The 210,372-nt window shown below is 45.6% G+C and carries 222 protein-coding genes, 2 tRNA genes, 1 other RNA gene, 1 pseudogene and 3 riboswitches; of the genes and pseudogenes, 131 read left to right on the forward strand and 95 right to left on the reverse strand.

Annotated features, from left to right (window positions below; genetic code table 11):
- Positions 1-154: 154 nt before the first annotated feature.
- Positions 155-562 carry a GNAT family N-acetyltransferase gene (locus ICN13_RS06350; RefSeq protein ID WP_216139569.1) on the reverse strand — a complete coding sequence of 136 codons (408 nt, stop codon included), beginning with the start codon at positions 560-562 and terminating at the stop codon, positions 155-157.
- 108 nt (positions 563-670) lie between these two features.
- Between ICN13_RS06350 and ICN13_RS06355 the strand changes: the two genes are divergently transcribed.
- The 11 genes from ICN13_RS06355 (at position 671) to ICN13_RS06405 (ending at position 7,777) form a co-directional block, all read left to right on the forward strand.
- Positions 671-1,579 carry a DMT family transporter gene (locus ICN13_RS06355; protein ID WP_255534067.1) on the forward strand — a complete coding sequence of 303 codons (909 nt, stop codon included), beginning with the start codon at positions 671-673 and terminating at the stop codon, positions 1,577-1,579.
- Positions 1,580-1,647: 68 nt separating this feature from the next.
- Positions 1,648-2,055 carry a cupin domain-containing protein gene (locus ICN13_RS06360; protein ID WP_216139571.1) on the forward strand — a complete coding sequence of 136 codons (408 nt, stop codon included), beginning with the start codon at positions 1,648-1,650 and terminating at the stop codon, positions 2,053-2,055.
- An 80-nt stretch (positions 2,056-2,135) separates the two neighbouring features.
- Positions 2,136-2,819 (forward strand): haloacid dehalogenase type II, encoded by a 684-nt coding sequence (locus ICN13_RS06365; RefSeq protein ID WP_216139572.1) that lies wholly within the window; start codon positions 2,136-2,138, stop codon positions 2,817-2,819.
- Between the two features lie 10 nt (positions 2,820-2,829).
- Positions 2,830-3,228 (forward strand): MAPEG family protein, encoded by a 399-nt coding sequence (locus ICN13_RS06370; RefSeq protein ID WP_216139573.1) that lies wholly within the window; start codon positions 2,830-2,832, stop codon positions 3,226-3,228.
- 18 nt (positions 3,229-3,246) lie between these two features.
- Entirely contained in the window at positions 3,247-3,636 is a 390-nt protein-coding gene (locus ICN13_RS06375; protein ID WP_216139574.1) for a tautomerase family protein, read from the forward strand.
- A gap of 159 nt (positions 3,637-3,795) precedes the next feature.
- Positions 3,796-3,999: a hypothetical protein gene (locus ICN13_RS06380; RefSeq protein ID WP_216139575.1), complete on the forward strand. Its 204-nt coding sequence runs from the start codon at positions 3,796-3,798 to the stop codon at positions 3,997-3,999.
- Positions 4,000-4,225: 226 nt separating this feature from the next.
- Positions 4,226-4,729, forward strand: a complete 504-nt coding sequence (locus tag ICN13_RS06385) for a histidine phosphatase family protein (RefSeq protein ID WP_255534068.1) — start codon at positions 4,226-4,228, stop codon at positions 4,727-4,729.
- Positions 4,730-4,742: 13 nt separating this feature from the next.
- Positions 4,743-5,297 carry a peroxiredoxin gene (locus tag ICN13_RS06390; protein ID WP_216139577.1) on the forward strand — a complete coding sequence of 185 codons (555 nt, stop codon included), beginning with the start codon at positions 4,743-4,745 and terminating at the stop codon, positions 5,295-5,297.
- Positions 5,298-5,332: 35 nt separating this feature from the next.
- Positions 5,333-6,634: a lipase family protein gene (locus ICN13_RS06395; protein WP_216139578.1), complete on the forward strand. Its 1,302-nt coding sequence runs from the start codon at positions 5,333-5,335 to the stop codon at positions 6,632-6,634.
- A gap of 10 nt (positions 6,635-6,644) precedes the next feature.
- A complete protein-coding gene (locus ICN13_RS06400; RefSeq protein WP_216139579.1) occupies positions 6,645-7,040 on the forward strand; it encodes a VOC family protein in 396 nt (131 codons plus the stop codon).
- Positions 7,040-7,777 carry a sulfite exporter TauE/SafE family protein gene (locus tag ICN13_RS06405; RefSeq protein ID WP_216139580.1) on the forward strand — a complete coding sequence of 246 codons (738 nt, stop codon included), beginning with the start codon at positions 7,040-7,042 and terminating at the stop codon, positions 7,775-7,777. The genes ICN13_RS06400 and ICN13_RS06405 overlap by 1 nt, the downstream gene beginning before the upstream one ends.
- Before the next feature lie 50 nt (positions 7,778-7,827).
- A riboswitch (glycine riboswitch) is annotated at positions 7,828-7,918 on the forward strand.
- 3 nt (positions 7,919-7,921) lie between these two features.
- Positions 7,922-8,025: riboswitch (glycine riboswitch) on the forward strand.
- Here ICN13_RS06405 and ICN13_RS06410 read toward each other — a convergent pair.
- Positions 7,999-8,142: a hypothetical protein gene (locus tag ICN13_RS06410; RefSeq protein WP_216139581.1), complete on the reverse strand. Its 144-nt coding sequence runs from the start codon at positions 8,140-8,142 to the stop codon at positions 7,999-8,001. It overlaps the preceding riboswitch by 27 nt.
- 56 nt (positions 8,143-8,198) lie before the next feature.
- Between ICN13_RS06410 and ICN13_RS06415 the strand changes: the two genes are divergently transcribed.
- Positions 8,199-8,390: a hypothetical protein gene (locus ICN13_RS06415; protein ID WP_216139582.1), complete on the forward strand. Its 192-nt coding sequence runs from the start codon at positions 8,199-8,201 to the stop codon at positions 8,388-8,390.
- A gap of 61 nt (positions 8,391-8,451) precedes the next feature.
- Here ICN13_RS06415 and ICN13_RS06420 read toward each other — a convergent pair whose 3' ends face one another.
- Positions 8,452-9,096 carry a histidine phosphatase family protein gene (locus ICN13_RS06420; RefSeq protein ID WP_216139583.1) on the reverse strand — a complete coding sequence of 215 codons (645 nt, stop codon included), beginning with the start codon at positions 9,094-9,096 and terminating at the stop codon, positions 8,452-8,454.
- Between the two features lie 91 nt (positions 9,097-9,187).
- Between ICN13_RS06420 and ICN13_RS06425 the strand changes: the two genes are divergently transcribed.
- Complete coding sequence (locus ICN13_RS06425) at positions 9,188-10,060, forward strand: DMT family transporter (protein ID WP_216139584.1); 873 nt, start codon at positions 9,188-9,190, stop codon at positions 10,058-10,060.
- A gap of 51 nt (positions 10,061-10,111) precedes the next feature.
- On the opposite strand, the gene ICN13_RS06430 is transcribed toward ICN13_RS06425, so the two are convergent.
- On the reverse strand, positions 10,112-10,249 hold the full coding sequence (locus ICN13_RS06430) for a hypothetical protein (protein ID WP_216139585.1): 138 nt from the start codon (positions 10,247-10,249) through the stop codon (positions 10,112-10,114).
- A 169-nt stretch (positions 10,250-10,418) separates the two neighbouring features.
- On the opposite strand from ICN13_RS06430, the gene ICN13_RS06435 reads away from it, so the two are divergent.
- The gene (locus ICN13_RS06435) at positions 10,419-10,643 is read left to right on the forward strand and encodes a DUF2798 domain-containing protein (RefSeq protein WP_216139586.1); all 225 of its coding nucleotides are present in this window, start codon (positions 10,419-10,421) and stop codon (positions 10,641-10,643) included.
- A 30-nt stretch (positions 10,644-10,673) separates the two neighbouring features.
- Complete coding sequence (locus ICN13_RS06440) at positions 10,674-10,919, forward strand: hypothetical protein (RefSeq protein ID WP_216139587.1); 246 nt, start codon at positions 10,674-10,676, stop codon at positions 10,917-10,919.
- Here the strand turns inward: ICN13_RS06440 and ICN13_RS06445 are convergent, their stop codons facing one another.
- Both ICN13_RS06445 and ICN13_RS06450 read right to left on the reverse strand, forming a co-directional pair.
- Complete coding sequence (locus ICN13_RS06445) at positions 10,920-12,488, reverse strand: peptide chain release factor 3 (RefSeq protein WP_370622969.1); 1,569 nt, start codon at positions 12,486-12,488, stop codon at positions 10,920-10,922.
- Between the two features lie 116 nt (positions 12,489-12,604).
- A complete protein-coding gene (locus ICN13_RS06450) occupies positions 12,605-13,342 on the reverse strand; it encodes a pseudouridine synthase (RefSeq protein ID WP_216139588.1) in 738 nt (245 codons plus the stop codon).
- Positions 13,343-13,441: 99 nt separating this feature from the next.
- Here ICN13_RS06450 and ICN13_RS06455 point away from each other — a divergent pair, with 99 nt between their 5' ends.
- Positions 13,442-14,770, forward strand: coding sequence for a dicarboxylate/amino acid:cation symporter (locus ICN13_RS06455; RefSeq protein WP_216139589.1), 1,329 nt, complete (start codon positions 13,442-13,444; stop codon positions 14,768-14,770).
- A gap of 87 nt (positions 14,771-14,857) precedes the next feature.
- Here ICN13_RS06455 and ICN13_RS06460 read toward each other — a convergent pair whose 3' ends face one another.
- Together ICN13_RS06460 and can are read right to left on the reverse strand one after the other, a co-directional pair.
- Positions 14,858-15,757, reverse strand: a complete 900-nt coding sequence (locus ICN13_RS06460) for a lipid A biosynthesis acyltransferase (protein ID WP_216139590.1) — start codon at positions 15,755-15,757, stop codon at positions 14,858-14,860.
- A gap of 7 nt (positions 15,758-15,764) precedes the next feature.
- On the reverse strand, positions 15,765-16,430 hold the full coding sequence (gene can / locus ICN13_RS06465; protein WP_216139591.1) for a carbonate dehydratase: 666 nt from the start codon (positions 16,428-16,430) through the stop codon (positions 15,765-15,767).
- A gap of 22 nt (positions 16,431-16,452) precedes the next feature.
- Between can and ICN13_RS06470 the strand changes: the two genes are divergently transcribed.
- The 3 genes from ICN13_RS06470 (at position 16,453) to ICN13_RS06480 (ending at position 17,753) form a co-directional block, all read left to right on the forward strand.
- Positions 16,453-16,749 carry a DUF167 domain-containing protein gene (locus ICN13_RS06470; protein ID WP_216139592.1) on the forward strand — a complete coding sequence of 99 codons (297 nt, stop codon included), beginning with the start codon at positions 16,453-16,455 and terminating at the stop codon, positions 16,747-16,749.
- A gap of 240 nt (positions 16,750-16,989) precedes the next feature.
- Positions 16,990-17,355: a hypothetical protein gene (locus ICN13_RS06475; RefSeq protein WP_216139593.1), complete on the forward strand. Its 366-nt coding sequence runs from the start codon at positions 16,990-16,992 to the stop codon at positions 17,353-17,355.
- Between the two features lie 113 nt (positions 17,356-17,468).
- Positions 17,469-17,753, forward strand: a complete 285-nt coding sequence (locus tag ICN13_RS06480) for an HU family DNA-binding protein (RefSeq protein WP_087908896.1) — start codon at positions 17,469-17,471, stop codon at positions 17,751-17,753.
- Between the two features lie 72 nt (positions 17,754-17,825).
- Here ICN13_RS06480 and rodA read toward each other — a convergent pair whose 3' ends face one another.
- The 5 genes from rodA to ICN13_RS06505 are packed head-to-tail and all read right to left on the reverse strand — an operon-like array spanning position 17,826 to position 23,399.
- Positions 17,826-18,977 carry a rod shape-determining protein RodA gene (gene rodA, locus ICN13_RS06485; protein ID WP_216139594.1) on the reverse strand — a complete coding sequence of 384 codons (1,152 nt, stop codon included), beginning with the start codon at positions 18,975-18,977 and terminating at the stop codon, positions 17,826-17,828.
- Complete coding sequence (gene mrdA, locus ICN13_RS06490) at positions 18,959-20,866, reverse strand: penicillin-binding protein 2 (RefSeq protein ID WP_216139595.1); 1,908 nt, start codon at positions 20,864-20,866, stop codon at positions 18,959-18,961. Before mrdA ends, rodA begins: the two co-directional genes overlap by 19 nt.
- An 8-nt stretch (positions 20,867-20,874) precedes the next feature.
- Positions 20,875-21,399, reverse strand: a complete 525-nt coding sequence (gene mreD, locus ICN13_RS06495; RefSeq protein WP_216139596.1) for a rod shape-determining protein MreD — start codon at positions 21,397-21,399, stop codon at positions 20,875-20,877.
- The gene (mreC, locus tag ICN13_RS06500) at positions 21,396-22,331 is read right to left on the reverse strand and encodes a rod shape-determining protein MreC (RefSeq protein WP_216139597.1); all 936 of its coding nucleotides are present in this window, start codon (positions 22,329-22,331) and stop codon (positions 21,396-21,398) included. Before mreC ends, mreD begins: the two co-directional genes overlap by 4 nt.
- Before the next feature lie 24 nt (positions 22,332-22,355).
- A complete protein-coding gene (locus ICN13_RS06505; protein WP_068319852.1) occupies positions 22,356-23,399 on the reverse strand; it encodes a rod shape-determining protein in 1,044 nt (347 codons plus the stop codon).
- 61 nt (positions 23,400-23,460) lie between these two features.
- On the opposite strand from ICN13_RS06505, the gene gatC reads away from it, so the two are divergent.
- From gatC to ICN13_RS06565, 12 genes are all read left to right on the forward strand, one after another.
- Positions 23,461-23,754 (forward strand): Asp-tRNA(Asn)/Glu-tRNA(Gln) amidotransferase subunit GatC, encoded by a 294-nt coding sequence (gene gatC, locus ICN13_RS06510; RefSeq protein ID WP_216139598.1) that lies wholly within the window; start codon positions 23,461-23,463, stop codon positions 23,752-23,754.
- Positions 23,751-25,268 (forward strand): Asp-tRNA(Asn)/Glu-tRNA(Gln) amidotransferase subunit GatA, encoded by a 1,518-nt coding sequence (gatA, locus tag ICN13_RS06515; protein WP_216139599.1) that lies wholly within the window; start codon positions 23,751-23,753, stop codon positions 25,266-25,268. Before gatC ends, gatA begins: the two co-directional genes overlap by 4 nt.
- Positions 25,268-26,737 (forward strand): Asp-tRNA(Asn)/Glu-tRNA(Gln) amidotransferase subunit GatB, encoded by a 1,470-nt coding sequence (gene gatB / locus ICN13_RS06520; RefSeq protein WP_216139600.1) that lies wholly within the window; start codon positions 25,268-25,270, stop codon positions 26,735-26,737. The genes gatA and gatB overlap by 1 nt, the downstream gene beginning before the upstream one ends.
- An 11-nt stretch (positions 26,738-26,748) precedes the next feature.
- Positions 26,749-27,423, forward strand: a complete 675-nt coding sequence (locus ICN13_RS06525) for a DUF484 family protein (protein ID WP_216139601.1) — start codon at positions 26,749-26,751, stop codon at positions 27,421-27,423.
- The gene (locus tag ICN13_RS06530) at positions 27,404-28,405 is read left to right on the forward strand and encodes a tyrosine recombinase XerC (RefSeq protein ID WP_216139602.1); all 1,002 of its coding nucleotides are present in this window, start codon (positions 27,404-27,406) and stop codon (positions 28,403-28,405) included. The genes ICN13_RS06525 and ICN13_RS06530 overlap by 20 nt, the downstream gene beginning before the upstream one ends.
- A 69-nt stretch (positions 28,406-28,474) precedes the next feature.
- Positions 28,475-29,533 carry a GTP-binding protein gene (locus ICN13_RS06535; protein ID WP_216139603.1) on the forward strand — a complete coding sequence of 353 codons (1,059 nt, stop codon included), beginning with the start codon at positions 28,475-28,477 and terminating at the stop codon, positions 29,531-29,533.
- Positions 29,534-29,756: 223 nt separating this feature from the next.
- The gene (gene dksA, locus ICN13_RS06540; protein WP_216139768.1) at positions 29,757-30,134 is read left to right on the forward strand and encodes an RNA polymerase-binding protein DksA; all 378 of its coding nucleotides are present in this window, start codon (positions 29,757-29,759) and stop codon (positions 30,132-30,134) included.
- Between the two features lie 12 nt (positions 30,135-30,146).
- On the forward strand, positions 30,147-31,049 hold the full coding sequence (argB, locus tag ICN13_RS06545; RefSeq protein ID WP_216139604.1) for an acetylglutamate kinase: 903 nt from the start codon (positions 30,147-30,149) through the stop codon (positions 31,047-31,049).
- Between the two features lie 8 nt (positions 31,050-31,057).
- Positions 31,058-31,708 (forward strand): nucleoid occlusion factor SlmA, encoded by a 651-nt coding sequence (gene slmA, locus ICN13_RS06550; RefSeq protein ID WP_216139605.1) that lies wholly within the window; start codon positions 31,058-31,060, stop codon positions 31,706-31,708.
- Positions 31,705-32,844 (forward strand): homoserine O-acetyltransferase, encoded by a 1,140-nt coding sequence (locus ICN13_RS06555; protein WP_216139606.1) that lies wholly within the window; start codon positions 31,705-31,707, stop codon positions 32,842-32,844. The genes slmA and ICN13_RS06555 overlap by 4 nt, the downstream gene beginning before the upstream one ends.
- A complete protein-coding gene (gene metW / locus ICN13_RS06560; protein WP_216139607.1) occupies positions 32,841-33,434 on the forward strand; it encodes a methionine biosynthesis protein MetW in 594 nt (197 codons plus the stop codon). The genes ICN13_RS06555 and metW overlap by 4 nt, the downstream gene beginning before the upstream one ends.
- Before the next feature lie 70 nt (positions 33,435-33,504).
- Positions 33,505-34,758, forward strand: coding sequence for an MFS transporter (locus ICN13_RS06565; RefSeq protein WP_216139769.1), 1,254 nt, complete (start codon positions 33,505-33,507; stop codon positions 34,756-34,758).
- A gap of 18 nt (positions 34,759-34,776) precedes the next feature.
- On the opposite strand, the gene ICN13_RS06570 is transcribed toward ICN13_RS06565, so the two are convergent.
- Positions 34,777-35,559: an exodeoxyribonuclease III gene (locus tag ICN13_RS06570; RefSeq protein WP_216139608.1), complete on the reverse strand. Its 783-nt coding sequence runs from the start codon at positions 35,557-35,559 to the stop codon at positions 34,777-34,779.
- 8 nt (positions 35,560-35,567) lie between these two features.
- On the opposite strand from ICN13_RS06570, the gene pyrE reads away from it, so the two are divergent.
- Positions 35,568-36,236: an orotate phosphoribosyltransferase gene (gene pyrE / locus ICN13_RS06575; protein ID WP_216139609.1), complete on the forward strand. Its 669-nt coding sequence runs from the start codon at positions 35,568-35,570 to the stop codon at positions 36,234-36,236.
- Here pyrE and dapF read toward each other — a convergent pair.
- Genes dapF through ICN13_RS06590 form a run of 3 tightly spaced genes read right to left on the reverse strand, consistent with a single transcriptional unit; the run spans position 36,233 to position 38,916 of the window.
- A complete protein-coding gene (gene dapF, locus ICN13_RS06580; RefSeq protein ID WP_216139770.1) occupies positions 36,233-37,087 on the reverse strand; it encodes a diaminopimelate epimerase in 855 nt (284 codons plus the stop codon). The two genes, pyrE and dapF, sit on opposite strands and share 4 nt — an antisense overlap.
- Before the next feature lie 53 nt (positions 37,088-37,140).
- Positions 37,141-38,040 carry a lipid A biosynthesis acyltransferase gene (locus tag ICN13_RS06585; RefSeq protein ID WP_216139610.1) on the reverse strand — a complete coding sequence of 300 codons (900 nt, stop codon included), beginning with the start codon at positions 38,038-38,040 and terminating at the stop codon, positions 37,141-37,143.
- 15 nt (positions 38,041-38,055) lie between these two features.
- Positions 38,056-38,916, reverse strand: a complete 861-nt coding sequence (locus ICN13_RS06590; protein ID WP_370622967.1) for a lysophospholipid acyltransferase family protein — start codon at positions 38,914-38,916, stop codon at positions 38,056-38,058.
- Between the two features lie 202 nt (positions 38,917-39,118).
- On the opposite strand from ICN13_RS06590, the gene metK reads away from it, so the two are divergent.
- The 3 genes from metK to metF all read left to right on the forward strand — a co-directional run bounded on the left by metK (position 39,119) and on the right by metF (position 42,830).
- Positions 39,119-40,285: a methionine adenosyltransferase gene (gene metK / locus ICN13_RS06595; RefSeq protein ID WP_216139611.1), complete on the forward strand. Its 1,167-nt coding sequence runs from the start codon at positions 39,119-39,121 to the stop codon at positions 40,283-40,285.
- A 67-nt stretch (positions 40,286-40,352) separates the two neighbouring features.
- Positions 40,353-40,458, forward strand: a riboswitch (S-adenosyl-L-homocysteine riboswitch).
- Between the two features lie 61 nt (positions 40,459-40,519).
- A complete protein-coding gene (gene ahcY / locus ICN13_RS06600; RefSeq protein WP_216139772.1) occupies positions 40,520-41,965 on the forward strand; it encodes an adenosylhomocysteinase in 1,446 nt (481 codons plus the stop codon).
- 34 nt (positions 41,966-41,999) lie between these two features.
- On the forward strand, positions 42,000-42,830 hold the full coding sequence (gene metF / locus ICN13_RS06605) for a methylenetetrahydrofolate reductase [NAD(P)H] (RefSeq protein ID WP_216139612.1): 831 nt from the start codon (positions 42,000-42,002) through the stop codon (positions 42,828-42,830).
- Here metF and ICN13_RS06610 read toward each other — a convergent pair.
- Positions 42,819-43,445 carry a 5-formyltetrahydrofolate cyclo-ligase gene (locus ICN13_RS06610; protein ID WP_216139613.1) on the reverse strand — a complete coding sequence of 209 codons (627 nt, stop codon included), beginning with the start codon at positions 43,443-43,445 and terminating at the stop codon, positions 42,819-42,821. The genes metF and ICN13_RS06610 overlap by 12 nt on opposite strands.
- A gap of 95 nt (positions 43,446-43,540) precedes the next feature.
- On the opposite strand from ICN13_RS06610, the gene ICN13_RS06615 reads away from it, so the two are divergent.
- The 3 genes from ICN13_RS06615 to ICN13_RS06625 are packed head-to-tail and all read left to right on the forward strand — an operon-like array spanning position 43,541 to position 47,551.
- Complete coding sequence (locus tag ICN13_RS06615) at positions 43,541-45,487, forward strand: lytic transglycosylase domain-containing protein (RefSeq protein ID WP_216139614.1); 1,947 nt, start codon at positions 43,541-43,543, stop codon at positions 45,485-45,487.
- Between the two features lie 25 nt (positions 45,488-45,512).
- Entirely contained in the window at positions 45,513-46,421 is a 909-nt protein-coding gene (locus tag ICN13_RS06620; RefSeq protein ID WP_216139615.1) for a complex I NDUFA9 subunit family protein, read from the forward strand.
- A complete protein-coding gene (locus ICN13_RS06625; RefSeq protein ID WP_216139616.1) occupies positions 46,421-47,551 on the forward strand; it encodes a polynucleotide adenylyltransferase in 1,131 nt (376 codons plus the stop codon). The genes ICN13_RS06620 and ICN13_RS06625 overlap by 1 nt, the downstream gene beginning before the upstream one ends.
- Before the next feature lie 3 nt (positions 47,552-47,554).
- On the opposite strand, the gene ICN13_RS06630 is transcribed toward ICN13_RS06625, so the two are convergent.
- Positions 47,555-48,742 carry a class I SAM-dependent methyltransferase gene (locus ICN13_RS06630; protein ID WP_216139617.1) on the reverse strand — a complete coding sequence of 396 codons (1,188 nt, stop codon included), beginning with the start codon at positions 48,740-48,742 and terminating at the stop codon, positions 47,555-47,557.
- A 25-nt stretch (positions 48,743-48,767) separates the two neighbouring features.
- On the opposite strand from ICN13_RS06630, the gene ICN13_RS06635 reads away from it, so the two are divergent.
- From ICN13_RS06635 to ICN13_RS06670, 8 genes are all read left to right on the forward strand, one after another.
- Complete coding sequence (locus tag ICN13_RS06635; protein ID WP_216139618.1) at positions 48,768-49,574, forward strand: SDR family oxidoreductase; 807 nt, start codon at positions 48,768-48,770, stop codon at positions 49,572-49,574.
- An 11-nt stretch (positions 49,575-49,585) separates the two neighbouring features.
- Positions 49,586-49,981 carry a dihydroneopterin aldolase gene (locus tag ICN13_RS06640; RefSeq protein WP_216139619.1) on the forward strand — a complete coding sequence of 132 codons (396 nt, stop codon included), beginning with the start codon at positions 49,586-49,588 and terminating at the stop codon, positions 49,979-49,981.
- Positions 49,982-49,991: 10 nt separating this feature from the next.
- Positions 49,992-50,900: a tRNA 2-thiocytidine(32) synthetase TtcA gene (gene ttcA, locus ICN13_RS06645; RefSeq protein ID WP_216139620.1), complete on the forward strand. Its 909-nt coding sequence runs from the start codon at positions 49,992-49,994 to the stop codon at positions 50,898-50,900.
- Positions 50,897-52,387, forward strand: a complete 1,491-nt coding sequence (gene glmU, locus ICN13_RS06650; RefSeq protein WP_216139621.1) for a bifunctional UDP-N-acetylglucosamine diphosphorylase/glucosamine-1-phosphate N-acetyltransferase GlmU — start codon at positions 50,897-50,899, stop codon at positions 52,385-52,387. The genes ttcA and glmU overlap by 4 nt, the downstream gene beginning before the upstream one ends.
- On the forward strand, positions 52,387-54,219 hold the full coding sequence (glmS, locus tag ICN13_RS06655; protein ID WP_216139622.1) for a glutamine--fructose-6-phosphate transaminase (isomerizing): 1,833 nt from the start codon (positions 52,387-52,389) through the stop codon (positions 54,217-54,219). The genes glmU and glmS overlap by 1 nt, the downstream gene beginning before the upstream one ends.
- Before the next feature lie 113 nt (positions 54,220-54,332).
- Positions 54,333-55,886: an efflux transporter outer membrane subunit gene (locus tag ICN13_RS06660; protein WP_255534070.1), complete on the forward strand. Its 1,554-nt coding sequence runs from the start codon at positions 54,333-54,335 to the stop codon at positions 55,884-55,886.
- 169 nt (positions 55,887-56,055) lie between these two features.
- Entirely contained in the window at positions 56,056-57,195 is a 1,140-nt protein-coding gene (locus ICN13_RS06665; RefSeq protein ID WP_216139774.1) for an efflux RND transporter periplasmic adaptor subunit, read from the forward strand.
- A 7-nt stretch (positions 57,196-57,202) separates the two neighbouring features.
- Positions 57,203-60,238, forward strand: coding sequence for an efflux RND transporter permease subunit (locus tag ICN13_RS06670; RefSeq protein WP_216139623.1), 3,036 nt, complete (start codon positions 57,203-57,205; stop codon positions 60,236-60,238).
- A 26-nt stretch (positions 60,239-60,264) separates the two neighbouring features.
- Here the strand turns inward: ICN13_RS06670 and ICN13_RS06675 are convergent, their stop codons facing one another.
- The 3 genes from ICN13_RS06675 to ICN13_RS06685 are packed head-to-tail and all read right to left on the reverse strand — an operon-like array spanning position 60,265 to position 61,759.
- On the reverse strand, positions 60,265-60,930 hold the full coding sequence (locus ICN13_RS06675; protein ID WP_255534071.1) for a glutathione S-transferase family protein: 666 nt from the start codon (positions 60,928-60,930) through the stop codon (positions 60,265-60,267).
- A gap of 21 nt (positions 60,931-60,951) precedes the next feature.
- Positions 60,952-61,452 carry a flavin reductase family protein gene (locus ICN13_RS06680; protein WP_216139624.1) on the reverse strand — a complete coding sequence of 167 codons (501 nt, stop codon included), beginning with the start codon at positions 61,450-61,452 and terminating at the stop codon, positions 60,952-60,954.
- A 10-nt stretch (positions 61,453-61,462) separates the two neighbouring features.
- A complete protein-coding gene (locus tag ICN13_RS06685; RefSeq protein ID WP_216139625.1) occupies positions 61,463-61,759 on the reverse strand; it encodes a hypothetical protein in 297 nt (98 codons plus the stop codon).
- 87 nt (positions 61,760-61,846) lie between these two features.
- On the opposite strand from ICN13_RS06685, the gene ICN13_RS06690 reads away from it, so the two are divergent.
- Positions 61,847-62,830, forward strand: coding sequence for an MDR family oxidoreductase (locus tag ICN13_RS06690; RefSeq protein ID WP_216139626.1), 984 nt, complete (start codon positions 61,847-61,849; stop codon positions 62,828-62,830).
- A 12-nt stretch (positions 62,831-62,842) separates the two neighbouring features.
- Here ICN13_RS06690 and ICN13_RS06695 read toward each other — a convergent pair whose 3' ends face one another.
- A complete protein-coding gene (locus ICN13_RS06695) occupies positions 62,843-63,019 on the reverse strand; it encodes a DUF1289 domain-containing protein (protein ID WP_216139627.1) in 177 nt (58 codons plus the stop codon).
- Positions 63,020-63,058: 39 nt separating this feature from the next.
- On the opposite strand from ICN13_RS06695, the gene ICN13_RS06700 reads away from it, so the two are divergent.
- On the forward strand, positions 63,059-64,144 hold the full coding sequence (locus ICN13_RS06700) for an MBL fold metallo-hydrolase (RefSeq protein WP_216139628.1): 1,086 nt from the start codon (positions 63,059-63,061) through the stop codon (positions 64,142-64,144).
- Here the strand turns inward: ICN13_RS06700 and ICN13_RS06705 are convergent.
- Positions 64,056-64,511, reverse strand: coding sequence for a PhaM family polyhydroxyalkanoate granule multifunctional regulatory protein (locus ICN13_RS06705; RefSeq protein WP_216139629.1), 456 nt, complete (start codon positions 64,509-64,511; stop codon positions 64,056-64,058). The genes ICN13_RS06700 and ICN13_RS06705 overlap by 89 nt on opposite strands.
- A gap of 74 nt (positions 64,512-64,585) precedes the next feature.
- On the opposite strand from ICN13_RS06705, the gene ICN13_RS06710 reads away from it, so the two are divergent.
- A complete protein-coding gene (locus tag ICN13_RS06710) occupies positions 64,586-65,650 on the forward strand; it encodes a homocysteine S-methyltransferase family protein (protein ID WP_216139630.1) in 1,065 nt (354 codons plus the stop codon).
- Positions 65,647-68,397: a methionine synthase gene (metH, locus tag ICN13_RS06715; RefSeq protein ID WP_216139631.1), complete on the forward strand. Its 2,751-nt coding sequence runs from the start codon at positions 65,647-65,649 to the stop codon at positions 68,395-68,397. Before ICN13_RS06710 ends, metH begins: the two co-directional genes overlap by 4 nt.
- Here the strand turns inward: metH and ICN13_RS06720 are convergent.
- Positions 68,394-68,711 carry a DUF1840 domain-containing protein gene (locus ICN13_RS06720; protein WP_216139632.1) on the reverse strand — a complete coding sequence of 106 codons (318 nt, stop codon included), beginning with the start codon at positions 68,709-68,711 and terminating at the stop codon, positions 68,394-68,396. The genes metH and ICN13_RS06720 overlap by 4 nt on opposite strands.
- A 68-nt stretch (positions 68,712-68,779) precedes the next feature.
- Here ICN13_RS06720 and argS point away from each other — a divergent pair, with 68 nt between their 5' ends.
- From argS to ICN13_RS06735, 3 genes are read left to right on the forward strand one after another with little or no spacing between them, the layout of a single operon-like run.
- On the forward strand, positions 68,780-70,474 hold the full coding sequence (gene argS, locus ICN13_RS06725; RefSeq protein ID WP_370622970.1) for an arginine--tRNA ligase: 1,695 nt from the start codon (positions 68,780-68,782) through the stop codon (positions 70,472-70,474).
- Positions 70,475-70,512: 38 nt separating this feature from the next.
- Positions 70,513-71,118: an SPOR domain-containing protein gene (locus tag ICN13_RS06730; protein ID WP_216139634.1), complete on the forward strand. Its 606-nt coding sequence runs from the start codon at positions 70,513-70,515 to the stop codon at positions 71,116-71,118.
- On the forward strand, positions 71,115-71,762 hold the full coding sequence (locus ICN13_RS06735; RefSeq protein ID WP_216139635.1) for a thiol:disulfide interchange protein DsbA/DsbL: 648 nt from the start codon (positions 71,115-71,117) through the stop codon (positions 71,760-71,762). The genes ICN13_RS06730 and ICN13_RS06735 overlap by 4 nt, the downstream gene beginning before the upstream one ends.
- A 20-nt stretch (positions 71,763-71,782) precedes the next feature.
- On the opposite strand, the gene ICN13_RS06740 is transcribed toward ICN13_RS06735, so the two are convergent.
- From ICN13_RS06740 to ICN13_RS06760, 5 genes are read right to left on the reverse strand one after another with little or no spacing between them, the layout of a single operon-like run.
- Positions 71,783-72,559 (reverse strand): SDR family oxidoreductase, encoded by a 777-nt coding sequence (locus tag ICN13_RS06740; RefSeq protein WP_216139636.1) that lies wholly within the window; start codon positions 72,557-72,559, stop codon positions 71,783-71,785.
- Positions 72,556-73,848 carry a cyclopropane-fatty-acyl-phospholipid synthase family protein gene (locus ICN13_RS06745; protein ID WP_216139637.1) on the reverse strand — a complete coding sequence of 431 codons (1,293 nt, stop codon included), beginning with the start codon at positions 73,846-73,848 and terminating at the stop codon, positions 72,556-72,558. Before ICN13_RS06745 ends, ICN13_RS06740 begins: the two co-directional genes overlap by 4 nt.
- Positions 73,845-74,630: a DUF1365 domain-containing protein gene (locus ICN13_RS06750; protein WP_216139638.1), complete on the reverse strand. Its 786-nt coding sequence runs from the start codon at positions 74,628-74,630 to the stop codon at positions 73,845-73,847. Before ICN13_RS06750 ends, ICN13_RS06745 begins: the two co-directional genes overlap by 4 nt.
- A complete protein-coding gene (locus ICN13_RS06755) occupies positions 74,631-76,016 on the reverse strand; it encodes an NAD(P)/FAD-dependent oxidoreductase (protein WP_216864030.1) in 1,386 nt (461 codons plus the stop codon). It lies immediately after the preceding gene.
- Positions 76,016-76,606, reverse strand: a complete 591-nt coding sequence (locus ICN13_RS06760; RefSeq protein WP_255534072.1) for a glutathione peroxidase — start codon at positions 76,604-76,606, stop codon at positions 76,016-76,018. Before ICN13_RS06760 ends, ICN13_RS06755 begins: the two co-directional genes overlap by 1 nt.
- Before the next feature lie 102 nt (positions 76,607-76,708).
- Here ICN13_RS06760 and rfaE2 point away from each other — a divergent pair, with 102 nt between their 5' ends.
- The gene (gene rfaE2, locus ICN13_RS06765; protein WP_370622971.1) at positions 76,709-77,188 is read left to right on the forward strand and encodes a D-glycero-beta-D-manno-heptose 1-phosphate adenylyltransferase; all 480 of its coding nucleotides are present in this window, start codon (positions 76,709-76,711) and stop codon (positions 77,186-77,188) included.
- Here the strand turns inward: rfaE2 and ICN13_RS06770 are convergent.
- Together ICN13_RS06770 and ICN13_RS06775 are read right to left on the reverse strand one after the other, a co-directional pair.
- Positions 77,185-77,997 carry a type III pantothenate kinase gene (locus ICN13_RS06770; RefSeq protein WP_216139641.1) on the reverse strand — a complete coding sequence of 271 codons (813 nt, stop codon included), beginning with the start codon at positions 77,995-77,997 and terminating at the stop codon, positions 77,185-77,187. The genes rfaE2 and ICN13_RS06770 overlap by 4 nt on opposite strands.
- Positions 77,994-78,794 carry a biotin--[acetyl-CoA-carboxylase] ligase gene (locus tag ICN13_RS06775; RefSeq protein ID WP_216139642.1) on the reverse strand — a complete coding sequence of 267 codons (801 nt, stop codon included), beginning with the start codon at positions 78,792-78,794 and terminating at the stop codon, positions 77,994-77,996. The genes ICN13_RS06770 and ICN13_RS06775 overlap by 4 nt, the downstream gene beginning before the upstream one ends.
- Positions 78,795-78,831: 37 nt before the next feature.
- On the opposite strand from ICN13_RS06775, the gene ICN13_RS06780 reads away from it, so the two are divergent.
- The 7 genes from ICN13_RS06780 to ICN13_RS06810 are packed head-to-tail and all read left to right on the forward strand — an operon-like array spanning position 78,832 to position 83,505.
- Positions 78,832-79,926: a VanZ family protein gene (locus tag ICN13_RS06780; protein WP_216139643.1), complete on the forward strand. Its 1,095-nt coding sequence runs from the start codon at positions 78,832-78,834 to the stop codon at positions 79,924-79,926.
- A gap of 16 nt (positions 79,927-79,942) precedes the next feature.
- Positions 79,943-80,251: a ferredoxin gene (locus tag ICN13_RS06785; RefSeq protein ID WP_216139644.1), complete on the forward strand. Its 309-nt coding sequence runs from the start codon at positions 79,943-79,945 to the stop codon at positions 80,249-80,251.
- A 19-nt stretch (positions 80,252-80,270) separates the two neighbouring features.
- Positions 80,271-80,996 carry an alpha/beta hydrolase gene (locus tag ICN13_RS06790; RefSeq protein ID WP_216139645.1) on the forward strand — a complete coding sequence of 242 codons (726 nt, stop codon included), beginning with the start codon at positions 80,271-80,273 and terminating at the stop codon, positions 80,994-80,996.
- Between the two features lie 9 nt (positions 80,997-81,005).
- Positions 81,006-81,272 (forward strand): YbeD family protein, encoded by a 267-nt coding sequence (locus ICN13_RS06795; RefSeq protein ID WP_216139646.1) that lies wholly within the window; start codon positions 81,006-81,008, stop codon positions 81,270-81,272.
- A gap of 8 nt (positions 81,273-81,280) precedes the next feature.
- Positions 81,281-81,934 carry a lipoyl(octanoyl) transferase LipB gene (lipB, locus tag ICN13_RS06800; protein WP_216139647.1) on the forward strand — a complete coding sequence of 218 codons (654 nt, stop codon included), beginning with the start codon at positions 81,281-81,283 and terminating at the stop codon, positions 81,932-81,934.
- Positions 81,921-82,931, forward strand: coding sequence for a lipoyl synthase (lipA, locus tag ICN13_RS06805; protein ID WP_216139648.1), 1,011 nt, complete (start codon positions 81,921-81,923; stop codon positions 82,929-82,931). The genes lipB and lipA overlap by 14 nt, the downstream gene beginning before the upstream one ends.
- Positions 82,894-83,505, forward strand: coding sequence for a hypothetical protein (locus tag ICN13_RS06810; protein ID WP_255534073.1), 612 nt, complete (start codon positions 82,894-82,896; stop codon positions 83,503-83,505). The genes lipA and ICN13_RS06810 overlap by 38 nt, the downstream gene beginning before the upstream one ends.
- Before the next feature lie 7 nt (positions 83,506-83,512).
- On the opposite strand, the gene ICN13_RS06815 is transcribed toward ICN13_RS06810, so the two are convergent.
- The gene (locus tag ICN13_RS06815; protein WP_216139649.1) at positions 83,513-83,767 is read right to left on the reverse strand and encodes an accessory factor UbiK family protein; all 255 of its coding nucleotides are present in this window, start codon (positions 83,765-83,767) and stop codon (positions 83,513-83,515) included.
- 262 nt (positions 83,768-84,029) lie between these two features.
- Between ICN13_RS06815 and ICN13_RS06820 the strand changes: the two genes are divergently transcribed.
- From ICN13_RS06820 to ptsP, 8 genes are all read left to right on the forward strand, one after another.
- Entirely contained in the window at positions 84,030-84,875 is an 846-nt protein-coding gene (locus tag ICN13_RS06820) for a TorF family putative porin (protein ID WP_216139650.1), read from the forward strand.
- A 25-nt stretch (positions 84,876-84,900) separates the two neighbouring features.
- A complete protein-coding gene (locus ICN13_RS06825) occupies positions 84,901-85,239 on the forward strand; it encodes a P-II family nitrogen regulator (RefSeq protein ID WP_011903792.1) in 339 nt (112 codons plus the stop codon).
- A 13-nt stretch (positions 85,240-85,252) separates the two neighbouring features.
- A complete protein-coding gene (locus ICN13_RS06830) occupies positions 85,253-86,737 on the forward strand; it encodes an ammonium transporter (protein WP_216139651.1) in 1,485 nt (494 codons plus the stop codon).
- A 106-nt stretch (positions 86,738-86,843) separates the two neighbouring features.
- A complete protein-coding gene (gshA, locus tag ICN13_RS06835) occupies positions 86,844-88,142 on the forward strand; it encodes a glutamate--cysteine ligase (RefSeq protein WP_216139652.1) in 1,299 nt (432 codons plus the stop codon).
- Positions 88,143-88,157: 15 nt separating this feature from the next.
- Positions 88,158-89,099 (forward strand): glutathione synthase, encoded by a 942-nt coding sequence (gene gshB, locus ICN13_RS06840; RefSeq protein ID WP_216139653.1) that lies wholly within the window; start codon positions 88,158-88,160, stop codon positions 89,097-89,099.
- Between the two features lies 1 nt (position 89,100).
- Entirely contained in the window at positions 89,101-89,520 is a 420-nt protein-coding gene (locus tag ICN13_RS06845; RefSeq protein ID WP_216139654.1) for a PTS sugar transporter subunit IIA, read from the forward strand.
- A 22-nt stretch (positions 89,521-89,542) separates the two neighbouring features.
- Positions 89,543-89,812, forward strand: a complete 270-nt coding sequence (locus ICN13_RS06850; protein ID WP_216139655.1) for an HPr family phosphocarrier protein — start codon at positions 89,543-89,545, stop codon at positions 89,810-89,812.
- A gap of 2 nt (positions 89,813-89,814) precedes the next feature.
- Positions 89,815-91,569, forward strand: coding sequence for a phosphoenolpyruvate--protein phosphotransferase (ptsP, locus tag ICN13_RS06855; protein WP_216139656.1), 1,755 nt, complete (start codon positions 89,815-89,817; stop codon positions 91,567-91,569).
- On the opposite strand, the gene ICN13_RS06860 is transcribed toward ptsP, so the two are convergent.
- Genes ICN13_RS06860 through gpmA form a run of 3 tightly spaced genes read right to left on the reverse strand, consistent with a single transcriptional unit; the run spans position 91,566 to position 94,476 of the window.
- Positions 91,566-92,318 (reverse strand): HesA/MoeB/ThiF family protein, encoded by a 753-nt coding sequence (locus ICN13_RS06860; protein ID WP_216139657.1) that lies wholly within the window; start codon positions 92,316-92,318, stop codon positions 91,566-91,568. The genes ptsP and ICN13_RS06860 overlap by 4 nt on opposite strands.
- Before the next feature lie 20 nt (positions 92,319-92,338).
- On the reverse strand, positions 92,339-93,772 hold the full coding sequence (locus ICN13_RS06865) for a S41 family peptidase (protein ID WP_216139658.1): 1,434 nt from the start codon (positions 93,770-93,772) through the stop codon (positions 92,339-92,341).
- A gap of 14 nt (positions 93,773-93,786) precedes the next feature.
- On the reverse strand, positions 93,787-94,476 hold the full coding sequence (gene gpmA, locus ICN13_RS06870) for a 2,3-diphosphoglycerate-dependent phosphoglycerate mutase (protein WP_216139659.1): 690 nt from the start codon (positions 94,474-94,476) through the stop codon (positions 93,787-93,789).
- Positions 94,477-94,498: 22 nt separating this feature from the next.
- On the opposite strand from gpmA, the gene ICN13_RS06875 reads away from it, so the two are divergent.
- From ICN13_RS06875 to ICN13_RS06890, 4 genes are read left to right on the forward strand one after another with little or no spacing between them, the layout of a single operon-like run.
- Positions 94,499-94,912, forward strand: coding sequence for a rhodanese-like domain-containing protein (locus ICN13_RS06875; RefSeq protein ID WP_216139660.1), 414 nt, complete (start codon positions 94,499-94,501; stop codon positions 94,910-94,912).
- A 7-nt stretch (positions 94,913-94,919) separates the two neighbouring features.
- Positions 94,920-95,174, forward strand: coding sequence for a glutaredoxin 3 (grxC, locus tag ICN13_RS06880; RefSeq protein WP_216139661.1), 255 nt, complete (start codon positions 94,920-94,922; stop codon positions 95,172-95,174).
- A gap of 27 nt (positions 95,175-95,201) precedes the next feature.
- A complete protein-coding gene (gene secB, locus ICN13_RS06885; protein ID WP_216139662.1) occupies positions 95,202-95,723 on the forward strand; it encodes a protein-export chaperone SecB in 522 nt (173 codons plus the stop codon).
- A 24-nt stretch (positions 95,724-95,747) separates the two neighbouring features.
- Complete coding sequence (locus ICN13_RS06890; protein ID WP_216139663.1) at positions 95,748-96,770, forward strand: NAD(P)H-dependent glycerol-3-phosphate dehydrogenase; 1,023 nt, start codon at positions 95,748-95,750, stop codon at positions 96,768-96,770.
- 23 nt (positions 96,771-96,793) lie between these two features.
- On the opposite strand, the gene trmL is transcribed toward ICN13_RS06890, so the two are convergent.
- Positions 96,794-97,264: a tRNA (uridine(34)/cytosine(34)/5-carboxymethylaminomethyluridine(34)-2'-O)-methyltransferase TrmL gene (gene trmL, locus ICN13_RS06895; RefSeq protein ID WP_216139664.1), complete on the reverse strand. Its 471-nt coding sequence runs from the start codon at positions 97,262-97,264 to the stop codon at positions 96,794-96,796.
- Complete coding sequence (locus tag ICN13_RS06900; protein WP_255534074.1) at positions 97,257-97,901, reverse strand: ComF family protein; 645 nt, start codon at positions 97,899-97,901, stop codon at positions 97,257-97,259. The genes trmL and ICN13_RS06900 overlap by 8 nt, the downstream gene beginning before the upstream one ends.
- Positions 97,902-98,029: 128 nt before the next feature.
- On the opposite strand from ICN13_RS06900, the gene ICN13_RS06905 reads away from it, so the two are divergent.
- The 7 genes from ICN13_RS06905 (at position 98,030) to ICN13_RS06935 (ending at position 103,617) form a co-directional block, all read left to right on the forward strand.
- The gene (locus ICN13_RS06905) at positions 98,030-98,827 is read left to right on the forward strand and encodes a class I SAM-dependent methyltransferase (protein WP_255534075.1); all 798 of its coding nucleotides are present in this window, start codon (positions 98,030-98,032) and stop codon (positions 98,825-98,827) included.
- 180 nt (positions 98,828-99,007) lie between these two features.
- Positions 99,008-100,165 (forward strand): cytochrome c oxidase subunit II, encoded by a 1,158-nt coding sequence (coxB, locus tag ICN13_RS06910; RefSeq protein WP_216139666.1) that lies wholly within the window; start codon positions 99,008-99,010, stop codon positions 100,163-100,165.
- Positions 100,166-100,208: 43 nt separating this feature from the next.
- Positions 100,209-101,828: a cytochrome c oxidase subunit I gene (gene ctaD, locus ICN13_RS06915; RefSeq protein WP_216139667.1), complete on the forward strand. Its 1,620-nt coding sequence runs from the start codon at positions 100,209-100,211 to the stop codon at positions 101,826-101,828.
- The gene (locus ICN13_RS06920; protein ID WP_216139668.1) at positions 101,797-101,943 is read left to right on the forward strand and encodes a cytochrome oxidase small assembly protein; all 147 of its coding nucleotides are present in this window, start codon (positions 101,797-101,799) and stop codon (positions 101,941-101,943) included. Before ctaD ends, ICN13_RS06920 begins: the two co-directional genes overlap by 32 nt.
- Before the next feature lie 14 nt (positions 101,944-101,957).
- Positions 101,958-102,542 carry a cytochrome c oxidase assembly protein gene (locus ICN13_RS06925; protein ID WP_216139669.1) on the forward strand — a complete coding sequence of 195 codons (585 nt, stop codon included), beginning with the start codon at positions 101,958-101,960 and terminating at the stop codon, positions 102,540-102,542.
- Entirely contained in the window at positions 102,539-102,733 is a 195-nt protein-coding gene (locus ICN13_RS06930) for a DUF2970 domain-containing protein (RefSeq protein WP_216139670.1), read from the forward strand. The genes ICN13_RS06925 and ICN13_RS06930 overlap by 4 nt, the downstream gene beginning before the upstream one ends.
- 29 nt (positions 102,734-102,762) lie before the next feature.
- Positions 102,763-103,617 carry a cytochrome c oxidase subunit 3 gene (locus ICN13_RS06935; RefSeq protein ID WP_216139671.1) on the forward strand — a complete coding sequence of 285 codons (855 nt, stop codon included), beginning with the start codon at positions 102,763-102,765 and terminating at the stop codon, positions 103,615-103,617.
- A 67-nt stretch (positions 103,618-103,684) separates the two neighbouring features.
- On the opposite strand, the gene ICN13_RS06940 is transcribed toward ICN13_RS06935, so the two are convergent.
- Positions 103,685-103,897, reverse strand: a complete 213-nt coding sequence (locus tag ICN13_RS06940; protein WP_216139672.1) for a twin transmembrane helix small protein — start codon at positions 103,895-103,897, stop codon at positions 103,685-103,687.
- 24 nt (positions 103,898-103,921) lie between these two features.
- Between ICN13_RS06940 and ICN13_RS06945 the strand changes: the two genes are divergently transcribed.
- Genes ICN13_RS06945 through ICN13_RS06965 form a run of 5 tightly spaced genes read left to right on the forward strand, consistent with a single transcriptional unit; the run spans position 103,922 to position 107,969 of the window.
- Positions 103,922-104,707, forward strand: coding sequence for an SURF1 family protein (locus ICN13_RS06945; protein WP_255534076.1), 786 nt, complete (start codon positions 103,922-103,924; stop codon positions 104,705-104,707).
- Positions 104,708-104,739: 32 nt separating this feature from the next.
- Complete coding sequence (locus tag ICN13_RS06950; RefSeq protein WP_216864031.1) at positions 104,740-105,360, forward strand: hypothetical protein; 621 nt, start codon at positions 104,740-104,742, stop codon at positions 105,358-105,360.
- A complete protein-coding gene (locus tag ICN13_RS06955) occupies positions 105,360-106,487 on the forward strand; it encodes a heme A synthase (RefSeq protein ID WP_216139674.1) in 1,128 nt (375 codons plus the stop codon). Before ICN13_RS06950 ends, ICN13_RS06955 begins: the two co-directional genes overlap by 1 nt.
- The gene (gene cyoE / locus ICN13_RS06960; RefSeq protein WP_216139675.1) at positions 106,484-107,377 is read left to right on the forward strand and encodes a heme o synthase; all 894 of its coding nucleotides are present in this window, start codon (positions 106,484-106,486) and stop codon (positions 107,375-107,377) included. The genes ICN13_RS06955 and cyoE overlap by 4 nt, the downstream gene beginning before the upstream one ends.
- Position 107,378: 1 nt before the next feature.
- Complete coding sequence (locus ICN13_RS06965) at positions 107,379-107,969, forward strand: SCO family protein (RefSeq protein ID WP_216139676.1); 591 nt, start codon at positions 107,379-107,381, stop codon at positions 107,967-107,969.
- A gap of 25 nt (positions 107,970-107,994) precedes the next feature.
- On the opposite strand, the gene rpoH is transcribed toward ICN13_RS06965, so the two are convergent.
- Entirely contained in the window at positions 107,995-108,894 is a 900-nt protein-coding gene (rpoH, locus tag ICN13_RS06970) for an RNA polymerase sigma factor RpoH (RefSeq protein WP_255534077.1), read from the reverse strand.
- Positions 108,895-109,017: 123 nt separating this feature from the next.
- Positions 109,018-109,908, reverse strand: coding sequence for a signal recognition particle-docking protein FtsY (gene ftsY / locus ICN13_RS06975; RefSeq protein ID WP_216139678.1), 891 nt, complete (start codon positions 109,906-109,908; stop codon positions 109,018-109,020).
- A gap of 63 nt (positions 109,909-109,971) precedes the next feature.
- Here ftsY and ICN13_RS06980 point away from each other — a divergent pair, with 63 nt between their 5' ends.
- The 5 genes from ICN13_RS06980 to ICN13_RS07000 are packed head-to-tail and all read left to right on the forward strand — an operon-like array spanning position 109,972 to position 114,099.
- Entirely contained in the window at positions 109,972-111,339 is a 1,368-nt protein-coding gene (locus tag ICN13_RS06980) for a pitrilysin family protein (RefSeq protein WP_216139679.1), read from the forward strand.
- Positions 111,339-112,676, forward strand: coding sequence for a pitrilysin family protein (locus tag ICN13_RS06985; RefSeq protein WP_216139680.1), 1,338 nt, complete (start codon positions 111,339-111,341; stop codon positions 112,674-112,676). Before ICN13_RS06980 ends, ICN13_RS06985 begins: the two co-directional genes overlap by 1 nt.
- The gene (gene rsmD, locus ICN13_RS06990) at positions 112,669-113,283 is read left to right on the forward strand and encodes a 16S rRNA (guanine(966)-N(2))-methyltransferase RsmD (RefSeq protein ID WP_216139780.1); all 615 of its coding nucleotides are present in this window, start codon (positions 112,669-112,671) and stop codon (positions 113,281-113,283) included. The genes ICN13_RS06985 and rsmD overlap by 8 nt, the downstream gene beginning before the upstream one ends.
- A gap of 36 nt (positions 113,284-113,319) precedes the next feature.
- The gene (gene coaD, locus ICN13_RS06995; protein WP_216139681.1) at positions 113,320-113,817 is read left to right on the forward strand and encodes a pantetheine-phosphate adenylyltransferase; all 498 of its coding nucleotides are present in this window, start codon (positions 113,320-113,322) and stop codon (positions 113,815-113,817) included.
- Positions 113,818-113,832: 15 nt separating this feature from the next.
- Positions 113,833-114,099 carry a YfhL family 4Fe-4S dicluster ferredoxin gene (locus ICN13_RS07000; protein WP_087908629.1) on the forward strand — a complete coding sequence of 89 codons (267 nt, stop codon included), beginning with the start codon at positions 113,833-113,835 and terminating at the stop codon, positions 114,097-114,099.
- Here the strand turns inward: ICN13_RS07000 and pth are convergent.
- The 6 genes from pth to ICN13_RS07030 all read right to left on the reverse strand — a co-directional run bounded on the left by pth (position 114,096) and on the right by ICN13_RS07030 (position 119,050).
- Positions 114,096-114,692: an aminoacyl-tRNA hydrolase gene (gene pth, locus ICN13_RS07005; protein WP_216139682.1), complete on the reverse strand. Its 597-nt coding sequence runs from the start codon at positions 114,690-114,692 to the stop codon at positions 114,096-114,098. The two genes, ICN13_RS07000 and pth, sit on opposite strands and share 4 nt — an antisense overlap.
- A gap of 97 nt (positions 114,693-114,789) precedes the next feature.
- Positions 114,790-115,443, reverse strand: coding sequence for a 50S ribosomal protein L25/general stress protein Ctc (locus ICN13_RS07010; RefSeq protein WP_216139683.1), 654 nt, complete (start codon positions 115,441-115,443; stop codon positions 114,790-114,792).
- Between the two features lie 146 nt (positions 115,444-115,589).
- Positions 115,590-116,558, reverse strand: a complete 969-nt coding sequence (locus ICN13_RS07015) for a ribose-phosphate pyrophosphokinase (RefSeq protein ID WP_216139684.1) — start codon at positions 116,556-116,558, stop codon at positions 115,590-115,592.
- A 54-nt stretch (positions 116,559-116,612) separates the two neighbouring features.
- Positions 116,613-116,689, reverse strand: a tRNA-Gln gene (locus tag ICN13_RS07020).
- A gap of 5 nt (positions 116,690-116,694) precedes the next feature.
- Positions 116,695-117,579 (reverse strand): 4-(cytidine 5'-diphospho)-2-C-methyl-D-erythritol kinase, encoded by an 885-nt coding sequence (gene ispE / locus ICN13_RS07025; RefSeq protein ID WP_216139781.1) that lies wholly within the window; start codon positions 117,577-117,579, stop codon positions 116,695-116,697.
- A complete protein-coding gene (locus ICN13_RS07030; protein WP_216139685.1) occupies positions 117,563-119,050 on the reverse strand; it encodes an outer membrane lipoprotein LolB in 1,488 nt (495 codons plus the stop codon). Before ICN13_RS07030 ends, ispE begins: the two co-directional genes overlap by 17 nt.
- A 35-nt stretch (positions 119,051-119,085) precedes the next feature.
- On the opposite strand from ICN13_RS07030, the gene mutM reads away from it, so the two are divergent.
- A complete protein-coding gene (mutM, locus tag ICN13_RS07035; RefSeq protein WP_216139686.1) occupies positions 119,086-119,922 on the forward strand; it encodes a bifunctional DNA-formamidopyrimidine glycosylase/DNA-(apurinic or apyrimidinic site) lyase in 837 nt (278 codons plus the stop codon).
- Complete coding sequence (mutY, locus tag ICN13_RS07040; protein ID WP_216139687.1) at positions 119,907-121,052, forward strand: A/G-specific adenine glycosylase; 1,146 nt, start codon at positions 119,907-119,909, stop codon at positions 121,050-121,052. Before mutM ends, mutY begins: the two co-directional genes overlap by 16 nt.
- Here mutY and rapZ read toward each other — a convergent pair.
- From rapZ to ICN13_RS07085, 9 genes are all read right to left on the reverse strand, one after another.
- A complete protein-coding gene (gene rapZ, locus ICN13_RS07045; protein ID WP_216139688.1) occupies positions 120,997-121,887 on the reverse strand; it encodes an RNase adapter RapZ in 891 nt (296 codons plus the stop codon). The genes mutY and rapZ overlap by 56 nt on opposite strands.
- A 3-nt stretch (positions 121,888-121,890) precedes the next feature.
- Positions 121,891-122,865 (reverse strand): HPr(Ser) kinase/phosphatase, encoded by a 975-nt coding sequence (gene hprK / locus ICN13_RS07050; RefSeq protein ID WP_216139782.1) that lies wholly within the window; start codon positions 122,863-122,865, stop codon positions 121,891-121,893.
- Between the two features lie 8 nt (positions 122,866-122,873).
- Entirely contained in the window at positions 122,874-123,335 is a 462-nt protein-coding gene (locus tag ICN13_RS07055; RefSeq protein WP_216139689.1) for a PTS sugar transporter subunit IIA, read from the reverse strand.
- A 33-nt stretch (positions 123,336-123,368) separates the two neighbouring features.
- The gene (hpf, locus tag ICN13_RS07060; protein WP_216139690.1) at positions 123,369-123,692 is read right to left on the reverse strand and encodes a ribosome hibernation-promoting factor, HPF/YfiA family; all 324 of its coding nucleotides are present in this window, start codon (positions 123,690-123,692) and stop codon (positions 123,369-123,371) included.
- Positions 123,693-123,876: 184 nt separating this feature from the next.
- Positions 123,877-124,644 carry an LPS export ABC transporter ATP-binding protein gene (lptB, locus tag ICN13_RS07065; protein WP_216139691.1) on the reverse strand — a complete coding sequence of 256 codons (768 nt, stop codon included), beginning with the start codon at positions 124,642-124,644 and terminating at the stop codon, positions 123,877-123,879.
- Positions 124,641-125,204 carry an LptA/OstA family protein gene (locus ICN13_RS07070; RefSeq protein ID WP_216139692.1) on the reverse strand — a complete coding sequence of 188 codons (564 nt, stop codon included), beginning with the start codon at positions 125,202-125,204 and terminating at the stop codon, positions 124,641-124,643. Before ICN13_RS07070 ends, lptB begins: the two co-directional genes overlap by 4 nt.
- A gap of 5 nt (positions 125,205-125,209) precedes the next feature.
- Positions 125,210-125,809 (reverse strand): LPS export ABC transporter periplasmic protein LptC, encoded by a 600-nt coding sequence (gene lptC / locus ICN13_RS07075; RefSeq protein WP_255534080.1) that lies wholly within the window; start codon positions 125,807-125,809, stop codon positions 125,210-125,212.
- A 45-nt stretch (positions 125,810-125,854) separates the two neighbouring features.
- Complete coding sequence (locus ICN13_RS07080; RefSeq protein WP_216139694.1) at positions 125,855-126,427, reverse strand: HAD family hydrolase; 573 nt, start codon at positions 126,425-126,427, stop codon at positions 125,855-125,857.
- Between the two features lie 22 nt (positions 126,428-126,449).
- The gene (locus tag ICN13_RS07085; RefSeq protein ID WP_216139695.1) at positions 126,450-127,442 is read right to left on the reverse strand and encodes an SIS domain-containing protein; all 993 of its coding nucleotides are present in this window, start codon (positions 127,440-127,442) and stop codon (positions 126,450-126,452) included.
- An 11-nt stretch (positions 127,443-127,453) separates the two neighbouring features.
- On the opposite strand from ICN13_RS07085, the gene ICN13_RS07090 reads away from it, so the two are divergent.
- Entirely contained in the window at positions 127,454-129,436 is a 1,983-nt protein-coding gene (locus tag ICN13_RS07090) for a monovalent cation:proton antiporter family protein (protein ID WP_216139696.1), read from the forward strand.
- A 22-nt stretch (positions 129,437-129,458) separates the two neighbouring features.
- On the opposite strand, the gene uvrA is transcribed toward ICN13_RS07090, so the two are convergent.
- On the reverse strand, positions 129,459-132,347 hold the full coding sequence (uvrA, locus tag ICN13_RS07095) for an excinuclease ABC subunit UvrA (protein WP_216139697.1): 2,889 nt from the start codon (positions 132,345-132,347) through the stop codon (positions 129,459-129,461).
- Between the two features lie 37 nt (positions 132,348-132,384).
- On the opposite strand from uvrA, the gene ICN13_RS07100 reads away from it, so the two are divergent.
- The gene (locus ICN13_RS07100) at positions 132,385-133,545 is read left to right on the forward strand and encodes an MFS transporter (RefSeq protein WP_216139698.1); all 1,161 of its coding nucleotides are present in this window, start codon (positions 132,385-132,387) and stop codon (positions 133,543-133,545) included.
- A gap of 70 nt (positions 133,546-133,615) precedes the next feature.
- Positions 133,616-134,071, forward strand: a complete 456-nt coding sequence (gene ssb / locus ICN13_RS07105) for a single-stranded DNA-binding protein (protein WP_216139699.1) — start codon at positions 133,616-133,618, stop codon at positions 134,069-134,071.
- Between the two features lie 77 nt (positions 134,072-134,148).
- Here ssb and queF read toward each other — a convergent pair whose 3' ends face one another.
- The 3 genes from queF to ilvA are packed head-to-tail and all read right to left on the reverse strand — an operon-like array spanning position 134,149 to position 137,455.
- Positions 134,149-134,976, reverse strand: a complete 828-nt coding sequence (gene queF, locus ICN13_RS07110) for an NADPH-dependent 7-cyano-7-deazaguanine reductase QueF (RefSeq protein WP_216139700.1) — start codon at positions 134,974-134,976, stop codon at positions 134,149-134,151.
- Between the two features lie 17 nt (positions 134,977-134,993).
- Positions 134,994-135,905: a 5'-nucleotidase gene (locus ICN13_RS07115; protein ID WP_216139701.1), complete on the reverse strand. Its 912-nt coding sequence runs from the start codon at positions 135,903-135,905 to the stop codon at positions 134,994-134,996.
- A 29-nt stretch (positions 135,906-135,934) separates the two neighbouring features.
- On the reverse strand, positions 135,935-137,455 hold the full coding sequence (ilvA, locus tag ICN13_RS07120) for a threonine ammonia-lyase, biosynthetic (protein WP_216139702.1): 1,521 nt from the start codon (positions 137,453-137,455) through the stop codon (positions 135,935-135,937).
- A 134-nt stretch (positions 137,456-137,589) separates the two neighbouring features.
- Between ilvA and ICN13_RS07125 the strand changes: the two genes are divergently transcribed.
- From ICN13_RS07125 to rnpB, 13 genes are all read left to right on the forward strand, one after another.
- The gene (locus ICN13_RS07125) at positions 137,590-141,429 is read left to right on the forward strand and encodes an FAD/FMN-binding oxidoreductase (RefSeq protein WP_216139703.1); all 3,840 of its coding nucleotides are present in this window, start codon (positions 137,590-137,592) and stop codon (positions 141,427-141,429) included.
- A complete protein-coding gene (locus ICN13_RS07130; RefSeq protein WP_216139704.1) occupies positions 141,429-141,815 on the forward strand; it encodes a gamma-butyrobetaine hydroxylase-like domain-containing protein in 387 nt (128 codons plus the stop codon). Before ICN13_RS07125 ends, ICN13_RS07130 begins: the two co-directional genes overlap by 1 nt.
- On the forward strand, positions 141,816-142,559 hold the full coding sequence (gene ubiE / locus ICN13_RS07135; protein ID WP_216139705.1) for a bifunctional demethylmenaquinone methyltransferase/2-methoxy-6-polyprenyl-1,4-benzoquinol methylase UbiE: 744 nt from the start codon (positions 141,816-141,818) through the stop codon (positions 142,557-142,559). It abuts the gene before it with no gap.
- Between the two features lie 68 nt (positions 142,560-142,627).
- The gene (locus ICN13_RS07140; RefSeq protein WP_216139706.1) at positions 142,628-143,536 is read left to right on the forward strand and encodes a Tim44 domain-containing protein; all 909 of its coding nucleotides are present in this window, start codon (positions 142,628-142,630) and stop codon (positions 143,534-143,536) included.
- Positions 143,537-143,589: 53 nt separating this feature from the next.
- A complete protein-coding gene (locus ICN13_RS07145; RefSeq protein ID WP_216139707.1) occupies positions 143,590-144,210 on the forward strand; it encodes an SCP2 domain-containing protein in 621 nt (206 codons plus the stop codon).
- A 3-nt stretch (positions 144,211-144,213) separates the two neighbouring features.
- Positions 144,214-145,800 carry a ubiquinone biosynthesis regulatory protein kinase UbiB gene (ubiB, locus tag ICN13_RS07150; protein WP_216139708.1) on the forward strand — a complete coding sequence of 529 codons (1,587 nt, stop codon included), beginning with the start codon at positions 144,214-144,216 and terminating at the stop codon, positions 145,798-145,800.
- A gap of 52 nt (positions 145,801-145,852) precedes the next feature.
- A complete protein-coding gene (locus ICN13_RS07155) occupies positions 145,853-146,506 on the forward strand; it encodes a DUF502 domain-containing protein (protein ID WP_216139709.1) in 654 nt (217 codons plus the stop codon).
- A 16-nt stretch (positions 146,507-146,522) separates the two neighbouring features.
- Positions 146,523-148,322, forward strand: a complete 1,800-nt coding sequence (aspS, locus tag ICN13_RS07160) for an aspartate--tRNA ligase (protein WP_216139710.1) — start codon at positions 146,523-146,525, stop codon at positions 148,320-148,322.
- A gap of 22 nt (positions 148,323-148,344) precedes the next feature.
- Positions 148,345-148,794, forward strand: coding sequence for a dihydroneopterin triphosphate diphosphatase (nudB, locus tag ICN13_RS07165; RefSeq protein WP_216139711.1), 450 nt, complete (start codon positions 148,345-148,347; stop codon positions 148,792-148,794).
- 9 nt (positions 148,795-148,803) lie between these two features.
- Positions 148,804-150,627 carry an ABC transporter ATP-binding protein/permease gene (locus ICN13_RS07170; RefSeq protein ID WP_216139712.1) on the forward strand — a complete coding sequence of 608 codons (1,824 nt, stop codon included), beginning with the start codon at positions 148,804-148,806 and terminating at the stop codon, positions 150,625-150,627.
- Positions 150,628-150,636: 9 nt separating this feature from the next.
- Entirely contained in the window at positions 150,637-151,980 is a 1,344-nt protein-coding gene (locus ICN13_RS07175) for a glycerate kinase (RefSeq protein ID WP_216139713.1), read from the forward strand.
- A gap of 2 nt (positions 151,981-151,982) precedes the next feature.
- Positions 151,983-153,041: a dihydroorotase gene (gene pyrC / locus ICN13_RS07180; RefSeq protein WP_216139714.1), complete on the forward strand. Its 1,059-nt coding sequence runs from the start codon at positions 151,983-151,985 to the stop codon at positions 153,039-153,041.
- A gap of 57 nt (positions 153,042-153,098) precedes the next feature.
- An RNA gene (rnpB, locus tag ICN13_RS07185) (RNase P RNA component class A) lies at positions 153,099-153,405 on the forward strand.
- On the opposite strand, the gene ICN13_RS07190 is transcribed toward rnpB, so the two are convergent.
- Complete coding sequence (locus tag ICN13_RS07190; RefSeq protein WP_216139715.1) at positions 153,406-153,828, reverse strand: OsmC family protein; 423 nt, start codon at positions 153,826-153,828, stop codon at positions 153,406-153,408.
- Between the two features lie 417 nt (positions 153,829-154,245).
- Between ICN13_RS07190 and rplM the strand changes: the two genes are divergently transcribed.
- From rplM to erpA, 4 genes are all read left to right on the forward strand, one after another.
- Positions 154,246-154,674, forward strand: a complete 429-nt coding sequence (gene rplM, locus ICN13_RS07195; protein WP_216139716.1) for a 50S ribosomal protein L13 — start codon at positions 154,246-154,248, stop codon at positions 154,672-154,674.
- Positions 154,675-154,683: 9 nt separating this feature from the next.
- The gene (gene rpsI, locus ICN13_RS07200) at positions 154,684-155,085 is read left to right on the forward strand and encodes a 30S ribosomal protein S9 (RefSeq protein ID WP_015422033.1); all 402 of its coding nucleotides are present in this window, start codon (positions 154,684-154,686) and stop codon (positions 155,083-155,085) included.
- A gap of 138 nt (positions 155,086-155,223) precedes the next feature.
- Positions 155,224-156,282, forward strand: a complete 1,059-nt coding sequence (argC, locus tag ICN13_RS07205) for an N-acetyl-gamma-glutamyl-phosphate reductase (protein WP_216139717.1) — start codon at positions 155,224-155,226, stop codon at positions 156,280-156,282.
- 68 nt (positions 156,283-156,350) lie between these two features.
- On the forward strand, positions 156,351-156,725 hold the full coding sequence (erpA, locus tag ICN13_RS07210) for an iron-sulfur cluster insertion protein ErpA (RefSeq protein ID WP_087908592.1): 375 nt from the start codon (positions 156,351-156,353) through the stop codon (positions 156,723-156,725).
- A gap of 12 nt (positions 156,726-156,737) precedes the next feature.
- Here the strand turns inward: erpA and ICN13_RS07215 are convergent, their stop codons facing one another.
- A complete protein-coding gene (locus ICN13_RS07215; protein ID WP_216139718.1) occupies positions 156,738-157,865 on the reverse strand; it encodes an anhydro-N-acetylmuramic acid kinase in 1,128 nt (375 codons plus the stop codon).
- A gap of 73 nt (positions 157,866-157,938) precedes the next feature.
- Between ICN13_RS07215 and tyrS the strand changes: the two genes are divergently transcribed.
- Positions 157,939-159,171, forward strand: a complete 1,233-nt coding sequence (gene tyrS, locus ICN13_RS07220) for a tyrosine--tRNA ligase (protein WP_216139719.1) — start codon at positions 157,939-157,941, stop codon at positions 159,169-159,171.
- Here tyrS and ruvB read toward each other — a convergent pair.
- The 10 genes from ruvB to ICN13_RS07270 form a co-directional block, all read right to left on the reverse strand.
- Positions 159,168-160,238, reverse strand: coding sequence for a Holliday junction branch migration DNA helicase RuvB (gene ruvB / locus ICN13_RS07225; RefSeq protein ID WP_216139720.1), 1,071 nt, complete (start codon positions 160,236-160,238; stop codon positions 159,168-159,170). The genes tyrS and ruvB overlap by 4 nt on opposite strands.
- 27 nt (positions 160,239-160,265) lie before the next feature.
- Complete coding sequence (gene ruvA / locus ICN13_RS07230; protein ID WP_216139721.1) at positions 160,266-160,847, reverse strand: Holliday junction branch migration protein RuvA; 582 nt, start codon at positions 160,845-160,847, stop codon at positions 160,266-160,268.
- Between the two features lie 35 nt (positions 160,848-160,882).
- Positions 160,883-161,401, reverse strand: a complete 519-nt coding sequence (gene ruvC / locus ICN13_RS07235; protein ID WP_216139722.1) for a crossover junction endodeoxyribonuclease RuvC — start codon at positions 161,399-161,401, stop codon at positions 160,883-160,885.
- Between the two features lie 31 nt (positions 161,402-161,432).
- Positions 161,433-163,013 (reverse strand): bifunctional phosphoribosylaminoimidazolecarboxamide formyltransferase/IMP cyclohydrolase, encoded by a 1,581-nt coding sequence (gene purH / locus ICN13_RS07240; RefSeq protein ID WP_216139723.1) that lies wholly within the window; start codon positions 163,011-163,013, stop codon positions 161,433-161,435.
- 44 nt (positions 163,014-163,057) lie between these two features.
- On the reverse strand, positions 163,058-163,297 hold the full coding sequence (locus ICN13_RS07245) for a helix-turn-helix domain-containing protein (RefSeq protein ID WP_216139724.1): 240 nt from the start codon (positions 163,295-163,297) through the stop codon (positions 163,058-163,060).
- A 41-nt stretch (positions 163,298-163,338) separates the two neighbouring features.
- Positions 163,339-164,355 (reverse strand): tRNA dihydrouridine synthase DusB, encoded by a 1,017-nt coding sequence (gene dusB / locus ICN13_RS07250; protein ID WP_216139725.1) that lies wholly within the window; start codon positions 164,353-164,355, stop codon positions 163,339-163,341.
- A gap of 142 nt (positions 164,356-164,497) precedes the next feature.
- Entirely contained in the window at positions 164,498-165,655 is a 1,158-nt protein-coding gene (locus ICN13_RS07255; RefSeq protein WP_216139726.1) for an FAD-dependent monooxygenase, read from the reverse strand.
- 9 nt (positions 165,656-165,664) lie between these two features.
- Positions 165,665-167,038 carry an aminopeptidase P N-terminal domain-containing protein gene (locus ICN13_RS07260; RefSeq protein ID WP_216139727.1) on the reverse strand — a complete coding sequence of 458 codons (1,374 nt, stop codon included), beginning with the start codon at positions 167,036-167,038 and terminating at the stop codon, positions 165,665-165,667.
- Positions 167,022-167,738, reverse strand: coding sequence for an N-acetylmuramate alpha-1-phosphate uridylyltransferase MurU (gene murU / locus ICN13_RS07265; RefSeq protein ID WP_216139728.1), 717 nt, complete (start codon positions 167,736-167,738; stop codon positions 167,022-167,024). Before murU ends, ICN13_RS07260 begins: the two co-directional genes overlap by 17 nt.
- A 13-nt stretch (positions 167,739-167,751) precedes the next feature.
- Positions 167,752-168,753 carry an aminoglycoside phosphotransferase family protein gene (locus ICN13_RS07270; RefSeq protein ID WP_216139729.1) on the reverse strand — a complete coding sequence of 334 codons (1,002 nt, stop codon included), beginning with the start codon at positions 168,751-168,753 and terminating at the stop codon, positions 167,752-167,754.
- Positions 168,754-168,786: 33 nt separating this feature from the next.
- Here ICN13_RS07270 and ICN13_RS07275 point away from each other — a divergent pair, with 33 nt between their 5' ends.
- The 4 genes from ICN13_RS07275 to rsmA are packed head-to-tail and all read left to right on the forward strand — an operon-like array spanning position 168,787 to position 174,522.
- A complete protein-coding gene (locus ICN13_RS07275; protein WP_216139730.1) occupies positions 168,787-171,309 on the forward strand; it encodes an LPS-assembly protein LptD in 2,523 nt (840 codons plus the stop codon).
- A 17-nt stretch (positions 171,310-171,326) separates the two neighbouring features.
- Complete coding sequence (locus ICN13_RS07280; protein WP_255534081.1) at positions 171,327-172,760, forward strand: peptidylprolyl isomerase; 1,434 nt, start codon at positions 171,327-171,329, stop codon at positions 172,758-172,760.
- Complete coding sequence (gene pdxA / locus ICN13_RS07285; protein ID WP_216139732.1) at positions 172,735-173,742, forward strand: 4-hydroxythreonine-4-phosphate dehydrogenase PdxA; 1,008 nt, start codon at positions 172,735-172,737, stop codon at positions 173,740-173,742. The genes ICN13_RS07280 and pdxA overlap by 26 nt, the downstream gene beginning before the upstream one ends.
- Before the next feature lie 3 nt (positions 173,743-173,745).
- Entirely contained in the window at positions 173,746-174,522 is a 777-nt protein-coding gene (gene rsmA / locus ICN13_RS07290; RefSeq protein WP_216139733.1) for a 16S rRNA (adenine(1518)-N(6)/adenine(1519)-N(6))-dimethyltransferase RsmA, read from the forward strand.
- Positions 174,523-174,528: 6 nt separating this feature from the next.
- Here rsmA and ICN13_RS07295 read toward each other — a convergent pair whose 3' ends face one another.
- Genes ICN13_RS07295 through ICN13_RS07335 form a run of 9 tightly spaced genes read right to left on the reverse strand, consistent with a single transcriptional unit; the run spans position 174,529 to position 184,492 of the window.
- Positions 174,529-175,263, reverse strand: a complete 735-nt coding sequence (locus tag ICN13_RS07295) for a 1-acyl-sn-glycerol-3-phosphate acyltransferase (RefSeq protein WP_216139734.1) — start codon at positions 175,261-175,263, stop codon at positions 174,529-174,531.
- A gap of 6 nt (positions 175,264-175,269) precedes the next feature.
- Positions 175,270-175,842, reverse strand: a complete 573-nt coding sequence (gene gmhB / locus ICN13_RS07300) for a D-glycero-beta-D-manno-heptose 1,7-bisphosphate 7-phosphatase (protein WP_216139735.1) — start codon at positions 175,840-175,842, stop codon at positions 175,270-175,272.
- Positions 175,839-177,977 carry a glycine--tRNA ligase subunit beta gene (gene glyS / locus ICN13_RS07305; protein WP_216139736.1) on the reverse strand — a complete coding sequence of 713 codons (2,139 nt, stop codon included), beginning with the start codon at positions 177,975-177,977 and terminating at the stop codon, positions 175,839-175,841. The genes gmhB and glyS overlap by 4 nt, the downstream gene beginning before the upstream one ends.
- 25 nt (positions 177,978-178,002) lie before the next feature.
- Positions 178,003-178,887, reverse strand: coding sequence for a glycine--tRNA ligase subunit alpha (glyQ, locus tag ICN13_RS07310; RefSeq protein ID WP_216139737.1), 885 nt, complete (start codon positions 178,885-178,887; stop codon positions 178,003-178,005).
- Between the two features lie 59 nt (positions 178,888-178,946).
- Positions 178,947-180,494: an apolipoprotein N-acyltransferase gene (lnt, locus tag ICN13_RS07315; RefSeq protein WP_255534082.1), complete on the reverse strand. Its 1,548-nt coding sequence runs from the start codon at positions 180,492-180,494 to the stop codon at positions 178,947-178,949.
- Complete coding sequence (locus tag ICN13_RS07320; protein ID WP_216139738.1) at positions 180,491-181,330, reverse strand: HlyC/CorC family transporter; 840 nt, start codon at positions 181,328-181,330, stop codon at positions 180,491-180,493. Before ICN13_RS07320 ends, lnt begins: the two co-directional genes overlap by 4 nt.
- Before the next feature lie 56 nt (positions 181,331-181,386).
- Complete coding sequence (ybeY, locus tag ICN13_RS07325) at positions 181,387-181,845, reverse strand: rRNA maturation RNase YbeY (protein WP_216139739.1); 459 nt, start codon at positions 181,843-181,845, stop codon at positions 181,387-181,389.
- Complete coding sequence (miaB, locus tag ICN13_RS07330; RefSeq protein ID WP_216139740.1) at positions 181,835-183,181, reverse strand: tRNA (N6-isopentenyl adenosine(37)-C2)-methylthiotransferase MiaB; 1,347 nt, start codon at positions 183,179-183,181, stop codon at positions 181,835-181,837. Before miaB ends, ybeY begins: the two co-directional genes overlap by 11 nt.
- A gap of 48 nt (positions 183,182-183,229) precedes the next feature.
- Positions 183,230-184,492: a putative Na+/H+ antiporter gene (locus ICN13_RS07335; protein ID WP_216139741.1), complete on the reverse strand. Its 1,263-nt coding sequence runs from the start codon at positions 184,490-184,492 to the stop codon at positions 183,230-183,232.
- 58 nt (positions 184,493-184,550) lie between these two features.
- Between ICN13_RS07335 and ICN13_RS07340 the strand changes: the two genes are divergently transcribed.
- Together ICN13_RS07340 and ICN13_RS07345 are read left to right on the forward strand one after the other, a co-directional pair.
- Positions 184,551-184,961, forward strand: coding sequence for a rhodanese-like domain-containing protein (locus tag ICN13_RS07340; RefSeq protein ID WP_216139742.1), 411 nt, complete (start codon positions 184,551-184,553; stop codon positions 184,959-184,961).
- 50 nt (positions 184,962-185,011) lie between these two features.
- Positions 185,012-185,401 (forward strand): OsmC family protein, encoded by a 390-nt coding sequence (locus ICN13_RS07345; RefSeq protein WP_216139743.1) that lies wholly within the window; start codon positions 185,012-185,014, stop codon positions 185,399-185,401.
- Positions 185,402-185,435: 34 nt separating this feature from the next.
- Here ICN13_RS07345 and ICN13_RS07350 read toward each other — a convergent pair whose 3' ends face one another.
- Together ICN13_RS07350 and ICN13_RS07355 are read right to left on the reverse strand one after the other, a co-directional pair.
- On the reverse strand, positions 185,436-185,723 hold the full coding sequence (locus tag ICN13_RS07350; protein WP_216139744.1) for a membrane lipoprotein lipid attachment site-containing protein: 288 nt from the start codon (positions 185,721-185,723) through the stop codon (positions 185,436-185,438).
- A gap of 47 nt (positions 185,724-185,770) precedes the next feature.
- Entirely contained in the window at positions 185,771-186,133 is a 363-nt protein-coding gene (locus tag ICN13_RS07355) for a Rap1a/Tai family immunity protein (protein WP_216139745.1), read from the reverse strand.
- A 136-nt stretch (positions 186,134-186,269) separates the two neighbouring features.
- Between ICN13_RS07355 and ICN13_RS07360 the strand changes: the two genes are divergently transcribed.
- Together ICN13_RS07360 and ICN13_RS07365 are read left to right on the forward strand one after the other, a co-directional pair.
- On the forward strand, positions 186,270-187,472 hold the full coding sequence (locus ICN13_RS07360) for an ammonium transporter (protein ID WP_216139746.1): 1,203 nt from the start codon (positions 186,270-186,272) through the stop codon (positions 187,470-187,472).
- A gap of 44 nt (positions 187,473-187,516) precedes the next feature.
- A complete protein-coding gene (locus ICN13_RS07365; protein ID WP_216139747.1) occupies positions 187,517-188,041 on the forward strand; it encodes a gamma carbonic anhydrase family protein in 525 nt (174 codons plus the stop codon).
- Positions 188,042-188,099: 58 nt separating this feature from the next.
- On the opposite strand, the gene ICN13_RS07370 is transcribed toward ICN13_RS07365, so the two are convergent.
- Positions 188,100-188,858: an SDR family oxidoreductase gene (locus tag ICN13_RS07370; RefSeq protein WP_216139748.1), complete on the reverse strand. Its 759-nt coding sequence runs from the start codon at positions 188,856-188,858 to the stop codon at positions 188,100-188,102.
- Between the two features lie 49 nt (positions 188,859-188,907).
- A complete protein-coding gene (locus tag ICN13_RS07375) occupies positions 188,908-189,372 on the reverse strand; it encodes an Lrp/AsnC family transcriptional regulator (protein ID WP_216139749.1) in 465 nt (154 codons plus the stop codon).
- A gap of 201 nt (positions 189,373-189,573) precedes the next feature.
- On the opposite strand from ICN13_RS07375, the pseudogene ICN13_RS07380 reads away from it, so the two are divergent.
- The 3 genes and pseudogenes from ICN13_RS07380 to ICN13_RS07390 all read left to right on the forward strand — a co-directional run.
- Positions 189,574-190,476 (forward strand): annotated as a pseudogene (locus ICN13_RS07380) (2-oxo acid dehydrogenase subunit E2); the annotation flags it as partial.
- A 34-nt stretch (positions 190,477-190,510) separates the two neighbouring features.
- Positions 190,511-193,150 carry an alpha-ketoglutarate dehydrogenase gene (gene mdeB, locus ICN13_RS07385; protein WP_216139750.1) on the forward strand — a complete coding sequence of 880 codons (2,640 nt, stop codon included), beginning with the start codon at positions 190,511-190,513 and terminating at the stop codon, positions 193,148-193,150.
- A 66-nt stretch (positions 193,151-193,216) separates the two neighbouring features.
- Complete coding sequence (locus tag ICN13_RS07390; protein WP_216139751.1) at positions 193,217-194,554, forward strand: NAD(P)H-dependent oxidoreductase; 1,338 nt, start codon at positions 193,217-193,219, stop codon at positions 194,552-194,554.
- A 3-nt stretch (positions 194,555-194,557) separates the two neighbouring features.
- Here ICN13_RS07390 and ICN13_RS07395 read toward each other — a convergent pair whose 3' ends face one another.
- Complete coding sequence (locus ICN13_RS07395) at positions 194,558-195,409, reverse strand: DMT family transporter (protein ID WP_216139752.1); 852 nt, start codon at positions 195,407-195,409, stop codon at positions 194,558-194,560.
- Entirely contained in the window at positions 195,406-196,302 is an 897-nt protein-coding gene (locus ICN13_RS07400; protein ID WP_255534083.1) for a LysR substrate-binding domain-containing protein, read from the reverse strand. Before ICN13_RS07400 ends, ICN13_RS07395 begins: the two co-directional genes overlap by 4 nt.
- 150 nt (positions 196,303-196,452) lie before the next feature.
- Between ICN13_RS07400 and ICN13_RS07405 the strand changes: the two genes are divergently transcribed.
- Positions 196,453-197,292: a class II aldolase/adducin family protein gene (locus ICN13_RS07405; RefSeq protein WP_216139754.1), complete on the forward strand. Its 840-nt coding sequence runs from the start codon at positions 196,453-196,455 to the stop codon at positions 197,290-197,292.
- Between the two features lie 48 nt (positions 197,293-197,340).
- On the opposite strand, the gene ICN13_RS07410 is transcribed toward ICN13_RS07405, so the two are convergent.
- Complete coding sequence (locus ICN13_RS07410; RefSeq protein ID WP_216139755.1) at positions 197,341-198,006, reverse strand: GntR family transcriptional regulator; 666 nt, start codon at positions 198,004-198,006, stop codon at positions 197,341-197,343.
- A 125-nt stretch (positions 198,007-198,131) separates the two neighbouring features.
- Here ICN13_RS07410 and ICN13_RS07415 point away from each other — a divergent pair, with 125 nt between their 5' ends.
- The 3 genes from ICN13_RS07415 to ICN13_RS07425 all read left to right on the forward strand — a co-directional run bounded on the left by ICN13_RS07415 (position 198,132) and on the right by ICN13_RS07425 (position 200,977).
- A complete protein-coding gene (locus ICN13_RS07415; RefSeq protein WP_216139756.1) occupies positions 198,132-199,691 on the forward strand; it encodes a Rieske 2Fe-2S domain-containing protein in 1,560 nt (519 codons plus the stop codon).
- A 64-nt stretch (positions 199,692-199,755) separates the two neighbouring features.
- Positions 199,756-200,043 (forward strand): 2Fe-2S iron-sulfur cluster-binding protein, encoded by a 288-nt coding sequence (locus ICN13_RS07420; protein ID WP_370622968.1) that lies wholly within the window; start codon positions 199,756-199,758, stop codon positions 200,041-200,043.
- On the forward strand, positions 200,033-200,977 hold the full coding sequence (locus ICN13_RS07425) for a ketopantoate reductase family protein (protein WP_216139757.1): 945 nt from the start codon (positions 200,033-200,035) through the stop codon (positions 200,975-200,977). Before ICN13_RS07420 ends, ICN13_RS07425 begins: the two co-directional genes overlap by 11 nt.
- Here the strand turns inward: ICN13_RS07425 and maiA are convergent.
- Complete coding sequence (gene maiA, locus ICN13_RS07430) at positions 200,970-201,638, reverse strand: maleylacetoacetate isomerase (protein ID WP_216139758.1); 669 nt, start codon at positions 201,636-201,638, stop codon at positions 200,970-200,972. The genes ICN13_RS07425 and maiA overlap by 8 nt on opposite strands.
- Before the next feature lie 89 nt (positions 201,639-201,727).
- On the opposite strand from maiA, the gene ICN13_RS07435 reads away from it, so the two are divergent.
- The gene (locus tag ICN13_RS07435) at positions 201,728-202,357 is read left to right on the forward strand and encodes a trimeric intracellular cation channel family protein (RefSeq protein ID WP_216139759.1); all 630 of its coding nucleotides are present in this window, start codon (positions 201,728-201,730) and stop codon (positions 202,355-202,357) included.
- Here the strand turns inward: ICN13_RS07435 and ggt are convergent.
- Genes ggt through ICN13_RS07455 form a run of 4 tightly spaced genes read right to left on the reverse strand, consistent with a single transcriptional unit; the run spans position 202,344 to position 207,072 of the window.
- A complete protein-coding gene (gene ggt, locus ICN13_RS07440; protein ID WP_216139760.1) occupies positions 202,344-203,942 on the reverse strand; it encodes a gamma-glutamyltransferase in 1,599 nt (532 codons plus the stop codon). The genes ICN13_RS07435 and ggt overlap by 14 nt on opposite strands.
- A gap of 39 nt (positions 203,943-203,981) precedes the next feature.
- Positions 203,982-205,427 (reverse strand): TRAP transporter large permease subunit, encoded by a 1,446-nt coding sequence (locus ICN13_RS07445; protein WP_216139761.1) that lies wholly within the window; start codon positions 205,425-205,427, stop codon positions 203,982-203,984.
- Positions 205,424-205,966: a TRAP transporter small permease subunit gene (locus tag ICN13_RS07450; protein ID WP_216139762.1), complete on the reverse strand. Its 543-nt coding sequence runs from the start codon at positions 205,964-205,966 to the stop codon at positions 205,424-205,426. Before ICN13_RS07450 ends, ICN13_RS07445 begins: the two co-directional genes overlap by 4 nt.
- Before the next feature lie 20 nt (positions 205,967-205,986).
- On the reverse strand, positions 205,987-207,072 hold the full coding sequence (locus tag ICN13_RS07455) for a TRAP transporter substrate-binding protein (protein ID WP_216139763.1): 1,086 nt from the start codon (positions 207,070-207,072) through the stop codon (positions 205,987-205,989).
- 336 nt (positions 207,073-207,408) lie between these two features.
- Between ICN13_RS07455 and ICN13_RS07460 the strand changes: the two genes are divergently transcribed.
- Positions 207,409-209,079 carry an MFS transporter gene (locus ICN13_RS07460; RefSeq protein WP_216139764.1) on the forward strand — a complete coding sequence of 557 codons (1,671 nt, stop codon included), beginning with the start codon at positions 207,409-207,411 and terminating at the stop codon, positions 209,077-209,079.
- A gap of 64 nt (positions 209,080-209,143) precedes the next feature.
- Here ICN13_RS07460 and ICN13_RS07465 read toward each other — a convergent pair whose 3' ends face one another.
- The gene (locus ICN13_RS07465; RefSeq protein ID WP_216139765.1) at positions 209,144-209,755 is read right to left on the reverse strand and encodes an MOSC domain-containing protein; all 612 of its coding nucleotides are present in this window, start codon (positions 209,753-209,755) and stop codon (positions 209,144-209,146) included.
- Positions 209,756-209,769: 14 nt separating this feature from the next.
- Positions 209,770-210,090 (reverse strand): DUF6150 family protein, encoded by a 321-nt coding sequence (locus tag ICN13_RS07470; protein WP_216139766.1) that lies wholly within the window; start codon positions 210,088-210,090, stop codon positions 209,770-209,772.
- 68 nt (positions 210,091-210,158) lie between these two features.
- Between ICN13_RS07470 and ICN13_RS07475 the strand changes: the two genes are divergently transcribed.
- Positions 210,159-210,235 (forward strand) — tRNA-Met (locus tag ICN13_RS07475).
- The last annotated feature ends 137 nt before the right edge of the window (positions 210,236-210,372 follow it).

Raw genomic sequence — 210,372 nt, forward strand, 5'->3', positions numbered from 1 at the left:
CGACACAAATTTGAGCTTTTCATCCATCTTCGTACTTTCATTCCACGGCATAGAGTGGTCCCTCCTATGCCAAAAACTGTAAAGTATGTGTCCGGTATAAAGTGTTAACTATGTGTCGAGTCGTACACTCAATAGCCCACTTGTTGGGCTATTTTTATTTCGAAGCCTTCTTAAGGGTCCAGGCACTTGGGTGTTGTTCAAAACCAAGAGGCCCATAATATTCTCTTGCCTTTGGAGCGGCGAGCAAAACCAACATACAGCCTTCCTCAAGATGTAATTTAGTTTGTTCAATCAATTGTTTTCCAATGCCCTGCTTTTGGTATTGAACATCTACCGCCAAGTCTGATAGATAAGCAACATAAGAGAAATCGGTCAGCGTTCTAGAAATCCCAACTAACTTATCCTCATCCCATGCCGAAACTATCAGATTGGCGTGCTGAAACATATTCTCAAATGCTTGCCGATTATGAATGGGGCGTCTTTCACCAAGCGTCGACCTAATGTATAAATTAATTGCCTGATCAGCGGAGATTTTGGTTGAACTCGAATAGGTAATTGACATTGTTTTGCATTTAATAAAAATACCAGTCTATAGAGGCCCTATAAAAAAGTAAATCAAGGAATAGGCAGTCTAAGCCCCGATCGACTCAGCCTAATGTATTCTTCGAAAATGAAAACAGTCAATCTTTCAGTGATGACGCCCTTGTTGGCATTCAAGCTGGTTATGGTTGCTGCATTGTGGGGTGGAACTTTTATCGCGGGAAGGGTTTTGGCCCAGTCTTTGCCATTAATGACCGCAGCATTTGGCAGATTCTTTGTTGCTTCAATATTGTTAGTCATTGTTGCAGTAAAAATGGAAGGAAAGCTGCCCCGCTTAAATCGCGAGCAAATATTGCTAACTGCCCTTTTAGGTTTTACAGGTATTTTTATTTACAACATCTGTTTTTTTGGCGCATTGGCAAGAGTGCCAGCGGGGCGCACATCTTTATTTGTAAGCCTTACTCCCATCGTGACAGCCGTTTTGGCTGGCCTCATTTTTAGCGAGAGGCTCGGTATGCGTCGTTGGGTTGGCATCATAGTCGCGCTTATTGGCGCCATCGTTGTGATTACACGCGGTGATTTAATTGGGGGCATCGCCAATATCAGTCAATCACTGGGGTTGGGCGAATTAATGATGCTTGGCGCTGTTTTTAGTTGGGCTACTTACACATTAATATCACGTAAGGCCTTAGAGACGCTTTCCCCTATTGTTGCAACTACTTACGGCACTTTATGGGGCTTTGTATTTTTAAGCATTGGCGCTGTTGGCGAGCTCAAAGATATTGATTGGATGCTTCTAGATTGGCGTGTATGGACTTCAGTTTTTTACTTGGGCGCTTTTGGTACCGTACTGGCGTTTATTTGGTATTACCAAGGCATTCAAACGGTAGGGCCATCACGCACAGCAATCTTTACCAATTTGGTTCCGGCATTTGGTGTGCTATTTTCGGCAGCATTGCTAGGCGAGCCGATATTAATGTCAATGGTGATTGGGGGCCTTATCGCAGTCTTAGGCGTTTCGCTGGTTAATAAAAAATAGAGCCAGCCTATCCACAAATTGAATTGTTTTACAGTAGGATATCCACATTGACTCAATAAGGGGTGAAAATGAAAGTAGCAAAATGGCTTGGCTTAGGTTTATCGATTAGTTTTTTTATCGCCAATTTTGCGTTCGCGCAGTCGCAGGCTGAAGAGTTGCGACCAAAGCGTACAGTACTTCAAAAATCAGATGTGGGTAGTACGGGCAGAGAGGTCACCTTGCAGATTGTTGAGTTTCCAGCTGGCGCTGTCGAAGTTCCCCACACCCATCCCGGTGAGTTAGTGGGATATGTATTAGAAGGTTCTGCAGATTTAATGGTCGAAGGAAAGCCCATGGCCTCTTTGAAAGAGGGCGATGGTTTCATTATTGAGGGTGGTAAAGTGCATGCCGCAAAGAATACGGCCAAAGGAAGCACCAAATTATTGGCAACAGTAATTTTGGAAAAAGGTAAGCCTACTTCTGCCCCTGCTAAATAAAACTTAATCAGAAATCTTCAATCCTCGTCAATTCTGCCGCGGGTCACGAAGAAAAGCTAAGACAAAAAGTAAAAGGCAGTATGTACAAGCTCATCGCATTTGATGCCTATGGAACATTATTTGATGTGTACTCAATGGGGCAATTGGCTGAAGAGTTGTTTCCTGGTGAGGGACAAGCATTTGCCTTGATGTGGCGTGATCGCCAAATTGACTACACTCGCCTTGTCACTATGAGCGACCCCAGCCCAATGGGAAGTAAACACTACCTACCTTTTTGGGAGTTAACCATTCGCTCATTACATTATGTGTGTAAGCGCATGAGCTTAAATCTCACTCCAGAATATGAGCGACAACTCATGGATCAATATGCCAAGCTCACTGGCTTTGAGGATAGCTTGACCGTTCTTAAAGCCATTAAAGAAAAAGGCGTCTCTACAGCCATTTTGTCTAATGGTAGTAGAGAGATGCTTGCCACTGTAGTAGATAGCAATGGTTTAAAGCCTTACTTAGACAAAGTGGTAACAGTTGAAGAGGTGCGTTTATTTAAAACTGCCCCCCAAGCCTATGAGCTTTTGTTAAAAGCATTCCCAGCAAAGAAAGAAGAAATTCTATTTGTGTCCAGCAATGCTTGGGATGCCCTAGCGGCCAAGTGGTATGGCTTTGATGTATTTTGGGTTAATCGCCTTGGCCATCCTTTTGAGGAGATTGGTGATAAACCAAACTACGAGGGAAGTTCGTTAAGTAAAGTATTGGAAGTCATATAAGGAAATGCCGATGCTATTAGTAACCTCAATCATTGCTTCTCTGCTGACCATCATCTTTATCAAACTCTCTTTTGCCGTCATAGGCCTTAGAAGAAAGAACAAAGTTGGACTGGGAAGTGGTGGTCACGATGACCTTGAGAGGGCAATTCGTGCACAAGGTAATTTTGTTGAGTATGTTCCTTTCGGGATCATTTTGATTGCCTGTTTGGAATTAAACGGTGCTCCTTGGTGGCTAGTCCTCATCCCTGGCATCACACTGATTGTTGGGCGCTTGATTCATGCCGTCGGAATCAATGAGCCCCCTCCTAATTTCAGCAAGCGTGTAATGGGAATGAAGCTCACCTTCAATACATTAATCGCTTTAGTTATCCTGAATTTAGCTTGGTCTCTATATCAATTGATTGTCTAGAAAAATAAAGGAAGTCTTATGCCACTTGTACGCATTGATTTAAGTAAAAAACATCCAGAAGGTTTTGCCCAACAAGTGGGTGAGATTGTTTATGAGGTGATGACAGCACATATTAATGTGCCTAAAGATGACAAGTTTCAAGTTATTACTAAGCACGAAAGCTCCGAGCTTGTTATGCCTAAAAGTTATCTGGGCATTGAGTATTCGGAAGACATTATCTTTATCCAGATCACCTTAAATGAGGGCAGAAATACCGAGATGAAGAAAAAGTTTTATAAATTTATTTGTGAGGGCTTAGTTGAAAAGCTCAAAGTCAGACCCCAGGACATCGTTATCAATTTGATTGAGGTGAATAAAGAAAACTGGTCATTTGGCAATGGTGAGATGCAATATGCACCAAAAGAATAGAAACTCAGCCCCTCTAGTAGATTCTGCCCGGGGCTGGCAAGAGCTCAAATAAGCGCCTTAGGAGGCCATTTCATGATGAGTATTGACCGTTTTCGGACTCAGATGTAATGTCTAATCTGTTGTGATCTCTTGAGCCTTATTACTGAAAGGATAGACGATATGTTTTTGCCTACAACACACGATATAAAAGATGCAATTTCAAAATACGCTGGTTTTTTCGGGATGGTCGTCAGCATTGCGGTTGTGCTTAATTTGATCCTGCCTACAGGTGAGACGCTTTCGAATGCTCCAAAATTGATGGTGTCGATATTGATCAGTATTTTTCTTGGCTGGTTATCTTTTGCTATTAAGTCTAATAAATAAAAGACGAGTACTTTTAGGCTCCGTCTTATCCCGTCTTGCCCAGCAAAATTACTAAAGCCACCTTCGGGTGGTTTTTTCATTTGGCTCGACAGGAATATTGAATGTCGATTAGGATGGTCTTCTTAGTGCTCAATATCTTCAATTTATGACTTTTATTCTGCGAATAATCACACCCCTCATTTTTTTGCTGAGTTGTTTTTGTGTTGCTGGGCAAGCCGCAGCTTCTTTGGCAAATGATTTGCAAGATGGCCAACATGTCTTGCTGATGCGGCACGCAGACGCTCCCGGGTATGGCGATCCGGCAGGTTATGTAATTAGCCAGTGCTCGACTCAGCGTAACTTGGGCGATTATGGAAAGAAGCAATCCAGAGCAATTGGGGTGTGGCTGAGCAACCAAGGCATTCAAAAGGCAGAAGTATTTAGCAGTCCTTGGTGCAGATGTTTGGACACGGCCAGCCTTCTGAACAAGGGCTCAGTAAAAATTGAACCATCACTCGGATCATTTTTTGATGATATGAGCTTAGAAAAGAGCCAAACTAAAGCACTAGAAGTGTTTATTAAAAATGAATTGGCAAAGCAATCCAAGACACCACTTATTCTAGTAACGCATCATGTCAATATTCAGGCCTACACCGGGAAAGTCGTTGGAGTGGGCGACATGGTATTGGTGAAGGTGAATAAAAATGGGGAATATCTTTCTCATACAATTTATCTAAGCCCCAAGGTTTGAGAGGTAGCGCAATTTGACAAACATTAACGAGCTCCCTGCTGATCTTCCTATTCCCCAAGACGATGGAGCTACGGACCATTTAAAGGGAATGAAGCTCCCCCATGTCGTGCTGAAAGCTACTAACGGCCAGATGATCAATCTTGGCAATATCAAGCAAAAGCTGGTTATTTATTGTTATCCAATGACCGGTCGGCCTAATGTAGCTTTGCCCGATGGCTGGGACCAGATTCCTGGTGCTCGCGGCTGCACACCACAAAGTTGTTCATACAGGGATCACTATCAAGAACTGCAATCACTAGGTGCTCAGGTGCTAGGGTTAAGCGTTCAAACGACGGAATATCAAAAAGAGATGGCCGATAGATTGCATTTGCCGTTTCCAGTGGTTAGTGATGTGAGCTATGCGTTTCAGAAGGCGCTAAACATGCCAACTTTTGTAAGCGCCGGCATGACTTTGCTGAAACGAGTTACTTTGATCGCTCATGATGGCGTCATTGAGGCTGTTCACTATCCAATTTTTCCGAGTGATAGTGATGCAGCCTGGGTGTTGGAGTATTTAAAGAGTCACTAGAATAGTGTTGTCTATACGCATAGGGGTAGCTCGCAATGAAACAAGCTTTATCCAAAGTCGCTTTTCTGTCTATTTTATTTAGCTCAAGTTTTGGCATTGCCCACGCAGAGCCATCAACACCGCCCTTCTATCAAGCTGTGAGCAAAATGAGTCCAGACGGTAAGTTGGGGCAGGTCATTAAAAAAGAGCAAATATCAACCGCAGTGCCTGGTGCGCAGGCGTGGCGCATTGCTTATATTTCTTCAGACGTAGGCGATAGAAAAACCATTTCTACTGCTCTAGTTGTAGCCCCTACCGGTAAGGCTCCCTCAGATGGAAGGCCTGTTATGGCATGGGCACATGGCACTACGGGAACTGCGCAAAGCTGTGGCCCATCTCAACTGACTAATCCTGCAGTTTCTTTAAATGAATATTTCTTATTGGACGGAAATTCGTGGACTGACTACGGGCTTCCAAACTTAGAGACTTTTATTAAAGAAGGTTATGTAGTGGTTGGTACTGACTATCAAGGTCTAGGGGGCGGCGGCAAGCATCAGTACGCGGTAGCCATTACGCAAGCAAAAGATACGATTGATTCAATTAGAGCAGTTGGTTCAATGCAAGAAACCGGCGCCGGCAAAAAGGCAATCATTTATGGTTGGTCCCAGGGCGGTGGCACTACGATTGCTGCTGCTAGCATGCCAGATTACATCTCTAAAAAAGGCACTGCATTCGACGATATCCAGCCAGTAGGCTTTGTGGCTTTGGCCCCTTATGACGTAGCAGTCACAATGCCTGGGGCCAAGCTTGATCAGGTAATATCCGAAAAAATGATCAGCGAGTTAAGCGCCAGCTTTTCAGACAATGTATTTAACTTTGCACATTTTTCAATGACTCTATGGGGCACTCAGGCGGCGTTTCCGAACCTCAAGTTAACTGATTTGTTAACAGACGATGGTGCAAAAGTCATCGACAAAATTTATTCCAACAAATGTCTTCATGCATCAGCCGATACTTTGAGCTATGCCTATGGGGCTGGGTATAAAAATCTTTTAAAGCCAAAGGTGCAAAATACTCTGGCATGGGCGCAAGCATTTTTGAAGGGAAGTGTTAATCCAGTCAAGCCAGTAGCCCCCGTTGTTATCTATTGGGGTACGAAAGATACGGTTGTGCCTCCTGTGATGGGTGAGCTTTATCAAAAGCAGATGTGCAAGTTAGGCGGCAACATTAGCAGAGTTCAATTGCCAGGAGAACAAACTCACTTTTCTACGCCGGGCTCTGCCGCACCCTTATATCTGCCTTGGGTAAAAGATCGCATTGCCGGAAAAACCATGGCAAATGCTTGCCCACAAAATTAAGAGCAATGCGATGATTGATCATTTAGACCATCTTGTTTTGACTACTGCGAAAGAGGCTGAGTGTATTGATTTTTATACGCGTGTATTGGGTATGCAGTTAGAGTCATTCATTGGGGGCTCCCCACCAGTAGAGCGCAAAGCTTTTAAGTTTGGCAATCAAAAGATTAATTTACACATCAAGGGTAAAGAGTTTGAGCCTAAGGCAAATATTCCAACTCCAGGAGCTTTAGATCTTTGCTTTATTGCCGATATACCTCTTGCCCAAGTGATCAAGCAATTGGAGAAAGAGGCCTGGCCTATTATCGAGGGACCCGTCGTTCGCACTGGAGCAGCTGCGAAAATAAATTCGGTTTATGTTCGTGACCCTGATCAAAATTTGATTGAGATTAGCGAGCTACTTTCTTGATGGCTCAAGATCTGCTCCTCCAGGCCCTTGTCCTCGGGACTCTGGGCCTTGGCGCCGGGGTTTTGGGCGGGGTGATTGGGTTTGGCACTACGATTATCCTGATGCCGGCTCTAGTATATTTTTATGGGCCAATTCAAGCAATTCCAGTGATTGCACTTGTTGCCACAGTCGCAAATCTCTCGCGCATTTTTTTGTGGTGGAGTGTCATTAATTGGAAAGTGTGCTTTGTCTATAGCATCACTGCAATACCTGCAGTGATATTGGGCGTAAATACTTTAGTGACTCTAAATGATCGACTCGTTGAGATTACCCTTGGACTGTTTCTGATTTTGCTGATCCCAATTCGTAGGTGGATGCGTAAACAGAATTTTTATCTAAAGTTATGGCAAATGAGTTTGGTGGGGGCTGTAATTGGTTACCTCACTGGCATAGTAGCAACGACGGGCGCAATCAATACCCCATTCTTCTTGGCCTTTGGTTTAACAAAGGGGGCCTACTTAGGCACTGAGGCTGCCAGCACCCTATCAATTCTATTTACTAAGGGCATTACTTTTCATCAGCTCGGATTTTTAAATACAACGGCAATTATTCAGGGCCTTTTGATTGGCAGTTGTGTATTGGTTGGCTCAATCTTTTCCAAAAGAATTGTTTTGGCATTGCCTGAAAAGAAGTTTTTATTGCTAATGGAGCTCGTCATGCTGATTTCAGGAGTCTCCATCCTGGCGATGTCTTTCTAAAGGCATTGGTATAAATCACTAGTCCCTTAATCGAGGGCGTCAGGATATAATTTTGGGAAGCAGGAGAGTGAGGGGCAACCCTCCACCGAAGGCGCAAACTCCCATGAACGCTCAGGTATCCCACAGGAAGGTACTGCTTATCCTAAACAGCCGTCTGGAGAGCCACCATTTTGATGGTGCACCGAAGGAGCAAGTACTAAGCTAGGCTTAGTGTGAATCTCTCAGGTATCAAGGACAGGGGGAGCGGCATCCATCTGCATGGCATTGCTATGTAGTTGATGGGCCGCCTTGGGAGAGTCTTTATGCAAAACCTTTGCAAATAATTCAGTAGCAAATTTACCCATGGTCTGCAGATGCAGATCCATTCCTATATTGCTTATTAGCGCTATCGCTTTGGGCACTGATTGAATAAGGTTAATGTATGACAAACAAATTTGTTGAAGAGGCACCATATCACCCCGGATATGAAGATGCTGGTTTTAAGGGCGTAGCTTCACCGCTTGCTGCAGAAATTGATCAATTTAGAAAGAGCAATTCTCGCTATTTAAATTTTGCGGATGTCATTGTTGATTTTTGCGCATCAGATCAAAATAAAGTACAAGCAGCGAAGTGATCCACTGTAAATAAGCCACCTTTTGGTGGCTTATTTACTAGCAATCTTTGTATGGATACACCTATAGGTCTAGGTTATCTAATGCCAAGCTGTTCAGATGGCTGGTGTCAGCCCAGTTATCCACTTTCCAGTTAGAGCCATCATGGCTAATCCAATTTAAGGATGCATTTGGAACCGCCACCACTCTCTCGGCATCTAAGGCTTGATTACTCGCTATTCGATACATCATGTCTAGAGCTCCACCATGGCTGACTAGCAGAATTGTTTTGCCAGCATGCTTTTCCTGAATTTCTTCAAGGGCAACTTTGATACGGTTTGCAAATTGCAGGATACTTTCGCCGCCACGCAATTCTTCGTGAATATCTCTTCTAAGGTGGGCTTGCCAAAGCTCTGGCTCTAAGGCCGGAGCTTCGCTGATAGTCAGTCCCTGGAGGGCGCCAAGATGACGCTCTTTCAATGCGCTATGGCTAGTGGCAGAAACTGAATAGAGGGCTTCAATTGCTTTAGCTGTTTGCTTTGCCCTCTCCAAATCGCTGGTGTAGAGAACATCAAATTGAAAATCAATACTTTTAAGGGCCTTGGCCATCTGCGCTGCTTGAGCGATGCCACGAGTATTCAAATGAATATCGGTATGGCCTTGAAGGCGGCGCTCGGCATTCCAATCAGTTTCTCCATGGCGCACTAAGCAAAATCGAGTATTAGTCATTTAGTAATAATAAGGGCTAATGAATTCTTGAGAGCCCGAGTCTTCGCACAATTTTCTTAATACAATGGCTTCATACACAAAAAGGGCGATAGTGAATAAAGAAACCAAGGGAATGCTCATCGGTTTTATTGGCATTCTAATTTTTAGTTTGACTTTGCCTGTAAGCAAAATTGCAGTCCTCAGCTTTGATCCTTATTTCATCGCATTTGGTAGAGCTACGCTCGCAGCGACAGTTGCCTTGGCTTACCTGATTTATAAACAAGAGCCCATGCCAACCAGGGTGGATTTCACTAAATTCATAGTGATTGCTTTAGGAGTCGTTTTTGGTTTTCCAGTTTTCACTACCGTTGCCATGGCTGAGGGATCTTCTTCTCATGGCGCAGTCATTTTGGGCATGATGCCTTTGGCTACAACCGTTATTGGCGTGATTCGTTTTAAGGAGCGTCCATCCCTAGGTTTTTGGCTAGTTTCTCTATTGGGGGCAGCCTTGGTGGTGGTGTATGCCCTGCTAAAAAGCTCTGGAAGCTTTACATACATAGACGGCTTATTGGTGCTAGGCGGTATTTGTGCTTGCGTAGGCTATGTAGAGGGTGGCGAGCTATCTAAAAAGATGAATCCTCGCGCCGTGATTTCTTGGGCGCTCGTAATTTCATTGCCTATCAATATCTTGATGAGCTATGTCACATTTAATGCGCAATATTTCGATGCTAGCCCTATTGCCTGGACTAGTTTTATTTATCTTAGTTTATTTCCAATGTTTATTGGCTTCTTCTTTTGGTACGAAGGACTTGCGGTTGGCGGGATTGCACGTGTTAGCCAGGTGCAGCTAATACAACCCTTTTGTACGCTGATTGCTGCAAGCGTTTTGCTGGGGGATTCACTCACAATGATGAATTTGGTATTCGCTGTCTTGGTAGTTTCCACTGTGATTTTAGGAAAGAGAATGTTGGTTAGGAGGGCATAAACTCTTTCTGCTACTTCATGAAAAAAGCCCCGTTAAAACGGGGCTTAGTTTTTATGCAACAACAGCATGTTTGCTAATCGCTCGCAAAATCTTACTTTTTTCTTTTGGCTTATTGCTGGCCTCAAGTAATTTATTGAGTTGAGTAGCGTTTAATGGCCCAAGGCGCGGCTTGCCTGTTTTGGTGAGCATGGGGTCGTTTTTTCTGTTTCTTTGATTTTGGCCTACAGCCATGAATTTTCCTAGATTAATGAAATGATGAATTCGAGAGGGATGCTCAAGAGATCCCCCTATCTAGGGCGCACAATAGTGATCACAGTTCAGAATAACAGCTTAAAAGTTCAGGCGCTATGATTGGGGGATGATTAGTCTTCCAAACATCATCTTCGCTCTAGTTATGGGCCTTTTGATGTCTTTGAGCATCACGCTTGCAGCTACTTTTGTGCGTATTGGGGCTATAGAAAATTTTTTTTCTATATGGCTGGAAGTTTGGTTGGTGGCTTATCCTATCGCCATTGTTTGTATTCTGATTTATAAGCCGTTTGCCAGTAAGCTTACTGAAAAAATTGTGAAGAAGATTAAATAGGGTGAGCAGTTAATAACAAGGAATACCTTTATGAAGAGCTATATCTCCGGATTATTTTGTTTAACTTTATTGAGCGCTTGCGCAGCAGTCTATACAGATGCGTCCGATTCTAATCACGTTACTTTTTTAAATAGTAGCGGTGAGTCTATTGAGCAGCTAACCCAAAAAGCTAGTAACTACTGCGCACAATATGGAAAAACTGCCACCTTTAGAAACAGCGACACTCAACTCGTTGCCGTTTTTGACTGCAAGGGCCCTCAGGTTAGAAGCCAATAATCAACCAGCCAAATCAGATTGATAAATGAGACCCGCATGCTCTCTAAGAGCATGGAATTGAATGGATTCCCAGCGCTGTTGTGCGACGTCAAGCTCTGACTTATGCGAAGCCAGAAACACCGATGCGCCGACCACATCTTCTGCCATGCGATGAATGTTTTCTTGGGTAAATTTTTTCAGTGCGACAGGATCATCTGAGCTAACCCAGCGAGCCAAGCTATAGCGTGCAGGTAGTAGACGCACTTCAGCGCCATACTCCGTTTGCAGACGATGACTGACAACCTCAAACTGCAGTTGACCAAAGGCGCCCAAGAGCATCGTACCGCCGGCCATAGGCCGAAAGACCTGAATAGCACCCTCTTCACCGAGTTGCATGAGGCCAGTTCTTAATTGCTTAGACCGCAAGGGGTCGGCTGACTCAACCATGCGAAAAATTTCAGGGGCAAAAAATGGTAAGCCCGTAAATTGCAACTGCTCACCTTCGGTTAGCGTATCGCCCAGGCGTAATAAACCATGATTTGGTAGGCCAATAATATCGCCAGGAAATGCTTCATCCAAAATATCGCGTCTTTGTGAAAGAAAAGACAAGGCATTATTGGTGCGTACTTCTTTGTTGTTGCGGCAGATCTTCAGTTTCATACCACGTTGAAAGTGCCCAGAGCAGATTCGTAAGAATGCAACTCTATCTCGGTGTGCTGGATCCATATTTGCTTGAATCTTAAATACTACGGCAGAGAATTTATTTTCAGCAGGACTCACTTCACGTTGCAGTGCTTTACGTGATCCTGGAGATGGCGCTAATTCAACCAAGGTATTTAAGATTTCGCGTACACCGAAATTGTTAATTGCTGAGCCAAAGAATACCGGGGACTGTCGGCCCGCCAGAAAGGCTTCACGATCAAAGGCCGGCATTGCCTCCTTAATGAGCTCTACTTCTGCCAGTGCATTTTCTAAATCAGTTCCGAGACGCGCTTTAAGTGCAGGATCATTGACATCCACAACAGCATGCGAGTCTTCTGTGACGCGATCTTCACCTGCTTTAAACATGCGCATGCGCATATTGGCAATATCAATTACGCCTGCAAAAGATTTGCCCATGCCAACCGGCCAAGTAAAGGGAACTACTTCAATGCCCAAAGCAGTTTCAATCTCATCCATTAATTCCATGGGCGGCTTTACTTCTCGATCCATCTTATTGATGAAGGTGACAATTGGCGTATTGCGAGCGCGACATACTCCAAGCAGGCGTAAGGTTTGTGATTCGACGCCGTTAGCCGCATCAATCACCATCAAGGCAGAATCTACCGCGGTTAAAACGCGGTAAGTATCTTCAGAAAAATCTTGGTGCCCTGGTGTATCTAAGAGATTAATGATGCAGTCGCGATACTCCATTTGCATCACTGAGCTGGCGACGGAAATACCACGTTGCTTTTCAATTTCCATCCAGTCAGAGGTAGCGTGTCGACTGGCTTTACGCGCCTTTACGCTGCCGGCAATTTGAATTGCTCCGGCGTAAAGCAATAGCTTTTCAGTAAGCGTAGTCTTGCCAGCATCTGGGTGAGAAATGATGGCAAAGCTGCGACGTCGTAATACTTCTGCGGCGGGAGTGCTGGAGGTGGTGGTATCGATGGTAATTCTGCGCTTAGTAATCTAGTTTGGACGCAATTATAAGCGCGTGGGCCTATCTAAAATTGCTCTTCGGGCCTTACAAATCGCCATTGACCCGGTGGCAGTGGGCCAAGAGAAATTCGACCCATTCTGACGCGTTTGAGGCCGATGACCTTGAGGCCAACCATTTCACACATTCTGCGGATTTGCCGCTTGCGGCCTTCACGCAATACAAAGCGTAATTGATCTTCATTTTGCCAGCTGACTTGTGCCGGTTTAAGAGCAACGCCATCTAAAGATAGGCCGTGTTTCAACCGATCCAAATCTTCGAAAGAGAGGGCCCCCTCAACGCGAACTAAATATTCTTTTTCAATTGGGCTATTTTCACCAATTAACAACTTCGCAATCCGACCATCTTGGGTCAGCACCAGCAACCCGGTGGAGTCAATATCCAGCCTACCGGCCGGCGCCAAGCCTTTTGTATTGAAGCGGGGATTGCGGCCTTTATCAAGTGGGCTAGCAAAATAGTTCTCAGGAGTGATCAAAGAAGCTGCAGGTTGATACTCTTGCTCATCGTCATAGTGAGAGATGTATCCAACAGGTTTATTGAGGATGACAGTAATGCGAGATGCCTGTTGCGCCTTAGCACCAGACTGTAATTCGATTTTTTGATGCCGATAAGCGCGTACGCCAAGTTCGTTTACTACTTCGCCGTCAACGGTTACAAGGCCTTGCTCAATATAGGAGTCTGCCTCGCGACGTGAGCATAGTCCTAATTCAGATAACAGCTTCGATACGCGTACTTTTTCTTCCATGCCTACATTATCCGTTAAAGGATAGTTTTGAATAATGCGGGGCAATATCGCAGATTGGCTAAACTGCAGTAGTCACGAATATTAAATAAGAGAAAACAAATGACTGCCAACTTAAAAAAGCCACCAATTTATAAAATTCTTTACTTTCAAGTACTTATGGCTGTTTTAATCGGGGTTTTGCTTGGCAACTTTTACCCTTCCATTGGCGTAGAAATGAAACCTTTTGGCGATGCCTTTATTAAAGGTATCAAGATGTTGATTGCGCCAATCATTTTTTGTACGGTTGTGGTTGGCATTGCCGGCATGGAGGACATGAAGAAGGTTGGCAAAACTGGCGGCATTGCTCTGCTCTACTTTGAGGTTGTCAGCACAATTGCTTTAATTGTTGGCCTCATTGTGGTGAATGTGCTTCAGCCAGGGGCCGGTATGAATATTGATCCTGCCAGCTTAGATACCAAAGGTATCGCTGCTTACACTGGTCCAGGAAAGATGGCCAGCACTACAGAATTTTTGCTCAACATTATTCCAAATACAGCAGTAGACGCATTTGCAAAAGGTGAAATTTTGCAAGTTCTGTTTATTGCAATTTTGTTTGGATTTGCATTACATCGTTTTGGTGGTCGAGGAACCTTGGTTTTTGATTTAATCGAAAAATTCTCACACGTCTTATTCGACATCATTGGCATCATCATGAAATTTGCGCCGATTGGCGCTTTCGGTGCGATGGCTTTCACTATTGGTAAGTATGGAGTCGGCTCACTTTTCTCATTAGGGAAATTGATGGGCGCTTTTTATATTACGTGCTTACTTTTTGTTTTTATTGTGTTGGGAATTATTGCTCGCCTTAATGGCTTCAATATCTTTAAATTTGTGCGCTACATTAAAGAAGAATTGTTAATTGTTTTGGGCACATCATCCTCAGAATCGGTTTTGCCGCGCATGATGGAAAAGATGGAGCTATTAGGCGCCAAGAAAAGTTGCGTAGGTTTGGTGATCCCAACGGGCTACTCCTTTAATTTAGATGGGACATCTATTTATTTAACGATGGCCGCGGTCTTTATTGCTCAGGCAACTGATACGCCGATGACCATTACCCAACAAATAACGCTATTGCTGGTTCTCTTGCTGACTTCAAAGGGTGCAGCAGGCATCACTGGTAGCGGATTTATCGTTTTGGCTGCCACTCTTTCTGCGGTAGGCAATGTACCCGTCGCCGGCTTGGCTATTATTTTGGGCATTGATCGCTTTATGTCCGAAGCGCGTGCCTTAACGAATTTAGTTGGTAATGGCGTTGCCACGATTGTTGTTGCAAAGTGGACTGGTGAGCTAGATGAAAAACAACTATCTTCAGTACTCAATAAAGATAATTGGATGGAAGCTCAGGAGCCTGAAATCTTGCTAGATCAGAAGCAAGACAGGATGCGCTAAATAGGCTCCCCAGGGCCTTACCTTGTTAAGACGCTTGTGTACACCCCAATGTATTTAGCCATCCCTTCCTGATGGGCCAGGAGACCTTTAGATGGAAGGGTTGTAGGGGTTTGCTTTGTTACCAGGGGGATTTTTAAAGCGTTTATGCACCCAGTAGTACTCGGCGGGACGAAGACGAATTTCTTTTTCAAAATATTGGTTAAGGCGAGCAGTATCTGTTTTTGGGTCTGGCCCCGGGAAGTCTTCTAAGGGCTTGCTGATTTGGCAAAGGTAGCCAGACTCATCAGCTTTTAAGGTGGTGGTCATTAAGCAAACATCAGCGCCCGTAATTTTGGCGAGTCGTGACACGGCTGTAATGGTATTGGTTTCAATTCCAAAAAAAGGAACAAATTCAGAATCTTTTGTGCCGAGATCAATATCGGGGGCAATGATAATGAAATCGCCATTGCGAATTTCCCGAATGATTTCTTTCGAGTTCCCTTGGCGGTCAATTGAGTTGCCGCCAAAGCGATTACGCCAATCAATAATTTTTTGATTAAAAAATGGACTTTTCATTCTCTGAAAAAATCCAGATGTCCGGGGCCAATGGTTTTGTTTTGCTAAGGCGCTCAAAATAATGCTGCCTTCAATTCCAGTGAAATGCATATTGACCAGAATACGAGGCTTTTTACTAGCGAGATCAACGGCAGATTTAACTTCAATCATGTCGCTTAACTGTTTTTTGCTGCCTAGCCAAATAATGCTTTTCTCAACTAGACTGCGACCAAGTAGCCGCCAGTGTTGCTTGCTCAGTAGATCAACTTCAGCGATGCTTAGCTCGGGGAAACATAAATGTAGATTTATTTTTACCACCCGATTTCGGTCTCCTGGGATGCGCGCGGCAATATAGCCTAAGCCATAGCCAATTGAAACCAAAACCTTATAAGGCAAAAGAGAAAGAAGCTTAAGAAAAGCAACTACTGCATGATTAGAGAGAGATTTGAGCAAATGCGATTTACTCGGCGTCGTAACGGGTTAGAGTTTTTTTGTAACGAGTGCTCATCTCTTCAATTGAGCTACAAGACATTCCTAAATCTTTTATGATCCCCGTGTCGAGGCGGTATGCCCAGCCATGCACAGTCAGATCTTGCCTGCGACTCCAGGCATCTTGAACAATAGTGGTTTCACACACATTCACTACTTGCTCAATCACATTTAATTCACATAAGCGATCCTGACGCTTCGGCGTCGGTAAGACTTCTCCTAAATAGCGCTCATGCTTTTGGTGAACGTCTTTGACGTGGCGCAACCAATTATCAGCAAGGCCTATACGGCGATCACTCAGTGCGGCATGCACGCCTGCGCAACCGTAATGCCCAACAACTAAGATATGTTTGACCTTCAATAAATCAATGGCGAACTGAATAACAGACAGGCAATTTAAGTCGGTGTGCACAACAACGTTCGCAACATTGCGATGAACAAATAGTTCGCCCGGCAAAAGATCAACGATTTCATTTGCTGGCACGCGGCTATCGGCACAACCAATCCAGAGGTATTCTGGGGCCTGTTGATTCACTAAGCGCTTAAAGAAATCAGGATCTTTGGCGATCATGCCTTCAGCCCAGTCGCGATTGCTTGCAAATAGGTGGTCTAGCGTTTTAGAACTCTTCATAATCATGGTTTAAGTTTAAAGTACTTTAATGACGCCTAATTGGTTAAAACAAACCCCAAACGGAATTACCCTTAGTTTGCATTGCCAACCAGGCGCAAAAATCACCAAAGTGGTGGGGCTGCATGATGGCTGCCTAAAGATTTCTTTGCAGGCGCCCGCCCTAGAAAACAAGGCGAATGAGCTTCTGCTGGCATGGCTCTCAAAGCAATTAAAGGTTCCCCAAAAGCAGATTCAGTTCATTTCTGGACAAAACAGCCGGAAGAAGCGGATAGAGGTCTGGGGTCCAATTAGTTGTGAACAGATCATTCAAGCCCTCAAACCCTAAATGACCAGAGGATCACCAATTTTTGCCTCTGAAATAAACACCAATGATTCAGGTTACAAAAATGCAAAAGATAGATTTCCAGTTTTGCTGGAACCTATAAATGGGTATTAACTGCGAATTTTTAATTTATTAGTAAGTTCGCTAATAGCTATTTCTTGAGGGAGGATCCTCATATACTTAGTAGGAATAACTTTTGTTGCCCAGTTAGGGTTTATGTGGACATTGATCAAGGATGATCGTATGAATAGGTTTACAAAGTGGCTCTTAAGCCTTGTTTTAATTGGCTTAGTGGGTATTTCAGTGTATACGTGGGCAATGCTGACTTGGAGCTATGGAAACGGGGAGCGAGCGGGATATGTTCAAAAATTCTCCAATCGTGGCTATATTTGCAAGACTTGGGAAGGGGAGTTGGCCATGGTTTCGATGCCTGGCACCATGTCGGAAAAATTCCTCTTTACGGTGCGTGAAGATGCTGTAGCGCAAAAAATAAATGCTAATTTAGGCAAAAAGGTAGCGCTAAAATATCAACAACATATTGGTCTACCTACAAACTGTTTTGGAGATACCGAGTATTTTGTCTACGATATAGTTGTTTTGGATGAGTAATTTGTAGTGGTAGCAAAAAATTGCTGTAACGCAGCTTTATTTTTGTAATTTTTTGTGGTTAAAATCATGTAAGCGCAATGTGCGCTGACATCAATATCTATAAGGAGCTTCACTTGAACAAAGCCGAACTAATCGCAGCGATTGCTGACGACGCGGAGATCTCTAAAGCAAAAGCTGAATTCGCATTGAATTCTGCAATTGAGAACATCATCAAAGCTGTTACCAAGGGCGACTCAGTACAACTGATCGGTTTCGGTACATTTGCATCTGGCAAACGTGCTGCACGTATGGGTCGTAACCCAAAAACTGGCGAGCCACTCAAAATTGCTGCTGCAAAAACTGTTAAGTTTTCTGCTGGTAAGGCATTTAAAGATTCAGTTAACAAGCGTAAGAAGTAATTCTTTACTTTGTTGATAAAAAAGCCCGGTATACCGGGCTTTTTTATTTCCTGAAGATTTAACTTTCTTTAATTAACTTTGTACCAGTCGGCGATGACGATGAATGCTCATCAATATGCCCGCACCAAATCCAAGAGTAACTAAAGCGGTACCGCCGTAGCTAATAAATGGCAGGGGAACGCCAACAACGGGAAGTAAGCCGCTGACCATGCCAATATTCACAAATGCATAAGTAAAGAAAATGAGCGTTACTGCTGCGCCTAATAAGCGGGTAAATAAGTTTGGTGCGCTTGCGGAGATTGCCAAACCTCTTTTGATAAGAGCAAAGAAAAGCGCAATCAATATCAGATTACCGAGCAAGCCAAATTCTTCTGAGAACACTGCAAATACAAAGTCAGTATGTTTCTCTGGAATGAATTCCAAATGCGCTTGTGTTCCCTGAAACCAGCCCTTGCCAAAAAATCCACCTGAACCAATAGCAATCATGGATTGAATCGTGTGAAAACCTTTTCCAAGTGGGTCACTGCTGGGGTCTAGTAATGTGCAAACACGATGTTTTTGATAGTTGTGTACAAACGGCCACGCAACATCGTGTGCACAAATCGTGCTGCCAAAAATAATGATCAGCAAAATGCCAAGAACACCAATACCTACAAATGGCAAGATCCATTTCCATGGCAGGCCAGCCAAGATGATGACGTAAAGACCCGCTGCAAAAACTAGCAGGGCCGTACCTAAGTCTGGTTGACGCGCAATCAGAAAAACTGGAATCGCTAGGATGATTGCCGCTACTGCATAGTCCCAACTTTTCTGAATACCTTCACGTTTTTGAAAGTACCAAGCAAGCATGAGTGGCATCGCAATTTTCATAAGCTCGGACGGTTGAATCACAACGCCAATGTTTAACCAGCGGCGCGCGCCTTTTTTAATCAATCCAAATACAGCTACTGCAATAAGCAATGTAACACCAAATCCATAAATCCAAACAGCACCAGTTTCTAACCACTTAGGGGGTATGCGCGAAACAATCCACATCACCAAGAACGACAGTGCAAGATTGCGCAATTCATCTGCAATTTGCACGGGAGTATTTTGACTTGCAGATAAGAATGTAAAAAAGCCAATACCTGCTAATCCAAGTAAAATAAGGCCTAGCTGGCGATCAAGACCGGCAAATAGACCAAAGAAAAAACTTTTAATTTTGATTAAGGGGCTCTTTTCCATTCAGGAATCTCCTTAGGCCACTTGCCCTCAATGTAGTAATCCAATGCTTTGCGAGCAATTGGTGCAGCATGCTGCGCACCAAAGCCTGCATTCTCCACAACCATTGCAATGACGATAGTCGGTTTATCTACAGGAGCAAAGGCAATATACAAAGCATGATCTCGTAAAAATTCAGCAGTAGAGCTGTGTTTATATTCTTTCGAATTCAAACTAAAGACTTGGGCGGTGCCTGTTTTACCGCCGACTGGATATCCCGTTCCCTTAAATGCTGCTGCAGAGGTGCCGGAAATATTGACTTCGACCATTGCTTTTTTGATGACCTCAATATTTTCTGGGTCAAGATTAATCCGATAGCTTTCTTTTGGCGTTGTTAATACTCTATTGCGAGTAAATGGGTCTTCAATTGCTTTGACTAAGTGTGGCTTCATCACAATGCCATTGTTCGCCACGTTTGCCATCGCATGTGCTAATTGCAAAATAGTAAAAGCGTTATAACCCTGACCAATGCCCAAGGAAATAGTTTCGCCTTCGTACCATTTTTGCTGCTCCGGTTTTTTGAAGGTATTTTTCTTCCATTCTGTTGACGGTAGGACGCCTCTGGATTCACCCTGCAAATCGATGCCAGTGATTTGTCCAAAACCCAATGGTTTCATAAAGTCATGCATCATATTTACGCCCATATCGCGAGCGAGTATGTAGTAATAAGTGTCGCAGGATTCAGAAATTGACTTTTGCATATCAACAACGCCATGACCACCCTTCTTGTCATCGCGGAAGGTGTGATTACCAAACTCAAAATAACCAGAGTCAGAGATTGATTGTGAAGGGGTGCGCTTTTTAGTCTCTAGGGCAGCAAGCGCCATAAAAGGTTTATAGGTTGATCCCGGTGGATAAATTCCTTTAAGCGGTCTGTTATAAAGCGGCTTCTGTGGAGATTCATTCAACTCTTTCCACGTTACTGAATCAATCCCTTCAACAAAGTCATTTGGATTGAAGTTGGGTTTAGATACGAACGCCAAGATGTCGCCTGTCTCTGGTTCGATTGCAACAAATGCCCCACGAAAATTGCCGTACAGCTGCTCTACTAAATATTGCAATTTGATATCAACAGAGAGCACTACATTTTTGCCGGGAACAGAAGGCGAGCTCGAGAGAGTGCGCACAGGTTTTCCGCCTGCAGTGATTTCTACTTGATCGTAGCCTGGTACACCACGCAACACAGTTTCATAACTTTGCTCTAAACCAATCTTGCCAACGTATTGAATGCCGGGCAAAAAAGAGGCTTGCAAGGCATCAGGATCGTTGCCTTTAGCACCCTCGATTTCTGCCTGCATACGCTCCTTATCCTTTTGGGAAACGCGGCCAATATAGCCAATCAGGTGGGAGGCCAGCTCGTTATAGGGGTACTCCCGAAAGCTTCTGGCACGGATCTCTACCCCAGGAAAGCGGTAGCGATTGGCCATAAAACGGGCAGTTTCAGCCTCATTGAGCATGGAGCGCAGGGGAAATGTGCCCATATTTCTGGAATCTTCCAGAGAGCGCTTGAAATTGCGGCGATCTCTAGGGGAAATATCAACAATCTCGGAAAGCTCGTTGATGAGTTGATCAACATTGCCCTTCACTTCCTCGGCATTGACATCTAGGGTAAGGGCTGAGTAATTGCGACCAATCACAATGCCATTACGATCAATTAGGAGGCCGCGATTTGCTGGGGCAGGGACTAGAGCAATGCGATTACTTTCTGCGAGCAAAGCATATTTACCATGGCTAACTAGCTGCAGCCACACTAAGCGAGTGACTAAAAGCAAAAAGCAAAAGGTAACAAACAAAGTCGCAATATGAATGCGCTCTTGAAATGAGTCGAGATCCGGTTTTTTAAAAGAAACCATACAGTTTCTTAGAGTGGACGGTTGTGGTCAACGTCAATTGGACGACGTTGAGGCGCTAGCAATACGCGAGTTGCTAATGGCCAAAGCATTGCCTCAATGACGGCCTGGACAGCGCCTGTTAGCGCCCACCAATAGAGCTCTCCGCTGAGTAGCCAATGAACCAATACTGGGAATAGAGACACTAATAAAAAGATCGGTAATAGGTGCAGAGCTTGGGATAGAACGGTAAGCGCCACAATGCGCCTGTGCCAAGAGATTGCTAGGTATGCGACTAGTGAATAGCTAAAAGCGTGCAGACCTAAAAGATCGGAGTTATGCACATCCATCATGAGTCCAAGTATGAAAGCCCAGATGACGCTAACGTAGCGATGTTGGTGAATATTCCAAAACACAATACAAAGAATCAGCCAGTCTGGTACCCATCCATAGTTGCCGATTGGCAAGAGATTTAATAGCAGCGCACAGAACAAGCTGAAATAAATAAAAGCCGGATTCACCGGGCGCAGTATGTAGCCGCTTTGGAAATCAATCATTGCATTCCTCGCGCGCGAGTCTGGCGTCTACCAGGTGTATTTGTCAAAGGCGCGCCATTGCTTGATTTGTTGGTAATGGTTGGCGCTTTAGCATCAAACTGTGGGTCGTATAAAAAAGCTAAGGCTTGGCGATAGCGATTCACTGCTGAGACCGGTACGCAAAATACATTAGAAGAGTTCTTATCGGCATTGCGCTCAATTTTGCTAATTACTGCAACGGCAAATCCTGGTGGATATACGCCATCAATGCCAGAGGTAATCAAAATATCACCAACCTCCAAATCGCTGGCGACAGGTAAATAGCGAAGTTCTAAGGGGTTGCCTCGCCCTGCCCCAAAAACGGCAGCCCTTAAGCCATTGCGGGCAACCTGGACGGGAACCGCAAAGTCACGATCCTCCAGCAGGGAAACCTCAGCAGAGCGCTCGTACAGGCGGACTACTTGTCCCAATATGCCGGAATCATTGGCGATCGGGTTGCCCAGCTTGAGGCCATCATTGCTGCCGCGATTAATCACAATCCGCTGTGAAATCGGATTGGGCGGATTAAACAAAATTTCTACTGGCAATGTTTTGAACGGAACCTGCTTTTGCAGCGCCATCAAATCACGCAAATTTTGATTCTCAACCATCAAAAACTCAGACTGATTGGCCAGCAGAGAAAGTTCTGCTTGCCGCACCTTCATTGTTTGGTTTTCTTGATCAAGCGTGGACCGAGTCGTGAAATATTCTGATCCTGCTTCAAAAATATTACGTGGCGCCATCATGACATATTCAAGCGGACGCAAAATCCAATTGACGTTGTTACGAATAGGGTCGAGTGCTTTAAAACGAAAATCGATCAGCATCAGAGCGATGCTGATCGACAGACAGACAATCAGTTTGAGTAAGGCCGGAATGCCCTGTCTGAAAAGTGGTGGAGCGCTATGTTGCAATTCCCTGGTCGACGTGTATGTCGCTTACTCGTGCGAAAACACTCCGCCTAACTTATCCATGCGCTCAAGTGCGATACCGCAACCACGAGCCACGCAAGTTAAAGGATCTTCTGCCACATGAATTGGCAAACCAGTTTCTTCGAGCAAGAGGCGATCAAGGTCACGCAACAAGGCGCCACCGCCTGTCAGCATCATTCCGCGCTCAGCAATATCAGACGCCAGCTCAGGTGGAATCTGCTCTAGAGCCGCTTTTACAGCGGTCACGATTTGATTCAAAGGATCGGTTAAGGCTTCGAGAATTTCATTGCTGGTTACTGTGAAGCTGCGTGGAATACCTTCTGAAAGATTGCGCCCCTTAACTTCCATCTCGCGCACTTCCGCGCCAGGGAATGCAGAGCCGATTGTCTTCTTGATTAACTCAGCAGTTTGCTCACCAATCAGCATGCCGTAGTTACGACGAATGTAGTTGGTAATTGCTTCATCGAACTTATCGCCACCAACACGAACAGATCCTTTGTAAACCATGCCACCCAATGACATCACACCAACTTCAGTTGTTCCACCGCCGATGTCAACAACCATAGAGCCTGCAGCTTCAGAAACTGGTAGGCCAGATCCGATTGCAGCAGCCATAGGCTCTTCAATCAAAAATACTTGTGATGCACCAGCGCCTAATGCTGATTCGCGAATTGCGCGACGCTCAACTTGAGTAGATCCGCAAGGAACGCAAATGATGATGCGTGGACTTGGTTTTAGTAATTTACTTTCATGCACGAGCTTGATAAATTGCTTGAGCATTTGTTCGGTGATGGTGAAGTCGGCAATAACGCCGTCTTTCATTGGGCGAATTGCCTCAATATTTCCAGGAACGCGACCCAACATGGCTTTTGCCTCTTTTCCGACGGCCAAAATGGTCTTTTTGCCATTTGGACCACCTTCTTGGCGAATTGCCACAACCGAGGGTTCATCGAGGACAATACCCCGCTCACGCATATAGATTAAGGTGTTGGCGGTTCCTAGGTCGATGGCTAGGTCATTGGAAAAGTAGCTGCGGAAAAAACCAAACATGATGTAGTGGGAAAATAGAAGTTGTTAATAAAAATATATAGGAATGATACTCTAGCGCCCCATGAATCTTGATGATGTCCAGCGCATTGCGCACCTATCTAGGCTTGAGTTAAATCAGGCAGAAGCTGAGGCAGTTTTGCCTCAATTGCAGGCTATTTTTTCCCTGGTTGAGGAAATGCAGGCTGTCTATACCACTGGCTTGGAGCCACTTGCTCATCCGATCCTATTTCTACGTGATTTGGCTCAGCCAATGCGCGTTGACCAAGTGAGTGAGTCTGATCACCGTACTGAAAATATGAAGTCTGCGCCAGCTCAACAGGATGGCTACTTCCTAGTGCCAAGGGTGATTGAATGAGTTGGCACAACACCCCCATCACGCTGATGGCAAAAGCCCTGGCCGCTAAAGAGGTCTCTAGTACTGAATTAACCCAGTACTTTTTAGACCGTATTGAGGCGGGAAAGCAGTGGAATGCTTACCTTGATGTGAATGCTCACTTAAGCTTAGAGCAAGCATCTAAAGCAGACCAATTAATTTCAGCTGGTAAAGCTGGTAAGTTGACTGGAATCCCGGTTGCCCACAAAGATGTCTTCGTTACCCGCGGCTGGAAGTCAACTGCTGCCTCCAAAATCTTGGCTGGATATCAGAGTCCTTTCGATGCAACGGTGGTCTCTAATCTGGGTATTCCAGACGAAAACAATCCCCTTGGTGCCGGCATGGTTTGCCTTGGCAAGACCAATATGGATGAATTTGCCATGGGCTCTTCCAATGAAAACTCTGCCTATGGCCCAGTATTAAATCCCTGGAATGCCGCTTATGTTGCTGGTGGCTCTTCTGGCGGTTCTGCCGCTGCGGTTGCCGCGGGTTTAGCCCCTATTGCTACTGGTACCGATACTGGCGGCTCAATCCGTCAGCCAGCAGCATTTTGTGGCCTCACTGGAATCAAGCCCAGCTATGGGCGGGTATCTCGCTACGGCATGATTGCTTACGCATCCTCGCTTGATCAGGCTGGCCCCATGGGCAAGTCTGCGGAGGACTGCGCTTTAGTTCTTTCTGCAATGTCATCACATGATCACCGCGACTCAACTTCGCTTGCGGACTCCGGCGAAGACTATGGACGCTATCTCAATCAAAGTTGGCAAGAGGGCAGTACAAATCTTGCTAAACCATTAGAAGGTTTGCGTGTTGGTTTGCCTAAAGAATTTTTTGCTGAAGGCTTGGCAAGTGATGTAGCCAAGTCAGTTAATGAGGCTGCAAAAACTTTAGAGGGCTTGGGCGCAAAATTAGTTGAAGTCAGTTTGCCGAAAACGAAATTGTCTATTCCCGTCTATTACGTATTAGCGCCTGCAGAAGCCTCAAGTAACTTAAGTCGTTTTGATGGCGTACGTTATGGCCATCGCGCCAGCGAGTACAAAGATTTGGGCGACATGTATCAGAAGTCACGTACTGAAGGCTTTGGTGCCGAAGTAAGACGCCGTATTTTGATTGGCACCTATGTCTTGTGTCACGGTTACTACGATGCTTACTATTTGCAGGCACAAAAAATTCGTCGCATTATTGCGGCAGATTTTCAGGCAGCCTTTCAGGAGTGTGATGTCATTCTAGGGCCCGTTGCGCCTGATGTAGCATGGCGTCTAGGGGAGAAGTCAAAAGACCCGGTACAAATGTATTTGGAAGACATTTATACGCTCTCAACGAATTTGGCAGGCTTGCCAGCAATGAGTGCGCCTTGTGGATTTAATGCAAATAATTTACCTATTGGTATGCAGTTGATCGGTAATTACTTTTCTGAAGCGCGCTTATTACAAGTCGCACATCAATACCAGCAGGCCACCGATTGGCATTTGCGACAAGCTGGTGGGGTGGCATGATGCAATGGGAAGTCGTTATTGGTCTTGAGACCCACGCACAGCTACAAACTCAATCCAAAATCTTTAGTGGTGCCAGCACACGCTTTGGTGCAGAGCCCAATACTCAAGCATGTGCAGTGGATTTAGCCTTACCCGGCGTTTTGCCAGTTCTCAATCGTCAAGCGGTTGAACATGCGATTCGTTTCGGGTTAGCGGTTGGGGCAAAGATTTCACCTGCAAGTATTTTTGCGCGCAAGAATTATTTCTATCCAGACCTTCCCAAGGGCTATCAAATTAGTCAAATGGAGATCCCTGTGGTCGTTGGGGGATCTCTTGAAATTCTGGTGGGCGATGAAGTGAAGGTTGTCGAGTTGACTCGCGCTCATATGGAAGAGGATGCTGGCAAATCTGTTCATGAGGAGGGCTTTATTGGCCCTCATGGTGAGCCCTCTAGCGGTATCGACTTAAATCGGGCTGGTACACCACTGTTAGAGATTGTTACTGAGCCGGTTATGCGTAGCGCCGCAGAGGCAGTTGCTTATGCGAAGGCCTTGCATACCCTTGTTGTGTGGTTGGGGGTGTGCGACGGCAATATGCAAGAAGGCTCTTTCCGTTGTGATGCCAACGTATCTGTCCGCCCAATGGGACAAAAAGAATTTGGAACACGTTGTGAGATTAAGAACTTAAATTCTTTCCGCTTCTTGGAAGAAGCCATCCAATATGAAGTGCGTCGCCAAATTGAATTAATCGAAGATGGCGGCACCGTTGTTCAAGAGACTCGCCTCTATGATCCAGACCGTGGTGAAACACGCAGTATGCGTAGTAAAGAAGATGCTAATGACTATCGCTATTTCCCAGATCCTGATTTATTGCCAGTCGTGATTGATGATGCGTGGATTACAGAAGTGCGTAGCAAGATGCCAGCACTTCCTGCGCAGCTTCGTGAGCAATGGCAGGCGGAATATGGCTTGAGTGCTTATGACACGCAATTACTGACCCAAGACCGCGATACTGCAAAAGTATTCGAAGAGCTGCTAACAATGGCTGGAAAATCATTGGCTAAAGCTGCTGCAAACTTAATTGCTGGTGAATTTGCCTCTTCTTTAAATCGTGCGGGGATTGCAACTGCTGATGCACCACTAAAGGCAGAACATTTAGCCCCATTGCTTACCCGCGTGGCAGACGGAACCATCTCCAATAAGATTGCTAAAGATATCTTTGCAATTCTGTGGGATGAGGCTGTTGCTGGTAAGACAATGAGTACGGTTGATCAAATCATTGACGCCAAAGGGCTCAAGCAAATTAGTGATAGTGGTGCTATCGAGGCAATCATTGATCAGGTGCTAGCAGCCAATCAGAAATCTGTTGAAGAGTTCCGCGCTGGTAAAGAGAAAGCATTCAATGCCCTTGTTGGCCAGATTATGAAAGCCTCTCAAGGCAAAGCAAATCCTGGTCAGGTCAATGAGCTGTTGCGTAAAAAACTAAGTTAAGAAAGAAATTCATGAGTGCAATAGATCCAAAGCAGGCAGAACAAGAAGAGTTGGTTGCTGAGTGGTTGAGATCAACCCCTGGCTTCTTCGATCGCTATGCCGATCTCTTTAATGAGATTCGCATCAAGCATCCGCATGAGGATCGCACGATCTCATTACAAGAGCGTCAGATGACAGTATTGCGCACTCAAAATCAAGAGCTCAATCGTCGCTTAAGTGAGATGCTGCACTTTGGTAGCCGTAACGATAAAACTCAACAAAGCTTGGTTGCCTGGTTGTTGCGCTTAATGAAGGCCAACAATAAGGCTGATGTTGAAGGTGCAATTACTTCTGGATTAGCTGAGGTATTTGAGGTTGAGTCTGCTCAATTATTGTCACCAAATTCTGCATTTGGCCCTTGGGTAGATACGCCGCTGTGTGGTTCTGCGAAAGAGTTAGCTGCCGCCAGTGTTGATTTACTGGCCAGTCAAACCACCATTGATCCAAGCTGGCAAAGCATGGTCGCTATTGGCCTGCCGCTAGGTAAGAGTATTGGTGCCGTTCAATCACCAGCAGTATTGCTCTTAGCAAGCAAGGATGAAACGCGCTTTACCGCTGATATGGGCGCGTTCTATTTGCGCCAGATTGCTGAACTAACTGCTGCAGCTCTGGATCGTATCCAGGCTTATGAAATTACCAGCGACTGATCTTCATCCACTTGTGCAGGAGTATCTGCATGAGTTGCATGTATTGCGTCAACTCTCGCCGCATACCCTTAAAGCGTATGGCATGGATTTGAGCGATCTCCAAAATTTTGCCCTTGAAGATTCCATTGATTTATTAAAAGTTAGTAATGGCCATGTGCGCCGTTGGGCTGGCCGTTTGCATTCCAAAGGAAAGTCTTCTAGAAGCATTGCTAGAGCGCTTTCAGCATGGCGTGGTTGGTACGACTGGTTAACGGAGAAAGATGCGAGGCGAGATGCCCGTGCTGGCAAAGTGACCAGCAATTTGGTGGCCAATCCAGTGGATGATGTAAAGGCCCCTAAGCGCCTAAAGTCACTACCTAAGGCCTTGTCAGTTGAGCAGGCTCTCTCCTTGGTGAATCAAGCCGTCAAAGAGGCACAAGAGAAGAAAGATTTGGAATCTATCCGGGATGCAGCCATTATTGATTTGCTGTATTCCTCAGGATTACGTCTTTCAGAGCTATTGGGTATTGATGTGATGCAAAGTAGAGATCGTCAAAATGAATCTGCGGGTTGGTTGGATTGGGATGCGGCAGAAGTGACGGTTTTGGGTAAGGGTGGCAAGCGGCGCTCGGTGCCGGTCGGCATCCCCGCAATGCAGTCTCTGAATGTCTGGCGGCAGATCCGAGACACCAGTAGTTTTGCTGAGCAATCCAATGCACTTTTTTTATCTGCAACTGGAAAGCGCCTATCACCCCGCACGGTTCAAGCGCGCCTGCGCACTTTAGCAATGCGCGCAGGCTTACCTACTCATGTACACCCTCACATGATGCGCCACAGTTTTGCTAGCCATGTCCTGCAATCCTCACAGGATTTGCGAGCAGTACAAGAAATGCTGGGGCATGCCAGCATTGCCAGCACCCAGATTTATACCTCTTTAGATTTTCAGCACCTCGCTCAGGCATACGATAAAGCGCATCCACGTGCAAAGGCTGGTAAAGGCTGAGGAACTCGGTAAGATAGTGGGTTTCCCGCTTTGGGAATGCATTAGTTCTAGATTTTGATTGGATCATTCATGGCATTAATTCCGGTAACCATTCTGACTGGCTTTTTAGGAAGCGGCAAAACGACTTTGCTCAAACATATTCTCACGGAAGATCATGGCAAAAAAATTGCTGTGATTGAAAACGAGTTCGGCGAAGAGAATATTGACAACGACATCTTGGTTCAAGATCACGAAGAAAATATTGTGCAGATGAGCAATGGTTGTATTTGCTGCACCATTCGTGGCGATCTGGTTGAGGCTTTGAATGAGCTATGGGAGCAACGCAAAGATAAGAAGATCAGTTTTGATCGTGTTGTGATTGAAACAACCGGTGTAGCTAACCCTGGCCCAGTAGCCCAGACATTCTTTATGGATGATGACGTTGCTGACCATTATGTTTTAGATGCTGTTGTAACCCTGGTGGATGCTAAGCATGGCCCACATCAGTTAAATGAGCATGAGGAAGCACAGCGTCAAGTCGGCTTTGCTGACCAGATCTTTATTACCAAGACCGATCTAGTAACGCCAGCTGAAGTTGAGACTTTGCGTAAACGACTAATGCATATGAACCCAAGAGCTCCCATTACAGGAATTTCTAAGGGGGTTGTGCCTCTCGATGCAGTGTTAGATCTCAAGGGTTTTAATCTGAATGCTAAGTTGGATATTGACCCTCATTTCTTGGAACAGGAAGATCATGATCATGAGCATTGTGGCCACGATCACAGTCATGACCATGATCACAGTGCTTGCGGCCATGACCATAGCCATGATCATCACGGCCATGCAGGGCATACAGATCGCATCCAATCCTTCGTTTTTCGTAGTGATAAACCCTTTGACCACAAAAAATTGGAAGACTTCCTGGGGGGCATTTTGGAGGTCTTTGGCGAAAAGATGCTGCGCTATAAAGGCGTGCTCTATGTGAAGGGAAGCAACCGAAAAGTGGTGTTCCAGGGGGTTCATCAGATGATGGGTAGCGATATGGCTGGTCCATGGGGTACTGAGCCCAAGCAAACCCGGATGGTCTTCATAGGCATTGATTTGCCTAAGGACACCCTACTGGCTGGGCTTGAAGGATGTTTGGTCTAGGAAGATTCGGGTACAATCCGCGGCCACGGTCAATATTGATAAATATTGATAAAAGAGCTGTAAAAGTTTGGCAGAATGAGGCAATAATGCTTCAAATCTAGGAAAGAATGAGATGACGGTGAAAACAGCAACAAAACCAGCGGCTACTACAAAAGCAAGTAGCAAAGCTGCGAGCCCTAAGGTTGTAAAGGGCGCACCTTTAACTGAGGCGGAATTGCTCAAAATGTCTGATAAGGACTACATGAGTGCTGCACAGTTAAATTTTTTCCGTCAAAAATTACTGACTCTTAAAGAAGATATCCTGAAGAATGCTTCAGAGACTACCGAGCATCTTCGTGAAAATATTTTGGTGCCAGATCCAGCTGATCGTGCAACGATTGAAGAAGAGCATGCATTGGAATTACGTACACGTGATCGTGAGCGTAAGTTGCTTAAAAAAGTTGAGCAAGCTTTGGCTCGCATCGAGTCTGGTGACTATGGTTGGTGCGAAGAAACTGGTGAGCCAATCGGCTTGAACCGTTTAATTGCAAGGCCTACAGCCAATCTATCTCTTGAAGCTCAAGAGCGTCGTGAACTCCGCCAAAAATTATTTGGCGAATAAATTTTATTTGCGATGACCAAGCAATTACCTGCACTTAGTGATATCTCGCCTTTGTTAAAGGCGGAGATTCTTGCTGAAGCTTTACCTTACATTCGCGCGTATCACGGTAAGACTATCGTGATTAAGTACGGTGGAAACGCCATGATTGAAGAGCGCCTCAAAGAAAGTTTTGCGCGCGACGTCATCTTGCTGAAGTTGGTTGGCATGAATCCTGTTGTGGTTCACGGCGGCGGCCCACAAATTGATGAGGCCTTGAAAAAAATCGGCAAGACTGGAACCTTTCTTCAGGGTATGCGTGTGACCGATGAAGAAACCATGGAAGTGGTGGAGTGGGTTCTGGGCGGTGAAGTACAGCAAGATATCGTCATGCTGATTAATCACTTTGGTGGACAGGCTGTTGGCTTGACTGGTAAGGATGGCGGCTTAATTCATGCCAAGAAAATGATGATTCCTAGCGACACAGAGCCAGGCAAGAAATTGGATATCGGTTTTGTGGGTGAAATTGAGGCGATTAATCCAGCGGTAGTGAAAGCTTTGCAAGATGATGCTTTCATTCCCGTGATCTCGCCAATTGGCTTTAGTGCTGAGGGTCAGGCTTACAACATCAATGCTGACTTAGTGGCTGGCAAGATGGCTGAAATCTTGCACGCAGAGAAATTGGTCATGATGACTAATATTCCTGGAGTCATGGATAAAGATGGCAAGCTGTTAACCGACTTAACAGCAAGAGAAATTGATGCCTTGTTTGCTGACGGTACGATCTCTGGCGGCATGTTGCCTAAGATTTCTTCTGCACTAGACGCTGCGAAAAGTGGTGTTAATTCAGTACACATCATCGATGGCCGTATTGAACACTCCTTATTGCTAGAAATTCTGACCGAGCAAGCGTTCGGTACGATGATTCGTTCGAGGTAAGTAAATACATGCGCGAATCTTTGCAGACGGCAGATATCGACGACAGCAGCGCTGAAGCTGGTAAGGCGCGTAAGCGCCCACGTCCTGGTGAGCGTCGCCTGCAGATTTTGCAAGTGCTCGCCGAGATGTTGCAAAACCCCAAGGGTGAGCGCGTCACAACAGCGGCCTTGGCTGCCAAAATTCAAGTATCTGAAGCTGCCCTTTATCGCCATTTCGCTAGTAAAGCGCAGATGTTTGAAGGGCTTATTTCTTTTATTGAGCAAACTGTCTTTGGCTTGATCAATCAGATCAATCAAAAAGAAGAATCTGGACTTGCTCAAGCTCGTGGAATTTTGCAAATGCTTTTGTTCTTCGCAGAGAAGAATCCTGGCATGACCCGAGTGCTATTGGGCGATGCCTTATTGCAAGAAGACGATCGTTTACAAGAACGTATTACGCAGGTTCTAGATCGTGTTGAAGCTTCATTGAAACAGGCGCTTCGAATTGCCCAGACCCAAGGTGGTGCCTGGGCTCAGGTTGGTCAAGAAGAAGTCAGCATTCGTGCTGCTATGTTGATGAGTTTTATTTTGGGTCGTTGGCATCGATTTGCCCGCAGCGGCTTTAAGAAATTGCCAACCGAAGCTTCTGATATTAGTTTGCGCATCCTCCTCTCAGAATGAGCGAGCTACACCTCTCTAGAAATACTATCCACTTTGCCGAGCCCCTGCCTTTGCAGAGTGGCGCCATGTTATCTAGCTACGACTTGGTTATTGAAACCTACGGCAAACTCAATGCCGATAAAAGCAATGCAGTTTTAATTTGCCATGCGCTCAATGCTTCTCATCATGTAGCTGGTCCTAGTCCCGATAATCCACAGGATATCGGCTGGTGGGACAACATGATTGGTCCCGGTAAGCCAGTAGATACAAATCATTTTTTTGTGATTGGTGTAAATAATTTGGGTTCTTGCTTTGGTTCCACTGGGCCAATGAGTATTAATCCAGAAAACAGCAAGCCTTATGGTGCGGACTTTCCAGTGATCACGGTTGAAGATTGGGTGAACACCCAGGCACGCCTTGCTGATAAGTTAGGTATTCGGAAGTTTGCTGCAGTCATGGGCGGCAGCCTGGGCGGTATGCAGGCAATGGCTTGGGCGATTCAGTTTCCTAAGCGCTTAGATCACTGCGTGGTGATTGCCTCTACTCCTAAATTGAGCGCGCAAAATATTGCGTTTAATGAAGTAGCACGTAATGCCATTTTGTCAGACCCTGATTTTCATGGCGGTAATTACTACGAGCATGGCGTAGTGCCAAAGCGGGGCTTGCGTTTAGCGCGCATGGTGGGTCATATCACCTATTTGTCTGATGATGATATGGCTGAAAAATTTGGGCGCGAATTACAGCGCCCTAATGGTGAATCTAATGACTACCGCTTTAGCTTTGATGTGGAATTTGAAGTTGAAAGCTATTTACGTCATCAAGGTGATAAGTTCTCAACTTACTTTGATGCCAATACTTATTTGCTGATTACTCGTGCCTTGGACTACTTTGATCCATCGCGTCGCTATGACGGAAGTCTGAACCGCGCTTTAGCAGAGGTGCATGCTAAGTTCTTAGTAGTGAGCTTTTCAACAGATTGGCGATTCCCGCCAAATCGTAGTCGTGAGATCGTACAGTCTCTCTTGAGCAATAAGAGTGAAGTGACTTATGCAGAGATCGATGCTCCTCATGGTCATGATGCATTCCTATTGGATGATGAGCGTTATCACAATTTAGTAAGAGCCTATTTTGCGCAAATGCTGGAGGCTCAGGCATGAGCAATATTAATAAGCGCGCAGACTTTGCGGCCATTGCTAACTGGATTTCTCCCAATAGTCAGGTGCTCGACTTGGGTTGTGGCGATGGCAGTTTCTTGGAGTTCTTGCAGAAACAAAAACCTGTTCATTGCTATGGCGTAGAGATTGATGATGTGCGTGTTTTATCTTGCGTACAAAAGGGCCTGAATGTAATTCAGCAAGACTTAGAGGGCGGCCTAGCGCTTTTTGAAGACAATAGTTTTGATACCGTAGTGCTCTCACAAACATTGCAAACTATTCATCAAACCGAAAAGATCTTGCGTGAAGTAGTTCGTGTCGGTAAAGAGTCCATCGTATCTTTCCCGAACTTTGGTCACTGGTCACATCGTTTGGCAGTAGGGCTTGGTCGTATGCCAGTGTCAAAGAGCTTGCCATATCAGTGGTACAACACACCCAATGTGCGCGTACTCACTGTGGATGATTTTGAGAAGCTAGCTTCCAGTCTTGGTCTCAAAGTGATTGATCAATGCATCTTGCATGATGGTCAGCCAGTGACCTTGATGCCTAATTTCTTTGGTAGCTTGGCGCTATTCCGCGTCCGTAGCGCCTAGAACCGTGCTGAAAGCAGCGCAGTCTTGGCTTGCTGATTTTCGAGTTTATCTCGAATGGCCTTGTCTTCGAATGTTGTTCCTCGGCTTTTCTGCTGGCCTACCTCTTTTATTAATTCTCGGAACACTGAGCTTTTGGTTACGTGAGGCCGGAATTGATCGCAGCACTATTGGCTACTTAACTTGGGTTGGACTCATTTATGCATTCAAGTGGATGTGGGCTCCACTAGTTGATCGCTTGCAAATTCCCCTATTAACGAAATTATTTGGCCGGCGTCGTAGTTGGTTGCTATTTGCACAAGCACTCATCATTGTTGGCCTCGTAGGAATGTCTACGCTTGATCCTAAGCTAGCCCTGAACTCAGTTGTTTGGTGCGCTTTATTGGTGGCGTTTGGTTCAGCTACACAAGACATCGCATTAGATGCATTCCGGATTGAATCAGCTAATAGTGATCATCAGGCAGCCTTAGCGGCTACATATCAAACAGGTTACCGATTGGCTTTGATCTGGTCAGGCGCCGGTGTCTTATGGCTAGCGGCTAGGGCTGAGACAGGCAGCGGCTATGATGCAGGTGCTTGGCAATTTGCTTATTTATGCATGGCCGCATCTATTGGGGTTGGAGTGATCACCACTCTTTTAAGTAAAGAGCCGGTGCAAATTCAGTTAGCAAAAGCGCGCAATGTTAAAGCATGGCTACATCAAACCTTGATTGAGCCATTTGCTGAGTTTCTGACACGCTATCGCTGGCACGCAGTGTTGATTTTGTCTTTAATTGCCGTCTATCGTATTAGCGATGTGGTCATGGGCATTATGGCTAACCCATTTTATGTTGATATGGGCTACACCAAGGATGAAGTGGCGGCAGTGAGTAAAGTATTTGGTGTTGTCATGACTTTGGCGGGAGCTTTTGTAGGCGGCGTGCTCACCTTAAGATTCGGTGTGTTGCGTATTTTGTTTGTGGGTGCGGTGTTATCTGCAGTTAGCAATTTATTATTTGCTTGGTTGGCAACGCAAGGCCATGATCTACATGGCTTGATTTGGGTAATCTCTGCCGATAATTTAAGTTCAGGCATTGCCAGTGCGGCATTCATCGCCTTTTTATCTGCCCTAACGAATATCCGTTATTCAGCAACGCAATACGCCTTGTTTAGTTCGATGATGTTGCTCTTGCCCAAATGGTTGGCTGGCTTCTCAGGAGTCTTTGTGGATACTTTTGGGTATCAAGCATTCTTCTTCGGAACGGCTATTATTGGCGCCCCTGTTCTACTATTGATTTGGGCAACCATTCATTTCAAAATTGTTCAGATCAAAAAAGAAGATGAGTAATTTCCCAGTCTCAGTTATTTAAAGCTTCCAGTCGTAATCTACGATAAGCGGTGCGTGGTCTGAAAACTTTTCATCTTTGTAAACACTCGTTTTTTTGGCAGTATCAGCAATACCTGGTGTGCTAATGTGATAGTCAATACGCCACCCCACATTCTTAGCATAGGCTTGGCCACGATTGCTCCACCAGGTGTAACAAGACTCTCCTGCTTCAGGTTCCAATTTGCGATACACATCTACATAGCCAACCTGATCAAATAAGTTAGTAAGCCATGCCCGCTCTTCTGGCAAGAAACCGGAGTTTTTGAGATTGCCTTTCCAGTTCTTGAGATCAATTTCATGATGGGCAATATTGACGTCACCGCAGAGCACAATTTCTTGGCCTGAGTTTTTGAGCTTGATGAGGTGAGGCAAGAAGCTGTCGAGATAGCGATATTTAGCCTCTTGGCGCTCGGGCGAGCTTGAGCCTGATGGTATATAAACCGAAATCACCGAAAGCCCCTTATAGCGAGCTTCCACATAGCGCCCCTCAGCATCAAACTCTGCGTTGCCATAGCCGTATAAGACCTCATCTGGTTTATGGGGCGTATAGATGCCACAGCCGCTGTAGCCTTTTTTCTCGGCATGGTGAAAATAACCATGCATACCATCTGGATTGAGAATGGCGTCTTCTAGGTCATCGCGTTGGGCCTTCAGCTCTTGCATGCAGATGAAGTCCGCTTTTTGCTTAATGGCCCAGGGTAGAAAGCCTTTTTTGACTGCTGAACGGATACCGTTGAGGTTCGCTGAAATGATGCGTAACATGTAGGCCTATGAGCTCAAATAATTCAAATCAAGATAACTTTATTCGTTTTGCCTTAGAGGCAAAGGTTTTGTCCTTCGGGGAGTTTAAAACTAAAGCGGGGCGACTCTCGCCTTATTTTTTTAATGCGGGCGGATTTAATGATGGTGCACGCTTAAGTGCACTGGGTCGTTACTATGCCAAGGCCTTACAGGAATCCAATATTCAGTTCGACATGCTCTATGGCCCTGCCTACAAAGGAATCACACTAGCAGCAGCTACTGCTATCGCATTAGCTGACAACGGTATGAATGTTCCTTATGCCTACAACCGTAAGGAAGCTAAAGACCACGGCGAGGGTGGCTCATTGGTGGGCGCCCCCGTTAAAGGCAAAGTAGTGATTATTGATGACGTTATTTCTGCCGGTACTTCAGTCCGAGAATCGGTTGACCTAATTCGTGCTGCAGGCGCTGAGCCAGCGGCAGTGTTGATTGCATTGGATCGGATGGAGCGCTCAGGCAATGCAATTGAAATTGGCGATAAGTCCGCAGTGCAGGCTGTTGAGCAAGAGTTTGGTTTGCCGGTGATTGCAATTGCAAACTTAGCCGGCCTGATGTCTTTCTTAACTTCTTCTAGCGATGCGCAGTTAACAAACTATCTGCCCGCGGTAAAAGCTTACCGCGAAAAATATGGCATTTAAATCGTTGTTTCGCCTTCAAAGACAGTAACTGCAGGCCCGGTCATGATGACCGGCTGGGCAACGTTATTAATCATTCCACCCCAGGCAATTTGAAGATCGCCACCGCGGGTATGCACTTTGACGGGTGAGGCTAGAAGACCTCTGCGAATCCCTGAGACTACCGCTGCACAGGCGCCAGTGCCGCAAGCCAGAGTTTCTCCAGCACCACGCTCGTAGACGCGTAACTTGATTTCATTGCGATTAAGCACTTGCATATAGCCAGCATTCACTCTTTTGGGGAACGCTGAATATTGTTCAATTTCAGGGCCCTCCTCAAGAACAGGGGCGCTCTCAACATCCACAACAACTTGCACAGCATGTGGGTTGCCCATTGAAAGTACGCCAATAAAACTATCGTGAGTCGCAGGGCGACTTAAGGGAAGTGCGTAAAGCGTTTCTTGAAACTCTTGCATGCTGGCCAACCCATTTGCAGTAAAGGGAATATGACTATGCTCAAAAATGGGCGCGCCCATATCCACCTCTACTTGGCCATCAGGATGTGACTTGAGCGTAAGCACAGTGTGCGCAACTTCAACACGCAATGGATTTTTACTTGATAAACCTTGATCCAATACGAAGCGCACAAAGCAACGTGAGCCGTTACCGCATTGTTCCACTTCGCCACCATCGGCATTAAAAATCCGGTAACGAAAGTCAGCGTCAGGACGAGTCGCTTTTTCAACAATCAGAATTTGATCTGCGCCAATACCAAATTGACGATGTGCTAATGCCTGCCATTGCTCACGTGTAATAGAGCCAAGGTCTTGATCAATGCCATTGAGCACAATGAAATCATTGCCAGCACCATGCATTTTGGTGAAGCGCAGTTTGCGTGTTGGTAAAAGTGTGCTCAAAATATTTCCGCTTAATCGTAAAGACTGGCTTCGCCAGGGGGCCTATGTTTAAAACGCTTATGAACCCAATAGTACTCTGCCGGTCTTTCGCGAACAAGCTCTTCAATATATTGATTTAAACGAGCGGTGTCTTTTTCTACATCATCGCTCGGAAAGTTTGGCAAGGGCTTACTGATGTGGCAGGTGTAGCCTTTACGATCTTTATTCAATGTGGTGGTCATCAAGCAGACCTCTGCACCACTGAGCCTGGCTAAGCGCGAAACCGATGTAATGGTATTGGTTTGAATGCCAAAGAAGGGAACAAAAACAGAGTCGCGTGGACCTAAATCAATATCAGGAGCAATAAAGATAAAGTTTCCTGTTTGAATTTCACGAATGAGATCACGCAAGCGACTTTGTCTTTCAATGGATTTGCCGCCAAAACGATTTCTCCACTCAATCATCTTTTGATTAAAAAATGGATTCTTCATATTTTGATAAAGGCCTGCACCCCGTGGCCAATCATGTTGGCTGGCCAAAACAGATAGGGCCATAAAGCCACCCTCGAGCCCGACAAAGTGTGGATTAATTAGCAGGCGTGGCTTGCGATCGCCAAGGGTAATCTCAGAATCGATGGCAACAATGTCAGTAATTTGTTTGCCACTGCCAAGCCAAATGCGGCTCCTCTCCAAAACGCTACGACCAAATAATTTCCAATGCTCTAGCGCTAGCGCATCAATTTCTTTTTCGTCGAGCTTAGGAAAGCATAGGTGAAGATTTGTTTTCACTACATGAGTGCGACTATTGGGTATGTGGGCCGCAAGCCAGCCGAGGCCATACCCTGCTTGGATGGTAATGGTGTACGGGAGGAATGCAAAGAGGCGCAAGAGATTTAGCGCAAGAAAATTGAAGAGGTTGGATAACCAGGTCATTTCAAAAGTTTATAACTAATTGCTAGGAGGCGGTTCTGCACCTGCTGGATGCTTGTAGCGGTTATAAGACCAAATAAATTGTTCAGGGGCAACAAGCACCGCATTCTCAATGGCAACATTAAGCTGCGCAGCTGCAATATCGGCATCCTCAGACAAAGTCGCAAGCCTGGTGGCTTGCATTACCCAACCTTCGCCAATACCTTTTCGTTTTGCAGTAAACATCACAACGGGTGTGTTGTTGCGATTTGCTAAGCGCGCAGGCAACGGGGTGGTGTAAGCAGGCCGCCCAAAAAATGGTACCCAAACACCTTCACCACCACTAGGCACCTGATCGGGAAGAATGCCAATCGCCTCGCCACGAGTCAGTGCCCTAGTCATCTGACGAACACCATTGAGATTGGTCGGTACAAAATGCATATTAGGATAGGCGCGACCCTCCTCAACCACTTCATTGAGCCACTCTTGACGTGAGGGTCTATACAAAATGGTTGCGGGAAAATGTTGTGCCAATACGCGCGGAATGATTTCAAAGCCGCCAAGATGAGGCGTTAACATCACTAGGCCATGACCCTCATTGATGGCTGAGTCGACTACTTCCCAGTTTTGTATTTCCACTAACTTGAGTGCTTTATGAGGATTGCGCCAAATCCATAAGCTATCTGAGAACAGCATTCCGGAAGCCCTAATGGCCTCCCAAAGTCTGAAGGGGAGTTTATGGGAGCTAACTACAGCCTCGTATTGGGGGCGAAAGAGTGAGCGGTATTGCTTAGAGCCTACATAGGCCAGCATGCCCATGGATGCCCCAATAACTTGCATGAGGGCAAGCGGGAGCACAGCAAGAGCATTAAGGCTGAACTTAAAAAGAAATTTTCGCACCCCCCAATGATATTCAATGCTGCCATCAGGGCCAAATTTAAGTTTGGCTTGATGGGTTGAGGCCTTTTCGGATAGAATTGCACCATCGCTGAGTTAAGACAACTTGCAGGGCGATTCATAAATTCTGCTAAAGCGTCGCCGTTGTGGTTCCTGGCACGTCGAGTTGTCCCATAGATCGTGTTAATTATTAAAGGAATAGGCAATGGCAAACGATTACTTCTTTACCTCAGAGTCAGTCTCTGAAGGTCACCCCGATAAAGTAGCAGACCAAATATCAGATTCCATCTTGGATGCCATCTTGGCCCAAGATCCCACTGCACGTGTTGCAGCAGAAACTTTGTGTAATACCGGCTTGGTAGTTCTTGCTGGTGAAATTACTACCAATGCAAACGTTGACTATATTCAGGTTGCCCGCAATACCTTGCGTGAAATCGGCTACGACAATACTGATTACGGTATTGACTACAAAGGCTGTGCAGTCTTGGTTGCTTATGACAAGCAAAGTCCGGATATTGCTCAGGGCGTAGATAAGGCGCATGACGATGGTCTAGACCAGGGAGCTGGTGACCAAGGTTTAATGTTTGGTTACGCTTGTGATGAAACTTCAGAGCTCATGCCTTTACCGATTCATTTGTCACATCGCTTGGTAGAGCGTCAATCACAATTGCGCCGCGATGGCCGTTTAAATTGGTTGCGTCCAGATGCAAAGTCACAAGTCACATTACGTTATGTGGATGGCAAGCCAGACTCGATCGATACCGTTGTGTTGTCTACTCAGCACGATGAAGATATTTCTCTTGAAAAACTCCGCGAAGCAGTAATTGAAGAGATCATCAAGCCTGTATTGCCTAAGCATTTGATCAAGGGCGCGATTAACTTCTTAGTTAACCCAACAGGTCGCTTCGTGATTGGTGGCCCGCAAGGCGATTGCGGTTTAACTGGCCGTAAAATTATTGTGGACACCTACGGTGGTGCGGCCCCTCATGGTGGTGGCGCATTCTCTGGCAAGGACCCTTCTAAGGTTGACCGCTCTGCTGCATACGCCGGTCGTTATGTTGCAAAGAACGTAGTTGCTGCTGGTTTAGCAAGTAAGTGCTTGATTCAGATTTCTTATGCAATTGGCGTTGCTAAACCAACTTCAGTCATGGTGAGCACATTTGGCACTGGCAAGATCTCTGATGAAAAAATTGCGCAGTTGGTTTCTGAGCACTTTGATTTGCGTCCAAAAGGAATCGTGAAGATGCTCAATCTCTTGCGCCCTATTTATCGCAAGACGGCTGCTTATGGCCATTTTGGTCGCGAAGAGCCAGAATTCACTTGGGAGCAAACAGACAAAGCAGCAGCATTGCGTGCAGCAGCGGGCTTGTAAGTAGTAAAAAAGCAGTTTGTAGATGTATTGAGGCGAAATATGGCGTAATTGTTTACAATTACGCCATACCTTCAAGGAGCGTTGCAAGGAATGCTGAAACCCAGTATTTCCCCAGGCTTGAAGGGAGTAGACTCTTAATCAGAGTTTGCTAATTGCAACCGCGCTCGCTAACCCATGATTCAACGGCTAGCGAGTTTGCACTCCAGCATTGGATCGTATTTAGCTGGAGCATTAATGAATACCGTTTCTGATTTAAACAACTTTGTTGCAACTCGTTGCGCGATTGCTGATATTTCTTTGGCTGACTTTGGCCGTAAAGAAATTGCCATTGCTGAAACTGAGATGCCTGGCTTGATCGCCATTCGTGATGAATTCGCTGCACAACAACCATTGCGTGGTGCACGTATCACTGGTTCATTGCACATGACCATTCAAACTGCTGTATTGATTGAGACTCTTGAGGCGCTTGGTGCCGAAGTTCAGTGGGCTTCTTGCAATATTTTCTCAACCCAAGACCATGCTGCAGCAGCAATCGCCGCTAACGGTACGCCTGTATTCGCAATCAAGGGCGAGACCCTTGAGCAATACTGGGACTTTACGCACCGCATTTTTGAGTGGGCTGATGGCGGCTATACCAATATGATTTTGGATGACGGTGGCGATGCTACCTTGTTATTGCACCTCGGCGCACGCGCTGAAAAAGATCAAGCTTGCTTGAATAACCCAACTAGCGAAGAAGAAACCATTTTATTTGCTGCTATTAAGAAAAAATTAGCGCAAGACCCAACTTGGTATTCGACACGTTTGGAAAAAGTAAAGGGCGTTACAGAAGAAACCACTACTGGTGTGCACCGTTTGTATCAAATGTTCGCTAAAGGCGAGTTGAAGTTCCCAGCAATCAACGTGAACGACTCTGTAACCAAGAGTAAGTTCGACAACCTCTACGGCTGCCGTGAGTCTTTGGTTGATGCGATTAAGCGCGCTACAGACGTGATGGTGGCAGGTAAGGTTGCAGTAGTTTGTGGCTATGGTGACGTAGGTAAGGGTTCAGCTCAAGCCTTGCGCGCTCTTTCTGCTCAAGTTTGGGTGACTGAGGTTGATCCAATTTGCGCATTACAGGCTGCAATGGAAGGCTATCGCGTTGTCACGATGGATTACGCTGCTGATAAAGCGGATATTTTCGTTTCAGCCACCGGCAACTACCATGTGATTACTCATGACCACATGGCGAAGATGAAGAATCAAGCCATCGTTTGTAACATCGGCCACTTTGATAATGAGATTGATGTTGCTGGTATTGAAAAATACAAGTGGGAAGAGATCAAACCTCAGGTTGACCATGTGATTTTCCCAGCAAGCAATGGCAAGCCTGAAAAGCGCATCATCATTTTGGCCAAAGGCCGCTTGGTGAATCTGGGTTGCGGTACAGGCCACCCTTCCTACGTAATGAGCTCTTCATTTGCAAACCAAGTGATTGCTCAGATCGAATTATGGAATGCAGTTGGTACCAATAAATACCCGGTTGGCGTATATACATTGCCTAAGCATTTGGATGAGAAGGTTGCACGTTTGCAGCTCAAGACCCTAAATGCTGAGCTCACTGTGTTATCTGATCAGCAGGCTGCCTACATCAACGTAACGAAGGAAGGCCCATACAAGGCTGACCACTATCGTTATTAATCCATTTGTTTAATAGATACCTAGGCCCAAAATCATGGAATTAAGCGTCGAATTCTTTCCTCCAAAAACACCTGAGGGTGAGAAGAAGCTACATCTTGTACGCGAGCGTTTTAGTGAAACGCTCAAGCCTGCGTTTTATTCTGTGACCTTTGGTGCCGGTGGATCAACTCAGTCTGGCACATTGAAAGTGGTGAGTGATATTCATACTGCTGGTGCAGTAGTTGCTCCCCACTTATCTTGTGTTGGTAGCTCGCGTGAAAGCGTGCGCGAAATGTTGAAGCAATATCAAGCATTAGGTGTGAAACGCATTGTCGCTTTGCGAGGCGATTTGCCATCTGGCATGGGTCAGTATGGCGAGTTTCATCATGCTAATGAATTGGTGGAATTTATTCGCACAGAAACTGGCGATTGGTTTCATATCGATGTGGCCGCTTATCCAGAAACTCACCCACAGGCAAAGTCTCCTGCGAGCGATGTGGATTTCTTTGTGCAAAAAATGAAGGCCGGCGCTAATTCAGCTGTGACTCAGTATTTCTATAACAGCGATGCTTACTTCCGTTTTGTTGATGAGGCTTATGACTTAGGCGTTACCCAACCAGTCATTGCAGGCATCATGCCGATAACCAATAGCACCCAGTTATTGCGCTTTTCAGATGCTTGTGGCGCTGAGATTCCCCGTTGGATTCGTTTGCGTCTTCAGTCTTACGGTGACGATATTGCTTCTATCCGTGCATTTGGTGAAGAGGTAGTGACGGATTTGTGTGATCAGCTGTTAACTGCGGGCGCCCCAGGATTGCATTTCTATTCTTTGAATCAAGCAGATGCTGTTTTAGCAATTGCTGATAACTTAGATTTAACGAAATAAGCCAGACTCTGTAAGCAGCATATCTAGAGGCTCATCATGAGTTTGAGCTGCCCACTGGGCATCATTAAGTTTTTGCCAATCAAAACCAATCCCAATGCAAATAAGCTTGGGATTGTGTTTCCTAAGTGCGGCGAGAGTTCGATCAAAGTAACCACCGCCATATCCTAGGCGCCAATAATGGGTTTTACCATTATCAATGGAGCTTGACCATCCCACGCAGGGAATCAGGATGCAATCTGGATGAACTACTGGTCTTGAGGGGTTATTGGGATTTGGTTCGGGTACGCTATATTGGCTTGGGATTAGCGCATCACCATCTTGCCATTCATAAAAATCGAGATGTTTATCAGCGCGAGCAAATGGGAGCGCAAGATGGCGCCCAGGGTGTTGATGCGCCCAAGCAATTAATGCAGGGCGCAAATCAATTTCATCTTGAATCGGCCAATAAAGCGCTATAACCCGCTGTGAATTGGCATCTTCAGCTAAAAACTGATTAAGACTGGCAATTAAGAGATCTTTTGCTGGAGCATAATTTTGCCCAGCAGCAAATTCTTTGCGTTGCTTTAACAAATCTTGACGAAGAGTTTTTGGCGAATTACCGTGCATATCGTCCATTATCAGGCGAAAATTAGAAGATATAGTAAACAACTTAATGTCAGGTGAATACTGGCGAATTTGTACAAGGCTAGACAGTGAAAAAGAAGTCTCAAATGATCAAAGTGAATCAGCTCCACTGGACCAAGATATTGATCCTGGGACTGGCTTTGGCTATGCCCAGCGCTTTTGCAGAAAAGGCCAAAAAACCAAGCCTGCCAAAGTCATATGAGAGCAAGGCTGCTCCTGCTGAGATTACCGATACAGATCGAATGTTTATTGATCTTCGTGAGGCTTCTAGAAAGAATGACGTCTTTCGTACGCAACAGCTTTCATCCAGCCTGATGGGGTACCCATTTGATGACTATGTAGCGTATTTTCGAATTAAGCCGCAATTGTTTGATAGCAGTGGCGGGCCGCGCAGTGATTACAGCGCTGATGCAGAGGTGATCGCATTCTTAAATCAGTATCAAGGTACTGCTTTGGCTGATCGTATGCGTAATGATTGGTTATTGGTCTTAGGAAAGCGAAAAGACTGGGCTCGTTTTGATTTGGAGTATGCCAAGTTTGTTTTGGATGATGATACTCAGGTGAAGTGCTACTCTTTGCTGTCAAAATTATCAAAAGGCGAGAACCCAACCAAATTAGCAATCGACTCCCTTTCAATCTTATTAGATCCAAGCTATTTTGGACAAGCTTGCCAAGAGTTGGTTCCTTCCTTAGTTGCTGCAGGTGGTATGACGCCTAGCGAGGCAAAGGCAATTGGACGTGCAGCAGGCGAAAGAGGTTTTGACACTATGGCCCGTCGCTTGGGCGGCGAAGATCCTATTGCAGAAATCGTTAAGGCTGCCAAGGCTGATCCAGCTAGAGCTTACCGTGATTTTTTGCAAACTTCCTCGCGCTATAGCAAAGAGAATCAGGCTGTTGCTTGGGGTGTGATTGGCCAATTTCTGGCTAAGAAATTAGATCCCAATGCTGATGATGCTTATCGCTTGCAGCAAGAGCTTGGCTATAACGAATTGCTCTCAGTCGAGTCGCAAGAGTGGAAGGTACGTACAGGCTTGCGCGCTAAGGATTGGCCTTTAGTAAAAAATGCTATCGAAGGCATGAACCCTGTAGTGCGAAGCAAAGATCCTGCTTGGACGTATTGGTACGGCCGTGCTCTAAAAGCAGAAGGCCAAGATGCAAAGGCTAAAGAGAGCTTTGAGTTGATTGCCGAGCAATATAACTTCTATGGCCAACTCGCGCGCGAAGAGTTGAGTAGATCGAATCATGCACCAGCTCGAACTAAAGTTACTGAACAAGAGATTGATGCGATGGCTAGTCGCAAGGGCTTTATCAGAGGCGAGCGTTTGTACGCCATGAATCTGCGCTTTGAAGGCAATCGGGAGTGGAATTGGGAATTGCGCAATATGACGGATAAACAGTTACTCGCTGCCGCTGAATACGCTAAGCGCATTAACTTGTATGACCGTGTAGTAAATACTGCAGATCGCACAAAACAAGAACACGACTTTAGTTTGCGTTATCCAACTCCTTTTAAAGACGAGCTCTCACCAATTGCTAGGCAAATTGATTTAAATCTTGCCTGGGCCTATGGGCTCATTCGTCAAGAGTCGCGCTTCATCATGAATGCATCTTCATCAGTTGGCGCTTCAGGTTTGATGCAAGTAATGCCAAACACTGCAAAGTACGTTGCTAAAAAGATTGGCATGCTCAACTACACCAATGACAAGCTGAGCGATACCAATACTAATTTAACCTTGGGAAGTAATTATCTGAATATGGTTTTAGTTGACTTAGATGGTTCTTGGGTGCTTGCGTCCGCTGCTTATAATGCCGGCCCCTCACGCTCAAAAGCATGGCGCGAGAAGTTGACTGGCCCAACAGAGGGCGCAATCTTTGCTGAGACTATTCCATTTAACGAGACACGGACATATGTAAAGAATGTTCTCTCAAATGCCAATTACTATTCATCCGTGATGAACGGGCAAACACAATCTTTGAAGCAACGCTTAGGAGTTATTTCTCCCAAAGCAGCAACTCAATCTGAATTACCTTAATTAGCCTTCATTAATAAGAGAACTCATGAAATACGACATCCTTCTCATTGGCGGTAATGGATTTGTTGGGCGAGTAATAGCCGCACAATTGCAAATCCAGGGTTATTCCGTTCTCTTGCCTACGAGTCATCTTGCTGCTGGGCGTGAATTGCGAATGCTGCCTAAAGTGCATTTAGAAGATGCTGATGTGCATGATTTTGATGAGTTGCAATCTCTATGCGCACGCATTCAACCTAATGGCGCTGTGATTAATTTGGTTGGCGTCTTACACGATAAGCAGGCTGAGCCCTATGGAAAGGTGTTCAAAGCGGCGCACGTAGACTTGCCAAAAAATATTATCACTGCGATGCAAATGCATGGACTTAAGCGCTATCTGCATATGAGCGCCTTAGGCGCAGATGCAAATGGGCCATCCATGTATCAGCGCAGCAAGGGCGATGGTGAGGCAGCAGTCAAAGCGAGTAATTTGGATTGGACTATTTTTAGGCCATCAGTCATTTTTGGCGCTCAAGATCAATTTATAAACTTATTTGCCAAACTAACTAAATTGTTTCCGGCAATGCCTTTGGCAAACCATCAGGCTAAGTTTCAGCCAGTGAGCGTAGATGATGTGGCAACAGCTTTTATCATGGCCTTAACAATGCCTCAGACTATTCATCAGTCATATGATTTAGTCGGGCCTACGGTCTATACCATGAAAGAAATTGTGGAGTTTGCCGCACGCAAAGCTAAAACATCTTGCGCGATTATTCCTGTGCCCGCCTTTGTAGGTTATTTGCAAGCTCTAGCATTTGAATTTTTGCCAGGACCCACCCTGATGTCGCGTGACAATATTTCCTCGATGCAATTGCCTAATGTATTGCCTATAAATAGTCAGGATGCATTAAGTGAAGTGTTTGGTATCAGTCGACGTACTCTAGAGGGCATGCGGTAATGAAGATCTATGCAGTCGGTGGCGCAATACGGGATACCTTAATGGGTTTGCCTGTGCACGACATCGACTATGTAGTTGTTGGCTCTAGCGTTGACGAAATGATTGACAAAGGTTTTCGTCCTGTAGGCAAGGATTTTCCAGTCTTTCTACATCCAGAAACCCAAGCTGAGTATGCCTTGGCTCGTACTGAACGTAAAACAGGTCAAGGCTATAAAGGCTTTCATTTTTATGCAGACCCTTCGGTTACCTTGGAGCAAGACTTAGAGCGCCGTGATTTAACAATCAATGCGATGGCGCAAGAAATTGGCTCTGATGGAAAACAATTTGGCCCCATTATTGATCCCTACAATGGGCAAGAAGATTTGGCTGGCAAAGTATTTCGCCACGTATCTGATGCATTTGCTGAAGATCCACTGCGTTTACTGCGTATTGCTCGCTTTGCTGCACGCTTTCCTGAATTTAGAGTTGCCGATGAAACAATGGCGGCCTTAAAGGCAATTGTTCAATCTGGTGAGTTAAAGGCACTTTCAGCTGAGCGCATTTGGCAGGAGCTGGCTAGAGGCTTGGCTGCTTCCAAGCCCATGCATCTGTTTCAGGTCTTACTCAATACAGGTGCCAGTAAAACTCTATTGCCCGCATTGCTCAATACAAAGCTTGCAGAGGAAGTTTTTCGTGAGACATTGATTGCGCATTACGAGGCTGCAGGCAATAGCTTAGAGGAGCGTTGCGCCATCACTTTAATGGATCTATCTGCGAGTGAAATCCGCTCATGGGCAGAATGTGTACGCATGCCGATTGAGTTGCGCGATTTCTGTGAGATTTTTAGTGAGTTACGCGTATTAATTAATCAGTATGCAGAATCTGCGTATCAATCGGTTGATGTCTTGGCTTGGTTTAATCGCGCTGATGTTTGGCGTAAGCCAGATCGTGCTCAGGCGTTACTTAACCTCGCTGACAAAATTGGCTTTCATGTTCCAGCGTTGACCAACGCAATGCGTAATGCCCAGGCATTAAATACAGCAGAGATTATTGCTAGTGTTGAGGCGCAAGACCGATCGAATGGCGAGCGTATCGGCACTGCATTTGAATCTGCAAGACTCGCTGCAATTGCCGCAGCACTTCAGTCTTAGACTTTAGAGTCGATTTCTGCCACGAAGTCCAGGTAAGTCCTCTAAAAAATGTTCGGGCAACAAAGCACCTAAATTTTTTGAAAAAGCAAAGGCTTTGAAAAGCTCGCCCATCTCTGCTTCGGAGAGTAATTTTTGCAATGAGTTTGAAATTGGTAGAAAAGTTTCAGGATCGCTTGGATTGCCAATCTCTAATGCAATATCGCCAATGCCCGCATCCAATAAATAAGCGGCTTGATTGGTTAGGTATACATCATCTGCATTTTCTGCAAGTGCACTGCGCGCAATTTGCGACCACTCTACATGGGTCGTCAAATCACAAAGACCTGGAAGATAAAAAGGGTCCTGAATTGCATGATGGCGATGGTGCGCCATCAGAGTGCCTTCAAGCCTTTGTGGGTGGTAGTACTCACTCTCCGGAAAACCATAGTCGAAAGTTAAAAACAAGCCAGTATCTAATTGCTGTGCAACTTGGCGCATCCAGGCATTAGCAGGTGCGTGCAATTCAGTAACATAGCCTTCAGAAAAATTTCTACTTAAGAGACTTTCAGGCAATAGATCTTGCGCTACGGGCGAGCCCGCTTTCCAAAGCAACTTGTCATTTTCAAAGCCAACGCCATACTGATACCAAAAGCCATTTTGATAAATGATGGCATCGCAAGGAATCGCGTCGACAACTTCATTAGCAAGAATGACACCCTTAAATTCTTTTGGTAATTCACTGAGCCAGTGGCATTGAGTAGAGAGATTTAATTCTTGAACAAGTCCGCCAATACGTTCTTGTTGGCGCTGTGCCAGGTCAGGAGAAATTTCGATGATGTCGTAGCGATCTAATTTAAAACCAAGATCATTAAGGCGACTCAGAATTGAAGTGGCAAGCTTCCCTGTTCCAGCGCCAAATTCGAGGATTTGGACTGGAAAACCTTTTTCTTTGAGACCTTCAAGAACTGGCAATAAGGTGGAGCAAATAGCGGCCCCAAAGAGGGGGCTTAATTCAGGGGCTGTTGTGAAGTCGCCACCTGCACCCAGTTTGTGTGCCCCAGCGCTGTAATAGCCCATTCCAGGCTCATATAAGACCATCTCCATATACCTAGAAAATGGCAGCCAGCCGCCCTGAGAGGCGATCTGAGACACAATTTTGGCCTTGAGAAGCTTGCTATGCTCCGTTTCAAGGCTGGTCAAGGTAATATCCATAGCTCGCTAGTCTAAGAGAATTTAATTGAACTCACCCTCATCCCGGCAACAGAAAGCAGTTTTAGTGACCGGCGCTGCCAAGCGTCTGGGTCGAGAAATTGCTTTGGAGTTTGCACGCCAGGGGTGGGATGTGGCAGTTCATTATGGGCGATCTGAGCAAGATGCTCAGGAAACTATCAAACAAATTCAGGCAATTGGGGTTCAGGCCCACGCTTTTCAGGCCGATTTGGCAGATGAGGTTGCCATCAAAAAGCTCTTTACTGCAGTCACTAAACAATTTACAGGCTTACATTGCTTAGTGAATAGCGCATCCATTTTTGAGTACGATCGCGCCAATTCGGATACACCATTAAGTGCAGCAATTTTACAAAATCACATGCAGGTGAATTTGACCGCACCCATTTTGCTATCTCAGCTGATGTTTGAATATCAGAAAAGTAATTCGAATAAAACAGGTGGCGATCATTTGCCATCCGTCATTCAACTGCTTGATCAAAAGTTAATTAATCTCAATCCAGATTATTTGTCATACACCTTGTCTAAAGCAGCCTTAGCAACCTCCGTTGAAGTATTGGCGCTAGATTTTGCTCCTCATCTTAGAGTGCTTGGTTTGGCACCTGGAATTTCCTTGCCCTCTGGCGATCAAACTAATGATGGGTTTGCAAAAGCACATCAAATGACACCGTTAGGAAGGTCATCAACACCAATTGATGTTGCGACAGCAGCTGTATTTTTAGCGCAAGCAAATGCGATTACCGGCACCACCTTATATGTTGATGGTGGCCAACATTTATTACCCTCATCACGTGATGTGATGTTCAAGACAAATTAAGTAGGTTATTCATGCACGCAATTCTTTCTCATCCAGCTCTTGCAGATTGTCGCCGTTTATTTTTGCGCGACTATGAAATCTACATCAATATTGGTGTACATGATTTTGAGAAAAAAGCAGAGCAACGCGTGACTCTCAATGTGGATCTTTATATTCCATTGGCGATGAATACTCCAACGCATGATCAGTTAGATGAAGTGGTCGACTACGACTTTATGCGAGAAACTATTAAGGCACGTGCCTCTAAAGGCCATATTCATCTTCAAGAAACGTTTTGTGATGACATCGTGGCTGCAATGCTGGCTCATCCTAAGGTATTGGCAGCGCGGGTTAGTACGGCTAAACCAGACGTTTATCCAGACTGTCATTCTGTTGGTGTTGAAGTGTTTCAGATTAAGCAAGCATAAGTGAGTTGCTATGGGTGATATTCGTAAAGTCGTTTTCGAAGAGAACAAGCTAGAGAAAAAACTCTGCCGCTTAGTAGGTCAAGCAATTGGCGACTTTGGCATGATTGAAGATGGCGATAAAGTCATGGTCTGCGTATCTGGCGGCAAAGATAGTTATGCCATGCTCGATATTCTGATGAAGTTGCGTGAGCGTGCTCCAATTCACTTTGAAATTATTGCGGTTAACTTAGATCAGAAGCAGCCTAACTTTCCTGCAAAAACATTGCCAAATTATTTAAAGAGCTTGGGCGTTCAGTTTCACATTGAAGAGCAAGATACTTACAGTATTGTGAAGCGCGTTATTCCAGAAGGAAAAACAACGTGTGGCCTATGTTCACGCTTACGTCGGGGAATTTTGTATCGCGTTGCAGATGAATTGGGCGCAACCAAAATTGCCTTGGGCCATCATCGTGACGATATTCTCGAAACCTTAATGCTTAATATGTTTTATGCAGGCAAATTAAAAGGTATGCCTCCTAAGTTGCGCTCTGATGATGGCAAGCATATTGTTATCCGTCCTCTAGCTTATGTTCCCGAAAAATTACTTGAGCGTTATGCAGGCGACATGAATTTCCCGATTATTCCTTGTGATCTTTGTGGTAGTCAGCCCAATCTTCAGCGTCAGGTAATGAAGGAAATGTTGCGCGATTGGGAAAAAAAACACCCTGGCCGAGTAGAAAATCTCTTTCGCTCAATGCACCACATCGTTCCATCCCATTTAATGGATGGCGAGGCTTTTGATTTCCAAAATCTAGAGATTTCTACTGAGTTGTCTGGTATTGCCGCTAGATCATCTGGCGATAAGGCTATCGATGAGGCTGAATTAGACGAATTGGCTTGTGGAACCCTCATTCAGGGGACTTATAATCCCTCCTTATGAATATCGTCATCTTGGCTGCTGGGCAAGGAAAGCGGATGAAATCTGCCCTGCCCAAGGTTCTGCAAACTTTAGCAGGAAAACCCCTTCTTCAGCACGTCTTAGTTACTGCTCTATCACTACAAAATAAGCAGACTAAAACCGGTCCGATCGTCGTGGTTGGTCACGGTGCTACCGATGTGAAAGAATTCCTCACCAATGCAAGTAGAGTAGATGCGAGTTTTAGCAAGGTCTCCACCGCACTCCAGGCTGAGCAAAAAGGGACGGGGCATGCACTATTGCAAGCCCTTCCAAAACTAGATGTGCAAGAACCCACTTTAGTTTTATATGGCGATGTACCGCTGACCAGTAAAAAGACTTTAAGTAAATTAGCCAAATTAGCTGATGGCGTGCGTGGCCAAGATTCTGCTTTGGCTTTGCTTACTCAAAATCTTGCTAACCCAACGGGCTATGGCCGCATAGTGCGTGACGCTGATGGTTCGGTTCAAGAGATTGTTGAAGAGAAAGATGCAACGCCAGCACAAAAAGCGATTCAAGAAATTAATACCGGCATCATGGTGTTGCCAACCAATGCATTAAAGAAATGGCTTAAAGCTTTGCGCGCGAGCAACGCCCAAGGCGAATACTATTTAACTGATGTGATTGCGATGGCTGTGAAAGATGGTGTTCCCATTCGCACCACTCAAGCTGATGATGAATTTGAAATAGTTGGCGTCAATAGCCGTGACCAGTTGGCCTCACTAGAGCGTATTCATCAACTTAATATTGCCAATCAATTGATGGATGCTGGCGTGTCATTGGCCGATCCTGCTCGCATTGATGTGCGAGGCACACTCGAGTGCGGTACCGATGTCTTCATTGATGTGGGCTGTGTCTTTGAGGGCTGCGTCACTCTGGCAGCGGGAACAACAATTGGTCCTTACTGTGTGATTCGCAACAGTGTGATTGGCAAAGGAGTAGCAGTTAATGCCTACAGTCATATTGATGGCGCCAAGGTTGGTAACCAGTCAGTGATTGGGCCATATGCACGCTTACGTCCCGGCGCTGATTTATCAAACGATGTTCATATTGGTAACTTCGTTGAAGTAAAGAACAGCAAAATTGCCGCCAATAGTAAAGCAAATCATTTGGCTTATGTCGGCGATTCTATTGTGGGCTCTAGAGTCAATATTGGCGCAGGCACCATTACTTGCAACTACGATGGCGTGAATAAGCACCAAACCATTATTGAGGATGATGTTTTTATTGGTTCTGATACACAGCTAGTTGCCCCGGTGCGTGTTGGCCGTGGCGCTACATTAGGCGCAGGTACAACCCTGACAAAAGATGCGCCAGCAAATCAGCTAACAGTATCCAGAGCAAGGCAAGTTTCTTTGCAGTGGAAGCGTCCTGTTAAGCAAGAGAAAAAGCCTGAGACAAAGAAAGTGGTTAGCAAGAAAGTCGCCGCGAAAAAGGTAGCCATTAAAAAAACCGCAAAAGGTAAAAAATAATGTGCGGCATTGTTGGCGCGGCATCCCATCAAAATATTGTTGATGTCCTAGTTGAAGGCTTACGTCGCCTTGAGTATCGTGGGTATGATTCATGTGGATTTGCGGTCATTAATGGAGATGATGCCAAGCATCCAATCGAAAGAGCTCGCACTACAGCCCGCGTTTCAGAGTTAGCCGATCAGGGTAAAGAGTTTATCGGTACTGTTGGTATTGCCCATACACGTTGGGCTACGCATGGTAAGCCAGATACGCAAAATGCACACCCGCATATTTCTAATGGGCTAATTGCCGTTGTACATAACGGCATCATTGAGAATTACGAAACTCTGCGTTCAGAATTAAAAGCCGCTGGTTATGTGTTTACTTCAGAGACTGATACTGAAGTGATTGCCCATTTGATTCATCAACAATATCTTGCAGATGGTCAAAAAGATATCGCGCAATCAGTCAGAATTGTTTTGCCTAAATTACATGGTGCATACGCGATTGGCGTAATTGCCCAAGATCAACCCACAACCTTAATTGGTGCCCGTGCTGGCTCACCCTTGGTAATAGCCTTGGGCGACCATGAAAACTTTTTAGCTTCAGACGCACTTGCTTTGGCTGGGCGCGCTAGCTCGATGATGTACTTGGAAGAGGGTGATATTGCCATCCTCAAGGCAGACAGCGCAGAAGTGCTTGATCAATCTGGCAGGCCTGCACAAAGAGAGCGCAAGCCAATGCCTACACAGGCAGACTCTGTAGATCTTGGCCCTTATCAGCATTACATGCAAAAGGAAATCTTTGAGCAACCGCGGGCTATTGGCGATACGCTGGCCAATATTGCCGCTTTTGGTCCAGAACTCTTTAATGCCAATCCAGACGACTGGAAGAAATTTGATCAAATCTTGATCTTGGCTTGCGGTACTAGTTATTACTCAGCTTGCGTTGCTAAATATTGGTTAGAAGATATTGCTGGCATTCCAACTCAAGTTGAGATTGCAAGCGAGTATCGTTATCGCACAACTGTTCCAAATCCAAAAACTTTGATTGTGGTGGTATCTCAATCAGGCGAGACAGCAGATACACTGGCGGCCTTGCGTCATGCCAAGAGCCTTGGGCATCAGTACACCCTGTCAATTTGTAACGTCGCTAGTAGCGCCATGGTTCGTGAAACGGGTTGGCACTTTTTAACTAAAGCTGGTGCGGAAATTGGTGTTGCCTCGACAAAAGCCTTTACTACACAGTTATTGGCGCTTTACCTCTTGGCAGTTTCATTAGCCAAGCGTGCAGGGAGAATCTCTCCTGAAAAAGAAAAAGAGTTACTTCGCGAATTGCGTCATTTACCTAAAGCACTGCATGCAGTATTGGCACTTGAGCCTCAAATCATTGCCTGGAGTGATGTGTTCTCTAAATGTGAGAATGCGCTTTTCTTGGGGCGCGGCCTGCATTACCCAATTGCACTCGAAGGCGCATTGAAGTTAAAAGAAATTTCATACATTCATGCTGAGGCTTATCCAGCAGGCGAGTTAAAGCATGGCCCTTTAGCATTGGTAACCGATAAAATGCCAGTTGTAATGGTTGCCCCTAAAGATGAGCTGCTTGAAAAACTCAAATCTAATATGCAAGAAGTCAAAGCGCGCGGCGGTAAGCTTTATGTGTTCGCCGATCAAGATACTGAGATTGTGAGTAGTGATGGCATTAATGTCATTCGTTTGCCAGAGCACTATGGCAACCTTTCTCCAATCTTGCATGTAGTGCCTCTACAGCTGTTGGCATATCACACAGCCTGTTCGCGTGGCACTGATGTGGACAAGCCAAGGAATCTTGCAAAGAGCGTTACTGTCGAATAATTTCAAGTTTGACATTTGCCAAAAGCTGTGAACAAATTTAAGTAGTTAAATCAGGGCTTTGCAAGGCCCTGATTGTATTTCTGTGTTCAAATAAGTCTTGTAAAAGAGGATATTTGCTGCAATTCATGTTTCTGTCGAAAGTGCTTCCACTCTCACGTTTGAATTTACTTCTGTTGATCTGTACAGGGGTGCTATCTGCTTGTGCGGTCGGCCCAGATTTTAGGCAACCTGATGCCCCTAAGACTAAGACCTATACAGAGGGGCCGCTTTCCCAAAAATTAACAACGGCGCCTGGGGTGCCCGGCGGCACTCCTCAAGAATTTGCCGAGGGAGCAGATATAGAAGCACAGTGGTGGGAGCTTTACAAATCTCCAGAGCTAGATGCATTGATTAAAAGAGCTCTTGAGCAAAATCCTAATTTAGGTGCTGCTGATGCAGCACTTCGTGCTGCACAAGAAAATGTCAACGCACAAATAGGTGGGCAATATTTCCCCTCAGTTGGTGTGGGTGCAAATGCAGTTCGACAAAAACAACCATCAGCAGTTTATGGTTTGAATTATGGAACAGATACTTACAACCTTTACAACACCTCTGTGAATGTTACTTATAAGTTAGATGTCTTTGGTGGTGCGCGTCGAGCAGTAGAGGGTGCAAGAGCTCAGGCAGAGGTTGCTCAGTTTCAATTAGAAGGCGCTTACCTTTCTTTAACTGCGAACGTGGTTACTGGTGCAGTCAGAGAGGCAGCCTTGCGTGCGCAAATGCAAGCGACCGAAGAAATCTTGAAGGCCCAGACTAATTTGGCTGAAGTGACAGAAAAGCAATTAAAGATTGGAACGGTCAATAAGGTTGACCTTACTTCACAGCAAACTTTAGTTGCGAACTCTCAGGTAGATTTATTTACCTACGAGCGTAATTTAGCGTTCGCCAGAAATCAACTAGCAGTTCTGGTTGGCGAGCTTCCTAGCAATGCCAGCATTACAAAATTTGATCTTTCTAATCTGCATTTGCCCGAGAAATTACCTCTTTCGGTTCCTTCAAGCCTTGTGCGTCAGCGCCCTGATGTACGGGCTGCAGAAGCTCAGCTGAAAGCCCAGAATGCATTTGTGGGTGTTGCAACAGCAAACTTATTGCCCCAGTTCAACATTACTGGCTCTATTGGAGCTGCTGCCCTCACATCTAGTAATTTATTTGGCCCCAACTCCTCGTTATGGACGCTTGGCGGCGGAATTTTGCAGCCCTTATTTCAGGGTGGTCAGTTGTTAGCGCAGCGTCGTGGCGCGATTGCAAATTATGAGCAAGCAGCTTTTCAGTATCAGTCCACAGTTTTGAATGCTTTCCAAGAAGTAGCTAATGCATTGCGCGCACTCGAGACTGGCGCACAAGCTCTAAAGGCAGCATCAGATGCGGAGCGTTATGCCTTTGAGACGCTCGACTTGGTTCAGCAGCAATATAAATTAGGCACTGCCAGTTACTTAGCAGTGCTGTATTACCAAAATCAGTATCAACAGGCAAAAGTGAAATCAGTTGCGGCTCAAGCAACCCGTTTTTCTGATACCGCCGCATTATTTGCAGCATTGGGTGGTGGCTGGTGGAATCGTGAGGGCCCTGCTTTTAAACGAAAAGACATAGCAAACAAAGATCAAAATGAAACTTCTGGAAACAATTAAGAACAAAGTCATTGCTATCGTTCTTGCCTTATGGGCATGGATGAAGTTAAAGGCAGTCGAGTGGAAATTGCGCGAGAGAGTAATTGCACTCTGGGAAAAAGCCAAAGCGTTCTATGCTCGCATCGGTCAAAAATGGCGTGGCACTAAAGCATATGCAAAGTTAATGGCAATGGAACCATTGCCGCGTCGTATGACCATCATGTTGTGCGGCGTCCTTTTATTGTTGGGATTGATTTTTGCTTTTAATCAATTCAAGACCTTCATGATTAAGCATTTCATTTCAGGAATGGGGCTACCCCCAGCGACAGTTTCAACAATGGTAGTTGCCACTTCTGAATGGCAGCCCAAGCTCACTAGCGTTGGCAACGTGCGCGCCTTTAGAGGGGTGGAGTTGAGTACGGAGATTGGCGGTCTAGTATTAACCGTGCCCATTAAATCTGGGCAAGATGTCAAAGAGGGCGAGTTATTAATTAAATTGAATGATGCCTCCGATGTGGCGCAGCTGAAGTCCTTAAAGGCTATGGCTGATCTTGCTAAGGTTATTAATGAGCGTGATAGACAGCAGCTCGCTATTCAGGCAATTAGTAAAAATGTGTTTGATACTAGTGCGGCTGATGCAAATTCTAAGCAGGCACAAGTTGAGTCTCAAACAGCTCTGGTTGCTAAAAAGAATTTGAAGGCACCATTTAGTGGGCGTGTAGGCATTGTGTCGATCAACCCTGGTCAGTACGTTAACCCGGGTGATAAGCTTTTAACCTTACAAACCTTAGACCCTATTTTTGTAGACTTTAATTTGCCACAAAGTAATGCAGAGCAGATTCAAGTGGGCCAAGAGGTGACTGTCACTACGGATGCATTTAAAGATGCAAGTTTTACCGGCAAGATTACTGCCGTTAGTCCAAAAGTGGATACCAACACTCGCAATATTCAAGTTGAGGCACAACTTGCTAACCCAGATAAGAAAATTCTTCCTGGCATGTTTGCTAATGTAAACATTAAGGTTGGCGAACAAGAGAAATTATTAACCTTGCCACAAACAGCTGTGACCTATAACCCATACGGCTCAACAGTATTTATTGCGAAACCTACTGGCAAGAAAGATAAAAAAGGAAATCCAGCTTTAGAGGCTCAGCAGGTATTTGTTACTACTGGGGCAACACGAGGCGATCAGGTAGCAATCCTCAAGGGGGTTGAAGAGGGCGCAACGGTTGTGACAAGCGGCCAGCTAAAGCTGAAGAATGGCACGCCACTCATTATTAATAACAAGGTGCAACCAGCCAATTCACCTGACCCTAAGCCACAGGAATAGTGAGTAAATGAATTGGACTGACATATTCATTCGCAGACCAGTGCTTTCGCTGGTCGTGAGTGCGCTCGTATTGGTGTTTGGTTTAAAGGCTATTGGTTCTTTGCCAGTCAACCAGTATCCGCAAACACAGAATGCAATTGTTACGATTACTACTGCCTACTATGGCGCTGATCCAGAAACCATTGCAGGTTTTATTACGCAGCCACTTGAGGCTTCTATTGCGCAGGCGCAAGGGATTGATTATTTATCGTCAGCAAGTGTCAGTGGCGTTTCGACGATTATTGCTACGCTTAAGTTGAACTACGACTCTAATGCAGCATTAACGCAAATTCAGACACAAATCAGTGCAGTTAAGAATCAACTGCCACCACAGGCCCAGCAGCCTATATTGACAGTTCAGGTAGGCCAGTCTACCGCTGCGATGTACATGGGTTTTTATAGCGATGACATACCCAATAATGCGATTACTGACTATTTGTTGCGAGTCGTAAAGCCTAAGCTGGATTCTGTTGAGGGCGTACAAAATGCAGAAATTACGGGTGGCAGAAAATTTGCCCTACGCGCTTGGTTAGATCGCGAGAAGATGGCAGGTCTCGGAGTAGGCGCTGACGATGTCTACAGCGCTCTATCTGCCAATAACTATTTATCAGCAGTAGGCAGCACCAAAGGCGATATGGTTGCAGTCGATTTGGTTGCGGGTACTGATTTACATACTCTAGAAGAGTTTCGTAAGCTAGTAGTTAAAAAAGATGGTGTGAATATTGTGTATCTCGATCAGGTGGCAAATGTCACCCTGGGATCTGAGGACTACAACACCAATGTTGCCTTTAGCGGTAAGAAGTCGGTATTTATTGCTATCAAGGTTGCCCCCCAGGCCAATCTTTTAGATGTTGCTCAGAGGGTGCGCGATGTAGTTCCTGGTATTCAGAAGCAATTACCCATTGGCATGACCGGCAAGATTGTCTATGACTCCACCAAATTCATCACGAGCTCGATTGATGAAGTAGTTTCAACCTTGATAGAGGCTCTGGTCATTGTGACCATTGTGATTTATCTCTTCTTAGGTAGTGTGCGTGCAGTTGCGGTCCCGGTCATTGCGATGCCACTCTCATTGATTGGTACATTCTTCTTAATGCAAGTGTTGGGTTACTCCATCAATTTGCTTACTTTGTTAGCGCTAGTACTAGCAATTGGTTTGGTGGTTGATGATGCCATTATCGTGGTCGAAAACGTTGATCGACATATGAAAGAGGGCAAGTCTCCATTAGAGGCTTCACTGATTGCTGCTCGCGAATTGGGCGGCCCTATTTTGGCGATGACAGTTGTATTGATTGCAGTGTATATCCCAATTGGCTTTCAGGGTGGCTTGACCGGCGCTCTCTTTACGGAGTTTGCCTTTACTTTGGCGAGCGCAGTCGCTGTCTCGGGTCTGATTGCACTAACGCTTTCGCCAATGATGTGTTCGCGTATCTTTACTGAAGAGCAAGAAGCCTCTTCTTTTGTACAAAAGATTGATCGGATCTTTGATAAGGTTCATCACAGCTACCAAAATACCCTGCGTGACTTATTAAGTACATGGCAGGTGATTATTGTGATGGGCGTAATTCTTCTGGGTGGTGTCGCCTATCTTTACGCTACTGCGCGTGCTGAACTTGCTCCGACGGAAGACCAGGGTATTGTATTGATGCAAGCATCTGGCCCACCAAATAGCACTGTCAACCAAATGCAGACTTACGCAGATCAGATTTATGCAATTGCTAGCGCTGAACCAGAATATGAGCAGGCATTCCAAATTACCAGCCCAACTTCAAGCTTTGGCGGTATCTTATTGAAGGATTGGGGTGAGCGGAGTCGCAATGCTACAAAGTTCCAAGAAGATATGCAGCAGAAATGGAACACGATTGCTGGTGCTCGCGTGGCAGCCTTCCAGTTCCCCGCCTTGCCAGGAGCCCAGGGCTTCCCGGTGCAGGTAGTGATCAATACCACTGAATCATATGAGCAACTGAACGAAGTTTCTCAGGCTGTTTTAGATAAAGCACGACGTTCTGGAAACTTTTTCTATGTAGATTCTGATTTGAAGATCGATAAACCACAAGATGTTTTGGTTATTGATCGAGAAAAAGTTGCTGCTTTAGGGATGACTCAGCAACAAGTTGGTTCTGCATTATCTGCCGCTTTGGGCGGTGGTTATGTGAACTACTTTTCAGTGGCAGGTAGATCCTATCGCGTGATTCCACAAGTAAAACAGACTGATCGCTTAAACACAGACCAGATTTTGGATTACTACATTCGTACACCAAGCGGTGCAATGATTCAGGCTCGTACGATTGCAAGCATTAAACAAAAGGTAGTGCCTCAATCGATTAATCACTTTCAGCAATTGAACTCCGCGACGATTGCGGGAGTGAGCACTCCGTTTATTTCGCAGGCGGATTTATTGGAGTTCATGCGTCAAAGTTTGAAAGAAGTTGCACCCAATGGTTACAGCATGGATTATGCTGGTCCATCACGTCAATTCATGGCTGAGTCCGGCGGCTTTTTGGTCACCATGTTCTTTGCGATCTTGATCGTATTCTTGGTACTTGCTGCGCAGTTCGAAAGTTTCCGTGATCCGATCGTGATTCTGGTGTCAGTGCCGCTTGCCCTTTTTGGCGCACTCATCTTTATTAACTTAGGCTTCACTACCTTGAATGTATATACCCAGGTAGGCTTAGTGACGTTAATGGGCCTGATTAGTAAGCATGGTATTTTGATTGTGGAATTTGCTAATGAACTCCAAGAAGCGGGACGTAGCAAGCTCGATGCAATTGTTGAGGCAAGTAGCGTGCGTTTAAGGCCAATTTTGATGACAACTGCAGCCATGGTATTGGGCGTATTGCCCTTGGTGATTGCTTCTGGCGCAGGTGCCGCAGGCCGTCAATCTATGGGTATTGTGATCTTTACTGGCCTATCAATTGGCACGCTATTTACTTTGTTTGTGGTGCCTGCAATGTATCTCTTTATTGGCGCTGATCACCATCAGAAGAAATTTAAGCAAGAGTAATAACGAAAATCGATTAAGGCTCAATATCACTTACTAATGATATTGAGCTCTTTCTCTGCAAATTCTTGAAAGTAAGTTTCAGCCTTAAGTTGCTCAAGCCAGCGATTAATATTTTTCAAGTTAGCGCGTTCACCGGTTTGTTTCGGGAAGGTCTCGTTTAGCAAAATCCAGCGATGTGCACATAGAGCCAGAACAATATCGCCAATATGAAATCGTTCCCCCGAGCAATATGCCTGAGACTCTAATGTTTGATTAAGTAACTCAAATAATTGGTTTGCATCTTGATACGCTTTTTGAATGCCGGCATGATCTCGCTCAGCTCCCGGAACTCTAGTAAGGCCAATAAAGGTAGGGCGCAGAGCTGGCCAAAGAGTGCCAACTTGCCAATCCATCCACTTTTCAGAGTTAAATTGCGGGGCTGTGCCCAATGGAAAACGTTTATTTTTATCGTACTGCGAAGCCAAGTAGCGCATGATGGTATTGGATTCCCAGAGCACAATATCGCCATCTTTTAGGGTAGGCACCAGGCCATTCGGGTTTAGTTTTAGGAATTCTGGTGAGCGAACAATGCCAAATTGCATCCCTGCATCAATGCGCTCAAAGTCTTGACCCTCTTTTAGTCCTAGCTCAGCGAGACACCACAATACTTTCTGAACATTGATGGAACTTTTGCGACCCCATAAACGCATCATGACGTTTCCTTAAAAGACTATTTAGGTGGTTTTTGTTTCTGCGAAATCAAGGCTAACAAATTTGCTACGAGCAAAAATGAGTGGTTCTTTCTCGGGATGATTCTTTAAGTTAATCACCTTGGCAACAATGATGTTGTGATCTCCACCTATATGTACAGAAACAGTTTCACATTCATAGTATGCAACGCAATCATGGATCTGAGTAAGTCCACTAGCGGCTAACTTATGCCCAACGTTTACAAATTGCTCTTGCTTTACGGTAGCAAAATGCATTGCCAAATTCTCTTGGGAGCGTTCAAGCACGTGGATGAGATGCTTCTTACCTACCTCTACCCATGGCATTAAGCGCGAATGCCTTTTAAGACTCCATAGGATGAGGGGCGGCTCAAGAGAAACTGTGTTGAACGAGCTAATAGTGATGCCGTGATGACCTTGATTTTCATCAACACAGGTAATGACAGTGACCCCGGTAGCAAATGATGCAAATCCTTTGCGTAGCTCTTGTGAGGTAAACGGGGCCATCAAACTTTACTTACTTTACTTCTGCTTTAACTGCAGGGGCGATAGTTGTTCCTGGAATAGGAATAAGCACTTCATTTTCTTCGGTCTTCACACATTTAAAGCGATATTCCTTGCCCGCTTTTGATAAGAAGCTGGCGCCTTCATAGAAATCGTTTCTACAGGTCTTGGTAGCAAAGTCCATGACATCTTGGGGATCAGAGCTGGAAGTAATTAAGCGCATATTACCCATAGACATATTAATTTGAGTCGAATAGCACCCTGTGAGCATCAAGCCAGAAATTGCGGTTAATAGTAGAATTTTTTTCATGGAAGCCTCCATAATGAGCAATGCTCGTTAGGATAAACCTATTAAGCATTTGTTGCGGGAAAATGCCCCGTTATAAAAGGAAGAGACATGTTTAGAGCAATATTGGTAAATAAGGATGATCAAGGCTATCGCGCTGAATTGGGACAGGCTGACGAGGCTAGCCTGCCAGCAGGGGAAGTTAAGGTTAAGGTTCTTTACTCCACCCTGAACTACAAGGATGGCTTAGCTATCACTGGCAAAGGCCCTGTAGTGAGAAGCTTCCCAATGGTTCCTGGAATCGATTTTGCTGGTGAGGTGATAGAGAGTACTAGTCCAGACTTCAAAGTGGGAGAGATGGTGCTCCTAAATGGCTGGGGAGTGGGCGAGGGACATTGGGGTGGTTTGGCCCAGCAGGCCAGAGTTAAGGCCGACTGGTTAATTCCACTTCCTAAGGGGTTTACAGCTAAGCAAGCGCTGGCAATCGGTACAGCGGGGTACACCGCCATGCTGTGTGTCATGGCTTTGCAAAAGCATGGTCTTAAGCCGAGTGATGGCGAGGTATTGGTAACTGGTGCAGCAGGTGGGGTTGGAAGCTTTGCAATCACCTTATTAAGCAAGCTCGGCTTTACCGTTGTTGCTAGTACCGGCCGAATGGCTGAGGCGGATTATTTAAAGAAATTGGGTGCCGCTGAAGTGATTGATCGCGCTACTTTATCTGCCCCAGGTAAACCTTTGGCAAAAGAGCGTTGGGCTGCAGTAGTCGATAGCGTTGGTAGCCATACCCTGGCCAATGCTTGCGCACAAACCAAGAGTGATGGCGCGGTAGCTGCTTGTGGACTTGCTCAAGGCATGGACTTTCCATCCAGTGTTGCGCCATTTATTTTGCGTGGCGTAACTCTCTATGGCATCAATAGCGTAACCGTGCCGCGTGCAAAACGGATTGCTGCTTATGAGCAATTGCGTAAATTAGTTGATCTAAAAACTTTAGATGAAATCTCTCATGAAATTACTTTAGAAGAATCTCTAAAGTATGCGCAAGAGTTAATGGCCGGTAATGTACGTGGTCGCTTAATTGTGGATGTGAATAAGTAAGAAACGATCAATTTATTCTGGTGCTTGAGGTTTGCGTGTATTTAGCTTAGACCAAACCTCAAGCTTTTCAGGATTAGAAAGATCAGACCAATCTGCAATTTCAGTAAGCGTGCGATAGCATCCGCGGCAGTAACCATTCTCGGGATTGATATCGCACCAATTGATGCAAGGTGATGGGACAGTTGTCAAAATAAACCTAATCGCAATTCAACAGAAAAAGTTCAAATCATGAGCACTCAAAATCAGGCAAAAGCAGAAAGTGCTATTCATTATCCATTAGGAGAGGCGCTTCCTGAGCTTGGAAGCACTATTGAGATTGCCCCAGGGGTTCGTTGGCTCAGAATGAAGCTGCCATTTGCCTTGGATCACATTAATCTCTGGCTTCTACGGGATGAAATCGATGGCATTGCAGGATGGACGATAGTAGATTGCGGTATTGCGAATGATGAGACTAAGGCTTCGTGGGAAAAGATTTTTGCGACTCAGTTAGATGGTCTGCCAGTTCTGAGGGTGCTCGTGACGCATATGCATCCAGATCACGTCGGTTTATCACAATGGTTATGTGAGAAATGGAATGCGCCTTTGTGGATCTCCATGACTGATTTTTTAACCGCTCAGTGGCTAAGCTGCAAAGAGGGTGGGGCTGCCATTGGAGCGCGTGCCGGCGGCGGTGGATCTGCAGATCATTTTCAAAAACATGGTTTAACTACACCAGAAGATTTAGAAAAAATTCGGGCGCGTAGTAATTACTACAGCAATATGGTTCCAGGCGTGCCTCGCCAATATCGTCGCATTATGGATGGTGAGCATATTTTGATTGGCGGAAAAAATTGGCAGGTCATCATGGGGTATGGACACGCACCAGAACATGCCTCACTTTTTTGCAAAGACTTAGGGGTATTGATTTCTGGAGATATGCTCTTGCCGCGTATCTCAACGAATGTCAGCGTTTTTGATGCTGACCCAGATGCTGATCCATTAGGACTCTATTTGGATTCGCTGGATGAATATTTGCCTCTACCTGATGACACCTTAGTGTTGCCATCACATGGCAAGCCATTTACGGGAATGAAGCCACGTATCGCGCAACTGAAAGCGCATCATGATGAGCGCTTGGCGGATACGCTTGGTGCATGTAAAAAACCGGCACATGCTAGAGAGATAGTGCCGGTTTTATTTAAGCGTGAATTAGATATTCATCAGCTTACTTTTGCTATGGGTGAAGCTATTGCCCATCTGAATTACCTACTTCGTCGAGGAAAGTTGGATCGCCGGCTTTGCGAGGACGGCGTGTTGAGGTTTTCCGTGGTTTAGCCTTCACGCTGCTTGTTTTGGTTTTTGACTCTTCGTTTGGGGCTGTTGCGGCGGTGCTCGCTGCGGATACCGCATCTCCAAATGACTTTAGGGCCATCATGGTGGCATGCTGTACCTCAAGGCCCTGAATAGTGGACTTGAGAATGTTGAGGTTGAGATTTAGCCAATTCTCAACGCTTTTGAGGTCCTTGATGCGCTTTTCTAGTTCATCAATGTCCAGCCCTGGAAAGGCTGAGGCAAAGCCGCCAGCGGCTTTAGAGGCATCTGCAGTGAAGGGAAATTGGCCAGCTTGACCTGCAGCACCTTGTCCCCACATGGTTTTAAACATTTCAAGGCTTTGATTAAATTCTGGAATTGTTCCAAACATACCTACTCCGGGTTAAATGAAAAGTGGCTTTTCCAATAGAATAAGGGATTCTAGAGATTTATCCCGGTTAATCAATGCAATCTAATGGTATTTCCCAGCCTTACACCCGTGGTCAGGCGCTTCCCGAGCTGCTAAAGCAGCGCATCCTGATTTTGGATGGCGCCATGGGCACCATGATTCAGCAATATAAATTGACTGAGGCTGACTATCGAGGTTTGCCTGGCAATACTCGATTTGCTGATCATCCTGGAGATATCAAAGGCAACAACGAACTCTTGGTTTTGACCCAGCCGCAAATTATTAGCAAGATACATGAGCAATATTTGGATGCTGGCGCTGACATCATTGAAACCAATACTTTTGGTGCCACCTCGGTTGCTCAAGAGGATTACAAAATGGCCGGGCTGGCGCGTGAGATGAATGAGGTTTCCGCAAAGCTTGCTCGCGCAGCTTGTGAAAAATACAGCACTGCTGATAAACCCCGTTTTGCTGCTGGAGCAATTGGTCCTACACCAAAGACGGCAAGTATTTCTCCGGATGTAAATGACCCGGGCGCGCGTAATGTCACCTTTGATGCATTGCGTACTTCTTATCGTGAACAGATTGAAGGTTTGTTTGCTGGAGGCGTAGATTTATTTTTGGTTGAAACTATTTTTGACACGCTCAATGCTAAAGCGGCATTGTTTGCATTAGATGAATTCTTTGAAGAGACAGGCGAACGTTTGCCGGTAATGATCTCTGGAACAGTAACGGATGCCTCCGGACGAATTCTTTCTGGCCAAACAGTTGAGGCGTTTTGGAACAGCTTGCGCCATATTAAGCCCCTCACATTTGGTCTGAACTGTGCACTAGGCGCAGCTTTGATGCGCCCTTATATTGCTGAGCTCTCACGTATTTGTGATGCAGCAATTTCTTGTTACCCCAATGCCGGATTGCCCAATCCGATGAGTGATACCGGCTTTGATGAAACGCCTGACATTACTTCAAGCTTAGTCGATGGTTTTGCTAAGGATGGACTAGTGAACTTGGTTGGTGGTTGCTGTGGAACTACTCCTGATCACATCCGTGCAATTGCCAATGCAGTTGCGAAACGCAAACCACGCGCTTTTTATCGCGAAGATTCTGAGGCGGTAGCATGAGTAAGTTAGATAAAAAAGCAATGCCTGCAATGAAGCTCTCTGGTCTGGAGTCATTTAACGTTACGCCAGATGTTGGTTTTGTGAATATTGGTGAGCGCACTAACGTTACAGGCTCTAAAGCATTTGCTCGCATGATTTTGAATAATCAATTTGATGAGGCACTCGCAGTAGCGCGCCAACAAGTTGAAAATGGTGCCCAGGTTATCGACATCAATATGGATGAGGCGATGCTAGATTCTGAGGCGGCTATGGTGCGCTTCTTAAATCTCATTGCTTCTGAGCCTGATATTGCTCGGGTTCCAATCATGATTGACTCCTCCAAGTGGAGTGTGATTGAGGCTGGCCTGAAATGTATTCAAGGTAAGCCAATTGTGAATTCAATCTCCCTAAAAGAGGGTGAAGAACCTTTCAGAAAGCAGGCGCGTTTAATTCGTCGTTATGGCGCTGCTTCTGTGGTGATGGCTTTTGATGAGGTAGGCCAAGCTGATACATTCAAGCGCAAAACAGAAATTTGCCAACGTTGCTATGACATCTTGGTGAATGAAATCGGCTTCCCCGCAGAAGATATTATTTTTGACCCGAATATTTTTGCTATTGCCACTGGTATTGAAGAGCACGATAACTATGCGGTCGACTTTATTAATGCCACCCGTTGGATAAAAGAAAATCTTCCGGGCGCCAAGGTCAGTGGCGGTGTCTCAAACGTTAGCTTCTCATTCCGCGGCAATGATCGCGTGCGCGAAGCTATTCATACGGTGTTTTTGTATCACGCGATTCAAGCTGGTATGGATATGGGCATCGTGAATGCTGGTCAGCTGGGCGTCTATGCCGATTTGGATCCAGAGCTGCGTGAGCGCGTTGAGGATGTGGTTCTCAACCGCTTTAAAGAGAAAGATGGCAAAACACCAACTGAGCGTTTATTAGACATCGCCGATCAATTTAAAGGTGGTGGCGCTAAGCAGGTAGAGAACTTGGTATGGCGTGAGGCGCTAGTACGCGAACGCTTAACGCATGCACTAGTCCACGGCATCACGACATTTATCGAAGAAGATACAGAAGAGCTACGCGCAGAAATTATGGGCTCAGGTGGTAGGCCAATTGAGGTGATTGAAGGTCCACTCATGGATGGCATGAATGTCGTCGGTGATTTATTCGGTGCCGGAAAAATGTTTTTACCTCAAGTGGTAAAGAGTGCGCGGGTCATGAAGCAAGCCGTTGCTATTCTGATTCCTTATATTGAGGAAGAGAAGCGTCAACATGTTGCTGCTGGTGGTGAAGCTAAGGCTAAGGGCAAGATCTTGATGGCTACTGTGAAAGGTGACGTACACGATATTGGTAAAAATATTGTGACCGTGGTCTTGCAATGTAATAACTTTGAAGTTGCCAATATGGGTGTGATGGTTCCTTGCGCTGAGATTTTGAAGCGAGCCAAGGAAGAAAATGCCGATATTGTTGGTCTTTCTGGCTTGATTACACCATCACTTGAGGAAATGACTTATGTTGCTCAAGAGATGCAGCGTGACGATTATTTCCGTGAACGTCAGATCCCATTGATGATTGGTGGAGCAACAACCTCGCGTGTACATACTGCTGTAAAGATTGCCCCCCATTACGATGGGCCCGTGGTTTATGTACCAGACGCATCTCGCTCTGTATCGGTTGCCTCAAGTTTGCTTTCTGATGAGAGTGCCAAGAAATTTATTCAAGACTTACGCGATGATTACGTGCGTATTCGTGAGCAGCATGCTAATAAAAAAGCGGCACCAACTATTTCTTTAGAAGCGGCTCGTAAAAATCGCGAGCTCATTAATTGGTCTTCTTATGTTCCAGAAAAACCAAAATTTATTGGCCGCCGCGTATTTAAAAACTTTGCACTAAGCGATATTGCTAAATATATTGACTGGACACCATTCTTTCAGACTTGGGACCTCGCTGGTAAGTTTCCGGCTATTTTGGATGATGAAGTTGTGGGCGTTGAAGCGCGCAAAGTGTACGAAGACGCCAAGGTATTGCTCGATAAATTGATTAAAGGTCAGTGGTTACAAGCTGATGCAGTAGTCGCCTTCTATCCTGCCAATACGATTGGTGACGATATCGTTTTATATAGCGATGAGGCGCGCGAACATCCACTCTTCGTGTGGCATAACCTGCGCCAACAGGCTGAGCGTCCAGTGGTTGATGGAGTGCGCAGACCTAACCGTTCTTTGGCAGACTATGTTGCTCCAAAAGATTCTGGTGTTGCTGATTACCTGGGCTGTTTTGCGGTTACAACTGGCCATGGTGTCGAGAAGAAAGTTGCAGAGTTCCAGGCTAAGCACGATGACTACAGCGCGATTATGTTGAAGGCCTTGGCTGATCGCTTGGCTGAAGCATTTGCCGAGCTTATGCATCACCGTGTGCGCACTGATTTATGGGGTTATGCCACAGATGAGATTTTGACAAACGATCAAATGATCAATGAAGAGTACCGCGGTATTCGTCCTGCACCCGGATATCCGGCATGCCCAGCCCATGAAGTCAAAAAAGATCTACTGAGAGTGATGGGTTCTGAAGATATTGGTATGACCCTAACTGAATCAATGGCCATGAACCCAGCTTCTAGCGTAAGCGGTTTTTATCTCGCCCATCCAGATGCGCGCTATTTCAATGTTGGAAAAATCTCAGTCGATCAGATTGAAGATTTGGCTAAACGTCGTGGCGAGTCTGTCGAAGACGTACGCCGTCAATTGGCAAGCTTAATAGACTAAACGCCCCACATCACGGGTTCATCTTTGGCTTTGGCCTGCTTCATTAGTTCTAGGAATGGATACGCCCGCTGCCCAAGGCGATCAGTCAGCTTTGATTTTTCATTAGATTCTTTGCTTTCATCCTGCGCCTTGGAGCGGTCCTCAAGGTCTTTGAGGATGGCAGTCTCTAGGGCTGTAATAAGCGCAGGGAGATGCTCAACTGTGAGGATTCCGCGGGGCTCTAGCGGACGGCCCAAAATATCGAAGATCCGTTTGGTCAGATCCGCCAGCATAATGACGTCTGGACCAGCTTTTGAGCGAAATTGATAGATCATTTCAATAGCTTACCACCTGATAAACTCACTCTTCTATGTTGTTAACCAATAAAAATCGTTTAATTGAGATGCTTGGCAGCGCGCTTGGGAGTCTTGCTCAGGAACGCGGCTTAGACCAACCACCTCCACCACGTTTAGAGCGCCCTAAGGCGGTTGATCACGGTGACGTCGCTTGCAATATTGCACTTCAGTTATCTAAGGCTTGGAAGCTCAATCCGAGAGAGCTGGCCCAGGCTTTAGTAGATCGCCTACAAAAAGAGAGCGGGTTTGACCAGCTAATTACTTCATGTGAAATAGCGGGGCCTGGATTTATCAATTTCCGCTTAAGTAACGCTGCTAAAACAGCAGTAGTCAATGAGATCCTGACGGAAGGCACTCATTTTGGCGAGCTACCAAAAGGGAATGCTCCAGTAGCCAGCGCCATGATTGAATTCGTTTCGGCAAATCCTACAGGCCCATTGCATGTTGGTCACGGCAGACAAGCTGCACTTGGCGATGCGCTAGCAAATTTATTAGCCACCCAGGGAATCAAAGTACATCGTGAGTTTTATTACAACGATGCTGGTGTGCAAATCGCTAATCTGGCCTTATCGGTTCAAGCCCGTTTAAATGGCTTAAAGCCTGGCGATGCAGCTTGGCCAGAGCAGGCTTATAACGGTGAATATATTGCCGAGATTGCTGCCGCTTTTGAGGCCTCTCCACAATATCAAGAGGATCTCGAAGCCATCCGCCAATTTGCAGTTGCTTATTTACGCAATGAGCAAGATATCGATTTAAAAACCTTCGGCGTTCAATTTGATTGCTACTACCTAGAGTCCTCTTTATATACCGATGGTAGTGTTGCGCAAATTGTCGGTGACTTACAGAGCATTGGTAAGACCTATGAGTCTGAAGGCGCATTGTGGTTAAAAACTACAGATGATGGCGATGATAAAGATCGCGTCATGCGCAAGTCAGATGGCAGTTTTACTTATTTTGTTCCTGATGTGGCATATCACACCAGTAAGTGGAATCGTGGTTTCCATAAAGTGATTAATGTACAGGGAAGTGATCACCATGGCACGATAGCCCGCGTCCGCTCTGGTTTGCAAGGCGTGGCGCAAAAGCGTGGCTGGGATATTCCGAAGACTTATCCAGATTATGTGCTGCATAAGATGGTGACCGTGATGCGTCATGGTGAAGAGGTGAAGATTTCTAAACGTGCAGGTTCATATGTCACTGTGCGTGATTTAGTAGAGTGGTCGGGTGGCGTGACCCCTGAAATGACCCCTGAAGAAAGAGAATTGGCATTGCAACGCGGCCGTGATGCAGTCCGCTTTTTCTTGATCTCACGTAAAGCGGATACTGAATTTGTATTTGATATTGATCTAGCCTTACAGCAAAATGACGAGAACCCAGTGTTTTATGTTCAGTATGCTCATGCGCGTATCAACTCGATCTTGCAACAGTGGGGCGGACAGATTTCTGATTTAGCCTCAGCCGATTTGTCTTTATTACAAAGCAAAGCATCAGACCATTTATTGCGTCGTTTAGCTGAGTACCCTGAGGTGCTTACTGATGCTGCAGCTGAGCTAGCCCCCCATGCACTTGCCTTCTATTTGCGCGATCTTGCGGGGGATTTCCATACCTTCTATAACGCAGACCGCGTGCTAGTGGATGATCAGAATCTGAAGGCGGCTCGTTTGGCGCTACTATTAGCAACCCGTCAAGTGCTGCAAAATGGATTAAAAGTATTAGGGGTATCTGCACCCGTTAAGATGTAATGGCGGCGTATGAAGTGAAAATGTAAGATGAGGAAATAATGAAAAAACCGAATCAACAAACTGGCTTCATGAAGATTGATAGCAAAAATACCCAATATGGCGGCACTATCTTGGGTTTTGTATTGGGCTTAGGTGCAGGCTTAGGCATTGCTTTCGTGATTGCTTTCTACCTGTCGAAAAATACGCCTCAGGAAAGGCCTGGGGTACGCGCACCAAATTTACCTCTGACAATTAAGCCTTCGGCGGCTCCAGCTGAAGGCGAGCCGGCTGCACCAGTAGAGCAATTAGATTTGAATAAGCCTTTACAAGGAAAATCACAGGCACCTGCTGCATCTGACCCAATTGCTGATTTAGTAAATGGCAAGAAGCCAGCTGAAGCTGCGCCTGCAGCAGCGCCAAAATCAGATGCAATTTATTTCCTCCAAGTAGGTGCGTTTGTAAAGCGTGCTGATGCGGATGCACAAAAAGCCAATTTAGCAATTCAAGGAATTCAGGCGCAATTAAGTGAAGTCACTGCTGATGGGAATACCTTGTGGCGCGTGCGTGTAGGGCCCTATAACAGCCCTGATGAGACCAATCCTGTGCGTGAAAAATTAAGCACCATGGGCATTAAACCAACCCTGATTAAATCCAGCAAATCATGATTTCATACAGCAAAAGACTATTTACATTACTGACATTATTTTGTCTAAGCGGAATTGTTTCTGCGCAAGCTCAAAAGATTGAGGAAGGGTTTGATTACCGTATTCTTCCAATTGCTCAACCTGTTGAGACTAAGGGCAAGGTAGAGGTTATTGAATTTTTTTGGTACGGTTGCCCTCATTGCTATGACTTTGAGCCTGAGCTGAGCAGCTGGGTAAAGCGTCAGCCTAAGGATGTCGTTTTCCGCAGAGTACCAGTTGCGTTTCGTGATGACTTTATGCCGCACAGCCAGTTGTTTTATGCGCTCGAGTCCCTGGGCAAGGGTGATGCTCTCAATGAGAAAGTCATGTATGCCATGCATAAAGAAAATAAGCGTCTTTTGACCGAGTCAGAGATTGCAGATTGGGTTGCCTCTCAAGGGATTGATCGCAACACCTTTTTGGCTAGCTATCGATCTTTTGCTGTGATTTCTAAAGCCCGTGCAGCCAAACAAATGACAGAGTCCTACCGTATTGATGGTGTACCAACGATTGTGATGCAGGGTAAGTACGTTACATCACCTTCTATTGCTGGTACTAAGGCAAAGGCAATAGCAGTAATGGACTATCTCGAAGAAAAAATTCGCAAAGATAAATACAAGCAGTAATTATCTTTTTGGAGCTGCGCTTAGATTTTGACGAAGCGGCGCACAATCCAGAAATACAGTGGATAGGGCAGGATTCTGAGAAATTTTAGGAATCCTGAAAATCTCTTGGGGAAATGAATATCAAATTCCCCCTTTTCAAGCCCACTCATAATTTCAGTAGCAGCTTCTTCAGCGCTGATTAAGGCGGGCATCTCAAAATCATTTTGAGCGGTTGCTTCGGTGGCTACAAAGCCAGGAGAAATCATGTGTACGCTGACTCCCTGGGGGAGTAGATCGTAGTAGAGCGTCTCACAGAAGTTGATGATGGCAGCCTTACTTGGCCCATACGCTAAGGCCTTGGGAAGGCCGCTATACCCTGCAACACTTCCTACAATGGCGATATGCCCCGCATGAGCTTTGAGCATCTCAGGCAGTACGAGCGCAACAGCTCTCATTGGGCCCAACAGATTTGCATCGATTGTTTGCTCTGCCATAGCTATATCAAAGTTGTCCGCCCGAAGTGGCACATACACCCCGGATACAAATAACAATAAATCAACCCCACCCCATGCACCCTGAATCGACTGATAGCCATTTTTTAATTGAGCATCATTGGTCACATCTAAGGGCAATACCAAAGTTTGTCCAGGCTTTCCTAATGCTGCGATGGGGTTTAGTCGCTCCTCTCTTCGACTTGAGAGCGCTACTTTAGCGCCGGCCTTAATCAGTGCATTGGCACAAGCTTCGCCGATCCCACTGGAGGCGCCAATGACCCATACGCGCTGACCTAAGAAGCTGGTTATACCCTTTTGTTTCATAGGCTCAAGGCATCCGGCGACACCTGTTTTTGTTGATGGCTTAGGGTGAATTGCACAACATCAATGTTACGTTCTGCAAATCCAGCAGCGCAATACATCAGATAGAAATTCCAGAGCCTTATAAAAGCTTCATCAAAGCCTAGGCCATGAACTTCATCGAGTTTCTGATTGAAATTGTCTCGCCATAGGCAAAGTGTTTTGGCATAGTCAGCCCCAAAAGCAAATTCTCCTTCAATTTGGAGTCCTGCTCTGGCGGCGCTTTCTTTAAAGCTGGTGCGTGAGGGCAGCATGCCACCTGGGAAAACATATTGCTGAATGAAGTCGGTGTTGTGGCGGTAGCGTTCAAATAGCTCTTCAGCAATCACAATTGTTTGGATGCATGCTTTGCCGCCAGGCTTTAAGCATTTGGCAATGGTTTGGAAATACTCAGGCCAATGCTTTTCTCCAACTGCTTCAAACATTTCTACCGAGGCAATACCTTCAAATTGTTCCTGGCAATCGCGATAGTCTTGCAGTCGAACCTCAAAAGGTTTTGAATATTCCACCTGAGATTGAACTTTTTTCAGTCTATCTTCAGCAAATGCCTTTTGCTCTGTTGAAAGAGTAAGACCGGTAATTGCGGTATTACTGCGTAGAGCCTCTTCCATAACGCCGCCCCAGCCACAGCCAATTTCTAGAATGTGGTCACCAGGTTTAGTGTCAAGAGATTGCAGAATGCGACTAATTTTGGCGCGTTGGGCGTCAGCAAGAGATTGTTTCTCACCCTCTGAAAACCAGGCGCTAGAGTAACTCATGGTGGGATCTAGCCACAATGTATAGAAGGCATTGCCTAGGTCATAGTGCGCATGAATATTCTTACGGCTGCCAGTTTTACTGTTATCACGCAACCAGTGTCTGATGCGATACAGAATTGATCCATACCAACTGCCGTAAATTGCTTTTTCTAGAATTGTGCGATTACGAATTGCAAGTTCTAGAATGGCTTTGAGGTCTGGAGTATTCCATTCCCCACGGATATAGCTTTCAGCAAAACCAATATCGCCGTGAGATAGTACTTGCTTAAATACAGACCAATCCAGAATTTGAATCTCAGCATGCAAGGAATCAGACTTATTGCCAAACTCTCTGATGTTGCCATCCGGCAGAACCATTTTGAGGTGGCCACTACTTAGTTGGGATAAGAGACTTAATAGTGTTTCTGTGCCCAAGCGAGATGTATTTGCCTTAGTGCGACTTTGCGACCTTGAGAAATTGAGGCGAGAGAGTAAAGACTGTCCGGGACGATTCATTTGCTTACTTCGAATTCAGGTGGATTAGGTTTTGAATGAAAGGGTACACCTTTTATCCATAATTTCAATGCTTGCCAATGAATTCGGAAAATGACTCCAAGACTCATGAGTGGATAGCGCAAAAAGGCTAGCCAAAGATTGGATTGGGTTAGTGGGCGGCTACTACCGCTAATACTGGTATTAATAAGGGGTTGACCATCTTCATGAAGCTCAATACGGCAGACAGAGTTTATGCCGCTATTACTATCTTGGGGGAAGAGGAAGCGAAAATGATAGTCGCCACGCACCGCACAAAATGGCGATACATGAAATACTTTTTGACTTCTTAGGGTCTCACCAGAGCGCAGTACCTCACCAGAGTTTTTATACAGTAGATAGCAGTGACGCTCGCCAAAGGTGTTGTTCACCTCTGCCAATACTGCTTGTACTTGGCCATTTGCACGGGTGCAAATCCAAAAACTGACCGGATTAAATACATAACCTAAGACCCTAGGAAAAGTTTGTAACCAGATTTCGCCATCAATATTTGGAATCTGGTTTTCTTGCAGAATATTTTCTATCCATGCAAGACTGTCTGCATTTCCTAGACCATGGTCTTTATCAAAGAATGAAAATAGACCTAGACGATTGTCATTGAGACCATGTTGACTCAGAAGATCAGAATTCTGTTTTCTGGCTCGCATAGGAATAGATAATGTGAACACGCCATAACCAAATGCATTCTTGGCTGGTCTGAACCGCTGATGTTTTACAACTCCAAAGTTAATCTTTGGTTGATTCATTTATTGCGCATCTTGCTTGGGCTGGGTTTTAAGCGGCAGATGAGTACCCTCTATTAAGGCTTCTGCGACTAATTCGCCAGAGCGTAAGCCGTCTTCATGAAAACCAAACCCAGTCCATGCGCCGCAATACCAGATTGATGCCATACCTTGAATCAGCGGCAACTCTTTTTGTGCTTGGATTGCACTCATATCGAATACTGGATGCGAATAATGAATTTCTTGATGGATCAGTTTTGGATCGGGCTCTGTTGCAGGGTTGAGGCTGACAATAATTTGTGTGTTATTGAATTTTTCTGGAAGTGGCTGCAAGCGATTAATGAGATAGTTCACGCTCACATGTTGCTTTGACGAAATTGCCATGCCGGATTTAGCGGTGTAGTTCCAGGCAGCCCAACAACGTTTTGCCTCAGGTAAAAAACGAATATCAGTATGGAGGAGGGCGCGATTTTTTTGGTACGGAATAGCAGACAAAATATCTTTGGCCTGCTGCTGTATGCCATGAACTAGATCCAGAGCTTGGTCGCTATGGCAGGCCATCACAACCTCATCATAAAAAGCCGAGCCTGATTGACTGATGACTTCAACTTGACTTATGCCATCTTGATTCGCATTTACGCGTGTTACACCTTCACGCAGAATCTTGACTTTAGATTCTTCAAGAGCGGCGACGATTCTTTTCACATACTCCCGAGAACCGCCTTGAATCGTCAGCCACTGCGGCCGATTCTGAATCTGCAGCAAACCATGGTTATGGCAAAAACGTACCATCGTTTGAATAGGAAATTCGAGCATCTGCTCAACAGAGCACGACCAGATGGCACCAATCATTGGAAGAAAATAATTCTCCTTAAAGCTCTGGCTAAACCGATTGCGCTCTAAGAAAGTTGCAATGCTTTCATCAGGCTCTTTGTAAAGATGACCCGCTTCAATTTGTTGATGCGCTAGCTTTGTGGCTAGGCGATTAAAGCGCAAGATGTCATAGGCCATTCTCCAGAATGAGAGTGATAAAAGATTTGATCTTTGCCCAAAAAAAGAATTGAGATCATTGCCTGCCCATTCAATATTGCGATGAGCATGTTTTTTATCGGATGCATCAATCGATACTGAGAACGACATTTCGGAAGGAGCTACTGGCGCCTTAATTTCCTCAAAGAGTCGGACTAAGCGCGGATAAGTTTTGCGATTGAAGACTAAGAACCCGGTATCTACGCCATGAGAGATTTCTTCGCCATCAATAGTGCACTTAAAGTCGACGGTGTTGCTATGGCCGCCAATATGATCACCGGCCTCATAAATAGTTAGATCAAATTCAGCATGTTGTCGTAGTGCATACGCACATCCAAGGCCAGAGATGCCGGCACCAATAATGGCAATTCTTTTTTTCATCACCGAGCTTTTTCCCCTAAGAGCTTTTCAATCTCAGTAGTGATGCTGCTACTAGTTGGTTTGGTCATGCTGCCATAAGACTCCACCACATTGCCATTGCGATCGATTAAGTATTTGTAGAAGTTCCATTTTGGTGTTGTGCCAGTTTTGGCAATCAACATCTTGAAGAGAGGATTGGGGTTGCTTCCCGACACTGAGCTTTTCGCAAACATCGGAAATTTCACGTCATAAGTATTTTTGCAAAAGTCAGCAATCTCTTTATTGCTTCCCGGCTCTTGCTGACCGAAGTCATTGGATGGAAAGCCTAAAACGACGAGGCCCTGATCTTTATATTTGGCATAGACCTTTTCTAAACCTTCATATTGGCTTGTAAAGCCGCAAAAGCTGGCAGTATTCACGACAAGAATAACTTTGCCCTGGTACTGACAGAGATTTTGCGGCGCCTCATCCTGCAGGCGCGGGAAGGTCTGGGATAGCAGCGGGCTGCAGTTAGGCGCAGCATTTACGACTTGAGCGCCTGATAAAGAGGCAAGCAGGGTAATAATCCAGGTAAAAACCAAGCGGGATAAGTAGTGCTTCTTGGGGGCCATCAAATGTCTTCTTTTATTGGGTCTTCGGTCCTCAAGTCTAAGACATTCTGGCCGATATCGCTGGGTATTAGCCAATACCTTTAATATTGCGTTATGACTTCTTTGCCGCCACCTTCTTTTGAGTCCAAGGTTTGCCCCTTGGATCAACTAAGCGCTCGTATAGCAAAACTTCCCAGACCAATCGTTTTTACTAACGGGGTGTTTGATATTTTGCATCGCGGGCACGCTAGTTATTTGGCGCAGGCTCGCGCTTTAGGGGCTAGCTTGGTGGTAGGTGTTAATTCAGATGCTTCTGTCAAGATGTTGGGCAAGGGTGAAGATAGGCCAATCAATTCCGAAGCAGATCGTCAAGCTTTATTAGCAGCACTTGAGAGCGTAGATATGACTGTGCTCTTTACGGAGCAAACGCCAGTCAACTTAATTGAAAAGATTCGCCCAGATATTTATGTTAAGGGCGGTGATTATGAAATCGACACTCTGGCAGAGACGCATTTGGTGAAGACCTGGGGCGGCAAAGCGATTGCCATTCCATTTCTATATGAGCGTTCTACCACTAGTCTATTGGGCAAGATCCGTTCTTAAAGATTCTGTAGCAGCCAAGCCCAAACGCCACGCAGCACCAAGCCTTCGATTGCCTCAATTGCTAATGGAGATTGCGTTTTAGCTTTACTCATTTCGGCCGCCAAAATCTTGGCATTACCTCCATCAATCCAAACTTTTTCAACTGGATGATTCATTTCTTTTGCTAATTGAATTGCGTATTGAATTGCACCGAGTTGAGCAGCATCGCATCCGCTAATGATGGCGTTGTTAGTAGATAAACCAAAACCATTGCTAGACTCATCGCGGACTGCAAGTGGTAACTGAGCAGTATTACCTTCTAAACTTTTTTGCATCAGCTCAAGCCCTGGCAATATCCATCCACCATAGTGAACCCCATTAGCACCAAGCAAATCAATCGTTGTAGCTGTGCCAGCATTAATAATGAGCGTGTTGGTGCTAGACAGGGCGCGGGCGCCAATCACAGCGGCCCACCGGTCTGATCCTAGTTGGCTTGGGTCTTGATAGAGGCTGCGTACACCAGCAAATGGACTATTGCCTGCCAGTTGTTTCCAGGTGATATCAGTCCACTGTGGAAATAGTGATTGAAGGTTTTGAATGGCGTCTTTACCAGCTACGCAAGTAAACCCAATTGCATCTGGCTTAGGCAAGGTCTTAGCAATGTAATCTGCTAACTCTGCTCTATGTTCAGGCGAGGCCAAAGATTTACTACTAATTGATCCAGAGTAAGCCCATAATTTTTTTTGTCGATCAGATGGTTTTTGTGTTGATTCAACAGCGGCCCATTTCAGGCGCGTATTACCAACATCAAATAGTAAGTAAAGACTCATAGCTGCACTCTTAAAGAAACATCACCCGCATGAATGGCAATGGTTTTATTATTTTGTTGCAATAGTAATGCGCCCACTTGATCTATACCTTGAGCAATACCATAAATAGGCTCCTTACCTGCACCAGATATGCATACCGACTGATCTAGATAGGCATCCCAAATCTTCCACGCCTCTTGATATATGCCAAAGCCATGCCGATCAAATTCGCTGAGATGATGCTCTAGAGACGCAATGACTTTTAGCCAGAGATATTCCACATCAGGTGGTGTTGCTTGCGATGGCAGTAGTTGATCTAGGGCACCAATTTTTAGGCCAGCTTGATTTCCTAAGGCAGCTGCAATTGCATTTGCATTCCGTAAGTTCATGCCGATACCAATAATCATCCAAGTAGGATCACCCGCTTTTGCTTGACCACCTTCTATTAAGATGCCGCCAAGTTTTGTGTTGTTCAGTAGTAAATCATTTGGCCATTTGAGTCTTAGGCCAGCTTGGTGAAGCGCGGCTTCGCTTAAATTGTATGCTTGTGCAATTCCAGAAATCACTGCTAATCCCACCAAAAGACTTAGTCCTGTGAGCTCGGCTGGCTTTCTCTTGAATGGAAAAGCCAGGGAAAAACTGATGGAGTCTTCTGGATTGGCTAGCCAATCCCGCCCAGCCCTACCTTTACCAGCGGTTTGTTTGTGTGCGATACGGGCTATTGGATCAATTAACTCACCGGCACGCCAGCGCTCCAAAAGGTCATCATTGGTTGATTTGGTTTCGGCAACGCGTTCGAGGATGCAATTAGCAGTCATTTCGCCATTGTAGAAAGGTCTGACCTAGAATTGTGGAATGGATGTAAAAGATCAGCGCCCCTATAAATTGGTATGGCCCCTCCAGGCTATGCCTTTAGCCAGAGCAATGAGCCTAAGCTATGCGCTATTGATTGTTTATGTGAGCCTTAACCCCTTCGATTTTGATTTCCGCAATGGTATTGAGGCTTGGGCTTGGGTAGATGCACCGCTCCCTCGATTCATTACTTTATTTGATGTTTCCATCAATATCCTGGCATATATCCCATTTGGATTTTTGCTGGTTTTTGCTGCCTATCCTCGTTGGCGTAATTTTGTGGCATTGAGTATTGCCTTGGGCCTAAGTGCGCTAGTTGCACTGAGTGTGGAAACCTTGCAGTCTTGGTTGCCAACCCGCATTCCGAGTCTGATGGATTGGTGGGCGAATATATTTGGAGGACTACTTGGTGGCTTATTAGCCATTCCCTTGGGGCCACAGTGGTTATCGGGTAGTGCAATGCGTCGTCGCTTTGATCAATGGTTTGGTCTTAACTGGGCTGCATGCGCTCTCTTCTTGTTATTTCCTTGGTCACAAATTTATCCGCAAAGTTCATGGCTCGGTACTGGAGTTTGGGGCCATGCAATATTTGGCTCTATTGATTGGGGAACAGTAGTTATTAATCAAGTGGTACAAGAAACGGTGATTACCGCGCTCTGTTGGCTTGGTGTTGCATTATTACTTTCATTAGGTTTACGTACCAAGGCTCCACAGTGGCGAATCTTAATGGGATTGCTTTGTTTAACTGTAGTCATGAAAACCTTTTTCAGCGCCCTTCAGTTTGGCGGGGAGTTCAGCTTGATATGGCTAACGGCTGGAGCTTTATGGGGGATGATCCTGGCAAGTCTTTTGCTATGGAGAGTTTTACGATTTAGCCAAAGAACAAGACTTAATTTAGCGTTATTGTGTTTAGTGATTGGCACTATTGCTATTAATGTATTGCCTGATAATCCGTACTTCATTTTGAATTTGCGCCATTGGCATCAGGGGCGCTTATTGCACTTTAATGAGTTAATGCAATGGGTATCGGTGGTATGGTTACCAATTGCATTAATTTGGATGATTTATAGCGCCGTTCAACTTAAACCGAAGCATTGACGAATATAATTTTTTTATGAGCTTTTCACATCACCTATTTTTTTGTTTGAACCAACGCAGCAATGGCGAAGATTGTTGTGATCGCCATAATGCATTTGCACTGTTTGAGTACGCCAAAAATAGAGTCAAAGAGCTAGGTCTTGCGGGCCCTGGAAAAATCAGAGTAAACAAAGCGGGCTGCTTAGATCGATGCGCTGATGGTCCTGTGATGGTGATTTATCCAGAAGGCATTTGGTATACCTTGGTAGACAAGGATGATGTTGAAGAAATCATCCAATCCCATTTAATTTCTGGGCGCCCAGTTGAGCGCCTGCAGTTGTCATAGTTCAGTTGAAAGTTTTCTAATGAATAGCCGTACAAAAGTAATTCATATTGAAGGCCTTGTTGGCGCAATGGAAATGTCCATTGACCTACCGGATGAATTAAAAAGTGATCCTTCTTTTGTGGTGCGCGGCTTAGCCTTGGTTGCTCACCCTCATCCATTGATGGGCGGCACAATGGATAACAAGGTAGCGCAGACAATTGCGCGCTCTTTCAATCAATTAGGCTATGTCAGCGTACGCCCTAACTTTCGTGGTGTGGGCGGCACTGCTGGCGTCCATGATGATGGTGTTGGCGAGCTAGAGGATCTCTTGCACGTTACTGATTGGATGCGCACACCATCAAGCTGGTCACAATTTGAAGCAACCACTAATCAAGCCTGGGTTTCAAGCTCAAACACTTTACCTTTAGTTGTTTCGGGATTCTCATTCGGTAGCTTTGTCGGCAGCCATTTGGTTCAAAGACTTGCTGATCTAGGTCGCCCTGCCGAGCGCTTGGTGATGGTGGGCAGTGCTGCAGGCAAATGGACCTTAGCCCCAGTACCTGTAGATACCATCTTGATCCATGGCGAACTAGACGAAACTATTCCTTTAAGTGATGTGTTGGATTGGGCGCGTCCGCAAGAGCTGACTGTGCAAGTAGTTCCAGGGGCCGATCACTTTTTCCATCGCAGGTTGCATTGCATTCGCAACATCATCACTGGCGCCTGGTTGGGTATGCCAGACCATCGCACATTATCAGAAAACTAAGAGATCAATATGGCCGAAGAAAAATCACTTATCGAATACCCTTCCCAATTTCCGATTAAGGTAATGGGCAAATCCGTTCCAGAATATCTACCGGCAATCATTCATATTGCAAAACAGTTTGACCCAACCTTTGACGAGAGCAAGGTTGAGCAAAGGCCCTCTAAAGATGGTAATTACTTGGGCATTACTTTGCCGATTACTGCCACAAGTCGTGAGCAGCTTGATGAGCTTTATAGAACTTTGTCTACGCACCCATTAGTTAGTATTGTTTTGTAATTGATTTGATGTCTGCATTAGTAAAATATCTCGGCGTAGCAGATTACGCCTCTACTTATGAGGCGATGCAAGCATTTACTAAAGAGCGTAGTAGCGCAACGCCGGATGAGATTTGGGTCTTAGAACATCCCCCAGTTTTTACATTAGGGCTTGCCGGTGATGCTGCTAATTTACATTCACCGAGCAATCAAATTCCCTTGGTGCAAGTTGATCGTGGCGGTGAGATTACCTATCACGGTCCTGGCCAGATCGTTGTTTACCTTTTGCTTGATCTCAAGCGTTTAGGAATCTTCGTTAAAGAATTAGTCTCCCGCATTGAACAAGCGGTAATTGATACCTTGGCAGATTTTGGGATTGCAGCAGAACGGCATCCAGGCGCGCCCGGTATTTACGTTTCTGAGCAGTCTGGGGTGCCTGTGGAGTGGATTGGGGCTAAGGTGGCTGCGTTGGGCCTGAAGGTCTCTAAAAGCTGCTCCTATCACGGCCTAGCGCTGAATGTCGCTACCGATCTTGAGGCATTTGGGCGCATCCACCCTTGTGGTTATGAGGGCTTAAAGACAGTCGATATGCAAACCCTTGGGATCAAGGACAATATAGACACTATTAGCCAAAGGCTTTTGGAGCATTTACAAAAGCAACTGATGTCACATGACCATAAATAAGACCGATACCAAGATAGCTGTTGAGCCTCGTCAAGACCTCAATTACGACGCATCTCGTAAGCAAAAGTCGAGCGAGAAAACTGCGCGCATTCCAATCAAGATTGTTCCGCTAACAGAAGTTCTCAAAAAGCCAGATTGGATTAGGGTAAAAGCTGCTTCTGGAAATTCTCGGTTTAATGAGATTAAAAAGATTCTTCGAGAAAATGAATTAGTGACTGTTTGCGAAGAAGCAAGTTGCCCTAATATTGGTGAGTGCTTTGGCAAAGGAACTGCTACCTTCATGATCATGGGTGACAAGTGCACCCGTCGTTGCCCATTCTGTGATGTAGGTCACGGTCGACCAGATCCATTGGATCAAAAAGAGCCTGCTAACCTGGCTCGCACCATTGCAGCACTGAAATTAAATTACGTAGTAATTACCAGCGTAGACCGTGACGATTTACGTGATGGTGGCGCAATGCATTATGTCGATTGCATTTCTCAATCACGTGATCTCTCGCCTAGCACTCGAATTGAAGTACTTGTGCCAGACTTCCGTGGCCGCTTAGATAAGGCATTGGATATTTTTGCTGAATATGCGCCCAATGGCTTGCCAGATGTGATGAACCATAATTTAGAAACTGTCCCTCGCTTATACAAAGAAGCAAGACCAGGCGCTGACTACATGCACTCTTTAAAGTTGCTCAAGGATTTCAAAGAGCGTTTTCCTCATATTCCAACCAAGAGTGGTTTGATGGTTGGGCTTGGTGAAACTGATGAAGAAATTCTAGAAGTGATGCGCGATATGCGTGAACACAATATTGATATGCTCACAATCGGCCAGTATCTTGCGCCATCAGGTCATCACCTACCAGTGCGTCGCTATGTACATCCTGATGTTTTCAAGATGTTTGAGGAGAAGGCATACGCCATGGGCTTCTCTCATGCGGCAGTTGGTGCGATGGTTCGCTCTAGCTACCATGCTGATCAGCAAGCGCATGGAGCCGGTATTGTTTAGAAGCTTTAAGGCTGGCGTATTACTAGCAGCAATCATTCTTCTAGGAGCCTGTAGTCCAAAGCTAGATTGGCGTACGGTTCAATCTCCACAAGAGCGCTATACCGCTTTATTTCCTGGTAAGCCAGATAAATTAGAGCGTCGTATTCCATACCAAGACCAAGAGCTACAGCAAACGCTTGAGGCAGTCAAAATCGATAATGATATTTACTCTGTTAGTTCGATACAGGTGCCTGCTACTCAGGCCGCAGCTACCGAAAAAATTATCACGCAGCTAAAAAATAATTTACTTGAGAGAGCAAAAGCTTCTGGTGGACAGGTGGTTGAAGAAGTCGCAACATACCAGACGAGTAGCCGTCAGAAACTAGCAGCCACAGATTACTTCCTCATCTTGAAACTCAATGCTAAGGAACAGCAGCAAATGCGAGTGCGCTGGATCATACGGCAAGCGAGTAATGGAGATGCTTGGATTTATCAGGTGTCGGTATTGCATGCAAATGCAAATACCGATGATGTGAAAACATTTCTATCTAAAGAGGAGTATGTAAACTTTTTTAATGAGTTTCATCCAGAATAAAAACTGACTAAGCTTTTTCCAAAACGGCAACTTTGGCTTCAAGCGCCTCCAACTTTTCTCTAGTCTTGGCAAGAACTTTAGCTTGTAGCTCAAACTCTTCGCGAGTAACCAAATCCATTTTCTGAAAACCTTGGTTCATCATCGCGCGCACATTCTTTTCAATCTCTTGTGCCGGTGAATTTCGAATGGCATCCCCCACCTTGTTTTGCATATCACTCGCGATGCGTTGAATTTGCTCGAGGATTTCGCCTGGTTTTTGCATGATGGGGTTTCGCCGTTCTATAAAAGTTGCATAAAAGACACACATTGATATTTTATGTTGGGTGGCCAAAAATGGGCAAAAAGGCTAAAAACAAGCCAAAAAGCCCTAAATTCACATGCATGGTGCAATCTAAAGCACCAAATAAGTGCAAATGCCTTAATAAAGGGAATGTGCCCAGATCCTGGGGTGCGCCGACCTTCATGATCACCCCATGCAATAAGCATTCAACCCATTTTTTATTACAACCAGTAAGGAGTAACACATGAAAACTTTGCAAAAATCAGCTCTCGCGCTAGCCGCATCAAGCTTGTTAGCTACTGCAGCTTTTGCTCAAACAGCCCCTGCAGCAGAGGCTCCAGAAGCAAGCCCGATCACAGCTAACGTAACCGTAGTAAATGACTATCGTTACCGTGGTATCAGCCAGTCAAATTACAAGCCAGCAATTCAAGGCGGCTTTGATTACGCTCATGAGAGTGGTTTGTACATTGGTAACTGGAACAGCTCCATTAGCTGGATATCAGATGCAGCAAGTGCTGGCGGCAACAAAAATGTTTCTGCACCAATTGAGATGGACTTTTACGCTGGTATCAAGAAAGAGTTGATCGGCGAAGGTTTTGCTTCTGACCTTGGGGTTCTACAGTACTACTATCCAACCAGTGGCTTGCCAAGCGGTGCAACCAATCCAAATACAACTGAAATTTATGCGGCTCAAAACTTTACCTTTGGCCCAATTACAGGATTTGCAAAGTTTTCATACGCTGCAACTACATTATTTGGTTTTAGCAATAGTGCCGGATCTTACTATCCTGATTTAACAGTGAACTATGACACTGGTATCTGGGGTCTGGCTCTGAATGCACACGTTGGTTACCAATATGTTGCAGGCAATGTGCAAGGTAGTAAACCAGCTATTAGCAACAGTTCTTTATATTCTTACACAGACTATAAGTTAGGCGTGACAAAGGATTTGGGGGGTGGCTTATCTTTGGCGGCCGCTTACATCACAACTAATGCTGGAAAAACTGGCTCTACTTATAACTACGCGTCACCAACAAATAGAAACTTGGGTGGATCCACAGGTATTGTTTCACTCACTAAAACTTTCTAATTTCCACCTCTGAACGGAGAAACATATGAAATTAATTACCGCAATCATCAAGCCCTTCAAGCTTGACGAAGTGCGCGAAGCTCTCTCAGAAGTGGGAGTTTCGGGCATCACCGTCACTGAAGTTAAAGGCTTCGGTCGTCAAAAAGGCCACACTGAGTTGTATCGCGGTGCTGAGTATGTAGTGGACTTTTTGCCGAAGGTAAAAATTGAAGCTGCTGTTGAAGATGGCATCTTGGAGCGTGCGATTGAAGCAATTGAAAAATCTGCACGTACAGGCAAGATTGGTGATGGCAAGATTTTTGTCTCTCCAGTTGAGCACGTCATTCGTATTCGCACCGGTGAAACCGGCGCGTCAGCACTTTAAAGAGAGGTTCAAAATGTTAACTTGGATGAAAAAACTCCTAGCTGGCGGTGCAATGGCCTTGGCCATTGGTGCTACTGGTGTAATGGTTACTTCGCCAGCGCATGCTGATGAAGTAAAAAAACCAGCAGTAACTGCTCCTGCCGCAACTCCTGCTGCTGCAGAACCAGCGCCTGTTCTTTGCTCCGAAAAGTGCAATAAAGCTGACGTTGTATGGATGATGGTATGTACAGCATTAGTGCTGTTAATGACACTTCCTGGTTTGGCTTTGTTCTACGGCGGTTTAACACGTAGTAAAAATATTTTGTCGATTTGTATGCAATGTTTTATGGTGTTCTCTTTGATCACCGTGCTGTGGGCCATTTACGGCTATAGCTTTGCATTCACTGAGGGCGGGGCATTTTTAGGTGGACTGGATCGTTTGTTCTTGGGCGGTATGACTCCAGACTCAGTTGCAGCTACTTTTAGTAAAGGCGTTGTAATTCCTGAGTTTATTTTCATGGCTTTCCAAGCAGTGTTCGCTACCATCACTTGCTGCTTGATCATTGGTTCATTTGCTGAGCGCGCTAAGTTCTCTGCAATTTTGATATTCATGATCATTTGGTTCACATTTAGCTACTTGCCAATCGCTCATATGGTTTGGTTCTGGCCTGGTCCGGATGACATCAAAGATGCTGCATCCCTCGAGGCTATTACTGCTCGTGCTGGTTGGTTATGGCAAAAAGGTGTTCTCGACTTTGCTGGCGGTACCGTTGTTCACATCAATGCCGCTATTGCTGGCTTGGTAGGTTCCTTCGTTATTGGCAAGCGTGTTGGCTACGGTAAAGAAGCAATGAAACCCCATAACTTAGTTTATGTAATGACTGGCGCTGCTCTCTTGTGGTTCGGTTGGTTTGGTTTCAATGCTGGTTCAGCACTCGAAGCAAACGGTAGCGCAGCATTGGCTTTCGTGAATACATATTTGGCTACTGCCGCTGCTGTATTGGGCTGGTCTGTTGCTGAGTGGGTTCTCAAAGGTAAGCCATCCATGTTGGGCGCTGCTTCTGGTTGCGTAGCTGGTTTGGTTGCTATTACTCCTGCTGCTGGTTTTGCTGGCCCAATGGGTTCCATCATCATCGGCCTGATCGCTGGCGTTGTTTGCCTCTGGGGTGTTACTGGCCTCAAGAAAATCTTGGGTTCAGATGACAGCTTGGACGTATTTGGCGTGCACGGCGTAGGTGGTATTACTGGCGCATTGTTGACCGGTGTATTCGCTGATCCAGCACTAGGTGGTTCTGGTATCTGGGATTACGTAGCGAATGCTGTAGCCCCTGATTACTCTATTGCTAGCCAATTGTGGATTCAGGCTCAAGGCGTAATTACTACCTTGATCTGGTCTGGCGTGGTTTCTTTCATCGCATTCAAATTGATCGATATGGTGATTGGTTTGCGCGTGAAGGAAGAGGAAGAGCGCGAAGGCTTGGATATCAGCTCACATGGTGAAGCTGCCTACGAGTCTTAATCTATAGATTTACCCCTCACTGGGCGGCCTAGCTTGGCTGCCCAGTTTTTTAAGCGCGGGATCCTAGGATCCCGCGTCTTTCTTTTAATAATCTTACAATGGTGGAATGGTTCCACATCTCATTACTGCCCTAAGCGGTCCTTTGCTCGAATTAGAGTCAAAGGTTCTAGAAGCGACCCCAACCATTGAGCGTTGGTTCAGACTGGAATGGCAAGAACATACCCCGCCGTTCTACTGCTCGGTTGATTTGCGAAATTCAGGCTTTAAGCTAGCCCCGGTTGATACCAACCTGTTTCCTGGTGGGTTTAATAATCTTTCCCCGCAGATGTTGCCCTTGGCTGTTCAGGCAGCAATGGCTGCAATTGAGAAGATTTGTCCAGAAGCCAAAAATTTATTATTAATTCCAGAGCGCCACACCCGTAACACTTTCTATTTGCAAAATATTGCGCGCTTATCCTCCATCTTGCGTCAAGCTGGATTGAATGTTCGCTTGGGTACTTTTTCTGAGGAGATCAAAAAGCCAACTTGGATTGATCTGCCTGATGGCAATCGACTCTTGATGGAGCCACTCTCTCGCCTAGGCTTAAAAAAGCAACGCCTGGGATTAAAAGACTTCGATCCTTGCTCTATTTTGCTCAATAACGATTTGTCTGCAGGTATCCCACCAATTTTAGAAAACTTGCATGAGCAATATTTATTGCCAGGCTTGCATGCTGGCTGGCATGTGCGCCGAAAGTCAAATCACTTTGCCGCCTATGAAGAGGTAGCAAAGAAGTTTGCCAAAGTCGTTGATATCGATCCTTGGATGATTAATCCTTACTTCACTAGTTGCTCGAATATTAATTTTCATGAGCGCAAGGGCGAAGACGAATTACAAACTGCGGTTGAGCAGATCTTGAAAAAGACTGCTAAGAAATATCGTGAATACGGAATCAAAGAAAAGCCATATGTTGTTGTAAAAGCGGATGCTGGAACCTATGGCATGGGCATCATGGTAGTGAACGACCCTGCTCAGCTTAAAGACTTAAACCGTAAAGATCGCAATAAGATGAGCGTGGTTAAAGAAGGTTTAGCAGTAAGCGATGTATTGATTCAAGAGGGTGTCTATACCTTTGAGAAGGTGAATGAAGCTGTAGCAGAGCCAGTCGTATACATGATTGACCGTTACGTGATTGGCGGCTTCTATCGTGTTCATACTGATCGTGGCCCCGATGAAAATCTGAATGCCCCTGGCATGCACTTTGTACCGCTAGCATTTGAGCAAAACTCAATGCCAGATATGAGTGCTAAGCCAGGCAGTGCGCCCCCAAATCGTTTCTATTTGTATGGAGTGGTTGCGCGCTTGGCCTTGCTGGCAGCGTCATTGGAGCTTGAGCGTACCGATCCTGATGCTGAAGCGGCCTAATTAATCTAGAAGACTATGGACTTTCTATTCATCGCCGATCCGCTCGAATCCTTTAAGGTAAAAAAAGATTCGACTTTGGCGGTGATGCGCGCGGCTCAGGAAGCAGGGCATCGTTTATGGTTTTGCCAGAGCCGCAATGTCTTATGGAAAGATGATCTCGTTATTGCAGATTGCCAAGCTCTGGTAGTTAAACCAAGCTCTACTTCCTGGTTTGAACTTGGTGCGATAGAGTCGCGTTCCCTCAAATCATTTTCTGCAGTTTTGATGCGTACTGACCCACCATTTGATATTGAATATCTCAATACAACTTGGCTGCTGTCTGCGGCGGTTCGTCAAGGTGCAAAAGTATTTAATAATCCTACAGCTGTGCGTGACCATTCAGAAAAGGTATCCATCACAGAATTTCCAGAATTAATTCCACCTACATTGGTTACCCGTGAATTAAGCGCTGTAGAACAGTTTCATCAACAACATCGCGATATCGTCATTAAGCCCTTAGATGGCATGGGTGGAATGGGTGTGTTTCGTGTCGGGTCAGATGGCTTAAACCTGGCTAGTATCGTAGAAACGCTTGGTGAAAATGGTGCTAGAACCTTGATGGTGCAGCGCTTCTTGCCAGAGATAGCTCAAGGCGATAAAAGAGTTTTGCTAATTGGCGGAGAGGTAGTGCCATTTAGCTTGGCGCGCATTCCTCAGGGTAGTGAGATTCGTGGAAATTTAGCGGCTGGTGGCAAGGGCGTTGCCATGCCCCTTACGGATGCTGAGAAAAAAATTGCAGAACGCTTAGCGCCAATTTTGCATCAGCGCGGTTTATTCTTGGTTGGACTAGATTTAATTGGCGGTTACCTTACAGAGATTAACGTTACTAGCCCCACGTGTTTTGTTGAAATTACCGAACAAAGTGGGTTTGATGTTCCACAGTTTTTCTTGAAAGCACTTGAGAAGGCATTGTCATAACATGGCTGGAATCGTAATTGTTGCTCATACACCCCTTGCTAGCGCAATGCTTGGATTTGCCGAACATACCTTTGGTGTAGTGCCTGAACGTGTGAGGGCGGTGGATATTCCGCCTTATGAAGATATCAAGGTGAGCTTTGATCGAGTGTTAAAAGCTGCTTATGGAGTAAATACCGGTAACGGTGTTCTGATTTTGACTGATGTGATGGGGGCAACTCCAGCGAACGTGGCGTCAAAGTTAGAAGCCCTTGGCCCCTTATCCGGATTAAATGTCCCGGTAGTTGTGCTTGCCGGATTAAATTTGCCCATGCTCATGCGATGCATCAATCATCGCGCAGAGAGTTTGGAGGAATTAGTTAAAAAGGCTCTTGCTGGTGGTCAGAATGGGATCTTGCGCCTTGGCGCAAAAGTCAAAGAATAGTGATTAAGGAGTTCAACGCGTAATGCCAATTGCTGAAATTGAAATCATTAATAAATTAGGTCTGCATGCTCGTGCGTCTGCCAAGCTTTCTCAATTGGCAGCCCAGTTTCCTTGTGAAATATTTTTGTCACGCAATGGGCGTCAAATCAATGCTAAGAGCATTATGGGTGTCATGATGTTAGCTGCCGGCATCGGCAGCACCGTAACACTCGAGACTGTTGGCGATCAAGCTGATGAGGCAATGCAGGCTCTGACAGCACTAATTAATGACCGCTTCGGAGAGGGCGAGTAAGCATGACTTTTGCTTTACACGGAATACCGGTATCGAAAGGCATTGCCATTGGCAAGGCGGTACTGATTTCGCGTGCAGCATTAGAAGTTAGCCACTATTTAGTTGAGCCCGGCAAGGAAGAGGCTGAGACACAAAAGTTGTTAGATGCCTTTGATCAGGTACGTCAAGAGCTAAACCAATTACGTCAAGGTTTGCCAAAAGATGCGCCGCAAGAAATGGCGGCTTTTTTAGATGTACACGGCATGATTCTTGCCGATCCTGCTCTAGCTGAAAAGCCAATGAGGTTAATTCGCTCTCAGCGCATGAATGCTGCTTGGGCCTTAACAACCGAATTAAATGACTTGTTAGAGCAGTTTTCTGATATCGAAGACCTCTATTTAAAAGAGCGTGCCAACGACATTCGTCAAGTGGCTGAGCGGGTAATTAAAGCCTTAAATGCTCAGAAAAAAGATTCGCTCGACAGCGCTGACATCATGTCACCAGGCGATTTGGGTGTTGACTCCATCATCGTGGCTCACGATATTGCTCCACATGACATGTTGCGCTTCAAGGAGTCTGCTTTTACAGGCTTTGTAACAGACCTCGGTGGTAAGACCTCTCATACCGCTATTGTGGCCCGCAGCATGGAGATTCCTGCGGTAGTAGGTGTGCGCCATGCGAGTGAGATGATTCGCCATGGCGATTGGCTGGTCTTGGATGGTGAGCAAGGCGTTGTGATCGTCGCTCCAGATGAGAAGCTACTTGAGGAATATCGTAAGTTACAAACTCAAGCTATTAAAGAAGCCCGTAAGTTACAACAACTTAAGCATGCCAAGACCGAAACGGCTGATCGTGTTGAGATTGAGTTATTTGCCAATATTGAGTTGCCTGAGGACGCCATTCAGGCTGTGAAATTAGGCGCAGTTGGTGTTGGCTTATTTCGTTCTGAGTTTTTGTTCATGGATCGTAAGCAAGCACTACCAGATGAAGAGCATCAATTTTTAGAGTACCGCCGTGTAGTGGATTTAATGCATGGCTTGCCTGTCAATATTAGAACAATTGACGTTGGTGCCGATAAGGCATTGGGCGCAAGTGGAAATGATGTGTCTCAAACTGGCACATCCCCATTGGGTTTGCGCGCGATTCGTTGGTCCCTGACTGAACCCGAAATATTTTTAACCCAGTTGCGAGCTATTTTGCGGGCATCTGCATATGGTCAGGCGCGCATCATGATTCCGATGTTGGCGCATGCTAAAGAAATTGATGAAACTTTCCGTTTAATAGAAAAAGCAAAGCAACAGTTGCATCAACGCGGCCAAGCATTTAATCCAAATATTCAAGTAGGTGCCATGATTGAAATCCCGGCTGCCGCTTTAGTCCTACCGCTCTTTATCAATCGTTTTGATTTTTTATCGATTGGTACGAATGACTTAATTCAGTACACTTTAGCGATCGATCGGGCTGATCATGCTGTGGCTCACCTTTATGATCCATTGCATCCAGCGATTTTGCATTTGCTGGCAAATATTATTGAGCAAGCGAAACGCGCCAATGTGCCTATTGCAGTATGTGGCGAGATGGCTGGTGACCCCTCTTTAACAAGGCTCTTGCTTGGTTTGGGATTGACCGATTTCTCGATGCACTTTAGTCAGCTATTACTCGTCAAGCGCGAGATCCTCAAAGCAAATGTGGGCTTATTAAAGGCCCGCGTTCCAAGAGTTCTGAAAGCCTATGAGTCTGAAGATCAGGCTAAAGCTCTAGAGCGTTTAATGGCTTAGTGGGCTTTACCGCAAACCGAGCACTCGGGATTGCGGGCGATTTTGAATTCATCTATCTGAGTGGTGCGCGCATTCCATAGCAGCATACGGCCCACTAAAGTTTCACCAAAACCCACCAATACTTGTATTGCTTGAGCAGCTTGCATGGCACCAATAATGCCTACCAGCGGTGAAAAGATTCCCATTGAAGAGCAGCTTACTTCTTCAAAGTCTTCATCGGGGGAGAAGATGCAGGCGTAACAAGGTGAGGCAGCATTGCGTGGGTCAAAAACGCTGATCTGACCATCAAAGCGGAGTGCTGATCCAGATACCAATGGAATTTGATGCTGAACACAACTGGCATTAATTAAATGGCGCGTGGCAAAGTTATCAGTGCAATCTAAAACGACATCAACACTTGGAAGCAATTCATCAAGAAGTGCGGCTGTTGCTTTAGCTTCGATCGTTTCAATCTCAATGCCAGAATTGAGTTGCTGTAAAAATTCTTTTCCAGAGCTGACTTTGCCCTTGCCAACATTTTTTTCGGTATGCATGGTTTGGCGTTGTAGATTAGTCAGCTCAACACGATCATGATCTATCAAGGTGATGTGACCAATACCAGCAGCTGCTAAGTAGGGAGCTGCAGCACTACCTAGGCCGCCAGCGCCAATCACCAATGCGTGCGACCCTAAGAGCTTTTCTTGGCCTGCAACATCGATTTCCTCAAGCAGTAAATGCCTTGAGTAGCGAAGTAACTGCTCATCATTCATGTGCAGGCCTAAAAATAATTTTATTCGAGCTTAGATGAAGAACGCTTTACCGGCTGGCCGTTAATAAAGTTGACCGCTTGAGAAAGCATGAAATCGTCAGCGCTACCTAGCTCAGGCGGCTTCTTATTCTTATCCTTTTCTTTTTCTTCAGGAGTTTTCTTCGCATTCTTTTCTTCAATGCGCTGCAACTCTTCAAGGCGACGCTGCTCGCGATCTTTGATCAACTTATCTTCGGCAGATTGTTTATTGCGTAGATGCTTTTCACTATCGATTTCACGGGTGATTAAAACATCATCTGGATCACCATCCTTATTTTGATCAACAGGAATATCAGGTTTCACACCGAACGCCTGAATCGATTTTCCGCTTGGCGTGTAGTAGTAAGCGGTTGTGATTTTTAGAGCAGAATCATTTGTCAGTGGGCGTACTGTTTGTACGGAGCCCTTACCAAAGGTTGTCTTACCAATAATGGTCGCGCGTTTGTAGTCTTGCAATGCGCCAGCAACAATCTCGGAAGCAGAGGCTGAGTAAGCGTTGACTAAAACTACCATTGGTAACTTCTTAAAGATGGCAGGAACGCCAGCCAAGGGATCTCCTGGCTCACTCAGGCGATACATCGCTGGGGTTGCATTGAATACCTGCTTGGAATCCGGTGCTTGGCCCTTGGTTGAGACCACCACTACATCGGCAGGCAGGAAGGCAGCAGCTACGCCAACTGCGCCTTGGAGGAGGCCGCCGCCATTATTTCGCAGGTCAAGGATGATGCCCTTGAGTTTTGGGTTTTGATTGGCAAGATCGGTTAATTTTTTAGCAAGATCGGGGACAGTGCGCTCTTGAAAGCTGGTTACTCGAACCCAGGCAATATCGTTATCCAGAATTTTGGCTTTAACAGATTGCACTTTAATTTCTGCGCGAGTAATAGTGACTGGAAAACTGCGCTCTTCACTCTTGCGATATACAGTCAATGTAATCTTGGTACCAGGCGTACCACGCATGGTGCGAACTGCCTTATCAAGAGACATGCCACGAACTGGTTTGTCATCTAGGCGGGTAATTAAATCACCCGCTTGCAATCCAGCACGCGCCGCAGGACTGTCTTCAATTGGATTAAGTACTTTAACAACGCCATCTTCGGAGGTGATTTCAATTCCGAGACCAGCAAACTTACCCGAGGTTGCTTCTTGCATTTCTGAAAAATCTTTTTTGTCTAGAAAAGTCGAGTGAGGATCTAGGCTGCTAACCATTCCTTTAACAGCATCCGTTAAGAGTTGCTTATCTTCGATTGGTTCAACGTACTCGCGCTTGATTTGTGCAAAGACATTGGAGAGTGTGCGTAGCTCATCTAGTGGAAGCTGAGCGGCTTGCTGGGCAGTTGCCGACAGTTGAATGGTTGCCGCTACTCCAGCAATTAAACCGATGGTAACGAGAGCGAAATTCTTCAGAAATTGGCGCATGTTTCTTTTTGACCTTAGTCCAGATAAAAGTGTTGAATTGGCTTGAGATTGTCATCAAGCTCATATACAAGCGGTACGCCATTGGGGACGTTCACTTCCATAATGGCCTCGTCAGACATTTGGTCCAAGTATTTAATTAAAGAGCGGATGCTATTGCCATGTGCCACTAATAGTACGCGTTTACCAGCTTTTAGTGCAGGAGCGATGGATTCATTCCACAGGGGCAATACCCGCTCCACATTGTCTTTGAGACATTCGCCCAAAGGAATATCGGATGCACTCAGTTTGGAATAGCGTTGATCATTTTTAGGATTACGCTCATCACTATGTTCTAGCAATGGAGGACGAACATCATAAGAGCGACGCCAGATATGCACTTGTTCGTCACCATACTTGGCTGCAGTTTCAGCTTTATTCAGACCTGTGAGAGCACCATAATGACGCTCATTCAATCTCCAGCTATGGACTACAGGAAGCCACATTAAATCCATAGCATCTTGAACATGCCAAAGGGTGCGAATAGCACGTCTCAAAACTGAGGTGTAGGCCACATCAAACTCATAGCCAGCTTTTTTGAGGCTTTTACCTGCAGCCAGGGCCTGGTCTATACCTTTTGGGGTTAAGTCCACGTCAGCCCAGCCGGTGAAGCGGTTTTCGAGGTTCCAGGCGGATTCGCCATGACGAATAAGGACAAGTTGTTTCATAGAGCCATTCTATAATCCGATGATGAACTTTCTCACTCAAATTGATAATTTAGCGCTTATTGCCCTCCTTCTGGTTTCGGGCACTACGCTTTTCCTACCCACATTATCTACGCTTATTGGTGGAAAAGGCTTGTCGCCTACCGAAGCCACTATTTGGATTAATCGTCGCAAGGCTTATGTTTTGGATTTACGCCCTGAAGAGGCGTATAAAGCAGGCAGACTGCCAGGGGCTAAATTCATTAAGTCAACTGAGATCTCTGCTGCAATTGAGAAGCTAAAGCTAGATCGCAATAACCCAGTAGTGCTGGTGTGCGAAACCGGCGCTCATTCCCGTAAGGCTATTGCTGAAGTTAAAAGCCTCGGTTTTGCTGAAGTTGGAACCCTAGACGGTGGCGTGCAAGCTTGGAAAGAAGCCGCCCTCCCATTAGTTAAGTAAGAGACCTATGCCTTCCGTAACAATGTATAGCACCCAAGTTTGTCCATATTGCGTCATGGCTGAAAAGCTCTTGCTCAAAAAGGGCGTGAGTAATTTAGAAAAGATTTTGATTGATCGTGATCCTGCTCAGCGTGAGGTCATGATGACTCGTACTGGTCGTCGTACTGTCCCGCAAATTTATATTGGCGAGACTCACGTTGGTGGTTACGATGATCTGGTGGCTTTAGATCGTGCAGGCAAGCTCGATCCTTTATTGGTTTAATGTATTAATTCGTCAAGAAAGATAGCAATGACTGAACAATCTTCCGCACCTCAAGCAGAGGCTGATAAATCAAAAGAGCCTGGATTTCGGATTCAGCGTATTTATCTTAAAGATCTCTCCTTAGAGCAGCCTAATGCACCACAAATTTTGTTGATTGCATCAGAGCCTGTAGTGCAAGTTGAAATCGATGTTGCTGTTTCACCTTTGAGTGGCGAAATTTTTGAGGTTGCTTTGAGTGCCACCGTCACTGCAACAGTAGATTCAAAAGTATTGTTCTTGGTTGAAGCTAAGCAAGCTGGCATTTTTGAATTCAGTAATATTCCTGTTGAGCAAGTTGACCCAATGCTAGGAATTGCTTGCCCAACTATTTTGTATCCATACCTTCGTTCAAATATTGCTGACGTTATTAGTCGCGCAGGCTTCCAACCAATTCATTTGAATGAGATCAATTTCCATGGCATGTATGAGCACCGTCTCATGCAGGCTCAACAGGCAGCTGGCAAAGAGAGTGGCGCCACTGATGAGAGCAAAATAGTTCTTCCCCATTAGGCCAAAACAGCGAGCCCACAGATCATGAAAGTGACCCTGATTGGTGCTGGAGCTTGGGGAACAGCAATGGCTGCACAAGCAGCTCGCCACCTCAAGGATGGCGATGTTGCCTTGTGGTCTCGCAGCAAAGATCAATTGGCAGAAATTGAGCAGAGTGGTGAAAACCGCTCCTACCTGCCTGGTATTCAGTTACCCAAAAACATTTCACTAGAAAGCAACTTCTCAGCTGCTATTAAGAGACTATCTACCAAAGATCTATTGGTAATCGCAACACCAATGGCTGGACTCTCAGAAACAATTGCTCAGGTATTGAAAATTGCAGAGCAGCCTTTAAATATTATTTGGCTATGCAAGGGTTTGGAGCCCACTACAGCACTGCTGCCGCATCAAGTGGTTGAGCGTGAAAACAAATTACATAGTCATGGTATTCAACATTCTTACGGCGCATTGTCTGGCCCTAGTTTTGCATCTGAGGTGGGCGCCGGAATGCCCTGCGCATTAACGGTTGCCAGCGCTTCTGCTGAATTATGTGCAGTAGCCCAAGCTGCTTTTCATCATGGCAATATGCGCATTTACTCAAGTGATGATTTGGTGGGCGTGGAATTAGGCGGCGCCATTAAAAACGTTTTAGCTATTGCTGCCGGTATTGGTGATGGCTTAGATTTAGGTTTGAATGCTCGAGCTGCCGTTCTTACGCGTGGCCTTGCTGAGATGATGCGTTTGGTAAAAGCAGCTGGTGGAAGATCAGAAACCTGCATGGGTCTCACAGGGGTTGGTGATTTGATCTTGACAGCTACAGGGGACCTCTCGCGTAATCGACGCGTTGGTCTTGAGTTGGCTGCTGGTAAGCCATTACCCGAGATATTGTCTGGCTTAGGTCACGTTGCAGAAGGTGTCCTTTGTGCCGCTGCCGTTGGAGATTTGGCAAAACGCTTGAGCGTGGAGATGCCAATTACTGCAATGATGGGGGAAGTATTGGCTGGCAGACTTTCACCACAAGAAGCAGTTAAGAAATTGATGGGTCGAGACCCAAAAATAGAGGCCTAATACACCCCGTTTTTCTTCAGCTTTTACTTGCCGCCTGCAAGACCATTTTGACGCCAGGCCTCATAAACCACAATTGCTACCGTATTCGATAAGTTCAAGCTACGGCTACTATCCTGCATGGATAGGCGCATGCGATTGTTTTCTGGAATGTCGTTACGAACCTCATCAGTAATACCTTTGGTTTCAGAACCAAAAACGAAGTAATCATTGGGAGCATATTTGCCCTCATGAAATTTTCCACTTCCTTTTGTCGTTAAAGCAAAAAGATGCTGAGGATCTGGCTGCTCATTTTTTAGAAATTGCGCCCAATTGGCATGAACTTTAACTTTGGCAAACTCGTGATAGTCAAGCCCTGCCCTGCGGAGTTTGGCATCTTCCATTGGAAAGCCTAAGGGCTCAATCAAATGCAGTTTTGCGCCAGTATTAGCGCAAAGCCGAATGATGTTGCCTGTGTTTGGCGGAATTTCAGGTTCGAATAAAACAATATTAAACATGCGGTACTTTAGCTGTTCTGAGTACAACCCAGTTAATGACGTGTAATACACCATTGTCCTTCAGAACGCGGGCAATTTCATTAAGTGTAGCCCCACTGGTCATTACGTCATCAAAAACGATCACCCTTTGATCTCGAAGAATTTTGATGAAGTCTATATCAAGGTAAAACACTCCCTGAATAGCCAGCCGCCTGGTAGAAAGCCTACCTCCTGCTTGTCCAAACTCATGGTGTTTACGCTTGAGTGCATGCGGTAATTTTTGTGTGCTGGATTTGCAATCTATTCTGCGGGCAATTTCCCAGCTTTGATTGAATCCTCGAGCAGATAATTTATGTGTACTAAGTGGTACAGGTAAAAGATAGTTTGCATAGATAGTTTTTAGCTGCTCTGAAAAAGTTTCATTCCATACGCAAGCAAGTCCATGCGCATAAGCTAGACGTTTTTGGTATTTAAGTTGATGAATTGCATTTTGTAGTGCGCCCCCATAGCGATCTAGGCAGTATGTTTTATCGAAATGGGGAGGATCAATCGTGCACTGATTGCAGCGCTGCGCCTCTAACTCCGATCTATCTAAGCTGATGCCACATTGGTAGCAGCATTCGTAATTGAATAAGCCATCTTCTTTTAGAGATTGCAAACAGGATTCGCAAATACTGTGTTGTTGGTGGCATTCGCATACGATGCAAGCGCTGGGTAGTAGTAGTTGGTTAATGGATTGAAAAGTCTTCTCTAGAAATCGCATGGAGCGCTGAGTATACTGAGCGAATGACCCACCCAATCAGATGGTTACAAGATGAAATTGCAGATCGCATGCTGCAAAAACTTGACATCGTCAAACTCGATGTCAGAGACGTTTTAATCGTTCCAGATTTTCCTGGAAAGCATCTAGCCTCTTTTGCCAAACGTTATCCGCACGCAAAGATTCATAGTCTTACTGAAGATGGAATTTCTGGTTTTGCTATGTGGCGCTCAAAAGCCTTATCGCATTGGCGCTCTTTGTTTCGAGGAAATACAGAACCTATAGCCAACTATCTAGCAAGCGGTAAATTTAATCTTCCTGACAATTCTGTTGATTTTGTATTTAGTAATCTCTTATTGCAGGACCTAGCCGATCCGCGACATTTTTTACAGGAGTGTTGGCGCGTTTTGCGAGAGGGTGGTTTGGTCACTTTTAGTTATTTAGGGCCCGACACTGGAAAAGAGTTACGTGCAATGGATTCGGGTGTCATTAGATTAAAGAATTTATTAAGCCCCTGGGATATGCACGATATGGGCGATGCCCTTCTTGGAGAGCGTTTTTCCGACCCTGTTATGGATATGGAATTTATCAATCTTGATTACCAATCGGATGCGCTTTTGCTCGTTGATGCAGGGGCGCTGAAATTGCTTCAAGCAACTACTCAGGAAGTGTCTAAACCCGGTCTATTGCCCCAAAAAATGACATTGGAGCTTGTGTATGGTCATGCTTGGGCTTTAGGAAAGGGTCTTGCAAAAGCTCGTGACAATGTCGCCTATATCGATGTAAATCAAATTGGGCACAAGACTAGGCCATATTCTGCTTAAGTGTAAGTGCTTACTATCATTTTAAGCTTTGCCAAGATTGGATTAGGCCGTGTTATCCCTGTTTGTTGTTGCGCACAATTAACCCTATAATCACGGCTGGATGTATTGGCTTGATACCGTTTTTTGGGCATTTAGTGGCATTTTTTGACACTTTGCTCACGACAATAAACAGAGAATAAGATGAATTTATTTGGAAAAGTCACTAGGGCTTCGCTCTATTTAGTAGCAGCCTTTGGCACTGCTTTTGCACACGCAGCAGAAAACATGCCCGGCGGCCCAGCTGTTAATCAGCTGAATTTTGCTGCACCTGCAACCAAAATCATGCAAGAAATCCATTGGCTCCATTGGATGATGTTGGTGATTTGTGCAGTGATCTTTATCGGTGTGTTCGGAGTGATGTTCTATTCCATCTTGAAACACCGCAAATCATTGGGTCACAAATCAGCTTCTTTTCACGAGAGCACAACCGTTGAAATTATCTGGACAGTTATTCCGCTGTTGATCGTGATCGGTATGGCATTGCCTGCAACCAAAACAGTTGTGGCAATGAAAGACACTACTAATTCAGATATCACCATTAAGACTACTGGTTATCAGTGGAAGTGGGGATACGACTACATCAAGGGTGAAGGCGAGGGCATTAGCTTTTTGTCTACCTTGTCAACTTCACGCGAAGCGATTAATAACCTCGCACCAAAATCAAGTACGTATTTGATGGAAGTTGATAACGAAATGGTTGTGCCAGTCGGCAAGAAAATTCGTTTGATTACGACTGCTAACGACGTTATTCACGCTTGGACTATTCCAGCGTTTGGCGTGAAGCAGGATGCGATTCCTGGATTCGTTCGCGACACTTGGTTTAAGGCTGAAACTATTGGTACATTCCGCGGCCAGTGTTCTGAGTTATGCGGCGCTGAGCATGCCTTTATGCCTATCGTTGTGAGAGTAGTTTCCCAAGAAGACTACACAGCTTGGGTTGCTGAAAAGAAAAAAGAGATGGGCGCAGGTGGTGATGATCCTTCAAAGGTTTACACCTTGGATGAGCAAAAAGAGCGCGGCGCAAAAGTGTACGCATCAAACTGCGCTGCTTGTCATCAGGCTAATGGTAAGGGTGCAGGCGCATTCCCAGCATTAGACGGCAGCAAAATGGTCTTGGGTCCTAAAGCAGGTCAATACAACATCTTGATTAACGGTAAGGGTGCAATGCCGAAGTGGGCTGGCGTGATTCCTGATGGTGATATCGCTGCAGTCATGACATATACACGTAACGCATGGGGTAATAAGACGGGTGAAGTGATTCAGACCCAAGACATTATTACTGCACGCGGCGGCAAGTAATTCAGATTAACTAATACAGATAAAAACGAAACCGGAGTAATCCATGAGCACAGTCTCTACTACCCACGATCACGCACACGATCACGCACACGACGATCACACGCCACACGGTTGGCGTCGTTGGTTGTTTGCAACCAATCACAAAGACATCGGTACGATGTATTTGATCTTCTCGTTTGTTAGCTTATTAGCTGGCGGCGTGATGGCCTTGGGAATTCGTTTGGAATTGTTCCAACCTGGTTTGCAATTTTTGCGCCCTGAGTTCTTTAACCAGTTAACCACCATGCACGGTTTGGTGATGGTGTTCGGTGCGATCATGCCGGCATTCGTTGGTTTCGCGAACTGGATGGTGCCTTTGCAAATTGGCGCATCTGATATGGCATTTGCTCGTATGAATAACTTCAGCTTCTGGATTTTGCCGGTTGCTGCAACATTGTTATTGAGCTCATTCCTGGTTCCTGGTGGTGCTCCATCAGGCGGCTGGACAATCTACGCTCCATTGACTTCACAAATGGGCCCTGGCATGGATATGGCGATTTTTGCCCTTCACTTGTTGGGTGCTTCTTCCATTATGGGTTCGATCAACATCATCGTGACCATTTTGAATATGCGCGCTCCTGGCATGACTTTGATGAAAATGCCAATGTTCTGCTGGACTTGGTTGATTACTGCTTACTTGTTGATTGCTGTAATGCCTGTGTTGGCCGGCGCAATCACCATGGTGTTGACTGATCGTCACTTTGGTACTTCTTTCTTCTCCGCTGTTGGCGGTGGTGACCCAATCATGTTCCAGCATATTTTCTGGTTCTTCGGTCACCCAGAGGTTTACATCATGATTCTGCCTGCATTCGGAATCGTGAGTGAAATCGTTCCTGCTTTCTCCAGAAAAACATTGTTCGGTTACAGCTCCATGGTTTATGCAACATCGTCTATCGCGATCTTGTCATTCATCGTTTGGGCTCACCACATGTTTGCAACTGGTATGCCTGTAACTGGTCAATTGTTCTTTATGTACGCAACCATGTTGATTGCTGTACCAACTGGCGTGAAGATTTTTAACTGGGTTGCAACAATGTGGCAAGGTTCAATGACCTTTGAGACTCCAATGTTGTGGGCTATCGGTTTTATTTTCGTATTTACCATGGGCGGCTTTACTGGTTTGATCTTGGCAATGGCGCCAATTGATATTGGTCTCCAAGATACTTACTACGTTGTTGCTCACTTCCACTATGTATTGGTTGCAGGCTCGTTGTTTGCAATGTTCGCCGGTTTTTACTACTGGTGTCCAAAGTGGACTGGTTACATGGCTAATGAAACACGCGGCAAGATCCACTTCTGGGCTTCCATGATTTTCTTTAACCTGACCTTCTTCCCAATGCACTTCTTGGGCTTGGCTGGTATGCCACGTCGCTATGCTGACTATCCAACCCAGTTTGCTGACTTCAATTCGATTGCATCGATTGGAGCCTTGGGCTTTGGTTTGGCGCAGGTATATTTCTTGCTCTTCGTTGTATTGCCAGCATATCGTGGTCAAGGCGAAAAAGCTCCGATGAAGCCATGGGATGGTGCTAAAGGTTTGGAGTGGATTTTGCCTTCACCAGCACCACACCATACATTTGAAACTCCTCCTAATGCGGAGCAGTTGCGTGAAGCAGGAATTTAATTCTTCAACAAAGCAAACCCTAGCTGCCAATAATCGCAGATTAGGGTTTGTTCTTTTGAGTGTTGTATTGACCTTTTTTATTGGTATTTTGATTAAACGGAGCTTGTTGGGTTAATCCCGCACATTGCGATGGTTACTACTCAATCACTGAATCGTCAGATTTTGTTAAAGCTCTTAGTTGCAGCAGTAATGATGTTTGGTTTTGGCTATGCTCTAGTCCCGATGTATAAGGCCTTATGTGAGGTCACTGGAATTAACGTAGTTACTAGTAAGAATGATTATGGTGTTCGTGCCTTCAGTCCTAATCGGGTTGGCAATACACAGGTTAATTATTCTCGTACGGTGACGATTGAGTTTGATTCCAATAGTCGTGGACCATTTACGTTTAAGCCAGTGAAGAATTTCTTGGAAGTTCATCCTGGCGAGATGACTGAGATTGTGTATGAGGTGACAAACAATTTGGGTCGTCCAGTGCGGGCTCAAGCAATACCAAGTTATGCGCCTAAAAGCGCAACAGAGTTTTTTACTAAATTAGAGTGTTTTTGTTTTCAGGAACAAACACTAGCAGCAAATGAAACAAAGAAGATGCCAGTGGTATTTGTGATTGATGCAGGCTTGCCTGATGATGTGAAAACAATCACCTTGTCATATACCTTCTTTGAGTTGGGATTGGGCGGTACTCCGCCTGCTCCTAAGTCAAGGGTAGCTTCATGAAGAAGAAAAGTAGTTTTTTGCAGTCCATGAAAGCCGTGATGTGGGGCTTTTTGGGGGTGCGTAAAAAAGCAGGTTTGCAGGAAGATGTAGCTTCACTAAGTTTTGTGCACATTATCATTGCAGGTGTTGTAGGCGCTCTGATTTTTATGGGTGTTTTGCTCTTGATAGTGAAAGCAGTTGTGTCCAATTGATTATTTTTTGATTGAATAGAGAGAATAAGATGTCATCCAATTCAACCCCATACTATTACGTCCCTGGACTATCTAGACACCCAGCCATGGCGGCTTTTGGTTTGATCGCCTTTGCTTTTGGTATCTCAGGTTGGGTCAATCAAGCCTCTTGGGGTGGTCCACTAACCCTCGCAGGCGTAGCATGGGTTATCTATGTGCTCTATAACTGGTTTGGCGATACGATTGCTGAGTCGAATGCTGGCATGAATGGTGTCAACGTCGATATTTCTTATCGTTGGTCCATGGCTTGGTTCATCTTCTCTGAGATCATGTTCTTTGCCGCATTCTTTTCTGCGCTCTTCTATGCGCGCAATATTGCAATGCCTTGGATGGGTGATGTGGAGAGCAAATTGCTCTGGCCTAACTTCCAGGCTGTTTGGCCGAATGATGGTCCTGCCGGTTTGGTTGAGAAATTTACCACTATGGGTCCTTGGCCAATTCCAACGATTAACACCCTGCTCTTGTTGAGCTCTGGTGTGACTATCACTATTGCTCACCACGCATTGGTTGAGAACCACATGAAGAAAGCCATTATTGGTTTGGCTGCAACGGTTGGTTTGGGTGCAATCTTCTTGGGCTTCCAAGTTTACGAGTACTACCATGCTTACCATGAGCTCAATTTGAAATTGACGTCTGGTATCTACGGCTCAACCTTCTTTATGCTGACAGGTTTCCACGGTTTCCACGTATTCCTTGGCGGGACGATGTTAGCAATTGTTTTACGTCGCATGATTCGTGGAGACTTCACTGCTAAGCACCACTTTGCATTCGAAGGCGCTGCTTGGTACTGGCACTTCGTTGACGTTGTTTGGCTTGGTCTCTACATCGCTGTTTACTGGATGTAAGTGCAATAAGAAATCGGGGCGTTAAGCCCCGATTGATTTTTAGACGTTCTCTTTTGAGATATTTGGTTTAGTTTGTGCCGACCTTGATCCCGGTAGCCTCAATTAGTCCAAAGTAATGGGCGAGCAGGATCCCAATGAATAGGGCGACTGATAGGCCGATGCGCAGCATAAGCGAGTGAACCATTCTGGAGCTGTTGCCACGATCTTTCATCATGTAATACAGGGCTGATCCCAGGCTACCAACAATCATTAGTAGGACAATTGGAATAATCCACTTCATCTCAAATCCTTATTTTTAATTCTCTTGAACAATCTTTTTACCGCTCTCATTGCTAAGCGCATAGTTGCTACTGTATCAGCCTTGCTGGTCATTGCCATTGGCAGTGCTGCTGGTATTTGGCAGTTGGGTAGGGCGGACACCAAGATAGCCTTAGCGGCCCATTTAATGGCTCGCCAACAGATGCCAATTTTGAGTGCGAATGCAGGCCCTTTCAGCTTAGAGGATGCAAGTGAGCGTCGCATGATTGCGCGAGGCCAATATCTCCCTCAGGCAGCGATATGGTTAGATAACCGACCAAGACCCATTCCTCCGGTCGGTAGCAATACTTCACAGTCCGGTTTTTATCTTCTCATGCCTATGCAGCTTGAGGGCCGTGATGAGGTGCTTTGGATCAACCGGGGTTGGGCGCCACGTAACAATGAGAATCGTGAGTCTTTGCCACCGGTTAAAACGCCGGGCAATGTAGTCAATATTGAGGGTATTGTGTTTGCCCATCCTGGCAGAGTCTATGCACTTGGTGAAAGTAAACCCCCTATCGATGCTGACAAACCTCGCATTGAGCAGAATTTTGATTTAGCTGGCGAGGGTAAGCTGCGTGGCTGGGTGCAAAGCCCTTATATTTTGCGGGAGATTGATGCTGGTATTGATGATGGCTTACTGCGTGAGTGGGCTCCTCTGACGACCGGAGTCGATCGCCATTATGCTTATGCATTCCAGTGGTTTGCTTTAGCAGCTTGCGGTTTCTTATTTTGGCTGATTACTGGCCTGCGGCAATATCGGCGGCAGGGTGTGAATGGGGATCAAGGGTGAGTGATAAAGAGTTATTAATACCGGCTTCACAAATGGATTCGTCAGCAATCGATGCGCAGACTCGCCGCGGCCGAATCCAAATGCTCTTATTGTTGCTTGCGTGCGCTGCGCCAGTCATTGCCTCCTACTTGGCGTATTACGTGATTAAACCTGAAGGTGGAAAAACCAACTTCGGAACTTTGGTTTATCCAGCGCAAGAATTAAATACTGCGTGGTTCAATGTGCCGCTGCAGGGTAAGTGGACCTTACTCATTGCGCGCCCTGCTGGTGAATGCCAAATCAAAGATGAAAAATGTATTGAAGCTTTATTTCTGATGCGTCAGGTCAGAGTTGCTGTCGGTAGAGAAAGTAAACGTGTTCAGTTGCTATGGGTCAATACCGATGGCAAGCCTGTAGATCCTGAAGTTGCCAAGGCTTATGACGAGCGGGCAGCTGGCTTGAAAGTGGTTGCGCTCCCAACAGACCCTAAGCTGAAGGCGGAGTTTGAGGCTTGGCTTAATAAAGAAGGTGCCGGACAACAGATTCAGTTAATTGATCCAAGTCCAGCCAAGATGATGTATTTCCCGGTGACAAATTCTCCTAAAGAATTTACCGGCATCAAAAAAGATTTAGAAAAACTCTTGAAGTTAAATCACAAGGGTGAAAATTTGTAATGTCTACTTTTGTTTTGTTCTTGGAGCTGGCTGCTATTGCAATCGTATTTGCAGGATTGCCATTGGCTTATCTTTGGACAAGACCGGGTTATAGCTTTTTCCAAAAACTCAATTGGGTTTTGGTCTTTATGACTTTTGATCTGATTGTATTTGGCGCGTTTACTCGTCTGACTGATTCTGGACTTGGCTGCCCTGATTGGCCAGGATGTTATGGAGTCTCCAATCCTTTTCATGCTTTGGGCGAAATTCAACAAGCAGAAAGTGCTATGCCCAGCGGGCCCGTCACGGTGATCAAGGCTTGGATTGAAATGATTCATCGCTACTTGGCAATGACAGTAGGCGCCTTAATTTTGATTCAGGTTGCTACTGCCTTTAGCAAAATCAAGTCCCTAGGAAAAATACCTTTTTGGGCAAGTCTAGGATTACTTTTCTTGGTGTGTGTTCAGGGCGCTTTTGGCGCTTGGACTGTAACGCTTAAATTGCAGCCCATTATTGTGACGATTCATCTGATGCTAGCTTTAGTTTTATTAGCTTGCTTAACTGTTTACGCACAGCAGGCTTGGGAACAAGGCGCTTCTACAATTCATACTCTGCGTATACGTCCTTTGTCAGCCCAATTAATACTCATTGCTTTTGTAGTCCTAGCCATTCAAATCTTTTTGGGTGCATGGGTCAGCACTAATTACGCAGTCTTGGCTTGCCCTGATTTTCCTACTTGCTTAGGTGCTGTCTGGCCAGAAACGAATTGGGGGGAGGGTTTTACCCTTTGGCGTCAATTGGGCCTTAATGCTCAAGGAGAATTTATTTCTCCAGTTGCACTACAAACGATTCATTGGGCGCATCGCTTATTTGCTGTCGCAGTATTGATTGTCTTGAGCATTCTGAGTCTGAAGGCTTTGCAGTTGGCAACCCCAGTCTTATCTGGCTTAAGCCGCTTTGCAAAACTATTGCTTGCCTTACTGCTATTGCAAGTAATCACTGGTATATCAAACGTTATTTTCCAGTGGCCATTATTGGCTGCTTTATTGCATACCGCTGGTTCAGCAGCTTTAGTATTCTGTTTAGTCAGAATGAGTTCTTGGGCATCTTGGAGTCCATCCATTAATAAGCGGATGGCAAAACTATGAGTACACCTCAAACATCTAGATCAGTGGCAATGCCACGTTGGCGTCAGTACTGGGTTTTAACTAAACCTAGGGTGACTCAACTCGCTGTTTTTTGTGCCTTGATTGGGATGTTCCTGGCTACGCCGGGTATGGTTCCTTATCCTGTGCTGATTGGCGGAGTTGTTGGAATTTGGTTATTGGCAAGCGCTGCGTTTGCTGTGAACTGTTTAATTGAGCAAGCAGTTGATGCAAAGATGAAACGTACTTCTTGGCGCCCATCCGCTACTGGAGAAGTGACACCATTTCATATTATTGTTTTCTCCATCATTCTGGGTGCGCTCGGGATGGCTATTCTTTGGAATTTTTGCAACCCTTTAACAATGTGGCTGACTTTGGCAACTTTTGTGGGCTATGCAGTGATTTACACCTGGCTATTAAAGCCAGCTACTCCACAAAATATTGTGATTGGCGGTCTTTCTGGTGCAATGCCTCCGGCCCTGGGCTGGGCTGCAGTAACCAATACGCTCTCTGCCGAAGCCTGGCTACTAGTCTTAATTATTTTTGTCTGGACGCCTCCACACTTTTGGGCCTTAGCTTTATATCGTCGTGATGACTATGTGCAATCTGGTTTGCCAATGTTGCCAGTTACTCATGGCGAGCGTTTTACCTTGCTCAATATTCTCTTGTACACCTTGATCTTGATTGCAGCGACTATGCTGCCTTATATCTACGGCATGAGTGGCATGGTGTATCTCGTTTCGGCCATTATTCTAGGCTTAATATTCTTGGCCTATGCTATTGCACTATTTATTTCTTATAGCGATGCTTTGGCTAAGAAAACATTCCGTTTTTCAATAAGCTATTTGTCTTTGCTCTTTGCAGCGCTGCTCATAGATCACTACTTCCTCTGATATGAACATTACTTTTTTGCGTAACTGCTGTATTGCTGCTCTGCTAATTGCATTAACTGCTTGTAGCCCAAAGCCTGAGTTTAAAAATATCGATATCACCGGCAGTACTGCCTTTGGTAAGGACTTTAGCTTAGTAGATCCCGATGGCAAGGTAAGAACGCTGGCTGACTTTAAGGGCAAGGTTGTACTGATGTTCTTTGGTTATACACAGTGCCCTGATATCTGCCCAACCACTTTGACTGAAATGCAGCAAGTCATGGCGCTATTGGGGCCTCAATCAGACAAGGTGCAGGTTCTTTTTGTGACCGTTGATCCTGAGCGAGATACTGCTGCTATTTTGAAGCAGTATGTGCCTGCGTTTGATCCTCGTTTCTTGGGCCTTCGTCCAGTTGATGATGCTGCCCTAGAGAAGGTTGCGAAAGACTTCAAAATTTATTACAAGAAGGTACCGGGTACAAGCCCCGGTTCTTATACGATGGATCACACAGCAGGTAGCTACGCATTTGACCCAGAAGGGCGCTTGCGTTTATATATCAAGCATGCTCAAGGTCCTGAGACCTTGGCGCATGACTTGAAAGAACTTTTAAAGTAAGAGGGCGTATTCAAGCTGAAGAAGCTTAGGCTGCTTCAGCTTGCAACAAGCCGCGCATCTTTTTGAGAGCTGCTGTCTCAATTTGACGAACGCGTTCTGCAGAAATGCCGTATTCATCGGCAAGATCATGAAGTGTTTTTGTGCCATTGCCATCAGCATCCATTGCTAACCAACGTGACTGCACAATATTGCGACTACGCTCGTCTAAGGCCATCAAGGCTTTATCTAGCTTAGGACCCTGGAGTGCATCAGCCTCATTGCTTGCAATGCGCTGTGTAGGTTCTTGGCTGTTATCAGCAAGCCATTGAATTGGTGCATAGGCAGCATCTTCATCAGTGTCATCGCCTTCCAGTGCAACATCACCACCAGCAAGACGCATTTCCATTTCTTTAACGTCTGAGCCCTTAACGTCAAGCGCTTTAGCTAAGGCATCGACCTCTCCCGGAGTGAGAGCGCTCAAGGTTGGTTTGTTGCTGCGTAAATTAAAGAACAATTTACGTTGCGCTTTGGTTGTTGCCATTTTGACTAAGCGCCAATTCTTGAGAATGTATTCATGAATTTCTGCTTTGATCCAATGAATTGCGTAAGACACTAAGCGTGCACCATTATTTGGGTCATAACGCTTTACCGCTTTCATCAAGCCAATATTGCCTTCTTGAATTAAATCAGCATGCGGAATGCCATAGCCAAGATACTGACGAGCAACAGAAACCACTAAACGTAAATGGGAGAGCACCAAAGTTTTAGCGGCATCAATATTTTCAGTACGACGAAATTCCTGCGCAAGATGTAACTCTTCTGCAGCACTAAGCATCGGTACGCGATTAACGTACGCAATATATGAATCGAGAGTGCCAACCCCAAGGGATGGCAGCACCGGAAATGCAGACGCCGCCGCAGTCTGCGCGACTGGCAGTCTTTGCATATTCGGATTGTCGGATTTCTTATGAACCATTTTTTCTAATAGATATGAGGTGTTAATAGATTACTATTTTAGCACTCCTGTCAAGAGAGTGCTAATGGTTTTGATAGTCTGTAACTATCTGATTTAATTGAATAATTCGGTTGAATATTGCCTAGCTGTGAATGGGGCTAAATCATCAATTCCCTCACCTTTGCCTAGGGCCAATATTGCGGGTTTTGGCCCGTCCTGGAGGGTATGTGCCAAGGCGCAAATAACTCCGCCCTTAGCAGTGCCATCAAGCTTTGTAACGATGATTCCGGTGAGGCCCAAGGCTGCATGGAACGCTCTCACTTGGCTTAAGCCATTTTGGCCAGTATTGCCATCTAGTACTAACAGGGTATGGTGTGGCGCACCAGGAAGAGCTTTGCCGATAACCCGTTTGACCTTCTTGAGTTCTTCCATGAGGTGGTCTTGAGTGGCCAGGCGACCCGCGGTATCAATAATCAAGATATCGCTTTTGCGAGAGATGGCTGAATGGATGGCGTCATGAGCAACGGCAGCGGCATCACCGCCTTCTTGAGTAATCACGTCTACCTGATTGCGACCCCCCCATTCTTGCAATTGGTTGCGTGCGGCGGCTCTAAACGTATCTCCTGCAGCCAGGAGAACGGATTTGCCCTGAGATTGGAAGAGCCTACAAAGCTTGCCAATAGTCGTTGTCTTGCCAGCACCATTTACCCCTACTACTAACCATACCTCTGGGATATTGTCTTTACTTGATTCAAAGAGCGGATTTGGGGAGGGTTCCAATGCCTTTAGTAGCAAACCAACTTCGTCAATCAGTAGCGCTTGCAGTTCTTCAGGAGTAGAGGCTTTTTCTGATTTAGCTGCCTTACGAAGCTTGCTCATCAATTGTTCAGTCGTAGGTAGACCCACATCACTTTGAATCAGTGACTCTTCTAAAGTATCAAACCAAGCCTCATCAGTTTTGCTTGATTTGAAAAGGGATCCGAGGGTTTTACGTAAGCCGAACATAATCGATACAATTTAAACCTTGCATCTTATCAATTTAATTCTTGGGATATGGTGATTTAGCAGATGCGTTCCAATTTACTCCGAATTTCCTTTTTATTTCTTCTGTTTGCTCAATTATCTTGGGCTGCCAGCAGTAGTTCTGCGGATACGCATGAATTCATGCTCAACAATGGATTAAAGCTCATTGTTCGAGAGGATCATCGCGCACCTACAGTTGCCCATATGGTTTGGTATCGGGCAGGGTCGATGGATGAGGTCAATGGCAAGACCGGTGTGGCCCACGTACTTGAACACATGATGTTTAAGGGTACCCATAAAGTGAAAGCGGGAGAGTTCTCTAAATTAGTTGCTGCTGTTGGTGGGCGCGAAAATGCGTTTACTTCACGCGATTACACGGCTTATTTTCAGCAAGTTGAAAAATCAAAGTTAGATGAAGTGATCAGACTTGAAGCAGACCGAATGTCTAATCTCAATTTTGACGACGCAGAGTTCTTGAAAGAAATTCAGGTCGTAATGGAAGAGCGCCGTTTGCGCACCGAAGATAATCCTAGTAGCCTCTTAAATGAATCATTGATGGCTAATGCTTATATGAGTTCGCCTTATCGTCATCCAGTAATTGGCTGGATGAATGATTTGCAAAATATGAAACCTGCTGATGCTCGTGATTGGTACCGCAGTTGGTATTCACCAAATAATGCCACCGTAGTCATTAGCGGTGATGTAGACCCTAAGCAAATTTTGAAAGCTGTTGAAAAGTATTACGGCGCCATTACTGCGCATGAATTGCCAGTGCGTAAGCCCCAGATTGAGCCGGTACAAAAGGGAATGAAGCAAGTGCAGGTTAAGGCGCCAGCCGATAGCGCCCAATTGGCTATGGCTTGGAAGGTGCCGCGCCTAGAGCCTGGCAAGCTGGATGATCCCGAGCCTTATGCTCTTGAACTTCTAACCGCTGTACTGGATGGTTATGACAATGCGCGTTTGAATAGAACACTGGTGAAGCAAGAAAAAGTAGTAAACGATGTTGGTGTTGGGTACGACATGATTTCTCGCGGGCCAGAATTATTTCTCATTAGTGTCTCTATAGCTAAGGGAAAGACGGTTTCCCAGGCGCAAGCAAGTATTCGCAAGGCTTTAGATGAGTTGAAGCAAAAAGGAATTTTAGAGTCTGAACTCAAGCGTATTAAGGTGCGCATTTTGTCCGATCAAATTTATAAACGTGATTCTATTTTTGGTCAGGCAATGGAGATTGGTACTACCGAGATGGCGGGATTCTCTTGGAGGGACATTGATTACATGTTGGAGAAGATGCAAGCTATTACTCCAGAGCAAGTTCAGGCAGCAGCCAAAAAATATTTGATTGATGAGGGATTAACCATCGGTGTACTAGATCCCCAAGCTCGTCAATCTCAAGTTGGCAAGGAGGGTAAATAATGAATACCCTGAAGAAAAGTATTTCAGCTTGCCTGCTGACTTTAAGTTGCTTTAGCGTTGCTCATGCCATTTTGCCAATAGAGAAACTAGATAGTTTTAAGGGCTCTAAAGGCTACCTTGTTCAAACTAAGACACTTCCAATGGTCGATATTGAAGTCAGTATCGACGCGGGTGATCGCTATGACTCGGCTGGCAAGAGTGGTTTAGCGGATATGGCTGCTAGCCTCATGAATTACGGCGTTAGGGGTGATCAAGGCCTCTTAAGCGAGGCCCAGATTGCAGATGAGATTGCTGATTTGGGAGCCAATATTGGTTTATCCGTTGGTGGCGAGCGCGCTATTTTGCGCATCCGCAGCTTAAGCAGAAAAGATCTGCGTGATCGAGCGGTCAAATTGGCTGCAGCAATGTTGAGTGCGCCTACTTATGACGCAAGAATCCTTGAGCGTGAAAAGCAAAGGACGATTACCAATTTGCTTGAAGCAGAAACAAAGCCAGAGTTCGTCTTGGAGCGTCGCTTTACAAAGTCTGTATATGGTGACTATCCACTTGGTAATACTCCAACAGTTAAATCGGTTGCGGCAGTTAGTGCAAATGATTTATTGCAATTTCATAAACAGTTTTATCGTAGTGATCGCATGATTGTGAGTATTGTGGGCGATGTCGATCGAGCGCAAGCCAATGAAATCATGCAGACTCTGTTGCAAAAGATCCCGCAATCTGGTGCCTCCATTGCTAAGTTGCCAGAATTACAGCGCTCACCAGTTGAGTCTTTGGCACAAAGAGAAATTCAGATCCCTTTTGATTCTCAGCAGGCCCATATTGCAATGGGTATGACGGCAGTTACTCGTAGTAATCCAGATTACTTTCCTCTTTTGGTGGGCAATTACATACTGGGTGGTGGAGGATTTGTATCTCGCTTAATGGCAGAGGTGCGCGAGAAGCGCGGACTTGCCTATAGTGTCTTTAGTTACTTCGCACCTGGTAAAGATACTGGGATTTTCCAAGCTGGACTGCAGACCAAGAATGATCAAGCCACAATGGCTCTCGAGGTCATGAGTTCAACTATTGCAAAATTTATTGCTGATGGCCCAACTACATCCGAATTACTGGCTGCTAAATCTAACTTAGTGAATGGCTATCCACTGCGTATTGATAACAATCGTAAATTATTAGATAACGTGTCATCGATTGCATGGAATGATTTACCGCTTGATACGATGGAGATTTGGACTAAACAAGTAGAAGCCGTTACTTTGGAGCAAGTCACGGCTGCTTTCCAAAAGTATCTTGCAATGGATCGCATGAAGATTGTGGTGTTAGGAGCGAAAAATAAATAAGCCTCAGCCTCTTAAGGCGGAACCCCCCAAGAAGGTACGCATTATTGGGGGCGTGTGGAGAAGTCGCTTATTAACAGTCTTGGATTTGCCAGGCCTGCGCCCTACTACAGACCGAATTCGTGAGACTTTATTTAACTGGCTTGGCCAAGATTTAACGGGTTTACATTGCATCGATTTATTCGCCGGTACTGGAGCCTTGGGATTTGAGGCTGCCTCTCGTGGTGCTGATGCAGTGGTGGTGTTAGAAAAAGATAAAAAAGCCCATGCCAACTTAGTTAGCAATTTTGCTTTGCTACAGTCTTCACCGGTTTCCGGTAAGGTGGAAATTCTTCATAGGGATAGTCTTGAATATCTCAAGCAACAGGCTAATCACTCAAGTAACTTAATTTTTATCGATCCTCCGTTTCAAGATTCTGGCTTATTGAATCAGGCTGTAGTTGAGGCCGGTCGGGTTTGTGATGATTCTCATGGAGGCGGTATTTATGTCGAATTTCCATCGAATCTTCCCCGTGAGGAGATAGAGGCCCTGTTGCCTGACTGGCATTGTGGGAAATATTTAGAGGCGGGCCAAGTAAAAGCTTGTCTATTTCGGGGTGGAAAGGGCTAAACTCTTGCCTATAGCCGAAAAAGCCTTAGGAGATTTATGACTGTCGCTGTATATCCAGGAACATTTGATCCCTTTACTCGTGGTCACGAGGATTTGGTGCGTCGTGCATCTAGTATTTTCGATCAGCTGATTGTGGGCGTTGCTTCTAGCCGTAGCAAACACCCTTTCTTTTCCTTAGAAGAGCGCCTCGATATTGCCACTGAAGTCCTCAGTCATTATTCCAATGTCAAAGTGGTTGGCTTTGATGGTTTGCTAAAAGATTTTGCTCGCGAGCACAATGCTCGGGTCATTGTTCGTGGTCTACGCGCTGTTTCTGACTTTGAATATGAGTTCCAGATGGCTGGTATGAACCGCTATCTTTTGCCTGATGTAGAAACTTTATTCTTAACACCCTCCGATCAATATCAATTTATTTCCGGCACCTTTGTGCGTGAAATTGCATCTATGGGTGGTGATGTTAGTAAGTTTGTGTTCCCATCTGTTGAAAAGTGGTTAGTTAAAAAGATGGCGAACAATAGCCAGACTAAAAAGTAAGGTGAGCGAGTAATCATGGCCTTAATGATTACCGACGAATGCATCAACTGTGATGTGTGCGAGCCTGAATGTCCCAATGATGCAATTTATATGGGGCTGGAGATTTACGAGATCAATCCTGATAAATGTACGGAATGTGTGGGGCACTACGATGCGCCTCAATGTCGTCAGGTTTGCCCAGTAGACTGCATCCCATTTAACCCTCAATACACCGAATCTCAAGAGCAGTTAATGGCGAAGTACAAGCTCATTACTGCAAGCAAAAAAGCAAATACCGCTTAGCCCTTAGAATGCAACTCCAGCATGGCAGCTTGAGTGTCACCCTTTATAAAGAGCGGCAAAATTTGTAGGCTATTTTCAATACTGCTATCAATGAGTTTTTGTTCTGCTAGTTGCGGCCTACGCAATACATAATCTGCAACATCCATGACGCGGCCCTCGCCAGCGACATCGCGTGGATGACCAATGCCTAAACGCAAGCGCCAGTAATCTGGAGTGCCTAAGTGTGCTTGAATATCTTTTAAACCATTGTGGCCGCCAGTTCCGCCACCCAATTTAATTCGTGCCGTTCCGGGCTTGAGATCAAGCTCATCCTGAACAACCAGAATGTCTGCCGGTGTAATTTTATGAAAGCGACAGAGTGCGCCAACCGCTTGGCCACTCAGGTTCATATACGTGCTGGGCTTTAGTAGAAAAAGATCTTCCCCTTCCCCTTCCCATTTTGCTTTTGCAACTTTTCCATGAAAGCGTTTTTCAGACTCAAAGCGAGCATTCAATTGTTTTGCCAGGGCGTCAACAAACCAGAAGCCAGCGTTATGCCGATCTTCTTCATGTTCATCTCCAGGGTTGCCAAGGCCAACAATTAATTTAGTCATGATGGGAGTTTAAGGTCTTACAGGCTTTTCTACAAAATGAAAAAAAGAAAGCCCGCTTGCGCGGGCTTCTCTTTGCAAAGACTGCAGCTTAAGTGAATTAAGCCTTATCTTTAGCAGCATCAGCAGCAGGAGCAGCGGCTGGAGCTGCAGCGGCTGCAGGAGCAGCTTCTTCAGTCTCAGCAGCTTTAACGGCTGGAATACGTGCGTTTGCAATAACTGGGTTTTCTTGTTCAACATGCAATACCAAGGAAACACCTTTTGGCAATGTCAAATCTTTAGCGTGAACAGAATGACCTACTTCAACTTTGCTCAAGTCCACTTCAATGAACTCTGGCAAGTCTGCTGGTAAGCAAGAAATTTCCAAGTCATTCAGAATGTGGCTGATTACAGCGCCTTGCAATTTCACGGCTGCTGAAGTTTCAGCGTTAGTGAAGTGCAATGGAACGCGCATATGAACTTTCTCAGTCGCTGATACGCGCTGGAAGTCAATGTGCAATACCAATGGCTTAAATGGATGCATTTGGTAATCACGCAACAACACTTTTTGTGTTTTTCCGCCGATTTCCAAATCCAGAATGGATGAGTGAAATGCTTCTTTACGGAGTGCATGAAACAGTGCGTTGTGGTCTAACTCGATAACAGCTGCTGGATCTTTACTACCGTAAACGATTCCCGGAGTTTTTCCGGAATTGCGCAGACGGCGGCTCGCACCCGTTCCCTGTACGCTTCTTTCAAAGGCTACTACTTTCATATTAAATTCCCTAGTTAAGGTTAATTTCCGTTCGCGACCAAACAGAAAAGCCTTCGATTATATCGTGGGAAAGAGGGTTTTTGCCTATAAAAGCTTAAAAAACGCCTCAGAACTACCAAAAAACGGGGTAAAACACTGTTTTTGGCTTATTCGGCAAACATCGACATGACCGAGTCACCCTTGCTAATGCGGGAAAGGGTCTCTGCCAAGATGGGGGCTACGCTTAATTGGCGTATTTTGGCCACTTTTGTGGCTTCTGGGGTCAAAGGAATGGTGTCGGTAACCACGAGCTCATCTAATTCAGATGCTGCGATACGGGCTACTGCGCCGCCGGATAGAACCGCATGGGTACAGTAGGCAGTCACGCCCTTAGCACCCCGCTCTTTAAGCGCCTCAGCGGCTTTACAGAGGGTTCCGCCAGTATCAATGATGTCATCCATGATGACGCAATGACGGCCTTCAACTTCACCGATCAAATGCATAACTTCAGAAACGTTTGCCTTAGGGCGACGTTTATCAATAATGGCTAAATCAGTCCCTAGTTGCTTTGCCATAGCGCGAGCGCGTACAACGCCACCAATATCTGGTGAGACGATGATGAGATCTTTCTGAGTCTTCTGAGCTTCTAAGTCAGACAAGAGAACTGGCGAGGCATAAATATTGTCTACCGGGATATCAAAGAAGCCTTGAATTTGGTCTGCGTGTAGATCCATCGTCAGAACACGCTCAATGCCAGCAACGGATTGAAGCATATTGGCTACGATGCGCGCAGAGATGGCAACACGTGCAGAACGTGGGCGACGGTCTTGGCGGGCATAACCAAAATACGGAATGACTGCAGTAATACGACCAGCTGATGCGCGCTTGAGAGCATCAATCATGATCATCAGTTCCATCAAACTGTCGTTTGTTGGCGCACAGGTTGATTGAATGACAACAACATTTTTACCGCGGACATTCTCTTGAATTTCGACTTGGATCTCGCCATCTGAGAAACGGCCTACAAAGGCTTTTCCCATTTTGAGATGAAGTTCCTTGGCTACAGCCTCAGCCAAAATAGGATTTGCGTTGCCTGTGAATAGGGTCAGTAAATCTGAGTGGGTAGAGGCAGTCATAGGATCAAGGGCTTTGTCGGGTCAAAAGGTTATCTTTATCGTTTCTACAGTATTTGGCAGGGGAAGAAGGATTCGAACCTTCGCATGCTGGAATCAAAATCCAGTGCCTTAACCAGCTTGGCGATTCCCCTACAGGTCAATCTGAAGAAATCAAATTGTAAGCGGGATTCTTATTTAAGCCCCGAACAATCCGACCTACCCATCCTTTTGGAAGATTTTGTAAAAGATTCTCCAGTTTCGCGGTATCGGCCTTAGGGTCTAAGACGGCAAAAACGCTACTTCCAGAACCAGACATGCGGGGCTCTGAGCCCGATACTGTCTGGCTAATCCAATCCAAAGCTTGCTTCACTTCAGGACAAATCCGCACCGCTACTGCCTGACAATCGTTTGATAAATCCGACCATGGCGATGCAAGAAAGCCATCAATTGTAATCTGAGCATGATTTCGGGTCAAATCCGGGTCTTGAAAAATGCTTGCCGTGGTGATGCCTTGCTTGGGAAAAATAACCAAAAAAACGCGATTTTCTAGCTCAAGTCCCCGGATTTTTTCACCAATTCCCTCTACAAATGCATTTTGGCCATGGATAAAAAAAGGCACATCGGCGCCAAGCTGGAGCCCCAACTTGGCTAAAGTTTCTTGATCGAGTTGCAGCTTCCAGAGTGCGTTCAGTCCAATTAGGGTAGTTGCGGCATCTGATGATCCACCGCCTAAACCAGCACCTATCGGAATTTCTTTCTGCAGTTCGATTTCAACACCACCATCAAACATACAAAATTCTTTTAATAGCTTTGCGGCGCGGACCACTAAATCTTCTTCTGGAGGTACGCCAGCTATTGGGTTGATGCGACGCACTTCATTTTCGGGAATGGCCGTTAGGGTGATGGTGTCACACCAATCAATCAGTTGAAAAACAGATTGAAGCAAGTGATAGCCATCTGGACGACGTCCAATAATATGCAGAAAAAGATTGAGCTTTGCTGGTGAGCGCAGCACCAAAATATTCTTACTCATTCGGGTGATCGAATACCAAACGAATATCAATAGACCCAATATTGGAGCTGCGGGTCATTGTGAGTTTATCGAGACGCTTCTTATTGCCCCAGGTGTAAACCAAGTCCCAGCCATCCTGACTAATTTTGCTGACTTGACCTTGAGCATTTCGATCGACGCTAGCCTCGCTACCGGGCCTGACTTCACCCCTTAGCCAATTAGATAAACCTCGTGCAGGTAATGGCAGTCCTAATGTATTTTGAATTAATGTATCGGCATCAATCGCAGTGACTACTTGACCATCGCGTTCTAATATTGCCTCGCCTGGATTAATCGTAATCTTGGCAATGGCGCCGCCAACAGGATTTCGAATTTCTAAAATATCTTTAAGTGCATCTTGCGTTAAGGTAAAGCCACCAGAACCGCCTTGATTTTGAGACTCGGTAATGCCGATTACTTTTACAGCAAAGCGACCATCCCATGAGCCCTGAGGAGCTTTCTCTGGGGTTGACCAGTCAGGCTTGAGACGTTTTAAAGTCTCTTTGAGAGTGGGATTGTTAGCATCTAATTTCTGCCCTTGACGCCACATTTCTTCAGCCTCAGGGCGGCGGTCCATGACCCATAAGACCTCACCAGTATGAGCAGCAATATCAGCTTCAGGTTTCATTGTGAATGCTTGCTGTAGTTGTTCTAACGCTAGAGCATTTTTACCGAGTCTAAAGTTTACCCATCCTAGGCTATCTAAAATAAAGCCATCCTTTGGCGATAGCTGATGCGCTTTACTGATTAATGTGAATGCTTCGGGAAGTTTGACATTGCGGTCAGCTAGAGAGTATCCAAGCGCATTTAAAGAGTTTGCATCATTTGGGTATTTGCGCAAAATCTCGCGCAAAGTTTTTTCCATCACATCCATGTGCCCCATTTTTTCTGCGGACATCGCATAGGTGTATAGTAGGCCAGGATTTTTTAGTGACAGTTTGACAGTGGATGCAATCTCATAGAAAGCTCGCAAGGCTTCATTTTCATCTTTGGCCTTAGCCAGTAAGGCTTGCAGTTGCAGCAAAGTATTTTCTTGCTGCGCAGGCGCTTGTTGTTTGAGTAAAGTAATTGCTGGCTTAACAGCATCAGCCCAACGGTTGTTCAAAATCAGAAGGGTGATGAGTACTTCCTTGGGTTTGGTTTCGGAGACTGGTGATAACTCATCCCAGACTTTTGCTGCTTGCAGTGCTAAATCAGGAGAGCCGCCGCCGATTGCAATTTCCATAGCTCTTTGGGCTAGACGAGGATCCCTGTATTGACGGGCCATTTCCAAATAGGTGTTGTAAGCAAGCCCTGCCTCACCCCTTTGCAGGGCAATCTCCGAAGCAAGTACTTCGAATACAGCTTCTCCAGTCTTCAGGCCATCGGGTTGTGCATGGACTTGACTTGAAAAAGCTGCCCCGCTGGAGAGGGCTAAAAGGAATAAGCCCTGCAAAAGGGGCTTGCGCGTGAATTTGCTCATAAGCACATTCTAATCTGCGAATCTACAATCCATTTATGCCCGAACTTCCAGAAGTAGAAGTCACCAGATTAGGAATTGCCCCCCACCTTGAGGGGCGCAAGGTAAGTGCCGTCAAAGTGCTGGATGGGCGCTTACGTTGGCCTGTGCCCAGTAATTTGCCCAAGATTTTGTCAGGACAGCAGGTGCAGTCGATTGCAAGGCGCGGGAAATATCTCCTTTTGGAAATGGACACCGGTTATTTGCTCATCCATTTGGGTATGACTGGCACTTTGCGGGTTTTGCCCAGCTCTGATCCTTTGAAATTGCATGATCGAGTCACTTTTGAGTTCGGCAAGCTGAGTCTGCGCTTACATGACCCCAGAAAATTTGGTGCCGTGTTATGGCATGCCAATACCAAAGGCCCTCTTGAGAAAAACGCACTTTTACAAAAATTGGGCGTTGAACCTTTTTCTGATGAGTTCGCAGGTGAGCTTGGGGCAGACGTTCTCTATAAAACCTCACGCAAGCGTAGCGTTGCCGTTAAACAATTTTTACTAGCTGGACAAGCTGTAGTCGGTGTCGGCAATATCTATTGTTCCGAAAGCTTGTTCGAAGCAGGTATTCATCCTGCAAAAGCAGCTGGTAAGTTAACCCGTCCACAGTGCTCTCGTTTAGCAAACGCCGTAAGGCTGATTTTAAAAAAAGCCATTGCGGCTGGCGGAAGTAGTTTGAAAGATTTCGTCAATAGCTCAGGCGATCCCGGCCACTTCATGGTGCAAACCAAAGTCTATGACCGCAAGGGTTTGCCCTGTAAGGTTTGTAAAACGCCGATTGCGCAAATTGTTCAGGGGCAGCGCTCCACTTATTTCTGCCCCCAATGTCAAAAACGTTAATCAATACTTTTTCTAAAAAATTGCTTGCATGGCATGGTGTCAGTGGTCGCTCAGGTTTGCCGTGGCAGGGCAATCGCGATCCATACGCAGTTTGGGTTTCTGAAATCATGCTGCAGCAAACCCAAGTAGCTACAGTACTAGGGCGCTACCCCCTTTTTATGAAGCGCTTTCCGACGGTAAAAAAATTGGCTGCCGCTGATATCGATGAAGTATTGGCTGAATGGGCAGGAATGGGTTATTACTCTCGCGCTAGAAACTTACATGCTTGTGCAAAACAGGTCATGCAAGATTTTTCTGGAAAGTTTCCAAGCGATCCTATATTGCTTGAGCAGTTAAAAGGTATAGGTCGATCAACGGCGGGTGCAATTGCTGCTTTTGCTTTTCATGAGAGAGCACCAATACTCGATGCAAACGTCAAAAGAATTTTGGCGCGCTTGTTCGCAATTGAGGGCGCCATACAAGATAAAGCTGTAAATGAACGCCTATGGCAATTAGCGCAAAACTTGTTACCAAATCAATCAGCAGATATGCCGGTATATACACAAGCCTTAATGGACTTTGGCGCTACTTGGTGTACTGCGCGCAAGCCGGTATGCATGGGGGCAGAGAAAAAATGTCCATTTGCAAAAGATTGCCAGGCAAACTTAAGTAATCAGGTTCTAGCTTTGCCCCAAAAAGCGATCAAAGCAAAATCACCAGAGTTTGACTGCGATATGTTGTTAATCAGATCTGGGAACTTTGTTCTATTACAAAAGCGACCTAGCAAGGCAATTTGGGGTGGCTTGTGGTCTTTGCCGGAATCGCCGTGGAGGCCAAGGGTTGGCAAGGGTCATCAGACTACCCAGGGCCTCAAAGAACTCCTCGCCATATTTTTACCAGAGGAAAATATTGCTGGCTTGGGTAAATCCATTAAAGAATTAAAGCCCAGCAATCAAATCAAACATATCTTTACCCATCGTCGTTTATGGATGCAGATTTGGGAGGCGAACACCTCAAAGACTATCGAGTTTTTAAGTCCAAATCTGAAATGGGTGCCCCTTGCTCAGTTGGGGAGATACGGTTTACCCCAGCCAATTAAGATTTTGCTGTTGGGATTGAGTCTAATTCGCGGTGGCGATCTAAAAAATTAATCTGTAGGGCGCCCAAATCTTTTTGCGCCCGAAAGTGCTCAATAATTCTATTGACCAAATACACTGAGCGATGTTGTCCACCAGTGCAGCCAATAGCCACTGTTAGATAGCTGCGACCATCTGCAATATAGTGTGGCAACCATTTGTCGATGAACTGAATAATGTCGCCTTCCATGCTGACCACCTCAGGAATTTTTTCTAAGAATTCTTGCACGGGCTTATCTTTGCCAGTGAGGGGTCGTAAGATTTTGTCGTAGTGCGGGTTGGGCAAGCAGCGCACATCAAAGACCAGATCTGCTTCACTAGGCACTCCTTTTTTGAAGCCAAAGGATTCAAAAATGACAGTTAGCCCAACAGGTTTGTCTTTGAGGAGATCTTGTATCCAAGAGCGTAGAGCGTGAGCCGGTAGATTGCTAGTGTCAATGCTATGCGCTTGTGTGCGCAGTGGTTCTAGTAGGCTACGCTCATTATCAATCGCTTCAATTAGAGTGGCAGATTGTGTTTGCTTAAGATTTGTCGATAAGGGGTGACGTCTGCGAGTTTCTGAAAAGCGCTGTACTAGGGTATTGGTGTCAGCGTTTAAGAAAACAACTCTCACTTGATGGTTGCGACGTAAGCTTTCCAGTATTGAAGGTAGTTTAGTAATCGATTCGCCACGACGTGCATCAATCGCAACTGCTACGCGCTCACTATTTTCTTTTTCGAGAGTGGTGATGAGGCTTTCAAGGAGAGAGACGGGAAGATTATCAACACAGTCATACCCTGCATCTTCAAAGGCCCTCAGGGCAACTGATTTACCTGAGCCAGAGATTCCGGTAATCAGATTGATTTGCATGGCTTAGAGCAAGCGTCCTTGAGATTTAGTGGAGTCTGATTCAGCATTCATTTGAATGCGTTGCCGCTCAATAAATTCTTTTAGGGTATCAATGCCGCGCAATTGCAAAATCGTATTGCGTACAGCAGCCTCAACGAGTACTGCCAAGTTACGTCCTGCAGCCACTTGAATTTTTACTGTACGAATAGGAATGCCCAATACATCGATGTGTTGGGTTTCTAGAGGTAATCTTTCAAACTCTCCATCCGTTCTACGAACCAATTGAACAATTAGGCGCAGCTTGAGCTTGCGGCGTACTGCAGTTTCACCAAAGATCGTACGAATATCCAATAAGCCCAAGCCGCGGACCTCAAGTAAGTTGCGCAAGATGGCAGGGCAACGCCCTTCAATATAGTCTGGTCCAAGCCGCGCGAAGTCAACAGCATCATCTGCCACTAAACCGTGGCCACGAGAAATTAACTCTAGGCCCAATTCACTTTTACCCAAGCCTGAATCGCCAGTTAGCAATACACCCAATCCCAAGATGTCCATCATCACACCATGCATAGTGATTTGAGGGGCGCCAATTTTGGTGAGGTAAGTGCGCAGATGGTCAATCACTTCTGCTGCTGAGATATGAGTAGTAAATAAAGGGGTAGAGGATCGCTGGCAAAAGAGTTGCAAGTCTGTATCTGCCGCTTTGCCGTCAGCTACGATGACGCAAGGAGGTGTTTTGGAGATGAGGCTGGCGATTTGCTCTTGTTTTTGTTTGGGCTCCAGCGCTGCGTGATAGTCAACCTCCTGCTCACCAAAAATCTGAATACGGCTTGGGTGAATGAGATTCAAGTGCCCCACTAAGTCAGAGGTGGCTGCAGCCGCTTTTACTGCTTCAGCTGGAAAGGTGCGATCTGCACCCTCAAGTCCGCCGATCCAGGAAAGCTTGAGATCTGAAACATTGTCATCAAAAATCTGCTGTGCAGTTACTCCCTCGAGGAGCAAAGGCTGTGTCATTTCGTTGCATCCCACTGTTGTAATAACTCACATACTTTTTCTGGATCACTTGCGGATAACAGAAATTGGCGGGCATCTGTATCAGATAATAATTGTGCAATAGAAGAAAGAATCTCTAAATGCTGTTGAGTCGCTTTTTCAGGAACCAGCAAAAAAATGAGAATTGATACGGGCTCGCCATCCGGTGCTGCAAAATCAATTGGATGTTTAAGTTTGATGAAAGCAGCGCTTGGCTGCTTGAGCCCCTTAACACGGCCATGCGGAATTGCAACGCCTGCACCAAGTGCTGTGGAGCCTAAATCTTCACGTGCATTTAGGAACCCCACTACGGAAGCTGCATCGATACCTACTTTTTTGTAGAAGAGATCCCCGGCCGCCGCAAATGCATCAGCTCTGCTAGTAGCAGGGTTATCTAATGCAATGCAGTCAGGGGTAAAAAGATTGGTCAGGGCATTCATTGGAATTGATTATAGGTGTCCTGACGAAAGGGATTACTCAAATCGCTTGTCGTGATGATGATCCTGGATCTTTTCTTTGTGTTTAACGACTTGACGCTCTAGCTTGTCGACCACGGCATCCATAGCGTGATAGAGGTCGGCGTTATGGGCCTCGGCAAACAATTCCTTACCCTTAAGGTGAATAGTAATTTCGGCACTCTGACGCAGTTCCTTTTCTTTGGCGTTATCTACCACTAGAAAGGCGGACGCATCAATGACGTGGTCAAAGTGCTTGCGAATTTTGGCCATTCCAGCTTCAAGGTGCGTACGCATGGCTGGGGTTACTTCCAGGTGGCGGCTATTAATTTTCAAATTCATCAGCATCTCCTCTTATATACGCGTGCGCATGCTCGTGCCTGGGGTGCGCAGCAAGCCCCTGAAATCGTTTGAGCAGTATTTTTGGAAAGGACCTTCATGAACCTCCAGCGTATCAGCGAATTTGCCGAAAACCAAGAGGCGGGAGACATTTTTATTACTTACACGGCCTAGAAGGCCGCCCAGCTTACATCCTGAAGTTTTCGCCTAGATAGACCCTACGTACGGCGTCGTTTTCGATGATTTGGTCAGGCTTACCTTCAGCCAGAACGCTACCTTCGCTAATGATGTAGGCGTGGTCGCATATACCTAGGGTTTCCCGAACGTTATGGTCTGTGATGAGAACCCCGATTTGACGGTCTCTCAAGAAGCGCACAATGCGCTGAATCTCCCCAACGGCAATAGGGTCAACGCCAGCAAACGGCTCATCTAACAAGATGAATTTGGGTTGGGAGGCTAAGGCTCTCGCAATCTCAACTCTGCGACGTTCGCCACCGGACAGTGAAAGGGCTGGATTATTTCGAAGATGGCTGATTTGCAGTTCGCCCAAGAGTTCATCGAGGCGGTTTGCGATTTCAGCTTTCGTTAGCGGTTTGCCACCTTGTACTTGCAGCTCAAGGACAGCCTGAATATTTTCAGCAACATTTAATTTTCTGAAAACCGAAGCTTCTTGCGGAAGGTAGGACAAGCCCATGCGAGCACGTTCATGGATCGGTAAATGCGTAATGTCCGCGCCATCCAAAATAATATTCCCGCCGTCAAGCGGAACCAAGCCAACAATCATGTAAAACGAGGTTGTTTTACCGGCACCGTTTGGTCCAAGCAAGCCGACCACTTCGCCGCATTTCACCTGCACAGAAACATCTCGAACAACCGTCCGAGAACCGTAACGTTTTTGTAAGTGTTGTGCACTTAGGGTTGCTGGGCTATTGGTTTGAGCTAAATCCGTTGTCATTTCTCTAATGTGGCTTTTCGTCTTGGTGAAAGGATTGCTCTCGCTAAGGGCAGATCATCCGGCTGCGCATCTTTAGGAGGTGTAACCCGATAGTACTGCTTTACATCGTCGTACTCAATTTTCCAGCCGCGCAATTGGTCAATCATTTGCATATTGAGTAAACGCTTAAGGCTAGCATCGCCAGTTAATGTAAGCACTTCAGTTTTAGCGTTGTAGATAACATTGGATGCTAAGCCTTGCATGAATTCATCTGCAGGCCCTTCGCGACGTTGTCTAAAGCTGGCGGTCTTATTAGGAGCCCCATTCACATCGACAAATTCATAGCCTTCGGGATCTACTTCAATATGTCCGTCCTCACCAGTTACGATGATGCTTCCCTTAATTAATAGGACTTGACCCTTCAGGTCGTAGACTTGCTTCACATCATTTACTGAAACTTTTTCAGCCTCGAGTATGACGGGCTTATCTTGGTCAGCCTTTTCAGCATGACTAAAGTTTATGAGACCCAATGATAGAAAAAGCAATGAGCCAAGCGGACGAAGTACAGAACCAGTTCTCATGATCTCTATTGAGCTCTCCGCGGTGCTCGCTCAATACGTCCTTTAACTTGCCCCAAGAGCATCATGCTTTGCTCAATATTATTAAATTTCCCGCCTTCGTTGGAGTGCATGGTTGACATGCCCTGCTCAAGCGTAATGGGTCTATTGGTTTCAATAATGTCGTCATTGATCAGCACCTTGAAGTAGGTAGAAGATGCAAGCATTCTCAGGGTGGCAGCTTGGGTAGCAGTTGCTGCTTGTGCCGGCCTAAAGATGGATGCGTTATCAATCAGATCCAAAATTGTGAGATCACCATCAAGATGCCCGGTGTCAGATTTGACAGTTACTGGAGGTTTATCTAGCTGGAAGAGTCGCATTCTTGGCGCCAAAATATCAATAGAGGCGTCATCATCATAGTGAATGACTTTATTGCCGAGAATTCGATATTTGGTAAGACCAAGTTCATTGAGTGCTGAAAGGGCTCCATTGGTGATTGTGTAATCAGGCTCATGAAGTCTCACACGCTCAATGGTAGATTTTTCGGGAGGCGTATTTTTTTGCACAAGCCAAAAAGTCACTAGCGTTAAAACCCCCATCAAAATAAGTGGCATAAGGCGTAACAGCATGCGCCCAATGCCAAGTTTGATTTTTCGAGGGTTTACTTGCATTGCTTATTTGCGCGCTTGATTCAGCAGTTCTTCATAGCGGTTTTGCGCCTTCAGAATGAGATCACATACCTCTCTTACAGCGCTATTTCCACCAGCATTGCTGGTTACAAAATGGGCAAAATCTTTCACTGCTTCATGGCCTTGTGCAGGACAAATCTTGAAGCCAGCGTTTTTCATCATTTGTAAATCTGGCCAGTCATCACCCATGACGGCGCAATCCGATGAAGCAAGGCCTAATGACTTAACAACCTGATCGAGCGCAACAGCTTTGTTTTCTACACCCATGTGCACGTGTTTGATACCTAACTCTTCGCAACGCGCTAATACCATTTTGGAATTTCTACCAGTGATGATGGCAGTCGGTATTCCACATTGTTCTAGTAATTTAATGCCTAAGCCATCTTGAATATCAAAAGCTTTAAGTGACTCTTTGCCATCGGCTCCAATCCACACTTGCCCGTTAGTTAAAACACCATCGACATCTAAAACTAGTAACTTCACTTTGCTTGCACGTTCCCAAGCTTGGGGATACTGAGTCAGTGGATTGGTATTGTGTGGATTAAAGGCGCTGGGCATGAAAATTGAACTAGATTAAGGACTAAATTACTTTTGCTGCGAACAAGTCATGCAGATTGAGTGCCCCTAGTAGCTGTCCATTGGTATCGGTGACAACTAAATGATTGATACGATGTTTTTCCATCATCTCAATCGCCTCTTCTGCAAGAAGAGTGGCTGGGATAGTGCGGGGGGCAGGTGTAGTGGCTTCCTTCAGGGTGATGCCATCCAAATTGGTTTTCTTTTCAAGCAAGCGACGAAGGTCGCCATCAGTCAAGATGCCAAATACTTTTTTATCTTTATCTAAGGCAACCACCATGCCCATGCGCTTGGAGGTCATTTCTAGCAATGCATCTCGCAATGACGCTTCAACAGAAATCTTTGGAGTGTCATCAAAGCTGCGCATGACTTCGCTTACATGCATCAGTTGCTTGCGACCAAGTCTGCCGCCCGGATGTGAGCGAATGAAATCTTCTGCCTCAAAACCTCTTGCGTCCAAAAGAGCAACTGCTAGTGCATCACCCATTGCTAATGCAGCAGTGGTGCTAGAAGTTGGCGCAAGATTGAGGGGACAGGCTTCTTTTTCAACGCTAGTGTCAAGATGCGCATCGGCTAATTTTGCAAGGGATGAATTCGGTGCACCAGTTAAAGCAATGAGCTTTGCTCCGGTGCGTTTGACGATAGGGACGATCGTTAACAGCTCATCAGTCTCACCAGAATTAGAGAGGGCTACAAAAACATCGTCTCTTGTCACCATTCCTAAATCACCATGACTGGCTTCAGCTGGGTGAACAAAAAAAGCAGGGGAGCCAGTGGAGGCAAAGGTAGCGGCAATTTTGCGTGCAATATGCCCGGATTTGCCGATTCCAGAAACCACGATTCTGCCTTTGCAACCATGCAGTAGATCAACTGCAAGGACCAAGGCATCAGCATTGGCCCCTTCAAGGCGGTCGCGCATTGTTTGCAGTGCAGCAGCCTCAATAGTGAGGGTGTCGCGCGCAAGCTTTAGGGTTCGTTCACGAGTCTTAGCTATCATCGAGTAAGTATATGCCGTCAGTCCTTCAGTTAACTCTCATTCTCTTAGCCTCTGGTGTGGCCGGAGTGGTTATTTTCCGCTATTTTGGCTTACCCCCTATTTTGGGCTATTTGGCGATTGGCGTCTTGATTGGCCCACATGCCTTTGGTTTGGCAAATGACTCGGCCACAGTCAAGTATTTGGCTGAATTTGGGGTGGTTTTCTTAATGTTCTCGATTGGCCTGGAATTTAACCTCCACAAGCTGAGGGCAATGCGCAAGATCGTATTTGGCCTCGGTGGCAGCCAAGTGATTCTGACGATGCTCTTGGCGGTTCCAGCCGGCCTGCTGATGAACTGGATTTATCCCATTTCGTGGCATGCGGCGATTGCTTTGGGTGGGGCACTTGCAATGTCTTCGACTGCGATCGTGACTAAATTGATTTCTGATCGCGCCGAGCTAGAGACCGAGCATGGTCGTAATGTGATTGGTATTTTGCTGTTCCAAGATTTGGCGGTGGTCTTCCTCTTGATCTTGCTGCCATCACTTGGAAAAAATCCTACAGACTTATTTGTTGCGCTTACTGCTGCATCAGTCAAGATCACGATTGCATTAGTGCTGATTTTCTTTATCGGCCAATCACTCATGAGTCATTGGTTCAAGTTAGTTGCTAAGTTGCGCTCTCAAGAGCTATTCATGCTCAATCTTTTATTGATTGTGCTGGGTATGGCAGGGTTAACCGAACACTTTGGTCTGTCTTTAGCATTGGGCGCTTTTTTAGCAGGCATGTTGATCTCTGAGACGCCTTATCGACATCAGGTTGAGGAGGACGTCAAACCTTTCCGTGATGTTTTGCTTGGCCTTTTCTTTATAACGATCGGCATGCTCCTTGATTTCAAAGTGATTCAAGAGCAGTGGATACTCGTTTTGGCTTTACTAATTGGCCCCTTGGTATTTAAATTTTGCTTAATTGCATTACTCTCTAAGGTCTTTGGTTCAAGCACCGGCATCTCCATTAGAACTGGACTGTGCTTGGCTCAAGCAGGTGAATTCGGTTTTGTTTTGCTCACGCAAATTGATGGCTTGGATTTAATTGATCCAACCTTAAGTCAAGCCGTATTGGCAGCAATGCTAATTTCCATGTTCTGCGCACCATTCTTAATTGAGTACAGTGATCGTATTGCGATGCGCTTCTCTAGTAATGAATGGTTGTTGCAATCATTAGCTTTGACACGTGTTGCAGCAAAGAGTGTGCGTAACGAAAACCATGTAGTGATTTGCGGATTTGGTCGTTCAGGCCAAAGCTTAGCTCGCATGCTTGATCAAGAGAAGATTGCTTACATTGCCTTGGATTTAGATCCTGATCGTGTGAAAGAGGCTGCTGCAGCTGGCGATAACGTTGTGTATGGCGATGCTAGTCGTGAAAACTACTTGATTGCTGCGGGTCTCTCTAGAGCAAAAGCTGTAGTAATTACCTATGCTGATACTGCGGCGAGTTTGCGAGTACTGAGACAAGTGGAGCATCTACGTCCAGGAATGACAATATTAGTCCGTACTAGAGACGATGCGGATATTGCGAAATTACAGGCTGCTGGAGCTACTGAAGTCATTCCTGAGCTCATTGAAGGCAGCCTGATGATTGCATCGCATGTGTTATTGATTATGGGCGTGCCAATGCGCAAAGTGGTTCGAAGAATTACTACTGCACGTGAGGAGCGTTATAGCCTGTTGAGGGGATATTTCCGAGGCTCAGCTGATGATGATTTTGGATCTAATGAGTCTTGGCGCTTACATTCGATTACTTTGCTGCCGCACTCCCAAGCAGTTGGCAAAACTTTGGGTGAACTCGACCTTGAGAATGAAGGGGTCAGTGTTCAGGCTGTGCGTCGCAAAGGGGCAAATTCTGATTATGTGAAATTAGCCCTCAGCCCCGAGCTAAGACTTGAGGCAAACGATATTCTGGTGATCTCAGGCAATTCAGAGGCAACAGATTTAGCCGAAGCTAAGTTACTCTGAGATCAGCCGCTTACTTCAAGACTTATTTTTTCTTCTTAGCGGCAACCGTTTTGCGAGTCAATAATGGCGCTAAATAGTGGCCGGTAAAGCTGGCCTCATTTTTGGCAACATCTTCCGGCGTTCCAGTGGCAATAATTTGTCCGCCACCTGCTCCGCCCTTAGGGCCCAGGTCAATAATCCAGTCAGCAGTCTTGATCACATCTAGGTTGTGCTCGATGATGACAATTGTGTTGCCTTGTTTTTTTAGTGTTTGAATCACTGTCAGCAATAGTTGAATATCGTGGAAATGCAAACCTGTAGTCGGCTCATCCAAGATGTATAGAGTTCTGCCGGTATCCCGTTTAGAGAGCTCAAGAGAAAGCTTGACGCGTTGTGCTTCACCGCCGGATAGGGTGGTAGCACTTTGCCCAAGCTTTACATAGCCCAAACCAACATCTAATAGCGTTTTTAGTTTGCGCTTAACAACGGGAACGGCTTCGAAAAATTCATGGGCTTGCTCGATGGTCATCGACAGCACTTCATGAATATTTTTGCCCTTGTAACGAATGTCTAAAGTTTCACGGTTGTAACGTTTGCCATGACAAACATCGCAAGGTACATAAACATCCGGTAAGAAATGCATTTCTACTTTGAGTACGCCATCACCTTCACAGGAGTCGCAGCGACCACCCTTAACGTTGAAGGAGAACCGACCAGCTTCATAGCCCCGCTCTCGTGACGCTGGAACTCCCGCAAAGAGCTCTCTTATTGGCGTGAATAGCCCTGTATAGGTGGCTGGATTTGAGCGAGGTGTTCTGCCGATCGGTGATTGATCAACGCTAATGACTTTGTCGAAATGCTCCAGACCCTTCATTGAATCATGTGCTGCCGGCTCAGCATTCGAGCCATAGAGATGCTGGGCTACCGCATGATGCAAGGTGTCATTAATTAAGGTGGACTTACCTGAGCCTGATACACCAGTGACACAAGTTAAGAGTCCAACCGGAATCTTGGCATGTACTGATTGCAAGTTGTTACCACGTGCGCCAATGATTTCTAGGAATCGATCGTTTACTGGAATGCGTTTTTCTGGAACTGCAATCGCCTCACGGCCAGCAAGATAGGCGCCAGTTAATGACTTCGGATTTGCTTCTACTTGCGCAGGAGTTCCTTGGGCAACAATCTCACCGCCATGAACACCGGCACCAGGCCCGATATCAATTACCCAGTCAGAGGCGCGGATCATGTCCTCGTCATGCTCAACAACTAAGACGCTATTACCTAAATCGCGCAGATGTTTGAGTGTCCCAATCAAGCGATCGTTATCGCGCTGATGCAGGCCAATTGAGGGTTCATCCAATACATACATGACACCAGTTAAGCCTGAGCCGATCTGGCTTGCAAGGCGAATACGTTGCGCCTCACCACCAGAAAGCGTATCAGCGCTACGCTCTAGAGAAAGGTAGTCAAGCCCAACGTCGTTCAAGAAGCGTAGGCGTGCACTAATTTCTTTAACAATTTTGTCAGCGATTTCTCGTTTAGCACCTTTAAGTTCGAGCACTTCAAAATATTCTTTAGCTTCTTTCAGTGGTAAGGCGCTAATTTCATAAATGGCACGAGATTGCTTCTTCTCGCCCACTTTGACAAAGCGAGCCTCTTTACGTAAGCGGCTGCCATTACATTCAGGACATGTTTGTACATTTTGGTAGCGTGAGAGTTCTTCGCGCACAGTCATCGAATCAGTTTCACGATAGCGACGTTCAAAGTTTGCGACGATGCCTTCAAAAGCATGTTCACGAATACTATTTTTGCCGCGCTCATTGATGTACTCAAAAGGAATGGTTACATCACCGGAGCCTAATAAAACAAGATCTTGTTGTTTCTTCGAAAGCGATTCGAATGGCTTCTCAACATCAAAGCCGCCATGCTTGGCAAGGGTTTGCAGTAATTTGAAATAGAACTGATTGCGGCGATCCCAGCCTTTGATTGCGCCAGAAGCCAGTGATAAATCGGGGTGTGCAACGATGCGCTTAGGATCAAAGAAAGATTGATGACCAAGTCCATCGCAAGATGGGCAAGCGCCCATCGGGTTGTTAAATGAGAACAGGCGTGGTTCTAACTCTTGTAGGGAGTAAGAGCAAACTGGGCAAGCAAATTTGCTTGAGAAAATCATTTCTTTACCAGTGTCCATGTCGACAATCATGGCTTTGCCATCCGCGAGGCGCAGTGCTGTCTCAAATGACTCTGCAAGACGTTGCTGAATATCTGGACGTACCTTGATGCGATCTACTACTACTTCAATTGAATGCTTATCGTTTTTCTTGAGTGTTGGCAGTTGATCTACTTCAAAGATTTCTGCTTTTGCGGCATTCGCTGTGCCGCCACCGGAGCGGACTCGAAAGCGCACAAAGCCTTGTGCCTGAAGGTCCTGGAAGAGATCGACGAATTCACCTTTACGCTCGCTCACGACAGGAGCAAGAATCATTAACTTTGTATCTTCTGGCATTGACAGCACGGTATCGACCATTTGAGAAACGCTTTGCGCTTCTAGTGGAAGATCGTGGTCTGGGCAATGTGGTGTACCTGCGCGTGCAAATAAGAGACGCAAGTAATCATGAATTTCAGTAACAGTCCCTACCGTAGAGCGTGGGTTATGGCTCGTCGCTTTTTGCTCAATCGAGATTGCAGGCGATAAACCTTCAATCGTATCGACATCCGGTTTTTCCATCAGTTGTAAAAACTGGCGGGCATAAGCAGAGAGAGACTCTACATAGCGACGTTGCCCTTCTGCATATAGGGTGTCAAAAGCCAAGGAGCTTTTGCCTGACCCAGATAAGCCGGTAAGGACCACTAATTTCTCTCTAGGGATATCTAGATTGATGTTTTTGAGATTGTGGGTGCGGGCACCGCGGATCTTAATTTCGTTATTCATGATTTTTTAGCGTAACTTGTTAATATAGCTCTTTCCCATGAATCCTTCTGAACTTCGCTCTACTCTAGCCTTAGCAGGCATTTTTGGCCTTCGTATGCTGGGCCTATTTCTGCTTTTGCCGGTCTTCAGCATTCATGCGCGGGGCTTGCCTGGCGGTGAACAGGCCTTTTTAGTGGGTTTGACCCTCGGAATATTCAATATTGTGCAGGCCTGTTTTCATATCCCTTTGGGGCGTTTATCTGACCGAATAGGCCGCAAACCAGTGGTTTTATGGGGCCTTTCCTTATTTATTGCCGGCGCTTTGATCTCTGCTGCTAAGGATGATTTGTTATGGATTGCCATTGGGCGGGGCGTTATGGGGGCTGGAGCGATATCAGCCGCAGTTTCTGCATGGGTTGCCGATCTTACGCGTGAACAAGTGCGTACGCGGGCTATGGCTTTGGTAGGAGGCAGTATTGCGCTCTCATTCGCACTCTCTTTGGTGATTGCTGCACCAATTTACCGGGTGATTAGCCTCAGCGGAATGTTTGTTGTATTGGCGATTCTTGGGGTGATAGCAATGGTTGTGACGTATTACGTTTTGCCAAGCACTCATCCAGAAGCCCAAGTTCAGCAAGCTTCTTTGAAGGAGGTATTTTTTCGTCCCGAGTTGATGCGCTTGAATGTTGGTGTATTTGTATTGAATGCAACCCAGGTGGCGATGTTCTTGGTGGTGCCGCATTTACTAGTGCAAGCAGGACTGCCCTTATCTTCGCATTGGGAAATTTATCTCCCAGTAGTTTTACTATCCTTTTTCTTTATGGCTCCCCTTCTGATTTTTGGTGAAAAGAAACAGCAACTTCGCACCACCATGCTTGTTTCAATCGTATTGTTACTCATTGCTGAATTTTTGTTTACGCGAAGCGCCTCCGTTACTTCAATTGCAATTGCTTTGTTAGTTTATTTCGTGGGATTTAACTTACTGGAAGCTTTGCAACCATCTTTAGTATCTCGTTTTGCAAAAGAAGCCAAGGGAACAGCCTTAGGTGTTTACAACACCACACAATCGATCGGCCTATTTGCTGGTGCTGCTGTTGGAGGCTATTTGATGGATAGCCACGGTGATTTATCGGTCTTTATGACAGGTGCCGTGCTCTTAGTTTGCTGGCTTATAATTGCCTGGTCAATGCGCGAATTACCGGCAAAGACGCAGCCGTAGCTTCATTTAATTAGTTCAAGTAAGCAGTTTTTAGCAGTAATAACAGCAGTATTTTTCTTCGGGAGACAACATGGCTTCGGTAAATAAGGTCATCATCGTAGGTAACGTAGGACGTGATCCAGAAACGCGTTACATGCCAAGCGGCGACGCCGTTACAAACATTTCAGTAGCAACATCTGATCGCTACAAAGATAAGCAAACTGGCGAAATGAAAGAAACCACAGAATGGCATCGTGTTGCCTTCTTTGGCAAGCTTGCAGAAATCGCTGGTCAATACCTTAAAAAAGGTTCACAGGTTTATGTTGAAGGTCGTTTGCGTACTCGCAAATGGACTGACGCCAGTGGTCAAGAAAAGTATTCCACAGAGATCGTTGCAGAAACTATGCAAATGCTTGGTGGTAAGCCAGTAGGCGGAAGTGGTGATGGTGGCGAGAGCTATAGTCGCTCAAAGCCGGCTGAGCAGTCCGCTCCGGCAGTCTCAAATGCTGCATCATTAGGCGCAATGGACGACGATATTCCGTTCTAAGCAATACCGTAATAGCAAAAACCCCTTCTAGGATTTCCTACAAGGGGTTTTTATTTACCTAAATTGAATTCGTTTCTTTATTGTCGGGCATGCCGAATATTTTCCGGCCAAGGCGAATTATGATCAGTGCGGAATGGATTGATATCTAAACCACCTCTTCTTGTGTAGCGAGCATACACAGATAGCTTCTCTGGTTTGCATTGACGTTTGATATCAGTAAAGATGGTTTCAACGCAATGTTCATGAAACTCACCTAGCTGTCTAAAGCCAATTAGGTAGCGCAACAAACCTTCTTCTAGAATCGGCCTTCCTTGGTAACGAATTTGCACGCTTGCCCAGTCTGGCTGGCCGGTAACTGGACAGTTTGATTTGAGTAGGTGTGAAACTAAGCATTGCTCAATTGGGCCAAAGGATTCATTTACCCCCAATAAGCTTGGGTCAGCAGGCGAGTGAGGATCAATTTCAATATCAAGACGATCCATCAAGATGCCGCCCATTTCTTGCATCCCTTTTTTAGAGATTGCTTCAATTGGGTTGATGCGAGTGGTGATTTTGCTACCTGCAACTTCTGATAAATCTGTAATGAGCCGTTCCTTGACTTCGCTCTCATCCTCAAAGCGCGCGCTATTGAGGCTGTTGAGATAAAGCTTGAAGGATTTAGATTCAATCATGTTTGGAGAGTCCGCAGGAATTTGAAACTCTGCTAAGGCAATTTGCGGCTTACCTTTTTTATTGAGCCAACTAAGTTCAAACGCATTCCAAATATCAACACCAACAAATGGTAAAGCCTGATCTTCTTTGAGTCCCAACTTCTTGCGGTTCTCAATTCTGGGAATTGGAAATAGTAAGCTCGGATCATATTGATCTGGGTATTGCGATGATTGTCCGAGTGGGAGTGTGGCCATTGAGATTGCTTACTGTATTACTGGTTTTTAGGTTTATTGGATACGCCGGATACGACGTGGCCTGTTGGCGCGACCGAAGCTGCAGATTGGCAATGGCCAGTTTGATCATCGAAGAAAAAGTCAGGTTCGAATTCTCGTAAAAACTCGCTCTTCGATAAACCACCTAAAAACATTGCTTCATCTACATCAATGCCCCATGCCATCAGAGTTCGAATAGCACGCTCATGTGCTGGCGCAGAGCGTGCAGTGACTAACGCAGTACGAATGCGCATTCCGTTTTCACTAGTGGAGCGTTGTAGTCTGTGGAGTGCTTCCAGTAAAGGCTTGAAGGGCCCGGGCGGCAATGGAATATCAACTTTCTTGCTCTCATGATCGACAAAAGCCTCAAGCCCTTTTTTCTGAAAGACTTGTTCTGCTTCATCGGAGAATAGAACTGCATCTCCGTCAAATGCAATACGGATTTCATTTGGATGGGATTCTGCAGTTTTGCTGGATTCTGGATATACCCTTGCTGCTGGGAAGCCTGCATCAATAGTTGCTCTCACATCATCTTCGTTAGCAGACAAGAAAAGATTGGCATGAAGCGAGCGTAGGTAATGATAGGGAGGGCGACCTCTTGTAAATACACCACGCTCTAGATGTAAGCCGTGGTGCTCAGCAGAGCGGAACACACGCAAACCGCTGACGGGATCATTGCGAGAAAGGATAACTACTTCTACGCGTTGCTCACCCTCTTCATTAAAGGCTAAAAGTTTCTTCACCAGGGGGAATGCCACACCTTTTTGAGCTGCCTCACCCAGACGCTCAAGCTGTAATTTCATATAAGCACTGTCATCGGATGATTCAAAGATGCGATTCTCTTCCTCGAAATCAAACAGGGCGCGCGATGAGATTGCGACAACAAGTTTTCCGGTGAGTGTGTAGGACATCGTATGGACTAGATCTTACGAATTTATTTCTATTTCAGGAAAAGGCGATAAGCGGGATTGTTACTCTCATCCCAGTGGGGGTAACCCAATTTCGCCAAAAAGGTTTGGAATTTTTTCTGCTCATTCTTAGGGACCTGAATGCCAACTAGGATGCGACCATAGTCAGCACCGTGGTTGCGGTAGTGGAATAAGCTGATGTTCCAGTTAGGCGCCATGCTGGTGAGGAATTTCATTAGGGCACCTGGGCGCTCTGGAAACTCAAAGCGATAAAGTAACTCGTCTTTAGCAAGCGCAGAATGACCCCCAACCATGTGGCGTAAGTGTGACTTTGCTAATTCATCGTGCGTGAGATCAATCGTTGCAAACTTCGCCTTACGGAAATGTTTCGCAATTGCTTCGCTATCACCCGCTTTTTGTGTGCTGATGCCAACGAAGATATGCGCTTCACTCTGGTCGCCAATACGGTAGTTAAATTCAGTGACATTGCGCTTGCCGAGCAATTCGCAGAATCGTTTGAAGGAGCCGCGCTCCTCAGGGATGCTGACTGCAAATACTGCTTCACGGAACTCGCCAACGTCTGCACGTTCTGCCACAAAGCGCAGACGGCTAAAGTTCATATTGGCACCGCAAGCTACCGCTACTAAAGTTTTCTTTTTAATGCGCTTCATTTCAACATACTTCTTCATGCCTGCAATAGCTAAGGCCCCAGCAGGTTCAAGGATGCTCCGGGTATCAGTAAAGACATCATTAATGGCCGCACAAATTTCATCGGTATCGACAGTGACGATTTCATCAACCACTTTTTTGCAAATACGAAATGTTTCTTTGCCAACCAACTTCACTGCAGTGCCGTCTGAAAAAAGACCAACATCTTTCATCTCAATGCGTTTGCCTGCTTTGAGAGATTGATTCATAGCATCGGAGTCAGAAGCTTGAACGCCGATGACTTTGGTCTTTGGACTTACTGCTTTCACATACTCACCAATACCGGCAATCAAGCCGCCGCCGCCAATAGCAACAAATACGGCATCGATTGGTTCTTGGTGCTGTGCAAAAATTTCTTGAGCAATTGTTCCTTGTCCAGCGATCACATCTGGATCGTCAAAGGGGTGAACAAAAGTCAGACCCCGCTTTTTACCTAAGAGCTCTGAATGTTTGAATGCATCGCTGTAAGACTCGCCATGCAAGATGATTTCTACCCAGGAACCACCTCTGGCTTTCACCGCATCAATTTTGACGCTCGGGGTAGTTACCGGCATCACGATGACGGCTTTGCATTTCATTTTGGCTGCAGAGAGGGCGACGCCCTGTGCATGATTGCCTGCGGAGGCTGCAATAACCCCACGCTTTAAGGCTTCTGGAGGTAAATGGGCCATTTTGTTATAGGCACCACGCAGTTTGAATGAGAAAACCGGCTGGTTATCCTCTCTTTTAAGTAGGACTTGGTTGCCCAAACGTTTGGTGAGTTCGGGAGCGAGCTGGAGCTCGGTTTCTCTGGCTACGTCATAGACGCGAGCCGATAAAATTTTCTTTAAATAGTTCGTTGCCATCCGATGAGCGTACCACGGATGGCCCCTAAGCCCTTAAATTTGCAAGGGTTTATGCCTTTGGGGAGCAGCTTTCACCTTTTCCTGCCACTATCAGGTTCGCTCAATTAAAATGCTTATTTATCAAATATGTTGCTATGAACGCCCCATTAGCTTTGAACCAGTTGCTGGACGCTGAGGCGGGTTCTCCCCGTCTGCGTGAAATTCCTTACAACTACACCTCCTTTTCCGATCGTGAGATTGTTATTCGCCTGCTCGGTGAGGAGTCTTGGCGTGTTCTCAATGACCTGCGTGGTGTTCGTCGTACCGGGCGCTCTGCGCGCATGTTGTTTGAAATCTTGGGTGATATTTGGGTAGTTCAGCGCAACCCCTTTTTACAAGACGATTTATTAGATAGTCCTCAGCGTCGCAAACAACTGATTGATGCCCTATGGCATCGCTTGGGTGAAGTTAAAAAACGTAATAGTGGCGACTCAGTAGAACAAGTAGAAATTTTGTTAAATGCTGCTTATCGCGCTATTGAAAGTTTTCAAAACGGCTTTAAAGAAGTTGAGCAAATTCGTAAACGTGCAGTTAAAGAATTAGGCCGTCACACAGCTTCTGACAATATTTGTTTTGATGGTGTCTCACGTGCTGCACACGTAACAGATGCGACTGATTGGCGTGTTGAGTTTCCGCTAGTAGTGCTGAAGCCTGATTACGAATCAGAAATTCCTGGATTGGTTAAAGCCTGTGTCGAATTAGGCCTCACGATTATTCCTCGTGGAGGCGGCACTGGTTATACCGGCGGGGCAATTCCGCTATATGCCATGTCTGCAGTGATTAATACTGAGAAGTTGCAAGATATCGGCGGTGTGAAGACTAAGCATCTGCCTGGCCTTGACCATGAAGTAGCAACGATTTTTACTGGCGCGGGCGTCGTAACCCGTCGCGTATCTGATGCTGCAGAGCATGCTGGACTGGTGTTTGCGGTTGATCCTACATCTGCAGATGCAAGTTGTATCGGCGGCAATATCGCGATGAACGCTGGTGGTAAAAAAGCAGTTCTTTGGGGCACTGCTCTTGATAACCTTGCTAGCTGGCGCATGGTGGATCCACAAGGCAATTGGTTAGATGTTGAGCGTCTTGAGCACAACCTTGGCAAGATTCATGATGTTGCAACAGTACGCTTTCAGTTAACGTGGTCTGATGGCAATAGTGAGCCAGGCCAGCGCATTCTGAAAACAGAATTACTGGAGATTGAAGGCAAACGTTTCCGCAAAGAAGGCTTAGGTAAAGACGTTACAGATAAGTTTTTATCTGGATTGCCTGGCGTACAAAAAGAAGGTTGCGATGGACTCATCACCAGCGCAACTTGGATCTTGCATCGCATGCCAAAGTACATGCGTACTGTTTGTCTCGAGTTCTTTGGACAGGCACGTGAGGCTATCCCAAGCATTGTCGAAATCAAGGCCTATCTTGATGGTCTGAGCAAACAAGGCGGTCCAATTTTGGCGGGCCTTGAGCATTTGGATGATCGTTATTTGCGCGCAGTTGGCTACTCTACAAAATCGAAGCGCAATAGCCTGCCAAAGATGGTGTTGATAGGTGATATTGCTGGTGACAATGAAGAGGCGGTTGCAGCCGCAACTAGCGAAGTAGTACGTATGGCAAATCTGCGGGTTGGTGAAGGCTTTGTTGCGGTAAGCGCAGAAGCACGCAAAAAGTTCTGGCTCGATCGCGCACGGACGGCTGCTATTGCCCGCCATACCAATGCATTTAAGATCAATGAGGACGTTGTCATTCCCTTGCCACGCATGGGTGAGTACACTGATGGCATTGATCGCATCAATATCGAGCTGTCTCTCAAAAATAAATTACAAGTATTAGATGGTCTCGAGTCTTTCTTGAAAAAGAGCGCTCTGCCTTTGGGTAAAGGTGACGAGGATTACGATATTCCAACCGCAGAAATTTTGGGCGATCGTGTTCTGCAAGCCCTTGAGTTGATTGAAAGAGTCCGTACTCGCTGGGCTGATTGGCTCATGCAAATGGATACCCATTTCCCGCAACTGCAAAACTATAGCTTGCGTGCTTCATGGAAAGAGGAGGTGCGCTCTGAGCTACGCATCATTTTTGGCGGCCTAGCATTTGAGCCTATTCTTGCTGAGCTTGAGGCAATTCATAAAAATATTCTGCGCAAGCGCGTATTTGTTGCTTTGCATATGCATGCTGGTGACGGTAATGTGCACACCAACATCCCGGTGAACTCTGATGACTACGAAATGTTGCAGGATGCACATCGTGCAGTAGATCGCATCATGAAGTTGGCCCGTTCTTTAGATGGCGTGATTTCTGGTGAGCATGGCATTGGCATTACTAAGCTTGAATATTTAACCGAAGCTGAACTCAAAGATTTCCGTAGCTACAAGAACCGCGTTGATCCTGAAGGTCGCTTTAACAAAGGCAAACTGATGCCACATGCTGACCTGAGTATGGCTTATACGCCTAGCTTTGGTTTGATGGGGCATGAGTCCATCATCATGCAGCAAAGCGATATCGGAGCGATTGCCGATAGCGTAAAAGATTGCTTGCGTTGCGGTAAGTGCAAGCCAGTGTGTTCAACACATGTGCCACGTGCAAACCTTTTATACAGTCCGCGTGACAAAATTTTAGCCACTTCGTTATTGATTGAAGCTTTTCTGTATGAAGAGCAAACCCGTCGTGGTGTATCGATTCGTCACTGGGAAATGTTTGATGACGTTGCAGCACATTGCACTGTTTGCCATAAGTGCTTGGCGCCATGCCCGGTAAAAATTGATTTCGGCGATGTGACTATGAATATGCGTAATTTATTACGCAAGATGGGTCAGCAACGTTTTAATCCAGGTACTGCAGCATCGATGTTCTTCTTAAATGCTACAAGCCCAGAATCGATCCATTTGGCTCGTAAGACGATGATTGGTTGGGGTTATAAATTACAGCGTTTTGGAAACGATGTTCTGCGTAAGTTTGCAAAACAACAAACAGCGCATCCTCCTGCAACAGTAGGCAAGCCGAGCGTTAAAGAGCAGGTTATTTTCTTTGTAAATAAGAAGATGCCTGGTAATTTGCCCAAGAAGACTGCGCGCGCATTATTAGATGTTGAGGATCCAAACTACGTACCTATTATTCGTGATCCAAAAACAACTTCTGCAGATACTGAAGCAGTGTTTTACTTCCCTGGTTGTGGATCTGAGCGCTTATTCTCCCAAGTCGGTTTAGCAACTCAAGCAATGCTTTGGAATGTGGGCGTGCAAACAGTATTGCCGCCGGGTTATTTATGCTGCGGTTATCCACAGCGTGGTAATGGCGACTTTGACAAAGCTGAGAAGATGATTACGGATAACCGCGTCTTGTTTCACCGCGTTGCCAATACTCTGAACTACTTAGATATCAAGACGGTCGTTGTTTCTTGCGGCACTTGCTATGACCAATTGGCTGGTTACCAGTTTGATCAGATTTTCCCGGGCTGTCGCATTATTGATATTCATGAATTCTTGGCAGAAAAAGGCGTCAAGCTATCTGGAGTAACAGGCGTGAAGTATATGTATCACGATCCCTGCCATTCTCCAATGAAGCTGCAAGATCCTTTGAAGACTGTGAACGAACTGATTCAATTAGAAGACGGCAAAGCGATTGCAAAGAACGATCGTTGTTGCGGCGAGTCTGGAACCTTGGCGGTTACCCGACCAGATATTTCTACGCAAGTTCGCTTCCGTAAGCAAATTGAAATGGAAAAAGCTGCAAATGATTTACGCAAAGATGACTTTACTGGCGAGGTCAAAGTGTTAACTAGTTGCCCATCTTGCTTGCAAGGCTTAAGTCGCTTTGATGCTGATAGCGATACCACCGCAGATTACATTGTGGTTGAAATGGCGCAAAAATTACTTGGTGATAACTGGATGCAAGACTACGTTACCAAAGCAAATCAGGGTGGTATTGAAAGGGTCCTCGTTTAATGATTCCTATTAATATCGTGGTGCATCAACAATCTAAGGTGCTAGAGCTCTCTTATGAGAACGGCAATACCTATCGCTTGCCCTTTGAACTTTTAAGAGTGCTCTCACCATCAGCAGAGGTGCAAGGTCATGGTCCTGGCCAAGAAACTTTGCAAACCGGTAAGCGTGATGTTTTGATTGCCAGCCTTGAGCCTGTTGGTCATTACGCACTAAAGCCCAGTTTTTCTGATGGCCATGATTCTGGACTGTATTCTTGGGATTACTTGCAATATTTATGTGAAAACCAAGAAGAGTTGTGGAAAGAACATTTAAATAAGTTAGCGGCTGCTGGCCTTGATCGGGATGCACCTATGATCCAAGCCGGCCATTCTTGTGGAAGTCACTAAATGAGTAAAACTCACTTTGGCTATCAAAGCGTTGATGAGGCTGAAAAAGCTGGTAAGGTTGCCGACGTATTTCATTCGGTAGCAAGCAAATATGATGTGATGAATGACCTCATGTCATTTGGCTTGCATCGCGTATGGAAAAAAATCACCATCGCTCGAGCAAATGTTCGCCCTGGACAAAAGATTCTAGATATCGCTGGAGGTACTGGCGACCTTGCAGCAGCATTTGCAAAAGCAGCAAATTGGGGTAGCAACCCAGATGCCCAAGTTTGGTTGAGTGACATTAATGCATCCATGTTGGGTGTTGGACGTGATCGTTTGTTAGATCGCGGCATGGCTTTGCCTTGTGTTCAATTTGATGCCGAAAAAATTCCATTCCCAAATAACCATTTTGATGTTGTCACTGTGGCATTTGGTTTGCGCAATATGACCCATAAGGATGTTGCTCTTGGCGAAATGCGTCGCGTGATAAAGCCGGGCGGTCGAGTATTGGTGCTCGAATTTTCAAAGCCTGATGCCTTTTTGCAGCCCGTATATGACACTTATTCCTTCAAGGTTTTGCCTTGGTTGGGCGAGAAGATTGCCCAAGATTCAGAAAGCTATCGTTATTTGGCGGAATCCATCCGGATGCACCCTGATGCAGAAACCCTTAAAGAAATGATGTTGGGCGTTGGTTTTGATGAAGTGGAAACCCATAGGATGACTGGGGGTATCGTTGCCTTACATATTGGTATTAAATACTGATAGTTGTATAGTTTTTAAGTTCTTAAAAACTAAAGCATTTGAGCAGTTATAAGAAGGGGTCAAAATAAATGAATAAGCATTTTTTCAAAGCAACTTTACTAAGTCTTACTTTGGTATTTGCATCCGTAGGTCATGTTGATGCTGCCCGTTTAGGTGGCGGTAAGAGCGTGGGCAAAGCACCAAGTGCACCAATGCAAAAACAAGCTGCTCCAGTACAAAAGCCTGCGCAGCAAGCACAGCCTGCTGCGCCAGCTCCAGCCCCTCAAGCACCTGCACCTAGCCGCTTTGGTGGCATGGGTGGTCTTCTAGGTGGTTTAGCAGCCGGCTTAGGTATCGGCTATCTCTTGTCGCATTTTGGTCTTGGAGAGGCTGCATCTTCTATGGTTACTGGACTCCTCATTGCCGTGTTGGCAGGTTTTGCGATTATGTTTGTGATTCGCAGAATGTTGCCAGCAATGTCTGGCGCTGGGAACAACGCTAAGGTGCCAACTGGCATGCAGCGAACCAGTACTCAGCAAACTCCTAGACAAGAGCCAGCCTTTACCCCTGCAGCAAATGCATTTGGTGGTGTGAGCGCTGAGCCAGAGCCATTTCAATCGACGCTGCCGCCAGGTTTTGATGAGCGTTCCTTTTTGGACAATGCAAAGCAATACTTTTCTACTTTGCAAAAAGCTTGGGATGAGGGTGATCTTGCCTCCTTGCGTGAATTTACGACCCCTGAAATGTTTGCCACTATTCAGCAGGATCTAGCAGGGCGGACTGACGCTACAAATCAAACTGACGTTGTTACTATTCATGCGCAATTAATTGGCATTGAGACCGCAGATGCGCATTATTTCTGTAGCGTTCAGTTCAGCGGCATGATTCGTGAGCAGCCAGGCGCCCCGGCAAGTGACTTCTCCGAAATCTGGAATCTAAGTAAGCCGGTTGAGGGTCCTGGAGGCTGGGTACTAGCGGGTATCTCGCAGTTAGTTTAAGCTTTAGGTACTTTCCATTGGAAAACCCGCACTTGTGCGGGTTTTTTACACTTATGAACACGCATTTATCTTCTACTCATACGATTGCTGCCGGCGCTGCTTGTCGAGGGATTAATCACGTATTGGGGACAGAGCCATGGGCATCAGCAGAATTGGCTAGGCACGCTGGTAAAACCATCCTGCTTGGGTTGCCGCTGGGCGATCTTTGTTTTGAGATTACGCCCTCTGGTTTTTTGAATGTCCTAAAAGAGATTGAGACCCCTTCTTTAAGTTTAGAAGTTTCAAGCAAGGCCCTAGGGGATTTAGTGGCGAGTTCAGGTAGTTTGCGTGAACAGGCCTTCAAGGCCGTAAAAATTACTGGTGACGCAGATTTGGCTCAGTTAATAGGTCGTCTAGCAGGTCAGTTACGCTGGGAATATGAAGAAGATTTAGCTCGCCTAGTTGGTGATGCACCAGCAAACTTTGCCGTACGACAAGGTAAGAAGTTTGTCTCCGCATCTCGTTCTGCTGCCTCTGATTTACTGGACAATGTCGTTGAGTATGTTAGCGAAGAAAGAAAAGTACTTTTGAATAAGCGAGATTTTATAGCGCATAAATCTTCATTGAATGATTTACGTGAATCAGTGGATCGCATAGAAAAGCGCATTCAATTCTTAGAGCAAAAGGCTAGGTAAATCGTGCGTCGAATGGCTCGTCTCTTCTTTATTTTCTTTACCGCTTGGCGCTATGGCTTGCTTCCCCTCTTGCGCGACATTCTGAAGCCTGGAATTGGTAAGGGCGCTCTCACAGTAATCTGCTGGACTTCGCCTAGTGGTAATTTGCCAAGAGGTGAGCGTATTCGTTTGACGCTAGAAGCTCTGGGACCAATCTTCGTTAAATTTGGACAAGTGCTTTCTACACGTCGAGATTTATTGCCGGAAGATATTGCTAATGAGTTGGCCAAGTTACAAGATCAGGTTCCTCCATTCTCTAATGAAGAGTCGCGTCGCTTAATTGAGAAAGCCCTTGGCCAGCCGATCGAAGAAGTCTTTATTAGCTTTGATGCTACGCCAGTAGCGAGCGCCTCCGTAGCCCAAGTGCACTTCGGAACTTTACGCGCTACGGCAAAACATCCTGAGTGGGAACGTAAGACTGTAGCAATCAAAGTTTTGCGTCCCGGCATTTTGCCGGTGATTGAGGGTGACCTTGCCTTGATGTATGACTTGGCAAAGATTATTGAAAAGAGCTCTGAGGATGGCCGTCGATTAAAGCCGCGCGAGAATGTTGCCGAGTTCGATACTTATCTGCATGATGAATTAGATCTGATGCGTGAAGCTGCAAATGCAAGTCAGCTGCGCAGACAATTTAAAGATTCTGATCAGTTAATGATCCCTGAAATGTATTGGGATCTGTGCCACACCAATGTCATTGTGATGGAGAGAATGTATGGCATCTCCATTGGTAGAGCTGCAGAGTTACGTGCAGCTGGAGTGGATTTTAAAAAATTAGCCGCTGATGGCGTTGAGATATTTTTCACGCAAGTATTTGAGTATGGATTTTTCCATGCGGATATGCATCCTGGAAATATCATGATTAGCTTAGAGCCAGAAACATTTGGGCGCTTTATCTCATTAGACTTTGGCATTGTTGGCGCGCTGAGCGAATCCGATAAAAATTACTTGGCACTCAATTTCTTGGCATTCTTTAATCGGGATTACCGTCGGGTAGCTGAACTACATATTGAATCTGGCTGGGTGCCAGCCAACACTCGAGTGGAAGAATTAGAGGGAGCAGTACGTTCAGTTTGTGAGCCGTACTTTGATCGTCCTCTTAAAGAAATTTCTTTAGGCATTGTGTTGATGCGTTTATTCCAAACATCGCGCCGCTTCAAAGTAGAAATTCAGCCGCAGTTAACGCTCTTGCAAAAAACACTGTTGAACGTTGAGGGGCTGGCCCGCGAATTAGATCCCGATCTAGATCTTTGGAAAACTGCCAAGCCTATTTTGGAAAAATGGATCAGTAAGCAGTTGGGCTGGCGTGGCCTGATCGATGGCTTGAAGGAGGAGGCGCCTTCCTGGGCCAAGATTTTGCCAACTTTGCCTCGCTTGATTGCAGACGCCCTTGTTCAAGGCCATAACCAGACAAAAGACCAAAATGGTGAGCTGGAGGTCCTTAAGGCGCTTTTGACTGAGGAAAGGCGTACTCACCGTCTTTTAGTGGGCGCTTTGCTCTTTGCCGGGGGTTTTTTGGCCGGAATTTTGATCATCGGCCTAGGCATTTATTAGTCTTTAGCTGCTTGGTCTCTAAACCGCTAAAATAGCGGGCTAGGCAGAACACATGAAAAAATACTTTATCGCAGGCATCCTTGTTTGGGCACCACTGTCGATCACCGTTTGGGTGATTGCGTGGGGCTTGGGTTTGCTCGACGGTGTTTTTGGATCAGTCATGCATGCCATCATGGTGGTTCTTCCACGTGACGCGGCACTAGACGTACAGCATTTCCGTGACCTACCAGGCGTAGGAATATTGATTGTGATTGCAGTCATTATGCTCACGGGCTTCCTTGCAATTAGTTTTGCTGGCCAATGGTGGTTAAAGATTTGGGATAAGTTTGTAAATCGAATTCCCATTGTGCGCTCGATCTACTCGAGCGTTCAACAAGTTTCATCAACTTTATTTTCTGGAAGTGGTCAGGCCTTTAGTAAGGCGTTATTGATTCGCTATCCACACGCTGATTCCTGGGTAATCGCTTTTCAAACCGGTATTCCTGCAAGAGAAGTCACAGCGAAGTTAGGCGAGGATTATGTCAACGTATTCTTGCCAACCACCCCAAATCCAACCTCCGGTTTTTTTATGATTGTGCCCCGCGCACAAACGATTGAGCTAGAGATGACCGTAGAGGAAGCATTGAAGCATATTGTTTCTATGGGCTCTGTCCCACCAAATAGTTCTAGTGGTTCGACTACAACACAGTCACCACGCCATTTTTGATTTATAGGAAATTGTTATGTCGATGCGAAGCCATACCTGTGGACAGGTAACCGATTCACTGATTGGTAAAGAAGTCACTCTTGCTGGATGGGTTAATCGCCGTCGCGATCACGGAGGTGTGATTTTTATTGACTTGCGTGACCGTGAGGGCTTTGTCCAGGTAGTGTGTGATCCAGATCGTCCTGAGATGTTTGCTTTAGCTGAGCAAGTGCGCAGTGAGTTCTGTATTCAGATTAAAGGCCTGGTGCGCGCACGTCCTGCCGGCACAGAGAACAATGATTTGGTAAGCGGAAAGGTAGAAATTCTTTGTCACGAACTTGTGATTTTGAATGCTTCGGTGACTCCCCCATTTCAGATTGATGACGAGAACTTATCCGAGACAACCCGCCTCACTCATCGTGTCTTGGATTTACGCCGTCCACAAATGCAAAAGAATTTGCGTTTGCGCTACAACGTTGCGATGGAGTGTCGCCGATATTTAGATGATGCTGGTTTTATTGATATCGAAACGCCAATGTTGACCAAGAGTACTCCAGAAGGGGCGCGTGATTATTTAGTACCTTCACGTGTACATGATGGTCAATTCTTTGCATTGCCACAGTCACCACAGTTATTTAAGCAGTTGTTGATGGTGGCTGGCTTTGACCGTTACTATCAAATTACCAAATGTTTCCGTGACGAAGACTTACGTGCTGATCGCCAGCCTGAATTTACGCAGATTGACTGTGAAACAGCATTCTTAAGTGAATTAGAAATTCGTGAGCTCTTTGAAAACATGATCCGTCATATTTTCAAGAAGACCATGAATGTTGAGTTGCCTAATCCATTCCCAACCATGCCTTACTCAGAAGGTATGGCGCGTTTTGGATCTGACAAACCAGATCTACGAGTGAACTTTGAATTCACCGAGTTGACTGATTTGATGAAAGATGTCGATTTCAAGGTCTTCTCTGGCGCAGCTAATCAAGAGGGCGGCCGTGTAGTGGGTTTATGCGTGCCGGGTGGTGCAGAGATTAGCCGGAGTGAAATTGATGACTACACCCAGTTTGTGAGTATCTATGGCGCTAAAGGTTTGGCCTGGATTAAGGTGAACTCAGTTGCAGAAGGGCGCAATGGTTTGCAATCCCCAATCGTGAAGAATCTACATGATGCAGCGATCGATGGCATTCTCAAGCGTACTGGTGCAAAAGATGGCGACATCATTTTCTTTGGTGCTGATAAAGAAAAAGTAGTGAATGATGCGATTGGCAATTTACGTCTACGTATTGGTCAATCGGCCTGGGGTAAAGAGCACGGCCTCTTTACTGAAGGTTGGAAGCCATTGTGGGTTGTGGATTTCCCAATGTTTGATTACGACGAAGGTGAAGCGCGTTGGGTTGCTTGTCACCATCCGTTTACTAGCCCTAAAGATGAGCACATGAAGTATCTGGAATCTGATCCTGGCAAGTGCTTGGCAAAAGCTTATGACATGGTCCTCAATGGCAGTGAAATTGGTGGTGGCTCAGTACGTATTCATCAAGAGACAGTGCAGAGCCAAGTGTTCCGTGCCTTGAAGATTGGTGCCGAAGAGGCTCAAGCTAAATTTGGCTTCTTGTTAGATGCCCTTCAATATGGCGCTCCTCCACACGGCGGTATTGCTTTCGGTCTCGATCGCATCGTAACGATGATGACTGGCGCTGAATCCATTCGTGATGTGATTGCCTTCCCTAAAACACAGCGTGCGCAGTGCTTATTGACTCAAGCTCCTAGCCCAGTAGACGAGCGCCAGTTACGTGAGTTGCATATCCGTTTGCGCCAAGCTGCTCCCGCCGCTTAAAACAAGTTAAGCAGCACCTATCTTGAAAATCCCTATTTCGGTTTTAGTAGTCATCTACAAATCGAATGGGGATGTTTTACTGATAGAGCGTGTAGATCGTCCGGGGTTTTGGCAATCTGTTACTGGCAGCCTAGATGCCTTAGATGAGGATCTCGCTTTAGCAGCCACTCGCGAAGTTTTTGAAGAAACGGGTATTGCAGTAGATCAGCTTACTGCTGGCTCTTTGCGTAATTTGCACCATCAAATTGAGTACGAAATTTATCCTGATTGGCGTTTTCGTTATGCTCCTGGCGTTACCCGCAATATCGAGCATTGGTTTGCTCTTGAAGTCCCAGAAAATATTCAAATCCAGCTCTCCCCTAGAGAGCATGTGGCGTATCAGTGGCTGCCTTTCGAAGAGGCTGCTAAGAAGTGCTTCTCTCCCAGCAATGGTGAAGCTATTCTGAAATTCTTTTCAGAGAAGAAGGAATAAGATAGAGCGATGAGACCATCATCGGGACACCACCACGGTAGTGCAGATTCCAAACCTTCACAGGGAAGCGATTGGAAGGTTATTCGCGATTTAATTCCCTATCTACTGGAATATAAATTTAGAGTTGCAATTGCTCTAGCTTGCTTGGTTGCTGCTAAGGTTACCAATCTCGGCATCCCCATTTTGCTCAAGCGTTTAATTGACGATTTAAATCTCAAGGCAGATTCTCCACAAGTCTTGCTCGTAGTTCCAGTGGCGCTCATTCTGGCTTATGGGCTTCTCCGAATGGCTGCTTCCTTGTTTGCTGAATTACGCGAGTTTCTCTTTGCGCGAGTGACTCAAAATGCCGTCCGTAAAGTGGCTCTCCAAGTCTTTCAACATTTACATGCTTTAGCGCTGAGCTTTCATCTAGCTCGCCAAACTGGAGGTGTTAGTCGGGATATTGAGCGTGGCACTCGTGGTATTCAGTCGCTAATTTCTTATTCGCTCTATAGCATCCTACCAACGCTGGTTGAATTCATTTTGGTATTGGGCTATTTGGCTTACTCATATGATATTTGGTTCGCAGCAATTACCTTATGCGCCTTGGTTTTCTATATTGTATTTACTGTAGTGGTTACAGAGTGGCGCACCCATTTTCGCAAGACCATGAATGATATGGATTCAAAGGCGAATCAGAAAGCCATTGATTCTTTATTAAATTTTGAGACCGTGAAGTATTTTGGTAATGAGGCCTTTGAGGCTAGTCGTTACGACAAAAATTTGGTGCGCTATCAAGCCGCCGCCATCAAGTCACAAAAATCTTTAGCAGTTCTCAATTTTGGCCAGCAAACAATTATTGCTATTGGTTTGGTCTTAATTTTGTGGCGTGCTACGCTCGGGGTAGTAGATGGCACCATGACCCTTGGCGATCTTGTATTGGTGAATACTTTAATGATCCAGTTGTATATTCCACTCAATTTCCTGGGTGTGATTTATCGCGAGATCAAACAGTCTCTAACAGATATGGAGCGGATGTTCTCTTTGCTCAATACCGATAAAGAAATTGCTGATTCACCTAATGCACATCCTTTACATATTGGTAACCACAGTCATGGCCCGGATGTTCGTTTTGAAAATGTCTCTTTCCACTATGACGCTAAGCGAGAAATTCTTCGTGATGTGAGTTTTTCTATTCCAGCGGGAACGATTACTGCTGTGGTGGGACAAAGCGGCGCAGGCAAGAGTACTTTAGCCAGATTGTTATTCCGTTTTTATGATGTGCAGTCTGGCAAGATCCTGATTGACGATCAAAACATTCAAGATGTGACGCAAGCTAGTCTTCGCAAAGCGATTGGCATCGTGCCACAAGACACAGTCTTATTTAATGACACTATTGGCTACAACATTGCTTATGGCAATCCTTCCGCCTCAATTGAAGAAGTGCAAGAAGCTGCCAGAGCGGCACAAATCGATGGTTTTATTAAGCGTCTGCCAGACGGCTACGATACCCAGGTAGGCGAGAGGGGCTTGAAGCTTTCTGGTGGTGAGAAGCAGCGTGTGGCCATCGCACGCACTTTGTTGAAAAAACCAGCGATGCTGATTTTTGATGAAGCAACCTCTGCCTTAGATTCCAAGACAGAAAGGGCTTTTCAGGAAGAATTACTCGGCCTGGCTAAAAATCGCACCACTCTGATCATTGCGCATAGACTTTCTACCATTATTCATGCCAATCAAATTCTGGTAATGGAGCATGGTCAAATCGTCGAGCGGGGCACCCATTTGGAGTTGCTAGCAGCCCAGGGAAAATATGCTGAGATGTGGCAAATGCAAGAACGTGCCGCTCTTGATTAGAATAGCTGGATGACCCAACAGAACACTCAGCAAACCTCTACAGAAGACATTTTAAAAAATGCCTTTGCAGCTGCTGTTGCTGTTGCGGATCCTCAAGTCATCGTCCCACAATATTTAGCGAAGATATTTCCTGCTGGCCAACAGCCCAAAGGTAGATGCTTGGTGGTAGGTGCTGGCAAGGCTAGCGCTTCGATGGCTAGCGCATTTGAGGCTTATGCAAAGAAACATTGGCCTCAAGTAAACATTGAGGGTGTGGTGCTAACCCGTTATGGCCATGCATCACCTACCAGTCATATTCAAATTATTGAAGCCGGTCATCCGGTACCCGATCAGGCAGGTATGGATGGTGCTAAAGCAATCTACGCATTAACCCAGCAATTAGAGCCAGGCGATGTACTCATTGCCCTGGTTTCTGGTGGCGGCTCAAGTTTGCTGACCTTGCCGCAAGAGGGCATCACGATAGACGACATGCGCATGACCACAGAAACGCTATTGCGAAGCGGCGCCCCCATTGAAGAGATGAATATTGTTCGCAAACATTTATCTGCAATCTTGGGTGGAAATTTAGCAAGGGTTGCCATTGCCCGTGGTGCACGCGTAGAGGCATTACTCATATCGGATGTGACCGGTGATTCACCGGCAGATATTGCCAGTGGGCCATGTGCAGCCGACTATTCCACCTACCAAGATGCCTTGGCTATCTTTGAAAAATATAGCTTAGGCAAAAATGAGATTCCTGCATCCGTACTCAATCATCTGCAGCAAGGGCTTGCAGGAGAAAAACCAGAGACCTTAAAAGATGCTGATTTGGTAAATGCCCAAGTGGCCAATCATGTCATTGCTACTGCATATAAAAGCTTAGAAGCTGCAGCAGATTATGTTCGTAGTCAGGGTTATGAGGCTATTGTTTTAGGGGATACGATTACTGGTGAAGCACAAACAGTTGGTATGACTCAGGCACAGTTGACTAGAGAGCATTTATCTCAGCTGACCGCCAAACCACTGGCACTGATTTCTGGTGGAGAATGTACAGTCACCATCCCTGCTGGCGTTAAAGGTCGAGGTGGTCGTTGTAGTGAATATCTACTCTCACTTTTTGCTGCCTCAAAAGATTTGCCTAAGTTGGCTGGATTAGCTGCAGATACCGATGGTATTGATGGCAGTGAAAAAAATGCGGGCGCATGGTTTACGGCCGATATTCGTAGAGCTAGTTTGGATAAGGGAATGACTCCGGAGTCATTCTTGGCTGGCCATGATTGCTATGGCTTCTTTGCAGAATTAGATGCTTTAGTGGAAACTGGGCCTACACTTACCAATGTGAATGATTTCCGGATCATTTTGCTCGATAAATAATCATGCCTAACAGCCCAACCCAAATTGAACTGATTCAGCCAGACGATTGGCATTTGCATATTCGCGATGGCGAAGTAATGAAGGATGTCTTGGCTGATACTGCCCGTCAGTTTGCGCGTGCGATCATCATGCCGAATTTGAAGCCGCCGGTTACTACGGCAGATTTAGCAAATGCTTACCGCACCCGGATTGAAGCAAGCCTGAAGTCTCTGGGTGTTTCTGGCTTTACACCATTAATGACGCTGTATCTCACGGACAATACTTCTGCCGATGAAGTACGTAAGGCTAAAGAACAGGGCATTACTGGAATCAAGTTATATCCTGCAGGAGCCACCACCAATAGTGACTCAGGTGTAAGTGATATCAAGCATTGCTACAAAGCTTTGGCAGCAATGCAAGCTGTCGGAATGCCGCTATTAGTTCATGGTGAAGTGACTCATGCTGATATCGATATCTTTGATCGTGAAGCGGTGTTCATTGATACTGTTCTTGAGCCTTTGCGTAAAGTTTTTCCTGAACTGAAAATTGTGTTTGAACACATTACGACCAAACAAGCAGCGCACTATGTTCGCGATGCTTCGACTGGTGGGAAAAATACTATTGCTGCTACGCTGACTCCACAGCATTTACTCATGAATCGCAATGCAATTTTTGCGGGCGGGATTCGTCCACACAACTATTGCTTGCCTGTACTCAAGCGTGAAGAACATCGCGTGGCTTTATTGGAAGCTGCTACTAGCGGCAACCCCCGCTTCTTCTTAGGTACTGATAGTGCGCCGCATGCCAAAGGTGCTAAAGAGGCAGCCTGTGGTTGCGCTGGTTGCTATAGCGCGTTTAACGCTCTTGGTTTGTATGCAGAGGCATTCGAGAGCGTCGGCAAGCTTGATCAGTTAGAGGGGTTTGCCAGTTTCTTTGGCCCAGATTTTTATCATTTGCCGCGAAATAGTAAAAAAATTACCCTGTCTAAGCAGGCGCAAAAAATCCCTGCTGAGTTACCGCTGGGTGATGACACGATTGTTCCACTTCGTGCTGGTGAAACAATCGCCTGGTCTCTCATTTAAATACGTCTCTACTGTTTTACAAGCCAATTTGCTCTGACTGCGTTAGACTGCAGGCGCAGAGTCAATTGGGCAATCGCCGCCTCTTTATTGAGGGGGAGGAAAGTCCGGACTCCATAGGGAAGGGTGATGGCTAACGGCCATCCACGGCGACGTGAGGAATAGGGCCACAGAGACGAGCGTATTTAGTTACGGTGAAACGCGGTAACCTCCACCCGGAGCAATCCCAAGTAAGCAGGCGATGAGGCGTCCCGCTGAGTCTGCGGGTAGGGAGCTTGAGCCGTCAGGTAACTGCCGGCCTAGAGGAATGATTGCCCCTAGATGCAAATCTAGGCGACAGAATCCGGCTTATCGATTGACTCTGCACTTATTCTGAAACAATGTCGATGCTGTAGGTGATTTCAGCTGTCTTTGCCAGCATGGTGGTTGCCGAGCAGTACTTTTCATGGGAAAGCTTGACGGCACGCTCTACTTTCGAGCGCTCTAAGTCTTTGCCTTTGACTGTGAAGTGCATATTGATCTTGGTAAAGACTTTAGGTTCTACTTCCGCTCTTTCGGCAACCAGAGTTACGTCGCAGGCGCTTACTGCTTGTTTGGCGCGTTGTAGGATTAAAACCACATCAAAGGCAGAGCAACCCCCAGTTCCAGCCAAAATCAACTCCATAGGCCTTGCAGCACTATTTTGGCCGCCTGCATCTGGTGGCCCATCCATTTTGAGCAGGTGCCCGCTACCTGTTTCTGCTGAAAAAGCCATTCCACCGTTACCTAACCAAGATACTCGACATTCCATATTAGTGATCCCTAACTTACTAAATTAATCAATATTATCAATAGTTTACCAATATTGATGTACTTTGGTTAGAAGGCGGTTTTGGTCAAAAAACATCAAAAACTTGATTTTGGTCAATTTTCTTGCATCGCACCATCGTTATCTATACAATAACCATATTGGTAGTCAGTCTTGTATAAGACTGCGACTTACCACCCAGTGTCTCCTCCACCCAAACAAAGGTGGATTCCAGCCCAGGACTAGTTCCTGGGTTTTTTTTGGGTTACAATTCAAGGCTTTACTGAATTACCGAACTAGTCAGCGGTAATTGTTTTACCAGTTAGATTGCAGAATCTGCGAGCTTGCAAACATAAGCAGGGCCAAGGTGGACGCGGTGTGATTGGAGTAATTTTTTTGACTATAACAATTTGAGAAATCATGAAAACTTTTTCCGCAAAATTCCATGAGGTAAAGCGTGAATGGTTCGTGATTGACGCTACGGACAAAGTCCTCGGTCGTGTCGCCAGTGAAGTGGCACACCGTCTACGCGGCAAGCACAAGCCTGAATTCACACCACACGTTGACACTGGCGACTTTATCGTCGTGATCAATTCATCTAAGCTGCGTGTCACTGGCACCAAAGGCTTGAACAAGATTTATTACCGTCACAGCGGATACCCAGGCGGTATTAGCTCGACTAACTTCGACAAGATGCAAGACCGTTTCCCAGGTCGCGCTTTGGAGAAGGCTGTGAAGGGTATGTTGCCAAAAGGCCCACTAGGCTATGCCATGATCAAGAAATTGAAAGTTTATGGCGACGCTAATCATCCGCACACGGCTCAACAGCCTAAAGCGTTAGAGATTTAAGGAAACCAAATGGCTATTAATTACGGAAATTGGAATTACGGTACTGGTCGCCGCAAGAGTTCTGTTGCGCGCGTATTCATTAAATCTGGCAAAGGCGAAATTACTGTTAACGGTAAGCCTATCGATGCTTATTTTGCTCGTGAAACATCACGCATGATCGCTCGTCAGCCTTTGGCTCTCACAGCCCACTTAACGACCTTTGATATCAAAGTAAACGTTTCTGGTGGCGGTGAAACTGGCCAAGCTGGTGCAGTTCGTCACGGTGTTACTCGTGCATTGATCGACTACGACAACGCTTTGAAGCCAACTCTGTCTAAAGCAGGTTTGGTAACTCGCGATGCTCGTGAAGTTGAGCGTAAAAAAGTTGGTCTGCATGGCGCACGTCGTCGTAAGCAGTTCAGCAAGCGCTAATTTCTTTCAGTCGCTTAGTATTATTGAAAGGGTCGCGCAAGCGGCCCTTTTTGTTTCTACAATAAGTGAAATTGTAGGAATGTTGTATTAATCTACGTAAGACAGATTAATGACGGATGCGGTATTTTGGAGAAAGACATGATTAAGGTAGGCATCGTTGGCGGCACAGGATATACCGGGGTGGAATTATTGCGTTTATTGGCGCAGCATCCTGAGGTAAAAATTGTTGCTATTACTTCTCGTACAGAAGCTGGTATGCCAGTGGCTGAGATGTTCCCATCCTTACGTGGTCGTGTCGAGCTGAAATTTACGACGCCAGATGAAGCCAAATTAAATGAGTGTGATGTTGTCTTCTTTGCAACGCCACATGGCGTTGCTATGGCACAAGCAAAAGAATTACTCGCTAATAATGTCAAGATTCTGGATCTGGCGGCAGACTTCCGTTTGAAGGATGTCAAAGAGTTTGCGAAGTGGTACGGCATGGAACATGGCTGCCCAGAAATTTTGGCTGAAGCGGTTTATGGCTTGGCTGAAATTAATCGTGAGGCAATTAAAAAGGCGCGCGTGGTTGGCTTGGCGGGATGTTATCCAACTTCAGTGCAGCTTGGGCTTGCGCCATTGCTATCTCCAAAATCTACTGGCGGGAAGCACTTAATTGATGGCACTCACATCATCTCTGATTCGAAGTCAGGCACTTCTGGTGCCGGGCGTAAAGCAGAGATTGGCACCTTATTGTCTGAGGCAAGCGATAACTTTAAGGCCTACGGTGTTAAAGGCCATCGTCACCTCCCTGAAATTGTGCAAGGCTTAAAGGCCATCGCCGGCCACGACCAAATTGGACTGACATTTGTGCCGCATCTCACACCGATGGTGAGGGGTATTCATTCAACCTTATATGTGCGTTTGACTGAGGCTGGAATGGGTGTCGATTATCAGGTGCTTTATGAGAATTTCTACAAGGATGAGCCTTTCGTAGATGTAATGCCAGCCGGAAGCCATCCAGAAACACGTTCTGTTAGGGGTAGTAATGGCATCCGGATTGCGATTCATCGTCCTGGCGGCGGCGATACTTTGGTTATTTTGGTAGTGGAAGACAATTTGGTGAAAGGTGCTTCAGGCCAGGGCGTCCAGTGTATGAACCTCATGTTTGGCTTGCCTGAAACCACGGGCCTGACCCAGATTGCGGTTTCCCCATAAAGACCCTTCAGCAGGCTGGGAATTAAAAGCCTAAAATGAATTATCGTTTTCTGAATTAGGAGCAAATCATGACTGAATTAGCTACGCAAACAGCACAAGATTTAGCTGAGCCACCAACCCCATTGGTGTTTACGGATAGTGCCGCTGCGAAAGTGGCTGACTTGATTGCTGAAGAGGGCAATCCAGAGTTGAAGTTGCGCGTATTCGTGCAAGGTGGTGGTTGCTCAGGTTTTCAGTATGGCTTCACGTTTGATGATGCCGTAAACGAGGATGACACCCTCTTTGAAAAGAATGGCGTTACTCTTTTAGTGGATTCAATGAGCTTCCAATATTTGGTTGGCGCTGAGATTGACTACAAAGAAGATATCAATGGATCACAGTTTGTGATTAAGAATCCAAATGCCACAACGACTTGTGGTTGTGGATCTTCATTCTCTGCTTAAGGAAATCAAAAACTACGCAGGATAGCAAGCGCCTAGAATTCTAGGGCCCTTCGCTCCCGTAACGGCTGGCAAATTTGCTGGCCGTTTTTCTTTATGGGCCCAAGCAAGCCAGGCAAAAGCAAGGCCCTCAACGAGTTGCGGATCAATGCCAGCAGAGTCACTGGTTGTAATTTCTATCGGGCCTTTGAATACATGCTGAGCTTTAACCTTCAGTAAATTCATCAACGCATTATTTCGAGCGCCGCCTCCACAGACAATCAGTGCATGGGTTTGCGGGGCATACCTTAACAAAGACTCTAATGCGGAATGTGCAGTTAAATGTAATAGTGTTGCTTGTACATCTTCAGCGAGATGATTGTCTTGACCTATTTTTTCTTGCAACCAAGCAAGATGAAAATCATCCCTTCCAGTGCTTTTCGGGGGTGCTTTGCTAAAGAAAGAATCAGACAACATCTTTGTTAGAAGCGCTTCACTTACTTTACCTTGCAGCGCCCAATTACCGTTTTCATCATAGGCATTGCCTTGATGCTCATGTATCCAAGCATCCATCAACATATTTCCTGGACCACAATCAAATCCGGTCACTTCACCATTTTTTGGTAGAAGTGTCAGGTTGGCAATTCCACCAATATTGAGGATGGCTAAATTTTTATCTTCTACAAATTGCTGTGCATGAAAGGCTGGCACCAATGGTGCACCATGACCACCTGCAGCAATATCACGACTTCTAAAGTCTGCGATGACATCTATTCCCGTCTTTTCAGCTAGGAGGGCAGGGTTGAGTGTTTGGTGGGTGTATGCCATATCCCCAAGCTGTGGTTGATGACGAATGGTTTGACCGTGCGCACCAATGGCGGTGATATCTGAGGGCTGTAAATGTGCTTTTTTAAGCAATTGATTTACTGCTTCTGCATAAGCTAAGGCAAGGGCATTACCAGCCTGTTTCTCACGATGAAGTTCATTGGGGCCGGGGCTTTGAAGGTCAAAAAGGGTCTTACGAAGCTCAGGGCTAAAGGGGGTAGACACCGCTTCTAAAGCGCTGGTTTCCCCGTTGGGCCCAATCTGAGCTAGAACAGCATCTATCCCATCCAGGCTAGTACCAGACATGAGGCCAATATAGAGGGAGTGCAGTTTGTTCATCTAGTTCTCAGGAATGCGACAATTATGCTTAACAATTTAAATACTAAATAACTGTATCAGCATCCGAATCAGTATGACGGCGAAACCAGAACAAAAATATCCATTAACCCCTGAAGTCTTTGCGGCACTCGAAGTTACTAAACGTGGCTGTGACGAGTTATTGGTTGAAGCGGATTGGGTTCAAAAGCTAGCCCGTAGTCAGGCTACCAAGACTCCACTGCGAATTAAGCTGGGTTTAGATCCAACGGCGCCTGACATTCATTTGGGGCATACAGTCGTTTTAAATAAATTACGTCAGTTACAAGACTTAGGTCATACAGTCATTTTCTTGATTGGTGATTTCACCAGCATGATTGGTGATCCATCGGGTCGTAACGCGACTCGCCCTCCTTTGACTGCAGAAGAGATTGCAGTCAATGCAGAGACCTACTATCGTCAAGCGAGTATGGTGCTAGATCCCTCTAAAACGGAAGTACGTTACAACAGTGAGTGGTGTGATCCCTTAGGTGCCCGCGGCATGATTCAGTTGGCAGCAAAACATACCGTTGCTCGTATGCTTGAGCGCGATGACTTTACGAAGCGTTATCGCAATGGTGTACCCATCTCTATTCATGAATTTTTATATCCGCTCATGCAAGGCTATGACTCTGTTGCGCTCAAGAGTGATTTAGAGCTTGGTGGTACAGATCAAAAATTTAATCTTCTGGTTGGCCGCGAACTCCAGCGTGAGTATGGCCAGGAGCCACAATGTATTTTGACAATGCCACTCCTAGTTGGTTTGGATGGTGTTGAGAAGATGAGCAAATCCAAAGGCAATTACATTGGTATTAGTGAGCCTGCTGGTGAGATGTTTGGAAAGCTATTAAGCATCTCTGATGACTTGATGTGGGATTACTTCACATTACTCTCATTTAGACCCATGTCCGAAATTGATTTAATGAAGCAGGAGGTTGCTGCTGGCCGTAATCCAAAAGACTGCAAAGTACTTCTCGCACAAGAAATCGTCGCGCGTTTTCATTCGCAGGCTGCTGCAGAAAAAGCCCTGGAGGACTTTAATCACCGCGCTAAAGGCGGTGTTCCTGGTGAGATTCCAGAGGTTAACCTCACTGGCGCTCCCATGGCAATTGCTAACCTTTTAAAGGCTGCAGGTCTGGCTCCATCTACCTCCGAGGCTAATCGCAACATCGAGCAAAACGGTGTGAAGATTGATGGCGCAACAGTGAGCGACAAGCAAGCAAAGATTGAAGCGGGTACTTATGTTGTGCAGGTGGGCAAACGCAAGTTTGCCAAAGTAACGCTAGTTTAAATATCTAAGCTAGCAGTACCACTTGGAGGCGTTAAGCCAAAGTGCTCATAGGCCTGACGGGTCGCAACTCGACCACGTGAAGTTCTTTGTAGATATCCCTGCTGAATCAAGTAAGGCTCGAGAACATCTTCAATCGTATCGCGTTCTTCGCCAATAGCTGCGGCCAAATTATCGATGCCTACTGGCCCGCCATCAAACTTATGCAAGATAGCTTCTAGCAATTTTCTATCCATGACATCAAAGCCGCTCGGATCTACATCAAGCATTTTTAAGGCTGCATCAGCCATGGCTTTGGTGATGGTGCCAGTACCTTTTACTTCCGCGTAGTCTCGTACACGTCGGAGTAAGCGGTTCGCAATTCGGGGTGTTCCTCTCGCACGCTTTGCAATTTCTACTGAACCCTCTGGGTCAATATCCGCTTTAAGTAAGCTGGCTGAGCGGTTAATAATTTTGGTGAGCTCTTCTGTGGTGTAGAACTCGAGTCTTGCCACGATACCAAAGCGATCACGCAATGGGTTAGTGAGCATACCAGCGCGTGTCGTTGCGCCGATCAAGGTAAAAGGCTTGAGATCAATCTTGACGCTACGTGCTGCAGGACCTTCGCCAATCATGATGTCTAAGCTGTAGTCCTCAAGCGCTGGATAGAGAATCTCTTCAACCACTGGCGAGAGGCGATGAATCTCATCGATAAAGAGCACATCGTTTGCTTCGAGATTGGTCAGTAATGCAGCCAGGTCACCAGGTCTATCGAGAACTGGCCCGCTGGTTTGACGTAGATTGACACCAAGCTCTCTAGCAATGATGTGGGCTAGAGTAGTTTTACCAAGTCCTGGGGGCCCAAAAAGAAGAACATGATCTAAGGCTTCTTGACGTGCTCGAGTCGCACTAATAAAGATTTCTAATTGGGCGCGAGCTTTGGTTTGACCAACGTACTCATCCAACTGTTTAGGACGAAGCGCTCTTTCAAAGACGGCTTCAGAGTTTCCTGCAGATCCGCTCACAATGCGGTCATTACCTTCCGGTAAATCTTCAGGAATAGCGCTTAGGTCGTCAGTGTGAATTGCCATACCGCAAGTGTAGTGGTGTTTATCTCATTAGGGCTTAGATAGATACTTCAAGCCCATTCGTATGCCGTCAGAAACCGAGGTATCAGGAGGGATTTGCTTGAGGGCCAAGAGAGCCTCTTTTTCTGAGTAGCCTAAAGCTAGGAGTGCTTGCAATACTTCACTGCTAGCTTCTATCGCTTGAGGTTTACCTGAGCTAACTCCTAAGTCTGGAGCCAGTTTTCCTTTAAGTTCTAAACAAAGACGCTCAGCAGTTTTCTTACCAATACCAGGTACTTGGGTTAAGCGCCCCGCTTCTTGTAGTGCAATTGCCTGGGCTAATTCATTGACACTCATGCCAGAGAGAACTGCTAATGCGGTTCTTGAGCCAACACCACTGATCTTAATGAGCTGTCTAAATGCCTCACGTTCAGTTTCGGTAGCAAAGCCAAAGAGTTGCTGGGCATCTTCGCGTACTTGAAAGTGTGTGAGAAGGGTAATTTTTTGACCAGCTTGAGGAAGCTGATACAAGGTACTCATTGGCACATCGACTTCATAGCCGATACCTTGGCAATCTACCAAGAGCCTAGGAGGATGAACTGAAACGAGGGTTCCTTGAATGCGACCAATCATATAAAGATCTTAACCTGTAATGTACTCAGATATTTTTATTTGCTACGTTTTTTAGGAGCCAGGGCCGCAGTAATTGCTTGTGGAATTTGCGCATGATGAGCGGCACAGATCGCAACTCCTAAAGCATCTGAGGCATCCGGTCCTGGAGCGCGATTGAGCTTGAGTAGACGCTTTACCATTTCCTGGACTTGAGGCTTAGCAGCGCGACCCGTGCCCACAATGGCTTGTTTAACTCTGAGAGCGCTGTATTCAGCAACTGGAAGGTTCGCTGAAACTAGTGCAGCAATTGCCGCACCCCTTGCCTGACCAAGCATCAGGGTCGAACGTGGATTAACGTTTAAGAATACTTCTTCAATGGCGGCAGACTCCGGTTTATAAGTATCGAGAACTTCTTTAACGCCGGCATAGAGGGCGCCTAAGCGCTCTGGCAGACCTTTGGCTGGATCGCCACTTTCGATTGTTCCCGAGGCAACGTAAGTCAGTTTTTGGCCATCAACATCGATGACACCAAAACCAGTAGTGCGTAAACCTGGGTCAATTCCAATCCAACGCATAGGTATTTAGTTTTCCCGAATCTCTTAATGCTTAATGGCGGAAATGACGTGTGCCAGTAAAGATCATGGCAATACCATGTTCATTGGCTGCAGCAATAATTTCATCATCACGCATACTGCCACCTGGCTGAATTGCGCAACTTGCACCACCGTTTACAACAACATCCAAGCCATCGCGGAATGGGAAGAAGGCGTCACTCGCTACCGCGGAGCCCTTCAAGCTTAAGCCTGCATTTTCGGCTTTAATACTTGCCATGCGCGCAGAGTCCACGCGACTCATTTGACCGGCACCAATTCCCAGTGTCATACCATTGGCGCAATACACAATTGCATTAGATTTAACAAACTTTGCAACGCGCCAAGCGAACATCATATCGTTCATCTCGCTTGGAGTAGGCTGTCTTTGGCTTACAACACGCATTTCGCTTTGCAGAACATTCTTAGAGTCCGGTGATTGCACTAATAACCCACCGCCAACACGTTTGAAATCAAAATTATTAAATGCGGCACCCAAAGGAATCTCTAAGAGGCGCACATTTTGTTTTGCAGCGAAAATCGCTTTTGCCTCATCGCTAAAGCTTGGGGCAATAAGTACCTCCACAAATTGTTTGGAGATAGCTTGGGCTGCAGCGCCATCACACGGCACATTGAAAGCAATAATTCCACCAAAGGCTGAGCTCGGATCGGTTTTGAAAGCCTTTTCGTAGGCTTCTACTGCCGTTGCACCAACAGCTACACCACATGGGTTGGCGTGCTTGATGATGACGCAGGCAGCAGCGCCGCCAGTATTACCTGTAAAGCTCTTGACGCACTCCCAAGCAGAGTCCGCATCAGCAATGTTGTTATAAGAAAGCTCTTTACCTTGTAATTGTTTGTAGTTAGCAAGTGCGCCGTCTACTGGATAAATATCTTTATAGAATGCGGCGGATTGATGTGGGTTCTCGCCGTAGCGCATCTCTTGCACTTTTTCAAAAGCAAGATGCAAAGTTTCTGGATAAGAGGATCTGGCTTTATGATCTAAGTCGTCACCCAATGCAGAAAGATAATTGGCAATCGCACCATCGTACTGCGCAGTGTGCGCAAATACTTTTTTAGCCAGAGCTAAGTTAGTTTTATAAGAAACTACATTCTTGTTGGCTTTCATTTCCGCCAATACTGGTGCGTAATCTTCAGGGGAAATCAACACGGTCACATCTTGATGATTTTTAGCTGCAGCCCGCAACATGGCTGGGCCACCAATATCAATATTTTCGACTGCGTCTTCAAAAGAACAGGTCTCTTTAGCAACCGTTTCATTGAAGGGGTATAGGTTGATGACCAGCATATCGATAGTATCGATACCATGCTCTTTCAGGGCTGCCATATGCTCAGGGAAGTCTCTGCGCGCCAATAGGCCGCCATGCACCATGGGGTGAAGCGTCTTGACACGTCCATCCAACATTTCTGGAAACTTCGTTAAAGAAGAGACCTCTACTACCGGTAGATTATTTTCAGCTAGAAGCTTAGCTGTTCCGCCAGTCGAAATCAGTTTGATGCCCTGCTCATGAAGAGCTTTAGCAAAAGGCACGATGCCATTTTTATCAGAGACGGAAAGGAGGGCTGTACGGATCATATTTTCGAAGGGTCTTATTGGTAAATGGTGTATCGATGACTTACTTATTTCAGTATTTGATGCTCGACCAGTTTTTTATGCAGAGTATTGCGATTGATCCCAAGATATTGGGCTGCTAGCGATTGGTTTTGTTTGGCATGCTGCATGACGAGCTCTAGCACTGGTTTTTCAACGACAGTTAATACCATTTGATAGATGTCAGAGGGAGGTGTGCCCTTGAGGTCATTTAAATAACTTTGCAACTGGGTTTCAATACATTCGGTAATAGGGTGTTTATTGGTCATAATTTATCTACATGCTAAAAACGAAAATAACTAAGGTGCAACTAAGCTGCTTCTAAAAAAAGTAAACGGTCTGAATGGGATTTCATCTCATCAAAATAATCATTCACCATTTGCAATTGAGTTTTGCAATCATCAGCAGTATTCATACGCTGACGAAATGCATGTGAATCACGCAAACCTTTGCAATACCAGCCAATATGCTTCCGGGCTGTACGCAAGCCAATGTGCTCACCATAAAACTCGTAATGATCAAGGAGATGGGCATTCATAATGGCTTGAATCTCATTGATTTCCGGAGTTGGGAGCTTGCCACCAGTGTCAAGGTAATGATTGATTTCGCGGAATATCCATGGACGACCTTGGGCAGCACGTCCAATCATGATGGCATCAGCGCCAGTGATCTTTAAAACAGCCTCTGCCTTTTCTGGGCTATTGATGTCACCATTAGCAACTACCGGAATGCGCACATTAGTTTTTACAGCAGTAATCGTTTCATATTCTGCTTCACCGTGATATAGGTCTGCTCTGGTGCGACCATGAACGGTGAGCATCGAGATGCCAGATCGTTCTGCAAGGCGGGCAATTTCAATGGCATTTTTATGTTCGCGATCCCAGCCTGTACGAATTTTTAAAGTCACTGGTACTGCATCGGGACCAATACCAACCGCATTAACAACGGCTTCCAAAATTTGCTGCACCAGCGGTTCATCTCGCAAGAGGGCTGAACCTGCGGCTACATTGCAAACCTTTTTTGCCGGGCAGCCCATATTGATATCGATAATTTGTGCGCCGTGATCCACATTTATTTTTGCTGCTGCAGCCATCATGGCTGGGTCTGCGCCTGCAATTTGTACAGCGATTGGTTTGAATTCACCTACGTGATTAGCGCGACGTTGCGTCTTTTCGCTTTTCCAAAGCAGAGCATTGGAGGCCACCATTTCGGATACGGCATAACCTGCACCCAACTTCTTGCAAAGCTGTCTAAATGGGCGATCGGTCACCCCAGCCATAGGGGCCACAAATAGTCTATTTGCGAGGAGGTGAGGGCCGATCTTCATCTATTGGGGTTGGTGTAGGAGGTGTCTTGCGGAAAGCATGACACTTTAGCACAAAGAGATCTAAATCTGCCTAATTTTTAGGCAGGTTCTTTGATTCTGGTCAACGGAAGAATGTTGTGATTTTGGGGGCTTTTTAAGCCCCTTAGCGCCTGCCAAACATCATCTGGCGAGCTAAGGCTGTTTTGACTGGTGGAAGCCACTGCAGGGCGGATAAGGCCAATCCACGAGCCATCACAATTGGAGCAAGATTGGAAGTAAATACTCGAGCCATGAAGTCTGTCAGACCAATCGTGGTTGTTCTATCTGTTTTGCGACTTTGCGCATAGCTTTCTAATGCATTTTGAAGATCTACTGGAGTTTGGTTTTCTACTGCACCTGAAAATACCCCGACTAATTTTTCAGCAAGCAAAAAGGCATCCCGTAATCCTAAATTTAATCCTTGCCCTGCAACTGGGTGCAGGGTTTGTGCGGCGTTACCAATCCAGACTTCATTGTCTTTGGTAATTTCCTTGCGGTAGTTCAGTCCTAACTCATACAAGCGACGATCTTGAATTTTTAAAAAGCGGCCAATGCGTGAACCAAATTCTTTTTGTAGGGATTCCAGAAAATCTGCATCACTTAATTGCAGGCGATGCTGTGATGACTCTGGCGATCCACACCAAACTAGATTCAAAATATGATTGCCATAATGACTTGGAAGCACTGCTAATGGACCTTCAGAGGTAAAGCGTTCCCAGGCCTGATAGGGCGCTGCGTTTTCTACTTCAACTAATCCCACTAGGGCCGACTGGCCGTAGTCTCGCCCAGATTCAACCCAATCTTGAGTTTTAAATAAGCCCCCTTCAGCATGCACTATGCATTTAGCATTCATGCTTACAGGGCTATCTTCTTTGTCAATGTGTAGCCATTCAAAATGAGGGCTCTGAGTTTGAATGATTCTCAATGCTTGGCGAAGTGTGATGTGAATATCACGATAGCGAATGATGTGACCCAAGGCATCTTGTTTAAGCTCTTCCCGTGTCATCAAGGCACGGCCAAATCGACCCGCCTGTGAAACATGTACGCGATGAATATCAGCGCATTCAGAGGGCCAGGCATGAATCGTATCGAGTAGAAGCTTGCTGCCATGCGAAAGGGCGATGCCTCGGCTATCAGCTGAAGCTAAATCAGCATCCTCTTTTGGGTTACGGTCGATCAGAGTAAGTTTTGCATCTGGAAACTTTTGTAGAGTCCAGGCTGCGCAAGCAAGGCCAACAGGTCCGCCTCCATGAATCAAGATATCGCAACTAGATGAACTCATAGCTGATGTTTAAGCATGCTTCATGAGGGCTTCAATTTCATCGGCCTTCACTGGCACCCCACGCGAGATTAATTCGCAGCCAGAGCTATTAATGACGGCATCATCCTCAATCCGAATACCAATATTCCAAAAGGCCTCGTCGACATCATCCGCAGGTCTTACGTATAGACCTGGCTCAATCGTAATGACCATGCCGCTTTTGAGAATGCGCCAAGGCTTATCTTCTTTAGAGGAGCCTTCAACTTGTTCGCGATACGAGCCAACATCATGTACATCCATACCTAACCAGTGTGAAGTACGGTGCATATAAAAACGCCGATAAGCGCCAGTCTCGATTGCATTCTCCAGCGAGCCTAATTCAGAGAGCTTGAGGAGTTTTTCATCAAGCAGACCTTGCGTTAATACTTTGAGCGCAGCATCGTGGGGCTGCATAAAAGTATTCCCAGGCTTGCTTGCTGCAATTGCTGCTTCTTGCGCAGCGAGTGTAATGTCATAAAGCGCGCGCTGAGGGCCAGAAAACTTTCCATTGACTGGGAAGGTGCGGGTGATGTCAGATGCATACCCATCAAGCTCGCACCCCGCATCAATTAAACAGAGGTCGCCGCTACGTAATTCGGTTGATCCAGCTCGATAGTGCAGGATGCATGAGTTTGCACCGCCAGCAACGATGCTGTTATAGGCAACACTCTGAGAACCACTATTGCGGAACTCATGAAGTAGCTCGGCTTCAAGTTGATACTCACGTATTCCGGGTTTGCACACCTGCATCGCGCGAATATGGGCGCGGGCAGAGATGGCTGCAGCACGGCGCATCGTATCAATTTCCTGTACGTCTTTAAAGAGGCGCATCTCATGAATGAATGCTTCTACATCATGAAATTCAGAGGGCGGGTTAACGCCTGAGCGCGCTTGACCACGAACTTGCTTCATCCAATGACGTAAGCGACGATCCGCTTCTGCGCTTTCTGCTAAGCGGATATAAACCGCATCTTGATCAGCTAATAATTCACCAAGTTTGCGATCAAGCTCTTGATTGCTATGCGCGAACTCAATGCCAAGTTTTGTTGGTGCAGCCTCTGGTCCGAGGCGGATACCATCCCAAATTTCTCGCTCGGGATCTTTAGGTCTGCAAAATAAATGGGATTGCAATTCGTAGTCTTTGCCACTACCTTTTACCGTCATTACTAAAGTTGCGCCTGGCTCTTCAAAACCAGTTAAGTAAAAGAAATCGCTGTCATGACGATAGGGAAATTCGCTATCGCGATTTCGTGCGACTTCAGGTGCAGTAGAAATGACGGCAACACCGCTACCAGTCTTGGCGTAAATTTGTTTTGCTAGCGCATTTCTGCGTTCTTGATAAATTTTGTTATTCATAAGCTGCATTGAGCTCTTGTAAGCGTTGTGGAGTCCCTACATCGTGCCATGGACCGGTATATTTTTCACCAGACACTTTATTTTGCGCCATAGCCTTCCTCAGAAGGGGTGCCAGCTTTGCCGGAACGCCGATTTCTAATTCTCTAAAGAGATCCTTGTGGTAGATGCCAATCCCTGAAAAAGTGAGCTTCTCTGCGCCTTCAGAGGGGTGATCGCTCACTAATCCATCTTTCAGATAAAAGTCCCCATTGGGGTGCTGAACCGGATTTGGAACCATGAGAAGGTATGCCAACAATTTACTGGGCTGATTGCGCAGTTTTGAGACCACGTCTAAAAGTGCCTGGACAGGTAGGTTGGGACTAAATACATCACCATTAATGACTAAAAAATAATCCTCTGGCAAAAGCAGAGGGAGCGCCTTACGAATGCCGCCAGCAGTTTCTAGCGCACTACCCTCAGGCGAGTATTGAATCTTGAGACCAAATTGCCGACCATCTTTCAAACTTTCTTCTATTTTTTCACCAAGCCATGCATGATTGATCACAGCCTCTTGAATGCCTGACTGAGCAAGAGCTTCCAGATGCCAGGCAAGCAAGGATTTATTTTGAATCGTGAGTAAGGGCTTTGGCAGACTATCAGTCAGAGGCCGCATCCGCTCACCCCTACCAGCGGCGAGCAGAAAACAAGGAATGGATTGATTCTTGTTCATACGTGTTTACTGACTAGTCTTTCTTTTGACGAGTGGACTCCAAAATGCGCGCTAATGGTTTTAGTTCAATATAGCGATTAGCAGTAGCGATTGCATATTCCAGTACTAGAGGGATATCTTTCAGGTATCCATCCTTGCCATCACGATGAAAGAGTCTTGCAAAAATACCAAGAACTTTCAGGTGTCGTTGTAAACCCATCCACTCAAAATCGCGATAGAACTGACCAAAATCATCCGGCATGGGTAGTTTGGCTTTACGACCTGCTTCCCAGAATTTAATGACCCAATCAATCACACGCTCCTCTGGCCATGCTATGTAAGCATCTCGCCATAAAGAGGCGGCATCATATGTAATTGGCCCATAAACAGCGTCTTGAAAATCGATCACGCCTGGATTGTCTTTTTCTGTCACCATTAAATTGCGTGAGTGGTAATCGCGATGCACATAGACTTTTGCTTGTGCTAGATTATTTTTAATAATGAAGTCAAAAGCTTGTTTGAGTTGAGCTTGTTGTAGATCGCTTAACTGAATATTGAGATGTTTCTTCAAATACCATTCAGGAAATAAATCTAGTTCTCTTTGTAGGAGAGCTTGATCATAGTTTGGTAGTACACCAGGTTCGCTAGCTAATTGCATTTGCACTAGAGAATGAGTTGCATCTGCATAGAGGTGATCTGCAGTTTCGTTATTGAGTTCTGCAAGATAGGTTTTGGTGCCCAAATCATTTAATAAAAGAAAACCTTCAGCAGTATTTTGTTCAAGTATTTTGGGGACATTTAATCCGGCATTAGAGAGCAATAAATCCACTCGAATAAATGCATCTAAAGGTTCATGCTCTGGAGGGGCGTCCATCACGATTAAGGTCTCAAAATTGGGCTTTTGAGACTCAATACGGAAATAGCGTCTAAAGCTGGCATCTGCTGAGGCTGAGGTCAAAGTGGCGAGATCTAATTGCCAGCTAGGCTGTAGGCCTTTTAGCCAGTTGCGGAGGGTGTTTAAGCGAGAGTCAGTCATGGTCGATTCGTATAATAAGGCTGGTCTGGATCCATGAGTCATTATCGCCGTCGCGCCGGCCTTTGCGCCCCTCTTTTTTTAGCTATGACCCTGCGCGTAATCATGGGGGTGATATTGCTTCAATTCGCGTTACCGATTCGGGCGCAGGCTCCTGCGCCATTGCCCCCAACTTCACAAACTTCTACGAATACGGTACTTTTGCCTGATCGTGGCAATGTGACCGTACTGAAGTTAGATGATCAATTGCGCGTGGGTCAGCCAATTGAAGATGGTAAAGCATTGACATTCACTTCTAGTGATTCAATTGATGGTGTAGTAGATCGCGATATGCATTTGAAGGGCCGTGCGCAAATTCGTCGCAACGGCGCGGTTCTTAAAGCTGATGAAATTACTTATGACCCCGATACAGATATCGCTGACTTAATTGGTAATGCAGAGCTCTCTAAAGGGAATGTTGTCTTTAAGGGTCCTCAGGGTCAATTTAAAGTCGATGCACGTGAAGGTGCGATGGAGACTCCTAGTTATGAACTGCGAGATAGTAGAGGCAGTGGGAAGGCAAAAAAACTCACGATTGAAGGCCCTGATGTTTTTGTTTTTGATAAGGCAACCTATACCACCTGCACTCCAGAAAATATGGATTGGTATTTCACGGTCAGTAATTTAGAAATCGATAACGAGCAAAAGGAAATGGTTGGCACCCATGGGGTGATGCGATTCTTTGATGTGCCCATTGCGTATATTCCTTACTTCACCGCCCCGACAGGCGGTCAACGTCGTTCAGGACTTCTGGCTCCGATTGCTGGCTATAACTCGAACAATGGTTTTGATATTACCCAGCCTTATTACGTCAATATTGCACCGAATCGTGATTTGCTGTTATTGCCTCGCTATATGAATCAACGTGGTGTGATGTTGGGCGCGCAATACCGTTTCTTAGATACAAAATATTCCGGAACTCTTGGTGGCGACTTCTTGCCATACGACAAACAAACTGGCACTGATCGATGGAAATACGATTGGCAGCAGCGACAAGCATTTACTGGTGGGGTTGGGCCAGGTGGAGTGCCCTTGCCTGGATCGTGGACTGGTTATGCGAACATGGCCAGGGTTTCAGATAATTTATATCCCACACAATTTTCTCAAAGCCTAGCTGGGGTTGTAACCAATCAATTCCGCCAAGAAGTTGGAACGACAAAAGGGCTTACAGGTAGTTTGAGTAATTGGAATGTATCTGCAAGAGCTTTAACATTTCAAACCCTTCAGCCAGATCCTACCTCTACTGTTCAGTCGCCTTATAACGTTTTGCCAAACATTACTGCTACTTATAACAATCGCTTAACTCCAGCTGCTGCAAGTGCAGACGGTAAGTATTTAACTTTACCGAGTGGTCCGGCCACCACTTTTTCCACTGACTTTACGCGCTTTGCATACAACATTCAGGGGCACCTCGCTGCTACTGCACCAGGTGTTTATAGCCAGGCTGATAGAACGGTAGTAAAAGGTGCAATGGCTTTGCCTCAAGTGACGCCAGGTTATTACCTGACGCCTAAGGTGAGCTTTCAATCAAATAGCTATAACGCAACTCCATTCAATACTGTTGGTGTGGCTCCAGTTCAAGGTTTCACTATCCCTACGTTTAGTTTGGATTCTGGTTTGGCGTTTGAAAGAGATGCTGCCGAGTTGAAAGGATTCTTTGGGCGCGATATGTTGCTGACGATTGAGCCAAGAGCTTTTTATGTGTTCACACCATATCAAAGTCAAGCGCAGACACCAATTTTTGATACGGCCTATTCTGGCTTTGGCGTTTCTCAAATCTTTTCTGAAAATTCATTTGTTGGTAATGACCGTGTTGCCGACAGAAATGCGGCAACCCTAGGTATGACTAGCAGAATGATTGAAGCTAATACGGGTGCAGAGCGAGCCAGCGTCACTTTGGCACAACAGCAGCAATTTACTGGCCAGAAAGTAGGCTTAAACGGCAATGTTGTTAATCCCTCGACCTATTCTGATACTTTGGGTTCTGCCTCATTACGTTTACTTGGAAACTTCAGCGCTGATATGTTTGGTCAGTACAACACCCAACTTAATCGCTTTGTACAAAGTACGGTGGGTGGAAGTTGGAGGCCTACCCCTGGCAGAAGTCTGAATTTTGGTTATCGTAATGTGTGGTCGCCGCCAGTCCAAGCATCAGTACAAAATAATCAATCATTTACTCCAGCAGCAACCACTACTGATCAGTACAACATCTCTGGACAATGGCCACTCTCGCGCGAGGTATCTGTATTGGGTCGCTGGGGTTATGATGCTTTAACTACTAAAACATTAAATACCTTGTTAGGTCTAGAGTGGACGAGAGATTGCTGGACCTTGCGCAGCGTCTACTCACAAATACTCAATACCTCTCAAATAACCACTACCCAAGTGCTCTTCCAAATAGAATTTAGGGGCTTTGCTAGCGCAGGCAGCAGTCCAGTTGATATCATGAAGCTAAATGTACCTGGATATATGCCAACTTCAAAACCAATCCCACCTTCAATATATGAGAACTATCAATAATGCTCAGTAGGAACCTTTTGAAACAGATTCTGTCCGCCATCCTAGTCTTAAGTGCTGCTTCGTTTGCGGGCGTTGTCTACTCTCAAGATTCAAAGACTGGTAATACAACAGATAGCAAAATTCGTAATATCGATGGCGTCGCTGCCGTAGTGAATACCGGTTTTGTAACTCGTAAAGAAATCGATGACCGCATTATCGCCCTCCAGAAGCAGGGGGCAAAGTTGCCAGATGCTGCCAGCTTAAGAACACTGGTATTAGAGCGCCTCATTATCGAAAAAATTCAACTTCAGAATGCCGAGCAAGAAGGCATTGTGGTTAGCAAAAAAGAGTTAGAAAAAATTATTGGTGATATTGCTGAGAAAAATAAATTAACTTATGCGGAGTTCAAAGCCAAAATCATTGCAACAGGTATGACGTTTGAACGTTATAAAGAGACCTTGCGGGATGATATTGTCTTAAGTCGGTATCGCGAGCGAGCAGTAGAGGCCAAGATTAAGATTTCAGATGCAGAGGTAGACAATTTCATTGCAGATCGCATGCGTGCAATGGCTGGTGGTGGTGAGCAACGTTCTGCGCCGCCTGCAAAAGGCGAGCCTGAAGAAATTGATGTCGCGCAAATTTTTATTCCAGTAGATACGGGTGCTGGTGCAAGTGCTCAAGCCGAAGCAAAGAAGCAAGCCGAGGCTTTGCTGCGTGATGCAAAAGGAGATGTAGATTTTTTACAGCTCGGTGCCGCAGCTGCAAAAACAAATCCTAAAATTAAATTTCAAGATTTAGGTTACCGTAGCCCCGATCGCTTGCCGCAATTGTTTTATGAGGCCATTCGCAATACTGGCGGCGGACAAGTTGCTAATGCAGTGGTGAAGAGTCCGGCAGGGTATCACGTGCTGAAGGTTTTAGATCGTCGCGCACTTAGTGCGGCCCCCGCTGCGCAGCAGGTAGCATCACAAGATTCTGCGCCGACAACGCCCCAAAATATTCCAATTACCCAAACCATGGCGCGTCATATTTTGTTAAAAAAGAGACCAGGCTTAACCGATCAAGACGCAGAGAGACGTTTGCAAGGCTATCGCGATCAAGTACGAGCCAAGACTGCTGATTTTGGTGAGCTCGCTAAAAAGTATTCTGAGGACGGATCAGCTCCCAATGGGGGTAATTTAGGGTGGATGGGCCCTGGAGATTTGGTACCTGAATTTGAGCAAGCAATGAATCGACTTCAAATTGGTGAGGTCAGTAATCCAGTGAAGTCTGAGTTTGGTTGGCACTTAATTCAGGTATTGGAGCGCCGCGAAGCGCAGTTAACGGTTGAAAAGCAGCGAGATTTTGCGCGTGCAGCTATCCGCGAAAGAAAGTTCGAGCAGGCCTACCAGGATTGGATTCGTGAATTGCGCGACACAGCAACTGTAAAAATCTTGAACTCAGACGATGCAGCCAACGCCGCACCCCGTTAAATTAGTAATCACTACTGGTGACCCTGCTGGTATTGGACCAGAAGTTTCTCTGGCTGCAGCAAAAGATTTTTTGAGTCATCAGCCTGACGTTCGCATTACTTTATTGGGTGATGCAAGTTTATTTAAAGATTCTTCAGGCAAAAGCCCAAGCACCTCTGATCATTTAAAGATTGAGTCAATTTCACTGGGCTCACCCAGGGTTCCGGGGGTATTAAATCCTGCTAATGCGCAATATGTCCTGAATCTTCTAGACCGAGCTAGTGACGCCTGTCTTCATGGAGATTTTGATGCGATGGTCACGGCGCCAGTTCAAAAGAGCCTGATTAATACTGCTGGTATTCCTTTTACTGGGCATACCGAGTATTTAGCGCAGCGCTGCAATACAGAGCATGTTGTCATGATGTTGTGTGCTCCATTGCCAGCAGGTTTTTTGGGGATTCAATCGCGCAAGGACTTTAGGGTTGCCTTGGCGAGCACTCACCTTCCCTTGAAGGATGTTTCATCTTCCTTAAGTTATGAGCTCTTGCTTGAAACGATTCAAATCGTCAACCAAGATTTGCATGACAAATTTGGTATTGCCAAGCCAGTGATTAGGGTGGCTGGCTTAAATCCGCATGCAGGGGAGTCTGGTTATTTGGGCCATGAAGAAGTAGAGATGATTACGCCAGCAATTGAATCGGCCAAGCAGCAGGGAATTGATGTTTCTGGACCATACCCTGGGGACACCATGTTTGACCCTTCAGCACTCGAGCATGTCGATGCATTCATAGCGATGTATCACGATCAAGGATTAGCCCCGTTTAAGTTTGTCACTTTTGGCGGCGGCGTGAATGTGACTTTAGGCCTACCAATCATCCGAACATCAGTAGATCATGGAACTGCTTTGGATATCGCTGGGAAGGGAATTGCTGATTCTGGCAGCATGCTAGAGGCTCTCCGTTTGGCTTATGAGCTCGCCTTAAACCAAAGAAAGTTAAGCTAGGGAATGCATCGCGCCCGCAAACGTTTTGGCCAGAATTTTTTGCAGGATGATGGAATTATTTATTCCATCGTTGCTTTAATTAATCCAGGCCCAGATATGCACGTGATTGAGATTGGTCCTGGGCTTGGCGCCTTAACAATTCCTCTGCTGAGAAATCTTGACCAACTTGATCTCCTAGAAATCGACCGTGACTTAGTCGCGTATTGGAATCAGAAAAATCTCAATGGCCTAAAAGTAATTGAAGGTGATGCCCTAAAGTTTGATTTTCTGGAATGGGCGCAGAATCGCCCTGAGAAAAAAGGATTCTGTAAGGTAGTTGGTAACTTGCCTTACAACATCTCTTCACCATTGTTGTTCCATCTTGTTTCTGCCGCCTCAAAAATTGATGAGCAAGTATTTATGTTGCAAGCTGAAGTTGTTGAGAGAATGGTGGCAAAGGCAGGAAGCTCTGATTTCAGTAGGCTATCAGTCATGCTGCAGGCCCGCTACGATATGGAGTTAGTCTTGGAGGTTCCCCCCGAGGCTTTTGATCCTCAGCCAAAAGTAAACTCTGCCGTGGTACGGATGATCCCGCGCCAAGACTTTGATTTGAGCAATGCTCAGTGGGGAGTTTTAGAGCAAGTAGTTGCTGCAGCCTTTTCTCAAAGAAGAAAAATGTTGCGCACTAACCTACAGGCTTTTGCAGAGAGATTGAATTTGACTGAGTTGGAGCTAAAAGCGAGAGCTCAGGATATTACCGTTGAGCGCTATATTGAGTGGGCTAAAGTCTTAGCGGCTTAAGCGAGCTTATTTGTAAGCTTTGGGATCAATCACCCGCATTTCAGATTCGATCCAGCCCTCAACTTCTTGTTGTAACTCCTCTCCTGACTTGCCTTCAGAAAGAATGGCTGGTCCAATCGAAAAGATCACAGTGCCAGGTTGCTTTAAAAAGCTGTTTTTGGGCCAAAAATTACCTGCGTTATGTGCAATCGGAATAACCAATGCGCCCGTAGCGCTCGCAAGGCGTGCACCACCTTTGCGATAAGGTTTGGTTGATCCCCGAGGCGTTCTAGTGCCCTCCGGAAATAGCATGATCCATTTACCTTCACCAAGACGTTTACGACCTTGACTGGCAACTGAGAGCGCTGCAGTTTGTTTGTTTGCGCGATTGATGTGAATCATTTTGAGTAAAGCTAAAGCCCAGCCAAAAAAAGGAATCCAAAGTAATTCACGTTTGAAGACAAAGCAAAGTTGCTTTGGAAGGAGTGCAATATAAGCAATCGTTTCGTAAGCAGACTGGTGCTTGCTCAGAATGACGACGGGTTTATCAAGTACTGCACGCATGTGCTCCATGCCACGAATTTCATAGCGGATGCCACAAAGATGCCACAAGAGCCAAATCACCACTTTGTTCCAAATACCAATGAAGTTATAGCGATTTTCTGGGCTCAGAAAAGGAAATGCCAACATGCAGAGTATTGACCAAATTGGAGTAAAGATCAGAAGAAATAAGGCAAAGAGAGTAGAGCGTAAATAGATCATATTTTTCTATACGTTACCGTTCAAAAGTGCGCTTGTAAATGCCATAAGATCAGCATGAATTTGCGTGCCTTCAGGTAAGTTGCCTTTATCCAAAGTTTTTTGACCCTTGCCAGTCAATACTAGATGGGGTGTAGCTCCCAGGGCAATACCAGCCTGAAGATCTCGTAAGGAGTCACCCACAATGGGCACACCTAAGAGTGGCTGAGTACTATCCGATTTTTTATAACGTAAAGCAATTTCTTTCATCAGGCCAGGAGCGGGCTTACGACAATCGCAGCCATGTGAATCCATATGAGGGCAAAAGAAGATGCTATCAATATGCCCACCTAAGGGCTGAAGAAGCTTATCCAGCTTGTTATGCATCGCATGTAATTCATTGATCGTGAAATAACCTCTAGATAAGCCGGACTGATTAGTGGCAATTGCTATTTGATAGCCCGCTTGATTGAGTAGTGCAATGGCTTCTAAGCTTCTTGGTAGGGGAATCCATTCATCAACCGACTTAACATAATCATCACGATCTTCATTGATCACGCCATCGCGATCGAGAATAATAAGCTTGGAAGAGCTGATGCTCATGCTAATTTGCCGAGATCGGCAACGAGATTCATTTTCTGGTGAAGTTGTTGCAGGAGAGCTAGGCGGTTATCACGCAGCTCAGGATTGGGATCCATCACCATTACATCAGCAAAGAACTGATCAATCGGCGCACTTAAAGCAACCAGTGCCTTTAATAGTTCAACAAATTGACGCTTCTCATAGGCGGCGCTGAGAGTAGGATTAATAGCTTCCAAGGCTTTATGTAGTTGAGCTTCTGCAGGTATTTGTAATAACTTTGCAGAGCATGCCGTAGGAATAGCGGTAGTTGTTTTCTTCAAAATATTGCTAATGCGTTTATTTGCGGCAGCAAGTTGGGCAGCTTCAGCTAGAGCGTTAAATTCACGCAAAGCAGTTAAACGTTGAATCAAGTCATTGATTTGCGCTGGTTCTTGACTTAGAACGGCATCGATTTCGGCACTGGTAAATGGTTCGCCAGCAACGGATTGATCACGTAAATACGCGCGCAGACGATCAATGATGAATGCATAAATGTCAGCAGCATTTGCTTTATCTTGCACATCTTTTTGTGGGAACTGCGCACGGGCTAACTCAATTAGAGCAGGCAGACTCAGAGACAAATTCTTTTCTAAAAGTAAGCGGCAAATACCTAAAGCATGACGACGTAATGCATATGGGTCTTTGTCGCCGGTTGGCGCAAGTCCAACACCCCAAATGCCTACTAAGGTTTCAAGCTTATCGGCAATGGCTAGGATGGTTCCAGTTACCGTCTGTGGCAGAGCGTCGCCTGCAAAGCGCGGCATATAGTGCTCGCTACATGCGGCGGCAACTTCCGGATTTTCGCCATCATGCATTGCATAGTAGCGCCCCATGATGCCCTGTAGCTCAGGAAATTCACCAACCATATCGGTTAGTAAGTCAGTCTTTGCAATTTCGGCGGCTCGACTCGCGAGCTTTTCATCGGTATTAAGTTTTTTTGCAATGCCAACAGCAAGCGCCTGAACGCGCTGGGCGCGCTCAAGTTGATTACCCAATTGATTGTGATAGACCACCTTACCAAGATCAGCAACGCGAGCAGCTAAGGGGCGCTTCTGATCTTGTTGGAAGAAGAAGCGTGCATCCGAAAGACGTGGACGCACAACGCGCTCATTACCGGAGATGATGGCTTGTGGTTTGGCAGTTTCAATATTGGAAACAATCAAGAAGCGATTGCGCAACTTACCTTGTTTATCAGTCAATGCAAAATACTTTTGATTGGTTTGCATTGTCAAAATTAAGCATTCTTGCGGCACTTCCAAGAATTCTTGATCAAAGTGACACTCATAAATAGCGGGCCATTCAACCAGAGAGGTCACCTCATCTAGAAGGCTATCAGGCATTAAAACTAAGTCATCACCAGCGGCCTTTAAAAGGGCTGCCTCGATTTGAGCTCTACGTTGATTAAAGCTAGGAATTACCTTAGCCTTAGTTTGCAAATCATTTTCATATTGATCTGCAGTAGCGATAGTCACATTACCTGGCGCTAGGAAGCGATGCCCTTCAGTTTGGTTGCCAGCATCAATTCCCAGACTGCTGATCTTGAGAACCTGATTACCATGTAAAGCAATAATGCGATGGGCTGGACGAGCAAATTGCACATCTGCTAATTGACCATTTTTCTGAAGTACTTGATAGTGCATCATTTTGGCAATTGGTAATTTATTCAGCGTTTGCTCAAGCGCAGTTTGCGCGGTATGTTCTAGTGCCGCACCTTTAGCGATCACATTCAGATACAGAGCCTCATTTTTACCTTCACCAGCTTTTTCAAGGGTGGCAATATCGATATCACGATAACCAAGTGCACCTAATTTTTTTAGTAAAGGCGGAGTCGCTTTTCCTTGAGCATCAAAGGCAATGCTTGTCGGTAATAGTTTTTCACGTACGGGGTAGTCGGGCGCTTGATCCAAAACATTGCTGATTTGAACCGCCAGGCGACGAGGTGTAGCAAAGCTAGCTACCTTCGATGCCTCATTGGCTAAGCCAGCAGTCTTTAAGACTGAAAAGATCCCCTCACTAAAAGCATCGCCTAAGCGACGTAAGGACTTCGGAGGGAGTTCTTCAGTGAATACTTCAATTAATAAAGTAGCAGACTGTGTAGGAGAATTGGTTGTGCTCATAAATGGATTACTTCAGTCTTGATGCCTAAGCTTTGACCTGGCGTTGACACATTGGGAAGCCGAGCTTTTCACGAGATTCAAAATAAGCTTGAGCGACTGAGCGAGAAAGATTGCGGATACGGCCAATATAGGCTGCACGTTCGGTTACTGAAATAGCGCCACGTGCATCAAGGAGATTAAAGGTGTGCGCCGCCTTGAGAACCATTTCATAAGCGGGAAGAGCGAGCGGCACTTCCATCAAGCGTTTTGCTTCGCCCTCATAATTTGTAAAGTTTGCAAATAGCAAATCAGTATTGGAGTGTTCAAAGTTATAGCAAGATTGCTCCACTTCGTTTTGGTGATACACGTCACCATAAGAAATACCATCTGCCCAAACGAGGTCATAAACGTTTGAACAATTTTGAATGTACATCGCCAAGCGTTCGATTCCGTAAGTAATTTCGCCCAGAACAGGTTTGCAATCCAAACCGCCTACTTGTTGGAAATAAGTGAACTGAGTTACTTCCATGCCGTTTAACCATACTTCCCAGCCCAGACCCCAAGCGCCGAGTGTCGGATTTTCCCAGTCGTCTTCTACAAAACGAACATCATTCTCTTTGAGATCTAGTCCTAATGCTGCTAGTGATCCCAGATAGAGCTCGAGAATATTTTCAGGGGCAGGCTTGAGGACAACTTGATATTGATAGTAGTGTTGTAAGCGATTTGGGTTTTCTCCATAGCGGCCATCTTTAGGTCGCCGGGACGGCTGAACATAAGCTGCTTTCCAAGGCTCTGGACCAATGGCGCGTAAGAAAGTTGCGGTGTGGGATGTGCCTGCGCCGACTTCGAGGTCGATAGGCTGCAATAGGGCACAACCTTGTTGGTCCCAATAATCTTGAAGTTTGAGAATGATTTGCTGAAAAGTAAGCATGATTAACCTGGCTAAGCCGTTGATTTTACATGGCTAGCAGGGGATATAGTCAAAAATGACTAAAAACGTCGATGACGAATCAGGCCCCAGATCAGTAGGAGGCAAGAAAAGCTCAAAATTGGGAAATTACCCCAAATGACATAAGGCGTTTTACCGTCATAGGCCTGAATCTCCGCGCTTAAGCTTGCTTGGGCAAATTCAGGGAGGGCTGCGAGTACCTTGCCATTAGAGCCCAATACTGCAGTGATGCCAGTATTGGTAGCCCGCAGGGCCGGTAAGCCAGTTTCGAGTGAGCGTAATTGAGAGAGTCGTAATTGCTGGGTAGGCGCTTGTGATTTACCAAACCAAGCCAGATTCGTTAAATTGATCAGCAAATTTGTTGGATGGGGGTTATTCCGAATGCGACTAGCAAGCTCGCCACCAAAAACATCCTCATAGCAAATAGTGATCGCTGCATAAAGTGAATCTTGCTTCTGTCTTCTGATGATGAAGTTATCTTGCGCATCACCACCCCTTGCAAAATCACTTAAGGGAACGCTAAAAGCATTAACGAACCAATGAAAACCGGGCGGAATAAATTCTCCAAAAGGCACTAGGTGATTTTTGTCGTATTGATATGCATCTTGGGAGGGAGAAAGGCCCAGAGCTCGGTTAGAAAATTCTCTTCCGTTGTTGGGATTGGCGTGGCGCCCAATGACACCAAAGAGTAAGTTGGTGTGAGTGTTGTTAGACAAGCCTTGAAGGCTTTCTATCAGTCCAGCCGGGAGATTGGTCACTGGCCAAGCAAAGGCAGTCTCTGGTGAGATAACCAGCTCAGCGCGAGATTGCATCATGGCATTGCTATAAAAATGAATTTGTTTTAGAACACCCTCGGGGTTAGTGAACATGCTTTGTGGAAAATTCCCTTGTACAAGTTCAACCTTGAGCGGCTCACCAATTGGCTTAGTAAAACTCCAAAAACTGGAGCCAATAGTCATCAAGCCCACTAGCGTCAGCGTCGAGACGCAATAACGAGGATATTGATTGAGTTGAAAGATTTGCCAGGCCGCATGCACCGCTAAAAAAGTACAAGCCAAGCCGCCAAAATAAGGAGCGACTGCTGCAAATGGCCCATTCACTTGTGCTTCCGCAAAACCCATCCAAGGAAATCCTGTAAATATCTCTCCGCGCAAATATTCACTGACTGCCCAGCTTGCTGCTAAAAATAAACCGGATATGTGGGAGCTTTTAAAGATCCGAATCGATAAACAGGCGACCGAGAAGTAGAGAGAGACATAAGCGGATAGTAAAAAAACAGCTACGCCGGACAGAAGAGCATTCATGCCACCTATATCGTGCATGCTGATATACAGCCACCAAAGCCCAACAACAAAGTAGCCGATACCAAAAATCAGGCTAGAGGAAAAATACTGTTTTATGGAGCAATCTTTTAGTAGGCTAAGTCGCCACCAAATAATGCTTAGAAGTGGGATCTGAATCCAGCCACCATAGGGTAGTTCTGCTACTACAGCTAGTAGGGCGCCTAAAATAAATAGCGTGAGGAGTGCTACTGCATTCAATTGTTGATGGGTCTTGCCTGAATACAGATCAACCAAGGTAATTCTCAATCAGTAGATTTGGGTGTTTGGCGTGCCAACAAAATATGAACTTGCCGTGGGTCAGCTCGTAGCACCTCAAACTCAATTCCATTCATTGCAATACGTTCACCAATTTTGGGAACGCGACCCAGATGCTGAACAACAAGACCAGCTACAGTTTCAATATCTTCTACTGCAAATTCTGTGCCGAGCGCTTCATTGAATTGCTCCAGCTCAGTAATGCCTTTTACCCTAAGGTCGCCGTTATCTAGAGAGATGATGTTATCGGCCTCTTCATCGATATCGTGTTCATCTTCAATATCACCGACGATTTGTTCAAGCACATCTTCAATAGTAATAATGCCGGCGATCCCACTATATTCATCGACCACAACAGCCAAATGATTGCGGTTGTCTTTAAAGTCACGCAATAAAACACTCAAACGCTTTGATTCAGGAATAAAGACTGCTGGACGTAACCAGTCCCGAACCTGAAAATCTTTTTCTGTTGCGTGACGCAGTAAATCTTTGGCCAATAAGATGCCAATGACATTATCGCGACTACCTTCAAATACTGGAAAACGGGAGTGTGCTGCTTCTATAACAGTTTTAATGAGATCAGCAAGGGGCAGGTTGATATCAATCCAATCGATTTGGGCGCGTGGCACCAGGATATCGCGTGCACATAACTGACCAACTTGAAATACGCCCTCAATCATGGAGAGCGCATCAGCATCAATTAGGCCTTCGATTTGCGCTTCGCGTAAGGTGGCAATTAATTCTTGACGACGTTCGTTAGGGCTCGTTGGCTGTGGCGTTAAAAACTCGGCCAGGCGATCTAAAAGGGATTTATTGGGGTCAGGCATGTTGCAAGAATAGCGTAGAAATAAGTTAAATCAATAAAAGCAGTTGGGATAATGTATTACTGGGCCAGATAGGGGTTTGTAAAGCCCAACTGGCGCAAGATTTTGACCTCAAGCGCCTCCATCTTTTTGGCATCCTTTTGATTTTCATGATCGTATGCTTGCGCATGAAGGCAACCGTGCACGATCAAGTGAGCCAAATGGGCTTTAAGTGATTTATTTTGTTCTTTTGCTTCTTTTTGAACAACAGGCAAGCAAAAAATAATATCTGCAGCCAATGCAGTTTTAGAAAGCTCATACGGAAAGGTCAATACATTGGTTGCGTAATCTTTTTTACGAAAAGTGCAGTTGAGTTTTTTGCCTTCTGCAGCATTTACAAAGCGGAGTGTTAATAATCCATCATAGTGAGTTGCAGTCTTAATCCATTTTCTGATTAAGGTAGCTGAGGCAATCTTGGATAGCGCCGCTTCAATAGCGGGACTTGCATACTGAATATCAATGGTGAGTTTAGTTGGCATGTGCTTCAACCAGTTCGCCTCTGAGTGTGTAATTGAGGACCTCGGTAATTCGAATATCAACCATTTGCCCAATCAGCGATTCAATTTCTTGATCAGGGGCCATGAAATGCACAACACGATTATTCTCAGCCCGACCTTGTAAGTTGACACCATCTTTTGCTAGGCCTTCAATTAACACTCTTTCAGTATTGCCAAGCATTTTTTGACTAATGTGATTCGCTTGCTCTTCAACTAGTGCCAACAGTGTTTGAAGGCGCTTGAGTTTAGTTTCGTACGGAGTGTCATCAGTCAGATTTGCTGCTGGGGTTCCTGGGCGCGGACTGAAGATGAAGCAAAAGCTATTGTCAAACTCGAGCTCTCGAACCATCCTTAAGAGTTTCTCAAAGTCTGCTTCGGTCTCGCCCGGAAAGCCCACAATGAAATCGCTTGATAAGGTTAAATCTGGTCGAACAGCCCGCATTTTGCGAATGATGCTCTTATATTCCAGGGCGGTGTAGCCGCGCTTCATAGCAGATAACACCGAGTCAGACCCATGTTGAACTGGTAGATGTAAGTGGCTTACCAGCTTGGGAACTTTTGCATAGACATCAATGAGGCGTTGTATAAATTCTTTAGGGTGACTCGTAGTAAAACGAATTCTCTCGACTCCAGGAATATCAGCAATGTATTCGATGAGTAAAGCAAAGTCTGCAATCTCCTCAGTGCCACCCATTTTGCCAAGGTAAGCATTGACATTCTGACCAAGCAAAACAATTTCTTTTACACCTTGACTAGCTAGACCGGCAACTTCAGTCAGAACATCATCAAATGGTCTCGATACTTCTTCTCCTCGAGTATAGGGAACTACGCAGTAGCTACAGTATTTGGAGCAGCCTTCCATAATTGATACATAGGCAGACCCACGAGTTTGCCGAGACGCTGGAAGATGATCAAACTTTTCAATTTCAGGAAAAGAGATATCCACTTGAGAGATGCCGGTCTTGCGGCGTTCTGCTAGTAGGTCTGATAAACGGTGTAATGTTTGTGGCCCAAAGACGACATCAACATACGGTGCGCGACTCACAATTTGCTGACCCTCTTGGCTAGCAACGCAACCGCCAACTCCAATTAATAAATTGGGTTTAGTTTTTTTAAGTTCACGCAAACGTCCTAAATCGGAGAAGACTTTATCTTCAGCCTTTTCTCGAATAGAACAAGTATTGAGAAGAACAACATCGGCGTCTTCTGGTGTATCGGTCATGACCATGCCTTCATCGGCATGTAAGAGGTCGGCCATCTTGCCCGAGTCGTACTCGTTCATTTGACAGCCAAAGGTTTTGATATAGAGCTTTTTCATATGCCGTTCTCAGGTTTATAACTGGGGGCGAAGCTCAGATTTTACTGTCTATAGGAGTCGATAGGCCAGAATCGCCACTAGCGTGGGTGGCAATGCTGCAATTAGTAGATAGAGAGCTGATACAGCCCCATTTGGAAAGTATTGGCGCAAGATCGCAATTCCCGCTGGATTAGGCGCATTAGCTATCACGGTCAGTCCGCCACCGGCAACCGCACCACCTACCAAGGCTAGCTTGAACTCTAGGGTGGTGCCTGTAACTAGTGATCCCAAATAAGTCAGCGCCGCATTATCGGTAATTGCTGTAAGTGCAAGGCTGCCATAAAAGACTTCCGTAGGGCTCATCTTTTCAAGGATGGGTTGCAACCACCAACCTTGTAATGCGCCGAGCACTACTAAGCCCGCCAAGAAAAATCCAACTAGTAATGCCTCTTTCACGATGAGTGGGTTTTGATGTTTTGGATAAGCAGTGGTGTATCCAATAAAGAACAGTAATATCCACATAAAAATGATGGGGTCATGAGCAAACACGACAACACCCAGTAAAAATAGTAAGTGCATCACAATCACGGCTACTGGAATTTTGCTTTGCTTTGTAGAATTACTTGGCTCAATAAGTTCTTTATGAAATAGTAGTGTTGCCCCCAGTGCGTTGATAAAAATTGCAACGCAAGATTCAATACCAAAGTTGGCAAACATAAATGCTGAGGTCCATCCCCAGGTTGAGGCAACCATCAGCACTGGCGGTGCTGCAAAGTTGGTGAGTGTTCCGCCAATAGAAATATTTACAAAGAGAACGCCTAGCGTTCCAAAGAGCAATCCTGTTGAGCATTTGTGTCGATATACCAAGTCACGCAATAGAAATGCAGCTAATGTCATGGCAGCAGGCTCAGTAATGAATGAGCCCAGTAATGGGGTAATTGCGAGCGTTAGAAAATATAAAGCGGGCGCACCTCTGATGCGTAGAACAAGCATTAGCATTTTCGCAAGCAGGTGCAAAATCTCAGTAGAGATAAATAAAATTGGCTTACTGGCCGCCACGATCATGATGGCAAAGACAAATAAGGGTTCTGTAAAGTTACGCTGATCTAAAAATATTCTTGCAGTATTTAAATCATCAATAAAAGAGATGAAGATAATGAGGATGGCTGCCCAGAAGCCAAAAACAATTTCGACTTCTCCCAGCAAATGCCACAGTCCAGCATGGGACCGTGATTTTTTAGCTAGCGTCTCAAAATAACCGGTACAAAAAGTATGTAAAACTGCAATGGCAAAAATAATACTTGCGCCAAGCTCTGTAGGGGTAAAGTTCATAGCAGAATGGTAGCAGGTGATGTGCTGCTTTATGACATTGTTACTTTAGGAGATTTTGGTGAAATTAAAGGTTGGCTATGAAGAGCTCATTGCCCGCGCGATGGCTGAAATTGAAACAGTCCCGCAAGAAAAGGCTCAGGCCTTGCTAGGCGACCCTGATACCGTATTTGTTGATATTCGTGATGTACGGGAATTAGAGCGTGAGGGCATGATTCCCAATGCCATGCATGCTCCAAGAGGAATGCTGGAGTTTTGGGTGGATCCAGACAGCCCCTATTACAAGCCGATTTTTGGTGAAGGTAAGCGCTTAATTCTTTATTGCGCTTCTGCATGGCGTTCTGCATTGGCTACCGAGACCTTACAGAAAATGGGAGTGCCGAGAGTGTCACATCTAGAGGGCGGCTTTAGCGCCTGGAAAAAAGCTCAACTGCCTACAGTCGATAAAGCAAGCAAGTCCCATTCAGCGTGAATCTGAAATCAGGTAAATAATCAGCATTATTAAATTCATTTGAGGTAAGTATGAGAAAAGTAGAGTCGCAGTTTGGCGAAGGCCCGCTCCAACAAAAATTAAGCACAGGTGATTTGCATTTTTTATCGGATGCAGAAGTCGTTAAGGGTGGTGGTGGGACTGGGCCAAGCCCCCACGAATATTTAGGCGCTGCTTTGGCAGCCTGTACCAGCATGACTTTAAAAATGTACGCCAGTCGTAAAGCAATGAGTCTAGAGAACGCAATCGTTACCGTTGATATTGAGCGTAGTGATGAGATTGAAAAATTTGCGCGTGATATTCAGTTGATTGGTAATTTAAGCGCAGAAGAAAAAGAACGCTTAATGGAAATTGCCGATAAGTGCCCTATCCATAAGGCCCTAGCGGGGCAGATCCAAATAAAAACCCAGCTTGTAAATTAATACAAGCTGGGTAGTTTTTGATGCAACGCGCGTTTTAGTTCGGTGCTTTAGCTGGCTGATTATTTTTCCCTGCTTTGTAACCAGAGTTGTACTCAGAAGCCTGCTCTTTTTTGTAGGCATCGTATACATAACCTGAGGCTGCGCCAACAGCGGCGCCACCCACTGCACCCCAAATAGGATTGCCGTGGAAAATGGCTGTACCAACTGCACCAGCTGCAGCGCCAATACTGGCGCCTGAAAGAGTGCGTTGTTCTGTATTGCTCATGTTTGAGCAACCTGCAATAGCTAAAGTTGCTACTGTAACCGCGATAATTTTTTTCATATCAACTGATCCTTTAAATAGATTGTGAGTTTGCTAAGTGCTGTGAATTATTTTCTGGCGCAAGGAAAGCGTCCCGCCATAAATCCTAAGAACACCCCTGCGGCTGGTTTGTCAGCTACTTGTTGATTCGATTGCGCAAACTTTACAAAGTCACCAATCACTTCATCGCGTGCTGGAGCAGGCTGTTTAACGCAAATAAATGGCTTGGCACGTTGTGGATGGCGAGTTGCTAAATAAGTTTCATATACGGCAGTAGTAAATCCAATGCAGAAGCTGCGAGATTCTGGGCTAGCGGGATATTTGCAAACATTGACTAATTCTTGGGTGCTCAATACTTTGATGGTTTCTTGGGCCTGAGCTAGGCCAGAAAATGCCGCGAGAGCAGCTAAAACAATGAGGACTTTCTTCATGGGTTCTCCCTTAGGTGTATGAAATTTGATCATAAACCATATATTAGGCCAATTAGCGCACTAAATAGGTGCATTTTGCACTTCTTTGGGATTATTTTTTCCCCATAATGATGCAAAAAATCAAAGGGGAAATTTCATGGAAATTTTGAAAACGGGCAGCGATGCTTTATTCATTTTGCTTGGCGCCATCATGGTTCTTGCTATGCACGCAGGTTTTGCGTTCTTGGAGCTGGGGACTGTTCGTAAAAAGAACCAAGTAAATGCGCTCGTCAAAATCTTAGTCGACTTCGCAGTGTCGACAATTGCGTATTTCTTCATTGGATACAGCATTGCTTATGGTGTGAACTTTTTCTCTGGCGCGGAATTACTGGCTGAGAAAAATGGTTATGAGTTGGTGAAATTTTTCTTCTTGCTTACTTTTGCTGCAGCTATTCCTGCAATTATTTCTGGTGGTATTGCAGAGCGCGCTAAATTTAATCCACAACTCATTGCAACATTTGTGTTGGTTGGTTTTGTTTATCCGTTCTTTGAAGGTATTGCGTGGAATCAGCATTACGGCATTCAGGCTTGGATCAAAGGCTTTACTGGCGAAGAGTTTCATGACTTTGCAGGTTCAGTTGTAGTTCATGCAGTTGGTGGCTGGATCGCCTTACCTGCAGTGATTCTCCTGGGCGCGCGTCGTGGCCGTTACACCAAAGAAGGGCAAATTTCTGCGCATCCACCTTCAAGCATTCCATTCTTAGCTTTAGGTGCATGGATTTTGGCAGTAGGTTGGTTTGGTTTTAATGTGATGAGCGCACAGACGATTGATAAGATCAGCGGCTTAGTTGCCATGAACTCATTGATGGCAATGGTTGGCGGCACTTTAGCCGCTTGGGTTGTAGGTCGTAATGACCCTGGCTTTACCTATAACGGCCCTCTTGCAGGTTTGGTCGCTGTTTGTGCCGGCTCAGATTTAATGCATCCAGTTGGCGCATTGGTTGTTGGCTTGGTTGCGGGTGCATTATTTGTTTACATGTTTACCTTGGTGCAAAACCGCTGGAAGATTGATGACGTTCTCGGCGTATGGCCATTGCATGGTCTGTGTGGACTTTGGGGTGGATTGGCTGCCGGTATTTTTGGAACCAAAGCGCTGGGTGGTATTGGTGGCGTTACCTTTACGGGCCAATTAATTGGAAGCGCTATCGGTGTAGGTGTTGCCCTCATTGGAGGCATTGTGGTTTACGGAGGGCTCAAGGCAGTGCTCGGTATTCGGATGTCTCAAGAAGAAGAATATGAAGGTGCTGATTTAAGCGTGCATCGTATTTCTTCTACTCCAGACCGCGAGCCTAACTGGTAGCTTGAAGTCTTTATAGATAGCCTGATTCATACCTATAATGAGTCATGGCTATATTTGAACTAGACGGAAATGCCCCTCAGTTATCTGAGGGCGCTTGGGTTGCTGAAAGTGCTGAGGTTATTGGGAAGGTAGAGCTCCATAAAAATGCGAGCATCTGGCCAAAGGTGGTTATTCGCGGCGATAACGATCTCATTCAAATCGGCGAAGGCAGCAATGTGCAAGACGCATCTGTTTTGCATACTGATCCTGGTTATCCGCTCATCATTGGTAAGAACGCTACGGTAGGCCATCAAGTCATGCTTCATGGATGTCATATTGGCGATGGAAGTCTTATCGGCATTGGCGCCGTTATCTTGAACGGCGCAAAGATTGGGAAGCATTGTTTGGTAGGTGCCGGAGCTCTGGTGACTGAAGGTAAAGAGTTTCCAGATGGCTCAATGATTATTGGCTCACCTGCTAAAGCAGTAAAGACCTTAAGTCCCGAGCAGATCGCTGGCATTGAAGATATTGCAGCTCGCTATGTTAAGAACGCACAACGTTACATCAAGACACTCAAAAAGATTTCTTAAGAATGTGATGAGATGTTCGCATGTTTAGTGCAAACATCTCATCTCAATAGCTGAAAAATTAGCCTCTGCCGACAAAGGGCATATTGGTTGCCATAATCGTCATGGAGAGAATATTGCTCTCTAGTGGAAGTTGAGCCATATGCAGCACCGCCTCACCCACATGATCTACATCCATACGTGGCTCAACCTTAATTGATTGATCGGCCTGCATAATGCCAGCAGCCATACGCTCAGTCATTTCGGTTGCGGCATTGCCAATGTCAATTTGACCGCAAGCAATATTGAATGGACGCCCATCCAATGCAATGGTTTTAGTCAAGCCACTAATTCCATGTTTGGTAGCGGTGTAAGGAGCAGACATTGGTCTTGGAGCATGCGCAGAAATTGAGCCGTTATTAATAATTCTGCCGCCTTGAGGAGATTGCGCTTTCATCATGCGAATTGCTTCTTGAGAGCATAAGAATGCACCGCAGAGGTTGGAGTTCACAACATTCATCCACTGTTCATAGGTGAGGTCTTCCATCGGAATCGCTGGAGCGCCAATACCGGCATTATTGAAAAGGACATCAATGCGCCCAAAACGTTCTTTGAGAGCCGCAAATAATTTCTTAACTTGATCTGGATTGCCAACATCGCAAGTGATCGCAAGACAGTTTTCGCTAGTGCCGCCAATAGTAGTAATTGCTTTTTCTAGTTTTTCTAAGTTGCGCCCAGTCAGTACAACCTGATAGCCACCTTTAAGAAGGGCTTTGGCTGCAGCTCTTCCAATACCTACTCCAGCGCCGGTGACGAGTGCTACTTTATTATTTTGTGGCATTGCTTTCTTTCTAATGAATGTCTCGGATAAATTCTATATTGCCTTACATTTACTTAGGTAATGGTAAAGCAGTTTTATAACGCACTTGTTTTAATGCAAAGCTAGAGCGAATTTTTTCAATCCCAGGAATTGGCGTTAGTTGCTCAAGGATGAATTTTTCCAGTGCGCCCATATCAGCCACTGCTACACGAATCAGATAATCACTATCGCCAGTCATGAGATAGCACTCCATCACCTCATCGTGTTCCGAGATGCGTTGTTCAAATTCCCCTAAAGCTTCTTTAGACTGTTCTTTAAGGCTAATGGAGATAAAGACGTTTAAGCCAAGCCCCAAGATTTTAGGGTCTGCCAGCGCTACATAGTTTCTGATGACGCCTTTATCTTTTAGAGCTTTGACGCGCATGAGGCAGGGTGATGGGGATAGGTGAACCCGCTTAGCGAGCTCTACATTGCTGTGAGAGCTGTCATTTTGAAGTTCATTCAAAATTCTGATATCTATGGGATCAAGCTTCATAAAATTCCTTGAATATTAATAATATCGGCATATTATGCTGAAAATTATGATTTATGGCCAATAATTAGCATCCTATTTTGTCTGTAATCCAACAAAATAAAGCCTTAGATGCAGCTGTAAATCTTTGGAGGGGTTGTGGGTATTGAAATTGCGTTTCCAGGAATCCAGGAGGATCAGGTCAGAGCTGGACTTGAGTTTTGGGCCGGCCCTTCGACTAGAAAATTTGCCCGTGAATTTGGTGTCGATATCCAGCAGGTTCGGGGTAGTGGCCAACGAGGGCGCATCACCAAAGAAGATATTCAGCAATTTATTAAACACTCCATGTTGGCAAGAGGGAGTGCATCTACACAGAGCACTCAGGGCATTGCAGGATTTGATCTTTTACCTTGGCCTAAAGTCGACTTTACTAAGTTTGGAGAAATAGAGCGCCAAGCGCGTAGCCGCATTCAGAAAGTATCGGCCGCTAATCTGGCACGTAACTGGGTCATGATCCCAGCAGTAACGTATCACGATGATGCTGACATTACTGATCTTGAAGAGTTTCGTACCGCATTAAATCAAGAAAATCAGAAAGATGGGGTGAAGATTACTTTATTGGCTTTCCTTATTAAGGCTGTAGTAGCCGCTCTTAAGAAATACCCAACATTCAATTCTTCGCTTGATGGTGAAGATCTCATTCTGAAAAAATATTTTCATATTGGATTTGCAGTGGATACCCCGGGTGGTCTCGTTGTCCCGGTGATTCGTAATGTGGATCAAAAGGGTATTCAGGAGATTGCAAATGAGACGGCTAGCCTTGCGATGCTAGCCCGAGAAGGAAAGCTTAAGCCAGATCAGATGCAGGGTGCCTCCTTTACGATCTCTTCATTGGGTGGTATTGGTGGCACTTATTGCGCCCCGATTGTGAATGCACCTGAAGTGGCTATTCTGGCGGTGAATAAGTCTGCTGTGAAGCCTGTATGGGATGGCAAGCAATTTGTTCCACGTCTGATTTGCCCGCTCTCTATGACTGCCGATCATCGCGTCATAGATGGCGCTTTAGCAACGCACTTCACTGCGCACCTGAGTCAGTTGTTGGGTGATTTTCGCAAGGTGATGTTATGAACTTCAAAGATAAAAAGTTACAGAGGAATTTTTCATGAACGCTCCCGACATTAAAAAATACTTAAATCTCGAGCATATCGATACCGATCCTGTAGAAACTGCAGAGTGGAACGAGGCATTTATGGATTTACTGGCCTCGGGTGATAGTGCGCGCGCTAAGTTTATTTTGGATAGCTTGTTAAGGCTTGCTAACAAAAATCAAATCAATTGGGTGCCCGACCTAGTCACGCCCTATATCAATTCCATACCAGTAGATGAGCAACCGCCATTCCCAGGGGATTTGGTAATCGAAGAAAAGCTGGCTTCATTGATGAGATGGAATGCGCTGGCGATGGTAGCAAAAGCAAATGAAGCTTATGGTGAGCTGGGCGGCCATATTGCTAGCTATGCTAGCGCTGCGGATTTATTTGAGGTTGGGTTTAATCATTTTTTCCGCGCAAGGACTGAGGGTGGCGATGCAAAAGAGCGTGGAGACTTGGTTTTCTTTCAACCGCATAGTGCGCCAGGAGTATATGCGCGCGCCTATTTAGAAGGAAGGCTGACTGAAAATGATCTTGCGCATTACAGGCGCGAGATTACTGCGCCTGAGTCTGGTGCAAGAGGTTTATCTAGCTACCCCCATCCTTGGTTGATGCCCGATTTTTGGCAATTCCCAACAGGCTCTATGGGAATTGGTCCAATCAGTTCTATTTACCATGCACGCTTTATGCGCTATCTCAGTGATCGTAAATTATTAGACTGCTCTACTAGAAAAGTCTGGGGCGTTTTTGGTGATGGTGAGATGGATGAGCCAGAAAGTATGAGTGCACTGACATTAGCCTCTAGAGAAAAGCTGGATAACTTAGTTTGGGTGGTCAATTGCAACTTACAACGCCTAGATGGCCCAGTGCGCGGTAACGGCAGAATTATTGATGAGCTAGAAAAACTATTCCGGGGTTCTGGTTGGAACGTAATTAAATTGGTTTGGGGTAGCGATTGGGATGGACTGTTTGCTAGAGATACCACGGGAGCTCTAGTAAAAGCCTTTGCTCAAACCGTTGATGGTCAAATGCAAACCTTTGCTGCAAAAGATGGCAGCTTTAATCGTAAAAATTTCTTTGGCCAAAATGAAGAATTGGCTCGTCTTGCTCAAGGCATGACCGATGAGCAAATTGATCGACTGAAAAGAGGCGGTCATGATTTAGTCAAAATTCATGCGGCTTATCAAGCTGCAGCCAACCATGTGGGTCAGCCAACAGTGATCTTGGCGCATACCAAGAAGGGCTACGGTATGGGCAATGCTGGCCAAGGAAAAATGACGACGCATAGCCAGAAGAAGCTAGATGATGAAGCATTAATTGAGTATCGCAACCGTTTCAACTTGCCATTAACTGACGAGCAGGCAACGAGCCTGACTTTCTTTAGGCCTGATGAAAATAGTGAAGAGCTGAAATATCTAAAAGAACAGCGTAATAAGCTTGGCGGGCAATTGCCTAAGCGCTATTCGGAATGCGACAAATTAAATGTCCCAGATATCAATTCCTATGCAGCGTTTGCGATTAAGGCTGAAGACAAAGAGATGTCTACCACGATGGCTTTTGTGCGCATGCTTGGCAATTTACTAAAGGACAAAGCTCTGGGACCTCGCGTGGTGCCAATTGTTGCCGATGAAGCGCGTACTTTTGGAATGGCCAATTTATTTAAACAGGTTGGCATTTACTCGAGCGTAGGTCAGCGCTATGAGCCGGAAGATATTGGTTCAGTATTGAGCTATCGCGAGGCATTAGATGGACAAATCCTGGAAGAGGGCATTAGTGAGGCGGGTGCTATTGCCAGCTGGACTGCTGCAGCAACTAGCTATAGCGTGCACGGCATTGCCATGCTGCCTTTTTATATTTATTACTCCATGTTTGGCTTTCAAAGAATTGGTGATGCTATTTGGGCGGCAGCCGATCAACGTGCCAGAGGATTTTTATTGGGCGCCACCTCAGGTAGAACAACATTAGGTGGTGAGGGGCTACAACATCAAGATGGCAGTAGTCAGCTCATTGCTGCAACCATTCCCAATTGCAAAGCATATGACCCCGCTTTTGCCGGTGAGTTAGCAGTGATTGTCGATCAAGGGATGCGCGACATGTTGATAGATCAAAAAGATTTGTTCTATTACATCACTCTCATGAATGAAAACTATGCTCAGCCTGATTTACCTGACAATGCAGCTGAGGGTGTGATTCGGGGTTGCTATAAATTTAAGACCCTTCAGGCTGCCAGTGGTGATAGCAAGTCTTGCGTAAGCCTGCTCGGTTCTGGTGCCATCATGACTGAGGTACTAAAGGCAGCAGAGATGCTTGCCAGTGATGGTATCAATGTCGATATTTTTAGTGTGACCAGTTGGAGTGAATTGTCTCGAGATGGCAAGCTGAAAGAGCAGGCAAGACTCTCTGGCAATACCAGTGATGTGCAGGCGTACATTTCAGAGGTGCTAGCTCAAGGCCATGGTCCGATTGTGGCTGCCACTGACTATGTACATGCGCTACCGGAAAGCATACGTGCATATATTCCTGAGGGCAGAGGATATATGACGCTCGGTACCGATGGTTTCGGTAGAAGCGATACAAGAGCGGCATTACGTGAGTATTTTGGTGTGAATGCGAACAGCATTTATAAGGTGGCGAAAGAATCATTGAAAAACTAATCTTTCACTTGATGCCTTATGATCACTTTATTATTTGTTATTACCGAATTTTCTGGAGATTTTTAGATGTCCCTTATTCAAAAGCTCAAAGCACGCGCCGCTAACAACAACCCTGTGCGTGTGGGCATTATTGGTGCTGGTAAGTTTGGCTCAATGTATCTTTCACAGGCACGACGTACTCCAGGTATTCATTTAGTTGCAGTCGCTGATTTATCCCCTGCTCGCGCAAAAGAATCGCTTGCTCGCGTAGGCTGGGATGCCCCTCGCTATAGCGCAACTTCACTACAGGATGCAGCCAAGTCGGGCGCTACCTTTGTGACTGACGACGCAGAAAAAATGATTGCTAGTGAGTACATTGATATCGTGATCGACTCTACTGGTAGTCCGGCAGCTGGTATTCGTCATGCCCTACTTTGTTTTGATCATCGCAAGCACATCATTATGGTCAATGTGGAAGCGGATGTATTGGCTGGACCATTGCTTGCCCGTAAGGCGGCAGAGGCTGGTGTGATTTATTCCATGGCTTCTGGAGATCAGCCAGCGCTCATCGCAGAATTAGTAGACTGGGCAAGAACCATTGGCTTAGAAGTAGTATGTGCAGGCAAGGGCACTAAATATCTACCCATCTATCATCAGTCCACTCCAGATACTGTCTGGGGGCATTACGGATTTTCTGAGGAACAAGTTGCTAGCGGCGACTTTAATGCCCAAATGTTCAATTCATTTTTGGACGGTACTAAATCCGCTCTAGAAATGGCTGCAGTATCGAATGCTTGTGATTTAAGTCCTCCTAGCAATGGCTTAGAGTTCCCGCCTTGTGGAGTCGATGACTTGCCACATATCTTCCGACCAATTTCTGAAGGCGGCATTCTGAAGCAAAAAGGAACTGTTGAGGTTGTTTCTTCGGTTGAGAGAGATGGGCGTCCTGTATTTAGAGATTTGCGTTGGGGTGTTTTTGCGGTGTTTGAAGCACCAAGTCAATATGTCATTGATTGCTTCTCACAATATGGCCTAAAAACGGATAGCACTGGTAAATATGCGGCGATGTACAAGCCTTATCACTTGATCGGCTTGGAGCTGGGTATTTCGGTGGCAAGCATTGCAGTACGAGGAGAGGCTACTGGAGCGACTGGTGATTGGAGGGGTGATGTAGTGGCTACTGCTAAGCGCACTCTGAGAGCTGGTGAGAAATTAGATGGAGAAGGTGGCTTTACTGTTTATGGAAAGCTGATGACTGCTGCAGATTCACTCAAGCTGGGTGCTTTGCCAATTGGTTTGGCACATAACATGGTATTAAATAAAGATATTCTCGCTGGCAAGCCGGTGTGTTGGAGTGACGTGAATTACGATGCCACTCAGCAGGCTATTCAATTTCGACGCGAAATGGAAAAAGTGTTTGCTTAGATCTTAGGTGGATATGGTGCGATGGTTCCAGATCAACCAGATGCCTGAAGAAGCAATCAAAATCATGCCAACGACGCTTAAGCCATCGGGTAGCTCGCCAAAAATGAGATAGCCATAAGCAACTGCCCAGATCAGTTGTAAGAAAACCAAAGGAGTTAGTTTGTAAGGCCGCATTTTGTATAAGGCCAGCACAACCAATAGGTGTGCAAATCCACCAAATAATCCTATCAAACCAAATAAGACATATTCATACGCAGGCAGGGCTGGAAGCGGAGCCGCAAGCGGTAGTAATGAGGTGGAGATCACGAGCCCAACGATGCCGCTATAAAAGAAAGTTGTGTACTCTGAGTCTTCAACCAATTTTCTTGTAGAGAGCTGAAAGATGGCATTCAGAAATGCCATGAGAACCAGTAGCAGCGCTGCTATATGAAAAATTGCTGATCCTGGCCTGGCAATAAAGAGAATGCCCAGGAATCCTAATGCGGCAACAAACCAATCTTTGAGTCCAACGCGCTCGCCCAAAATGGGTCCCGATAAGATTGCAACCCAAATCGGAGCAGTGAATGTAATGGATGATGCCTCAGCTAGGGGTAGCCAATTGAGTCCTGCAAAAAATAAGGCAGCCGTTGCAACTAGCAAGCAAGAGCGAAAAAGTTGCAGGCCTAAATTTTGAGTGCGCCAGAAATTTTTTCCCAAAAAGTACCAGGCTATCGGAGCTGCCAGCAATAGTTGACCAAAAAATCGAGCCCAGACTACAGCGATGAGATTGGTGTCTTGAACCAAAATCTTAGCCATTGCATCTACAGTAGAAAAGCAGATACCACTCAGAATAAAAAGAAAAATCGGTGATTTCACTCTGCAGAAACTCCTGCTTTAGCGCATATCCATTCCTTAAAGCGCTTAATTTTTTGACTGTTTTTTGTATTCGAGCGATAGGATAAAAAATGAGTTCTATCGGTAGTGGGTAGAAAGATTCCCTTGCCTAATTCAACTAACTCACCACGTGAGATTTCTCTTTCAGCAAAGCGTACGCTCTCTAATACGGCGCCTATGCCGTCGACAGCAGCTGATACTGAAAGGGCTGCACGATCAAATGACATTTTTCTACTTGATGGATTTTTGAGTTGATTGATCTCAAACCACTGCTCCCATGTATGGTGATTGAGTGAGGACTCAATCAGAGTTAACTTACTCATTAACTCTTCCACTGGAATTTTGGGATCAATTAATTCGGGCGAGCACAGCGGCATAATTTTTTCTTCACCTAAGGAAAGGGAAGTAATTCCGGGGCCTTCATGAGTGGATTGATAAGAGATCGCAATATCAATTTCTTGATTGCGCAACAGATCAATAGGCTCAGCTCCAGAAGTTAGTCGAATGGTGATGTCGGGATTATTTTTAATGAACTCCGGTAGTCTTGGGCTAAGCCACTTGGCAGCAAAACTGGGGGAGCAGTGCAAGGCAAGAACTTGTGAACTTGGAGCGAGAGTCACTTCACTGCATGCTGCTTCAATGACATCAAATACTCTTGAAAGCGAATCTAATAGACGTCGCCCTTCGGCTGTCGGTTCTACTTTGCGATTCTTTCGTAAAAATAGTGGCTTACCAAAGTAGTCTTCGAGCTCTCTAATCTGATGACTAATGGCCGATTGAGTGAGGTGTAGCTCCTTAGCGGCTAAGGTAAAGCTTTCAAGGCGCGCGGCCGCCTCAAAAGCCCGTAGCAGCACATAATTTGGCATTTTTCTCATGTAAATAGAATATACATGATTTATATTCATCTATCCATGAATAGTTATCGTTTGTCAAAACCTTGGGTAGACCCCATCATTGCTCTCAACTAGCGATTTGAAGTGAATCAAATCACCCGATTGATCTGATTGTAAGAAAGAGGAATGTATATGGCTGAAGTAATTGAGAAAGAGCGCAAATTGGATTTAGGTGGAAGAGAGTCCATCTATCAACCAGAAGATAAAACCCAAATTTATCCATACCAACCAAAATTCAAAAATTTTGCTGAGGAACGCCAGCATCTTAAGGAGCGATTGGTTGCTGCTTGCAGAGCGTTTGCTTTAGAAAAGTTTGATTATGGTTTTGCAGGGCATTTAACCGTTCGCGATCCAGAATTTCCAAATCGCTATTGGACAAATCCAATGGCTGTGCATTTTGATCAAGTTAAAGTTTCAAACTTAATTTTGGCGGATCATGAAGGCAATGTCATAGAAGGTAAGCATGCATTAAATCGCGCTGGTTTTGTATTGCACGCAGCCGTTCATGAAAAGCATCCAGATATTGTTGCTATGTGTCATGCCCACACCGTTTACGGAACAGCATTTGCTTCACTTGGTAAACCATTAGATCCAATCTCGCAAGATGCTGCCGCATTCTTTGAAGATCACATGGTTTTAGCAGAGCAAGCTGGTCAAGTGGCTGTTGAAGATAACGCTGGCTATCAAGTGGCGGGATCATTGAAAAAAGTGAAAGCAATTATTCACCGCAATCATGGCTTATTGACTGTAAGTCGTCATAGCATTGAAGCAGCAGCGTTTTGGTTCATTGCTTTAGAGCGTTGTTGCAAACAGCAGATGATGGTTGAGGCCACTGGTATTAAGCCCATCCTGTTACCGCCAGAAGTGGCGCGCTACAGCCGTGAGCACGTCGGCAGTGAGTACATTGGCTGGTTACATTTCCAACCAATCTGGGGTTATTTAAAAGAAAACCAACCAGATATGTTTGCGTAATTTAAAAGATTTTCGCTAAAAGAAAAATCCCAGCAATGCTGGGATTTTTTAATTACTCGAGAGAACTTGCTCGAGTTGATGGATGAGACTTTTTCTAGCGCGTGTTGCATGTAACTCAGAGAGCTCAGCAGCTTTTTTCTCATCACCATTTTTAATTGCGTCTGCAATTGCTTGATGCTCATCCCAAATGGCTGAGCGTTGAGTCGATTGCAAGACTGCGCCCATGACTCGACGTAAATGAGCCCAATGTAGGTGAGCGCTCTTCGCAATGAGTGGGTTTTCAGAGACTTCATAGATTGCGCTATGAAAGGCAATATCAGCATCAATTAAAGCTCTGACATCTCCTTTTTCAGAAACTGCACGACCATGTTTAATCAGTGCGGGATCCAGCACACACTTTTTACTGGCTGCGAGTTTTGCAGCTAATGAATCCAAAGCGCCACGTACTTCATAGAGCTTATCGATCCACTCGATATTTAAAGCGGTGACTTGTAGGCCTCTACCGGGAGCGTCCTCTACAAAGCCATCTATTTTTAGCTGACGCAAGGCTTGGAGTACGGGCAGGCGAGAAACATTCATCTGCTCAGCAATCTCTTCCTGGGTAATTCGGGTGCCGGGTTGCAAAGATCCATCGCTAATAGCATCGAGTAAAGCCTTGTACACCGCTTGCACATAATCGGTTCTGGCTGGGAGTTTATTAAGTTGAGAAAGCATCTTTTTCGTGTTCTGGGTGCCTGAAATGCATGTTTTGGGGCCTGCGCCCGTATAAAAAATATTATATACTCTGTATACAGTATACAAAGTATGGAAAACTAGTCAATTAACAGGAGACTTTAGGAATGACAAGCAAACAGGAGCAGGCAGAAAAGAAGGTTGGAGCTTCTGCTGGAACAAGTGCAAAGCCACAGAAATTGGTTCCCTATGGTGGCTACTACACCAATAAAGTTCCTGGTCACGATCCAGAGCTGACAGAAGTTGGTCCCGGCACGCCAATGGGCGAATACATGCGTGGGTTTTGGCATCCCGTATGTATGTCACTAGAGTTAACTGATACGCCAAAATTTTTAACTATCTTGGGTGAAGAGTTAGTTGCATTCCGTGATGGTAGCGGAAGGGTTGGTGTATTACATGCACATTGCGTGCATCGTGGCGCATCACTTGAATATGGTTTGATTCAGGAACACGGTATTAAGTGTTGCTATCACGGTATGGTGTTTGATGTCGATGGCACCTGCTTAAATGCACCCTTCCCTAAAGGTGAAGAAGCTGAAGCAAAAAAATATGCCTGCTCAATTCAGCAAGGCGCATACAAAGCATTCGAAAGAAATGGTTTGGTATTTGCATACATGGGACCTCCTGACAAAGAACCGCCATTTCCTGAGTGGGAGTCTGATTTCACTGTAGCGCCTGGCGATGAGCTAGTGCCTTATAGCAACTTCCAACACTGCAATTGGTTGCAAGTTCAAGATAATGCTGCCGATAATTTCCATACTGCAGAATTACACGCGGCGAAGAACGTGGTTGGCGGACATTTTCAAGGCACAACATTTGATGAAGTGGGTGCTCCAACCATGGAAGTCCATCCCGACATGCAGTTTGTGCCAATTCACGGTGGTAGGGGCTTGGCTTGCTCTGGCGCACGCCGTGTGAACAACGATAAATTGTTCATTCGTGTTCAGCATCAAGTGCTACCAAACCTCAGTTTGCATGCCTACACTTCTGAAGATGGCTCTAATAAGAAATTGTTTAGCCGCTTTCATATCATCCGCTGGACAGTTCCAGTCGATGACTTTAATAGCAAGATGATTGGCTGGCGTGTGATGGGTCCTGGTATTGATACTCGCGGTATCGGACAAAAGGAGTTAGTTGGCTACGAGTCAATTGACTTCCTAGATGGTCAAGTTGCCTTGAGAAGAGCTGAGCGTTTCGGTAATCATACGATTAACGATATTGTGGATATTCCATCAGATCATCGGGCGCGCTCTAATTACAAAATGGCGCAATATGCACCTGGTGACTATGAAGCCATCATTAGCCAAAGACCGATTGCGATTCATGCACTAGAGAATCCGACTAAGTTTGATGCAGGCCCCTATTTATTTAGAAAGATGTTGCGTGACGCTGTGCGTGGCTCCAATCCAGCCGCTAGCGCAGAAGCATTTTCTGAGTGGCTCAAAGAATTGAATGGTGCTCCAAATAGCTACTGCTCTGGCAACGTGTTTGAGTTGCCAATTGGCGCCACTACTGAAGAAGAGGTTGCGCAAAGACGCTTTGTTGCTAAGAGCGTGATTTCCATTCTTACAGAAAGCGAGCAGTACAAAGGCAAAGAGCGTGAAGTCTTTGTGAAGCAAAAAATGGAAGAGCTTGAGCAAACTGCAAAAGCACAATTTAAGCATTAATCTTTAGATTAGAAGAGATGGGCTGCAATAGCAGCCCATTCTTTATGTGGAGTGAGACAAAAAAGTGAATAACATTTCCAGCGCTAACTCTGAAGAGCTAGTGATCGAGGTTCAGAGTACTGGCCAAAAAATCAGTGTCACCAGGGACGAATCCATCATCGATGCTTTGGCAAGATCGGGCATTGATATATCTACTTCATGCCAATCCGGCTTGTGCGGCACTTGCAAAACGAGATATATCAGTGGCGATGTGGAGCACGGCGACTGTATTTTGAGTGATGATGAACATCAGGAGTACTTAACCCCCTGTATTTCGCATATCAGAAGCGGAACATTGGTCCTTGATTTATAAAATACAAAGTAATCAAAAGATATACGTCTTAGGCGCAGGTGCTGTTGGTTGCTACTTCGGCGGCATGTTAGCCCGTGCGCATTACGATGTCACCTTTATTGCTAGGTCCGAGCGTGCGAAGGCTCTAAATGAGTCTGGCTTGGAGATGGATTGCAAAGCATTTCATGAAACGATTGCGGTCAAGGCAAGTGCTGACCTCTCGGTTTTGAGTGATGCCGATTTAGTTTTACTGAGCGTGAAGTCGCTGGACACGGAGCGGACACTTGCACAAGTTCAATCTATTCTGCCAAGTAGGGCGGTGATTCTAAGTCTGCAAAATGGCGTAGCCAATATTGAGGTTGCCTCAAAGATAGTTGCTAACCCAATTTATGCAGCAGTAGTTTATGTTGCTGCAGGGATGATTGGTCAAAGAACCATGAAGCATCACGGCAGAGGTGAGTTGCTGATTGGCAATCCATCAAAAACCAATAGCTTGGATGATCAACACCTTCACGAGATTTGCGCCTTGTTTGAGGGAGCAGGTGTTCCATGCTCGATCGCTCCACAGATCAAGAGAGATATGTGGCTCAAGTTTTTAGTGAACTGTTCTTTTAATGCGATTTCAGGAATTGGTCAGATTCCCTATGGGGAGATGGTGAAGTCTCCTGATGTTGTTAAATTGATTGAAGAAATTACCAAAGAGTTTCTGGCGATTGCTGCGCTTGAAGATGTCAACATCACGATGTCTGAAGCACTTGCAATCAATGCTTCCATAGCGACTACGATGGTTACTCAAGTTTCCTCCACTGCCCAGGATCTAGCGAGAGGAAAAAAGACAGAAATTGATTTCTTAAATGGCTATATCGTGGAGTTAGGCAAACGATACGGAATTCCTACGCCCTATAACGAATCCGTTCATGCCTTAGTCAAGATGATGGAATCACAAATCAAATAGAGGGGTTTGATCCTTCTGCATCAATTTGCTTTTCCCAGGAGGCATCTATAAATGCAGGGAGTTTCATACATTCATGAAAGATTTTCATGAGGGTGGGATAAGGGCTGACATCCATCTTGGTGCTTAAGGCATTGAACATTTGTGGCACTAGGCAAATATCAATGAGACCAGGCTGATCACCGAAAGCAAAACGGCCAACACGCGGATCAGAGCTTAATTGTCTTTCAATGCTATCAAGACCCACCTTGATCCAATGCTGATACCAGGCATCCTTTGCCTCACTATTGGCTCCCACTTGCTTGATTAAGTAACGCAATACCCGCAGGTTGCTAATGGGATGAATATCAACTGCAATATCCATTGCTAATGAGCGCACCCAAGCACGATCGATTGGTGAACTTGGCAGCAAAGCGGGTTGTGCCTGAATCTCTTCTAAGTATTCAATGATGGCGAGCGATTGATGAATGCTATTTTTTCCATCATCAAATAATGGTACTAGACGGTTAGGATTTTTATTCCCGTAACCCTCAGACATTTGTTCGCCACCATTTTTAGTGAGGTGAACTGGAATAACCTCGTAATCCATACCCTTGAGGTTGAGTGCAATGCGCACACGGAAGGCCGCTGAGCTGCGCCAATAGCTATAGAGCTGGGGTTTCATAGGAATGCTTTCGTTTGACTTATTGCTCACAGTATATTGATGAAGCAAATTTGAGAGAAGGGCTTTTCAATTGCTTTAGACTGCTTCTTATGGAAGACATTAATTTTTGGATTGGCATTATTGCAACGATGGCCTTTGCGGTTACTGGCGTCTTGGCGATCGCAGATCGCGGGGTCGATCTTTTTGGTGTTTTAGTGTTGGGTTTGATCACTGCAATAGGCGGGGGAACCATTCGCGACATTATCTTGGAAGCTCCCACCTTTTGGTCTGAGAACCAAATTTATGTTTGGCTTGCTCTAGCAGCTAGCATACTGACGTTTTTTGCGGAATCTTTTTTTACTCAACCGCAGATATACCGGTGGATGTTATATATCGATGGTTTTGGCGCTGCCTTATTTGCTATTCAAGGGGCGGATAAAGCTTGGAATATGGATTTTGGTTTGCCGCTTGCACCCGTGATCTTGGGAGTTATTACAGCCATCGGTGGAGGTTTACTGCGGGATATTTTGGCTGGACGCAAAACACTCTTAATGTCGCACGAGTTGTATGCCATACCAGTAACGCTGGGATGTTGTGCTTATGTATTGGTTTTAAACTTTATTCCTCAATATGCAATTGAGGGTTCCGTACTCTGTATGTTGGGAATCTTTGGGCTACGCGCAGCGGCCATTTACTGGGATCTGCGCGTACCAAAGATGTTTATTACTAAAACGCGCTAACGGCTCCGTCACTGCGTGGGTCCCAGCCACCACGCAGGGTGCCTGACGGATCACGAATGATGCAACCAGCATGACCAACCGTCTCATCAAAAGAATCCAACATCTCAATGTCATGACCCATAGCATGTAATTCTTTTGCAACCCATGGACTAAAGCGAGATTCTAATTTCAGACTATCGCTTGTTTGGCCCCAAGTACGCCCGAGCAACCAGCGTGGACGACTAATTGCATCTTGTGGATCAAGTCCATAAGTAGCGGTGCGAGTAAAGACAGCACATTGTGTTTGCGGTTGACCATCCCCACCCATGGTGCCGTACACCATTGAGCGACCATCTTTGAATAAAGCCATGGCCGGATTGAGTGTATGGAAAGGTTTGCGATAAGGCTCAAGATGATTTAGTACCTTAGGATCTAATGAGAAGCTGCAACCCCGGTTCTGCCAATTCACACCAGATTTTGGCAGAACAATACCGGCGCCAAACTCGTGATAAATACTTTGAATAAAAGAGACGCAGTTGCCATCACCATCAATCACGCCCATCCAGATGGTATCTGCAGGGCCCTTACCTTGACCCCAAGGTAAGGCTTTTTTGGGGTTGATGTTCTTAGCGAGCTTTTTCAAAAATGCGGGAGATAAAAATGCTTGTGCATTCTTTGTCATGTAGGCCGGGTCAGTTACAAACTGATCCCGAATCTTAAATGCTTGTTTGGTTGCTTCAACACAGTGATGTACATACTCAGTGCTATCCACCTTAAAGCGTTTTAAGTTCAATTGATCCAAGATGCCAATGATCATTAATGAGACCACGCCTTGCGTAGGTGGAATCATGTTGTACACCTTGCCAGTGCTGTGCTTGAGCTCAAGTGGATCAATCAGTTTTGCGTGGTGACGATGCAGGTCACTTAAGCGTAATGGACTATCAATATCGGTGAGTTCCTTTGCCAGTAAATCAGCAAGATCGCCACGATAAAAATCATCCGTACCTTTGCTAGCAATTTGACGCAATGTTTTAGCAAGGCGCTCTTGCTTAAAGATGCTACCAACAGCTGGCGCTTTACCATTCACCAAGAATGTCTTAGAGAAACCAGGAATAGGACTGAGCTCTTCACGTTTCTTGGCGGTTAAGCTCGATTGACTATAGGTAACTGGCACACCGGCTTCAGCGTAATGAATGGCATCAGCCAATAAACGCGATAGGGGAATCTTGCCACCTAGACCTTGTTTGGAGAGTTTATGTGCTGCGCCCCAGCCGGATATTGTGCCGGCCACAGTATTGGCTGCAACCGGTCCACGAAATGGAATGGCTTTGGTAATGCCGCGCTCTGCGTACCATTGCTTGCTAGCCAAACCAGCAGCAGCGCCACAGGCATCGATACCACCCATGGCTTTACCAGGTGAATGAATCACCCAGAATGAGTCGCCACCAATGGAATTCATATGGGGATAAACAACAGCAATGGTCGCTGCAGCTGCTACCATTGCTTCTAATGCGTTACCACCCTCTCTTAGAACTGCTAATGCTGATTCAGAAGCAAGGGAGTGCGGTGCGACTGCCATCCCTTGAATACCCCACTTTGCTTGCATTGCAAAACCCCTCTATTTTTTTGTAAAACTATTTTTATATTATTTATTGTCTCGCAATTGTCGCTCGATATCCGCGCTAGAGTCTACGGTGATCTCATTTTGCTCAACACCAGCTAGTGGATCAACGGAGGGTCCGCTGGCATCAAAGGCAGCCGCCGGCTTATCAACAAAGTAGGTCACTGTTTCTGGGATAAAGATGATGATCGCTACCAAAATCAGTTGTAGACCAACCCACGGTAGGGCTCCATAGTAAATATCGGAGCTCTTGAGTGATTTTGGTGCTACCCCGCGGAGATAGAACAAGGCAAATCCAAATGGTGGATGCATGAATGAGGTCTGCATATTGGCGCCAAGCAGTACGCCGAACCAGATCAAATCAATACCAAGCTTTTCTGCAACAGGCGCTAGCAGTGGAATGATGATGAAAGCGATTTCAAAATAGTCCAAGAAGAAGGCCAAGAAGAATACAAACAAGTTCACCACAATCAAGAAGCCGACTTGACCGCCTGGAAGACCTGACAAGAGATTCTCAATCCAGAGGTCACCATCAACACCGCGGAAGGCTAGGCCGAAAACGGTAGAGCCAATCAGAATGAAGATCACCATGGCATTGATGCGCATAGTAGAAGTCATTGCTTCCCAGACCAAGGTTTTTTGGAGGCGCTTATTCATTGCAGCAAGAATTAAAGCTCCAACAGAACCCATTGCGCCACCTTCAGTAGGTGTAGCAAGGCCCATCAAGATGGTTCCTAGTACTAAGAAGATCAGCGCAATCGAAGGTACGATTCCCCAAAGAATTTTCTTGAGTAGTTTCCAGTCAATCTTTGGACGTGCTTCTGGAGGAAGCGCTGGTACATCTTGAGGTCTAAAAATTGACAAGAAGAAGATGAATAAGCAGAACAGCGCTACCTGAATAATGGAAGGTCCAATGGCGCCGGCATACATATCACCAACGGATTTACCTAACTGATCAGCCAATACAATTAATACGAGTGATGGTGGGATCAGTTGAGTAATCGTGCCTGATGCTGCAATCACTCCGGTGGCAACGCGCGGGTTATAGCCATAACGCAGCATTACCGGCAGGGAAATCAATCCCATTGCGATCACTGATGCAGCTACGGTTCCAGTAATTGCTCCCAGAATTGCACCAACAATAATGACGGCATAAGCTAAACCACCGCGGATTGGACCAAACAACTGACCCAAGCCCTCAAGCATGTCTTCTGCTAATCCACATTTCTCCAGAATCGCACCCATGAAGGTGAAGAACGGAATTGAGAGTAATAGGTCATTCGAGAGAATGCCGAAAACTCGGTCTGGTAATGCTTGCAAGAAAGTGGGCTGGAACATACCCATTTCGATGCCGATAAAAGAAAAGAATAAGCCAACAGCACCAAGAGAAAATGCAGCTGGATATCCAAGTAGTAAAAATACAATCAAGCCCCCAAACATGATGGGGGCCATCAAATCATGGCTAATCATTGGAGCGGTCTTTCGTACTTAGGATCGATTTGAATCATGCCAATAATGGCAGCGTAGCGTTTAATGATTTCTGAAATACCTTGGAGTGTTAATAAGAAAAAGCCCAAAGTAATCACGCCACGTACCGGCCAACGAATCAGGCCACCAGGATTACTCGAGGTTTCATTTTGAATTACCGAGGTAATAAAAAATTCCCAAGAGTAATAGCCGATGATGATGGTTACCGGTAAGAAGAAAACAATGCCACCCCAAAAGTCCAACCAGAGTCGGAGTTTGTTGGGGTACATCGCATAAAGTACGTCTACTCGCACATGCTCATTGAGACGGAAAGTGGTTGCAGCACCAAACATCACCATACCGGCGAATAGATACCACTGCGCTTCAAGCCAACCGTTGGAGCTGACATTGAAGCCATACCGAATCAGCGCATTTGCTGTGCTGACCAGTACGGCTATCAATACCATCCAACTCGCTAATACACCAAAACGGTCATTTAAACGATCAACGAAACTTGCGAAAACTAAAAATTGTTTTGGCATATCAGATTCTCAGTAAGTTTTTATTTGACTGGGTTAGTCAACATGAAGCTCATGAGAGTTTGCTCAGCAACTTTGTTCCACAACATTTGATCGTTGCGGAATTTTTTCCAAGGCTCGTAAATCTTCTTGAACGATGGATTTTTAGCAGCTTCTTCTTCATACATTTCGAAGGCTGCATTCGATGCGGCTTTCATAATTTCTGTTGAGTAAGACTGCAGCTTCACGCCGTTCTTGATTAAGCTTTGCAAGGCGATTGGGTTTTTGTAGTCATACTCAGCCATCATGTCGATATTGCACTCTGCGCATGCTGAAGCCAAGGCTTCTTGATATTGCTTAGGCAATTTTTCCCATTCCTTGATGTTGACGTACATGGAGTACATCGAACAAGCTTCCCACCATCCTGGGTAGTAGTAGTAAGGGGCAATTTTGTAAAAGCCTAATTTTTCATCATCGTAAGGACCAACCCACTCAGCCGCATCAATCACACCTTTTTCAAGTGCTGGATAAATATCACCGCCGGCGATTTGTTGTGGAATCGCGCCTAAGCGGGACATCACTTCGCCGCCCAAACCAGCAATACGCATTTTCAGACCCTTGAGGTCAGCAACAGTCTTAACTGGCTTCTTGAACCAGCCACCCATTTGAGTGCCGGTGTTACCTGCTGGGAAAGAAATAATGTTGTAGTCACGCAAGAACTCGCGTTGGAGTTTCAAGCCACCACCCCAATACATCCAGGCATTTTGCTGGCGTTGATTCATACCAAATGGGACAGTTGTATCAAAGGCAAAAGTTTTGTTTTTGCCTACAAAGTAATAGCCAGCAGTGTGGGTGCACTCTACAGTTCCTTGCTGAACTGCATCAACAGTACCGAAGGCTGGAACGATTTCACCCGCACCAAAAATACGGATTTGGAATTTGCCATCCGTCAAAGCGGCAACCCGCTTGGAGATGAACTCGCCACCACCATAAATTGTGTCCAAGCTCTTTGGAAAGCTAGAGGCACAGCGCCATTTCACTTCTGGAAGGGATTGGGCAATCGCCGGTGCAGCCAATACGCCTGCGGCAGCGCCAAGTGCTGTTTTGCCTAAAAAGTCACGTCTTTTCATTTGAATTGCTCCTTGTTAGATATTTATAGGGCGGCATTTTTAGTAATGCCTTTTGATTCACTTCTGAGACCATTAAAACGAATTCGAGCTTTATTGCTTAACGCTGTTTGCACCCAGATGCACAGATACGCACCCTCTTTGTGCATCTTGCCATAAAAGCGAGCTAATCCCTATTAGTTTTGTGGTTTAAATAGCGTTGCAGTAAATCCACATTTTTCGGGAAAACCCCGAGTCAAATTCATGGGGAATTACCCTAAGTAATGGATTTCTTTGATTTTTTTCAAAGCATAATCGGCGAGTTGTTTTTTATTTAATAAAAATAGTTAGGAGCTACTGATGTCTACATCAACTAAAGCAGCCCCAATGACCGCCGAAGAGCGCAAAGTTATTTTTGCATCCTCATTGGGTACGGTTTTTGAGTGGTACGACTTTTATCTTTACGGTTCTTTGGCTGCCGTTATTGCCAAGCAGTTCTTCTCAGGCTTAGATGCTGGCTCTGCCTTCATTTTCGCTTTGTTAGCGTTTGCTGCTGGTTTCATCGTGCGTCCATTTGGCGCGTTGGTGTTCGGTCGCTTAGGCGATTTGATTGGCCGTAAGTACACCTTCTTGGTCACCATCCTCTTAATGGGTGGCGCAACCTTCATCGTGGGTATTCTGCCTAACTATGCAACTATCGGTGTTGCCGCTCCAGTCATCTTGATTGCATTGCGTATGCTCCAAGGTTTGGCTTTGGGTGGTGAGTACGGTGGTGCTGCTACCTACGTTGCAGAGCATGCTCCTCATGGTAAGCGTGGTGCATACACTTCCTGGATTCAGACAACAGCTACTTTAGGCTTGTTCCTCTCCTTGCTCGTGATTTTGTTCACACGTGAATTCACTGGTCCAGACTTTGATGTTTGGGGTTGGCGTGTTCCTTTCATCGCTTCTATCGCATTGTTGGCGATTTCTGTATGGATTCGTTTGTCCATGAATGAATCACCTGCTTTCAAGAAGATGAAAGAAGAGAATAAGCTTTCTAAAGCTCCTTTGACAGAGTCATTTGGTCAATGGAAGAACTTGAAGATTGTTATCTTGGCATTGTTTGGTCTGGTTGCAGGTCAAGCGGTGGTTTGGTACACAGGCCAGTTCTACGCTTTGTTCTACCTCACTCAAGTATTGAAGGTGGATCCTAAGACTGCGAACTTGTTGATTGCTGCTTCATTGGTAATCGGTACGCCATTCTTCGTGATCTTCGGTAGCTTGTCTGACAGGATTGGCCGCAAGGTCATCATCATGGGCGGCTTATTATTGGCCATCATTTTGTACATTCCAAATACTCCGGTTTCCTTGTTCAATGGCTTAACCCACTTTGCTAACCCAGCATTGGAAAAAGCAATGGTAACCGCACCAGCAAGTATTACTGCTGATGTAAGTGAATGTACTTTCCAGTTCAACCCAACCGGTACTGCGAAGTTCACTAGCTCTTGCGATATTGCAAAGCAGGTGATGGCCTCTAACTCTGCTAGCTACACAACGATCCCTGGCCCAGCTGGTGGAACTGCGGTTGTGAAGATTGGTGATACAGAGATTCAGGGCTACTCCGCAAAAGGTATGGCTCCAGCTGATGCGAAAGCAAAAGATGCTGAGTTCAAGAAGGCAATTCGTGATGCATTGAATGCTGCTGGTTATCCTGCAAAGGCTGACCCTGCTGCCATGAACCTTCCTGCAATTTTGGGTATCTTGGTAATCTTGGTGATTTTGGTAACCATGGTTTATGGTCCGATTGCTGCGATGTTGGTTGAGATGTTCCCAACCCGCATTCGTTACACCTCTATGTCCTTGCCATACCACATTGGTAACGGTTGGTTCGGCGGCTTGTTGCCAACGATCTCCTTTGCTTTGGTTGCGCAAAACGGCAATATTTACTATGGCCTGTGGTATCCAATCATCATTGCTGCTATTACCTTGGTAATCGGCACATTGTTTGTTAAAGAAACCAAAGACGTGGATATCTACGCACGTGACTAATTAGATGTAAAGCATCTTTAGTCTGCAGTATCTAAAAGCCCGATCACAAAATGATCGGGCTTTTTTATTCCCACAAATCTTTTTGATTACGATTGTTTAGTAACTTTTGATTTTGCTGAGCAATTGAAATATCTCTTGCTCCAGGAACAAGAGTAATCTGTGCTCCGGCAGTCAAGACACCAGTCTTGATGGCTCTAAGATACCAACCGCTGAAGCCGGATTGCAGCATGGCTTTGGAGGCTCCTTTGTAGCCTACGGCAGCGTTGAATTTGAAGCAGGGCTCGCGTAATTTAACAACTATGAATTCGAGATCGCCAATGAGCAATTTATCTCCAACAAAGACTTCGGTTTCTAGTAGACCTTCGACAGTGAAGTTCTCGCCAATGGCCCCGTGCGCAAGCGTGGTTGACTTTTTAGTTTCGCGAGTGAGTAGCTCATTCCAAAAAGCGTAGTGTTCGGCTGGATAGACGTAGATCGCTTTTTCAATACCACCGTGCACGCTTAAGTCGGCTTGCTCGTCACCGCGAACTCCAAGAGTGGTAATTTCAACTGGGCTTGGATTTTGTAAATTGCTCACACTCTTTTTGTGAATTGCTGAAGCAACGGATTTGTAATCGGGATGGTGATTGCCAAATAAAGGCAACACCTTGCCGGTAGAGATTGATAGAAGTCTCATGAATAAAAACTCACCTAGTAGCGACAGCGTGCATCGCTTTTGTATTTTGTGAAATAAACGATTAAGTCTGCTTCTGATTTGTATTGGGTGTAGTAGATCACTGCACGGGCATCGCTTTTGTATTTCGTATAAAACCATACCCCTGGTTCACTATCGCTGGAATACTGCGTGTCATAAACAATGCAATTGGCTTCAGACTGATACTTTGTTACAAAGACCTTGGCATTGGCTTCAGATGGGTAATTGGTGATGAAGATTTGGGCTGCAGATGCGCTGAGAGGTATGAAATGACTCAAAATGATCAAAATCAGCAGTTTTTGGAGTACTTTTCTCATGACCCTATATTACGGTTTCTGGGCTAAGCCGTTACAGAATGGGGCGGATTTGCTACAATCACACCTTCGGCGAATTAGCTCAGCTGGTTAGAGCGACGGAATCATAATCCGCAGGTCCGGGGTTCAAATCCCTGATTCGCCACCAAATCTAAAGGGGTACGTACCGGACACATGCTTTACGTCCGGTACCGACCACATGGTTTACACATTTACCAATCACATCCCCAATACTTTGGGACCAAATGGGTTTTCTAGGGCTTGTACCCTTGAAGACTCCATATC

Source organism: Polynucleobacter sp. MWH-Berg-3C6 (assembly GCF_018881855.1).
Lineage (GTDB): Bacteria > Pseudomonadota > Gammaproteobacteria > Burkholderiales > Burkholderiaceae > Polynucleobacter.

What these genes read in the sequence shown, in the direction of transcription:
- ICN13_RS06755 (WP_216864030.1), bottom strand. Translation starts at nt 76,016, where the DNA reads ATGAAAAAAAGAATTGCCATTATTGGTGCCGGCATCTCTGGCCTTGGA.
- ICN13_RS07350 (WP_216139744.1), bottom strand. Translation starts at nt 185,723, where the DNA reads ATGAAAAAAATTATCGCGGTTACAGTAGCAACTTTAGCTATTGCAGGT.
- ICN13_RS06380 (WP_216139575.1), top strand. Translation starts at nt 3,796, where the DNA reads ATGTTTTTGCCTACAACACACGATATAAAAGATGCAATTTCAAAATAC.
- rplM (WP_216139716.1), top strand. Translation starts at nt 154,246, where the DNA reads ATGAAAACTTTTTCCGCAAAATTCCATGAGGTAAAGCGTGAATGGTTC.
- ICN13_RS06875 (WP_216139660.1), top strand. Translation starts at nt 94,499, where the DNA reads ATGAACTTTCTCACTCAAATTGATAATTTAGCGCTTATTGCCCTCCTT.
- ICN13_RS06780 (WP_216139643.1), top strand. Translation starts at nt 78,832, where the DNA reads ATGGATGTAAAAGATCAGCGCCCCTATAAATTGGTATGGCCCCTCCAG.
- ptsP (WP_216139656.1), top strand. Translation starts at nt 89,815, where the DNA reads ATGACTTTTGCTTTACACGGAATACCGGTATCGAAAGGCATTGCCATT.
- metF (WP_216139612.1), top strand. Translation starts at nt 42,000, where the DNA reads ATGGAATTAAGCGTCGAATTCTTTCCTCCAAAAACACCTGAGGGTGAG.
- ICN13_RS06890 (WP_216139663.1), top strand. Translation starts at nt 95,748, where the DNA reads ATGAAAGTGACCCTGATTGGTGCTGGAGCTTGGGGAACAGCAATGGCT.
- argB (WP_216139604.1), top strand. Translation starts at nt 30,147, where the DNA reads ATGACCAAGCAATTACCTGCACTTAGTGATATCTCGCCTTTGTTAAAG.
- ICN13_RS07085 (WP_216139695.1), bottom strand. Translation starts at nt 127,442, where the DNA reads ATGATAGCTAAGACTCGTGAACGAACCCTAAAGCTTGCGCGCGACACC.
- ICN13_RS06430 (WP_216139585.1), bottom strand. Translation starts at nt 10,249, where the DNA reads ATGCTCACCAAAACAGGCAAGCCGCGCCTTGGGCCATTAAACGCTACT.
- ICN13_RS07405 (WP_216139754.1), top strand. Translation starts at nt 196,453, where the DNA reads ATGGCTGAAGTAATTGAGAAAGAGCGCAAATTGGATTTAGGTGGAAGA.
- ICN13_RS06745 (WP_216139637.1), bottom strand. Translation starts at nt 73,848, where the DNA reads ATGAATCGTCCCGGACAGTCTTTACTCTCTCGCCTCAATTTCTCAAGG.
- ICN13_RS06905 (WP_255534075.1), top strand. Translation starts at nt 98,030, where the DNA reads ATGACCCACCCAATCAGATGGTTACAAGATGAAATTGCAGATCGCATG.
- ICN13_RS07255 (WP_216139726.1), bottom strand. Translation starts at nt 165,655, where the DNA reads ATGAGTTCATCTAGTTGCGATATCTTGATTCATGGAGGCGGACCTGTT.
- ICN13_RS06555 (WP_216139606.1), top strand. Translation starts at nt 31,705, where the DNA reads ATGAGCGAGCTACACCTCTCTAGAAATACTATCCACTTTGCCGAGCCC.
- ICN13_RS07435 (WP_216139759.1), top strand. Translation starts at nt 201,728, where the DNA reads ATGGAAGACATTAATTTTTGGATTGGCATTATTGCAACGATGGCCTTT.
- murU (WP_216139728.1), bottom strand. Translation starts at nt 167,738, where the DNA reads ATGAACAAGAATCAATCCATTCCTTGTTTTCTGCTCGCCGCTGGTAGG.
- ICN13_RS06375 (WP_216139574.1), top strand. Translation starts at nt 3,247, where the DNA reads ATGCCACTTGTACGCATTGATTTAAGTAAAAAACATCCAGAAGGTTTT.
- uvrA (WP_216139697.1), bottom strand. Translation starts at nt 132,347, where the DNA reads ATGAATAACGAAATTAAGATCCGCGGTGCCCGCACCCACAATCTCAAA.
- ICN13_RS07145 (WP_216139707.1), top strand. Translation starts at nt 143,590, where the DNA reads ATGAACACGCATTTATCTTCTACTCATACGATTGCTGCCGGCGCTGCT.
- pdxA (WP_216139732.1), top strand. Translation starts at nt 172,735, where the DNA reads ATGCAGCCAACGCCGCACCCCGTTAAATTAGTAATCACTACTGGTGAC.
- ICN13_RS06825 (WP_011903792.1), top strand. Translation starts at nt 84,901, where the DNA reads ATGAAATTAATTACCGCAATCATCAAGCCCTTCAAGCTTGACGAAGTG.
- ICN13_RS07245 (WP_216139724.1), bottom strand. Translation starts at nt 163,297, where the DNA reads ATGACCAATAAACACCCTATTACCGAATGTATTGAAACCCAGTTGCAA.
- ICN13_RS06475 (WP_216139593.1), top strand. Translation starts at nt 16,990, where the DNA reads ATGAATAGGTTTACAAAGTGGCTCTTAAGCCTTGTTTTAATTGGCTTA.
- ICN13_RS06730 (WP_216139634.1), top strand. Translation starts at nt 70,513, where the DNA reads ATGAAAAAACCGAATCAACAAACTGGCTTCATGAAGATTGATAGCAAA.
- queF (WP_216139700.1), bottom strand. Translation starts at nt 134,976, where the DNA reads ATGGCCACACTCCCACTCGGACAATCATCGCAATACCCAGATCAATAT.
- ICN13_RS07345 (WP_216139743.1), top strand. Translation starts at nt 185,012, where the DNA reads ATGAGAAAAGTAGAGTCGCAGTTTGGCGAAGGCCCGCTCCAACAAAAA.
- ICN13_RS07460 (WP_216139764.1), top strand. Translation starts at nt 207,409, where the DNA reads ATGTCTACATCAACTAAAGCAGCCCCAATGACCGCCGAAGAGCGCAAA.
- purH (WP_216139723.1), bottom strand. Translation starts at nt 163,013, where the DNA reads ATGATCCGTACAGCCCTCCTTTCCGTCTCTGATAAAAATGGCATCGTG.
- ttcA (WP_216139620.1), top strand. Translation starts at nt 49,992, where the DNA reads ATGGGTGATATTCGTAAAGTCGTTTTCGAAGAGAACAAGCTAGAGAAA.
- ICN13_RS06350 (WP_216139569.1), bottom strand. Translation starts at nt 562, where the DNA reads ATGTCAATTACCTATTCGAGTTCAACCAAAATCTCCGCTGATCAGGCA.
- ICN13_RS07010 (WP_216139683.1), bottom strand. Translation starts at nt 115,443, where the DNA reads ATGAAAGTAGTAGCCTTTGAAAGAAGCGTACAGGGAACGGGTGCGAGC.
- coxB (WP_216139666.1), top strand. Translation starts at nt 99,008, where the DNA reads ATGAATTTATTTGGAAAAGTCACTAGGGCTTCGCTCTATTTAGTAGCA.
- ICN13_RS07140 (WP_216139706.1), top strand. Translation starts at nt 142,628, where the DNA reads ATGAATAAGCATTTTTTCAAAGCAACTTTACTAAGTCTTACTTTGGTA.
- ICN13_RS06505 (WP_068319852.1), bottom strand. Translation starts at nt 23,399, where the DNA reads ATGTTTGGTTTTTTCCGCAGCTACTTTTCCAATGACCTAGCCATCGAC.
- ICN13_RS07355 (WP_216139745.1), bottom strand. Translation starts at nt 186,133, where the DNA reads ATGAAGAAAGTCCTCATTGTTTTAGCTGCTCTCGCGGCATTTTCTGGC.
- ICN13_RS06930 (WP_216139670.1), top strand. Translation starts at nt 102,539, where the DNA reads ATGAAGAAGAAAAGTAGTTTTTTGCAGTCCATGAAAGCCGTGATGTGG.
- ICN13_RS06845 (WP_216139654.1), top strand. Translation starts at nt 89,101, where the DNA reads ATGGCTGGAATCGTAATTGTTGCTCATACACCCCTTGCTAGCGCAATG.
- cyoE (WP_216139675.1), top strand. Translation starts at nt 106,484, where the DNA reads ATGAGTACACCTCAAACATCTAGATCAGTGGCAATGCCACGTTGGCGT.
- ICN13_RS07215 (WP_216139718.1), bottom strand. Translation starts at nt 157,865, where the DNA reads ATGAACAAACTGCACTCCCTCTATATTGGCCTCATGTCTGGTACTAGC.
- ICN13_RS07155 (WP_216139709.1), top strand. Translation starts at nt 145,853, where the DNA reads ATGAAAAAATACTTTATCGCAGGCATCCTTGTTTGGGCACCACTGTCG.
- gatA (WP_216139599.1), top strand. Translation starts at nt 23,751, where the DNA reads ATGAGTTGGCACAACACCCCCATCACGCTGATGGCAAAAGCCCTGGCC.
- ICN13_RS06675 (WP_255534071.1), bottom strand. Translation starts at nt 60,930, where the DNA reads ATGATGCGTTTATGGGGTCGCAAAAGTTCCATCAATGTTCAGAAAGTA.
- hpf (WP_216139690.1), bottom strand. Translation starts at nt 123,692, where the DNA reads ATGAATTTGAAAATTAATAGCCGCCACCTGGAAGTAACCCCAGCCATG.
- ICN13_RS06830 (WP_216139651.1), top strand. Translation starts at nt 85,253, where the DNA reads ATGTTAACTTGGATGAAAAAACTCCTAGCTGGCGGTGCAATGGCCTTG.
- ybeY (WP_216139739.1), bottom strand. Translation starts at nt 181,845, where the DNA reads ATGCCAACTAAACTCACCATTGATATTCAGTATGCAAGTCCCGCTATT.
- ICN13_RS06740 (WP_216139636.1), bottom strand. Translation starts at nt 72,559, where the DNA reads ATGAAACAAAAGGGTATAACCAGCTTCTTAGGTCAGCGCGTATGGGTC.
- ICN13_RS06790 (WP_216139645.1), top strand. Translation starts at nt 80,271, where the DNA reads ATGAATAGCCGTACAAAAGTAATTCATATTGAAGGCCTTGTTGGCGCA.
- ICN13_RS06370 (WP_216139573.1), top strand. Translation starts at nt 2,830, where the DNA reads ATGCTATTAGTAACCTCAATCATTGCTTCTCTGCTGACCATCATCTTT.
- coaD (WP_216139681.1), top strand. Translation starts at nt 113,320, where the DNA reads ATGACTGTCGCTGTATATCCAGGAACATTTGATCCCTTTACTCGTGGT.
- miaB (WP_216139740.1), bottom strand. Translation starts at nt 183,181, where the DNA reads ATGAAAAAGCTCTATATCAAAACCTTTGGCTGTCAAATGAACGAGTAC.
- trmL (WP_216139664.1), bottom strand. Translation starts at nt 97,264, where the DNA reads ATGTTTAATATTGTTTTATTCGAACCTGAAATTCCGCCAAACACAGGC.
- ICN13_RS06850 (WP_216139655.1), top strand. Translation starts at nt 89,543, where the DNA reads ATGCCAATTGCTGAAATTGAAATCATTAATAAATTAGGTCTGCATGCT.
- ICN13_RS06955 (WP_216139674.1), top strand. Translation starts at nt 105,360, where the DNA reads ATGTCTACTTTTGTTTTGTTCTTGGAGCTGGCTGCTATTGCAATCGTA.
- mutM (WP_216139686.1), top strand. Translation starts at nt 119,086, where the DNA reads ATGCCCGAACTTCCAGAAGTAGAAGTCACCAGATTAGGAATTGCCCCC.
- rsmA (WP_216139733.1), top strand. Translation starts at nt 173,746, where the DNA reads ATGCATCGCGCCCGCAAACGTTTTGGCCAGAATTTTTTGCAGGATGAT.
- argC (WP_216139717.1), top strand. Translation starts at nt 155,224, where the DNA reads ATGATTAAGGTAGGCATCGTTGGCGGCACAGGATATACCGGGGTGGAA.
- ggt (WP_216139760.1), bottom strand. Translation starts at nt 203,942, where the DNA reads ATGCAAGCAAAGTGGGGTATTCAAGGGATGGCAGTCGCACCGCACTCC.
- dusB (WP_216139725.1), bottom strand. Translation starts at nt 164,355, where the DNA reads ATGAAGATCGGCCCTCACCTCCTCGCAAATAGACTATTTGTGGCCCCT.
- ICN13_RS07320 (WP_216139738.1), bottom strand. Translation starts at nt 181,330, where the DNA reads ATGCCTGACCCCAATAAATCCCTTTTAGATCGCCTGGCCGAGTTTTTA.
- ICN13_RS07170 (WP_216139712.1), top strand. Translation starts at nt 148,804, where the DNA reads ATGAGACCATCATCGGGACACCACCACGGTAGTGCAGATTCCAAACCT.
- ICN13_RS06395 (WP_216139578.1), top strand. Translation starts at nt 5,333, where the DNA reads ATGAAACAAGCTTTATCCAAAGTCGCTTTTCTGTCTATTTTATTTAGC.
- grxC (WP_216139661.1), top strand. Translation starts at nt 94,920, where the DNA reads ATGCCTTCCGTAACAATGTATAGCACCCAAGTTTGTCCATATTGCGTC.
- ICN13_RS07470 (WP_216139766.1), bottom strand. Translation starts at nt 210,090, where the DNA reads ATGAGAAAAGTACTCCAAAAACTGCTGATTTTGATCATTTTGAGTCAT.
- rodA (WP_216139594.1), bottom strand. Translation starts at nt 18,977, where the DNA reads ATGGAAAAGAGCCCCTTAATCAAAATTAAAAGTTTTTTCTTTGGTCTA.
- ICN13_RS06610 (WP_216139613.1), bottom strand. Translation starts at nt 43,445, where the DNA reads ATGGACGATATGCACGGTAATTCGCCAAAAACTCTTCGTCAAGATTTG.
- ICN13_RS07450 (WP_216139762.1), bottom strand. Translation starts at nt 205,966, where the DNA reads ATGCCAAAACAATTTTTAGTTTTCGCAAGTTTCGTTGATCGTTTAAAT.
- pyrE (WP_216139609.1), top strand. Translation starts at nt 35,568, where the DNA reads ATGAGCTCAAATAATTCAAATCAAGATAACTTTATTCGTTTTGCCTTA.
- ICN13_RS06775 (WP_216139642.1), bottom strand. Translation starts at nt 78,794, where the DNA reads ATGACTGCTAATTGCATCCTCGAACGCGTTGCCGAAACCAAATCAACC.
- metW (WP_216139607.1), top strand. Translation starts at nt 32,841, where the DNA reads ATGAGCAATATTAATAAGCGCGCAGACTTTGCGGCCATTGCTAACTGG.
- ICN13_RS07130 (WP_216139704.1), top strand. Translation starts at nt 141,429, where the DNA reads ATGATTCCTATTAATATCGTGGTGCATCAACAATCTAAGGTGCTAGAG.
- dksA (WP_216139768.1), top strand. Translation starts at nt 29,757, where the DNA reads ATGTCTGATAAGGACTACATGAGTGCTGCACAGTTAAATTTTTTCCGT.
- ICN13_RS06640 (WP_216139619.1), top strand. Translation starts at nt 49,586, where the DNA reads ATGCACGCAATTCTTTCTCATCCAGCTCTTGCAGATTGTCGCCGTTTA.
- ICN13_RS07055 (WP_216139689.1), bottom strand. Translation starts at nt 123,335, where the DNA reads ATGAATGCCCTGACCAATCTTTTTACCCCTGACTGCATTGCATTAGAT.
- ICN13_RS06810 (WP_255534073.1), top strand. Translation starts at nt 82,894, where the DNA reads ATGCTGATCAGCAAGCGCATGGAGCCGGTATTGTTTAGAAGCTTTAAG.
- ICN13_RS06405 (WP_216139580.1), top strand. Translation starts at nt 7,040, where the DNA reads ATGGCTCAAGATCTGCTCCTCCAGGCCCTTGTCCTCGGGACTCTGGGC.
- ICN13_RS06865 (WP_216139658.1), bottom strand. Translation starts at nt 93,772, where the DNA reads ATGCGCCAATTTCTGAAGAATTTCGCTCTCGTTACCATCGGTTTAATT.
- ICN13_RS06965 (WP_216139676.1), top strand. Translation starts at nt 107,379, where the DNA reads ATGAACATTACTTTTTTGCGTAACTGCTGTATTGCTGCTCTGCTAATT.
- ICN13_RS07410 (WP_216139755.1), bottom strand. Translation starts at nt 198,006, where the DNA reads ATGCTTTCTCAACTTAATAAACTCCCAGCCAGAACCGATTATGTGCAA.
- ruvA (WP_216139721.1), bottom strand. Translation starts at nt 160,847, where the DNA reads ATGATTGGTCGCATTCAAGGAACCCTCGTTTCAGTTCATCCTCCTAGG.
- ICN13_RS06620 (WP_216139615.1), top strand. Translation starts at nt 45,513, where the DNA reads ATGAAATACGACATCCTTCTCATTGGCGGTAATGGATTTGTTGGGCGA.
- ICN13_RS06690 (WP_216139626.1), top strand. Translation starts at nt 61,847, where the DNA reads ATGTTTAGAGCAATATTGGTAAATAAGGATGATCAAGGCTATCGCGCT.
- ICN13_RS06860 (WP_216139657.1), bottom strand. Translation starts at nt 92,318, where the DNA reads ATGAATGATGAGCAGTTACTTCGCTACTCAAGGCATTTACTGCTTGAG.
- rpoH (WP_255534077.1), bottom strand. Translation starts at nt 108,894, where the DNA reads ATGCAAAGACTGCCAGTCGCGCAGACTGCGGCGGCGTCTGCATTTCCG.
- ICN13_RS06700 (WP_216139628.1), top strand. Translation starts at nt 63,059, where the DNA reads ATGAGCACTCAAAATCAGGCAAAAGCAGAAAGTGCTATTCATTATCCA.
- ICN13_RS07295 (WP_216139734.1), bottom strand. Translation starts at nt 175,263, where the DNA reads ATGATCTATTTACGCTCTACTCTCTTTGCCTTATTTCTTCTGATCTTT.
- ICN13_RS06630 (WP_216139617.1), bottom strand. Translation starts at nt 48,742, where the DNA reads ATGGATATTACCTTGACCAGCCTTGAAACGGAGCATAGCAAGCTTCTC.
- pyrC (WP_216139714.1), top strand. Translation starts at nt 151,983, where the DNA reads ATGCCTAACAGCCCAACCCAAATTGAACTGATTCAGCCAGACGATTGG.
- ICN13_RS06450 (WP_216139588.1), bottom strand. Translation starts at nt 13,342, where the DNA reads ATGGAAGAAAAAGTACGCGTATCGAAGCTGTTATCTGAATTAGGACTA.
- ruvC (WP_216139722.1), bottom strand. Translation starts at nt 161,401, where the DNA reads ATGCGTTGGATTGGAATTGACCCAGGTTTACGCACTACTGGTTTTGGT.
- ICN13_RS07445 (WP_216139761.1), bottom strand. Translation starts at nt 205,427, where the DNA reads ATGATTAGCCATGATTTGATGGCCCCCATCATGTTTGGGGGCTTGATT.
- ICN13_RS06685 (WP_216139625.1), bottom strand. Translation starts at nt 61,759, where the DNA reads ATGAAAAAAATTCTACTATTAACCGCAATTTCTGGCTTGATGCTCACA.
- ICN13_RS06565 (WP_216139769.1), top strand. Translation starts at nt 33,505, where the DNA reads ATGTTGTTCCTCGGCTTTTCTGCTGGCCTACCTCTTTTATTAATTCTC.
- gshB (WP_216139653.1), top strand. Translation starts at nt 88,158, where the DNA reads ATGGACTTTCTATTCATCGCCGATCCGCTCGAATCCTTTAAGGTAAAA.
- gpmA (WP_216139659.1), bottom strand. Translation starts at nt 94,476, where the DNA reads ATGAAACAACTTGTCCTTATTCGTCATGGCGAATCCGCCTGGAACCTC.
- ICN13_RS06665 (WP_216139774.1), top strand. Translation starts at nt 56,056, where the DNA reads ATGGAACCATTGCCGCGTCGTATGACCATCATGTTGTGCGGCGTCCTT.
- ICN13_RS06680 (WP_216139624.1), bottom strand. Translation starts at nt 61,452, where the DNA reads ATGGCCCCGTTTACCTCACAAGAGCTACGCAAAGGATTTGCATCATTT.
- ICN13_RS07190 (WP_216139715.1), bottom strand. Translation starts at nt 153,828, where the DNA reads ATGGAATGTCGAGTATCTTGGTTAGGTAACGGTGGAATGGCTTTTTCA.
- ICN13_RS06735 (WP_216139635.1), top strand. Translation starts at nt 71,115, where the DNA reads ATGATTTCATACAGCAAAAGACTATTTACATTACTGACATTATTTTGT.
- rpsI (WP_015422033.1), top strand. Translation starts at nt 154,684, where the DNA reads ATGGCTATTAATTACGGAAATTGGAATTACGGTACTGGTCGCCGCAAG.
- ICN13_RS06760 (WP_255534072.1), bottom strand. Translation starts at nt 76,606, where the DNA reads ATGGCCCCCAAGAAGCACTACTTATCCCGCTTGGTTTTTACCTGGATT.
- ICN13_RS07015 (WP_216139684.1), bottom strand. Translation starts at nt 116,558, where the DNA reads ATGACTGCCTCTACCCACTCAGATTTACTGACCCTATTCACAGGCAAC.
- glmS (WP_216139622.1), top strand. Translation starts at nt 52,387, where the DNA reads ATGTGCGGCATTGTTGGCGCGGCATCCCATCAAAATATTGTTGATGTC.
- ICN13_RS06525 (WP_216139601.1), top strand. Translation starts at nt 26,749, where the DNA reads ATGAGTGCAATAGATCCAAAGCAGGCAGAACAAGAAGAGTTGGTTGCT.
- ICN13_RS07415 (WP_216139756.1), top strand. Translation starts at nt 198,132, where the DNA reads ATGACAAGCAAACAGGAGCAGGCAGAAAAGAAGGTTGGAGCTTCTGCT.
- ICN13_RS07400 (WP_255534083.1), bottom strand. Translation starts at nt 196,302, where the DNA reads ATGAGAAAAATGCCAAATTATGTGCTGCTACGGGCTTTTGAGGCGGCC.
- ICN13_RS07465 (WP_216139765.1), bottom strand. Translation starts at nt 209,755, where the DNA reads ATGAGACTTCTATCAATCTCTACCGGCAAGGTGTTGCCTTTATTTGGC.
- ICN13_RS06670 (WP_216139623.1), top strand. Translation starts at nt 57,203, where the DNA reads ATGAATTGGACTGACATATTCATTCGCAGACCAGTGCTTTCGCTGGTC.
- ICN13_RS07360 (WP_216139746.1), top strand. Translation starts at nt 186,270, where the DNA reads ATGGAAATTTTGAAAACGGGCAGCGATGCTTTATTCATTTTGCTTGGC.
- ICN13_RS06615 (WP_216139614.1), top strand. Translation starts at nt 43,541, where the DNA reads ATGATCAAAGTGAATCAGCTCCACTGGACCAAGATATTGATCCTGGGA.
- ICN13_RS07365 (WP_216139747.1), top strand. Translation starts at nt 187,517, where the DNA reads ATGGCTATATTTGAACTAGACGGAAATGCCCCTCAGTTATCTGAGGGC.
- ICN13_RS06535 (WP_216139603.1), top strand. Translation starts at nt 28,475, where the DNA reads ATGGCATTAATTCCGGTAACCATTCTGACTGGCTTTTTAGGAAGCGGC.
- rapZ (WP_216139688.1), bottom strand. Translation starts at nt 121,887, where the DNA reads ATGCAAATCAATCTGATTACCGGAATCTCTGGCTCAGGTAAATCAGTT.
- ilvA (WP_216139702.1), bottom strand. Translation starts at nt 137,455, where the DNA reads ATGGCAACGAACTATTTAAAGAAAATTTTATCGGCTCGCGTCTATGAC.
- ICN13_RS06750 (WP_216139638.1), bottom strand. Translation starts at nt 74,630, where the DNA reads ATGAATCAACCAAAGATTAACTTTGGAGTTGTAAAACATCAGCGGTTC.
- slmA (WP_216139605.1), top strand. Translation starts at nt 31,058, where the DNA reads ATGCGCGAATCTTTGCAGACGGCAGATATCGACGACAGCAGCGCTGAA.
- ahcY (WP_216139772.1), top strand. Translation starts at nt 40,520, where the DNA reads ATGAATACCGTTTCTGATTTAAACAACTTTGTTGCAACTCGTTGCGCG.
- gatB (WP_216139600.1), top strand. Translation starts at nt 25,268, where the DNA reads ATGCAATGGGAAGTCGTTATTGGTCTTGAGACCCACGCACAGCTACAA.
- ICN13_RS06570 (WP_216139608.1), bottom strand. Translation starts at nt 35,559, where the DNA reads ATGTTACGCATCATTTCAGCGAACCTCAACGGTATCCGTTCAGCAGTC.
- ICN13_RS07335 (WP_216139741.1), bottom strand. Translation starts at nt 184,492, where the DNA reads ATGAACTTTACCCCTACAGAGCTTGGCGCAAGTATTATTTTTGCCATT.
- ICN13_RS06770 (WP_216139641.1), bottom strand. Translation starts at nt 77,997, where the DNA reads ATGAGTCTTTACTTACTATTTGATGTTGGTAATACGCGCCTGAAATGG.
- pth (WP_216139682.1), bottom strand. Translation starts at nt 114,692, where the DNA reads ATGACTAAATTAATTGTTGGCCTTGGCAACCCTGGAGATGAACATGAA.
- ICN13_RS07070 (WP_216139692.1), bottom strand. Translation starts at nt 125,204, where the DNA reads ATGAGAACTGGTTCTGTACTTCGTCCGCTTGGCTCATTGCTTTTTCTA.
- dapF (WP_216139770.1), bottom strand. Translation starts at nt 37,087, where the DNA reads ATGCATGGTGCTGGCAATGATTTCATTGTGCTCAATGGCATTGATCAA.
- ICN13_RS06355 (WP_255534067.1), top strand. Translation starts at nt 671, where the DNA reads ATGAAAACAGTCAATCTTTCAGTGATGACGCCCTTGTTGGCATTCAAG.
- mutY (WP_216139687.1), top strand. Translation starts at nt 119,907, where the DNA reads ATGTCAAAAACGTTAATCAATACTTTTTCTAAAAAATTGCTTGCATGG.
- ICN13_RS06360 (WP_216139571.1), top strand. Translation starts at nt 1,648, where the DNA reads ATGAAAGTAGCAAAATGGCTTGGCTTAGGTTTATCGATTAGTTTTTTT.
- ICN13_RS06980 (WP_216139679.1), top strand. Translation starts at nt 109,972, where the DNA reads ATGCGTTCCAATTTACTCCGAATTTCCTTTTTATTTCTTCTGTTTGCT.
- ICN13_RS06455 (WP_216139589.1), top strand. Translation starts at nt 13,442, where the DNA reads ATGACTGCCAACTTAAAAAAGCCACCAATTTATAAAATTCTTTACTTT.
- metH (WP_216139631.1), top strand. Translation starts at nt 65,647, where the DNA reads ATGAGTAAGTTAGATAAAAAAGCAATGCCTGCAATGAAGCTCTCTGGT.
- ICN13_RS07455 (WP_216139763.1), bottom strand. Translation starts at nt 207,072, where the DNA reads ATGAAAAGACGTGACTTTTTAGGCAAAACAGCACTTGGCGCTGCCGCA.
- ICN13_RS06435 (WP_216139586.1), top strand. Translation starts at nt 10,419, where the DNA reads ATGATTAGTCTTCCAAACATCATCTTCGCTCTAGTTATGGGCCTTTTG.
- ICN13_RS07260 (WP_216139727.1), bottom strand. Translation starts at nt 167,038, where the DNA reads ATGCAGCTTATGAATAACAAAATTTATCAAGAACGCAGAAATGCGCTA.
- ICN13_RS07390 (WP_216139751.1), top strand. Translation starts at nt 193,217, where the DNA reads ATGTCCCTTATTCAAAAGCTCAAAGCACGCGCCGCTAACAACAACCCT.
- ICN13_RS07090 (WP_216139696.1), top strand. Translation starts at nt 127,454, where the DNA reads ATGCCGTCAGTCCTTCAGTTAACTCTCATTCTCTTAGCCTCTGGTGTG.
- ICN13_RS07125 (WP_216139703.1), top strand. Translation starts at nt 137,590, where the DNA reads ATGAACGCCCCATTAGCTTTGAACCAGTTGCTGGACGCTGAGGCGGGT.
- ctaD (WP_216139667.1), top strand. Translation starts at nt 100,209, where the DNA reads ATGAGCACAGTCTCTACTACCCACGATCACGCACACGATCACGCACAC.
- ICN13_RS07375 (WP_216139749.1), bottom strand. Translation starts at nt 189,372, where the DNA reads ATGAAGCTTGATCCCATAGATATCAGAATTTTGAATGAACTTCAAAAT.
- secB (WP_216139662.1), top strand. Translation starts at nt 95,202, where the DNA reads ATGACTGAACAATCTTCCGCACCTCAAGCAGAGGCTGATAAATCAAAA.
- ruvB (WP_216139720.1), bottom strand. Translation starts at nt 160,238, where the DNA reads ATGGCAATTCACACTGACGACCTAAGCGCTATTCCTGAAGATTTACCG.
- ICN13_RS07275 (WP_216139730.1), top strand. Translation starts at nt 168,787, where the DNA reads ATGAGTCATTATCGCCGTCGCGCCGGCCTTTGCGCCCCTCTTTTTTTA.
- aspS (WP_216139710.1), top strand. Translation starts at nt 146,523, where the DNA reads ATGTCGATGCGAAGCCATACCTGTGGACAGGTAACCGATTCACTGATT.
- gshA (WP_216139652.1), top strand. Translation starts at nt 86,844, where the DNA reads ATGGTTCCACATCTCATTACTGCCCTAAGCGGTCCTTTGCTCGAATTA.
- ICN13_RS06530 (WP_216139602.1), top strand. Translation starts at nt 27,404, where the DNA reads ATGAAATTACCAGCGACTGATCTTCATCCACTTGTGCAGGAGTATCTG.
- glmU (WP_216139621.1), top strand. Translation starts at nt 50,897, where the DNA reads ATGAATATCGTCATCTTGGCTGCTGGGCAAGGAAAGCGGATGAAATCT.
- ICN13_RS06785 (WP_216139644.1), top strand. Translation starts at nt 79,943, where the DNA reads ATGAGCTTTTCACATCACCTATTTTTTTGTTTGAACCAACGCAGCAAT.
- ICN13_RS06710 (WP_216139630.1), top strand. Translation starts at nt 64,586, where the DNA reads ATGCAATCTAATGGTATTTCCCAGCCTTACACCCGTGGTCAGGCGCTT.
- ICN13_RS06820 (WP_216139650.1), top strand. Translation starts at nt 84,030, where the DNA reads ATGAAAACTTTGCAAAAATCAGCTCTCGCGCTAGCCGCATCAAGCTTG.
- ICN13_RS06920 (WP_216139668.1), top strand. Translation starts at nt 101,797, where the DNA reads ATGCGGAGCAGTTGCGTGAAGCAGGAATTTAATTCTTCAACAAAGCAA.
- ICN13_RS06720 (WP_216139632.1), bottom strand. Translation starts at nt 68,711, where the DNA reads ATGATCTATCAATTTCGCTCAAAAGCTGGTCCAGACGTCATTATGCTG.
- ICN13_RS07000 (WP_087908629.1), top strand. Translation starts at nt 113,833, where the DNA reads ATGGCCTTAATGATTACCGACGAATGCATCAACTGTGATGTGTGCGAG.
- can (WP_216139591.1), bottom strand. Translation starts at nt 16,430, where the DNA reads ATGATTATGAAGAGTTCTAAAACGCTAGACCACCTATTTGCAAGCAAT.
- argS (WP_370622970.1), top strand. Translation starts at nt 68,780, where the DNA reads ATGCTTGGCAGCGCGCTTGGGAGTCTTGCTCAGGAACGCGGCTTAGAC.
- ICN13_RS06625 (WP_216139616.1), top strand. Translation starts at nt 46,421, where the DNA reads ATGAAGATCTATGCAGTCGGTGGCGCAATACGGGATACCTTAATGGGT.
- ICN13_RS06420 (WP_216139583.1), bottom strand. Translation starts at nt 9,096, where the DNA reads ATGACTAATACTCGATTTTGCTTAGTGCGCCATGGAGAAACTGATTGG.
- mreD (WP_216139596.1), bottom strand. Translation starts at nt 21,399, where the DNA reads ATGATTGATTTCCAAAGCGGCTACATACTGCGCCCGGTGAATCCGGCT.
- ICN13_RS06400 (WP_216139579.1), top strand. Translation starts at nt 6,645, where the DNA reads ATGATTGATCATTTAGACCATCTTGTTTTGACTACTGCGAAAGAGGCT.
- ICN13_RS06585 (WP_216139610.1), bottom strand. Translation starts at nt 38,040, where the DNA reads ATGACCTGGTTATCCAACCTCTTCAATTTTCTTGCGCTAAATCTCTTG.
- mrdA (WP_216139595.1), bottom strand. Translation starts at nt 20,866, where the DNA reads ATGGTTTCTTTTAAAAAACCGGATCTCGACTCATTTCAAGAGCGCATT.
- ICN13_RS06470 (WP_216139592.1), top strand. Translation starts at nt 16,453, where the DNA reads ATGACGCCTAATTGGTTAAAACAAACCCCAAACGGAATTACCCTTAGT.
- ICN13_RS06925 (WP_216139669.1), top strand. Translation starts at nt 101,958, where the DNA reads ATGGTTACTACTCAATCACTGAATCGTCAGATTTTGTTAAAGCTCTTA.
- lptB (WP_216139691.1), bottom strand. Translation starts at nt 124,644, where the DNA reads ATGACAACGGATTTAGCTCAAACCAATAGCCCAGCAACCCTAAGTGCA.
- glyS (WP_216139736.1), bottom strand. Translation starts at nt 177,977, where the DNA reads ATGAGCACAACCAATTCTCCTACACAGTCTGCTACTTTATTAATTGAA.
- lipB (WP_216139647.1), top strand. Translation starts at nt 81,281, where the DNA reads ATGTCTGCATTAGTAAAATATCTCGGCGTAGCAGATTACGCCTCTACT.
- maiA (WP_216139758.1), bottom strand. Translation starts at nt 201,638, where the DNA reads ATGAAACCCCAGCTCTATAGCTATTGGCGCAGCTCAGCGGCCTTCCGT.
- ICN13_RS06950 (WP_216864031.1), top strand. Translation starts at nt 104,740, where the DNA reads ATGGATTCGTCAGCAATCGATGCGCAGACTCGCCGCGGCCGAATCCAA.
- erpA (WP_087908592.1), top strand. Translation starts at nt 156,351, where the DNA reads ATGACTGAATTAGCTACGCAAACAGCACAAGATTTAGCTGAGCCACCA.
- lptC (WP_255534080.1), bottom strand. Translation starts at nt 125,809, where the DNA reads ATGCTGTTACGCCTTATGCCACTTATTTTGATGGGGGTTTTAACGCTA.
- ICN13_RS07115 (WP_216139701.1), bottom strand. Translation starts at nt 135,905, where the DNA reads ATGTCCTACACACTCACCGGAAAACTTGTTGTCGCAATCTCATCGCGC.
- ICN13_RS06985 (WP_216139680.1), top strand. Translation starts at nt 111,339, where the DNA reads ATGAATACCCTGAAGAAAAGTATTTCAGCTTGCCTGCTGACTTTAAGT.
- gatC (WP_216139598.1), top strand. Translation starts at nt 23,461, where the DNA reads ATGAATCTTGATGATGTCCAGCGCATTGCGCACCTATCTAGGCTTGAG.
- glyQ (WP_216139737.1), bottom strand. Translation starts at nt 178,887, where the DNA reads ATGCTTACTTTTCAGCAAATCATTCTCAAACTTCAAGATTATTGGGAC.
- lipA (WP_216139648.1), top strand. Translation starts at nt 81,921, where the DNA reads ATGACCATAAATAAGACCGATACCAAGATAGCTGTTGAGCCTCGTCAA.
- ICN13_RS07270 (WP_216139729.1), bottom strand. Translation starts at nt 168,753, where the DNA reads ATGACTGACTCTCGCTTAAACACCCTCCGCAACTGGCTAAAAGGCCTA.
- ICN13_RS06795 (WP_216139646.1), top strand. Translation starts at nt 81,006, where the DNA reads ATGGCCGAAGAAAAATCACTTATCGAATACCCTTCCCAATTTCCGATT.
- ICN13_RS07080 (WP_216139694.1), bottom strand. Translation starts at nt 126,427, where the DNA reads ATGCCCAGCGCCTTTAATCCACACAATACCAATCCACTGACTCAGTAT.
- ftsY (WP_216139678.1), bottom strand. Translation starts at nt 109,908, where the DNA reads ATGTTCGGCTTACGTAAAACCCTCGGATCCCTTTTCAAATCAAGCAAA.
- ssb (WP_216139699.1), top strand. Translation starts at nt 133,616, where the DNA reads ATGGCTTCGGTAAATAAGGTCATCATCGTAGGTAACGTAGGACGTGAT.
- tyrS (WP_216139719.1), top strand. Translation starts at nt 157,939, where the DNA reads ATGACGGCGAAACCAGAACAAAAATATCCATTAACCCCTGAAGTCTTT.
- gmhB (WP_216139735.1), bottom strand. Translation starts at nt 175,842, where the DNA reads ATGAGCATCAGCTCTTCCAAGCTTATTATTCTCGATCGCGATGGCGTG.
- ICN13_RS06415 (WP_216139582.1), top strand. Translation starts at nt 8,199, where the DNA reads ATGACAAACAAATTTGTTGAAGAGGCACCATATCACCCCGGATATGAA.
- ICN13_RS07370 (WP_216139748.1), bottom strand. Translation starts at nt 188,858, where the DNA reads ATGCCACAAAATAATAAAGTAGCACTCGTCACCGGCGCTGGAGTAGGT.
- ICN13_RS07175 (WP_216139713.1), top strand. Translation starts at nt 150,637, where the DNA reads ATGACCCAACAGAACACTCAGCAAACCTCTACAGAAGACATTTTAAAA.
- ICN13_RS07100 (WP_216139698.1), top strand. Translation starts at nt 132,385, where the DNA reads ATGAATCCTTCTGAACTTCGCTCTACTCTAGCCTTAGCAGGCATTTTT.
- metK (WP_216139611.1), top strand. Translation starts at nt 39,119, where the DNA reads ATGGCAAACGATTACTTCTTTACCTCAGAGTCAGTCTCTGAAGGTCAC.
- ICN13_RS06815 (WP_216139649.1), bottom strand. Translation starts at nt 83,767, where the DNA reads ATGCAAAAACCAGGCGAAATCCTCGAGCAAATTCAACGCATCGCGAGT.
- mdeB (WP_216139750.1), top strand. Translation starts at nt 190,511, where the DNA reads ATGAACGCTCCCGACATTAAAAAATACTTAAATCTCGAGCATATCGAT.
- ICN13_RS07030 (WP_216139685.1), bottom strand. Translation starts at nt 119,050, where the DNA reads ATGAGCAAATTCACGCGCAAGCCCCTTTTGCAGGGCTTATTCCTTTTA.
- ICN13_RS06705 (WP_216139629.1), bottom strand. Translation starts at nt 64,511, where the DNA reads ATGTTTGGAACAATTCCAGAATTTAATCAAAGCCTTGAAATGTTTAAA.
- ubiE (WP_216139705.1), top strand. Translation starts at nt 141,816, where the DNA reads ATGAGTAAAACTCACTTTGGCTATCAAAGCGTTGATGAGGCTGAAAAA.
- ICN13_RS06440 (WP_216139587.1), top strand. Translation starts at nt 10,674, where the DNA reads ATGAAGAGCTATATCTCCGGATTATTTTGTTTAACTTTATTGAGCGCT.
- ICN13_RS06940 (WP_216139672.1), bottom strand. Translation starts at nt 103,897, where the DNA reads ATGAAGTGGATTATTCCAATTGTCCTACTAATGATTGTTGGTAGCCTG.
- ICN13_RS06365 (WP_216139572.1), top strand. Translation starts at nt 2,136, where the DNA reads ATGTACAAGCTCATCGCATTTGATGCCTATGGAACATTATTTGATGTG.
- ICN13_RS06410 (WP_216139581.1), bottom strand. Translation starts at nt 8,142, where the DNA reads ATGGATCTGCATCTGCAGACCATGGGTAAATTTGCTACTGAATTATTT.
- ICN13_RS06935 (WP_216139671.1), top strand. Translation starts at nt 102,763, where the DNA reads ATGTCATCCAATTCAACCCCATACTATTACGTCCCTGGACTATCTAGA.